This window comes from Janthinobacterium sp. 13, assembly GCF_002749695.1.
Taxonomy (GTDB): domain Bacteria; phylum Pseudomonadota; class Gammaproteobacteria; order Burkholderiales; family Burkholderiaceae_D; genus Janthinobacterium; species Janthinobacterium kumbetense.
Map to the genome: position 1 here is coordinate 3,836,969 of NZ_PEEQ01000001.1, position 230,031 is coordinate 4,066,999.

At 64.1% G+C, this 230,031-nt stretch carries 204 protein-coding genes, 2 tRNA genes and 1 pseudogene (2 of these 207 only partly in view); 117 read left to right on the top strand and 90 right to left on the bottom strand.

What is annotated here, in order from left to right:
* The 12 genes from paaK to CLU94_RS16885 form a co-directional block, all read left to right on the top strand.
* A protein-coding gene (paaK, locus tag CLU94_RS16830) for a phenylacetate--CoA ligase PaaK (RefSeq protein WP_099666445.1) crosses the window boundary here: on the top strand, positions 1–568 show its end. 761 nt of this gene lie to the left of the window's left edge; the window shows 568 of its 1,329 coding nt (coding positions 762–1,329); the start codon falls outside the window, past its left edge; the stop codon is at positions 566–568.
* Between the two features lie 22 nt (positions 569–590).
* A complete protein-coding gene (gene pcaF / locus CLU94_RS16835) occupies positions 591–1,796 on the top strand; it encodes a 3-oxoadipyl-CoA thiolase (protein WP_099666446.1) in 1,206 nt (401 codons plus the stop codon).
* A 73-nt stretch (positions 1,797–1,869) separates the two neighbouring features.
* On the top strand, positions 1,870–3,021 hold the full coding sequence (locus tag CLU94_RS16840) for an ABC transporter substrate-binding protein (protein ID WP_099666447.1): 1,152 nt from the start codon (positions 1,870–1,872) through the stop codon (positions 3,019–3,021).
* Between the two features lie 81 nt (positions 3,022–3,102).
* Positions 3,103–3,981, top strand: a complete 879-nt coding sequence (locus CLU94_RS16845; RefSeq protein ID WP_034780386.1) for a branched-chain amino acid ABC transporter permease — start codon at positions 3,103–3,105, stop codon at positions 3,979–3,981.
* Positions 3,978–4,961 carry a branched-chain amino acid ABC transporter permease gene (locus CLU94_RS16850; protein WP_099666448.1) on the top strand — a complete coding sequence of 328 codons (984 nt, stop codon included), beginning with the start codon at positions 3,978–3,980 and terminating at the stop codon, positions 4,959–4,961. Before CLU94_RS16845 ends, CLU94_RS16850 begins: the two co-directional genes overlap by 4 nt.
* A 1-nt stretch (position 4,962) precedes the next feature.
* Positions 4,963–5,718 carry an ABC transporter ATP-binding protein gene (locus CLU94_RS16855; RefSeq protein WP_099666449.1) on the top strand — a complete coding sequence of 252 codons (756 nt, stop codon included), beginning with the start codon at positions 4,963–4,965 and terminating at the stop codon, positions 5,716–5,718.
* Entirely contained in the window at positions 5,718–6,446 is a 729-nt protein-coding gene (locus tag CLU94_RS16860; RefSeq protein ID WP_099668356.1) for an ABC transporter ATP-binding protein, read from the top strand. Before CLU94_RS16855 ends, CLU94_RS16860 begins: the two co-directional genes overlap by 1 nt.
* 9 nt (positions 6,447–6,455) lie before the next feature.
* Entirely contained in the window at positions 6,456–7,070 is a 615-nt protein-coding gene (gene paaY / locus CLU94_RS16865; RefSeq protein WP_099666450.1) for a phenylacetic acid degradation protein PaaY, read from the top strand.
* A gap of 23 nt (positions 7,071–7,093) precedes the next feature.
* Positions 7,094–9,145 (top strand): phenylacetic acid degradation bifunctional protein PaaZ, encoded by a 2,052-nt coding sequence (paaZ, locus tag CLU94_RS16870; RefSeq protein ID WP_099666451.1) that lies wholly within the window; start codon positions 7,094–7,096, stop codon positions 9,143–9,145.
* 394 nt (positions 9,146–9,539) lie between these two features.
* Complete coding sequence (locus CLU94_RS16875) at positions 9,540–10,802, top strand: hypothetical protein (protein WP_099666452.1); 1,263 nt, start codon at positions 9,540–9,542, stop codon at positions 10,800–10,802.
* A 10-nt stretch (positions 10,803–10,812) separates the two neighbouring features.
* Positions 10,813–11,220 (top strand): hypothetical protein, encoded by a 408-nt coding sequence (locus tag CLU94_RS16880; RefSeq protein ID WP_099666453.1) that lies wholly within the window; start codon positions 10,813–10,815, stop codon positions 11,218–11,220.
* Positions 11,221–11,281: 61 nt separating this feature from the next.
* Positions 11,282–12,862 (top strand): methyl-accepting chemotaxis protein, encoded by a 1,581-nt coding sequence (locus CLU94_RS16885; protein WP_099666454.1) that lies wholly within the window; start codon positions 11,282–11,284, stop codon positions 12,860–12,862.
* On the opposite strand, the gene CLU94_RS16890 is transcribed toward CLU94_RS16885, so the two are convergent.
* The 12 genes from CLU94_RS16890 to CLU94_RS16945 form a co-directional block, all read right to left on the bottom strand.
* Positions 12,859–14,082 carry a M24 family metallopeptidase gene (locus CLU94_RS16890; RefSeq protein WP_099666455.1) on the bottom strand — a complete coding sequence of 408 codons (1,224 nt, stop codon included), beginning with the start codon at positions 14,080–14,082 and terminating at the stop codon, positions 12,859–12,861. The two genes, CLU94_RS16885 and CLU94_RS16890, sit on opposite strands and share 4 nt — an antisense overlap.
* A 45-nt stretch (positions 14,083–14,127) precedes the next feature.
* Positions 14,128–14,664, bottom strand: a complete 537-nt coding sequence (locus CLU94_RS16895; protein WP_257218853.1) for a type II secretion system protein — start codon at positions 14,662–14,664, stop codon at positions 14,128–14,130.
* Positions 14,651–15,034, bottom strand: a complete 384-nt coding sequence (locus CLU94_RS16900; protein WP_257218854.1) for a type II secretion system protein — start codon at positions 15,032–15,034, stop codon at positions 14,651–14,653. Before CLU94_RS16900 ends, CLU94_RS16895 begins: the two co-directional genes overlap by 14 nt.
* A 5-nt stretch (positions 15,035–15,039) precedes the next feature.
* Complete coding sequence (locus tag CLU94_RS16905) at positions 15,040–15,522, bottom strand: type II secretion system protein (protein ID WP_257218855.1); 483 nt, start codon at positions 15,520–15,522, stop codon at positions 15,040–15,042.
* Entirely contained in the window at positions 15,519–17,402 is a 1,884-nt protein-coding gene (locus CLU94_RS16910) for a secretin and TonB N-terminal domain-containing protein (protein ID WP_099666458.1), read from the bottom strand. The genes CLU94_RS16905 and CLU94_RS16910 overlap by 4 nt, the downstream gene beginning before the upstream one ends.
* A gap of 17 nt (positions 17,403–17,419) precedes the next feature.
* Complete coding sequence (locus CLU94_RS16915; RefSeq protein WP_099666459.1) at positions 17,420–17,956, bottom strand: hypothetical protein; 537 nt, start codon at positions 17,954–17,956, stop codon at positions 17,420–17,422.
* Positions 17,953–18,573, bottom strand: coding sequence for a type 4a pilus biogenesis protein PilO (pilO, locus tag CLU94_RS16920; protein ID WP_099666460.1), 621 nt, complete (start codon positions 18,571–18,573; stop codon positions 17,953–17,955). The genes CLU94_RS16915 and pilO overlap by 4 nt, the downstream gene beginning before the upstream one ends.
* Positions 18,561–19,103, bottom strand: a complete 543-nt coding sequence (locus CLU94_RS16925; RefSeq protein WP_099666461.1) for a hypothetical protein — start codon at positions 19,101–19,103, stop codon at positions 18,561–18,563. Before CLU94_RS16925 ends, pilO begins: the two co-directional genes overlap by 13 nt.
* Positions 19,094–19,882: a hypothetical protein gene (locus tag CLU94_RS16930; RefSeq protein ID WP_143451450.1), complete on the bottom strand. Its 789-nt coding sequence runs from the start codon at positions 19,880–19,882 to the stop codon at positions 19,094–19,096. The genes CLU94_RS16925 and CLU94_RS16930 overlap by 10 nt, the downstream gene beginning before the upstream one ends.
* A complete protein-coding gene (locus CLU94_RS16935; protein ID WP_099666463.1) occupies positions 19,869–21,566 on the bottom strand; it encodes a GspE/PulE family protein in 1,698 nt (565 codons plus the stop codon). Before CLU94_RS16935 ends, CLU94_RS16930 begins: the two co-directional genes overlap by 14 nt.
* Before the next feature lie 22 nt (positions 21,567–21,588).
* Positions 21,589–22,782, bottom strand: a complete 1,194-nt coding sequence (locus CLU94_RS16940) for a type II secretion system F family protein (protein WP_099666464.1) — start codon at positions 22,780–22,782, stop codon at positions 21,589–21,591.
* 243 nt (positions 22,783–23,025) lie between these two features.
* Entirely contained in the window at positions 23,026–25,557 is a 2,532-nt protein-coding gene (locus CLU94_RS16945; protein WP_099666465.1) for a M4 family metallopeptidase, read from the bottom strand.
* A gap of 672 nt (positions 25,558–26,229) precedes the next feature.
* Here CLU94_RS16945 and CLU94_RS16950 point away from each other — a divergent pair.
* The gene (locus CLU94_RS16950) at positions 26,230–26,886 is read left to right on the top strand and encodes a hypothetical protein (RefSeq protein ID WP_099666466.1); all 657 of its coding nucleotides are present in this window, start codon (positions 26,230–26,232) and stop codon (positions 26,884–26,886) included.
* 51 nt (positions 26,887–26,937) lie between these two features.
* On the opposite strand, the gene argH is transcribed toward CLU94_RS16950, so the two are convergent.
* Positions 26,938–28,335, bottom strand: a complete 1,398-nt coding sequence (argH, locus tag CLU94_RS16955) for an argininosuccinate lyase (RefSeq protein WP_099666467.1) — start codon at positions 28,333–28,335, stop codon at positions 26,938–26,940.
* 265 nt (positions 28,336–28,600) lie between these two features.
* On the opposite strand from argH, the gene CLU94_RS16960 reads away from it, so the two are divergent.
* Positions 28,601–28,798: a hypothetical protein gene (locus CLU94_RS16960; protein WP_099666468.1), complete on the top strand. Its 198-nt coding sequence runs from the start codon at positions 28,601–28,603 to the stop codon at positions 28,796–28,798.
* Positions 28,799–29,039: 241 nt separating this feature from the next.
* Here the strand turns inward: CLU94_RS16960 and CLU94_RS16965 are convergent, their stop codons facing one another.
* From CLU94_RS16965 to CLU94_RS16980, 4 genes are read right to left on the bottom strand one after another with little or no spacing between them, the layout of a single operon-like run.
* On the bottom strand, positions 29,040–29,516 hold the full coding sequence (locus tag CLU94_RS16965; RefSeq protein ID WP_099666469.1) for a HEAT repeat domain-containing protein: 477 nt from the start codon (positions 29,514–29,516) through the stop codon (positions 29,040–29,042).
* Between the two features lie 51 nt (positions 29,517–29,567).
* Positions 29,568–30,587 carry a M56 family metallopeptidase gene (locus CLU94_RS16970; RefSeq protein ID WP_099666470.1) on the bottom strand — a complete coding sequence of 340 codons (1,020 nt, stop codon included), beginning with the start codon at positions 30,585–30,587 and terminating at the stop codon, positions 29,568–29,570.
* A complete protein-coding gene (locus CLU94_RS16975) occupies positions 30,587–31,003 on the bottom strand; it encodes a BlaI/MecI/CopY family transcriptional regulator (protein ID WP_099666471.1) in 417 nt (138 codons plus the stop codon). Before CLU94_RS16975 ends, CLU94_RS16970 begins: the two co-directional genes overlap by 1 nt.
* Entirely contained in the window at positions 31,000–32,259 is a 1,260-nt protein-coding gene (locus tag CLU94_RS16980) for an alpha/beta fold hydrolase (RefSeq protein WP_099666472.1), read from the bottom strand. Before CLU94_RS16980 ends, CLU94_RS16975 begins: the two co-directional genes overlap by 4 nt.
* Before the next feature lie 250 nt (positions 32,260–32,509).
* Here CLU94_RS16980 and CLU94_RS16985 point away from each other — a divergent pair, with 250 nt between their 5' ends.
* Together CLU94_RS16985 and CLU94_RS16990 are read left to right on the top strand one after the other, a co-directional pair.
* Entirely contained in the window at positions 32,510–32,707 is a 198-nt protein-coding gene (locus tag CLU94_RS16985; protein ID WP_099666473.1) for a hypothetical protein, read from the top strand.
* Positions 32,708–32,810: 103 nt separating this feature from the next.
* A complete protein-coding gene (locus CLU94_RS16990) occupies positions 32,811–34,016 on the top strand; it encodes an alpha/beta hydrolase family protein (RefSeq protein ID WP_180278685.1) in 1,206 nt (401 codons plus the stop codon).
* A 27-nt stretch (positions 34,017–34,043) separates the two neighbouring features.
* On the opposite strand, the gene CLU94_RS16995 is transcribed toward CLU94_RS16990, so the two are convergent.
* Together CLU94_RS16995 and CLU94_RS17000 are read right to left on the bottom strand one after the other, a co-directional pair.
* Positions 34,044–35,432 carry a YfcC family protein gene (locus tag CLU94_RS16995; RefSeq protein ID WP_083299835.1) on the bottom strand — a complete coding sequence of 463 codons (1,389 nt, stop codon included), beginning with the start codon at positions 35,430–35,432 and terminating at the stop codon, positions 34,044–34,046.
* Between the two features lie 4 nt (positions 35,433–35,436).
* Complete coding sequence (locus CLU94_RS17000) at positions 35,437–36,573, bottom strand: succinylglutamate desuccinylase/aspartoacylase family protein (protein ID WP_099668358.1); 1,137 nt, start codon at positions 36,571–36,573, stop codon at positions 35,437–35,439.
* A 201-nt stretch (positions 36,574–36,774) separates the two neighbouring features.
* Between CLU94_RS17000 and CLU94_RS17005 the strand changes: the two genes are divergently transcribed.
* From CLU94_RS17005 to CLU94_RS17015, 3 genes are all read left to right on the top strand, one after another.
* The gene (locus tag CLU94_RS17005; protein WP_099666475.1) at positions 36,775–37,776 is read left to right on the top strand and encodes a MurR/RpiR family transcriptional regulator; all 1,002 of its coding nucleotides are present in this window, start codon (positions 36,775–36,777) and stop codon (positions 37,774–37,776) included.
* 32 nt (positions 37,777–37,808) lie between these two features.
* Positions 37,809–40,598: a TonB-dependent receptor gene (locus tag CLU94_RS17010; RefSeq protein ID WP_099666476.1), complete on the top strand. Its 2,790-nt coding sequence runs from the start codon at positions 37,809–37,811 to the stop codon at positions 40,596–40,598.
* Between the two features lie 147 nt (positions 40,599–40,745).
* Positions 40,746–41,999 (top strand): cyanophycinase, encoded by a 1,254-nt coding sequence (locus tag CLU94_RS17015; protein WP_099668359.1) that lies wholly within the window; start codon positions 40,746–40,748, stop codon positions 41,997–41,999.
* Here CLU94_RS17015 and CLU94_RS17020 read toward each other — a convergent pair.
* Both CLU94_RS17020 and CLU94_RS17025 read right to left on the bottom strand, forming a co-directional pair.
* On the bottom strand, positions 41,990–43,198 hold the full coding sequence (locus tag CLU94_RS17020; RefSeq protein WP_099666477.1) for a DUF418 domain-containing protein: 1,209 nt from the start codon (positions 43,196–43,198) through the stop codon (positions 41,990–41,992). The two genes, CLU94_RS17015 and CLU94_RS17020, sit on opposite strands and share 10 nt — an antisense overlap.
* The gene (locus CLU94_RS17025; RefSeq protein ID WP_099666478.1) at positions 43,195–43,797 is read right to left on the bottom strand and encodes a TetR/AcrR family transcriptional regulator; all 603 of its coding nucleotides are present in this window, start codon (positions 43,795–43,797) and stop codon (positions 43,195–43,197) included. The genes CLU94_RS17020 and CLU94_RS17025 overlap by 4 nt, the downstream gene beginning before the upstream one ends.
* A 209-nt stretch (positions 43,798–44,006) precedes the next feature.
* Here CLU94_RS17025 and CLU94_RS17030 point away from each other — a divergent pair, with 209 nt between their 5' ends.
* The 13 genes from CLU94_RS17030 (at position 44,007) to CLU94_RS17085 (ending at position 61,765) form a co-directional block, all read left to right on the top strand.
* Positions 44,007–45,449, top strand: a complete 1,443-nt coding sequence (locus CLU94_RS17030) for an IgA Peptidase M64 (RefSeq protein ID WP_099666479.1) — start codon at positions 44,007–44,009, stop codon at positions 45,447–45,449.
* Positions 45,450–45,876: 427 nt separating this feature from the next.
* A complete protein-coding gene (locus CLU94_RS28095) occupies positions 45,877–46,062 on the top strand; it encodes a hypothetical protein (protein WP_143451452.1) in 186 nt (61 codons plus the stop codon).
* The gene (gene fabI, locus CLU94_RS17035) at positions 46,059–46,841 is read left to right on the top strand and encodes an enoyl-ACP reductase FabI (RefSeq protein WP_180278686.1); all 783 of its coding nucleotides are present in this window, start codon (positions 46,059–46,061) and stop codon (positions 46,839–46,841) included. Before CLU94_RS28095 ends, fabI begins: the two co-directional genes overlap by 4 nt.
* Positions 46,842–46,857: 16 nt before the next feature.
* Entirely contained in the window at positions 46,858–48,306 is a 1,449-nt protein-coding gene (locus CLU94_RS17040) for an efflux transporter outer membrane subunit (protein ID WP_373610058.1), read from the top strand.
* 17 nt (positions 48,307–48,323) lie between these two features.
* Complete coding sequence (locus CLU94_RS17045; protein ID WP_099666481.1) at positions 48,324–49,397, top strand: HlyD family secretion protein; 1,074 nt, start codon at positions 48,324–48,326, stop codon at positions 49,395–49,397.
* A 2-nt stretch (positions 49,398–49,399) separates the two neighbouring features.
* Complete coding sequence (gene rbbA / locus CLU94_RS17050) at positions 49,400–52,147, top strand: ribosome-associated ATPase/putative transporter RbbA (protein WP_099666482.1); 2,748 nt, start codon at positions 49,400–49,402, stop codon at positions 52,145–52,147.
* 1 nt (position 52,148) lies between these two features.
* Positions 52,149–53,273, top strand: a complete 1,125-nt coding sequence (locus CLU94_RS17055) for an ABC transporter permease (RefSeq protein WP_099666483.1) — start codon at positions 52,149–52,151, stop codon at positions 53,271–53,273.
* Positions 53,274–53,320: 47 nt separating this feature from the next.
* Positions 53,321–55,585, top strand: a complete 2,265-nt coding sequence (locus CLU94_RS17060; protein ID WP_099666484.1) for a DUF3141 domain-containing protein — start codon at positions 53,321–53,323, stop codon at positions 55,583–55,585.
* Between the two features lie 9 nt (positions 55,586–55,594).
* The gene (locus CLU94_RS17065) at positions 55,595–57,010 is read left to right on the top strand and encodes a bifunctional enoyl-CoA hydratase/phosphate acetyltransferase (RefSeq protein WP_099666485.1); all 1,416 of its coding nucleotides are present in this window, start codon (positions 55,595–55,597) and stop codon (positions 57,008–57,010) included.
* On the top strand, positions 57,007–58,224 hold the full coding sequence (locus CLU94_RS17070; RefSeq protein ID WP_099666486.1) for an acetate/propionate family kinase: 1,218 nt from the start codon (positions 57,007–57,009) through the stop codon (positions 58,222–58,224). The genes CLU94_RS17065 and CLU94_RS17070 overlap by 4 nt, the downstream gene beginning before the upstream one ends.
* Positions 58,225–58,439: 215 nt before the next feature.
* Entirely contained in the window at positions 58,440–58,916 is a 477-nt protein-coding gene (locus tag CLU94_RS17075) for a hypothetical protein (RefSeq protein WP_099666487.1), read from the top strand.
* Between the two features lie 165 nt (positions 58,917–59,081).
* A complete protein-coding gene (locus CLU94_RS17080; protein ID WP_218965304.1) occupies positions 59,082–61,391 on the top strand; it encodes a M43 family zinc metalloprotease in 2,310 nt (769 codons plus the stop codon).
* Positions 61,391–61,765 (top strand): hypothetical protein, encoded by a 375-nt coding sequence (locus tag CLU94_RS17085; protein ID WP_099666488.1) that lies wholly within the window; start codon positions 61,391–61,393, stop codon positions 61,763–61,765. The genes CLU94_RS17080 and CLU94_RS17085 overlap by 1 nt, the downstream gene beginning before the upstream one ends.
* On the opposite strand, the gene CLU94_RS17090 is transcribed toward CLU94_RS17085, so the two are convergent.
* The 5 genes from CLU94_RS17090 to CLU94_RS17110 form a co-directional block, all read right to left on the bottom strand.
* Positions 61,762–61,950 carry a helix-turn-helix domain-containing protein gene (locus tag CLU94_RS17090; RefSeq protein WP_099666489.1) on the bottom strand — a complete coding sequence of 63 codons (189 nt, stop codon included), beginning with the start codon at positions 61,948–61,950 and terminating at the stop codon, positions 61,762–61,764. The genes CLU94_RS17085 and CLU94_RS17090 overlap by 4 nt on opposite strands.
* Positions 61,951–62,149: 199 nt before the next feature.
* Complete coding sequence (parC, locus tag CLU94_RS17095; RefSeq protein ID WP_099666490.1) at positions 62,150–64,504, bottom strand: DNA topoisomerase IV subunit A; 2,355 nt, start codon at positions 64,502–64,504, stop codon at positions 62,150–62,152.
* 48 nt (positions 64,505–64,552) lie between these two features.
* A complete protein-coding gene (locus CLU94_RS17100) occupies positions 64,553–66,358 on the bottom strand; it encodes a J domain-containing protein (RefSeq protein ID WP_143451454.1) in 1,806 nt (601 codons plus the stop codon).
* A 12-nt stretch (positions 66,359–66,370) separates the two neighbouring features.
* Entirely contained in the window at positions 66,371–68,080 is a 1,710-nt protein-coding gene (locus tag CLU94_RS17105) for a molecular chaperone HscC (protein WP_099666492.1), read from the bottom strand.
* Positions 68,080–70,077, bottom strand: coding sequence for a DNA topoisomerase IV subunit B (locus tag CLU94_RS17110; RefSeq protein ID WP_077408539.1), 1,998 nt, complete (start codon positions 70,075–70,077; stop codon positions 68,080–68,082). The genes CLU94_RS17105 and CLU94_RS17110 overlap by 1 nt, the downstream gene beginning before the upstream one ends.
* Before the next feature lie 463 nt (positions 70,078–70,540).
* On the opposite strand from CLU94_RS17110, the gene kdpF reads away from it, so the two are divergent.
* From kdpF to CLU94_RS17145, 7 genes are all read left to right on the top strand, one after another.
* A complete protein-coding gene (gene kdpF / locus CLU94_RS17115; RefSeq protein ID WP_034746483.1) occupies positions 70,541–70,630 on the top strand; it encodes a K(+)-transporting ATPase subunit F in 90 nt (29 codons plus the stop codon).
* Positions 70,630–72,435, top strand: coding sequence for a potassium-transporting ATPase subunit KdpA (gene kdpA, locus CLU94_RS17120; RefSeq protein ID WP_099666493.1), 1,806 nt, complete (start codon positions 70,630–70,632; stop codon positions 72,433–72,435). The genes kdpF and kdpA overlap by 1 nt, the downstream gene beginning before the upstream one ends.
* A 9-nt stretch (positions 72,436–72,444) precedes the next feature.
* On the top strand, positions 72,445–74,523 hold the full coding sequence (kdpB, locus tag CLU94_RS17125) for a potassium-transporting ATPase subunit KdpB (protein WP_099666494.1): 2,079 nt from the start codon (positions 72,445–72,447) through the stop codon (positions 74,521–74,523).
* 10 nt (positions 74,524–74,533) lie between these two features.
* The gene (gene kdpC / locus CLU94_RS17130) at positions 74,534–75,109 is read left to right on the top strand and encodes a potassium-transporting ATPase subunit KdpC (protein WP_099666495.1); all 576 of its coding nucleotides are present in this window, start codon (positions 74,534–74,536) and stop codon (positions 75,107–75,109) included.
* Between the two features lie 58 nt (positions 75,110–75,167).
* Positions 75,168–77,909 carry a DUF4118 domain-containing protein gene (locus tag CLU94_RS17135; protein ID WP_099668362.1) on the top strand — a complete coding sequence of 914 codons (2,742 nt, stop codon included), beginning with the start codon at positions 75,168–75,170 and terminating at the stop codon, positions 77,907–77,909.
* The gene (kdpE, locus tag CLU94_RS17140; RefSeq protein WP_034746496.1) at positions 77,906–78,604 is read left to right on the top strand and encodes a two-component system response regulator KdpE; all 699 of its coding nucleotides are present in this window, start codon (positions 77,906–77,908) and stop codon (positions 78,602–78,604) included. The genes CLU94_RS17135 and kdpE overlap by 4 nt, the downstream gene beginning before the upstream one ends.
* 131 nt (positions 78,605–78,735) lie before the next feature.
* Positions 78,736–79,491: a TorF family putative porin gene (locus tag CLU94_RS17145; RefSeq protein WP_099668363.1), complete on the top strand. Its 756-nt coding sequence runs from the start codon at positions 78,736–78,738 to the stop codon at positions 79,489–79,491.
* Between the two features lie 54 nt (positions 79,492–79,545).
* On the opposite strand, the gene CLU94_RS17150 is transcribed toward CLU94_RS17145, so the two are convergent.
* Genes CLU94_RS17150 through CLU94_RS17160 form a run of 3 tightly spaced genes read right to left on the bottom strand, consistent with a single transcriptional unit; the run spans position 79,546 to position 81,399 of the window.
* Positions 79,546–80,055 carry a cobyrinic acid ac-diamide synthase gene (locus CLU94_RS17150; RefSeq protein WP_257218857.1) on the bottom strand — a complete coding sequence of 170 codons (510 nt, stop codon included), beginning with the start codon at positions 80,053–80,055 and terminating at the stop codon, positions 79,546–79,548.
* 10 nt (positions 80,056–80,065) lie between these two features.
* Complete coding sequence (gene dapA / locus CLU94_RS17155) at positions 80,066–81,103, bottom strand: 4-hydroxy-tetrahydrodipicolinate synthase (RefSeq protein ID WP_099666497.1); 1,038 nt, start codon at positions 81,101–81,103, stop codon at positions 80,066–80,068.
* Positions 81,100–81,399 carry a hypothetical protein gene (locus tag CLU94_RS17160; protein ID WP_251350252.1) on the bottom strand — a complete coding sequence of 100 codons (300 nt, stop codon included), beginning with the start codon at positions 81,397–81,399 and terminating at the stop codon, positions 81,100–81,102. Before CLU94_RS17160 ends, dapA begins: the two co-directional genes overlap by 4 nt.
* Positions 81,400–81,617: 218 nt before the next feature.
* On the opposite strand from CLU94_RS17160, the gene CLU94_RS17165 reads away from it, so the two are divergent.
* Together CLU94_RS17165 and CLU94_RS17170 are read left to right on the top strand one after the other, a co-directional pair.
* Complete coding sequence (locus CLU94_RS17165) at positions 81,618–82,616, top strand: gamma-glutamyl-gamma-aminobutyrate hydrolase family protein (protein ID WP_099666498.1); 999 nt, start codon at positions 81,618–81,620, stop codon at positions 82,614–82,616.
* Positions 82,613–83,692, top strand: coding sequence for an alginate lyase family protein (locus tag CLU94_RS17170; RefSeq protein ID WP_143451456.1), 1,080 nt, complete (start codon positions 82,613–82,615; stop codon positions 83,690–83,692). Before CLU94_RS17165 ends, CLU94_RS17170 begins: the two co-directional genes overlap by 4 nt.
* Here the strand turns inward: CLU94_RS17170 and CLU94_RS17175 are convergent, their stop codons facing one another.
* The 8 genes and pseudogenes from CLU94_RS17175 to CLU94_RS17205 form a co-directional block, all read right to left on the bottom strand.
* Complete coding sequence (locus tag CLU94_RS17175; protein WP_099668364.1) at positions 83,693–86,164, bottom strand: TonB-dependent siderophore receptor; 2,472 nt, start codon at positions 86,162–86,164, stop codon at positions 83,693–83,695.
* 95 nt (positions 86,165–86,259) lie between these two features.
* Positions 86,260–87,039, bottom strand: a complete 780-nt coding sequence (locus CLU94_RS28720; protein WP_306558523.1) for a FecR family protein — start codon at positions 87,037–87,039, stop codon at positions 86,260–86,262.
* Between the two features lie 54 nt (positions 87,040–87,093).
* Positions 87,094–87,576: pseudogene (locus CLU94_RS28725) on the bottom strand (sigma-70 family RNA polymerase sigma factor); the annotation flags it as partial.
* Positions 87,577–87,784: 208 nt separating this feature from the next.
* Positions 87,785–88,915, bottom strand: a complete 1,131-nt coding sequence (locus CLU94_RS17185) for a YbdK family carboxylate-amine ligase (RefSeq protein ID WP_034780287.1) — start codon at positions 88,913–88,915, stop codon at positions 87,785–87,787.
* The gene (locus tag CLU94_RS17190) at positions 88,916–90,103 is read right to left on the bottom strand and encodes a cation:proton antiporter (RefSeq protein ID WP_034780723.1); all 1,188 of its coding nucleotides are present in this window, start codon (positions 90,101–90,103) and stop codon (positions 88,916–88,918) included. It lies immediately after the preceding gene.
* 312 nt (positions 90,104–90,415) lie between these two features.
* Complete coding sequence (locus CLU94_RS17195) at positions 90,416–91,585, bottom strand: vWA domain-containing protein (protein ID WP_070256030.1); 1,170 nt, start codon at positions 91,583–91,585, stop codon at positions 90,416–90,418.
* The gene (locus CLU94_RS17200; RefSeq protein ID WP_099666501.1) at positions 91,579–92,229 is read right to left on the bottom strand and encodes a GNAT family N-acetyltransferase; all 651 of its coding nucleotides are present in this window, start codon (positions 92,227–92,229) and stop codon (positions 91,579–91,581) included. Before CLU94_RS17200 ends, CLU94_RS17195 begins: the two co-directional genes overlap by 7 nt.
* Before the next feature lie 9 nt (positions 92,230–92,238).
* Positions 92,239–93,108, bottom strand: coding sequence for an AAA family ATPase (locus CLU94_RS17205; RefSeq protein ID WP_034780284.1), 870 nt, complete (start codon positions 93,106–93,108; stop codon positions 92,239–92,241).
* Positions 93,109–93,341: 233 nt separating this feature from the next.
* Between CLU94_RS17205 and CLU94_RS17210 the strand changes: the two genes are divergently transcribed.
* Entirely contained in the window at positions 93,342–93,671 is a 330-nt protein-coding gene (locus CLU94_RS17210; protein WP_092796428.1) for a c-type cytochrome, read from the top strand.
* A gap of 14 nt (positions 93,672–93,685) precedes the next feature.
* Positions 93,686–94,027 carry a c-type cytochrome gene (locus tag CLU94_RS17215; RefSeq protein WP_071075485.1) on the top strand — a complete coding sequence of 114 codons (342 nt, stop codon included), beginning with the start codon at positions 93,686–93,688 and terminating at the stop codon, positions 94,025–94,027.
* Positions 94,028–94,040: 13 nt separating this feature from the next.
* Here CLU94_RS17215 and norR read toward each other — a convergent pair whose 3' ends face one another.
* Positions 94,041–95,597: a nitric oxide reductase transcriptional regulator NorR gene (gene norR, locus CLU94_RS17220; protein ID WP_099666502.1), complete on the bottom strand. Its 1,557-nt coding sequence runs from the start codon at positions 95,595–95,597 to the stop codon at positions 94,041–94,043.
* A 150-nt stretch (positions 95,598–95,747) separates the two neighbouring features.
* Here norR and nirK point away from each other — a divergent pair, with 150 nt between their 5' ends.
* From nirK to CLU94_RS17235, 3 genes are read left to right on the top strand one after another with little or no spacing between them, the layout of a single operon-like run.
* On the top strand, positions 95,748–97,232 hold the full coding sequence (gene nirK, locus CLU94_RS17225; protein WP_099668365.1) for a copper-containing nitrite reductase: 1,485 nt from the start codon (positions 95,748–95,750) through the stop codon (positions 97,230–97,232).
* A gap of 29 nt (positions 97,233–97,261) precedes the next feature.
* Positions 97,262–97,939 (top strand): iron-sulfur cluster repair protein YtfE, encoded by a 678-nt coding sequence (ytfE, locus tag CLU94_RS17230; protein ID WP_099666503.1) that lies wholly within the window; start codon positions 97,262–97,264, stop codon positions 97,937–97,939.
* 14 nt (positions 97,940–97,953) lie between these two features.
* Entirely contained in the window at positions 97,954–100,239 is a 2,286-nt protein-coding gene (locus tag CLU94_RS17235; RefSeq protein WP_099666504.1) for a nitric-oxide reductase large subunit, read from the top strand.
* A gap of 135 nt (positions 100,240–100,374) precedes the next feature.
* On the opposite strand, the gene CLU94_RS17240 is transcribed toward CLU94_RS17235, so the two are convergent.
* Complete coding sequence (locus CLU94_RS17240) at positions 100,375–100,797, bottom strand: DUF1841 family protein (protein ID WP_034780276.1); 423 nt, start codon at positions 100,795–100,797, stop codon at positions 100,375–100,377.
* Between the two features lie 214 nt (positions 100,798–101,011).
* On the opposite strand from CLU94_RS17240, the gene CLU94_RS28100 reads away from it, so the two are divergent.
* Complete coding sequence (locus CLU94_RS28100; RefSeq protein WP_143451458.1) at positions 101,012–101,269, top strand: hypothetical protein; 258 nt, start codon at positions 101,012–101,014, stop codon at positions 101,267–101,269.
* Positions 101,262–102,860, top strand: a complete 1,599-nt coding sequence (gene mqo, locus CLU94_RS17245) for a malate dehydrogenase (quinone) (protein WP_218965305.1) — start codon at positions 101,262–101,264, stop codon at positions 102,858–102,860. Before CLU94_RS28100 ends, mqo begins: the two co-directional genes overlap by 8 nt.
* 100 nt (positions 102,861–102,960) lie before the next feature.
* Here mqo and CLU94_RS17250 read toward each other — a convergent pair whose 3' ends face one another.
* Complete coding sequence (locus CLU94_RS17250; protein ID WP_076566319.1) at positions 102,961–103,593, bottom strand: RNA pyrophosphohydrolase; 633 nt, start codon at positions 103,591–103,593, stop codon at positions 102,961–102,963.
* A 204-nt stretch (positions 103,594–103,797) separates the two neighbouring features.
* Here CLU94_RS17250 and CLU94_RS17255 point away from each other — a divergent pair, with 204 nt between their 5' ends.
* The gene (locus CLU94_RS17255; protein WP_099666506.1) at positions 103,798–105,537 is read left to right on the top strand and encodes a proline--tRNA ligase; all 1,740 of its coding nucleotides are present in this window, start codon (positions 103,798–103,800) and stop codon (positions 105,535–105,537) included.
* Entirely contained in the window at positions 105,534–106,160 is a 627-nt protein-coding gene (locus CLU94_RS17260) for a lytic transglycosylase domain-containing protein (protein ID WP_099666507.1), read from the top strand. Before CLU94_RS17255 ends, CLU94_RS17260 begins: the two co-directional genes overlap by 4 nt.
* Positions 106,161–106,239: 79 nt before the next feature.
* Here CLU94_RS17260 and CLU94_RS17265 read toward each other — a convergent pair whose 3' ends face one another.
* Both CLU94_RS17265 and ffh read right to left on the bottom strand, forming a co-directional pair.
* Positions 106,240–106,635, bottom strand: a complete 396-nt coding sequence (locus CLU94_RS17265; RefSeq protein WP_071650146.1) for an SWIB/MDM2 domain-containing protein — start codon at positions 106,633–106,635, stop codon at positions 106,240–106,242.
* 436 nt (positions 106,636–107,071) lie between these two features.
* On the bottom strand, positions 107,072–108,439 hold the full coding sequence (gene ffh, locus CLU94_RS17270; RefSeq protein ID WP_034746567.1) for a signal recognition particle protein: 1,368 nt from the start codon (positions 108,437–108,439) through the stop codon (positions 107,072–107,074).
* A gap of 238 nt (positions 108,440–108,677) precedes the next feature.
* Here ffh and CLU94_RS17275 point away from each other — a divergent pair, with 238 nt between their 5' ends.
* The 8 genes from CLU94_RS17275 to CLU94_RS17310 all read left to right on the top strand — a co-directional run bounded on the left by CLU94_RS17275 (position 108,678) and on the right by CLU94_RS17310 (position 117,131).
* Entirely contained in the window at positions 108,678–109,187 is a 510-nt protein-coding gene (locus tag CLU94_RS17275; protein ID WP_099666508.1) for a sigma-70 family RNA polymerase sigma factor, read from the top strand.
* Positions 109,184–110,176 (top strand): FecR domain-containing protein, encoded by a 993-nt coding sequence (locus CLU94_RS17280; protein WP_180278687.1) that lies wholly within the window; start codon positions 109,184–109,186, stop codon positions 110,174–110,176. The genes CLU94_RS17275 and CLU94_RS17280 overlap by 4 nt, the downstream gene beginning before the upstream one ends.
* Before the next feature lie 226 nt (positions 110,177–110,402).
* Positions 110,403–110,684: a hypothetical protein gene (locus tag CLU94_RS17285; protein ID WP_099666509.1), complete on the top strand. Its 282-nt coding sequence runs from the start codon at positions 110,403–110,405 to the stop codon at positions 110,682–110,684.
* Positions 110,681–112,384, top strand: a complete 1,704-nt coding sequence (locus CLU94_RS17290) for a PepSY-associated TM helix domain-containing protein (RefSeq protein WP_099666510.1) — start codon at positions 110,681–110,683, stop codon at positions 112,382–112,384. The genes CLU94_RS17285 and CLU94_RS17290 overlap by 4 nt, the downstream gene beginning before the upstream one ends.
* Positions 112,381–112,722: a DUF3325 domain-containing protein gene (locus CLU94_RS17295; protein WP_099666511.1), complete on the top strand. Its 342-nt coding sequence runs from the start codon at positions 112,381–112,383 to the stop codon at positions 112,720–112,722. The genes CLU94_RS17290 and CLU94_RS17295 overlap by 4 nt, the downstream gene beginning before the upstream one ends.
* A 103-nt stretch (positions 112,723–112,825) precedes the next feature.
* On the top strand, positions 112,826–114,013 hold the full coding sequence (locus CLU94_RS17300; protein ID WP_099666512.1) for an efflux RND transporter periplasmic adaptor subunit: 1,188 nt from the start codon (positions 112,826–112,828) through the stop codon (positions 114,011–114,013).
* Positions 114,014–114,018: 5 nt separating this feature from the next.
* Complete coding sequence (locus CLU94_RS17305; protein WP_099666513.1) at positions 114,019–116,013, top strand: MacB family efflux pump subunit; 1,995 nt, start codon at positions 114,019–114,021, stop codon at positions 116,011–116,013.
* Between the two features lie 179 nt (positions 116,014–116,192).
* Positions 116,193–117,131: an ABC transporter substrate-binding protein gene (locus CLU94_RS17310; RefSeq protein WP_257219075.1), complete on the top strand. Its 939-nt coding sequence runs from the start codon at positions 116,193–116,195 to the stop codon at positions 117,129–117,131.
* A 62-nt stretch (positions 117,132–117,193) separates the two neighbouring features.
* Here the strand turns inward: CLU94_RS17310 and CLU94_RS17315 are convergent, their stop codons facing one another.
* On the bottom strand, positions 117,194–117,733 hold the full coding sequence (locus CLU94_RS17315; RefSeq protein ID WP_099666515.1) for a hypothetical protein: 540 nt from the start codon (positions 117,731–117,733) through the stop codon (positions 117,194–117,196).
* A 326-nt stretch (positions 117,734–118,059) separates the two neighbouring features.
* On the opposite strand from CLU94_RS17315, the gene CLU94_RS17325 reads away from it, so the two are divergent.
* The 6 genes from CLU94_RS17325 (at position 118,060) to CLU94_RS17350 (ending at position 125,522) form a co-directional block, all read left to right on the top strand.
* On the top strand, positions 118,060–118,863 hold the full coding sequence (locus CLU94_RS17325; RefSeq protein ID WP_077408508.1) for a cytochrome C assembly family protein: 804 nt from the start codon (positions 118,060–118,062) through the stop codon (positions 118,861–118,863).
* On the top strand, positions 118,860–119,120 hold the full coding sequence (locus tag CLU94_RS17330) for a PP0621 family protein (protein ID WP_077408507.1): 261 nt from the start codon (positions 118,860–118,862) through the stop codon (positions 119,118–119,120). Before CLU94_RS17325 ends, CLU94_RS17330 begins: the two co-directional genes overlap by 4 nt.
* A 120-nt stretch (positions 119,121–119,240) precedes the next feature.
* Positions 119,241–120,320, top strand: a complete 1,080-nt coding sequence (locus tag CLU94_RS17335) for a sigma 54-interacting transcriptional regulator (protein WP_099668367.1) — start codon at positions 119,241–119,243, stop codon at positions 120,318–120,320.
* Positions 120,298–120,909 (top strand): 1,6-anhydro-N-acetylmuramyl-L-alanine amidase AmpD, encoded by a 612-nt coding sequence (ampD, locus tag CLU94_RS17340; protein WP_099666517.1) that lies wholly within the window; start codon positions 120,298–120,300, stop codon positions 120,907–120,909. Before CLU94_RS17335 ends, ampD begins: the two co-directional genes overlap by 23 nt.
* A 391-nt stretch (positions 120,910–121,300) precedes the next feature.
* A complete protein-coding gene (locus CLU94_RS17345) occupies positions 121,301–124,252 on the top strand; it encodes a ribonucleoside-diphosphate reductase subunit alpha (RefSeq protein WP_099666518.1) in 2,952 nt (983 codons plus the stop codon).
* A 118-nt stretch (positions 124,253–124,370) separates the two neighbouring features.
* On the top strand, positions 124,371–125,522 hold the full coding sequence (locus tag CLU94_RS17350) for a ribonucleotide-diphosphate reductase subunit beta (RefSeq protein WP_071322017.1): 1,152 nt from the start codon (positions 124,371–124,373) through the stop codon (positions 125,520–125,522).
* 719 nt (positions 125,523–126,241) lie between these two features.
* Here the strand turns inward: CLU94_RS17350 and CLU94_RS28415 are convergent.
* Both CLU94_RS28415 and CLU94_RS28420 read right to left on the bottom strand, forming a co-directional pair.
* On the bottom strand, positions 126,242–126,541 hold the full coding sequence (locus CLU94_RS28415) for a hypothetical protein (RefSeq protein WP_180278688.1): 300 nt from the start codon (positions 126,539–126,541) through the stop codon (positions 126,242–126,244).
* Positions 126,514–127,377 carry a hypothetical protein gene (locus tag CLU94_RS28420; RefSeq protein WP_180278689.1) on the bottom strand — a complete coding sequence of 288 codons (864 nt, stop codon included), beginning with the start codon at positions 127,375–127,377 and terminating at the stop codon, positions 126,514–126,516. Before CLU94_RS28420 ends, CLU94_RS28415 begins: the two co-directional genes overlap by 28 nt.
* A 253-nt stretch (positions 127,378–127,630) precedes the next feature.
* Here CLU94_RS28420 and CLU94_RS17360 point away from each other — a divergent pair, with 253 nt between their 5' ends.
* Positions 127,631–128,164 (top strand): YggT family protein, encoded by a 534-nt coding sequence (locus CLU94_RS17360; RefSeq protein ID WP_251350272.1) that lies wholly within the window; start codon positions 127,631–127,633, stop codon positions 128,162–128,164.
* A 49-nt stretch (positions 128,165–128,213) separates the two neighbouring features.
* On the opposite strand, the gene CLU94_RS17365 is transcribed toward CLU94_RS17360, so the two are convergent.
* The 8 genes from CLU94_RS17365 to CLU94_RS17400 form a co-directional block, all read right to left on the bottom strand.
* The gene (locus CLU94_RS17365) at positions 128,214–129,152 is read right to left on the bottom strand and encodes a carbohydrate kinase family protein (RefSeq protein WP_099666521.1); all 939 of its coding nucleotides are present in this window, start codon (positions 129,150–129,152) and stop codon (positions 128,214–128,216) included.
* 11 nt (positions 129,153–129,163) lie between these two features.
* The gene (locus CLU94_RS17370) at positions 129,164–130,435 is read right to left on the bottom strand and encodes a DUF3426 domain-containing protein (protein WP_099666522.1); all 1,272 of its coding nucleotides are present in this window, start codon (positions 130,433–130,435) and stop codon (positions 129,164–129,166) included.
* Between the two features lie 8 nt (positions 130,436–130,443).
* Positions 130,444–131,388 carry a 50S ribosomal protein L11 methyltransferase gene (gene prmA / locus CLU94_RS17375; RefSeq protein ID WP_099666523.1) on the bottom strand — a complete coding sequence of 315 codons (945 nt, stop codon included), beginning with the start codon at positions 131,386–131,388 and terminating at the stop codon, positions 130,444–130,446.
* A complete protein-coding gene (accC, locus tag CLU94_RS17380) occupies positions 131,385–132,800 on the bottom strand; it encodes an acetyl-CoA carboxylase biotin carboxylase subunit (protein ID WP_099666524.1) in 1,416 nt (471 codons plus the stop codon). The genes prmA and accC overlap by 4 nt, the downstream gene beginning before the upstream one ends.
* Positions 132,801–132,901: 101 nt before the next feature.
* A complete protein-coding gene (accB, locus tag CLU94_RS17385) occupies positions 132,902–133,366 on the bottom strand; it encodes an acetyl-CoA carboxylase biotin carboxyl carrier protein (protein ID WP_077408497.1) in 465 nt (154 codons plus the stop codon).
* A gap of 91 nt (positions 133,367–133,457) precedes the next feature.
* Positions 133,458–133,895 carry a type II 3-dehydroquinate dehydratase gene (gene aroQ, locus CLU94_RS17390; protein WP_034746628.1) on the bottom strand — a complete coding sequence of 146 codons (438 nt, stop codon included), beginning with the start codon at positions 133,893–133,895 and terminating at the stop codon, positions 133,458–133,460.
* Between the two features lie 82 nt (positions 133,896–133,977).
* Positions 133,978–134,544, bottom strand: a complete 567-nt coding sequence (locus tag CLU94_RS17395) for a TlpA family protein disulfide reductase (RefSeq protein ID WP_099666525.1) — start codon at positions 134,542–134,544, stop codon at positions 133,978–133,980.
* A gap of 19 nt (positions 134,545–134,563) precedes the next feature.
* Positions 134,564–135,202, bottom strand: a complete 639-nt coding sequence (locus CLU94_RS17400; RefSeq protein WP_099666526.1) for a hypothetical protein — start codon at positions 135,200–135,202, stop codon at positions 134,564–134,566.
* A 115-nt stretch (positions 135,203–135,317) separates the two neighbouring features.
* Here CLU94_RS17400 and mpl point away from each other — a divergent pair, with 115 nt between their 5' ends.
* From mpl to mtgA, 7 genes are all read left to right on the top strand, one after another.
* The gene (mpl, locus tag CLU94_RS17405; protein WP_099666527.1) at positions 135,318–136,694 is read left to right on the top strand and encodes a UDP-N-acetylmuramate:L-alanyl-gamma-D-glutamyl-meso-diaminopimelate ligase; all 1,377 of its coding nucleotides are present in this window, start codon (positions 135,318–135,320) and stop codon (positions 136,692–136,694) included.
* Positions 136,691–137,275, top strand: coding sequence for a YqiA/YcfP family alpha/beta fold hydrolase (locus CLU94_RS17410; protein ID WP_099666528.1), 585 nt, complete (start codon positions 136,691–136,693; stop codon positions 137,273–137,275). The genes mpl and CLU94_RS17410 overlap by 4 nt, the downstream gene beginning before the upstream one ends.
* Positions 137,272–137,886 carry a chorismate--pyruvate lyase family protein gene (locus CLU94_RS17415; protein WP_099666529.1) on the top strand — a complete coding sequence of 205 codons (615 nt, stop codon included), beginning with the start codon at positions 137,272–137,274 and terminating at the stop codon, positions 137,884–137,886. Before CLU94_RS17410 ends, CLU94_RS17415 begins: the two co-directional genes overlap by 4 nt.
* A gap of 2 nt (positions 137,887–137,888) precedes the next feature.
* Positions 137,889–139,979 (top strand): ribonuclease catalytic domain-containing protein, encoded by a 2,091-nt coding sequence (locus tag CLU94_RS17420; protein ID WP_099666530.1) that lies wholly within the window; start codon positions 137,889–137,891, stop codon positions 139,977–139,979.
* Between the two features lie 137 nt (positions 139,980–140,116).
* Positions 140,117–140,974 (top strand): energy transducer TonB family protein, encoded by an 858-nt coding sequence (locus CLU94_RS17425; RefSeq protein WP_077408490.1) that lies wholly within the window; start codon positions 140,117–140,119, stop codon positions 140,972–140,974.
* Entirely contained in the window at positions 140,971–141,813 is an 843-nt protein-coding gene (aroE, locus tag CLU94_RS17430; protein ID WP_099666531.1) for a shikimate dehydrogenase, read from the top strand. Before CLU94_RS17425 ends, aroE begins: the two co-directional genes overlap by 4 nt.
* The gene (mtgA, locus tag CLU94_RS17435; protein ID WP_369811509.1) at positions 141,795–142,541 is read left to right on the top strand and encodes a monofunctional biosynthetic peptidoglycan transglycosylase; all 747 of its coding nucleotides are present in this window, start codon (positions 141,795–141,797) and stop codon (positions 142,539–142,541) included. The genes aroE and mtgA overlap by 19 nt, the downstream gene beginning before the upstream one ends.
* A gap of 64 nt (positions 142,542–142,605) precedes the next feature.
* On the opposite strand, the gene CLU94_RS28425 is transcribed toward mtgA, so the two are convergent.
* Positions 142,606–142,764 carry a hypothetical protein gene (locus CLU94_RS28425; protein WP_161789554.1) on the bottom strand — a complete coding sequence of 53 codons (159 nt, stop codon included), beginning with the start codon at positions 142,762–142,764 and terminating at the stop codon, positions 142,606–142,608.
* On the opposite strand from CLU94_RS28425, the gene corA reads away from it, so the two are divergent.
* Together corA and CLU94_RS17445 are read left to right on the top strand one after the other, a co-directional pair.
* Complete coding sequence (gene corA / locus CLU94_RS17440; protein ID WP_077408488.1) at positions 142,763–143,728, top strand: magnesium/cobalt transporter CorA; 966 nt, start codon at positions 142,763–142,765, stop codon at positions 143,726–143,728. The genes CLU94_RS28425 and corA overlap by 2 nt on opposite strands.
* Before the next feature lie 310 nt (positions 143,729–144,038).
* Positions 144,039–144,755 (top strand): HAD family hydrolase, encoded by a 717-nt coding sequence (locus CLU94_RS17445; protein WP_099666533.1) that lies wholly within the window; start codon positions 144,039–144,041, stop codon positions 144,753–144,755.
* A 2-nt stretch (positions 144,756–144,757) separates the two neighbouring features.
* On the opposite strand, the gene hemL is transcribed toward CLU94_RS17445, so the two are convergent.
* Entirely contained in the window at positions 144,758–146,047 is a 1,290-nt protein-coding gene (gene hemL, locus CLU94_RS17450; RefSeq protein ID WP_099666534.1) for a glutamate-1-semialdehyde 2,1-aminomutase, read from the bottom strand.
* A 50-nt stretch (positions 146,048–146,097) separates the two neighbouring features.
* Positions 146,098–146,955 carry a bifunctional hydroxymethylpyrimidine kinase/phosphomethylpyrimidine kinase gene (gene thiD / locus CLU94_RS17455; RefSeq protein ID WP_099666535.1) on the bottom strand — a complete coding sequence of 286 codons (858 nt, stop codon included), beginning with the start codon at positions 146,953–146,955 and terminating at the stop codon, positions 146,098–146,100.
* A 96-nt stretch (positions 146,956–147,051) separates the two neighbouring features.
* Between thiD and CLU94_RS17460 the strand changes: the two genes are divergently transcribed.
* From CLU94_RS17460 to CLU94_RS17485, 6 genes are all read left to right on the top strand, one after another.
* Positions 147,052–147,204 carry a rubredoxin gene (locus CLU94_RS17460; protein WP_010401308.1) on the top strand — a complete coding sequence of 51 codons (153 nt, stop codon included), beginning with the start codon at positions 147,052–147,054 and terminating at the stop codon, positions 147,202–147,204.
* 85 nt (positions 147,205–147,289) lie between these two features.
* Complete coding sequence (locus CLU94_RS17465) at positions 147,290–147,712, top strand: response regulator (protein ID WP_099666536.1); 423 nt, start codon at positions 147,290–147,292, stop codon at positions 147,710–147,712.
* A 36-nt stretch (positions 147,713–147,748) separates the two neighbouring features.
* The gene (locus CLU94_RS17470) at positions 147,749–148,114 is read left to right on the top strand and encodes a response regulator (protein WP_077408483.1); all 366 of its coding nucleotides are present in this window, start codon (positions 147,749–147,751) and stop codon (positions 148,112–148,114) included.
* A gap of 11 nt (positions 148,115–148,125) precedes the next feature.
* The gene (locus CLU94_RS17475; RefSeq protein ID WP_306558397.1) at positions 148,126–148,746 is read left to right on the top strand and encodes a chemotaxis protein CheW; all 621 of its coding nucleotides are present in this window, start codon (positions 148,126–148,128) and stop codon (positions 148,744–148,746) included.
* The gene (locus CLU94_RS17480; RefSeq protein ID WP_099666538.1) at positions 148,746–150,983 is read left to right on the top strand and encodes a methyl-accepting chemotaxis protein; all 2,238 of its coding nucleotides are present in this window, start codon (positions 148,746–148,748) and stop codon (positions 150,981–150,983) included. The genes CLU94_RS17475 and CLU94_RS17480 overlap by 1 nt, the downstream gene beginning before the upstream one ends.
* Positions 150,984–151,023: 40 nt before the next feature.
* Positions 151,024–156,315 (top strand): hybrid sensor histidine kinase/response regulator, encoded by a 5,292-nt coding sequence (locus tag CLU94_RS17485; protein ID WP_099666539.1) that lies wholly within the window; start codon positions 151,024–151,026, stop codon positions 156,313–156,315.
* Between the two features lies 1 nt (position 156,316).
* Here the strand turns inward: CLU94_RS17485 and CLU94_RS17490 are convergent, their stop codons facing one another.
* Positions 156,317–157,780 (bottom strand): cryptochrome/photolyase family protein, encoded by a 1,464-nt coding sequence (locus CLU94_RS17490; RefSeq protein WP_099666540.1) that lies wholly within the window; start codon positions 157,778–157,780, stop codon positions 156,317–156,319.
* Between the two features lie 386 nt (positions 157,781–158,166).
* Here CLU94_RS17490 and CLU94_RS17495 point away from each other — a divergent pair, with 386 nt between their 5' ends.
* The 6 genes from CLU94_RS17495 to CLU94_RS17520 all read left to right on the top strand — a co-directional run bounded on the left by CLU94_RS17495 (position 158,167) and on the right by CLU94_RS17520 (position 162,845).
* Entirely contained in the window at positions 158,167–158,769 is a 603-nt protein-coding gene (locus tag CLU94_RS17495) for a YqgE/AlgH family protein (protein WP_034746689.1), read from the top strand.
* Positions 158,766–159,164, top strand: a complete 399-nt coding sequence (ruvX, locus tag CLU94_RS17500; RefSeq protein WP_257218859.1) for a Holliday junction resolvase RuvX — start codon at positions 158,766–158,768, stop codon at positions 159,162–159,164. The genes CLU94_RS17495 and ruvX overlap by 4 nt, the downstream gene beginning before the upstream one ends.
* A 38-nt stretch (positions 159,165–159,202) precedes the next feature.
* Positions 159,203–159,727 (top strand): bifunctional pyr operon transcriptional regulator/uracil phosphoribosyltransferase PyrR, encoded by a 525-nt coding sequence (gene pyrR, locus CLU94_RS17505; RefSeq protein ID WP_099666541.1) that lies wholly within the window; start codon positions 159,203–159,205, stop codon positions 159,725–159,727.
* Complete coding sequence (locus CLU94_RS17510; RefSeq protein ID WP_034746695.1) at positions 159,720–160,685, top strand: aspartate carbamoyltransferase catalytic subunit; 966 nt, start codon at positions 159,720–159,722, stop codon at positions 160,683–160,685. The genes pyrR and CLU94_RS17510 overlap by 8 nt, the downstream gene beginning before the upstream one ends.
* A gap of 24 nt (positions 160,686–160,709) precedes the next feature.
* Positions 160,710–162,011 (top strand): dihydroorotase, encoded by a 1,302-nt coding sequence (locus CLU94_RS17515; protein ID WP_099666542.1) that lies wholly within the window; start codon positions 160,710–160,712, stop codon positions 162,009–162,011.
* A gap of 87 nt (positions 162,012–162,098) precedes the next feature.
* The gene (locus CLU94_RS17520) at positions 162,099–162,845 is read left to right on the top strand and encodes a lysophospholipid acyltransferase family protein (RefSeq protein WP_099666543.1); all 747 of its coding nucleotides are present in this window, start codon (positions 162,099–162,101) and stop codon (positions 162,843–162,845) included.
* On the opposite strand, the gene CLU94_RS17525 is transcribed toward CLU94_RS17520, so the two are convergent.
* From CLU94_RS17525 to CLU94_RS17555, 7 genes are all read right to left on the bottom strand, one after another.
* Positions 162,842–163,606, bottom strand: coding sequence for an ABC transporter permease (locus tag CLU94_RS17525; RefSeq protein ID WP_099666544.1), 765 nt, complete (start codon positions 163,604–163,606; stop codon positions 162,842–162,844). The two genes, CLU94_RS17520 and CLU94_RS17525, sit on opposite strands and share 4 nt — an antisense overlap.
* A gap of 2 nt (positions 163,607–163,608) precedes the next feature.
* The gene (locus tag CLU94_RS17530; RefSeq protein ID WP_099666545.1) at positions 163,609–164,853 is read right to left on the bottom strand and encodes an ABC transporter substrate-binding protein; all 1,245 of its coding nucleotides are present in this window, start codon (positions 164,851–164,853) and stop codon (positions 163,609–163,611) included.
* A 17-nt stretch (positions 164,854–164,870) separates the two neighbouring features.
* Positions 164,871–165,665: an ABC transporter ATP-binding protein gene (locus CLU94_RS17535; RefSeq protein ID WP_099666546.1), complete on the bottom strand. Its 795-nt coding sequence runs from the start codon at positions 165,663–165,665 to the stop codon at positions 164,871–164,873.
* Positions 165,662–166,747 (bottom strand): acyl-CoA dehydrogenase family protein, encoded by a 1,086-nt coding sequence (locus CLU94_RS17540; RefSeq protein WP_099666547.1) that lies wholly within the window; start codon positions 166,745–166,747, stop codon positions 165,662–165,664. Before CLU94_RS17540 ends, CLU94_RS17535 begins: the two co-directional genes overlap by 4 nt.
* Before the next feature lies 1 nt (position 166,748).
* Entirely contained in the window at positions 166,749–167,303 is a 555-nt protein-coding gene (locus CLU94_RS17545; RefSeq protein WP_099666548.1) for a carboxymuconolactone decarboxylase family protein, read from the bottom strand.
* Positions 167,304–167,421: 118 nt separating this feature from the next.
* Entirely contained in the window at positions 167,422–168,342 is a 921-nt protein-coding gene (locus CLU94_RS17550) for an AraC family transcriptional regulator (RefSeq protein WP_099666549.1), read from the bottom strand.
* Positions 168,343–168,435: 93 nt separating this feature from the next.
* A complete protein-coding gene (locus tag CLU94_RS17555; RefSeq protein ID WP_099666550.1) occupies positions 168,436–169,275 on the bottom strand; it encodes a symmetrical bis(5'-nucleosyl)-tetraphosphatase in 840 nt (279 codons plus the stop codon).
* Between the two features lie 451 nt (positions 169,276–169,726).
* On the opposite strand from CLU94_RS17555, the gene CLU94_RS17560 reads away from it, so the two are divergent.
* From CLU94_RS17560 to waaA, 4 genes are all read left to right on the top strand, one after another.
* The gene (locus tag CLU94_RS17560) at positions 169,727–170,035 is read left to right on the top strand and encodes an H-NS histone family protein (RefSeq protein WP_099666551.1); all 309 of its coding nucleotides are present in this window, start codon (positions 169,727–169,729) and stop codon (positions 170,033–170,035) included.
* A gap of 91 nt (positions 170,036–170,126) precedes the next feature.
* Positions 170,127–171,509 carry a phosphomannomutase/phosphoglucomutase gene (locus CLU94_RS17565; RefSeq protein ID WP_099666552.1) on the top strand — a complete coding sequence of 461 codons (1,383 nt, stop codon included), beginning with the start codon at positions 170,127–170,129 and terminating at the stop codon, positions 171,507–171,509.
* A 4-nt stretch (positions 171,510–171,513) separates the two neighbouring features.
* Positions 171,514–172,536, top strand: coding sequence for a lipopolysaccharide heptosyltransferase I (gene waaC, locus CLU94_RS17570; RefSeq protein ID WP_099666553.1), 1,023 nt, complete (start codon positions 171,514–171,516; stop codon positions 172,534–172,536).
* A gap of 18 nt (positions 172,537–172,554) precedes the next feature.
* Entirely contained in the window at positions 172,555–173,832 is a 1,278-nt protein-coding gene (gene waaA / locus CLU94_RS17575) for a lipid IV(A) 3-deoxy-D-manno-octulosonic acid transferase (RefSeq protein ID WP_099666554.1), read from the top strand.
* Here the strand turns inward: waaA and CLU94_RS17580 are convergent.
* The 11 genes from CLU94_RS17580 to miaB all read right to left on the bottom strand — a co-directional run bounded on the left by CLU94_RS17580 (position 173,829) and on the right by miaB (position 185,244).
* Positions 173,829–174,752, bottom strand: a complete 924-nt coding sequence (locus CLU94_RS17580) for a M48 family metallopeptidase (RefSeq protein WP_099666555.1) — start codon at positions 174,750–174,752, stop codon at positions 173,829–173,831. The genes waaA and CLU94_RS17580 overlap by 4 nt on opposite strands.
* A gap of 44 nt (positions 174,753–174,796) precedes the next feature.
* Entirely contained in the window at positions 174,797–175,537 is a 741-nt protein-coding gene (locus tag CLU94_RS17585) for a lysophospholipid acyltransferase family protein (RefSeq protein ID WP_099666556.1), read from the bottom strand.
* 16 nt (positions 175,538–175,553) lie between these two features.
* Positions 175,554–176,141, bottom strand: coding sequence for a D-glycero-beta-D-manno-heptose 1,7-bisphosphate 7-phosphatase (gene gmhB, locus CLU94_RS17590; protein ID WP_072455078.1), 588 nt, complete (start codon positions 176,139–176,141; stop codon positions 175,554–175,556).
* On the bottom strand, positions 176,141–178,243 hold the full coding sequence (glyS, locus tag CLU94_RS17595; protein WP_099666557.1) for a glycine--tRNA ligase subunit beta: 2,103 nt from the start codon (positions 178,241–178,243) through the stop codon (positions 176,141–176,143). The genes gmhB and glyS overlap by 1 nt, the downstream gene beginning before the upstream one ends.
* Before the next feature lie 39 nt (positions 178,244–178,282).
* Positions 178,283–179,200, bottom strand: a complete 918-nt coding sequence (gene glyQ, locus CLU94_RS17600; protein WP_034780177.1) for a glycine--tRNA ligase subunit alpha — start codon at positions 179,198–179,200, stop codon at positions 178,283–178,285.
* 147 nt (positions 179,201–179,347) lie between these two features.
* Positions 179,348–180,928 carry an apolipoprotein N-acyltransferase gene (lnt, locus tag CLU94_RS17605; RefSeq protein ID WP_257218860.1) on the bottom strand — a complete coding sequence of 527 codons (1,581 nt, stop codon included), beginning with the start codon at positions 180,926–180,928 and terminating at the stop codon, positions 179,348–179,350.
* Between the two features lie 16 nt (positions 180,929–180,944).
* The gene (locus CLU94_RS17610) at positions 180,945–181,823 is read right to left on the bottom strand and encodes an HlyC/CorC family transporter (RefSeq protein ID WP_071075558.1); all 879 of its coding nucleotides are present in this window, start codon (positions 181,821–181,823) and stop codon (positions 180,945–180,947) included.
* A gap of 117 nt (positions 181,824–181,940) precedes the next feature.
* Positions 181,941–182,363, bottom strand: a complete 423-nt coding sequence (locus CLU94_RS17615) for a DUF4259 domain-containing protein (RefSeq protein ID WP_099666558.1) — start codon at positions 182,361–182,363, stop codon at positions 181,941–181,943.
* A gap of 4 nt (positions 182,364–182,367) precedes the next feature.
* Positions 182,368–182,832 (bottom strand): rRNA maturation RNase YbeY, encoded by a 465-nt coding sequence (gene ybeY / locus CLU94_RS17620; RefSeq protein ID WP_099666559.1) that lies wholly within the window; start codon positions 182,830–182,832, stop codon positions 182,368–182,370.
* Positions 182,816–183,880 (bottom strand): PhoH family protein, encoded by a 1,065-nt coding sequence (locus CLU94_RS17625; RefSeq protein WP_099666560.1) that lies wholly within the window; start codon positions 183,878–183,880, stop codon positions 182,816–182,818. The genes ybeY and CLU94_RS17625 overlap by 17 nt, the downstream gene beginning before the upstream one ends.
* Complete coding sequence (miaB, locus tag CLU94_RS17630; protein ID WP_099666561.1) at positions 183,877–185,244, bottom strand: tRNA (N6-isopentenyl adenosine(37)-C2)-methylthiotransferase MiaB; 1,368 nt, start codon at positions 185,242–185,244, stop codon at positions 183,877–183,879. The genes CLU94_RS17625 and miaB overlap by 4 nt, the downstream gene beginning before the upstream one ends.
* Positions 185,245–185,930: 686 nt before the next feature.
* On the opposite strand from miaB, the gene CLU94_RS17635 reads away from it, so the two are divergent.
* Complete coding sequence (locus tag CLU94_RS17635; protein WP_034746769.1) at positions 185,931–186,257, top strand: hypothetical protein; 327 nt, start codon at positions 185,931–185,933, stop codon at positions 186,255–186,257.
* A 141-nt stretch (positions 186,258–186,398) separates the two neighbouring features.
* On the opposite strand, the gene CLU94_RS17640 is transcribed toward CLU94_RS17635, so the two are convergent.
* Positions 186,399–187,244: an HDOD domain-containing protein gene (locus CLU94_RS17640; RefSeq protein WP_099666562.1), complete on the bottom strand. Its 846-nt coding sequence runs from the start codon at positions 187,242–187,244 to the stop codon at positions 186,399–186,401.
* Positions 187,241–187,579 (bottom strand): hypothetical protein, encoded by a 339-nt coding sequence (locus tag CLU94_RS17645; RefSeq protein ID WP_070257435.1) that lies wholly within the window; start codon positions 187,577–187,579, stop codon positions 187,241–187,243. The genes CLU94_RS17640 and CLU94_RS17645 overlap by 4 nt, the downstream gene beginning before the upstream one ends.
* A 201-nt stretch (positions 187,580–187,780) precedes the next feature.
* Here CLU94_RS17645 and CLU94_RS17650 point away from each other — a divergent pair, with 201 nt between their 5' ends.
* From CLU94_RS17650 to CLU94_RS17665, 4 genes are read left to right on the top strand one after another with little or no spacing between them, the layout of a single operon-like run.
* Positions 187,781–189,358, top strand: coding sequence for a sensor histidine kinase (locus CLU94_RS17650; protein WP_099666563.1), 1,578 nt, complete (start codon positions 187,781–187,783; stop codon positions 189,356–189,358).
* Positions 189,359–189,373: 15 nt separating this feature from the next.
* A complete protein-coding gene (locus tag CLU94_RS17655) occupies positions 189,374–189,961 on the top strand; it encodes a DUF1697 domain-containing protein (protein ID WP_099666564.1) in 588 nt (195 codons plus the stop codon).
* Positions 189,961–190,362, top strand: coding sequence for a DUF3224 domain-containing protein (locus CLU94_RS17660; RefSeq protein ID WP_099666565.1), 402 nt, complete (start codon positions 189,961–189,963; stop codon positions 190,360–190,362). The genes CLU94_RS17655 and CLU94_RS17660 overlap by 1 nt, the downstream gene beginning before the upstream one ends.
* Complete coding sequence (locus CLU94_RS17665) at positions 190,359–190,538, top strand: hypothetical protein (RefSeq protein ID WP_099666566.1); 180 nt, start codon at positions 190,359–190,361, stop codon at positions 190,536–190,538. The genes CLU94_RS17660 and CLU94_RS17665 overlap by 4 nt, the downstream gene beginning before the upstream one ends.
* A gap of 96 nt (positions 190,539–190,634) precedes the next feature.
* Here the strand turns inward: CLU94_RS17665 and CLU94_RS17670 are convergent, their stop codons facing one another.
* Complete coding sequence (locus CLU94_RS17670; RefSeq protein ID WP_143451460.1) at positions 190,635–191,036, bottom strand: hypothetical protein; 402 nt, start codon at positions 191,034–191,036, stop codon at positions 190,635–190,637.
* A gap of 332 nt (positions 191,037–191,368) precedes the next feature.
* On the opposite strand from CLU94_RS17670, the gene CLU94_RS17675 reads away from it, so the two are divergent.
* From CLU94_RS17675 to CLU94_RS17690, 4 genes are read left to right on the top strand one after another with little or no spacing between them, the layout of a single operon-like run.
* On the top strand, positions 191,369–191,722 hold the full coding sequence (locus CLU94_RS17675; protein WP_035822023.1) for an ArsR/SmtB family transcription factor: 354 nt from the start codon (positions 191,369–191,371) through the stop codon (positions 191,720–191,722).
* An 8-nt stretch (positions 191,723–191,730) separates the two neighbouring features.
* The gene (locus CLU94_RS17680) at positions 191,731–192,156 is read left to right on the top strand and encodes a YeeE/YedE family protein (protein WP_099666568.1); all 426 of its coding nucleotides are present in this window, start codon (positions 191,731–191,733) and stop codon (positions 192,154–192,156) included.
* Between the two features lie 8 nt (positions 192,157–192,164).
* On the top strand, positions 192,165–192,596 hold the full coding sequence (locus CLU94_RS17685; protein WP_099666569.1) for a YeeE/YedE family protein: 432 nt from the start codon (positions 192,165–192,167) through the stop codon (positions 192,594–192,596).
* A gap of 45 nt (positions 192,597–192,641) precedes the next feature.
* Positions 192,642–193,499 carry a ChaN family lipoprotein gene (locus tag CLU94_RS17690; protein WP_099666570.1) on the top strand — a complete coding sequence of 286 codons (858 nt, stop codon included), beginning with the start codon at positions 192,642–192,644 and terminating at the stop codon, positions 193,497–193,499.
* A 17-nt stretch (positions 193,500–193,516) separates the two neighbouring features.
* Here CLU94_RS17690 and CLU94_RS17695 read toward each other — a convergent pair whose 3' ends face one another.
* A complete protein-coding gene (locus CLU94_RS17695) occupies positions 193,517–194,344 on the bottom strand; it encodes an IclR family transcriptional regulator domain-containing protein (RefSeq protein ID WP_099666571.1) in 828 nt (275 codons plus the stop codon).
* 166 nt (positions 194,345–194,510) lie between these two features.
* Here CLU94_RS17695 and CLU94_RS17700 point away from each other — a divergent pair, with 166 nt between their 5' ends.
* From CLU94_RS17700 to CLU94_RS17785, 18 genes are all read left to right on the top strand, one after another.
* Entirely contained in the window at positions 194,511–195,209 is a 699-nt protein-coding gene (locus tag CLU94_RS17700) for a 3-oxoacid CoA-transferase subunit A (RefSeq protein WP_077408447.1), read from the top strand.
* 10 nt (positions 195,210–195,219) lie between these two features.
* Positions 195,220–195,861 carry a 3-oxoacid CoA-transferase subunit B gene (locus tag CLU94_RS17705; RefSeq protein WP_099666572.1) on the top strand — a complete coding sequence of 214 codons (642 nt, stop codon included), beginning with the start codon at positions 195,220–195,222 and terminating at the stop codon, positions 195,859–195,861.
* A gap of 39 nt (positions 195,862–195,900) precedes the next feature.
* The gene (gene pcaF, locus CLU94_RS17710; RefSeq protein ID WP_099666573.1) at positions 195,901–197,103 is read left to right on the top strand and encodes a 3-oxoadipyl-CoA thiolase; all 1,203 of its coding nucleotides are present in this window, start codon (positions 195,901–195,903) and stop codon (positions 197,101–197,103) included.
* 258 nt (positions 197,104–197,361) lie between these two features.
* Positions 197,362–198,657, top strand: a complete 1,296-nt coding sequence (locus tag CLU94_RS17715; protein WP_099666574.1) for an MFS family transporter — start codon at positions 197,362–197,364, stop codon at positions 198,655–198,657.
* A 78-nt stretch (positions 198,658–198,735) separates the two neighbouring features.
* A complete protein-coding gene (locus tag CLU94_RS17720; protein ID WP_099666575.1) occupies positions 198,736–199,431 on the top strand; it encodes a fumarylacetoacetate hydrolase family protein in 696 nt (231 codons plus the stop codon).
* A gap of 18 nt (positions 199,432–199,449) precedes the next feature.
* Entirely contained in the window at positions 199,450–199,773 is a 324-nt protein-coding gene (locus CLU94_RS17725; protein ID WP_099666576.1) for a thioredoxin family protein, read from the top strand.
* A gap of 507 nt (positions 199,774–200,280) precedes the next feature.
* Positions 200,281–201,567, top strand: a complete 1,287-nt coding sequence (locus tag CLU94_RS17730; RefSeq protein WP_070290424.1) for an MFS transporter — start codon at positions 200,281–200,283, stop codon at positions 201,565–201,567.
* A 245-nt stretch (positions 201,568–201,812) separates the two neighbouring features.
* Complete coding sequence (locus CLU94_RS17735; RefSeq protein ID WP_099666577.1) at positions 201,813–202,832, top strand: ABC transporter substrate-binding protein; 1,020 nt, start codon at positions 201,813–201,815, stop codon at positions 202,830–202,832.
* Between the two features lie 83 nt (positions 202,833–202,915).
* Positions 202,916–205,090: an ABC transporter permease gene (locus CLU94_RS17740; RefSeq protein ID WP_099666578.1), complete on the top strand. Its 2,175-nt coding sequence runs from the start codon at positions 202,916–202,918 to the stop codon at positions 205,088–205,090.
* Complete coding sequence (locus tag CLU94_RS17745; RefSeq protein WP_099666579.1) at positions 205,087–206,172, top strand: ABC transporter ATP-binding protein; 1,086 nt, start codon at positions 205,087–205,089, stop codon at positions 206,170–206,172. Before CLU94_RS17740 ends, CLU94_RS17745 begins: the two co-directional genes overlap by 4 nt.
* A complete protein-coding gene (locus tag CLU94_RS17750; protein ID WP_099666580.1) occupies positions 206,169–207,002 on the top strand; it encodes an inositol monophosphatase family protein in 834 nt (277 codons plus the stop codon). Before CLU94_RS17745 ends, CLU94_RS17750 begins: the two co-directional genes overlap by 4 nt.
* Before the next feature lie 111 nt (positions 207,003–207,113).
* Positions 207,114–208,220: a porin gene (locus CLU94_RS17755; protein WP_099666581.1), complete on the top strand. Its 1,107-nt coding sequence runs from the start codon at positions 207,114–207,116 to the stop codon at positions 208,218–208,220.
* A gap of 70 nt (positions 208,221–208,290) precedes the next feature.
* Positions 208,291–209,280 (top strand): inositol 2-dehydrogenase, encoded by a 990-nt coding sequence (gene iolG, locus CLU94_RS17760; RefSeq protein WP_099666582.1) that lies wholly within the window; start codon positions 208,291–208,293, stop codon positions 209,278–209,280.
* 12 nt (positions 209,281–209,292) lie between these two features.
* A complete protein-coding gene (locus tag CLU94_RS17765) occupies positions 209,293–211,239 on the top strand; it encodes a bifunctional 5-dehydro-2-deoxygluconokinase/5-dehydro-2-deoxyphosphogluconate aldolase (RefSeq protein ID WP_099666583.1) in 1,947 nt (648 codons plus the stop codon).
* Complete coding sequence (gene iolD, locus CLU94_RS17770) at positions 211,236–213,089, top strand: 3D-(3,5/4)-trihydroxycyclohexane-1,2-dione acylhydrolase (decyclizing) (RefSeq protein ID WP_099666584.1); 1,854 nt, start codon at positions 211,236–211,238, stop codon at positions 213,087–213,089. Before CLU94_RS17765 ends, iolD begins: the two co-directional genes overlap by 4 nt.
* On the top strand, positions 213,086–214,003 hold the full coding sequence (gene iolE, locus CLU94_RS17775; protein ID WP_099664425.1) for a myo-inosose-2 dehydratase: 918 nt from the start codon (positions 213,086–213,088) through the stop codon (positions 214,001–214,003). Before iolD ends, iolE begins: the two co-directional genes overlap by 4 nt.
* Positions 214,000–214,794 carry a 5-deoxy-glucuronate isomerase gene (iolB, locus tag CLU94_RS17780; RefSeq protein WP_099666585.1) on the top strand — a complete coding sequence of 265 codons (795 nt, stop codon included), beginning with the start codon at positions 214,000–214,002 and terminating at the stop codon, positions 214,792–214,794. The genes iolE and iolB overlap by 4 nt, the downstream gene beginning before the upstream one ends.
* Before the next feature lie 14 nt (positions 214,795–214,808).
* On the top strand, positions 214,809–216,308 hold the full coding sequence (locus tag CLU94_RS17785) for a CoA-acylating methylmalonate-semialdehyde dehydrogenase (RefSeq protein ID WP_099666586.1): 1,500 nt from the start codon (positions 214,809–214,811) through the stop codon (positions 216,306–216,308).
* A gap of 30 nt (positions 216,309–216,338) precedes the next feature.
* Here CLU94_RS17785 and CLU94_RS17790 read toward each other — a convergent pair whose 3' ends face one another.
* The 11 genes from CLU94_RS17790 to mutL form a co-directional block, all read right to left on the bottom strand.
* Positions 216,339–217,907: a histidine-type phosphatase gene (locus tag CLU94_RS17790; RefSeq protein ID WP_143451462.1), complete on the bottom strand. Its 1,569-nt coding sequence runs from the start codon at positions 217,905–217,907 to the stop codon at positions 216,339–216,341.
* 91 nt (positions 217,908–217,998) lie between these two features.
* Positions 217,999–219,618, bottom strand: coding sequence for a histidine-type phosphatase (locus tag CLU94_RS17795; protein ID WP_099666588.1), 1,620 nt, complete (start codon positions 219,616–219,618; stop codon positions 217,999–218,001).
* 79 nt (positions 219,619–219,697) lie between these two features.
* Positions 219,698–221,098: an alkaline phosphatase family protein gene (locus CLU94_RS17800; RefSeq protein ID WP_180278691.1), complete on the bottom strand. Its 1,401-nt coding sequence runs from the start codon at positions 221,096–221,098 to the stop codon at positions 219,698–219,700.
* A gap of 218 nt (positions 221,099–221,316) precedes the next feature.
* Positions 221,317–222,303 carry a LacI family DNA-binding transcriptional regulator gene (locus CLU94_RS17805; protein WP_257218861.1) on the bottom strand — a complete coding sequence of 329 codons (987 nt, stop codon included), beginning with the start codon at positions 222,301–222,303 and terminating at the stop codon, positions 221,317–221,319.
* Positions 222,304–222,485: 182 nt separating this feature from the next.
* Positions 222,486–224,966, bottom strand: a complete 2,481-nt coding sequence (locus CLU94_RS17810; protein ID WP_099666591.1) for a TonB-dependent siderophore receptor — start codon at positions 224,964–224,966, stop codon at positions 222,486–222,488.
* A gap of 78 nt (positions 224,967–225,044) precedes the next feature.
* Positions 225,045–226,049 carry a FecR family protein gene (locus tag CLU94_RS17815; RefSeq protein ID WP_099666592.1) on the bottom strand — a complete coding sequence of 335 codons (1,005 nt, stop codon included), beginning with the start codon at positions 226,047–226,049 and terminating at the stop codon, positions 225,045–225,047.
* Complete coding sequence (locus CLU94_RS17820) at positions 226,046–226,573, bottom strand: sigma-70 family RNA polymerase sigma factor (protein WP_099666593.1); 528 nt, start codon at positions 226,571–226,573, stop codon at positions 226,046–226,048. The genes CLU94_RS17815 and CLU94_RS17820 overlap by 4 nt, the downstream gene beginning before the upstream one ends.
* A 183-nt stretch (positions 226,574–226,756) precedes the next feature.
* Positions 226,757–226,833, bottom strand: a tRNA-Met gene (locus CLU94_RS17825).
* A gap of 59 nt (positions 226,834–226,892) precedes the next feature.
* A tRNA-Met gene (locus CLU94_RS17830) sits at positions 226,893–226,969 on the bottom strand.
* A 91-nt stretch (positions 226,970–227,060) separates the two neighbouring features.
* Positions 227,061–228,020 carry a tRNA (adenosine(37)-N6)-dimethylallyltransferase MiaA gene (gene miaA, locus CLU94_RS17835; protein ID WP_099666594.1) on the bottom strand — a complete coding sequence of 320 codons (960 nt, stop codon included), beginning with the start codon at positions 228,018–228,020 and terminating at the stop codon, positions 227,061–227,063.
* A 126-nt stretch (positions 228,021–228,146) separates the two neighbouring features.
* Positions 228,147–230,031: the 3' portion of a DNA mismatch repair endonuclease MutL gene (mutL, locus tag CLU94_RS17840; protein ID WP_099666595.1), read on the bottom strand. It continues 23 nt past the right edge of the window; 1,885 of the gene's 1,908 nt are visible here — the last part of the coding sequence; its start codon lies beyond the right edge, outside the window; it ends in the stop codon at positions 228,147–228,149.

Below are 230,031 nucleotides of genomic sequence, written 5' to 3' on the forward strand. Positions count from 1 at the left end.
ATGCATCGAAAGCAAGGACGGTCCCGTCATCTGGGAAGATCATTTTTACCCGGAAATCATCGATCCGGAAACGGGCGAAGTGCTGCCGGACGGCGAAGAGGGCGAACTGGTGTTTACCTCGCTGTCGAAAGAGGCGCTGCCCATCATCCGCTACCGCACGCGCGACCTGACCCGCTTGCTGCCGCCGACCTCGCGCTCGATGCGCCGCATCGGCAAGATCACGGGCCGCTCGGACGACATGCTGATCATCCGCGGCGTGAACGTTTTCCCCACGCAGATCGAAGAGCTGATCCTCAAAATGCCGAAGCTGGCGCCACAATACCAGCTGGTGGTCACGCGCGACGGCCACCTGGACAAGCTGGAAGTGGTGGCCGAGCTGCGTATCGACCTCAATGCCACCATCTCGGCCAGCGAAACGGACGCGCTGGCGCGCGAGCTGGAACACCGCATCAAGACACACGTGGGCGTGAGCACGCGCGTGCGCCTCGTGGCCGCCGCCGGCATCGAACGCACCCTGACGGGCAAGGCCCGCCGCGTGGTCGACCAGCGCCCGAAGATCTTCTCCTGATAGCCCGAACAAGGAACCAGACATGAATGACGCTTTTATTTGTGACGCCGTGCGCACTCCCTTTGGCCGCTATGGCGGGGCACTCTCCGGCGTGCGCGCGGACGACCTGGGTGCGCTGCCGATTGCCGCGCTGATCGCCCGTAACCCATCCGTTGACTGGGCCGCCATCGACGACGTGTTCTACGGCTGCGCCAATCAGGCGGGCGAGGACAACCGCAACGTGGGCCGCATGGCCGCGTTGCTGGCCGGCTTGCCGGCGGCAGTGCCCGCCAATACCATCAACCGCCTGTGCGGCTCCAGCCTGGATGCCGTCGGCATGGCTGCCCGCTCCATCAAGGCGGGCGAGGCGGAACTGATCATCGCCGGTGGCGTGGAAAGCATGACGCGCGCGCCTTTCGTGATGGGCAAGGCCAACAGCGCGTTTTCACGCGCGGCGAAAATCGAAGACACGACCCTGGGTTGGCGCTTCGTGAACGGCAAGATGAAGGCGCAGTACGGCATCGACACCATGCCGGAAACGGCGGAAAACGTGGCCGTGGAATTTGGCATCAGCCGCGCCGATCAGGATGCGCTGGCCTTGCGCAGCCAGCAGCGCTGGGCGGCCGCCCACGCGGCAGGCGTGTTCGAGCGCGAAATCGTGCCTGTCGCCGTGCCGCAAAAAAAGGGTGATCCGAAGATGGTCACCAGCGACGAACATCCGCGTCCCGACACCTCGCTGGACATGCTGGCAAAGCTCAAGGGCGTGGTCAAGCCGGATGGCACGGTCACGGCTGGCAATGCCTCGGGCTTGAACGATGGCGCCTGCGCCATCTTGCTGGCGTCCGCCGCCGCCGTCGACAAGTACAAATTGAAGGCCCGCGCAAAAGTGCTGGGCATGGCCACGGCCGGCCTGGCGCCGCGCATCATGGGCTTCGGTCCCTCGCCGGCTTCGCGCAAGGTTCTGGCGCAAACGGGATTGAGCATCGAGCAGATGGACGTGATCGAACTCAATGAAGCGTTTGCCGCGCAGGCGCTGGCCGTCACGCGCGACTTGGGCCTGGCGGACGACGCAGCCCACGTGAACCCGAATGGCGGCGCGATCGCCATCGGCCACCCGCTGGGCGCATCGGGCGCGCGCCTGGTGATGGCCGCGCTGAACCAGCTGGAACGCACGGGCGGGCGCTATGCGCTGTGCACCATGTGCATCGGCGTGGGGCAGGGGATTGCCATCGTTATTGAACGCGTATAAAAGCAGTATATAAAACAAGGTGCAAGATAGCACCACCCAATTTGACCGTAGTGCCAACCTGGTGGAGACCACAATGATTGCCAATATCTTCAAGAAAACCCTGATCGCCGGCGTGCTGGCCATGTCCGCCGTGGGCGCGTATGCGGCCGATAACATCAAGATCGGTTCCGTGCTGTCCGTCACGGGGCCTGCCGCCTTCCTGGGCGACCCGGAACTGAAAACCCTGCAGCTGTATATCGAGAAGATCAACGCGGCCGGCGGCGTCCTGGGGCGCAAGCTGGAACTGGTGCACTACGATGACGGCAGCGACGCGGCCAAGGCCAACGGTTTTACCAAGCGCCTGATCGAATCGGACAAGGTCGACGTGTTGATCGGCGGCACCACCACGGGCGCGACGATGGCGATGGCGCCTCTGGTAGATCGCGCCAGCATGCCTTTCATTTCGCTGGCCGGTGCCGTTGTCATCATCGATCCGGTCAAGAAATGGGTGTTCAAGACGCCGCACACGGACCGCATGGCGGCCGAGAAGGTGTTCGAGGACATGAAGAAGCGCGGCATCAGCAAAGTGGGCCTGCTGTCGGAAACGAGCGGCTTTGGCGCCTCGGGCCGCAAGGAATCGCAGATCGTCGCCTCCAAATACGGCATCACCCTGGTGGCCGATGAAACCTACGGCCCGAAAGACACGGACATCACGGCGCAGCTGACCCGCATCAAGAATACTGGCGGCGTGCAAGCCGTGTTCGTCTTTGGCCTGGGCCAGGGCCCGGCCGTGGTGACGAAGAACTACGGCCAGCTGGGCATGGCCGCGCTGCCGCTGTACCAGTCGCACGGCGTGGCGTCGGACGAATACCTGAAGCTGTCGGGCAAGGCCGCCGAAGGCGTGCGCCTGCCGACGCCAGCGCTCTTGATCGGCGCCATGCTGCCCGACAGCGACGCGCAAAAGGCCGTCGTCGTCGGTTACGACAAGACGTATAAAGACCGCTACAAGATCGACCCGTCGACCTTTGGCGGCTATGCGCTCGACGCCCTGAACCTGTCGGTCGACGCCATCAAGCGCGCCGGCGGCACGGACCGCGAAAAAGTGCGCACGGCGCTGGAATCGACCAAGGGTTTTGTCGGCACCACCGGTGTCTTCAACATGTCGGCCAAAGACCACATGGGCCTGGACCTGTCGGCGTTCCGCATGGTCGAAGTGAAGAACGGCGAATGGCAATTGTCTAAATAAGTTCGAGAAGGTAAGCCAGAAGTACCTGCGCGGGCCGCCCTCGAAGGCGGTCCGCGCATAGCCGAACATAATGGAGACACCATGGAAGTCGCACAATTTCTACAATTTCTGTATTCCGGGATGACGGTCGGTTCCGCCTACGCGCTGGCGGCGCTGGGCTTCACCATCATCTACAACACCAGCGGCGTGATCAATTTCGCCCAGGGCGAATTCATCATGCTGGGCGGGATGCTGGCTGCCGTGATGTCGGCCGCCGGCGTGCCGCTGCCGCTGGCCATCATCCTGGCCGTCATCGCCACGGGTATCGTTGGCCTGCTGATGGAAAAAACCGTGATCGAACCGGCGCAAAATGCACAGGTCATCACGCTCCTGATCATCACCATTGGCGCCTCGCTCGTGCTGCGCGGCCTGGTGCAAATCTGGCTGGGCAAGGACACGCATTCGCTGCCAGCGTTTTCCGGCGACGCGCCGATCGAATTCCTGGGCGCCAGCCTGCTGCCGCAAAGCCTGTGGGTGCTGGGCGTCACCGTCGTCATCGTGCTGGTGCTGGGCTGGTTCTTCGGCCGCACGCTGATGGGCAAGGCCATGCTGGCCACCTCCCACAACAAGCTGGCGGCACAACTGGTGGGCATCAACACGCGCAAGGTGCTGCTGTTCTCGTTCGGCCTGTCGGCCTTGCTGGGTGCTGCCGGCGGCATCCTCGTTGCACCGATCACCTACACCTCGTATGACGCTGGCATCATGCTGGGCCTGAAAGGCTTCGTTGCCGCCGTCCTCGGTGGCCTGGGCGGCGGCGCCGGTGCGATTGCCGGTGGCCTGATCCTCGGCATCGCCGAAGCCATGACGGCCGGCTACATCTCGTCGGCCTACAAGGATGCGGTGCCCTTTGTGCTGATTTTATTGATCCTGTTCTTCCTGCCGCAAGGCTTGTTTGGCGCTAAAAATTCGGAGCGTGTATGACCAACTTTTTCACACGCTCGCGCCACGGCGGCTTGTTGTTGCTGGCCCTGGTGCTGGCCATCCTGCCCCTGTTCCTGACTAACGCGTTCTACTATGACGTGGCGATCCGCATCGCCCTGAACGCCATCGTCGTCATCGGCCTCAATCTCCTGATGGGCTACACGGGCCAGATCAGCCTCGGTCATGCCGGTTTCTATGGCCTGGGCGCGTATGCGTCGGCCGTGCTGACCACCCACTACGGCTGGCCGCCGCTGGCCGCGCTGGCGGCGGGCGCCGTCGCCACCGGCCTGCTGGCGCTGTTGCTGGCGCGCCCCGTGTTGAAACTCAAGGGCCATACCCTGGCCATGGCGACGCTGGGCCTGGGCATCATCATTTCCATCGTCATCAACAACGAGACGCAGTGGACGGGTGGCCCGGACGGTATCGGCGTGTCCGCCTTCAGTGTTGCCGGCCTGGAAATCGCCGGCGAGAAATCGTGGTACCTGGTGTGCGCCGTGCTGTTGTTGCTGGTGACGTGGCTGGCCCTGAACCTGATCGATTCGCCCGTCGGCCGCGCGCTGCAGGCCATCCACGGCTCGGAAGTGGCGGCCCGCGTGGTGGGTGTCGACACGACCCGCTTCAAGGTGCGCGTGTTCGTGCTGTCGGCCGTCATCGCCAGCATCGCGGGCAGCATCAGCGCCCACTACATCGGCTTCATCACGCCCAACCTGGCCGGCTTCTTCCACTCGATCGAGCTGGTGACGATGGTGGTGGTGGGCGGCATGGCGTCGATCTTCGGCTCCATCATCGGTGCGGCCCTGCTGACGATCCTGCCGCAACTGCTGTCCAGTTTTGAAGGCTGGGAAACGGTGGTGTTTGGCGTGATCCTGATGGCCACCATGATCTTCATGCCCAAGGGCCTGGTGCCCAGCCTGGCCAGCCGTTCGCGCAAGCGGGCAGCCGTGCCCAAGGCGCCCGTCAAATCCGCGCAGGAGGTGTGACATGCTGACGATTAACAATCTGAGCAAGAGCTTTGGCGGCGTGCACGCGGTGCAGGACGTGAGCTTCACTGTCAAGGAAGGTAATATCCATTCCGTGATCGGCCCGAACGGCGCCGGCAAGACGACCCTGTTCAACCTGATCACGGGCGTGTACACGCCCACCAAAGGCGAGATCTTGCTCAATGGCGAAAACGTGGCCGCCATGTCGCCCGATGCACTGGCGCGGCGCGGCATGAGCCGCACCTTCCAGAACCTGCAGGTGTGCATGAACATGACGGCCATCGACAATGTGATGGTGGGCGCGCATTTGCGCCTGAACCAGAACCTGTTCGCTTCCATGCTGCGCTTGCCGTCCGTGCGCCGCGCCGATGCGGCTTGCCGCGACGAGGCGGCCAGTTTGATGGAGTTTGTCGGCGTGGGACGGCATATCGATGACGAAGCGGGGCAGATGTCGTACGGCGCCTTGAAGCGCCTGGAAATCGCCCGCGCGCTGGCCGCCAAGCCGAAGGTGCTGCTGCTCGATGAACCGGCCGCAGGCCTGAACCACACGGAAACGGGCGAAATCGAAGCCTTGATCCGCAAGGTGGCGCAGTCGGGCGTGACGGTGGTGCTGGTCGAGCATGACATGAAACTGGTGATGAACCTGTCGGACCATATCCTGGTGCTCGACTATGGCAAGAAGCTGGCCGAAGGGACTGCCGCCGAAGTGCGCGCCAATCCTGACGTGGTGGCAGCGTATCTGGGAGTGGCGGCATGATGCAAAATGAAATTCAGGCTCCGCTGGTACTCGATATCAAAGGGCTGACCAGTCATTACGGCCGCATCCAGGCCCTGCACGGCATCGACCTGCAGGTGCGCCAGGGCCAGCTGGTGGCGCTGGTGGGCGCGAATGGCGCTGGCAAGACGACCCTGTTGCGTGCCATCTCCGGCGTGCAGCCGATCAGTGCCGGCAGCATCGCCTTCGCCGGCCAGGACGTCAGCCGCATGAGCGCCGACAAGCGCGTGCGCAGCGGTATCTGCCAGGTGCCGGAAGGACGGCAAGTGTTCGGCCCCATGACGGTGGAAGACAATCTGCGCCTGGGCGCCTTCACGCGCCCCCCGCAGGACGTGGCGGGCGACATGGAGCGCATGTACGGCCTGTTCCCGATTCTGAAGGAAAAGCGCTTGCTGCTGGCCGGGACGCTTTCCGGCGGACAGCAGCAGATGCTGGCCATGGCGCGCGCGCTGATGGGCCGCCCGCAACTGCTGTTGCTCGACGAACCGAGCATGGGCCTGGCGCCTTTGCTGATCGCGGAAATCTTCCGCATCGTGGCCGAGTTGCGGGACCAGGGCATCACCATTTTCCTCGTCGAGCAGAATGCGCATGCCGCCCTGTCGATCGCTGACGTGGGCTATGTGATCGAGACGGGCGCCATCACGCTGTCCGGCCCCGGTCCCGAATTGCTGCATAACGAGCAGGTACAAAGCGCCTATCTGGGCATGTAAGGAGTCTGTATGGTCAAAGTCTACGAAATCAACGGCGTCACCCCCGTCGTCCACCCCAGCGCCTATGTGCACCCGTCGGCCGTGCTGATCGGCGACGTGATCGTCGGCCCGCGCTGCTACATCGGCCCGTTGGCCTCGATCCGCGGCGACTTCGGCCGCTTGATCCTGGAAGAGGGCGCGAACCTGCAGGACACCTGCGTCATGCACGGTTTTCCCGGCTGTGACACGGTGGTCGAAGTCGACGGCCATATCGGCCACGGCGCCGTGCTGCATGGCTGCCGCATCGGCCGCAATGCGCTCGTCGGCATGAATGCCGTGGTGATGGACAACGCCATCATCGGCGAGGAATCAATTGTCGCGGCCATGAGTTTCGTCAAGGCGGGCATGATCGTCGCGCCGCGCAGCATGGTGGTGGGCACGCCGGCCAAGGTGATGCGCGCGCTCACCGACGATGAAATCAAATGGAAAAGCTCGGGCACGGGCCAGTACCACGAACTGGCCGTACGCTCCATGCACACGATGCGCGAAGTGGAAGCCCTGACGGAAGTCGAGGCAAACCGCCAGCGCCTGAATTTCGAATCGGCCTTGCCGCTGCATTTGCACAAGAACGCCGCAGCGCAGTAAAAACCAACATAGGAGTAAACCACATGGCTCACATATCCACCCTGCAAAGCCTGATCGCCGGCCGCTGGCTGGGCGAAAGCGCCGCCGTGCCCCTGCACAGCGCCTTGAACAACCGCGTCATCTATCACACGCATGCGGAAAAGATCGACTTCGACGAAGCCGTCACGTATGCGCGCAAGACGGGTGTGCCTGGCCTGATGGCGCTGGACTTCCAGCAGCGCGCCGCCCGCCTGAAGGCACTGGCGCTGTACCTGGTCGAGCGCAAGGAAGAACTGTACGCGATCTCGCACCTGTCGGGCGCCACGCGCGCCGACAGCTGGGTAGATATCGAAGGCGGCACGGGCACCCTGTTCGCCTACGCCAGCATGGGCAGCAACGAGCTGCCGTCGTCGAACGTGCTGCATGAAGGCCCGGCCATCGCGCTGGGCAAGAAGGGCGGTTTCGCCGGTACGCACATCCTGGTGCCGCGCGGCGGCTTGGCCGTGCATATCAACGCCTTCAACTTCCCTATCTGGGGCTTGCTGGAAAAATTCGCCCCGAGCTTCCTGGCGGCCATGCCCTGCATCGCCAAGCCGGCCACGGCGACGAGCTACCTGACGCAGGCCGTCGTGCGCATGATGCACGAATCGGGCTTGCTGCCTGCTGGCAGCCTGCAATTGGTGATCGGTTCCACGGGCGACTTGCTGGACCGCTTGAATGGCCAGGATTTCGTCACCTTCACGGGATCGGCCGCCACGGCCGCCAAGCTGCGCACCAATCCGAACCTGATCATCAATTCCGTGCCGTTCAACGGCGAAGCCGATTCGCTCAACTGCGCTATCCTGGCGCCAGACGTCACGCCGGACGATGTGGAATTCGACCTCTTCGTCAAGGAAGTCGTGCGCGAGATGACGGGCAAGTCGGGCCAGAAGTGCACGGCCATCCGCCGTATCATCGTGCCCGAGCACCTGATGGACGCCGTCGGCACGCGCTTGCGCGAGCGCCTGGCCAAGGTGGTGGTGGGCGACCCGTCCATCGACGGTGTGCGCATGGGCGCGCTGGCATCGAAAGAGCAGCAGAATGATGTGGCCGAGCGTGTCGCCACCCTGTCGCAGGGCAACGAGGTGGTGTTCGGCGCGGCCGACGGTTTCAATCCCGTGGGCGATGGTGCCCAAGATGGCAGCTTCTTCTCGCCGACCCTGCTGCTGTGCCGCGACGCCTTCGGTAACGACGCCGTGCATGACGTGGAAGCGTTCGGCCCCGTCAGCACCATGATGGGCTACAAGGACATCGACGAGGCGCTGGCCCTGGCCGCACGCGGCAAGGGTAGCCTGGTGAGCACCCTGGTGACGCGCGATCCGAAGATCGCCGCGCGCGTGGTGCCGCAAGTGGCGGCCACGCATGGCCGCGTGCACGTGCTCGAGCGCGTGGCGTCCGTCGATTCGACGGGCCATGGCTCGCCCCTGCCGCAGCTGAAGCACGGCGGCCCTGGCCGCGCGGGCGGCGGCGAGGAGCTGGGCGGCGTGCGCGCCGTGCGCCACTACCTGCAACGGGCGGCCGTGCAAGGCTCGCCGACCATGCTGGCGGCCATCACGGGCGAGTACGTGCGTGGCGCGGACGTCAACGAAAGCCCGATCCACCCGTTCCGCAAGCACTTCGAGGACTTGAAGACGGGCGACTCGCTGCTCACGCATCGCCGCACCGTCAGTGAAGCGGACATCGTCGCCTTCGGCGGCATCTCGGGCGACTTCTTCTACATGCACTTCGACGAAATCGCCGCCAAGGAGTCGCAGTTCGGCAAGCGCATCGCCCACGGCTACTTCGTGCTGTCGGCCGCTGCGGGCCTGTTCGTCTCGCCCGGCGTCGGCCCCGTGCTGGCCAATTATGGCCTGGACAACCTGCGTTTCGTCGCGCCGGTGGCGATTGGCGACACCATCCGCGCGCGCCTGACGTGTAAGCGCAAGGTCGACCGCAACCGCAAGGACGTGTTTGGCGTGGGACAGGGTGTGGTGGCGTGGGACGTGCAGGTGACGAACCAGAACGAAGAACTGGTGGCCAGCTACGATATTCTGACCCTGGTATCGAAGCGCGAGTAAGCGTTTCTGCAGTACGGCATTGACCGGCGCCACCCGCGATTTTCGTGTGGGTGGCGTTTTTTTTAGTCGGATTATTTTCCTCTTGAATTATCCATAAGTGTATGAAAAATATAGCCTAAGTGTGGTTTTGCACAGCGTGCTATTTAGATAAACACCTCTAGAACGCATGCTTTTTCCTTGAAAACGGGCGAATTCGCTCATTGCTTCAAGAAAACTTTCCAACGTAAAACCTTTTCTCTGTAGCATGGTTTTACTCACTGGTCACGCCGCCAAACACGCTCAACGATGCGATGGCGGCGCGAAAAAAACGGACCCGGCCTTTTACGGCCGGTGAGCCATCGACCGCGAGTCCCATTCCACGATTAACGTTCACCGCTACGGGTATTTAATTACTATGAATAAACACGTCCTGATTTTCCTGCTGGCCATGCCCTTGGCCATCAGCCATGCCTATGCCGAAGAGGTCACCGGTCCCGCAGTCAAGATCAGCGGTTACGGCACTGCTGCCCTGACCATGGCCGATACCGACAACGCGCAGTTTGCGCGCCCGAACCAGGCTGCCGGCGCTGGCCGCACGGCCCGCACGGGTGTCGATTCCAACCTGGGACTGCAAGCCAATGTCACCGTCAATCCCTGGTTGTCGGCCACCGTGCAGGGCCTGGCGCGCAAGGATGGCGAGGACGATTTCGGCGCCGAACTGGCCTGGGCCTTTGCCAAGGCGAAGGTGTCGGACAGCTTCAGCGTGCGCGTCGGTCGCATGGGTCTGCCCGTCTTCATGATTTCCGATTATCGCAACGTGGGCTATGCCAACACCATGCTGCGCCCGCCCGGCGAAATGTATTCGCAGGTTCCCCTGAACAGCATCGATGGCGTCGACGGTACCTATCAGTTCAGCGCGGGCGATACCAGCATCACCACGCAGCTGGCGCTGGGCCGCACCAAGGCCACCCTGGCCACGGGTCCCGATTCGACCGTGCAGGTGGAAGGCAAGTCCATCGTCGCCCTCAACGTGGTGGCCGAGCATGGCCCCGTCACCGTGCGCTTCGGCCGTGCCGAAACCAAGTTGACGATCAACGATTCGCCCAGCCTGAACACCTTGATGGGCAGCTTGCGCGCGGCCGGCAGCGGCTACCGGATCGCCCAGCTGGGTGCCCTGGCCGATGCGCTGGAAGTCAAGGACAAGAAGGCGTCATTCACGTCCGTGGGCCTGGGCCTGGACTGGAACAATGTCCTGGTGCAGTCCGAATATGCGAAGCGCAAGACGGACAGCTATGTCAGCGACAGCACTTCGTGGTACGTGATGGGCGGCTATCGCATCGGCGCCTTCCTGCCGTACTACAGCCACGCCAGCCTGAAGGCCGATGGCCGCGTGAACAACACCGTGCCCGCATCCTGCCCTGCCGGGTATCCGGCAGCCTGCACGCTGACGTTGCGCGCCCTGTCGGCCGGCGTCGACACCCTCGCGTATATGCGTAATCAGCTGGAGCAGTCGACGGACAGCATCGGCGTGCGCTGGGACTTCCACCGTTCGGCCGCGCTGAAGGTACAGATCGACCGCATCAAGCCGAAGAATGGCCCCGGCCTGTTCGTGCAAGCCAAGCCCGGTTTCCACGGTCCCGTCACGGTGGCTGCCGCCGCCATCGATTTCGTTTTCTAAGGAGCGCCGCATGAAACCATTGATCTTTTATGTGGCTGCCTTGCTGGCGCTGTCGAACGCTGTTCCCGCCAGGGCCGAAGTGGTCGTGGTGGTCAATCCGAAGAGCGCCGCCGGCGCCATGACGAATGAACAGGTGGCGCAGTTTTTCCTCGGCAAATCGACGGCCATGACGCCGATCGACCAGCCGGAAAGTGCCCCCGTGCGCGCCGAGTTCTACAAAAAGGTGACGGACAAGGAGCCGTCGCAGGCGAAGGCCCTGTGGTCCAAGCTGGTCTTCACGGGCAAGGCGACCTTGCCGAAGGAAGTGGCCAATAGCGCCGACGTGAAGAAGGCTGTCGCCGCCGATCCGAAAGCCATCGGCTATATCGAAAAGAGTGCCGTCGACGGCACCGTCAAAGTGGTGCTGACGGCGCCATAAAGCCGGTTCGGGCCGCGCGTCATGCGGCGGCCCGATCATTCATCAAAATCAGGAGACAGCAATGAGCATCAAACGCAAGATATGGGCGCTGCCTGTCGTCTCGGCCGTGATTTTCGGGCTGGGGCTGGCCGTCAGCGCCTATCTGTCCACAGCCACGCTCAATTCCATCCACGCCACTGAAAGCGCCGACTATCCCGTGCTTGACATGGCCAAGTCGCTGACCCTGGACGTGGCCGCCGTCGGCGACGCCCTGCGCGATGCCGTCAGCGAAGGCGACAAGGAGCGTATCGGGCAAGTCGGCGGCCAGGCCGTCAAGCTGCGCGCCAAGCTGGCGGCCTTTGCGGCGATCCCCGGCCAGCGCGAACAGGGCCAGCGCCTGGCCAAGGAATTCGATGTCTACTATGCGCCGGCGCTGAGCGCGGCGCGCATCATGCTGGAAATGGAGGAGGGCGACCCGCAAGCGACCGTGGCGCGCATGCAGGGCGCGCTGGCGGTGCTCAACACGGATCTGGCGAAGACCAACGAACAGGCGCAAATACAGTTCAAGCAGGGCATCGAACGCAGCGCGGCCAATGTGCGCAATGCGCTCAACACCAGCATCGCCGTGGCGCTGGCCGTCATCGTCTGCCTGGTGGCCGTGTCGCATTTCGTCGTGCGCGCCATCTGGCAGCAGCTGGGCGGTGAACCCGAATACGCGCGCCAGATCGCGCGCGCCGTGGCCGATGGCGACCTCTCGATGAACATCGTGACCGAGGCGGGCGACCAGGGTAGCTTGCTGGCGGCGCTGAAGGACATGCGCGCCAAGCTCGGCGGCATGGTCTCGGACATCAAGGCGTCGGCTGAAACCATCCAGGTGGCCAGTGCCGAGATTGCCCAGGGCAATGCGGACCTGGCCGCGCGCACGGAATCGCAGGCGGGCAGCCTGGATCAGACAGCGCGCAGCATGGACAGCCTGACCGCCACCGTGCGCGACAACGCCGCCAACGCGGGCCAGGCGCATGAACTGGTGGTGTCGGCATCGTCGGTTGCCGTGAAGGGTGGGCAAGTGGTCAGCCAGGTGGTCACCACCATGGGCGAGATCAACGATTCATCCAGACGCATTGTCGACATCATCGGCGTCATCGACGGCATCGCCTTCCAGACGAATATCCTGGCCCTGAATGCGGCCGTGGAAGCGGCGCGCGCGGGCGAACAGGGGCGTGGCTTTGCCGTGGTGGCGTCCGAAGTGCGTAACCTGGCGCAGCGCAGCGCGGCAGCGGCGCGCGAAATCAAGCAATTGATCGGCGATTCGGTGGCCAAGGTGAATGTCGGCTCGAAGCTGGTCGACGAGGCGGGGCTGACCATGGGCCAGATCGTCGATTCCGTGAAAAAAGTGGCCGACATCATGGCCGAGATCAGCGCCGCCAGCCAGGCGCAAAGCGCTGGCATCGGCGATATCGGCGTGGCCATCGGCAGCATGGATCAAATGACGCAGCAAAATTCCGCGCTGGTGGAAGAGGCATCGGCGGCGGCCGAATCGCTGCAGGAACAGGCCGTGCAACTGGGCACGGCGCTGGCCGTGTTCAAGCTGGCGCAGGGAAGCGCGCCGGCGATGACCACCGTGCCAGCGGCACGGCGGCTGGCGTTGACGAAGGCGGCTTAAACCTTCAGCCCGAACGGATCGTCGATGCTGTGCGCTGGTTCGGTGAACCAGCGCGGGCCGTTTTCCGTCATGTAAAAATGGTCTTCGTGGCGGATGCCGAATTCGCCGGGGATGCAGATCATCGGCTCGTTCGAGAAGCACATGCCGACGTCCAGCGGCGTCGTGTCATTGCCCACCAGGTAAGGCCATTCGTGGATATCGAGGCCGATGCCGTGGCCCGTGCGGTGCGGCAGGCCGGGCAGCTTGTAGCCGGGGCCAAAGCCGTCCGACGCCAAAGAGACGCGCGCCGCGCGGTCCACGTCGCCGCAGGGCACGCCCAGCTGCGCGGCGGAAAACGCCGCGGTCTGAGCCGCCTTTTCGCTGTTCCACACGCTGCGCTGGCGTTCGCTGACGGTGCCAAACACATAGGTGCGCGTGATGTCGGAGATGTAGTTCATCACCTGGCAGCCCGTGTCGATCAGCACCGTGTCGCCCGCTTTCAGGGTCTGCACGTAGTTCACGCCATGCGGATAGGCCGTCGCTTCGCCGAACAGCACGATGCAGAAATACGAGCGGGGCGCGCCCACCTTGCGGTGCGCGCGCTGGATGAATTCTTCCACTTCCACCGTCGTGATGCCTTCATACAGCATGCTGGCCGTGGCCACGTGCACGGCCAGGGTCATGTCCATCACGCGCTGCATCAAGGCGATTTCGGCCGGCGACTTGCGGCTGCGGCAGTATGCCGTCACGGCGCGCGCATTTTCCAGCGCGTAGCCGGGAGCCAGCGGCCGGATGCCGTCATAGATGAAGAAGGCGGCGCTTTCGCAGATGCCTATGCGCGGCGGCTGATTCGCATCCTGGGCGATACCCATGCGTGCCAGCATGTCGACGAACAGCTGGTACGGGCTTTCATGCTCTTCCCAGCAATGGACCTTGCCCTCGATGACCATGAAACCCGTCAGGGTGCTTTCTTCGAAGGCGGGGGCGATGTATTCGAGCTCTCCGCTGGCCGGCAGGATGGCGCCCACCATGCGTTCGCTGGCATACCACTTGGTGCCCGTGAAATAGGTGAGGTTGGCGCCCGCGTTCAGGTAGATCGCGGCGATGCCCTGTTTGCGCATGAAGGCTTGCGCCTTGGCGATGCGCTGCGCATGTTCGTCCTTGCCGATGGCGACCATGCCGGACGTCATGTCCGACAGCGATGCCAATGCCTGTTCGATGGAAGTGCCACCTATGCTCATGCCTGCTCCTTTGCTCGATGCTGAATATGGAATGCGGGCATGATATCAGTTCGCGCCTTTCGGCTTGAGCCCGGGCGCGCCGCCGGCCGCATCGGGCGGTGCCAGCACCAGGTCGTGCGGATACGTGAAGTGCCAGTCCGCGTAGCGCTGCTTGCGGCGCAGGCTGGCGTCTTCGTCGAGGAAGTTGTCCTGCTTGATGGGCAGCTGCGGCGACAGCGAATGGATGCCGACGATGCGGCCCTCCTGCCGCAGCAGGCCCCATTCTGCCTTGCCCGTGACGGGGTCTGCATACAGGCGCCGCAAGTGCCGCCGGGCGTTGGCGTAGCGCGGGTCGCGCAACAGTTCCTGCAAGGTCAATGGATAACGGGGGCGGCCATCGCCCGGCGTACTGTCGTAGTAGCGGCCCAACGCGTTGCGGAATTCATGGCCGATGAACAGCAGCTCGCGCTCTTTTTCGCGCCGCGCGGCCGTGGCAAGCAGCTCGCTGGCCAGCACCAGGCCCACGCCCATGAAGGCCACCAGCATCAGGGTCCAGATATACGCGAAGCCCCTTGCGCGGCGCTGGAAACTAGAGCTGCTCAAAGGGGATGCCCTCGCGCGTCTTGCCCTTGGCGCCGCTGCGCACGTCGGCCACGCCGCCGATCTCGCCATTGGGCGACGGGATCAATTGCCAGGTGGCGGCGGACTCCGTGACGGGGTCCAGCGGCACGCTGCGGAAGTAGTGGTGGGTCACCAGGTCGGCCAGCGCGGCCGGGTACTCGCCCTTGTCGGCATAGTATTTATCCAGGCCGCTCCTGAGCACCTGCAGGTTCTCCTTCAGGGCGACCTCCTTCGATTTTTCCACCGAGCCGAAATAGCGGGGAATGGCGATCGTCAGCAGCAGCGAGATGATCGCCAGCACCACCAGCAGTTCGACCAGCGTAAAACCGCGGCGCGGATGTGAGCAGGGCATCGAAATCACCATTCCTTGAGCGGCACGCCGTTCAGGCCCACCTTGGTCGAGCGCGAGGCGACGTCGAACACGTCTTCGCCTTCGCTGGGATTGTCGGGCGGCGAGGCGTAGGCGCGCTTGCTCCAGCTGTCGGCCGCGCTGCCTTCTTCCCTGGGTTGGAACGGGTCGCGCGGCAGGCGGCGCAAAAAATAGATGTTCTGCTTCGAGGGACTGCGTTGGTCGGGCACGCCCTCGACCAGTTCCTCGAGTTTTTTCGGATAGCCGGAAGCGCCCAGCGAAAGCTTGATGCGGCCATTGTCGGAAGTGCGCTTGTAGGTATCGATCGCTTCGCGTATCTCGATCAGGGCGCTGCGCAACTCCTGTTCCTTCGCCCTTTGCTGCGCCACCTGCGCCATCGGCACGGCGACCGTGGCCAGAGTCGCCATGATCGCCAGGGTGATCATCAGCTCGATGAAGGTAAAGCCCCGCTGCTTCACTGGCCACCTCACTGGCCACCCTTTACAGTGGCCTTGTCGCCGGCCGCTGGCGCCTCGTCGCCGCCCGTCATGGGCGAGCCGCTGCGTGGGGCGGCCTGCTCGGGCGCGGCGACGGCTTCGGGGCTACCACCCACGCTGGCGCGGCCGCCCACGGATGCCTCGGTGCCGGAATTGAATTCGGCCGTCATCAGATCCGGGCGGCGGATGCTGCGCAGCAGGCGCGGCGTGATCGACAGCACGATCTCGCTGCGCATGGCGTCGTCCTTCTGGCTGCCGAACAGGCGGTTCAGCACGGGCAGTTCGCCCACGCCCGGCACCTTGTTGGCCGTACCCCGGTCCTCGTCGCTGATCAGGCCCGCCAGCACCTGCGTTTCGCCGTCTTTCAGGCGCAGGACCGTCGAGGCGCTGCGCGTGCCGATCTGGTATGCCTGCGTGCCCGTCTTGCTGATCACTTCCTTGACGACGTTCGACACTTCCAGGTTGATCTTGATGGCCACTTCGTCGTCCAGGTAGACGTTCGGTTCCACGTCGAGCTTCAGGCCCACGTCGATGTAGTTGACGCTGTCGGAACTGACGCCGTTATTCGTCGTGACGGTAATGACGGGCACGCGGTCTCCAATGAGGATCTTCGCCTTTTCCTTGTTGCGCACGCGGATGCGCGGATTGGCCAGGATATTGCTGTCGCTGTCGGTCTTGTTGGCGTTCAGGGTGACGCCGCCGATGCCCAGGTTGATATTGTCGCCATTGATGCGGTGCAGGTCCGCCACCTTCAAGCCACCCAGGCCCCCCGTGCTACCTGCGACGCCGGCCAGTGTCAGGCTGGCCTGGTCCGGCCAGCGCACGCCCAGTTCCATCAGGCGCGTGCGCTTGACTTCCAGCACCTCCACTTCCAGCATCACTTCCGGGTCGGCCAGGTCCTGCACGTTGATGATGCGCTCGGCCATGCGCACCATTTCCGGCGTATCGCGCAGCATGATGATGCCCAGGCGTTCATCCGTGACGACGTCCTTGGCCTTGAGCAGGGTCTTGATGGAAAACGCCACTGTCTTGACATCGGCATTGGCGAGGAAGAAGGTACGCACCACGAGCTGCTGGTAATCCTTCACCTTTTGCGGCGTGTTCGGGTAGATCGTGATCGACTTGTCGCTGGTGACGCTTTGTTCCAGCTGATTGGCGCCCAGCAGCATGGCGATCGCCTCTTCGATGCTGGTGTCGCGCACGGAGATGGTGGCGCGCAGGGCCGGGTCGACTTCCTTGTCGAAGACGAAGTTCAGGCCCGACACCTTGCTAAGAAGATCGAACACGGAGCGCAGCGGCGCGTCGCGAAATTCCAGGGTCACGGGTTTGCGGTAGGCGGCCGCCAGCTTGCCGCCGGATGGCAGGTTTTTTGACTGCGCCTCGCCGATGCGGCTTTTCAGGGCCAGCGCCTCGCGCTGTGCGGGGCGTTCCTGCAGCACCTGGCGCAAGGCTTCCTGCGCCTGCGCGATATTCGCTTCGCCACCGCGCTGGTAGTTGGCCTGCGCTTCCTGCACCAACTTGCGGTGCCGCTCATCCTGCGCCACGCCGGCCAGGCCCCGCTGCGCCACATCGTTGCTGGCATCCAGCGCCAGCGCCTGCTGGTACAGCGCTTGCGCCTCGGGTAGCTTGCCTTGCTGGCGCAGCGCTTCGGCGCGGCCGTTCAGGTTATTCAGCGCGCGCATCCTGCCATTCGTGACGGCGATGCGGTACTTGGCGTTGGTCGGCTCGGCTTGCGCCGCTTGTTCCAGCAGGGCTAGGCCCTGTTCCGTGCGACCGGCGCCCAGCATGGCCTGGCCGTCGTTGTAGGCCTGGTTGCCGGCGCAGGCGGCCAGCAGGGACAGCATCGGCAGCAGGGCGATGACAGTGCGTGACATATGTGCGGCGCGTCGTTTCAATTGAGGTCCCCTACGGCGAGTGTCTGTTTCAGGTTGAGCGGCAGATAGGTAAATTGCAGTGCGCCCTGCACCACGCCGTCGAAGCGGTAGCGTTCTTCGAGCGTGTCGCCGGGGCGCGCCACGACGTTGCGTTCACCCGCTTGCAGGAAGTAGGCAGCCTTGCCTTCGTCGACGAAACGGCCAAGGAATTGAAAGGGCAGTGGCGGCGGTGCGTTCGCGTCGACGGCGGCGACAGCGCGCGTGGCCTGCGCCGCCTGCTGGTCGAGCATGATTTTTTTCGGCGTATCGGGCTGCCAGCTTTGCTTGGCGAACAGGGTGGCCGCTTCGTCGTCCTCAAGCGCACGGCGCGGATGGATGGCCAGCGCGCGCCCGGTTTGCGGCGCGGCGACTGCAGCGAGAGGCGCGACCGCCACCCGTTCCACCTGGCGCGTGGTGGCCGTGGCCGGTCCCACGATGCTGCCTTCATCCTCGGGCGCGAAGAGGGCGGCCAGCAAGGTGGCCACGGCGGCGCCTCCCAGTACGACTTTCTTCATCGGCGCACCTCCGCCTTTTTCACCAGCAGGATGAACTGGATGCGCGCGTCGATCTCGCCCGCCTCGATCTGCTCTCGCTTGAACAGCACGGAGTCGAGCGTCAGGGTGGGCAGCTCCTGCAAGGCGTCGACGATGAACGTTTGCAGCTGCGCGTATTCGGCTTTCACGGGCAGGGTGATCTGGTAGCGCAAAAAGGCCGTATTGCCATCTTCCTGCGGCTTGTAGTCGGCCTTGGCCAGGGTGACGCCGCTCTTTTGCGCCACGTCCAGCAAGGTTTTCAGCTGCTCGGGAATGCTGTCGTGCGCGGGCAGGTAGGCGTGGAAAGCGGCCAGGCTGTCCGCATCGGCATCGAGCGCCATTGGTGCCGGCGGCAGCGCCGACTGTCTGGCCGCAGCGGCCAGTTGCGCCGCCAGTTGCTGCTGGCGCGCGGCCAGCGCATCGCCCTGCTGCATGGCGAAAGCGGCCAACGCGAGGCAGGCCGCGCCGATGGCGCTGGGCCAGCCCAGGGTACGCCACAGCCGTTGCGCTTCCCACCGCAGGCGCGGCGGCAGGCGCAGTTGCAGGCGTGGACGGGCCACGGGCGTGCTGGCTTTCAGCACGGATTTTATTGCCGCCATTGCGCCTCCAGCTGAAAACGGTACGGGTGTTCGGGAGCGTTCGCATTCATCTCGTGTTTGAGCAGATACACGGAACTGAACATGGGCTGCTGGTTCAGGAAGGCCAGGTAGTTGAGCATGTCCTGTGGCGTTTCCGCTTCGGCGGTAATTTTCAGGACGCTGGCGCCATCCTGTCCCTGTTGCGCGTTCAGGTCCAGTCCCAGCAGGGCCACGCGCACGTCGCGCGGCGCCTGCACCGTTTTGACCAGGCGCGTGACGGGCAGGTTGAGCTGGCGCACGGCGGCGGCCACCTGTTTCAGTTCGAGGTCGCGTTCGCGCTGCTGGCTGGCGGACAAGGGCGCACGCATGGGACGCGCGGGCTGCAGCTGGGCCAACTGCGCTTCCAGGCGCCGTGTCTCCTGCGCCTGCACCAGCCAGTACACGGCGGCCGGCAGCAGCATCAAGCCGCCCGCCAGGCACAGGGCCAGGCGCCAGCCGCTGAATGTCTGCACTGTACCGGGCGCCAGCAATTCCAGGCGGCTCAGGCCCATGCGGCCTCCCGCATCAGGTGCGCGGCGCCGGCCACGGGGAGGGGCTGAAAGCGCGCCGGCAGCGCATCCTGCGGCACGCCGCTCAAGTCGAGCAGCGCTACGTGTTCGATGGCCTCGAGCTGCGGCGCGCGCAAGTTCCAGCGCCGCCACGCCCGATCCAGTTCGTCGCCCCAGGCGGCGCCGCAAGACTGGCTATGCAGGGCCGTGATGCGCCCGCCGCTCGTCGTTGCCAGCAGCAGCCGGCCCGCTTCCACCAGGGCGAAGGCGGCAGGCTTGTTGCCGGCCATGCTGCGCCAGGCCGGCCCCACGATGGGTTCGATGGACAGGCAGCGCCGGCCATGCGCGGCGGCTGCATCCTGCACCGCTTGCAGCAGGGCCGCATCGACGCCGCAGGCCAGGCGTGGCTTGCCGTACGGTGCATCGTCGGCAGCGAGGTGCCAGGCCCGTGCGCCATCGCCATAGACGGCGGCGAACTGGCTGTGCAGGAAGCGCTGTGCGCTGGCCGCGTCGAGCAGGGCGCCGCTCCACGGCACCATCAGCATGGCGCACCAGCGGCTGGCCAGGCTGACGGCCAGCGGCATTTTTTTGTCGCCATCCTGTTCGAGCCAGCCGCGCAAGCTTGCCAGCGCCACTTCCCAGCTGGCGTCGGGATTGGCAATGGGGAGGTGGAAGGCGCTGCCAGGCACGGGACGGCCGGCGCGGCGCAGCACGCCGTCCAATCCGTGCGGCGCCAGGTGCAGGCACAGGGTGGCCCGGGTAAGGCGTTCAATAAGTGACACGATTGAGCTCCGCTAAAGTGGTTTCGCCGCGCCGCACCAGGTCCAGGCCCGCTTCGCGCGCCAGGCGAAAACCGTTGCGCGCCGCCTCTTCCTTCATCTGGCTCAGGGGCGCGCGCGTGCAGATCATTTCGCGCATCGCGTCGCTGAGCATCAGTACTTCGGCGACGGCCTTGCGGCCCTTGTAGCCGGTGCCGCGGCAATGGCCGCAGCCCTTGCCGGCCATGAATTGCCAGTCCTGCACCTGGTGCAGGGCCAGGCCGCTGTCGCGCAGCTGCTGCGCATCGGCCAGCACTTCGGCGCTGGCGTCGACGGCGCAATGGGCGCAATTGAGGCGCAGCAGGCGCTGCGCCACGATGCCGTTCAGGGCGGCCGCGAAGCTGTAGGCATCGACGCCCATGTGCAGGAAGCGCCCGACCACATCAAAGACGTTATTCGCGTGCACGGTGGTAAACACCAGGTGGCCCGTGAGCGCCGCCTGCACGGCGATCTGCGCCGTTTCATCGTCGCGGATTTCGCCGATCATGATCTTGTCGGGATCATGGCGCAGGATGGAGCGCAGGCCGCGCGCGAACGTCAGCCCCTTTTTTTCGTTGACGGGAATCTGCAGCACGCGCGGCAAGCGGTATTCGACGGGGTCCTCGATGGTGACGATCTTGTCGCGCCCCGTATTGATTTCCGTGATGGCCGCGTACAAGGTGGTGGTCTTGCCGGAACCCGTGGGACCCGTCACCAGCAGCATGCCGTGCGGCTTGGCGGCCAGGCGCCGTATCTGTTCGATGGCGTCCTCGTTCAGGCCCAGGCTTTCCAGGCGCAGCGCCTGCGCCGCCTCCGTCAGTGCGCGCCGGTCCAGCAGGCGCAGCACGGCGTCCTCGCCAAAGATATTGGGCATGATGGAAACGCGGAAATCGATCTCCGCCCCTTTCACGCGCACCTTGAAGCGGCCATCCTGGGGGATGCGACGCTCGGCGATGTCGAGGTCGGCCATGACCTTGATGCGCGAGATGATCTGTTCCGCCATCGCCAGTCCCTGCACCTGGCCCGCCTGCACCAGCACGCCGTCGACGCGGTATTTGATGACCAGGCTGGCCACGTCGCATTCGAGGTGGATGTCGCTGGCCTGGAATTTCAGGGCGTCGTAGATGGTGGAGTTCACCAGCTTGACTACCGGACTGCTGTCCTCGCTGATGCGGATCAGCGAGATGTCTTCGATGCTTTGGTCGAGTCCTGGAACGTCATCCCCGTGCTGTATTTCCTGCATCGCCTGCTGCACGCTTTCCTGCTGCAGCAAATAGGCGGCCAGGTCGTCCGGATGGGCCAGCGCCACGGTGAAGGGCGTGGACAGGGCGAAGTCGGCCCACTGCAGCAGGTCTTCGCTGAAGGGATTGCCGATGACAAGCACGGGCGGTGCGCCGGGGGCGCCCGGCTGCAGCAGCACGCAGTCGCGCTGGGCGCAATCCGTGTAGGGCAGCAGGGCAAAGGCGGGCATGGCGGCCTGCAGTTCGGCCATCGTCCACGCAGGATAGCGGAACAGGGCGGCCAGCTGGCGCAAAAAGACTTCGGGCGGCAGGGCCGCCGTTTCCTGCAGCACGGCCATTTGCGGGCGGCCCTGTTCCAGCGCGCTGGCGTGGGCGCGGCGCAGCATGGCGGCATCGAGCACGGCCCGTTCTTCGTCGCGTGCGTTCATGGCATGACCTTCACGATAACGTTCACGATAAGCTCCCGGCCAGTTCAAAGATCGGCATGTACATCAGCACTACCACGCCGCCGATGACGACGCCGATGACGGTCATCAAGAGCGGCTCGAGCAGGCGCGAGGCCCAGTCCACCCAGCGGGCGAATTCCTCGTCGTGGAACTTGGCCGAGCGTTCCAGCATGTCGCCCAGGCGGCCCGTGTTTTCTCCCACTTTCAGCAGCGATTGCGCCACGGGCGTGGCCATGGCGGCGTGTTCCAGCGCGGTGGAAAACGGCATGCCCTCCTGCACCGCGCGGCGCGCCTGCGCCAACTGCTCCTGCTGCGCCGGCAGCAGCATGGGGGCGACCATGGCCAGCGCCTTGTGCAGCGGGATGCCGGCGTGCAGCAGCAGGCTCAGGGCGCGGTAAAAGCGCGCCAGGCGGAATTCCGCCGCCTTCCCGGCCAGCACGGGCAGGCGCAGCAGGCGCAAGACGAGGGCCTGGCGCGCACCAGTATTGGCGATGCCGAAGACCACGGCGCCAACGGCGGCGGCGAGCGCCGTGGCACACAGCAGCGGATGCGCGGCCAGGGTCTGGCCAAAACCCAGCAGCATTTGCGACATCCACGGGATTTCGCGGCCCGAGCTTTCGTAGACGACGCTGAACTTCGGCACCACGTAGCCGAGCAGGAACAGGGTCACCAGACCGCCGACGACGAGCAGCATGCACGGGTAGATGGCGGCGGAAATGAGTTTTTTACGGATGGCGTCGAACTGCAGCTGGTAGCCGACGAAGCGCGCCAGCGCCTCGGGCAGGTTGCCCGAGCGTTCGGCCGCATGCACGGTGGCGATGTAAATGTCGGGGAAGATGTCGGGGAAACCGGCCAGGGTGTCGGAAAAGCTTTGCCCTTGCTGCAGGGTGAGCACGATGGCGGCCAGGGTGGCCTTTGCGCTTGGCCGCGTTTCCTTGTTGTGCAGGGTGGCCATGGCCTCGCCCAGGTTCAGGCCCGCTTCGAGCAGGGCCAGCAGCTCCTGGCTGAATTGCAGCAGGGGCAAGCCCTGCTTGCCCAGGCGCGGCGCGACGCCAGCCTCCTGCGCCGCGCCGTCATCGACGGCCAGCACGCGCCAGCCGCCGCGCACGGCCGCGCGGATCGCCTCGGCCTCGCTGGCGGCGTCGATGGCCAGCGCCTGGCTGCCCGCCGGGCCCTGCACCTGGAGGTGGAACTGCATGGCCGCGTCAGGCGAGCATGGTGGCAGGCGTAAAAATGGACAGGCTGGAATGGGGGAAAGCGCGTGCGGACAAGGTCGAAGTAGGCATCGGTCAGGAACAATCTAAAAAAAGTTCAATTCGTCGCGGGTACCGGCAGCAGGCAAGATGCAATTACTGCCTCAGGGTAGACTGTAATTGCCAGAAAATCAATCGTGCTGTGCGGGCAAGCCTTGTATCGATGGCTTGCCCGCATGTTCAGCCGCTTACTGGGTAACCAGGCTGACCTTGTCGATCACGAACGAGGTTTGCAGCGATGCGTCCTCGGTCGCGGCGAACGAGATCTGCACGGTCTGGCCCTTGTAGGCGATCAGGTCAAACGTACGGATCTGGTAGCCGGCTGCCTTGTTCACGTTCGAATACGTGGCCAGGGTGCCCAGCACCGTGCCGGCGCTGTTCTTCACGGTGACGACCAGCTTGTCGTACACGGTATTGCCTGTTTCAGCCGTGTCGATGTGCAGCGCGAAGCTCAAGCTGGCGGACGTGGCGGCGGCCGGAATGGCCACGCTTTGCGTCAGCGATTCGCTGGCTGTGGCGCCATTGCCGCCCAGCCAGGCATACTGCGTGCCTTCGTATGCGGTTTGGCCCGTGAAGGTGCCGATAGCGCCCGTGGTGCCGCTCCAGCCCGTGGCGCCGGACTCGAAGCCGCCGTTCGTCACGCGTTCGGTGGCGCTGCTCGTGCCCACCGTCAGCGTGGCGTTGTTCGACGTGGCCGTCACGGCGGGCGAGGACGAATCCGTCACCGTGGCCTTGAACACGGCGCCGCTATCGGCCGCCACGGTCGTGAAGCTGTAGGCAGGCGACGTGGCGCCGCTGATCACGGCGCCGTTGCGGTACCACTTGTAGGTGTACGGCGCCGTGCCGCCGCCCGCGCCCACGGCGAACGAGGCGATGGCGCCCGGTGCGACGGTGATGCTGGCCGGCTGGCTGGTGATGGTCACCGCGCCGCCCGTGGTCGATTCATCGACGTCGGCGCCCACGTTGATGGCCGCATACGCGCGCTTGACGGCGATAGCCTCGGCGCTGCCCACGCCATACAGTTCCTCGGCTGCCTGCAGCACCTTGTTGCGCGCATCGGCGTAGTTGGTCGACGAGGTGAACTTGGTGGTGGCGGCCTTGAACCAGATGCGGTATGCCTTGTCGCTGCCGATACCGGTCATGGCCAGCGGGCTCTTGTTCAGGTAGGAGCTGTAGTAGTCGCTGCTGGACGTGGAGTTCGAACCTTGCGACAGGAAGTAGAACATGCGGTTGTTCGGACCGCTGCTGTAGTGGACGTCGAGGTTCTTGATGGTGCTGCTCCACGCATTCGGGCTGCTGCCATCCTTGCTTGGCTTGTACAGCCAACGCAGCGGCTGGCCATTCTTGGCGATTTCCTTGCCCGTCATCCAATCGTTGCCCGTGTTGGGGATGCTGGTGCCCGTGCCGCCGGCGCGCGCATAGGCTTCCACCATCTCGCCGGCGATGTCGGAGCTCGATTCGTTCAAGCCGCCCGACTCTTGCGAGTAGATCAGGCCTGAGGTAGCGTCCGTGATGCCGTGGCCCATTTCGTGGCCGATCACGTCGATGGAACCGAGGTTGTTGAACGAGCTGCCGCCGTCGCCGATGTACATGCACTTGCAGCTGCTGTCGTAGTAGGCGTTGTCGTAGGCCGTGTTGACGTGGGCGGCGATGTGGGTGGCCGTGTTGTTGCCGTCCAGACTGGACCAGCCCAGCACATTCTTGTGCGTGTCGTAGGTGTTCATCAGGCCCCACATCGCGTTCACGGCCGCCGTCTGGCCGTTGGCGTTGGTGGTGCTGCCGCCGTTGATGTATTGCTGGCCGTCGCCCCAGGTATTGCTGGTGCTGCTGTACACGCTGCCCGAGGTGGTGCCGTGGTTGGCATTCGTGATGGCCATGCCGCCGAAGCTGCCGCCGGTACCGCGGCTGGGGTCTTTCATGGTGTAGGTGCTGCCCGTGAGCGTGGTGTTGAGCGGTACCTGGCCGTTGTACTGGCTGTTGCCGATGCCGGCCACGGTTTTCAGGGCTTTCCACTGGCGCAGGATGCGGCCATCCTTGGCGCTGACGACGGTGTCGTAGTAGACGGGCTTGTTACCGCTGATCATGCGCGTCTGCACCAGGTAGGCCAGCTCGTAGTGGTCGACCACGTCCTGCACGTCAAGGGCGTTCAGCGCGGCTTCCGACTTGTTCTCGGCGCCGGCCACGCGCACCGTTTTCATCACGGGGTAGATCAGCAGTTGCGCATGCGGCGGCACGTGGTCGACGGCCGGCACGCCGATGCTTTTCACGGCGGCGGCGATGGCGGCGGCGGCGCTGACGGCCGGCGTGGTGTCGATATCGGTGGTGGCGCTGCGGGTGACGGAATTGACGCCGCCGCTACCGAGGCCGGAAGCGCGGTCCGACACGGATTCGCTGACGATGTCGCCGGCGTTGTTGCTGACCACGACCGTCTCGGAACCGAAGACGGGCAAGCCCTTGTAGGTGTGCTGTACGCGGCTCACACGCGTGCCGCTGACGCCCGGATGCTGGGCGCCGACGGCAAAGCCATGCTCGGTATTCAGGCCGCGGCTGCGTGCCTGCGCGGCCAGCTTGTTGACCAGGCTGGCGTTCTCTTGTGGAGAGGCCAGGCTGACCGGGGCGGCCATCAGGGTCTGTGGCAGCGGCGAGGCGGCATCTGCCGTGGTGGCCATCAGCGGCAGGGCGGCGATGGATGCGGCAACTATCGTCAAACGTAAATTCATTTCTGCTCCATGGTATCGGTTAAGGAAATGGTGAATGAGCTGGCCGCGATGCCTGATGGCCACCCCGGCGTGCCTGGCGGCGGGCGGATAGCCTGCCGTTTTGTGGTGGCATGACGCCGGGTAGGGGGACACTAAACTTGTCGAGATCGCCATGTCAAAAAATTCAAGAAATGGGTCACTACGCGAATTTTTGTTAAGAATTGAACATTTATCAGCCCTGTATCGTTGGAAAGTTTGATCTACCACAAGCTGCAACTTTTGTTTTGGACTACTTCCCCTAATGGAGCGCTCTGTTGGAAAAACACTGTTGCATTTTTTAAATGTTGCGATCTACACTAGCTCTTCATGTGGTCCCCAGCGGATCACGCGAAGACAAAAAAAGCGCACGCGGCAATGACCGCGTCCAGATACAGCGCATCGGGAAAAAAATCGGGAGTTTCACATGACGTCAGTTCTGTTTTCTGCTGTTGGTTTCAGCCATTTCCCCTCTGGAGCGGCATTCATGCTGCATCCGCCTTCCTAGCCGCCGCCAACCGGCCCTTCCCCCGCGAGGGGGGCTTTTCAGCGAGTCCGACCGCGCCGCCCGGTGCGGCCGCTGGCGCAGTGCATCCTTTTTTCAGGAAGGGTTGCCGGCTCCTGGTGCGTGCACCGGAATCACCGGCCCGACGAACTATGCTTTCGATAGCGACCAAAGTGGAACAGATCGTGATGGAATCGGCCTTTCTCAGCGAGGGACTGGGCCGGGGCTTGCTCAACCTGTCGGAACTGGCGCGCCAGCTGCAGCCGCAATTGCAGAGCGATTTATGGAAACCGGTGGGCCAGGCCGCCGTGGTGATGGCGCTGCGCCGCCTGGCCGAACGCATGCCGCAGCAGAAAAGCGGCGAGATCGTGCTGGCGCACCGTGCGGGAGAACTGTCCACGCGCAGCGAACTGATGATTTTTACCTACCGTTACTCCGACCAGACGTATGCCTGCCAGCGCCAGTTGCTGGCGCTGGCCGCGCCCCAGCGGGGCACGTTCATTACCGTCACGCGCGGCGTCAACGAGGTGATGGTGATCTGCAGCCGCAGCCTGCATGCGCTGGTGGAAGAGGTTTTCGGCGAAGAGCAGGAGCTGGCGCGCCTCGAGCGCGTGACGGCCGTGACCTTGCACCTGGCGCCTGAAACCTGCTATACGCCGGGCGTGTATCACGCCATCCTCAAGCGCCTGGCGTGGGAGCGCATCAACCTGATCAACATCATCTGCACCTACACGGAGCTGACCTTGCTGCTGGAAGCATCGCAGACGGGGGCCGCCTTTGCCGTGCTGTCGAAAATCGTCGCCCAATGAAAAACGCCCCGCTGCGGCGATGCAGCGGGGCGTTGGCGGGACGCAGCCCGTTTATTTTTCCAGTTGCGTACGCACGCGGGCGATCGCGGCGCGTACCTGGCGTGGCGCGGTGCCGCCCACGTGGTCGCGCGCGGCGACAGAGCCTTCCAGGGTCAGCACGGCAAACACGTCTTCGTCCGTCAGCGGGGAAAACGCGCGCAGCTGCTCCAAAGACAGGTCGGCTAGGTCGCAGCCGGCGTCGACGCAGGCGCGCACGGCCAGGGCCACCGCTTCATGCGCGTCGCGGAATGGCAAGCCTTTCTTGACCAGGTAGTCGGCCAGGTCGGTCGCCGTGGCATAACCCTGCAGGGCTGCCGCGCGCATCGCTTCCGGTTTCACCGTGATGCCGCCGGCCATGTCGGCGAAGATGCGCAGGGTGTCGATGACGGTGTCGACGGTGTCGAACAGCGGTTCCTTGTCTTCCTGGTTGTCCTTGTTGTAGGCCAGCGGCTGGCCTTTCATCAGGGTCAGCAGGCCAGTCAGGTGACCATACACGCGACCCGTCTTGCCACGCGCCAGTTCCGGCACGTCCGGGTTTTTCTTTTGCGGCATGATCGACGAGCCGGTGCAGAAGCGGTCGGCGATGTCGATGAAGCCGATGCGTGGGCTCATCCAGATCACCAGTTCTTCGGCCATGCGCGACACGTGCATCATCAGCACGGCGGAGGCGGCGCAAAATTCGATGGCGAAATCGCGGTCCGACACGGCGTCGAGCGAGTTGTGGCACACGTCGTCAAAGCCCAGCGTCCTGGCCACGCGCAGGCGGTCGATGGGGAAGGTGGTGCCGGCCAGGGCGGCGGCGCCCAGCGGCAGGCGGTTGACGCGCTTGCGGCAGTCGGCCATGCGTTCGGCGTCGCGGCCGAACATCTCGACATACGCCAGCATGTGGTGGCCGAAGGTGATCGGCTGGGCCACCTGCATGTGGGTAAAGCCCGGCATGATGGTGTCGGCATGCTGTTCGGCCAGGTCCGTCAGCGCGCTGCGGAACGTCGCCAGCAGGGTGGTGATGTCGTCGATGGCGGAGCGCACGTACAGGCGAATGTCGGTCGCCACTTGGTCGTTGCGCGAACGGCCCGTGTGCAAGCGCTTGCCCGCATCGCCTACCAGTTCGGTCAGGCGTTTTTCAATATTCAGGTGGACATCTTCCAGGTCCAGCAGCCATTCGAACTGGCCGGCGGCGATTTCCTGCGAGATTTGCGCCATGCCGCGCTGGATTTCCGCGTAGTCGGCCGGGCTGATGATGGCTTGCGCATGCAGCATTTCCGCATGGGCCAGCGAACCTTCGATGTCGAACAGCGCCAGGCGCTTGTCAAAAAATACAGAAGCTGTGTAGCGCTTGACGAGGTCCGAGACCGGTTCGGAAAACCGGGCCGACCAGGCTTCGCCCTTTTTGGAGAATTGATCAGTCATGAAAGAAGTCCTTTAGTGTAGGGCGATTATAAACAAGGTTGGCCGGCGGTAGGGCTTTTAGGGGCTTGCAGGGCGCTGAAATGGCCAGGAATGGGGCTGGCAAGCCTCAAATGCCACGGCGCGGGCACGTTGTGCGTTCCATCCGGGCTTTTTGTATTCTGTCCCGCGAATCGTGCGTTTGGTCGCAATCCGATGGCGGTTCAGGGGGGATCGGCCTACAGTTCAATCATCGCAGCACACAACCAGCCACCCAAAGGACATCATCATGAACATCGCTAAAAACATGGAAGCCATCTTCGTCGCCATCATCGCCATCGCCGCCGCCACCAGCCTGGCTACCGCCGCCGTGCCGAAGTTCCGCGCCGCGCCGGCACCCGTTGCGGCCAGTGCCGAGCAAGTCACCATGCACACCGTGTACGTCAGCGCCAAGCGCTTGAGCGCCGAAGAAAAAGCCGCCCTGTAAGCGCGGCCATGCCATGCCATGCCATGCCATGCCATGCAGGCAGTAGCAGTACCTTGCAGTTTCCCATCACGGGCCATTCGAACGGACGGTACCCCCGGTTCGCTCCAGCCCAGGTGACAGCAGCAATACGCAACACAGCATAACGACAGGCGGAACGTACGCCTCCAGCCAAGCAGCCTACTTTCACGCGTTAGCCCTCACGGGCCGTCGGCATCGCGCCGGCGGCAGCGGACAGCCACGCCTAGCGCATTTCGTCCAGCGCCCAGCGCGCCTCGCTGGCCACGTCGGGGACGGGGTCATGCAAGCGGCTTTGCAGCATGGGAATGGCGGCGCCGGCTTGCAAGTCGCCCAGCGCATGCGCCACGCGACGGCGCACCACGGCGTCCTGATCGCCCAGCATGGCGATCATCGGCGCCAGCCAGCGCCGCTCGCCCATGTCGCCCAACGCGGCGGCAGCTTCGGCGCGCACCGCGGCGTCGCGATCGGCCAGCAGCGCCGCCACGGCGGGTGCCGTTTCCGTAAAACGCATTTCACCGAAGGCCCAGACGGCAAGCTGGCGTACGACAGGCTGCGGGTCGCGCAAGGCCAGCAGCAGCGCCGGTATGGCGGCGCGCTGGTGGAACGATTCCGTCTCGGCCGCATGGCGCAGCGTGTAGTCCCTGGCGCGCATCGCGCTGGCAAGTTGGGTGAAATTCGGATTGTCGAGCGCTTGCAGCAAGGCGACCGGGTCTTGCTGCCGGCTGTCGGAGCCCGGCAGCAGGCTGTCCGGCTACAGCACCCGCTCCCCTTGCAGCGTGATACTGCCGATCACGCACACCAGCGCCACGCTTGCCAGCATGCCGCTCCACCATTGACGCAGCGTGACGCGCCCGCGCGGGCGATGGGCTTCCAGCAGCGCCGCGATGCGTGCGCCCAGCATGGCGCCGCGGCTGGCAATGCGATTGGCCATGCCAGTTGCCGGCTTGCCTGCCGGTCCTGCGCCGAAAGCCTGGCGCGACACGGTGAGCAGGGTGTGGGCATAACGCGATGGCGTGGCGCCGGCAGCCAGCACCGCATCATCGGCAGCGCATTCCGTATCGTGTTCGAACATGCGCAACAGCGGATACATCAGCGGGTGCCACCAGTACAGGGCAAGCAGCACGCGCGCCAGCAGCAGCATGGGCCAGTCATGGGCGCGGATATGCGCCAGTTCGTGGGCCAGCACGGCATCGGCCTGTGCGTAGCCGGCGCTGTGCCGGTCCAGCACGATGACGGGATGATGCCAGCCCCAGCTGTATGGCGATGCGGCCGTATCGGAGACCAGCAGGCGCACGGCGCGGCGCAGCCCCAGCGACCGATGCAGCCTTTGCAGGGCCGTTGTCCATGCCGGCGCTTCGAGCACCTGTGCGGCGACGCTCGCCTGGCGCAAGCGCGCCAGGTTCAGCGCCAGGCGCAGCAGGTGGCATGCCACGCCGACGGCATACGCGGCCAGCAGCCAGCGGCCCAGCCATGCGGCACGTGCCGGGGCAGCCACGGCTGCCTCGATGTCGGGCAGCGCGACCGTCGTCACGCTGATGGGGATGCGCAGCGGAGGATCGAGCAGGGCCGACAGGGCCAGCGGCATGCGCATGGGCAGCTGCGGCAGCCATAGCCAGAACAAGGGCAGCAACAGCAGCGCCACCAGGCCGCAGCGCGTGGCAAACACGCGGCGCGAGGCCGATGCGCGGTGCAGCAGGCGCAGCATGCAGAGCAGCAGCACGACCGTCACGCTATGCTTCAACAGCAGCTGCGCGAGGTCGGTTCCCGCCATCAGCGGCCTTCCTGGCGTGCCTTCGCGATCATCGCTTCGAGGTCATCGAGCTCCTGCGCACTCAGTTCGCCGGACATGCCGAGCAAGGCCGTCGCGGCGCTGGCCTTGGAATTATTGAAAAAGGTACCGACCAGTTTTTTCAGCGCCGACTCGCGCACCTGCGCCTGCGGCGCCACGGCGCTGTACAAATAGCGCTGGCCATCGACGCGATGCTGCAGCACGCCCTTCGTTTCCAGGCGCGCCAGCATGGCGCGCACCGCCGAATTGCTCAAGTCCGGGCCCAGTGCTTCCTGGATTTGCGACGCGGTGGCTTCCTGCAGCCGGTACACGCATTCGACGACCTGGCGTTCGCGCGGCGCCAGGTCTTCCAGTCCGCGCATGTCGGCGCCTGTTGTGGATACGGGATTTTTTTTCATGGTTGTTTCAATGCTTGCTCTGCTTGTGAAAGATGCTGGCGGTAGCCGGCCATTGCCTGTTCGCGTGCACCGTTGGCCTGTCCCAGCGCAAGCGCCCGCGTGAACTGGCGCTGCGCTTCCGCAGGGCGAGCGTCCGCCAGCAAGGCTTCGCCGTAGCTGTCCGCGGCATTGTCGGACTGCGCGTGGGCCTGGTTATTGTACGCCAGCACCAGCGTGGCCAGCGCCGTGCGCTTCGCCCTGGTCAGCAGGTCGAAACCCAGCGTATTGATCTCCACTTCGCTCAGGGCGCTGTCCCGCAGCGCCAGCGCGATGCGGCTTGCGGCCGCGTCGTTCTGCTGCTTGCCCAGCAGGGCGGCGCTGTGCTCCAGTTCCCCCATCAGTTTTTGTCTGGCCTGCGCCCTGGCCACGCGCGCGGCGCTCTGCGTGGCCAGGGTCATGACCTGGCCGATGGCGGCAACGACCAGTTCCGGTTCCTGCATCTGGATGCCATGGCCGCTATTCGGCGTGAAGACGTGCGCGCCGCTGGAAAACTGGCTGAGGAAGGCGGCGTGCCGCTCGCGCTTGATCTTGACGATGGCTGGCGTCTCCTGGAAAAAGTCCGAATCGGCACGCGCCTGCACGGACGTGAGCAGCACCGCCGGCACGTCGGGCAGCACCGGCATCGTCGGCAGCTTGCCCGCATCGAGGATGGCCTGGATGGTCTGCAGCTCGCCCTGCCACTTGGCCGGGATGCTGGCAGCGAGCATGCGCTGGTCCTGTTGCAAGCGCACCGGATCGAGGCGTTTGAGGACGGTTTCCAGGCCTTCATCCGCGGGGTCGACAAAGACCAGACCCGCGACCTGCTGCGGATGCGTCGCCGCGAAATAGCGGATCAGGAAGCCGCCATAGGAATGGCCCACCAGGATCAACGATCCTTCCACCTTGCGCTGGCGCAGCACATCGGCCAGCTCGGCGACGCTTTGTTCCATGCTGAGTGGCTGGGGACGCGCCGGCGACTTGCCGTAGCCGGCACGCGAGTAGACCAGCACCGCCGCTTTCTTCGCCACCTCCGGCGCCACCTTGCGCCATACCGACAGGTCGCTGGCGAAGCCCGCCTCGAAGACGACGGTATACGGCCCGGCGCCAGTCTGCGCCACGTGCAGCGGATGCCCGCCGACGCTGACCATGCCGTCAAAATCGGCGGCGACGGCCGGTGTTGTCAGGGCGGCGGCAGACAGCAGGCCGGCCCATGTCCACTTCCATGCGAATGAGAGCATCGTTTTCCTTGATGGTTGAGTTGGCTACAAATGTAGCATGCGACATTTGTAGCACCCCTGCAAGCAATGCATGCGGCGACTTGTCCGCCGCAGGGAACGGCGGCCAGCCAGCCTTCCTGCCTTTCATCGGGCCGGTTGGTATTCTGTCCCTTCTTTTTGGCGGTTTGTCGCAAGCCGCTGGAGATGGCCGGCCCATGCGCCTACAGTTCCATCATCGCAGCAGACAACCAGCCACCCAAAGGACACCATCATGAACATCGCTAAAAACATGGAAGCCATCTTCGTTGCCGTCATCGCCATCGCCGCTGCCACCAGCCTGGCCACCGCCGCCGTGCCGAAATTCCGCGCCGCGCCGGCATCCATGGTCGCCAGCGCCGATCAAGCCACCATGCACACCGTGTATGTCAGCGCCAAGCGCCTGAGCGCCGAAGAAAAAGCCGCCCTGTAAGGATGACGGCAACACGACAGACTGCCTATCGGACCCTGATCCCATGACCTCACATTTTTTCTGGCTTCTGCTTGCTGTATCGTTCTCGGCGACTGCTGCGCCCATGCCGGAGGCATTCAGCCCGGCGCCTTGCGAGACGGGTATTTTTCGCCAGGACCAGACGGGCTTCGTCGCCCTCACCAAGGGGGCGAAAGGCTACGGCTACACCTTCAGCAACGGGACAGTCGGCAACACGCAGGACGCCGGCGTGCTGCTCGCGTGTGGAAAGGACGCCGTGCTTGTCAACGGCAAGGAGCGCTGGCCGAAAGTGGCTTTGGCCGAAGCAGATACGCGCTTTGAATCGCATGGCATCATGCTGGCGGGCCGCCTGATGGAAGCGCCGGGCGCCGGCAAGGACACGCCACTGGTCGTGTATGCCCATGGTTCCGAAAGCAGCGGCTGGATCGACCGCGCGCGCGACCCTTATCAGATGGTGGGACGGGGCGTGTCCGTTTTCGTGTATGACAAGCGCGGTACCGGGTTGTCCGAAGGCGAATATACGCAGAATTTTCCGCGCCTGGCCGATGACCTGGTGGCCGCGTCGCGCGAAGCAAAACGGCTGGCGCAAGGGCGTTACGGCCGCTTCGGCCTGATGGGTGTAAGCCAGGGCGGCTGGATTGCCCCGCTGGCGCAGGCGCGCGCCAAGGCGCAATTTCTCTGCATCGGCTATGGCCTGGTGGCCGATATCACGGAGCAGGATGCGGCGCAGGTTGCCAGGGAACTTCAGGACAAGGGTTATGGCGGCGACGTCATCGCGAAGGCCAGGACGGTGACGGATATCACGGCCAGAATCGTCAAATCCGGCTACAAGGATGGCTTGGACGACCTGTCGGCATTCCAGCAGCAGTTTGGCAAGGAGCCGTGGTTTGCCCTCATCAAGGGCGGCTACACGGGCGTGTTGCTGGGCATGCCGGCCGATGAGCTGCGCAAGAATGGCATACCGCGGTTCGACAAGCTCGATATCGACTGGTCGCTCGATCCCGTGCAGGTCGCGCGGCAAGTCACGGTGCCGCAGCTGTGGGCCCTGGCAGAGGATGACCGCCAAGCGCCGCCGGCTGTCACTATCGAGCGCCTGACGGCGTTGCGCGGCCAGGGCCAGGCCATCTCGGTCTACCTCTTCCCGCAGGCCGATCACGGCATGCGCAGCTACGCTCAGGCGCCCGATGGAACGCGCAAGCCGACCATTATCACGCCCGGGTTTTACGACCTGATGGCCGACTGGGCAAAGGGTGGCATCCATGATGCCTACGGACAGGCGTACCGCAAATAACGCTACGGCGACGGCGCGTGGCCGTGGTTATTGCCAGTGCATCAGGCAGGGCGGAATCAAGAGCAGCAGCGCCAGCACCAGGTAAATCAGCTGCAGCGGGATCATCCACTTGGCCCACGTAATCCAGGGCACGCGCGCCAGCGCCAGCACGCCGACGGTGATGCCGGAGGTGGGGATCATCGGCGTGGTGAATTCGCCGAACTGGAAGGCCAGGATGGCAGTCTGGCGCGTCACGCCCACCAGGTCGGCCAGAGGCGCCATGATGGGCATCGTCAGCGCGGCCTGGCCGCTGCCGGAATGGATGAAGAAGTTGATCACCGACTGCATGAAGAACATTTTTTGTGCGGCGAAGACGGGACTCGACGAGGCCACCAGGGGCGTCAATGCGTGCAGCATGGTGTCGATGATTTGCGCGTCGCGCGCCAGGATCATGGTGCCGCGCGCCAGCGCGATGACCAGCGCCACGCTGACCATGTCGCGCGCGCCCTGCACGAACGACGCCACCAGGCTGTCCATGTCGAGCCGGCCGACCAGGCCGACGACGATGGCCATCACCAGGAACAGGGCGGCGATTTCATCGATGAACCAGTCGTATTTGACGACGCCGACGACCATCGTCAGCAAGGTCGCCATGAAAATCCACAGCACGGCGCGGTGCGTGCGCGTCATGCCGGCAAAGCTGTTCAGGTCCAATGTGTGCTCGCTGCGCTTTTCGATGTCGAGCAGGTAGGTCGGGCTTTTTTCCGGATGGCGCTTGATGCGCGCCGCATACCACATCAAAAACACGATGCTGACCGCCGTGGCGATGGCCCACACGATCAGGCGGTAGCCGATGCCGGAAAAGATCGGCACCCCGGCGATGCCCTGCGCGATGCCGACATTGAACGGGTTCAGGAAGGCGGCGGAAAAGCCCACCTGCGAGCCGATGAAGGGAATCGACACGCCCGTGATGGTGTCATAGCCCAGAGCCAGCGCCAGCGGCACGAAGATCAGGATGAAGGGAATCGCTTCCTCGTTCATGCCGAAGGTGGCGCCGCCCAAGGAAAACATGGTGAAGAAGACGGGGATGATGGCGGCGCGCACGAAGCGCGAACTGGTGTGCGCCTTGGCGATGGCCTTGATCAGGGAATCGAAGGCTTCGGTTTTTTGCAGCACGGCGAAGGCGCCGCCGACGATCAGCACGAAGCCGATGATCAGGCTGGCGTCGACGAAGCCCTTGATGGGCGCCATCATCAGGGCGGCGAGCCCCTGCGGCTTGTTGTCGACATAGTGAAACGTACCGGGGATGATCAGCTGCTTGCCGTTCACCAGTTGCGTGTCGAATTTCCCGCCTGGCACCAGCCACGTCGCCAGGGCGATCATGGCCAGGATGCCGCACAGCAGGACGAAGGTATTGGGGAGCTTGAATTTTCTCATGGCGTCATTGGCTCAGCAGGCTGCCGCCGCGGAAGGCGACGGCGCCGGCGACCTTGCCGACGTTCATGCCCCGCAGGACGTGGCGGTGGGCGCTGCGCGCAAAAAAGACGCCGGCCACGGTGCAGCGCAAGGTTGTCGTCTCGCCGCTGACGGGGTCGATCAGGTCGGCCACGGCGTCGCCGGCGGCCAGCACGTCGCCCATTTCGCGCAGGTAGACCAGCACGCCATGATGCGGCGCAAGGATCGGTTCCACGCCGGCCAGCGGCGTCGGTTCGCATTGCGGCGCGGGCAGGTCGTCGCCGGCGCCGGCTATCTCCAGCACGCCCTCGATGGCGAGAAAGCGCAGCAGGGCGGTGGCGTCGCGTTCGGCCAGGGCGTAGCTCACTTCCACTTCGCCGCGCAACTCGACCGTGGTCGACAGGCAGGCGGCAGGAATCGGATAGCGGCCCTGGAAATGCGCGTCGAGATCCCACCATAATCGGCTGCAGGCTTCGTCGAACGGTTCTTCACCGGCCGCCAGTTCTAGCAGCACGGCGCGCGCGCCCAGCAACGCGGACAGGGGGGCGATCTGCGCGGCCAGCGGCGTGCCCGTATAAATGTGCAGGGCCGCCTCGTTGTCGCAATGCAGGTCGAGCACGATGTCGGCGTCGATGGCCATGCCCAGCAGGGTTTTCTTCAGCGTTTCCGCATCCGTGCCCGGCCGCCAGGCGGCGACGGCGGCGCGCGCATGTTCGCGTATCAGCGCCACGTTGGCTTGCGCATCCTGTCCCAGCAGGCCATCGAGCGTGGTTTTCAGTTCATCGGCCACGTGGCGGTAGGCGCGGTTGAAGTTGATGCCGGTGGTCAGGTCGAAGCGGCCGAACGGCGCGCCGTGGATGGCTTGCGCCAGGCCGATCGGGTTGGCGGCCGGCACCAGGATGATTTCTCCATGCACCTTGCCCGCCGCTTCCAGCGCCAGCAGCTCGCGGCGTAAAAATTGCGACACCAGCATGCCCGGCACTTCATCCGCATGCAGCGCCGCCTGGATGTACACCTTCTTGCCGCTGCGGCTAGCGGCGGCCGCACTGCCAAAGTGGAAGCTGCTCAATTGGCACGCTACGCTGGCGTGCGCGGTGGAGATGGGATGCTGTCGTACTTGCATGGTGAATTCGCCCCAAAACGGGGCGCGGTTGATGGATTCCGGTCGATTATGTAGCAATATTTTCACGAAGTAAATCAATGAAAATCCTTTTACAAATATTTGTTGAGTTTTCTTTTTGATATGAGTACAGTAAGTTCCAGCGACCCGATTTCGCCTTCCGCCAGTGATCCGCAGTGTCCAAGAATACAGGCCGCCAGTGATATGAAAGCATCCGCCAGTCCTGCACGCAGCAGTCCCCATACGCCACGGGTTGGCACGTTGTCGGCGCCCGATGCCGCCTTCGCGCAGTCTCCGCTGGGGCAGGCGCTGATGCACGTGCTGGCCAGCGGTTCGGCTTCGCAGCGGCAGATCGCCGATTACCTGCTGCGCAACCAGATGCGGGTGACGGCGCTGGGCATCGAGGAACTGGCCGACAGCTGCCAGGTATCGACGGCCACCATCAGCCGCTTCGCGCGCGATATCGGCCAGAAGAATTATTCGGCCATGCGCGGCGCCATGGCCGAAACCTTGCAATCGCTGCTGCAGCCCGTCGACAAACTGCGCCGCACGATAGAGCGGCGCGCGCGCGCCACGTCGCCCGTCACGGAAAGCCTGGAATATGCGGCCGCGAACATCGCCGCCACATCCGATGCCCTGTCGCCGCCCGCCGTGCAGGCCGTGGTGCGGCGCCTGACGCGCGCCAAGGTGGTGTATGTGATGGGTTTTGGCCTGTCGGCCAACCTGGCCGGCATGCTGGTGCAGCATCTGCAGCCGTTTTGCCCGCATGTGGTGGAAGTGGTGGGCATCGGCGGCTCGGAAGTGGCGGCCGGGCACCTGGTCAACCTGACGGCGCACGACGTGCTGGTGGTGATTTCGTTTCCCCGCTATACGCTCGACTGCATCGGCCTGGCCAGCTTCGCGCGCGACCGCGGCGCCTGCATCGTGGCGCTCACCGATTCGCCCGCCTCGCCCCTGGCCGAACTGGCCGATCACGTGTTGTATGCGCAAAGTACCCATCCCGTTCTGCCCAGCAGTGCCAGCACGGCGCTGGCCATGATCGAGGCGCTGGCCGTGGCGCTGATGGTATCGAACAGGAAAAACGTTGAAAAAGCGGCCCGCTTGAGCGAAGTCATCGCCGCCTACCTGTACGGCGGCGAACATGGCGCGCAGGGTACCCGGAAAACAGCAGCAAAGCAGCGCAAGGCAGTGCCGCAGTCATTATAAAAACAGGGTTAATACCATCTGGGAGAGTTTGCATGCAAGCAGAAAAACAAGACGGCAGTTGCGTACCGCCACGCGAGTCGGCACTGGCGCAAGGCGTGCGCCTGGCGCTGGGGGCCTTGAGCGTGTCGGCGGCGCTGGGCATGCTGGGCAACGGCGCGCTGGCGCAGGAACCGGACGGCGAAGCCGTGCCGAAAAAAATGCAGCGCGTGGAAATCACGGGGTCGGCCATCAAGCGGCTGGAATCGGAGACGGCGTTGCCGGTGCAGATCATCACGCGCGCCGAGATCGACAAGGCGGGCGTGACGACGGCGGCCGAGCTGATGGCGCGCGTGTCGGCCAACGTGGGCGGCCTGACCGATGGCGCCAGCATCAATATCGGCGGCGACCAGCGCGGCTTCAACAGCGCCAATCTGCGGGGCGTGGGCACGTCATCGACCCTGGTGCTGCTCAATGGCCGGCGTATGGCCAACTTCGCCTCGCCCGGCGACGATGCGGGCGTGGACCTGAATAATATTCCCGCCGCCGCGCTGCAGCGCGTGGAAGTGCTGCTCGACGGCGCCTCGGCCCTGTATGGCACGGACGCCATCGGCGGCGTCATCAATTTCATTACGCGCAAGGATTACCAGGGTGTGGAGCTGAATGCCTACGGCAGCGGCACTCAGGAAGGCGGCGCCGGCAAGCGCACGGTCAGCATCACGGCCGGTACGGGCGACCTGGCCACGGATGGCTACAATATCTTCGCCGTGTTCGACGCGCAGCAGACGGACCGCCTCAGCACCTCGCAGCGCAAGTTCATTCCGAACCTGAACGTGCCCGAGCGCCTTGGCCATTTGCTGTCGAGTTTTACCAGCCCGGCGAATATCCGCCTGTCGGGTGCCCAGCGCGATCACCTGCAGGAGGTCGGCTTCCTGTTGAACGGCAAGCCGATCACCAACCGGCAAATCAACCTGTCCATCCCGGACTGCAATCCACCCGCCAATTTGTACCTGCCCAACGGCACTGGCGGCGTCGATGGCTGTACCTACGATTACATGCGCGATACGGAGTTGTATCCGAAGTCGGAGAAGCAGAATTTTCTTTCGCGGGGCGTGTTGAAGCTGAACCCGGACCATCAGCTATATGCGGAGGTGGCGTTGAGCCGTTCGCGTACCAATTATGTCGCGTCGTCGACACGGGTGATCGGTTACCTGGATTACAGCAAGGTGCCGCAATTGGCCAATACCGGTTTTGATACCATATTGGATGACGATGGCAAGCAGGTGGAGCGCGAACTGGAAGTGCGCATGCGATTGAAGGAGGCAGGCAACCGCACCAGTGAGCTGACCAGTGAAAGCCAGCGCTTCGTGGTGGGGGCGACCGGTACAGTGGCGGGATGGGATTATGACGTGGGTTTGAATCATAGCGTCAATACCGTCAGGGACCGTGATACCAAAGGCTATCTGCTGAAGGACAAGCTGCGCGCAGGTATCGCCGATGGCAGCATCAATCCATTCGGGCCTTCCAGTGCCGAGGGCCTGGCACTGATTGAGAGCATCCAGGTCAACGATGAAGTGCGCCACGCGCGCGGCGTCATGGATGCGCTTGATTTCAAGGCGTCACGCGCTCTGATGGCCATGGGCGGCGGCGACATGGCTCTTGCCGTTGGCGGAGAGGTGCGCCGCGAACGTACGCAGTTCCGTCTTTCCAAATTACTGATGAGTAATAATATCAATGACGATTCGGCGCCGGAAGGCGGCAAGGACACCAGCGACAGCCGCACTGTGCAAGCCATTTACAGCGAACTGCTGCTGCCGTTCACCAAGCAGTGGCAGGCGCAGTTATCTGGCCGTTACGACCATTACCAGCAGGTGGGTGGCGCCCTGAGTCCCAAGGTGGGCCTGACTTACATGCCCAGCAAGCAGGTGCTGATGCGGGCGTCCACCGGCAAGGGCTTCCGCGCTCCATCGATGTCGGACTTGCACCGGCCCACCGTCTACAGCAGTACGGCGACCCTGCCCGATCCCGTGTTATGCGCCACTGTGGATAATAACTACGCCGATTGCGCGCAAAACTGGGATACGCGCCGCTACAGCAACGACAAGCTGAAACCGGAGCGCAGCCGCCAGTTCACGGCCGGTGTGGTGCTCGAGCCGAGCCAGCACTGGACCTTCAGCTTCGATTACTGGAACATCAAGCGCACGGATCTGATCAGCGAAATCGGCGACGACATCATCCTCGGCAACCTGGCCAAGTACGGCGACCTCGTACATCGCAACAAGGACAATGAAATCGACTACATCGAGCTGCGCAAGGAAAACCGTGGCGCGCAAAAGGCTACGGGCATCGATATTACGGCCGACCTGCATGGCGTGAAGACGGCCTGGGGACGTTTCGGTGCCCACCTGAGCGGCACCTACGTGCTCGATTCGAAAATCCAGACGGGCCCCGGCGATGCCTTTATCAGCAACCTGAATAAATTCGTCACGGACGGCGTGGTGCAGCGCTGGCGCCATACGATTACCCTGGACTGGGACCATGGCCCGTATTCGGCCAGCTTGTCGAACACCTATTCGAGCAGCTACGATGACCAGAACTCGGCCATCAACACGGATGACGGCAGCGTCGTCAAGCCGAATCGGGTCAAGGCCTACACGCTGTGGGACATGTCGGGTGCGTATGCCGTCAGCAAGCAGTTCAAGCTGCGCGCAGGCATACAGAATCTGTTCAATACCAGCCCGCCATACTCGAACCAGGCCTACTTTTTCCTGTCCGGCTATGACCCGACCTATACGGATCCGCGCGGCCGGCGCTTCTATGCCAGCGCCAATTACAGTTTCAAGTAAAAATTGGAGATACCGCAACAACGCTGTCATATGCAGCAAGTAGTATCGTAGTGCGATGGCGTTGGATTGCAAGCAGCAGTTTTGGCAGCAATGGCGCGTGCCTGTATCAACAAATATGCGCCACTTTCCTTGTATTCGAAAGGCACCATGAAATCATCTTCAAGCCTGTATCAACAATTGTGCGCCGCGCTGCTGTTCGCGCTGGCATTGTGCAGCGTCCATGCCGTGGCGGCGCCCGGCGGCAGCGCCATCGGCAGCGCGCCCCAGGGGACGCTCGTCATCATCGGCGGCGGCCTGCGCGCCGATAATGCCGAAGTCTGGCAGCGCATCGTCAAGCTGTCGGGCGGGCCAGGCGCGCGCATCGCCGTGCTGGCCTCGGCCGCGATGAACCCGGAAAAATCGGGCGAAAGCATCATCAAAAAGCTGAACCAATATGGCGCCGATGCCTTTTTCGTGCCGCTGGCCGTCAAGCTGCCGAACAGGGATTACCGCAAGGCTGCCGAAGACCCCGCCATCGTCACGCAGATCAAGTCGGCCAGCGGCATCTATTTTGCCGGCGGAGACCAGGGGCGCATCACGCAAGCCTTGCTGCGGCCGGACGGCAGCCGTACGGCAGCGCTGGAAGCCATCTGGTCGGTCTATCGCAATGGCGGCGTGATCGCCGGTTCCAGCGCCGGTGCCGCCATCATGAGCACCACCATGTTCTACGACGCCAAGCCCGTGCTCGACATGCTCAAGATGGGCGTGACGGATGGCCGCGAGATCGCACCCGGCCTGGGCTTCATCGGCAGCGATGTCTTCGTGGACCAGCATCTTCTGGTGCGCGGGCGCTTTGCGCGCATGATTCCCGTGATGCTGAAAAAAGGCTATCACCTGGGGCTGGGCATCGATGAAAACAGCGCCATGGTGGTCGACGCCATGCGCGACGTGGAAGTCATCGGCTACAGCGGCGCCCTGCTGATCGATCTGTCTGGCGCCATCAGCGACCGTGGCGTGAAAAATTTCAATATCAGCAATGCGGCCATCAGCTACTTGGACCGGGGCGACAAATTCAACCTCGTCACGCGCGTGTTTACGCCCTCGCCGGACAAGGCCGACAACAAGCTCGATCCGAACCAGCCCGACATGCGCGAGCCCGTGTTCACCAACGATATCCTCGGCAATAACGCCGTGCTGGACCTGATGGGTAATTTGATCGACAACGCGCAGCAGGAAGCCATCGGCATCGCCTTCGGCAACCCGCGCGACCCATATCCGGACCTGGGCTTCGAGTTCCGCTTCAGTAAAACGGTCAACAGCGTCGGCTACAGCTCGACCGAGGCGGAAGCGTATTCGGTGCTGAAACTGCGCCTCGACATCCGCCCCATCCAGCTGCGCCAGCCCCTGTACCGCTACAAGTAAGCGGCGCGCCGCCAGCGCGGCCACGCGGCGATCGTCAAGGCCCTGAGCAGCCACTCGACGGGGCCATACGCGTGGCCGCGCAGCCACCAGCGGCTCAACGGCAGCTGCAGGCCGAAGATGATGGCTGCCAGCGCCAGTGCGCCCAGCGGCGACACGCTGCCCATCAGCCGCGCGCCATACGCGAGGAACAGCACGGCGCAGATGGCCGACTGCAGCAGGTAGTTCGACAGGGCCATGCGGCCCGTGTCGGCCAGCAGCGCAAACAGCGTGCCGTCGCGCAGGCGCTCGAACAGGACCAGCGCCAGCGCCAGGTAGGCGCCCGCCAGCAGTGGCGCGCTCGCCAGGCCCACGGCCAGTCCCGCCACCTGCCATGCCTGGCTATCCCCATACACGGAGGTCCACGCGTAGAAGGCGGCGCCGGGCAAGCCCACCAGCGCGCCGGCCCGCAGCAGCAGGCGGCGCAGCGGCAGATAATCGCTTGCGTGCAGCAGCATCTCGCGCTTGCCGGCGGCCAGGCCGCACAGGAACATGGCCAGCGCGCACGGTGCCTGCACCAGCAGCAGGACGATCCAGATTTCACCCAGTTCGCGCAGGTGCTGATGGACGACGGCGGCCGGCGTGGCGTGGTAGGCGGCCAGCGCGCTTTCCGCCTTTTGCGCCATCGCCACGGCGTTGTCCGCAGCGTCGCCCGCTGGCTGCAGGCCTTGCAGCCAGGCCATGCCTGCCCAGAATGCCACGCAGACGGTGACGAGTATCAACGCCAGGGACAGTGCCTGGCGCTCGCCGCAGCGGTACAGCGCCAGCAGCACGATGCCCAGCAGAGCATAGGTCGTGAGTATGTCGCCATGAAACAGGAGCACGGCATGCAGGGCGCCGATCAGCCACAGGCCCACTTGCCGGCGCAGCATGCGCGGCACGAACGGCGCATCGGCGCGCGCGGCCGCCTGCATCTGCAAGGTGAAGCTGTAGCCGAACAGGAAGGAAAACAGCAGGTAGAACTTGGTTTCGAACAGCAGGGCGACGATAAAGTGCGTGGCGCGGTCCACGCCGCCGTGAAAGGCGGGATCGGTCAATCCCAGGCCGAACCAGGGCGTGACGAATGCGCCGATATTGACGACCAAAATGCCGAACAGGGCGCAGCCGCGCAGGGCGTCGACGTCGGCGATGCGTGTGGGCTGGGCTTGCATGGCGGCGCTCATGCCAGGGCAGGGCGCAGGAAGCGCGCCAGCAGCAGGTGCAGGCTGGCGCGTTGCGCCAGCGGTGCATAATCGGGATCGACGGCGACCCGGTTGAAGATGCCGTCGATCAGCGCGGCGATCCAGCTGGCCGTTTGCGCGGCGTCCAGCGCGGCGTCGACCTGGCCCCCTGATGCCGCCTTTTCCAGCAGGGCTTGCAAGCCGGCGCGCAGGCTGGCGTCGTTGCGCGCCACCCTGGCCGCGATATCCGCGTCGCGCATCGCTTCGGCCGATATTTCCAGCGCCAGCCCCGCAAAGTCGTCATCGGCCGCCAGCGCCAGCACCAGGTCCATGAAATCGAGCAGGGCGCCGTAGGCATCGGCGCTGCCTTGCACACCGGCGAAATAGGCGGTCGTCTCGCTGCCTTCCTCGTCGACGATGGCGGCGATGATGGCTTGCTTGGTGGGGAAGTAGTGAAACAGGTTGCCGGGACTCATGCCCGCCTGCGCGCAGATGGCGGCGGTGCTGGTCTGGTGAAAGCCCTTGCGCGCAAAGCAGTGGCGCGCGGCGGCGAGAATGGCGTCGCGGCGGGCCGCGTGTTTGCCGGGATCGATGGTGCGCATGGCTCTTTCCTTTAGTTAATCGACTAGTCAGTCTAATATAGATTGATTGTATCGTATGGTCAAGCGAATCGCGTGAAATGGGCGCTTTGCACGCCCGCATCCTGTCGCTACAATGTGCCGCAGCGGTTTTTCCCGCACCTGCCGGCAGGCCCGCCGATTGTTTGGAAAACCGTTCCCTTCACCTGTTTTTCTACCGTTTTAGGAATGACATGCAGCAGACTCCGATTCGATCCTTCCTCTGCGCGCTGGCGCTGGCCGCCGGCATCGTCCCTGCCGCTCAGGCGGATAATGCGCCGCCGCCGGCCACCATGCGCCTCGATTACCAGCACAGCGGCAATGCGCTGGGCGAGCACTATGCGGTCGAGCGCGTGCTGGTCGAGCCGCTGCCATGGCCGGGCAACCCGGCGCGTCCCATCGACGACAGCAACCGCGGCAACAACCTGCTGGAAGTGGTCGACATCAAGTCGGGCAAGGTGCTGTACTCGCGCGGTTTTTCCACCATCTTCGGCGAATGGGCCAGCACCGATGAAGCGAAGACCACCACGCGTGCCTTCCAGGAATCCGTGCGCTTTCCGCAGCCCGAACACCCCGTGCGCGTGCGCATCCTCAAGCGCGACGAGCGCGGCCTGTTTTCCGTTGTATGGAGCACCGATGTCGACCCTGCCGCGCAGGACGTGATCCGCAAGCAGCCGCCGGCGCCCGTCAAGCCGATCCCGATCCGCATCAGCGGGCCATCGCCCGACAAGGTCGACCTGCTGATCATGGGCGACGGCTATACGGCCGCCGAAATGGGCAAGTTCGAAGCGACGGCGCGCAAGCTGGCTGAGCATCTTTTCACCGTCTCGCCATTCCGCGAGCGGGCCAGGGATTTCAACGTGTGGGCCATGGCCGCGCCGACCCAGGAGTCGGGCGTGTCGCGCCCCTCGACGGGCGTGCATCACGCGTCGCCGCTGGGCACGCGCTACGATATCTTCGGCAGCGAGCGCTATGTGCTGACGACGGATAACCGCGCGCTGCGCGACCTTGCGCAGTACGCGCCGTATGAATTCATCGAAATCCTCGTCAACAACGATACCTACGGCGGCGGCGGCATCTTCGGCCAGTTCAGCACGGCGGCGGCCAATAGCGACTGGGCCAACTACCTGTTCGTGCATGAATTCGGCCACCATTTCGCCGGCCTGGCCGACGAGTACTACACTTCGCCCGTGGCCTATCAGTCGAATGGCGAGCGCCAGGAACCGTGGGAGCCGAACGCCACGGCGCTGCGCGATCCGGCCAGGCTGAAATGGAAGCACCACGTCAAGGCCGGCACGCCGCTGCCGACGCCATGGCCGAAGGAAGCATACGACAGCCAAGCGCGCGAATACCAGAAGCAGCGCGCGGCCCTGCGTGCGGCCAACCGCCCGGAAAGCGAGATGAGCGACTTGTTCAAGGCCGACCTGGCCTACACGCAGCAGCTATTCTCGAAGGCGCCGCAGCGCCATGCGGTGGGCGCCTTCGAAGGCGCGAACTACGAGTCGTCCGGCTACTACCGTCCCGAGATGCAGTGCATCATGTTCGACCGCAGCGAGACGTTCTGCTCCGTGTGCCAGGATGGCATCAGCACCATCATCGACCTGTATTCGCGTCCCGCCGCGGCGCCGGGCAAATAATGCCGCTCTTGCCGCTTCCGTAATGCATGGGGGTCATGTTGCATCGCAATAGCATGGCCCCCTTTCTGCTTCTCCCCACCGCCTGCCTTCCGCCCCTGCCCAGCGCTGCTTGTTTTCCAGGCAATACCAATTGTCGCTCACCTGGGCGCTTTTCTTCTCGCTAGCCCAGTGATATTATCAAATCAATACGTTCGCACGCTTGCCTGAAAAATATTTCATTTAGATAATATTGAGGTAAAATTTGATTTACATCAATGTTGCATTGCCGCAATCGCACTTATAGTTGACCTAGCTCAAAGCGTCATGGAATGCGGATCGGACTCATCACGAATCACGCGTCTAAATGCTGTAGAGTAATTTCGCCCCGTACCAGTTCCCCGAAAATGCACTGGTGCGTGCCTCGAATTTCAGTGACGGAAGCCGATTCATGAAGATGCAGACCCCCGCGCCTGACGCGTGCAGTACCTTACACCCCCACACTCCCATTGCCTTGCCGTATGCGCGTGCCGGCGGCGTGACGCTGGCCACTTGCGCCGCCGCCATGCACGCCGGCGCGGTGCGATGCGTGCATGCGGCCACGCCGTGGCCCGCCCTGCGTCCGGTCCAGGCATGACGGCCGACTTGCGGCCCTTGCCTTTGCAGGGCAAGCGGGGCCTGGTGGTGGGTATCGCCAACACGCAAAGCATCGCCTGGGGCTGCGCCAGCGCACTGCGCGCGGCCGGCGCCGAATTGGCCGTGACCTGGCTCAATGACAAGGCCCGTCCATACGTGGAACCGCTGGCGCAGCAAGTGCAGGCGGCCATCATGGCGCCGCTCGACGTGGCCGTGCCGGGCCAGCTCGAAGCGCTGTTCGCGCAGATCGAACGGCAATGGGGACGGCTCGATTTCGTCGTCCATTCCATTGCCTATGCGCCGAAGCAGGACTTGCATGGCCGCGTGACGGACAGTTCTGCCGACGGCTTTGCGCAGGCGATGGATATCTCCTGCCACTCCTTCATGCGCATGGCGAAACTGGCCGAACCGCTGATGCCGGACGGCGGCAGCCTGATGACCATGAGTTATCTGGGCGCGGGGGAAGTCATCGCCGACTATGGACTGATGGGCCCCGTGAAGGCGGCGCTGGAAGCGTCGGTGCGCTACCTGGCGTCCGAACTGGGCCCGCAAGGCATCCGCGTTAACGCCATTTCGCCGGGACCGCTGGAGACGCGGGCCGCTTCCGGCATCGCCCATTTCGACCGCCTGATGGCCGACGCCATCGAACGCTCGCCCATGCGGCGCCTGGCCACCATCGAGGACGTGGGCGCGCTGTGCGCCTTCCTCGCCGGCGACGGCGCGCGCGCCATCACGGGCGGCACCCTGTATGTCGATGGCGGCTACAACATTCTGAATTGACTGGAAGAAGATGACCATGGCTGTTCCTACTTTGCCCAACTGCGCCAGGATGGCCGCGCTGGCCACCGCGCTGGCTCTGGCCGGCTGCGCCTCGATGGCGCCACCGTATGCGCCACCGCCGCTGCCCGTGGCGGCGCAGTATCCGGAAACCGATTCCGCCGGCGCGCACGCGCCCGACGTCGCCTGGCAAGCCTATTTTGCCGATCCGCGCCTGCAGGCGCTCATTGCGCAGGCGCTGGCGAGCAACCGCGACATCCGCATCGCCGCGCTGCGCGTGGAAGAGGCGCGCGCCGCGTATGGCATCCAGCGCGCCGAGCAATTTCCCACCATCGCGCTGGGCGCTTCGGGCAGCCGCGCGCGCGTGCCCGGTGACCTGAGCGTGACGGGCCGTCCCATGACGAGCGCGCAGTACCAGACAGGCTTGAACGTGAGCGCCTGGGAACTCGACTTCTGGGGCCGCGTGCGCAGCCTGAAGGACAGCGCGCTGCAAACCCTGCTGGCCAGCGACGAGGCGCGCCGCGCCGTCGGCGTGGCCCTGGTGGCGCAGGTGGCCAATGGTTACCTGGGCTTGCGCGAACTCGACGAGCGCGTGGAACTGGCGCGCGCCACCGTCGACAGCCGCGCCGAATCGCTGCGCATCTTCACGCGCCGCTTTGAAGTCGGGTCGATTTCCAAGCTGGACCTGACGCAGGTGGAAACCTTGCTCAGCCAGGCCTTGTCGCTGTCGGCGCAGCTGGAACAGGCGCGCGCCGTGCAGGCGCATGCGCTGGCCCAACTGGTGGGCGGCCCCATCGACCTGACGCCGGTGGCTGGTGAGGTGCGCCGCTTCGACGACGCCAGCGTGCTGCAGCCGCTGCATGCGGGCCTGCCCTCGGCTTTGCTCACGCAGCGTCCCGACCTGGTGGCGGCCGAACATCAGCTGCGCGCCGCGCAAGCCAATATCGGTGCCGCGCGCGCCGCCTTCTTCCCGACGATTTCCTTGACGGCGGCCTACGGCACGGCCAGCGCGGAATTGAGCGGCTTGTTCGATTCGGGCAGCGGCGCGTGGAATTTCGCGCCGCGCCTGGTGCTGCCGATCTTTGACGCGGGCCGCCTGCGCGCGAATATGGAACTGGCCGAAGTGCGCCGCGACATGGCCGTGGCCAACTACGAAAAAAGCGTGCAGGGCGCCTTCCGCGAAGTGGCCGACGCGCTGTCGAACCGGCGCTGGCTGGCGCTGCAGGTCGATATCGGCAAGACGACCCTTGCCGCGCAGAGCGAACGGGCGCGCCTGGCCAAGCTGCGCTACGACAATGGCGCCGCGCCCTACCTGGAAGTGCTCGACGCGCAGCGCGACTTGCTGACGGTCGAGCAGCAGCTGGTGCAGACGCGCCGCGCGCTGCTCTCGAGCCAGGTCAGCCTGTACGCCGCCCTGGGCGGCGGCGTACCTGCCAACACCTCCGCCGCCGCCACGTTCACCAATTAAAAGCGATTGCCGATACCATGACTCCACAACTGAAGAAAAAACTTATCCCCGCGGCGCTGGTCGTGGCCGTCCTCGTGCTGGGCTATGTGGCCTGGCAAAAAATGCGTCCCACGGGCCCAGGCGAAGGTTTCGTCAGCGGCAATGGCCGCATCGAAGCGACGGAAATCGACGTCGCCACCAAGCTGGCGGGCCGGGTCAAGGAGATCCTCGTGCGCGAGGGCGACTTCGTCAAGTCGGGCCAGCCGCTGGCCACCATGCAGGTCGATTCCCTGACGGCCCAGCGCGACGAGGCGCGCGCGCGCCAGCAGCAGGCGTCCGACGCCGTGGTGGGCGCGCAGGCGCAAGTGGCCGTGCGCGAGAGCGACAAGGCGGCCGCGCTGGCCATGGTGGCGCAGCGCGAAAGCGAACTCGATGCGGCCAAGCGCCGCCTGGCCCGTTCCGAAACCCTGTCGAAAGAGGGGGCTTCCTCGGTGCAGGAACTCGACGACGACCGCGCCCGCGTGCGCAGCGTGGCAGCAGCATTGAACGCGGCCAAGGCGCAAGTGACGGCGGCGCAGGCGGCCATCGACGCGGCAAAGGCGCAGGTGGTGGGTTCGCGCTCCGCCGTCGTCGCCGCCGAGGCGACGACGGCGCGCATCGATTCCGACCTGGCCGATGGCCAGCTGACGGCGCCGCGCGACGGCCGCGTGCAATACCTGGTGGCGCAGCAGGGCGAAGTGCTGGCGGGCGGCGGCAAGGTGCTCAACCTGGTCGACTTGTCGGACGTCTACATGACCTTCTTCCTGCCCGAGACGGCGGCCGGCAAGGTGGCGCTGGGCGGCGAGGTGCGCATCATCCTCGACGCGGCGCCCAATTACGTGATTCCGGCGACGATCTCGTTTGTCGCGGCCAGCGCGCAATTCACGCCGAAGACGGTGGAAACGGCCAGCGAGCGCCAGAAGCTGATGTTCCGCGTGAAGGCGCAGATCAGCCGCGAGCTGCTGCAAAAGCATCTGGCGCTGGTGAAAGTGGGCTTGCCTGGCGTGGCCTGGGTGCGTCTCGATGCGAAGCAGGCATGGCCCGCAGAACTGACTGCCAAGGTTCCGCAGTGAGCATGGACGTGAACTCCTTTGTCGTCAGCATCAAGGGCGTCAGCCAGCATTACGGCAAGACGGTGGCGCTCGACGCCATCGACCTGGACGTGCCGGCCGGCCGCATGGTGGGCTTGATCGGGCCCGATGGCGTGGGCAAATCGAGCCTGCTGTCGCTGGTGGCCGGCGCGCGTGCCGTGCAGCAGGGCAGCGTGATGGCGCTGGGCGGCGACATGCGCGATGCGCGCCACCGCGACGACGTCTGCCCCCGCATCGCCTACATGCCGCAAGGCTTGGGCAAGAATCTGTATCCGACTTTGTCTGTCGAGGAAAACCTGCAGTTTTTCGCGCGCCTGTTCGGCCACGACGCGGCCGAACGCCGCCGCCGCATCGACCAGCTGACCCGCAGCACGGGCTTGCAGCCCTTCCTGGCGCGCCCGGCGGGCAAGCTGTCGGGCGGCATGAAGCAGAAGCTGGGCCTGTGCTGCGCCTTGATCCACGATCCCGACCTGCTCATTCTCGATGAGCCCACCACCGGCGTCGATCCGCTGGCGCGGGCCCAGTTCTGGGACCTGATCGCCGGCATCCGCGTGCAGCGCCCGCAAATGAGCGTGATGGTGGCCACCGCCTACATGGACGAGGCGCAGCGCTTCGATTGGCTGGTGGCCATGGACGACGGCAAGGTGCTCGATACGGGCACGCCGGCCGAACTGCTGGCGCGCACGGACAGCGGCAACCTGGAAGCGGCCTTCATCAAGCTGCTGCCCGACGCCAAGCGCGCCGGTCACCAGCCCGTCGTCATCACGCCGCTCGATGCGGCCAGTGCGCAGGACGTGGCCATCGAGGCCAAAGACTTGACCATGCGCTTCGGCGATTTCACGGCCGTCGACCATGTGAATTTCCGTATCGGTCGCGGCGAGATTTTCGGCTTCCTGGGATCGAACGGCTGCGGCAAGTCGACCACCATGAAGATGCTCACGGGCCTCTTGCCGGCGACGGAAGGCAAGGCCTGGCTGTTCGGCAAGGAGGTCGATTCCAACGATATCGACACGCGCCGCAGGGTCGGCTACATGTCGCAGGCCTTCTCTCTGTACAGCGAACTGACGGTGCGCCAGAACCTGGTGCTGCACGCGCGCCTGTTCCACGTCCCGGAAGCTGAAATCGCTGCACGCATCGACGAGATGGCGCAGCGCTTCGACTTGCGCGCAGTGATGGACGACTTGCCCGACAGCCTGCCGCTGGGCATACGCCAGCGGCTGTCGCTGGCCGTGGCCATGGTGCACAAGCCGGAAATGCTGATCCTCGACGAGCCGACGTCCGGCGTCGACCCCATCGCGCGCGACAATTTCTGGCGCCTGATGATCGAGCTGGCGCGGCGCGACCGCGTCACCATTTTCATCTCCACCCACTTCATGAACGAGGCCGAGCGCTGCGACCGCATTTCGCTGATGCATGCGGGTAAAGTGCTGGTCAGCGATGCGCCGGCAGAACTGGTGCGCAAGAAGGGCGCACCGTCGCTGGAAGCGGCTTTCATCGCCTACCTGGAAGAGGCGGGCGGCGGCACGGCGCCCGCGGCAGTGCAGGAAACGCCGGCGCCCGCGCAGGAAGCGGCAGTGCAGGCACCAGCGCCGCAGCACCGGCGCAGCCGTTTCAGCCTGGGACGCATGCTCAGCTACATGTGGCGCGAAACCCTGGAACTGCGCCGCGATCCCGTGCGCCTGACGCTGGCGCTGGGCGGCTCCGTGCTGCTGCTGTTCGTCATCGGCTTCGGCATCAGCCTGGACGTCGAAGACCTCAGTTATGCGGTACTTGACCACGACCAGACGACTTTGAGCCAGAATTACACGAACAACCTGGCCGGCTCGCGCTACTTCATCGAGCGACCGCCCTTGCGCGACTATGCCGATATCGACAAGCGCATGCGCAGCGGCGAACTGTCGCTGGCCATCGAGATCCCGCCCGGCTTCGCGCGCGACGTGCAGCGCGGCGCACTGGCCCAGGTGGGCGCGTGGATCGATGGCGCCATGCCGATGCGCGCCGAAACCGTGCAGGGCTATGTACAGGGCATGCATCAGCTGTGGCTGGCCGACCAGGCCTTGCACCGCTATGGCATCACGATGAACAACCCCGTCGCCATCCAGACGCGCTACCGCTACAACCCGGACGTGAAAAGCCTGCCGGCCATGGTGCCGGCCGTGATTCCCCTGCTGCTGCTGATGCTGCCGGCCATGCTGGCGGCGCTGTCCGTGGTGCGCGAAAAGGAGCTGGGTTCCATCATCAATCTGTACGTGACGCCCGTCACGCGCCTGGAATTTTTGCTCGGCAAGCAGGTGCCGTACGTGCTGCTGGCCATGCTCAATTTCATCCTCATGGCGCTGCTGGCGGTGACGGCCTTCGGCGTGCCGATCAAGGGCAGCTTGCCGACCCTGATCGGCGCCACCTTCATCTTCAATATCTGCGCCACCGGCATCGGCTTGTTCGCGTCGACGTTTACGCGCAGCCAGATCGCGGCCCTGTTCGTGACCATGATCGGCACCATGATCCCGGCCATCCAGTTTTCAGGCCTGCTCAATCCCGTCTCGTCGATGGAAGGCGTGGGCAAGGCCATCGGCCTGATGTACCCGGCCACGCACATGCTCAATATCAGCCGGGGGGTGTTCAACAAGGCGCTGGGCTTTGGTGACCTGCATGCCTCGTTCTGGCCCCTGATCGTGGCCATTCCCGTGATCCTCGGTGTGACGGTGGCGCTGCTGAAGAAACAGGAGAGCTGATATGCGGCATCTTGAAAATATCTACCGCCTGGGCGTGAAGGAAATCTGGAGCCTGATCCGCGATCCCATGATGCTGATCCTGATCCTCTACACGTTCACCTTGGCCATCTACGTGGCCGCCACGGCCAAGCCGGAAACCCTGCACATGGCCTCGATCGCCATCGTCGACGAGGATGGCTCGCCCCTGTCCGGGCGCATCGCCTCGGCCTTCTTTCCGCCCCAGTTCACGCCGCCGGCCATGATCAACCAGAGCCAGGTCGATGCGGGCCTGGACGCGGGCCAGTACACCTTCGTGCTGACGATACCGCCCAAGCTGCAGGCCGACGTGCTGGGCGGGCGCCAGGCGGAGCTGCAGCTGAACGTGGATGCGACGCGCATGAGCCAGGCCTTCAGCGGCAGCGGCTATATCCAGCAGATTGTCGCCGGCGAAGTGGCCGAATTCGCCAAACGCTATCGGGGCGCGACGGTCTCGCCGGTGGAACTGGTGATGCGCGCGCGCTTCAATCCTTCGTTGAGCCAGGCGTGGTTTGGCTCGCTGATGGAAATCATCAACCAGGTGACGATGCTGTCGATCATCCTCACGGGCGCGGCCCTGATCCGCGAACGCGAACACGGCACCATCGAGCATCTGCTGGTGATGCCCGTGACGCCGGCCGAAATCATGCTGGGCAAGGTCTGGTCGATGGGCCTGGTGGTGCTGCTGGCCGCCGCCCTGTCGCTGAACCTGGTGGTGCGCGGCATGCTGCATGTGCCCATCGAAGGCTCGATCGCGCTGTTCCTGTGCGGCGCGGCGCTGCACCTGTTTGCCACCACGTCGATGGGCATCTTCCTCGCCACCGTGGCGCGCAGCATGCCGCAGTTTGGCATGCTGCTGATCCTCGTGCTGCTGCCGCTGCAGATGCTGTCGGGCGGCAGCACGCCGCGCGAAAGCATGCCCCAGCTGGTGCAAAACATCATGCTGATCGCCCCAACCACGCATTTCGTCGAATTGAGCCAGGCAATTTTGTACCGGGGCGCCGGCATCGACGTGGTGTGGAAGCCGTTCCTGGCCCTGCTGGCCATCGGCACGGCCCTGTTTACCTTCGCGCTGGCGCGCTTTCGCAAGACCATCAGCCAGATGGCGTAGCCCCCGCGCCGGAATGGTCCGGCGTTTTTTGCATGAAAAGGATAGCCATGAAGATCGAAGCTGCACCATTTTTCTCCACCGGCGGCTTGCCGTCGCTGGGCGTGCTGGGCGACTATGCACGCGACTCGTGGCAGCGCATCGTGTTGTACGCGGACGTGATGCGCCGGCGCGGCAACCAGTACCAGGAGCACATGGCCGAGGAAGTGCCGAACGTGCTGGACTTCCCCGCCGAACTGGTGATGTCTGGCCTGGAACTGGCGCGTCCCGTCAACTACGGCCTGGCGCGCATATTGACGCCCGATGCGCCCGAACCTGATCCGTCGAAGCGGCCCTTCGTCGTCGTCGACCCGCGCGCGGGACACGGTCCCGGCATCGGCGGCTTCAAGGCGGAAAGCGAAATCGGCGTGGCCCTGCGCGCCGGCCACCCGTGCTACTTCATCGGCTTCCTGCCCGATCCCGTGCCGGGACAGACGGTGGAAGACGTGATGCACGCCGAGGCGGCTTTCCTGGAAAAAGTCATCGCCCTGCATCCGCTCAGCGAGGGCAAGCCCGTCGTCATCGGCAATTGCCAGGCGGGCTGGCAAATCCTCATGACGGCGGCCATGCGCCCGGAATTGTTCGGTCCCATCATCGTGGCCGGCGCGCCCGTGTCGTACTGGGCCGGCTGGCATGGCCGCAATCCGATGCGCTACGCCGGTGGGCTGATGGGCGGCAGCTGGGCCACGGCCCTGGCGGGCGACCTGGGCAACGGCCGTTTCGACGGCGCCAGCCTGGTGCAGAATTTCGAGAAGCTGAACCCGGCCAACACCCTGTGGAGCAAGCAGTACAACCTGTATGCAAACATCGACACGGAAGCGCCCCGTTACCTGGAATTTGAAAAATACTGGGGCGGCCACGTCTTCCTGAACGACGTCGAGATGCAGTACATCGTCGACAATCTGTTCATCGGCAACCGCCTGGCTACGGCGGAGTTGATCACGTCCGATGGCGTGCGCCTGGACTTGCGCAATATCCGTTCGCCCATCGTCGTCTTTTGCTCGAACGGCGACAACATCACGCCACCGCCGCAGGCGCTGGGCTGGATCACGGACCTGTACCGCGATGACAAGGATGTGCTGCTGCACGACCAGACCATCGTGTATGCCGTGCATGACAGCATCGGCCACCTGGGCATCTTCGTCTCGGCCAAGGTGGGGCACAAGGAACACCAGAAATTCGCCAGCAATATCGACCTGATCAACCTGCTGCCGGCCGGTATCTACGAAGCGAGGATCGTCGACAAGACGCCCGACACGCCGAACGCGGACCTGGCCAGCGGCGACTATGTGCTGCAGGTCGAGCACCGCGGCATCGAGGACGTGCGCGCCATCGTGCAGCCAAGCGTGGAAAACGACCGCAAGTTCGCCGCCGCCGCGCGCGTGTCCGAAGTGAACCTGGCCTTGTACCGCACGTTTGCGCAGCCGTGGGTCCGCGCCATGGTCACGCCGCAGTCGGCGCGCTTCCTGCAGCTCGCGCATCCGCTGCGCGTGTCTTACGAACGCTGGACGGACCATAATCCGCTGGCCAGGCTGGTGGCCAGGGAGGCGGAAAAAGTGCGTACCCACCGCCAGCCGGTATCGCCCGACAATCCGCTGCTGGCCATGCAGGAGGCCATCTCCGGCGCCATCACGGCTGGCTTGAACGGCTGGCGCGACTGGCGCGATACGGTGCAGGAAACCACCTTTGACCTGGTGTACGGCTCGCCGCTGGTGCAGGCGCTGACGGGACAAGCCATCGGCGACACGACGCCGCCGCGCCCCCATCCCGGTATCTCGCCCGAGCATTGCGAATACGTGCGTTGCGAAACGCGCAAGATGGACGAGGACATGCAGCGGGGCGGCCTGGTGGAAGCGGCCGTGCGCGCGCTGTTCTACATCTACCGCTTCCGCATGATCGCCGACGAGCGCAGGGTCAACCTGGCCCTGAAATTGATCAAGCCGCAGTACCGGCAGGATGTCAACATGGAGGAATTCCGCGGCATCGTGCGCCAGCAGGCGCGCTTGATGCTGCATGATTTCGATGCCGCCATCGCCGCCTTGCCGGTCCTGCTGTCGCGCGCCAGCCCGGACGACATCGGCGCGCTGTCCGAATGGCTGCAGCAAGTGCTGCAAGTGCCCGAAGCGCCGACGCCGGACGAGGAAGCGAGCCTGCAGCAGATGCAAGACGTCTTCGATCGCGCGATCAAGGCGCAAACGAAGGCGTTGCCGTCGGACGCGCGCTCATCCCCTGCCGGGCCAAAAGCCAAGCCGGCCAAACACATTACCCCTGTATAGAAGACCACGATGACTACTACCCAAGACGATGACTTGAATATCGTACGCAACCGCACCTTCGACCAGATCGCCATCGGCGACAGCGCCAGCATCACGCGCACCCTGAGCATGGACGATATCGCCCTGTTCGCGGTGATGTCGGGCGATGACAACCCGCAGCACCTCGATGCCGAATTTGCCGCCGCCAGCCGCTACCAGGGCGTGATCGCCCACGGCATGTGGGGCGCGGCCCTCATTTCCGCCGTGCTGGGCACGCGCCTGCCCGGCGCCGGCACCGTCTACACGGGCCAGACCCTGCGCTTCCTGCAGCCCGTGCGCGTGGGCGATACGCTGGCCATCAGCGTCACCGTCACGGCCCTCGAGCCGCGCAGCCGCCACGTGACCCTGGCGTGCCGCTGCGTCAACCAGCATGGTGCCGTGGTGCTCGACGGCGAGGCGCAGGTGATCGCGCCCGCCGAGCAGATCGAACGCCAGCGCGCCACCCTGCCCGAGGTACGCCTGCATAACGGCGACGGCACGCGGCGCCTGCTGGAACACGCGCGCACCCTGGGCCCGATCAAGGTGGCCGTGATCCACCCTTGCGATGAACTGAGCCTGTCGGGCGCGCTCGACGCGCATGCGGCCGGCCTGATCACGCCCGTTCTGGTGGCGCCGCGCGCGCGCCTGGAGGCGGTGGCGCTGGAAGCTGGCCTGAGCCTGGCCGGCATCGCCATCGAGGACGTCGAGCATAGCCATGCCGCCGCCGCGCGCGGCGCCGAACTGGCGGGCAAGGGCGAAGTGGAGGCGCTGATGAAGGGCAGCCTGCACACGGATGAACTGATGTCGGCCGTGCTGGCCGCCAGCGCCGGCCTGCGCACCAAGCGCCGCATCAGCCACTGCTTCCTGATGCAGACGCCCGCGTATCCGCGTCCTTTCATCATCACCGACGCCGCCATCAATATCGCCCCCAACCTGGCCATGAAGGCCGACATCGTGCGCAACGCCATCGACCTGGCGCACGTGATCGGCGTGGCCCAGCCGCGCGTGGCCATCCTGGCCGCCGTGGAAACGGTGAACGCGGACATGCCGGCCACGCTCGATGCCGCCGCCCTGTGCAAGATGGCCGACCGCGGGCAGATCACGGGCGCGATCCTCGACGGCCCGCTGGCTTTCGATAACGCCGTCTCGATCGCCGCCGCCACCGTCAAGGGCATCGTCTCCGAGGTGGCGGGCCGCGCCGATATCTTGCTGGTGCCCGACCTGGAAAGCGGCAACATGCTGGCCAAGCAGCTCGAATACATGGGCGACGCGGACAGCGCCGGCATCGTGCTGGGCGCGAAAATCCCCGTCATCCTGACCAGCCGCGCCGACTCGCGCGCCAGCCGCATCGCCTCGTGCGCCATCGCCGTGATGCTGGCCAACCATTACCGGAGCACGCCGCCATGAACGCGCCAATCACCCATGCCGATGGCACCCTGATCCTGGTGCTCAATTGCGGCTCGTCGAGCATCAAGTTCGCCTTGTTCGAGCAAGCGGGCGGCGTGCTGCCGCAGCAGGCGCAATGGAGCGGCAAGGTCGAAGGCATCGGCCGCGAAAATGCCACTTACCGTGCCGGCGGACTGCCGGCAGTCGCCTTGCAGCTGGACCCGGAGCAGCCGCATCACGCGGCCCTCGAATACATCCGCGCGCAAGTGGTGGCGCAGCTGGCCGGGCGTCCGCTGCGCGCCGTGGCGCATCGGGTGGTGCATGGCGGCAGCAAGTATTTCGCCCCCGTGCGCATCGATTTCACCGTATTGGCCGACCTGAAAAGTTTCGTCCCGCTCGCGCCCCTGCACCAGCCGTTCGCGCTGGAGGCAATCGAGGTGCTGCTGGAATCGCGGCCCGACATCGCCCAGGTGGCGTGCTTCGACACGGCCTTCCACCACACGGTGCCGCAGGTCGAGCAGATGCTGGCACTGCCGTACGATGCGTGGGAGCGGGGCTTGCGCCGCTACGGCTTCCACGGACTGTCGTACGAATACCAGTCGCTGGTGCTGGAGCAGCGCTTCGGTGCTGTCGCGCGTGGCAAGGTCATCGTGGCCCACCTGGGCAGCGGCGCCAGCCTGTGCGCCATGGAGAATTTGCACAGCGTGGCCACCACCATGGGCTTTTCCGCCTTGGACGGCCTGATGATGGGCACGCGCTGCGGCTCGCTCGATCCGGGCGCCGTCATCTACCTGATGGAAATCGAAAAACTGTCGCTGGAAAAGGTAGCGCACGTGCTGTACCACGAATCGGGCTTGCTGGGCGTGTCGGGCGTGTCGGCCGATCCGCCGGTCTTGCTGGCGCAGCAGGACCGCCAGGATGCCACTGGCGAGCGCATCCGCGCCGCGCTGGCTTTATACATCCGCCGCATCGTGCGCGAGATCGGCGCCCTGACGGCCGTGCTGGGCGGGCTGGACATGCTGGTGTTTACGGCCGGTATCGGCGAGCACAGCGCCGAGCTGCGCCAGCGCATCTGCGCCGAGCTGGGCTTTATTGGCCCCGTGCTCGATGCGCAGGCGAATGCGCGCAATGCCAGCCGCATTTCCAGCGATGCCAGCCGCATCGTGGTGGGCGTGGAACCGGCCAACGAGGAGTGGGTGGCGGCGCGCCACGCGGCCCTGGCCGTCAGCGTGTGAGATCCTGCAGCGTACGGCCGCGCTCGATGGGAAGTTTGCCGAAATGCACATATTTCCCGTTGAGTGCGCTAACGCACTGTGTGGTTTGCCAGTTATCTTTACTATGAAGTCATGCCATTGCGCTACATCAAGAAACAGCGCGATGCCTGGCAAATTTTGAACATTTTGCCCGCCTTTAGTAAGAATAAAATTAAACCATATTGAAAGGTCTCATCATGAACAAATTACTCGCCGCACTGATCGCTACCCTGTTTGCCACCGCCGCCTTCGCGCAAACCGCACCGGCCACGGAAGCCGTTGTGAAAGCCCAGGCTTCCGCGCAAAAAGACGTCAACAAGGCTGTTGCTTCGGAAGCCAAAGTCGATGCCAAGGCTGACGCGAATGTCGCCAAGGCGGAAATGAAGGCCGACGACAAGAAAGCCGACGCCCACCACAAGGCCAACAAAACCAAGGCCAAGGCACACGACAAAGTCGTCAATGCTGATGCGGAAGACAAGCTGAAAGCGGAAGCCAAGGCGGATAAAACCGATGCCAAGGCCGATGCGAAAGCCACCAAGACGGCCGTGAAAGCGAACGCCAAGGTCGCCAAGGAAAAAGTGGAAGCGAACGCCGACAAGGCCCTGGCCGCCACCAAGACGGAAGAAGCCAAGGCCAAGGCCGACGCTGAAGTCAAGGCAGCAGCCGCCAAGTAATTCCCCGTTTGCGGGCCACGGCCCGTAAACCCCAAAGACAGCTTCGGCTGTCTTTTTTTTCGTCCGCCACTTTTCCCTGGCGTCGCTTGCCAGTCTTGATCTGCCGCAAATGCTCCTCTTTTCGCCGTGCCATAGTGATCTGGCAAACAGACGAAGGGAGACATCATGAGCACCGCTAAAACGAAAAAAACACCGGCCACCGGTTCGGCTGAAGGCATGTCCGCCATGTCTTCCATGCAGGCGATGCCGGTCGAGGGCGACATGCAGGCCGATGCTGATGCGACGGGCGGTGACGCTATGCCGGGGCCGCGCCTGGGCGTGTCGTATGCCGACCAGACGGCGCTCGCCCAGGGGGCGACCGCCGTGGATGCCGGCGCCATGCCGGGCGGCGGCATGCAGCAGGCGCCGCAAGGCATGGCGGGCACCAGCTGCATGCAGATCGGTGGCGGCGGCATGGGCGGCGATGGTGGCGGTGGCAACGGCGGCGATGGGGGGCAGGGTGGCGGTACGCCGCAGACGCGCACCTGCGCCACGATGGACGTGCATCGTCGCCTGCTGACCGAAGATCCATCCTATGCGAACGTGCGCGCCGATATAGAAAACCTGGCCGGACTCTACGAGGGCGACAGCAGCATTGCCGGACGTTCCGGTGTGACGCAGATACCGGTGGTGGTGCACGTGGTGTGGAATACGGCTGCGCAGAATATTTCGGATGCGCAGATCGCCAGCCAGATCGATGTCCTCAATCGCGACTTCCGACGCGTCAACCCGGATGTGAACAGCACGCCGGCGCCATTTTTGCCCCTGACGGCCGATGCGCGCGTCGAGTTTGCGCTGGCCACGACCGATCCGCATGGCGCGGCCACCAGCGGCATCGAGCGGCGCCAGACGACGGTCGCCTCGTTTGGCGCGGACGATGCCGTCAAGTCGCAGGCGACGGGCGGCATGGATGCCTGGCCGGCCGACAGCTACCTGAATATCTGGGTGTGCCAGCTCGGTGGCGGCTTGCTGGGCTACGCGCAGTTCCCCGGCGGCCCGGCGGCCACCGACGGCGTGGTGATCCTGCAATCGGCCTTCGGCACGAGCGGCACGGCCGCGCCGCCGTTCCACCTGGGCCGTACGGCCACGCATGAAATCGGCCATTGGCTGAACTTGAACCATATATGGGGTGACGACGGCACAGGCTGCTCGGGCACGGACAACGTGGCCGACACGCCGAACCAGGGCGGGCCGAACACGGGCCAGCCTTCGTTTCCCCACGTTTCCTGCAGCAACGGGCCGAATGGAGACATGTTCATGAATTACATGGATTATGTCGACGATCCCGCCATGTTCATGTTCACGGCGGGCCAGGTGGCGCGCATGCAGGCTTGCCTCGATGGTCCGCGCGCCAGCATCGGCACGGGGACGGGCGGCACGGGCGCCACGCCGCGCCAGAGCTCTTCTCCCGTCGTGGCCTGGGGCGCGAACCGCCTCGACGTCTTCGTGCTGGGCACGGACCGCGCGCTGTACCACAAGGCCTGGAATGGCTCGGCCTGGGCGCCGTCCGTCACCGGCTATGAAGGGCAGGGCGGCATCTGTACCAGTGCGCCGCAGGTGGTGTCGTGGGCGCCGAACCGGCTCGACGTGTTCGTCACGGGCACCGACAGCGGCTTGTTCCACAAATGGTGGAACGGCACGGCGTGGGGACCGTCCCTGACCGGTTATGAAGCCATGGGCGGCTTGTGCGTGGGCGACCCGCGCGCCGTGGCCTGGGGGCCGAACCGCCTCGACGTGTTTGTCGTCGGCACGGACCGGGGCCTGTATCACAAGTGGTGGAATGGCGCCGCCTGGGGGCCGTCGCTGACCGGTTACGAAGCCATGGGCGGCATCTGTCTGGGCCAGCCGGAAGCCGTGGCGTGGGGGCCGAACCGCCTTGATGTCTTCGTCATCGGCACGGACCGGGCCCTGTACCACAAGTGGTGGAACGGCACGGCCTGGGGACCGTCGCTGACGGGCTATGAACGCCTGGGCGGCATCTGCACCTCCTCGCCGAAGGCGGTGGCGTGGGGACCGAACCGCCTCGACGTGTTCGTCACGGGTACCGATGGCGCGCTGTACCACAAGTGGTGGGATGGCGCGAAATGGGGGCCTTCCAACGATGGCTTCGAGCGCCTGGGTGGCATTTGCGTGGGCGAAGTGGAAGCCGTGTCGTGGGGTGCCAACCGGCTCGACTTGTTCGTCATCGGCACGGATAGCGCGCTGTACCACAAGGCATGGAACGGCAGCGCCTGGAGTCCGTCGCTGACGGGCTTTGAAAACCTGGGGGGCATCTGCACCTCGCGTCCGCGCGCCACGGCCTGGGCGCCGAACCGCCTCGACGTGTTTGTCACGGGCACCAATGGTGCCCTGTTCCACAAGGCGTGGAACGGCACGGTCTGGTCGCCTTCCGTGAGCGGCTATGAAAGCCTGGGCGGCGTGGTATCGTGTTTCTGATGACAATCTGTTCAACGGGAGGCGGCATGCACGGCATGACGATGGCTTTGCCCAGCGGCAGCTGGACGCATTCCTTCGAGGAGGATGCAGACGGTGTCGAGGTGTACCGGCCCACGGCCACGTTCGCCTTTCCTCCCAGCCGCAAGGGGCGCAAGGTGCTCGAGTTCGGCGCGCCCGCCGGCGCCATGGCACCAGGGGAGGCGGCCTTGACGTCCATGACGCCCGGCCCCGATGACCGGCCCCGCGCCGGCCCAGTGACCCGGCTGCATCCCTTGGGCATGGGCCGCTATGCCGTGGGTGATGCTAGCGGGGCGCAGGAGGTGATCGACATCGTTGAAGCGACGCCCGAGGTGCTGCGCCTGTCGCGGCGTTAAGGCGTGCCGCGCAGCTTGTACGCGAGCGCCGTGCGGTTGCCCACGCCCAGCTTCTGGTAAATCGCATGCAACTGGTTGCGTACGGTGGCCGGCGACTTGCCCAGTTCCCTGGCGATGCTTTTATACGGCAAGCCTTCGGCCGCCATGGCCGCCACCAGCCGTTCGGCCGGGGTCAGGCGCTGCATGGCGCCATGCCTGAAAACTGATTTTTCATCCCTGTTCTCCTGTCTGTGGATAGCATGCCGGTGGCATGCCTGCAGGGATAACGGGAGCGCGGGGCGGATCTGTCAAATTATCTGTGCAACGCTTTTCCCTGCTGCCGCGACGCGGTGACGGGCAAAAAAAAGACAGGCGAACCTGTCTTTTCGTATGACGGGGTGGCGATCAGCCGATGGCCGCCATGGATACCGGTTTCAGCTTGGCCGCCAGCGCCTTGCCCTTCTTCGCGCGCTTGCCGAAGTGTTCGGCCAGGGCCGTGGCGCCCAGCGACGCATCCTGCGGTTTCGATGCCCGGCCGATGCCCGAGACCACCACGCCGCGCTGGGTGATCGGCTGCACGGCCAGCAGCTTGTCCTTGGCATCGAGGTCGATCAGCTTGACGCCCGTGCCGCCTTTGGACAGGGTTTTCATTTCATCGAGGCCGAACACCAGCAGGCGCGCGCCTTCCGTCAGACAGGCCAGGGCGCTGGCTGCCTCGGGGATGACTTTGGGCGCCAGAGGCACGTCGCCGTCGTCCAGGGTGATGAAGGCCTTGCCGCCTTTCAGACGGCTCGTCATGTCGCCCGCCTTGGCGATGAAGCCGTAGCCGGCGCTCGACGCCAGCAGCAAGCTGGTGGCGCCATTGCCCGCAAAGTAATGGAGGATGCGCACGGCGTTGCCGGGCGTGCCGCCGCTCAGGTCGCACAAGGTCGTGATCGGTACGCCGTCGCCGCGCGCGTTGGGCAGCGCCGAGACGGGGACCGAGTAAATCTTGCCGTTGTTGCCAAAGCCCAGCAGGGTATCGACCGTGCGGCACTCGAAGGCGCCATGCAGGCTGTCTCCGGCCTTGAAGGTGAACTGCGCCGCATCGTGGCCGATGCCGGTGCGCGCGCGCACCCAGCCTTTCTCCGAAATGATGACGGTGACGGGTTCATCGACCACCTTCTGTTCGGCCACGGCTTTCTGCGCTTCCTCGATCAGGGTGCGGCGCGCGTCGCCGAACTGCTTGGCGTCCGCTTCGATTTCGCGGATGATGGCGCGCTTCATCGATCCCGGGTTGTCGAGCAGGTCTTGCAGCGATTTTTCTTCCTTGCGCAGCTCGGCCAGTTCCTGCTGGATCTTGATCGTTTCCAGGCGCGCCAGCTGGCGCAGGCGGATTTCCAGGATATCGTCAGCTTGGCGTTCGGACAGTTTGAACGCGTCGATCAGGGCCGCCTTCGGCTCATCCGAATTGCGGATGATCTGGATCACCTTGTCGATATTGAGCAGGATCGCTTCGCGCCCTTCCAGGATATGGATGCGGTCCTTGACCTTGCCCAGTTTGTAGCCGGTGCGGCGCGTGACGGTCTCGAAGCGGAAATCGATCCACTCGCGCAGGATGTCGCCCAGGCCTTTCTGGCGCGGACGGCCATCGCCGCCGATCATCACCAGGTTGATCGAGGTCGACGATTCCAGCGACGTATGCGCCAGCAGCATCAGCATGAACTCCGTCTGGTCCTGGTTCTTCGATTTCGGTTCGAACACGAGGCGCACGGGCGCGGCGCGGCCCGATTCGTCGCGGATGGTGTCGAGCGAATTGAGGATCAGCGCCTTCAGGGCCACCTGGTCCGGCGATAGCGCCTTCTTGCCCAGCTTGATCTTTGGATTCGTCAGTTCCTCGATTTCTTCCAGCACCTTTTGCGACGAGGTACCGGGCGGCAGTTCCGTCACGACGGCTTGCCACTGGCCGCGCGCCAGCTCTTCGATCTTCCAGCGCGCGCGCACCTTCATGCTGCCACGGCCGCTCGCGTACATGTCCTGGATTTGCGATGGCGGCGTGATGATCTGGCCGCCGCCGGGGAAGTCCGGACCGGGAATGATGGCCATCAGTTCGGCGTGCGTTATCTTCGGATCGCGGATCATGGCGACAGCCGCCTTGGCCACTTCCGCCAGGTTGTGCGACGGGATTTCCGTCGCCAGGCCCACGGCGATGCCGGAGGCGCCATTGAGCAGCACCATCGGCAGGCGTGCCGGCAGCAGCTTCGGTTCTTCCGTCGAACCGTCGTAGTTGGGCTGGAAATCCACAGTGCCCATGCCGATTTCATCCATCAGCAGCTTGGCGATCGGCGTCAGGCGCGCTTCCGTGTAACGCATGGCCGCGGCGCCGTCGCCGTCGCGCGAGCCGAAGTTGCCCTGGCCATCGATCAGCGGGTAGCGCAGCGAGAAATCCTGCGCCATGCGCACCAGCGCGTCGTACACGGACTGGTCGCCGTGCGGATGCAATTTACCCAGCACGTCGCCGACCACGGCCGCCGATTTGCGGGGCTTCGCGGTGGAGTTCAAGCCCAGCTCATTCATCGCATACAGGATGCGGCGCTGTACGGGCTTCTGTCCGTCGCACACGTCGGGCAGGGCGCGGCCCTTGACGACGGAGATGGCGTAGTCGAGATAGGCGCGCTCGGCGAAGGTGGACAGGGTCAGCGCTTCGCCGTCGAATACCGGTTCATCCGGCTCGATCGGCTCAGGCTGGGCATCGTCAAATAAATTGGTTTGTGTGGACATGGCGCTTGTTTCGGTGTTAAGTGGTTGCGGTTGAATTCGTGGAGCTGATTATGACAGCCCGGATTTGGAAAAGGACTTGCCGTACGTCAGATACATGTAGCGCAAGGTCAAATAGAGCACGGCCAGGGCCAGTTCGACGCCGTTATGCATCATCGGCATGGCGCGGATTGCCGGGGCTTGGCTGGCCAGCACGAAAGTGGCGATGGACGGCACCAGCACCACCGGCCAGATCGTCTTCCATTTGAAATCGCTGGGGGAAAACAGCAAGCCGGCACACGACCAGACATACAGCGCGGCGCCGACGAAGGCGGCCGGCAGCAGTTGCAAATACAGTTGCAGCAGCAAGCCCGCGCAGCCGATCAGCCATGCCGCGCGCAGGCGGGGCAAGAGCGCCTCTGGCCAGCCGCAATCGCCATACAGACCGGTGGCGCTGCGCAGGGCCAGCGCCGCCAGGCAAAAGATCAATGGCATGGCATCGCCGATGGCCAGCGCCGACTGGCCCCTGCCGCTCATGAACATGGCCGCGAATAGCGACAGGCCCAGACACAGGAACAGCAGCATGCCATGCAATAGCTGGCGGTTCATCGCATACGCGAGCAGGGCCGACGCGCACAGGCCGGCCGCCGTGACGAGGCGCATGGTCTCGCCGCGTTCGGGCAAGAACAGCAGCAAGGCCAGCACGAGGTAGGGCGCGATCCAGCCCAGCTGCCGCAAGCCGGGCCGTTGCCACAGCACGGGCAGGCGTTCCTGCAACGTTTCCTGCAGCGCTTCCAGGCGCGCGAACAGGGGCGCCGGCCAGCGCAAGGCATGCATGGCCAGCAGGGAAAAGGCGAGCGCCTGGAAGCCCAGCAGGCTGGCATAGGCAGCCGTGTCGCCGAGCTTGAAGCCGGCCGCATCGAGCACACCCGCGAGCATGAAGTGCAGCACGAAACCCAGGCCGCCCGAGGCCAGCGCCGTCTGCTTGAAGTAGCGTTTGGCATGGACGGCGTGTTCCCACTGCTCGAACAGGTCTGTATCGAGCTTGCAGGCAAGCATCTCGCTGTGCTGCCAGCGTATCGCGTGCAGCAGTTCGCGCAGCTGCAGCGTGAATTTGCGGTCGAACAGCTGGCGCGCGTAGGCGCTTGGCGGCTGCTGCGACATGATGCAGTCCAGGCCGGGGTAGCTGTCGCGGTTGTCGCTGAAATGGGCGAACGAGCGGTCCGCCCGGTAGCGCTGCACGGCGCTGCGCACCAGATCCGCATGGCTGCGCGCCAGGTAGGAAAAGTCGCGGTCCCAGCCCAGCTGCTCGAACAGGGCCTGGCGCAGCGCCAGGTCATAGCCGGCGCTGGCGCAATAGCGCAGCGCGCACAGGTCGAATTCCTCGCGCACGTCAAGGTTCAGCATGGCGTCGTCCTGCAGCATGCGGGCCAGCATGTCGCCGGCATGCGCATGCTGCGTCAGCACCAGGCAGCCTTGCCACAGGTTGGCCGCTTCCTGCGCCGGGTCGATGGCGACCACGCCCCATTGTTCCGGGGGAGGGGGCTGTTCCTGGGCGATGATGCCCCACAGTTCCGCAGGCGCTTCCTGCACCGCCTCGTCGATGACGCCCCACAGGTCGGCCGGTCCCATGGGCGGCGCTTCTGGCGTTTCCGCCGCTGCCGCTTCGGCCGCTTGCGGTTCCGGAAATTCCTCGGCAAACAGGTGCGCATGGCGCAGCGCGTATTCATACGCTTCGCGCAGCTCCTGGAAGGCGGCCGGATCGTCTTCGGGACGCGTCACCTTCAGGCGCTTCGCATACGCGCGCTTGAGGGCGCGCTCGTCGCCCGTCGGCTCCGTGTCCAGGATCTCCCACAGGCTGCGCTGCCCGTTGTGCATGCCGCCGTCCATTTACAGGAAGCTCTCGCTCTCGACCTGGCGCAACACCTCGTCGAGCGCCTGGCGCGCCTTGCGGATGGTGCTCGGGTCCTGCGTTTCCAGCGCCGCCTGGAAATTGGCCGTGTGCGCCGCCAGGTACTGGCGCACGTCGCCCAGCGATTGTTCGTACAATCGGTCGGCGCGCGTGACCAGGGTGCGGTTTTCCATCTGTTCGCGGGGGTGGATCTTCAGGTCGGCCAGTTCCGCAAAGCGCTGCTCGATCTGTTCCGGCGTCATCACGCCCGCATTGTCGCTGATGACCATCTTGTGCTTTTCCTGCGTGGCCAGCACCGTCACTTCCGCTTCCAGCACGCCGCTGACGTCATAGGTGAAGCGCACGTCGATGCCGATCTCGCCCGCCTTTTTTGCGGGAATCGGGAAGTTGATCTTGCCGAGGAAGACGTTGTCGGCCACCAGGCGCGACTCGCCCTGGAAGATCGCCACGTTGATTTCCTTCTGGTTGTCGTAGATGGTGGTGATGTTTTCCGTGCGCGAGACAGGCACCACGGAATTGCGCTCGATGATGGGCAGGTAATGCCCGCCTTCATACTGGTTCGCGCCGACCTGGCGCGAAATCGAAATGCCCAGCGAATACGGCGCCACGTCCGTCATGACCACTTCGTCGAGGGCGGAGTCGCGCATCTTGAGGCCCGCCTGCACGGCGGCTCCCAGTGCCACGGCTTCGTCCGGGTCCAGGTGGATGGCGGGGAAGCGGCCGAACATGCGCGAGACGAGTTTACGCACCAGCGGCATGCGCGTGGCGCCGCCGGCCAGCACCACTTCATTCAATTCCGCGGCGCGGATGGTGGCGTCGCGCAGCGCCCGTTCCACGGGCAGACGCAGGCGGGCCAGCAGCGGTTCGCACAATTGCGCCAGCTTGTCTTCGTTGATCTCCCAGCTGTATTCCTTGTCCTGGTAGCGCGTGGCCATGCGCACGGACGGCTGTTCCGACAGCAGGCGCTTGACGCGCTCGGCTTCATCGCGCAGCAGCTGCTGCTGGCGCGGGTCGAACAGGCGGCTGCCGGCGGCGTCGCGCAAGCCGCTGCCTTCCAAAAAGGCGTCGACCAGCACGGTGACGAAGTCTTCGCCGCCCAGAAAATTGTCGCCGGCCGAGGCGCGCACTTCCATCACGCCTTCGAACAGCTCCAGGATCGACACGTCAAACGTGCCGCCGCCCAGGTCGAAGACGAGGAATTTGCTTTCCTGTTCCTTGTCGCGGATGCCGTAGGCCAGCGCGGCGGCCGTCGGCTCGTTGAGCAGGCGTTCCACGCGCAGGCCCGCCAGCTGGCCGGCGATGCGCGTGGCCTTGCGCTGCGCATCGCTGAAATACGCGGGAACCGTAATGATGGCTTCCTCGACCTTGTGCCCCAAAAAGGCTTCGGCATCTTCCTTCAGCGCGCGCAGCACCATCGACGACAGTTCTTCCGGACGGAATTGCTGCGTGCCGAGGGTGATCTTCTTTTCGCTGCCCATGTAGCGCTTGAAGACGGCCGCCGTCAGCTGCGGGTGCGTCTGCAGGCGCTCGCGCGCGGCGCGGCCCACCAGCACGGTGCCGTCGTCATCGATGCTCACGCACGACGGCGTCAGGTGTTCACCGAGCGCATTCGGGATGATGGAAGCCTTGCCGTCGCGCCAGATGGCGACCAGGCTGTTGGTGGTGCCCAGGTCGATGCCGATGATCATCAGATATCCGCCTCCGCTTCATTGCCGTGTTCTTCGATCCAGGCGCGGCGTCCTGCCGCTTCGCCTTTGCCCATCAACATATTGAAGCGGGAGGCCGAGGCCATGTGGTCGACTTCACCGAGCGTGACGGGCAGCAGACGGCGCGTGTCCGGGTTCATCGTCGTTTCCCACAGCTGCTCGGCGTTCATCTCGCCCAGGCCCTTGAAGCGCGAGATCGACCAGGCGCCCTGTTTCACGCCTTCCTTGCGCAGCTTGTCCTCGATGGCGAGCAGTTCGCCGTCGTCGAGCGCATAGATCTTCTGCATCGGCTTCTTGCCGCGCGCGGGCGCATCCACGCGATACAGGGGCGGGCGGGCGATGCAGATGTGGCCCTTGTTGATCAGGGCCGGGAAGTGCTTGAAGAAAAGCGTCAGCAGCAGTACCTGGATGTGCGAGCCATCCACGTCCGCATCGGACAGGATGCAGATCTTGCCGTAGCGAAGGCCGGACAGGTCGGGCGAGTCGCCCACGCTGTGCGGATCGACGCCGATGGCGACCGCGATGTCGTGGATCTCGTTATTCGCGAACAGGCGGTCGCGGTCCGTTTCCCACGAATTCAAGACCTTGCCGCGCAGGGGAAGAATTGCCTGGAATTCCTTGTCGCGGCCCATCTTGGCTGAACCGCCCGCCGAGTCGCCCTCGACGAGGAACAGTTCATTGCGCGTGATGTCCGACGATTCGCAGTCGGTGAGCTTGCCCGGCAGGACGGCGACGCCCGAGGATTTTTTCTTTTCCACTTTTTGCAGCGAGCGCTGGCGCGATTGCGCCTGCTTGATCACCAGCTCGGCCAGCTTCTTGCCGTAGTCGACGTGCTGGTTCAGCCACAGTTCCAGCGGCGGCTTGGTGAAGGTCGAGACGAGGCGCACGGCGTCGCGCGAGTTCAGGCGTTCCTTGATCTGGCCCTGGAATTGCGGGTCCAGCACCTTCGCCGACAGCACGAACGAGGCGCGCGCGAACACGTCTTCCGGCAGCAATTTGACGCCTTTCGGCAGCAGCGAGTGCATTTCGACGAAGTTTTTCACGGCGCCGAACAGGCCGTCGCGCAAGCCCGATTCGTGCGTGCCGCCGTTCGAGGTGGGAATCAGGTTGACGTACGATTCGCGCACGATGGCGCCTTCTTCCGTCCACGCCACGACCCAGGCCGCGCCTTCGCCTTCGGCAAAGCCTTCCGAGTCCGGGCCCGCATACTGCGCGCCTTCGAACAGGGGAATCAGGGTTTCGCCATTCGATACCTGCGCCAGCGTTTCGGTCAGGTAGCCGCGCAAGCCTTCCGCGTACTGCCAGGTTTGCGTATCGCCCGTTTTCGCGTTGGTGAGGGTGACGGTGACGCCCGGCAGCAGCACGGCTTTCGAGCGCAGCAGGCGTTGCAGCTCGGTTTGCGAGATGTTCGGCGAATCAAAGTATTTGGCATCGGGCCAGGCGGTGACGCGCGTGCCTGACTTCTTGCCGTCGCGCGGGGCGGGGCGGGAGCTCAGGGGCTCGATCACGTCGCCGTTGGCAAACACCATATGGTGCAAGCCGTTGCCGTCGCTTTCCTTGCGCCAGACGGTGATTTCCAGGCGCGTCGACAGCGCATTGGTGACGGACACGCCGACGCCATGCAAGCCGCCCGAGAACGCATAGGCGCCGCCCGAACCCTTGTCGAACTTGCCGCCCGCGTGCAGCCGCGTAAACACGATTTCCACCGTCGGCACGCCTTCTTCCGGGTGCAGGCCGACGGGAATGCCGCGGCCATTGTCTTCGACGGTGATGCTGCCATCCGTGTTTTGCGTCACGGCGATATGCGTGCAGTGACCGCCCAGCGCCTCGTCGGAGGCATTGTCGATCACTTCCTGAATGATGTGCAGCGGATTTTCAGTGCGGGTGTACATCCCCGGGCGCTGCTTGACGGGTTCCAGTCCTTTCAGGACACGGATGGATGATTCGCTGTAGTCGGATGCTGGTTTTTTAGTGGCCATACGTGTTCAAGCTAAGTAAAGACAGTGGTTGGAACGCCAGGCCAGGGCACTGCGGGGCGCAGTGACAGCGGCGGCGATAACTGTATAAATATACAGTATATCCCGTCCAGCGTCACTGGGGGAGGGCAGTGCGGCAGGCTTGGCGTCCTTGTGCGGACGCTCGCGCATTCTATCTTGTCCCGCGAGCAATAGCGCTACTCTAGGGCAACAACAGTGCGCCGCGCGCGTGGTTTGGCGCCCATTGTGAAGGATTTTATGCGGTAAAGCGCCCGTTTTTACATCTTGTTTACAGCTGCCTCCCCAGTCTTTACGAATTTTTTAGACCCTTTTGGCTAATCTGCTCACTATCAAAACAAACCTGAATGAGGGTGGGAATGGATCTCGTGTATCTCGGCTTGATTGCCGTGTTTTTCGTCGTGGCGGCCGGCTTTGCCGTCGCCTGCGACAAATTAGGGAGCGTCAAATGAACGCGTTTTATGTGCTGGGCGCCGTCGTGTCGGCTGGCCTGCTCGTGTACCTGCTGGTGGCGCTGCTGAAGGCGGAGGAACTGTGATGACGACGCAATCGATACTGTTATTGGTGGCTTTCCTGGCCGTGCTGCTGGCCGCCGGCTATCCGCTGGGCCTGTACATGGCCAGGGTGGCCGGCGATGGCCCCGTGCGCGGCCTGGGCTGGCTGCAAAAGGTGGAAAACCTGCTGTACCGCTGGTCCGGCCTGCCCGCCGACAAGGCCATGGGCTGGAAAAGCTATGCCATCGCCCTGATCGTCTTCAATACCGTGGGCGCCGTCTTCGTGTACGGCCTGCAGCGCCTGCAGGGCTTCTTGCCCTTGAATCCCCAGGGTCTCGGCGCCGTCAGCCCCGATTCCTCGTTCAATACCACCGTCAGCTTCGTCGCCAATACCAACTGGCAGGGCTACGGCGGCGAACAGACCATGAGCTACCTGACGCAGATGCTGGGCATGGCATGCCAGAACTTCTTTTCGGCGGCCACCGGCATCGCCGTGATCTTTGCGCTGGTGCGCGGCTTCGCCTCGCGCTCGGGTAAATCGATCGGCAATTTCTGGGTCGACCTGGTGCGCTCGACCCTGTACATCCTGCTGCCGCTGTCCCTGGCCCTGTCCGTCGTCTTCATGGGCGAAGGCATGATCCAGAATTTCTCCGCCTACAAGGAAGTGACCCTGCTCGACCACGTGGCGTATGAAACGCCGAAAATGACGGCCGACGGCCAGCCCGTGCTGGATGCCGCCGGCAAGCCCGTGATGGAAGCGCAGGTGGCGACCACGCAGACGATCGCCATGGGGCCCGTCGCGTCGCAGGAATCGATCAAGCTGCTGGGCACGAATGGCGGCGGCTTCTTCAATGCCAATTCCTCGCACCCGTATGAAAACCCCACCGTGCTGTCGAACTTCCTGCAGATGCTGGCCATCTTCATCATCCCCGCCGGTCTGTGCTTCACCTTTGGCCGCATGGTGGGCGACCTGCGCCAGGGCTGGGCCGTGCTGGCCGCCATGACCTTGATCTTTGTCGTCATGACGGCCGGTGTGATGAGCGCCGAGCAGCAAGCCAATCCCGCCTTGCAAGGCCTGGGCCTGGACCAGCAGGCCAGCAGCCTGCAATCGGGCGGCAATATGGAAGGCAAGGAAACGCGCTTCGGCATCAGCTCATCGACCCTGTTCGCGGCGGTGACGACGGCCGCATCGTGCGGCGCCGTCAACTCCATGCACGATTCCTACATGCCCCTGGGCGGTATGGTGCCGCTGCTGCTGATGCAGTTCGGCGAAGTGATCTTCGGCGGCGTGGGCACGGGCCTGTACGGCATGCTGATGTTCGCCATCCTGGCCGTCTTCATCGCCGGCCTGATGATAGGCCGCACGCCCGAATATCTGGGCAAGAAAATCCAGGCCTATGAAATGAAGATGGTGTCGCTGGCCATCCTGATTACGCCAGCCCTCGTATTGACGGGCACGGCGATCGCCGTGATGGTCGAACCGGGTACGGTGGGCGTGGCCAATCCGGGCGCGCACGGCTTCTCGGAAATCCTCTACGCCTTCACGTCGGCGGCCAACAACAACGGCAGCGCGTTTGCCGGCCTGTCCGCGAACACGCCGTTCTACAACGTGATGCTGGCGATCGCCATGTGGTTCGGCCGCTTCGGCGTGATCGTGCCCGTGCTGGCGGTGGCCGGTTCGCTGGCGGCCAAGCAGCGCCTGTCGGCCAATGCCGGCACCATGCCCACGCACGGCCCCATGTTCATCGGCTTGCTGATCGGCGTTGTCGTGCTCGTCGGCGTTTTGAATTACGTTCCCGCGCTGGCCCTGGGCCCGATCGTCGAACACCTGCAACTTTTCATCAAATAAGAGGCTACCATGTCACGCACAAGCCTGACCTTGTTCGATTCCGCACTGATCGGCCCCGCCGTCGTCGATGCGTTCAAAAAACTCGACCCCCGCACGCAGTGGCGCAGCCCCGTGATGTTCGTCGTCTACGTGGGCAGCATCATCACGACCCTGCTGGCCATCCAGGCCCTGAATGGCCAGGGTGAAGCGCCATTCGGCTTCATCGTCGCCGTCGCCGTGTGGCTGTGGTTTACCGTGCTGTTCGCGAACTTCGCCGAGGCGCTGGCCGAAGGCCGCAGCAAGGCGCAGGCGGCGTCCCTGCGCGCCCTCAAGCAAACGGTGATGGCAAAGAAAATGCAAACGCCGAAGTACGGCACTTCCTGGCTGCCCACTCCGGCCACCGACCTGCGCAAGGGCATGACGGTGCTGGTCGAGGCGGGCGACGTGATTCCCGCCGACGGCGAAGTGACGGCTGGCGTGGCCTCCGTCGACGAAAGCGCCATCACGGGCGAATCGGCGCCCGTCATCCGCGAGTCGGGCGGCGACTTTTCCGCCGTGACGGGGGGCACCCGCGTGCTGTCGGACTGGCTGCTGGTGCGCGTTTCCGTCAATCCGGGCGAAGCCTTCATCGACCGCATGATCGCCATGGTCGAAGGCGCCAAGCGCCAGAAGACGCCGAATGAAATCGCCCTGACGATCCTGCTCGTCGCCCTGTCCATCGTGTTCCTGATCGTCACCGTGACCTTGCTGCCGTATTCGCTGTTTTCCGTGGCGGCGGCCGGCAGTGGCACGCCGGTGACCATCACCGTGCTGATCGCGTTGCTGGTGTGCCTGATCCCGACCACCATCGGCGGCCTGTTGTCCGCCATCGGCGTGGCCGGCATGAGCCGCATGATGCAAGCCAATGTGATCGCCACGTCGGGCCGCGCCGTGGAAGCGGCCGGCGACGTGGACGTGCTGCTGCTGGATAAAACGGGCACCATCACCTTGGGCAATCGCCAGGCATCGAGTTTTGTACCGGCACCCGGCGTAACGGAGCAGCAGCTGGCCGATGCGGCGCAACTGGCCTCCCTGGCCGATGAAACGCCGGAAGGGCGCAGCATCGTCGTGCTGGCCAAGCAGAAGTTCAATATCCGCGAACGCGAGATGGCCAGCCTGCACGCCACCTTCGTGCCCTTCACGGCGCAGACGCGCATGAGCGGCGTGGATATTCCGGGCGGACAGCAGGTACGCCAGCTGCGCAAGGGCGCGGCCGACTCCATGAAAAAGTATGTGGAAGCGCTGGGCCAGCCGTATCCGGCGGAGGTGGGGCGCGCCGTCGACGACATCGCGCGCCGCGGCAGCACGCCGCTGGTGGTGGTCGATGATGGCCGCGTCATGGGCGCCGTGGAGTTGAAGGATATCGTCAAGGGCGGCATCAAGGAGCGCTTCGCGGAACTGCGCCGCATGGGCATCAAGACCGTCATGATCACGGGTGACAACAAGCTGACGGCAGCTGCCATCGCCGCCGAGGCGGGCGTGGACGATTTCCTCGCCGAAGCGACGCCGGAAGACAAGCTGAAACTCATCCGCAGCTACCAGTCCGAAGGCCGCCTGGTGGCGATGACGGGCGACGGCACCAACGATGCTCCGGCGCTGGCGCAGGCCGACGTGGCCGTGGCCATGAACTCGGGCACGCAGGCGGCAAAGGAGGCGGGCAATATGGTCGACCTGGACTCGAACCCGACCAAGCTGCTGGAAATCGTTGAAATCGGCAAGCAGATGCTGATGACGCGCGGTTCATTGACGACGTTCTCGATCTCGAACGACATCGCCAAGTACTTCGCCATCATCCCGGCCGCCTTCGTGGGCACCTATCCGCAATTGAAGGCGCTGGACATCATGCACCTGGCCAGCCCTGCGTCGGCCATCATGTCGGCCGTGATCTTCAATGCCTTGATCATCGTCGTGCTGATTCCATTGGCGCTGAAAGGCGTGCAGTACCGGGCCATCGGTGCGGCCAGCCTGTTGCGCCGCAACCTGCTGATCTACGGCTTGGGCGGCATCGTCCTGCCCTTCATCGGCATCAAGCTTATCGACATGCTGCTGTCCGCACTCAATTTAGTCTAAAGGAACCATCATGAGCACTATCGTACGTCCCGCCCTGGTCCTGTTTGCCGCGCTGACCGTGATCTGCGGCGTCGTCTATCCGTTTGCCACGGCCGGTATCGGGCAGCTGGCCTTCAACGATGAAGTCAACGGCAGCATCGTCGAGCGTGGTGGAAAACCTGTCGGATCGAGCCTGATCGGCCAGTCCTTCACCTCGCCCAAGTATTTCTGGGGCCGGCCATCGGCCACCGCGCCGATGGCGAACAACGGCGCCGGTTCGGGCGGCTCCAACCAGGGTCCGAGCAACCCGGCCCTGGTGGACGCCGTCAAGGCGCGCATCGCTGCCCTGCAGGCAGCCGATCCGGGCAATCGCAACCCGATCCCTGTCGACCTGGTGACGGCGTCGAGCAGTGGCCTGGATCCGGAAATCAGCCTGGCGGGCGCCTTGTACCAGGCGCCGCGCGTGGCCCGCGTGCGCGCCGTGCCGCTGGCGCAGGTGGAAAACGCCATCGCCAAGGTGCAGAAAACCGCGTATATCGGCTTTTTCGGCGAACCGCGGGTCAATGTGCTGGAACTGAATCTGGCGCTGGATGCGGCCGCGAAGTAAGATGATGCAGGGGCAGAGCCGCCGGTTTTGCCCCTGGTTTTGACATTAAAAGATGCCCATGCTCCCCAACGACAGCCAACGCCCCGACCCTGATGCCCTGCTGGCGCAAGTGCAGGCGCAGGAAAAGAAAGCCGCGCGCGGCCGGCTGCGCATTTACTTTGGCGCCTCGGCCGGCGTCGGCAAGACCTATGCGATGCTGGCCGCCGCCCGCAAATTGCTGGCCGATGGCCAGGACTTGCTGGTGGGCGTGGTGGAGACGCATGGGCGCCAGGATACGGCGGCCCAGCTTGACGGCTTGCCCGTGCTGCCCCTGAAGGCCATCGAATACCGGGGCAAGACCCTGTTCGAGTTCGACCTGGACGAGGCTCTGCGCCGCGCGCCGGCATTGATACTGATGGATGAACTGGCCCACTCGAACGTGGCCGGTTCGCGCCATCCGAAGCGCTGGCAGGATGTCGAGGAATTGCTGGCGGCCGGCATCGACGTGCTCTCCACCGTGAATGTGCAGCACCTGGAAAGCCTGAACGACGTGGTGGGCGGGATCACGGGCGTGCGCGTGGCGGAGACCCTGCCCGACACGGTGTTCGACCGCGCCGATGAAGTGGTGCTGGTCGATATCCCGGCCGATGAACTGCTGCGCCGCCTGAAGCAGGGCAAGGTGTATCAGCCGCTGCAAGCCGAGCGGGCATCGCAGCATTTTTTCCGCAAGGGTAACCTGATCGCCCTGCGCGAACTGGCCTTGCGCCGCACGGCGGACCGGGTGCAGGACGACGTGCAGGCTTACCGCGTCGAGAAATCGATCAATCCCGTGTGGAAGACGGGCGCCGCGCTGCTCGCCTGCGTGGGACCGCACGCGGGCGGCGAGCACGTGATCCGCAGCACGGCGCGCCTGGCCAGCCAGCTGAATGCGGAATGGCATGCGCTGTACGTGGAAACACCGCGTTTGCAGCGCCTGCCGGCGGTCCAGCGCGAGCGCATCCTGAAAACCCTGAAACTGGCGCAGGACCTGGGCGCGCGCACGGCCATTGTGCCGTCCGCCGATATCGCCGGCGCCGTGGTCGAGTATGCGCGCAACGCGAATATCTCGAAAGTCATCGTGGGCCGTGGCCGCGCCGGTGCGCTGGCGCGCCTGTGGCACACGCCGCCAGCCGCGCGCATGGCCAGCCTGGCGCCCGATATCGATCTGATCGAGGTGGGCTTGCCGCCTGCCGATGCGGCGCCCCGGCGCGCGGCCGGCGACGATGCCGAGGCGCCGCGCCGGCCCTCGCGCCATTGGCGCTACATCCTGGCGGCCGGCGCCAGCCTGGCCACGGCGCTCGCCTCCGTCCCCCTGCAGCCCTATCTTGACCTGGCCAATATCGCCATGCTGTCCTTGCTGACGGTGGTGCTGGTGGCCGTGCGCCTGGGGCGCGGGCCGGCGGCGCTGGCCAGCCTGGTGGGCGTGGCCTGCTTCGATTTCGTCTTCGTGCCACCGCGCTTCTCGTTTGCCGTGGGCGATTTCCAGTATGTGATCACCTTTGGCGTGATGCTGGCCGTGGGCCTGATCACGGGCCACCTGACGGCGGGCCTGCGCTTCCAGGCGCGCGTGGCCTCGCACCGCGAAGCGCGCGCCCGCGCCCTGTATGAATTCTCGCGCGAGCTGTCCGGCGTGCTGCAGACGGAGCAGATTTTCGACATCACGAAAAGCGCCATCGAACGGGCTTTCCGCGCGCGCGCCACCTTGCTTTTACCTGATGACGAGGGCAGCTTGCAAGCCCCGAACGGCGGCGAGCCGCTCGATATCGGCATCGCGCAGTGGGCTTTCGACCATGCGCAGGCGGCGGGGACAGGCACGGATACCTTGCCCGCTTCGCCCATTTTCTACCTGCCGCTGATCGCACCGATGCGCACGCGGGGCGTGCTGGCACTGCTGCCGCTCGATGGCGCGCACCGCGGGCGCTGGCTGCTGGTGCCGGAACAGCGCCAGCACCTTGACACCTTTGCCGCGCTGGCGGCCATCGCCCTCGAACGCGTGCATTACATCGACGTGGCCCAGGGCGCGCTGCTGCAGATGGAGTCCGAGCGGCTGCGCAATTCGCTGCTGGCGGCCCTGTCGCACGACTTGCGCACGCCGTTGACGTCGCTGGTGGGCCTGGCCGAATCGCTGGCCTTGTCCCGGCCAGCCTTGTCGCCTGTGCAGCTGGACATGGCGCGCTCGCTGCAATCCGAAACCGTGCGCATGAGCGCCCTGGTGGCGAACTTGCTGGACATGGCGCGCATCGAAAGCGGGCAAGTGCGCCTGAACCTGCAATGGCAGGCGCTGGAAGAAGTGGTGGGCAGCGCGCTGCGCGCCAGTGGTCCGCAATTGCAGCAACATGCCGTGCAGACGCAGCTGGCGCCGGACTTGCCGCTGGTGCGCTACGACGCTGTGCTGATCGAGCGCGTGCTGTGCAACCTGCTGGAAAACGCGGCCAAGTACACGCCGCCCGGCAGCACCATCACGGTCGCGGCCGGGGTGCACGGCCAGTTCCTGCAGGTGACAGTGGCCGATGATGGCCCGGGCTTGCCGCCCGGCCGCGAAGAAGCGATCTTTGAAAAATTTACGCGCGGCGAACGCGAATCGAACAAGCCGGGCGTCGGGCTGGGGCTGGCCATTTGCCGCGCCATCGTCGAAGCCCACGGCGGCACCATCCACGCGCAGCCGCACGCTCCGGGACGGGGCGCCGCCATTGTGTTCAGCCTGCCGCTGGGCACGCCTCCGGCGCCGCCGGAGATCGAGCTCGATGACGCCAACGACCATGAAACAGGAAAACCAACATGAACGAACCTTCCGCCACCGCCCTGCTGGTCGAGGATGAACCGCAAATCCGCCGCTTCGTGCGTGCCGCGCTGGAAGACGAGGGCTGGCAGATTTTCGAATCGGCCACCATGCAGCGGGGCTTGATCGATGCCGGCACGCGCCGGCCCGACCTGATCGTGCTGGACCTCGGTTTGCCCGATGGCGACGGCATCGATTTCATCGCCGACATCCGCAAATGGTCGGCCGTGCCCATCATCGTGCTGTCGGCGCGGGTCGACGAGCAGGACAAGATTCGCGCGCTCGATGCGGGCGCCGACGACTATCTCACCAAGCCGTTTGGCGTGGGCGAGCTGCTGGCCCGCGTGCGCGCCACCCTGCGCCGCCAGCGCCAGCCTGCCGCCAGCGACGATGGCGTGGTGCAGTTTGGCGACGTGCGCGTCGATTTGAAGGACCGTCTGGTGACACGCAACAAGCAGCTGGTGCACATGACGCCGACGGAATTCCGCCTGCTGTCGGTACTCGTTAAGAATGCCGGCAGGGTGGTCACCAATCCGCAGCTGTTGCGCGAAGTATGGGGGCCGTCGAACAGCGAAAACGGCCACTATCTGCGCATCTACATGGGCCATCTGCGCCAGAAGCTGGAAGCCGATCCGGCCCAGCCGCAGTACCTGCTGACGGAAACGGCCGTCGGCTACCGGTTGCTGCTGCCGCTCTAACACCTGTTATTTCCCTGTTTGAAAACAGGCGCCGCGCGCGCCAGGGGGACGCTTTACCCATTTTTTTGCAGCGGCGGGCCAGCTGCGCCATGTTGGCAAAGGCCCATACCACCCATGAAGAAGAAAAAACCATGAATAAAATGCTACTGGCACTTGCCCTAGCCACCCCCTTCACCGCCTTGACGGGCAGCCTGGCCCACGCGGATGAGGTCAAGCCCGACAACGAAGTCAGTTTCAACGTGGCCGGCGTGTCCGACTACCGCTACCGCGGCATTTCGCAGACGCGTTTGAAACCGGCGCTGCAGGGCGGCGTCGATTACGTCAACAACCCGACGGGCCTGTATGCGGGCGCCTGGGCCTCGACCATCAAGTGGACCAAGGACGCGGGCGGCAGCGGCGACGTGGAAGTGGACCTGTATGCGGGCAAGCGCGGCCAGTTGACCGGTGATATCGGCTATGACGTGGGCGTGCTCGCCTACGTGTATGCGGACAACGGCTTGAAGAATATCGGCCTGGCTAACGCGGACACGCAGGAAGTCTACGGCCAGCTGTCGTATGGTCCCGCCTACGTCAAATATTCGCACGCCGTCTCCAACTTGTTCGGCATCGTCAACAGCAAGAACAGCGGCTACCTGGACATCGGCGCGACCATTGACCTGACGAACGGCTGGACCGGCAACCTGCATGCGGGCCACCAGAAGGTCAGGAACAACGACGCGTCGAGCTATACGGACTGGAAAGTGGGCGTCACGCGCGACTTCGGCTTTGTTTCGGGCGCGCTGGCCGTGATCGGCACGAACGCGGGCAAGTCGGCCTATGCCTCGCCCGTGAATGGCAAATTCATGGGCAAGACGGCGCTGCAGCTGACGGTCAGCAAGACGTTTTAATGGACTGAGTTGACTGAAAGGAGAGGCGGCGCATGCGCCGCCTTTTTTGCGTACTTACGCTGGCAGGTTGAAAACGGCGCAGTATAGCTGCCCCAGTCCCACCACGCGGGCGGAGGGGATCTGCGCGGCCAGCGCATGGGCGGGTGCCGCTTGCGCGTCCGTTGCCAGCAGGACGCGCAGGTCAGGATTGACGCTGCGCGCGTGTGCGATGCGGCACGCCAGGCCCGCCTGCGCGGCGTCATCGACGACACCGTCGAGCGGTACCACCAGCACGCGCGCGGCGATCAGGGCCGAACGGCTGCCCATGGAGTCGCGGCCTTCGCTGTCGATGACGATGTCGTGGTAGCAGTGCACCAGGTGCTCGAGCTCCGGCTGCAAGCCCTTGGCGCTGATGGCGCGCGCCATCAGGCGCGGCCGCGTCAGGCTGCCGTGCATGGCGCCGTCGTGCAGGTTCCTGGCCTGCGCCATGGCGCCCTGGCGCGGATCGGCATCGAGCAGCAATACCTTGCGTCCGGCCAGCGCGCGCGAGGCGGCCAGTCGTCCGGCCAGGATGGATTTCTCCATGCCCCCGCGTTCATCCGTGATGGCGATGATCATCTTGGCGCACGGCTGGCATGATGTTGGCAGGGGAGACCAGCTGCAGCAGACAGCCTTCGCGCGGCGCGTCCCTGTCGCTGGCGGTCCAGACGGGCAGAGCCATCAAGGGCTCGAGTGCCGCACTCAGGGCGGCCTGGCCGGCGGCGGACATGGGCGTCATCGGCAGGCGCAATGCGTCGCGCACCTTGCCCTGCATGGCCAGCGCCGCCTTGACGGGAGCGGGATTGGGTTCGGCAAACAGCAGGCGGATGACGGGCAGCATTATCTTGAACAGGGCGCCGGCGGCGCCGTGGCGGCCCTGCTTGACCAAGTGATATAACTGCGCATACAGATCGGGCCGGACCTGGGCGGCGGCCGACATGGCGCCGTGGCCGCCTATGGACAGGCTGGCCAGCAGCAGCGCATCGTCGCCACACAGGACGTCCAGGCGTGTGTCGAGCAGCAGTTCGCCCAGTTGCTGCAGCTTGCCGCCCGCTTCCTTGATGGCGACGAAGTGCGAGTCGCGCGCCAGCAGCGCGGCCGTCTGCGGTTCGACATTGACGCCCGTGCGCGCCGGCACGTTGTACAGCACGATGGACTGGTCGGTGGCGGCGGCGATGGCCTGGAAGTGGCGCACGATGCCGTCCTGCGACGGGCGCACGTACGCGGGCGCGGAGACCAGCAGGCCGGCCAGCGGATGGTCGTTGTAGCGCTGCACCGTGGCGACGACGCTGCGCGTATCGCTGCCGCCGATCCCCATCACGACGGGGAAACGGGGGCCGACGGCTTCGAGCACGCTGTCGAGCAGCATGGTCTGTTCCGCGGCGCTCAGCATGGCCGCTTCGCCCGTGGTGCCGCACACCACCAGGCCATCGATGCCGCTGGCGGCCAGTTCGCACGCCAGTTGCTGGGCGGCGTCGAAGTCGATTTCGCCATCGACATCAAGGAATGGCGTGACCATCGGCACCCAGATGCCCTGGAAGTGCGCAGTGATGCGCGAGGAAGACATCGCGTGTTCGCAGGCATACTGGTTCATAGCGATTTCCCCTGGCTGATGCGGCCAAATTCTGCCGCCGGCAGCAGGCGCATGACGGCATCCATGGTCAGGCGCAGGGCCGGTTCCGTCACGCACAGCCAGACTTTCATGCGTTCGGCGTGGTCGACTGCCTCGACGCGCATGAACGACAGCATGCCGCCGCAGGTTCGCACGACCAGCTGGCGCAGCTCGGCCAGGCAGGCTTTGTCGACCGTGATATGCATGAGAAAGGTGGGCAGGCGGGGATGGCGGTGGGGCAGGGCTTGATGCGTTTGCTGGCGTGAATGGGGTTCCATGGTGGCTTTGCAGCGGTGGTTGAGGTACGTTCAAGATTAGCAGCGGGGGCGTAAAGATTCTCTAAAAAGCGGGGCCGCCAGCGTAAACGGGCTGTATGCATCGGGTGTGGACGTGTTGCGTGGATGCCCCGCGCGTGGGCTTTTGTTACAAAATTGAATCGTGCTTTCCGGGGCAGGGGTTTATATTGAAAACGTCTCCGCTTTCAGTCAGCTCCGCCATGTCAGACGAAAAAGATCCCCAGCTTCCCCCTTCCACCGATCCCGCGGCGCCAGCTTCGGCGCGGCCCGACCGGGTAGGCAGGGCGCCCGATGATGAGCACCGCGCGCGCGATGCCGCACCCCGCTATCTGAAGGACAACGACACGCCGCTGGCGCTGGCCTGGCGGGTGATCTCGTCGCGCTACCGCTCCATGCGCGACAAGGCCAGCCGCGATTTCATGCGGCGCACCCTGCGCATCGGCATCTCGGCGCGCATTTTCCACCCCGAACCGGGTGCCACTGGCCTGCGCAGCAAGAACCTGCAATACCTGGAAGAGTCGATCGCCCAGTGGGTGATGTCGCGCGACGTGCTGGTGTTCATGATCCCGACCGTCAATACCAGCGGCCAGCTACACCCGAGTAACATCACCTTGCGCCACTATGCGCGCCACCTGGACGGCCTGGTGCTGCAGGGCGGCGCCGACGTCTCGCCGCAGACGTATTCGGAGGCGGCCACGCGGCCCGAATGGAGCGGCGACCGCGCGCGCGACCTGTACGAACTGGAACTGCTGCACGAATTCGTCGATGCGGGCAAGCCCGTGCTGGGCATCTGCCGCGGCTGCCAACTCATCAACGTGGGCTTTGGCGGCACGCTGTACCAGGACATCGCCTCGGATGTGGAAGGCGCCACCTCGCACGTCAATGACCTGTATGACCGCCACCGCCACAGCATCGTCTTCCCGAAAGGCTCGTCGCTGGCGGGGCTGTTCCCGAAGACGGGCGAGGCGCTCGTCAATTCCATCCACCATCAGTCGGTCAAGGACCTGGGACGCGACATCACGGTGGAAGCGTATTCGCAAGGGGACAATATCGTCGAAGCCATCCGCTACCAGCGGGCGCGCTTCGTCATGGGCTTGCAGTGGCACCCGGAATTCCATTCGGCGGGCGGCGTCGAGCTGCTCGATTGCACGCCCATCCTCGATAACTTTTTGCGCGCGGCGCGGGAGACGCGGTTTTGAGTACGCACCTGATGCGCCGGCGCGCTGTGCTGGCCGGCCTGCTGGCGCTGCCCCTGGCTGGCTTGCGCGCGGCGCCGCGCCCGCATGAAGGCGCGCTGCCGTTTGCGCTGACGTCCGCCGCGCGCGCCCGCACGCTCAAGGCGCGAGTGGCGCCGGCCATTGCGGAACAGGTGGTCAAGGCGGCGCGCAAGGATGCGGCGCGCCCCGTGCACCTGATGGCAGAAGTGCGCACGGGCGGCTTGCTGAAGGGCGAAGGCGGACGCGAGACCAGCCAGCAGGCGCAGGAAGACTGGCGCCAGGCGCGCCTGCAGGCGCTGGCCTGGAGATTATCGGGCGAGATGGCGCATTTCGAGGCGGCGCGCCAGCTGCTGCTGGCCTGGAGCGGCGCCTACCAGCCGTCGTTCAGTCCCGTCGACGAGACGGAGCTGGCCAGCCTCCTGATAGGCTTTGACCTGGTGCAGGAACGCTTGAACGGCGTCGAGCGCGAACAGGTGCAGGCGTTTTGCCGCACCCTGGCGCACGGATATCTGAGTGACCCCATCAAGGTGGGCGGCCCGTCCACGGCGCGCAACAACTGGCATAGCCACCGCATCAAGATCGGCACGGCCGCCGCGTATGTCACGGGCGACGCCTTGCTGATCGCGCGGGCGAAGGAACGCTTCCTGGCGCACGTGCCGCGCAATATCGGCGTCGGCGGCGTACCCTTCGACTTCGAGCAGCGCGATGCCCTGCATTACACCACCTACAGCCTGGAGCCGTTGCTGACGACCGCCCTGATGGCGCAGGCGCATGGCGACGACTGGTATGGCGCGCCGGAAGCGCGGCGCCTGGCCGAGGCGCTGGCCTGGCTGGCGCCGTACGCGCAGGGGAGAAAGACGCACGAGGAGTTCGCCAAGAGCGCCGTGCCCTTCGACCGCAAGCGCGTGGCGGCCGGCGAAAAAGGCTTTACGGGGAATTGGGAGCCGAAGGGCGCCGCCAATGTGTATCTGCTGGCGGCGCGCTTCGATCCCGCTTACCTGCCGCTGGCGCTGGAATTGCACCCGCCAGCCTGGGCGCTGGCGCTGTATGGGAGCTGATTAAAACTTCGTGCGCACGGTGAACATCACATTGCGCGGTTCGCCGTAGAAGCCCGTCTGGAACAGGCCGAGGCCCGTGAAGTATTTCTTGTCCAGCAGGTTGTTCACGTTGACGCTGGCCGTGACGTTCCTGCTGATCTCGTAGCGCGCCATCAGGTTGAGCAGCGCGTAGCCGCCCTGCTTGATGCGTGAATTGTCCTCGATGGCGGGGTTCCAGATATTGCCGTCGTAGCTGCTTTGCCAGTTGATGCCGCCACCGACGGTCAGCTTGTCCAGGCTGGCCGGCAGGCGCCACGTGCCTTGCACGCGCACCAGGTGGGCAGGCTGCGTCGTTTTCAACATGGTAGAAAAGACATCCTTGCCATCCGCATCGCGCACGTGGGTGTAGGTGTAGCCGGCGCTCAGCCTCACATCCTTGGCCACTTCGCCCGTCACTTCCATTTCCACGCCACGACTGGTGACGCCGTCGATGGCTTTATACATTATCTCACCGTTGACTTCGCCCACAGGGCTGGCCACGTTGCTTTGACGGATCTGGAACAGGGACGCGCTGCCATTGACCTTGCCGTCGAGGTATTCGGCCTTCACACCCGCTTCCACACCCTTGCCGCGCACGGGCGACAGGAAGTTGCGGTTGATGTCGCGGCTGCTTTGCGGCGCGAAGATGCTCGTGTAGCTGCCGAACACGGAATACGTCTTGTCGAGGTCATACACGACGCCCGCATACGGCGTGATGACCTTGTTTTCCTCGATGCGCGAGGTGATGCGCGCGGTGCCGGCGTCGAAGAAAGTGCGGTCCTGCTCCTGCTTGTAATCGCTCACGCGTGCGCCGAGAATTACCGACAGCGCATCGACGGGATGCAGGCGCACGGCGCCATACAGGCCGCTCTGGCGCGTGCTGTCGTTGTCGTTGCCCGTGCGTTTGAATGCCGGTTCCGCGTACTGGCCGCGCCAGTCGAAATAACTGCCTTCGACGGGCGGGTAGAGCGAATCATAGACGGGACCATCCTGCTTCGCCGTCGAACTGGAATAACCGATCATCGCTTCATGCTGGCGGCCAAACGCGGTAAACGGGCCGCTGGCGTCGACGTTGACGGTGGTCTGGCGGCGGTCGCCCTTGTATTTACCCATGAAGAAAAACGCGCCTGCGCCCGTGGCGGGGTCGGGATTGCCGCCGCTGGCCGAACCGAGCACGCTGTCATGCTTGCTGCGCAACTGATTGGCGCTCAATTTCACTTTCCACGCGTTGGCGAAGCTGTGTTCCAGCGACGTAAATAGGGTGGTGTTCTGCATGTCGCGGCGGCTCCAGTCCGTGGCCGGGTTCCACGAGGTGGGGAAATCCGTGCGCGTGCCGTCGGACAGCAGGACGGGGAAACCGGTCCAGGTCGACCCGCGCGGCTTGTAATCCTGGTGCGTAAAGCCGGCCGTCAGCAGGGTGACGGGCGTCAGGTCCGCCTCGATGATGCCGTAGGCGACGGATTTCTGCTGCGTGTAGCGGTCGAGGTAGGAGTGCTTGTCCTGGTAGGCGCCCACCAGGCGGCCGCGCACCGTGCGGCTGGCATTGAGCGGGCCGGAGACATCGGCTTCGCCGCGGTAGTTGTCCCACGATCCCGCGCCCAGGGTCGCCGAACCCTCAAAGTGGGCGGTGGGGCGCTTGCGCACCATGTTGACGGTGGCCGACGGGTCGCCCGAACCGCTCATCAGGCCCGTCGCGCCTTTCAGCACTTCGATGCGGTCATAGATAGCCATGTCGCTATTGGTCGTGCCCCAGTCGTAGACGCCGTCATAGATGGCCGACACGCCGTCGTACTGGAAATTGGTGACGGCAAAGCCACGCGCCTGGAAGCTCCAGCGGTCGCTGTCGTAGTTTTGCACGCTCACGCCATTGACGTTTTTCATGACGTCGGAAACGGCATTGCTGTTCTGGTCATCCATCTGCTGGCGCGTGACGATGGTCAGCGACTGCGGCGTTTCGCGTTGCGTCAACGCCAGTCCCGTGGCGCCGCTGGCGGGGCCGCCCGTATAGCTGTCCGTGCCGCTGGTGGCGGCGCTGCGCTCGGCGGCCGCCACCACGGTGACGCCGCCCATGACGGCCACGCCGCGGCTATCCACCGAGGCAGTATCCGCGCCGGCGGGGATCTTTTGCAGCAGGTAGCCGCCATTCGCCTGCGGCACGGCTTGCAGGCCGCTGCCGGCCAGCAGCACGCGGAAACCATCGTGCACGCCATAGCTGCCTTGCAGGCCGGCGCTGCGCAAGCCTTGCGTGGCGTCGCTGGAGAACGACAATAAAATGGCGCTGTCGCTGCCGAAGCGCGTCAGCACATCGCCCAGCGCGCCGGCGGGAATGCTGTAGACGCGCACTTGCTGGCTTTGTGCTTGGGCCAGCGCTGGCAGGGCCAGGGCCATGCCGATTTGAGACAGGGCGCAGGCCAGGACGGTGCGGGTAAGGAGGGAACGCGAAGCGTGGTGCATGGAATAAAACCTTTCGTGGATGCGCAAGATGGAGACTGCCTATCTTCCAAGTCACGCGAGCACGCTAGAACAGCTCACTTTGCAGAAAATATTTTTCAGCGGGCCGCCAGTTCGATCCTGACGACTTGATGGCCCCAGAAGCGCGTGACGGTATTGCGCCGCAGTTGCAGGCTGGTGCTGACGGCGTCGAGGATGGCGCTGACATCGGCCAGCGGGTAGGAACCGGACACGCGCAGGCTGGCGACGGCGGGCGCGCAGGCCAGCGGATGGTCGCTGTAGCGCGACAGCTCGGCGAGGAAATCGGCCAGGCGCATGTCGCGCGCCACCAGCATGCCATCGAGCCAGGCGCCGCCATAGGGCGCCAGCGCCTGGCGATGATGGCCGTCGGTGTCGAAATGGGCGCTTTCGCCTGGATGCAGCAGCAGGCGCTGTGCGCCGTCGCCGGTCAGCATGGCGACGGTCCCTTCGAGTACGCCGGCGCTGGCGTATTGCTCGTGCAGGCGCACTGTGAAACGCGTGCCCAGCGCCTGCAGGCTGCCGTGCGGCGTGCCGACGAAGAAGGGCCGGTGCGCCGCATCCTTGCCGGTGGCGATGAAGATTTCGCCGGCCAGCAGTTCGATGCTGCGCCGCTCGCCGTCGTAAGCGATGTTCACGGCGCTGCTGGTGTTGAGCGTGAGCTGGGTGCCATCGTCCAGTGTCACCACGCGGCGCTGGTTGACTGCCGTGCGGTAATCGGCCATCCAGCCGCGCCATGGGCTGCGGCGCTCAAACGCATACAGCGAGGCACCGCAGGCCAGCAGCAGGGCCAGGGTCTTGACGGCATGGCGGCGCGGCGCATTCGCTTGCACGCAGGCGCGCAGCAGGGTGGCGTGCATGGCGGGCGGCAGGTGTTCATGCTGCGTTTGCAATTGCTGCCACGCCTGCGTGGCGCTGCCGGCCCGCTGCAGGTGGCGTTTCACCGTGGCCAGCGAGATGCCGAGCTGGCGCGCGATGTCTTCCTGCGGCAGCTCGTCGAGCTGGCGTAGTAAGAAAGCCCGTTTCACGGGAGGCGGCAAGCCGTCGAGCATGCGGTCCAGTTCAAACACGGTTGCCAGCAGCAGTGCCCGTTCCTCGGGCGATGGCGCATGCCGGGGCGGTAGTTGCGCCAGTACGTCGAGGTAAGCCTGTTCGAGTTTCTGACGGCGGTAATGGTTGAACAGCACGCGCTGCGCGACGGTGGCGAGAAAGGCACGCGGCTCGCGCGCGGCGACGGCGTCTTCGCGGTCGAGCAGGCGCATGAAGGTATCGTGCGCCACGTCGGCCGCGCACGCCGTGCTGCCCAGCTTCTTGCGCAGCCAGCCTTGCAGCCAGCCGTGGTGCTCGGCATACAGTGTCGCGATGTCCTGGCGTTGTAGCGGCTCTGCCAGCGGCATCGCATTCCCCTTGCATGGCCGGCCCGGGTGGGCTGGTGTTTTTAAACAATAATAAGAATCATTCTCACTTATTGTAACAAGCGGTGGCGGCGGCTGTAAACGATGGGGGAGATGGGGTGTGGTTTTTTGGGTTTGACGTTGTTGAATGCTGGGGTCTGACCCGGCGGGTCAGACCCCATGGACGCGACGTTGGCTGGACCGGACAGCGTCAATAGTTCATCGGTTCACCGCGAAAACATCGGATCGCCGAATCGACCATGCCCTCGGCACTGCCCTGCAAGCTGTGCTGCTTGCGCAGGTATTGCGCGTCGCTCCATTGCTTGGCCACGTCCGACAGGTGTTTCAGGGCTGGCGTGCTGCCCAGCGCCTCGGCGTGCGGTTCCATCTTGCGCAGGGTGGTCATGATGTCTTCGCGCAGCGACATCGTTTCGTAGGTTTTCGGATGCGTGATGGCGCCATCGAGGCCGAAGCGGCAAGCCTGGAAGCGGTTGTAGTTATATACGAGGTAATCGTCTTCCACCGGCGGCGTTTCGCGGCGTTCGAGCAGGTAACGGCACAGCGCTTGCAGGTAGGCGGCCAGCGCGGCGGCCCGTTCCACCGTCAGCGGCGTGTCGCATACGCGCAGTTCGATGGTGCCGAATTCCGGCTTGGGACGGATATCCCAGTAAAAATCCTTCATGCTCTTGATGATGCCCGTGTTCTCCATCTTGGCGAAATACTCGTTGGAGAACTGGTCCCAGCTCAGGGTAAACGGCGCGCGCCCGCTCATGGGAAACGCGAACACGGAATTGAGGCGGGCCGAATCGAACAGGGTGTCGCGTCCCTGCACGTAGGGCGAGGACGCCGACAGGGCGATGAAGTGGGGGATGTAGCGGTTCAGCGAATGCAGCAGGAACATGGCGTCGTCGCCCGAGGCGCAGCCGATGTGCACGTGCTGGCCGAAGATGGTGAATTGCTTGGCCAGGTAGCCGTACAGTTCCGAAATCTCCTGGAAGCGGGGCTTGGAAAAGATCTTTTGCGACGACCATTGCTGGAACGGGTGCGTGCCGCCGCCCGCGATGCCGATATTGAGCTTGTCGCCGGCCGTGATCAAGGTGTCGCGGATTTCCTGCAGCTGCTCCAGCAGGGGGCCGTGATGCGTGTGCACGCTCGAGTTGATCTCGATCATGCTCTCGGTGATTTCCGGCGTGACGTTGCCGGGGAACGGCTTCTTGTTCAGCAGATGCAGCAGGTCGGGGCTGGCGGCCGTCAAGTCATAGTCCGACAGGTTCACCAGTTGCAGTTCGAGTTCGACGCCGAAGGTCAGCGCGGCCGATTGGCCAAAGGGTTCCAGCGGCATTTAGCGCTCCTTGATTTCGTGGGTTTCTTTGGCCAGCATCAGCACGCGCTGCACCAGCACGGGGCCGACCAGTTCCAGGCCCAGGGTGATGGCGGCCAGGGCGTTCAATTCGTCGCCGAAATTCACGCCGTGCTGGCGCGCGTGTTCCAGCAGCAGGATGATGAAGACGGAGACGGGCGTCAGCGCCACGCCCGTCAGCACGCCCTTGCGCCAGGAAATGCCGCTGACATGCGAGAACGCGGCCACGCCGACGACTTTCGTCAGCAATCGCCCGCCGACGACGGCCAGGGCCAGGCCCGCGCCGGCAGCCACGCTGGCCCATTCCAGGGTCGAGGCGGCATACACGAACAGCAGCACCGTCAGCAGCTCGCCCAGCGCGCCGAAATTGCGCTGCGCCTGGCTGAAGGCGACACGGCGGTGGCGCGCCACCAGGCCGAAGGTGAGGGTGGCCAGCAGCGGCGACAGGCTGGTGGTGTAGGTGAGGGCGACGAGCAGCATCACCGACAGCGCGAAGGCCACGGTGGCATCCTGCGCCATATTGCCCAGGCGGCGCAGCATGGCCGGCACGACGATGCCGAAGACGGTACCGGCGGCCACCGAGGCGGCCAGCACGGCGGCGCTGCTGCTGCTCGCTTCGATCAGGTCGGTGGAACTCTGGAACATCCAGAAGCCGACGATGATGTTGAACGTGAAGACGGCCAGCACGCAATTGAGAGCGGTGAGGTGGACGATGCGTTCCGTGACCTGGCCCGAACTGCGCTCCTCGTTGATGACGCGCATGATGGTGGCCGGCGAGGTGGACATGGCCAGGGACGCCAGCAGCAGCGCCGTCATCGAGGTGGAACCGAATTCGATGCCGATGAAGTAGACGACGGCAAAGGTCAGCAAGGATTCGACCAGGCCCGTGACGGCGATCCACGGATTGTTCTTCAGCCAGCGCAGGTTGATGCGGTAGCCCACCTCGAACAGGATCAGGCCGAAGGCCACGTCGGCCAGCACCAGCATGGGGCCGGCGTCCGTCTGCGGCAGGATGCCTACCTGCGTTTGGGCGAGGACGAAACCGATCACGCCGTAAAAACTGATGCGCGGCAGGCCAGTCCAGCGGTGGCCGAATTCGCCCACCACCCAGGCCAGGGTGATGGCGAACGGCCAGGACAGGTCGGCGGCGATCGAGATCAGACTTTGCATGCTCATTCCTTTGAAAATGGCGCTTGCACCGGCCGGCAGCACGGGGGCTGGCGCGGCAATGTCGTGGTGCAGCGATGGTGCATGGTTTGCGCAGAGCGATGCGCCGATTCTACCGGAGCAGAAGGCGCGCACGATGTGCGCAATCGAACAGTGTCGCGGCCATGGCGGCCGCGCACAGGATGCAGCAGGTTGGGCAGGGCTGGTATCAGCGTATGGTACCCGCCCGCAGCGGAGAGGCTCCGCACGGTAGTGCCGTGTCGCAGTGTACGGCATGGCGGCCCCCTGCCGCCATGGACTTTTTGTTGCGTGCTTTTATTTACTGAGCAGACGCATGCCCCGTTCCAGGCCGTCGATCGACAGGGGGAACATGCGGTTGTTCATCAATTGCCGCATCACGCCGATCGACTGGCGGTACTGCCACAACCCCTCCGATTCGGGATTGAGCCAGATGAATTTCGGGAACGCCTGGGTAAAGCGGGCCAGCCACGTCGATCCCGCTTCCTCGTTGTTGTATTCGACGCTGCCGCCCGGCTGCAGGATTTCATAGGGGCTCATGGTGGCGTCGCCGACGAAAATCAGCTTGGTGTCGGGCGGGTACTTGCGCAGCACGTCCCAGGTGGGAAAACGCTCGGCGTTGCGGCGCCGGTTGTTCTTCCACAGGTAGTCGTAGACGCAGTTGTGGAAGTAAAAGAACTCCATGTTCTTGAATTCCGTCTTCGCCGCCGAGAACAGTTCCTCGGTGCGCTCGATATGGTCGTCCATGCTGCCACCCACGTCGAGCAACATCAGCACCTTGATGCGGTTCTTGCGCTCGGGCCGCATCCTGATGTCGAGATAGCCGGCGTTATTGGCTGTGGCGGCGATGGTGGCGTCGAGCGCCAGTTCATCTTCCGCGCCTTCGCGCGCGAACTTGCGCAGGCGGCGCAAGGCCACCTTGATGTTGCGCGTGCCCAGTTCGCGCTCGCCGTCGTAATCCTTGTAGCTGCGCGCTTCCCACACTTTCACTGCCGTGCGGTTGCCGCCCTTGCCGCCGATGCGGATGCCTTCCGGGTTCGTACCGCCGTTGCCGAACGGCGACGTGCCGCCCGTGCCGATCCATTTGCTGCCGCCCTCGTGGCGTTCTTTCTGCTCCTTCAGCAGCTCGTTCAGGCGGTCCATCAGCTTGTCGTAGCCGAATTTCTCCAGCTGCGCCTTCTGCTCCTCGGACAGCTCGCGCTGCATGCGCTTGAGCAGCCAGTCGAGGGGAATGGCCGCATTCGTGTCGAAGGCCGCGTTGACGCCCTTGAAGTACTGGGCAAACGCGCGGTCGAACTTGTCGAAATGGGCTTCGTCCTTGACCAGGGTCAGGCGCGCCAGATAGTAAAAATCGTCCATCGAGGCGTCGATGACGTTCTTTTGCAGCGCCTCGAGCAAGGTCAAAAATTCCTTGATCGAGACGGGAATCTTCGCATCCTTGAGCGTGAAGAAGAAATCGATCAGCATGGCGCTTCCTCTGTCCCGGCGTCGCCTGCGCGAGGCAGTGCGGTGATCGGGCGCTGCGCCAGCTTGTAGCGCAGATGGGCGGCGATTTCCGGCCATTCGCCGCGCGTGATGCTGTACATGACCGTGTCGCGCACGGTGCCGTCGCGGCGCAGCGCATGGTGGCGCAGCACGCCATCCTTTTTCGCGCCCAGGCGTTCTATGGCCGCCTGCGAGGCATGGTTGAAATTGTCGGTGCGCAGGCCCACCAGCGCGCAGCCCAGCGTGTCGAAGGCGTGCGCCAGCAGCAGCAATTTGCAGGTGGTGTTGACGTGGCTGCGCTGGCAGCGCTTCGCATACCAGGTGTAGCCGATTTCCAGGCGCCCGATGGCTGGCACCACGTCGTGGTAGCTGGTGGTGCCGAGCACCTCGCCGCTGGCCGCGTCGATGACGGCAAAGGCGAAGCGCGAAGGGCGCATCTCGATGCCCTTGAAAATGTACTGGTCCACCTGGTCCGGCTCGGGCACGGAGGTGACGCGCAGGTTCCACAGTTCGCCATCCATGGCCGCCGCGCGCAAGCCGGGCGCGTGGTGCGGCACCAGCGCTTCGAGGCGGATGCCGTGCAGTTCCAGGGGGACGAAGACCTTGTCCGGGCTGATGTCGTTCACCGGCGCTCCTTAGCGGTTGGTGCGCGACATGAACATCAGGCGCTCGAACAGGTGCACGTCCTGCTCGTTTTTCAGCAGCGCGCCGTGCAGCGGCGGCACGACGGCCTTGTTGTCCTTGCTGCGCAGCGCGTCAAAGGGGATGTCCTCGGCCAGCAGGAGCTTGAGCCAGTCGAGGAATTCCGACGTCGACGGCTTTTTCTTCAGGCCCGGCACGTCGCGCACTTCATAGAAGGTTTGCAGCGCTTGCGCCAGCAATTCCTGTTTCAGGTGCGGGTAGTGGACGGCGACGATCTGCTCCATCGTGTCCTTGTCCGGGAATTTGATGTAATGGAAGAAGCAGCGGCGCAAGAAGGCGTCCGGCAATTCCTTTTCGTTGTTTGAGGTGATGATGACGAGCGGGCGATGGCGCGCCGTGACCATTTCGCGCGTTTCGTAGACATAGAATTCCATGCGGTCCAGTTCGCGCAGCAAGTCGTTCGGGAATTCGATGTCGGCCTTGTCGATTTCATCGATCAAGAGCACCACCGGTTCGGGCGCCGTGAACGCCTGCCACAGCACGCCCTTGACGATGTAGTTCTGGATGTCGCGCACGCGCTCGTCGCCCAGCTGCGAGTCGCGCAGGCGCGAGACGGCGTCGTATTCGTACAGGCCCTGCTGCGCCTTGGTGGTCGATTTGATATGCCATTGCATCAGCGGCATGTTCAGCGCGGCGGCCACTTCCTCTGCCAGCATGGTCTTGCCCGTGCCCGGTTCGCCCTTGATCAGTAGCGGGCGTTGCAGGGTCAGCGCCGCATTCACGGCCAGTTTCAGGTCGGCGGTGGCGACATAGCTGTCGGAACCTTCGAAGCGTTGGCCTTGCTGGGTGTGCTGTGCTTGCATGAGCGGTCTGCCAAAGTAGGGAAATGGTGAGTATAAACAGAACTGTGGCGCACTGCCACGCGGACGGCCTGTGCCTGCCTGCCTACAATGCGGGTTTTATAGGTGGACTTGCAAGAATATCTTGGCTAGAATCGGCAAGCAGCAGATTAATTGTCAACCTTAATTGTCAACACATAAAATCAATAAAAACCAGCTCTGGCGTTTCTCCGATTACCTTTGTTCACATTGCCACTATGAAAAAAATATTTGCACTTCTCGTGCTTGCCGGCATAGCAAATGCCGTCACAGCGGCTGACATTGTAGGAAACGCCAAGGCAGCGACTGCCAAGGTGGAAATGTGTATCGGCTGCCATGGCATCCCCGGTTACAAGGCAACCTTTCCCGAAGTGTTCCAGGTGCCGATGATCGGCGGCCAGCCGGCAAAATATATCGAGAATGCGCTGCAAGCCTACAAGAAGGGCGATCGCAAGCACCCGAGCATGAAGGGCATCGCCAGCAGTCTGTCGGACCAGGATATCGCCGATGTCGCCGCGTATTATGCGCAACAAGCCAAGCCGAACTGAGGACCAGCCAGATGATGAAAACACTACTCGCCGCCCTCGTTTGCGCCACCGTCTCGTTCGGCGCCAGCGCCGCCGGCAATATCAATACGGGCAAGGCCCTGGCCGAAAAATACAGCTGCGCCACCTGCCACGGCAAGGATTACGGTTCGCCCATCGACCCGTCCTATCCGAAATTGGCGGGTCAGCACAAGGATTACCTGGAACACGCCTTGACGGCGTATAAGCGGGGCGACAAGGCCAATGGCCGCAACAACGCCATCATGACGGGCCAGGTGAAACCGCTGAGCAACCAGGACATCAAGGACCTGGCCGCCTACCTGCACAGTCTGCCGACCACCCTGGTCATTCACCGCTGAGTTTTAGCCGGGCTCAGGCTTTCAAGCCGACCCGGCGCGCCAGCTTGTGCAGATTGCTGGCGTCCAGCCCCAGCTGGCGCGCGGCAGCGGCCCAGTTATCCTGATGTAGCACCAGCGCTTGCCGGATGGCCTGGCGCTGGCTCGCTTCGACGATCTGATGCATGGACAGCAGCGGTGCCGCCGGCGCTCCGCACGCGGCCGGCGCAGGCAGTTGCGCGTCCGTGCCGGCCGGCGCCTCCAGCGCATCGAGGTCGAGCATATCCGTTTCCAGGGTCACGATGTCCTTGCGGTCCGCGCCGCGGATCACGGCTTTCAGCGCGGCCCGGCTGACTACATGTTCCAGTTCGCGCACATTGCCCGGCCAGCGGTAGTGGCACAGGGCATTTTCCGCCGCGGCGGACAGGCGCAGGCTGCGCAAGCCCAGGCGCGCGCGGTTGAGCTCAAGAAAACCACCGGCCAGCAGCAGCACGTCATTGCCCCGTTCGCGCAGCGGCGGAATCGGCACGGGATACACGGACAAGCGGTGATACAGGTCGGCGCGGAACGAGCCATCGCGCACATGCTCGCGCAGGCTGCGGTTGGTGGCGGCGATCACGCGCACGTTGACGCGGCGCGGCCGGTCCGCACCCAGGCGCTGGATTTCGCCATTTTGCAAGGTGCGCAGCAGCTTGGCCTGTATCGACAGCGGCAATTCCCCCACTTCATCGAGAAACAGGGTACCCCCTTCGGCCGCCTCGAAACGCCCGGGCCGGTCGCTGACGGCGCCGGAAAACGCGCCGCGTACATGGCCGAACAATTCGCTTTCGGCCAGGGACTCGGGCAAGGCCGCGCAATTGACGTGGATCAAGGGCTTGCCTGCGCGGCGCGACAGGCGGTGCAGGCGGTGCGCGCACAATTCCTTGCCGACGCCCGTCTCTCCCAGCAGCAGCACGGGCAGTTCGGAATCGGCGACCACTTGCAATTCGTGCAGCAAGTGCGTGATGGCGCTGCTCTGGCCGACGAAATCGTGTTCCTCGCGCTGCGCTTGCGCATCGGCCAGCATGGCGCCGCCCGACAGGCGCAGGGCGCGGATTTCCGTTTCCAGGCGGGTCACGCGCACGGCCGCCTCGATGGCGCAAGCCAGTTCACCCAGGTCGCGCTGCGCCTGTCCATTGAAGGTGCCTACCTGCAGGGCGTCGAGCGTGATCACGCCCCAGCGTTCGCCTTCCAGGTCCAGTGCCATGCCCATGCAGTCGTGCACGGGCAGCGGCTCGCCGGCCCGCTCGGCGATCAAGCCATCGTAGGGATCGGGCAGGGAGCTGTCGTGATGGAAGCACAGCACGCCGCGCCGTTGCAGGATGGCGGCCAGGCGCGGATGGTCGGCGACGGCGAAGCGACGCCCCAGCGCGTCGCTGGCCAGGCCGGCCATCGCCACGGGGCGCAAGTGCTCGCCATCGAGCTTGAGCAAGGCCACGGCTTCGCAGCCGAAGTGTGCGCGCAGGCTGCCGACCAGGCGCTGCAGGCGCACTGCCACGGGCAGGTCGGCGACCAGGTCGGTGAGCAGCAGCAGGTGGATGGCAGTGGTGGTCATAAGTACCATGCAGGGTACAACGAACCACGGTAAACAAGGGTCATTACGACCCTGTGTTTTTCAAATCATTGATTTAAAACAAGTTTTTCCTGGCACACGGTTTGCCTAGGTATGAGTGCCAAACCGGCATACAAGACCAAGGAAAGCTTGATGAAAACGACTCCCTCCCTCCGCGCCATTGCCGCCGCCGTCTGTGTCCTGGCCATGCCCCTGTCCGTGCAGGCCCAGGCGAGCCTGCCTGCCAGCGCTGCCGCCACTGCCGCCAAACCTGCCACCGCCGCGGTCAAGCGCTATGAACTGCAAACCAATATCGTCGACGGCAAGATGGTATTCATCGACGCCAAGGGCCAGGTCAACCCCGTGCTGGCGGCCAAGGTGGGGGAAACGGTCGAACTCGTGCTGAAAAGCGGCGAAGGCGCCGAGCACGACCTGCTGATCCCCGAGCTGAACGTGGCTTCAAGCAAATTCAGCGCCAATAGCGGCAGCACCACCGTACGCTTCAAGGTCACGCGCGCCGGCACGTTCACCTATTACTGCTCGATTCCCGGCCACCGCCAGATCGGCATGGAAGGCAAGCTGGAAGTGACTGGCACTTCGCTGGCCGAAGCGGGCGCGCCGAAGGCTGCCGGCGCCGGCAGCGCTGCCAGCGAATCGAGCCAGGCCGCCGCGCTGGCCCTGTACACGCCCGCGCCATCGCCGATGCGCGGTCCCGATCCATCGGCCGTCAGCGTGGCGGCCAATCCGGCCTCCGTGCCGGCCGCCATCGGCGCGCGTGCGCCGCAAACCCTGAAATACCGCATGGAGACGGTGGAGCTGCCGGGCAAGCTCGATGACGGCACCAGTTTTACGTATTGGACTTTCAACCGGCAGGTACCCGGTCCGATGCTGCGCGCGAAGGTGGGCGACACGGTCGAACTGACCCTGTTCAATGCGAAGGACAGCAAGATGATCCACTCGATCGACCTGCACGCCGTGACAGGCGGCCATGGCGGCGGACAGCACACGCAGGTGGCGCCGGGACAGGAAAAGACGGTCACCTTCAAGGCGCTCAATCCGGGCCTGTTCGTCTACCACTGCGCCACCCCCCTGGTGCCGCAGCATATCGCGGCCGGCATGTACGGCATGATCCTCGTCGAACCGGAAGGCGGCCTGTCGAAGGTGGACCGCGAGTATTACGTGATGCAGGGCGAGATGTACACGGGCCGTCCGCACGGCGCGCCCGTGCACCAGGAACCGAACCTGGAAAAAATGGCCAATGAACTGCCCGACTACTACGTCTTCAACGGCGAAGTGGGCGCCCTGAGCAAGACGCACAAACTGCAGGCGAAAGTCGGCGAGACGGTGCGCATCTATTTCGGCGTCGGCGGCCCGAACAAGATTTCGTCGTTCCACGTCATCGGCGAGATCTTCGACACGGTGTACAGCGAAGGCTCGATCAGCAGCCCGAAACACGACGTGCAAACCACGCTCGTGGCGCCGGGCGGCGCGACCATCGTAGAACTCAAGGTACAGCATCCGGGCAGCTACCTGCTGGTCGACCATGCGCTGTCGCGCGCAGGCAAGGGCGCCGTGGGCGTGCTGGAAGTAACTGGCGAACCCGTACCCGGCGTCTACCACGCGGGCGCGGTGCAATAAATCCACCTATTCATCCTCAAGGAACTGTTATGGAAATGATCGACCTATCCCTGGGCCAGCTGGCCCGCCGCATCCCCGGCGCCACGCGCCTGTTCGATGCGCACCGCCTGGATTTCTGCTGCGGCGGCAACAAGACCCTGCGCGCGGCAGCCGAAGCGGCCGGCGTGGATGCGGCGCCCATCGTCGAGGAATTGCGGCTGCTGGCAGGACGGATTGACGCCAGCGGCGAGCGTGACTGGCAGGAAGCCTCGGCCACCGAGCTGGTGGAACACCTGCTGGCGCGCTACCACGCCGTGCACCGCGAGCAGCTGCCCGAACTGATACGCCTGGCACGCAAGGTCGAGCAGGTGCATGGCGACCGCGCCGACTGTCCGCACGGGCTGGCGGAACACCTGTCGGCCATGGCGCAGGAGCTGGAAAGCCATATGCGCAAGGAAGAAGACGTGTTGTTCCCGATGATCGTGCGCGGCCAGGGCCCGCGGGCCGGTGCGCCCATCAACGTCATGCGCATGGAACACGACGACCATGGCGTGGCCTTGCGCGCGATGGAGGCAATGACGAACGATATCACCGCACCTGGCGGCGCCTGCACCACCTGGCGCGCGCTGTACACGGGCTTGCGCACCTTCCGTGCAGACCTGATGGCGCACATCCATACTGAAAACAATATCCTGTTCGAGCGCTTTGCGCCGGCCGTGGTGCACTGACAAAGGAATGACCCATGGGTCCGTACAAAAAACTCTGGTTCACCCTGATCGGTGTACTGATCGTGACGTTTTCGCTACTCGGCTACTACGGCACGGAAGTCTACCGGCAGGCGCCGCCCATCCCCGCGCAAGTGCTGGCGCAGGATGGCCGGCAACTGTTCGACCGCGAGGGCATCCTCGACGGCCAGACGGCCTGGCAATCCGTCGGCGGCATGCAACTGGGCTCCATCTGGGGCCACGGCGCCTACCAGGCGCCCGACTGGACGGCCGACTGGCTGCACCGCGAACTGACGGCCTGGCTGGAGCTGGCCGCGCAAGAGCAGCATGGCAAGGCCTACGCGGCGCTCGACGGCCCCGCGCAGGCGGCGCTGCGCGAAGCGCTCAAGCTGGAATACCGCGCCAACCGGGTCGTTGAGGCGCAGGTGCTGCGCCTGTCGCCGCGCCGCGTGCAAGCCATCGCCAGCACGGCGCACTACTACGACCAGTTGTTCTCCGACGCGCCTGCGCTGCACGCCAGCCGCGAGCATTTCGCCATGAAGGAAAACACCTTGCCCAGCGCCGAGCGGCGCGCGCAGATGACGCAGTTCTTCTTCTGGACGGCGTGGGCCGCCGCCACCGAGCGTCCGGGCCAGAAAGTGACCTATACGAACAACTGGCCGCATGAACCTCTGATCGGCAACCAGCCCAGCGGCGAAAACCTCGTCTGGTCGGTCGCCAGCGTGGTGGTGCTGCTGGCCGGCGTGGGCTTCCTCGTCTGGGGCTGGGCCTTCCTGCGCGACCACGACGAAGCGCTGCCGGCGGCCGGTCCGCGCGATCCGCTCACCACTTTCGCGCTGACGCCTTCGCAGCGGGGACTGGGAAAATACCTGTTCCTGGTGGTGGCCCTGTTCATCTTCCAGGTCTTCATCGGAGGCTTTACGGCGCATTACACGGTGGAAGGGCAGCAGTTCTACGGCATCGACGTGTCGCGCTGGTTCCCGTATGCGCTCACGCGCACCTGGCATATCCAGGCCGCGCTGTTCTGGATCGCCACGGGCTTCCTGGCCGCCGGCCTGTTCCTGGCTCCCTTGATCAATGGCGGCAAGGACCCCAGGTGGCAGCGCCTGGGCGTCGACGTGCTGTTCTGGGCCCTGGTGCTGGTCGTCGTCGGTTCGTTTATCGGCAATTACCTGGCCATCGCGCAAGTGATGCCGCCCGAGTGGAATTTCTGGCTCGGCCACCAGGGGTATGAATATGTGGACCTGGGGCGCTTGTGGCAGATCGGCAAATTCGTCGGAATCCTGCTGTGGCTGGTGCTGATGTTGCGCGGCGTCATACCGGCCCTGTGCCAGAAGGGCGGCGACAAGAACCTGCTGGCGCTCCTGACCGCATCCGTGGGCGCCATCGGCCTGTTCTATGGCGCCGGCCTGTTCTACGGCGAACGCACGCACCTGTCGGTGATGGAATACTGGCGCTGGTGGGTGGTGCACCTGTGGGTGGAAGGCTTCTTTGAAGTGTTCGCCACCACGGCGCTGGCCTTCGTCTTCTCGACCCTGGGCCTGGTGTCGGTGCGCATGGCCACGACGGCCAGCCTGGCGTCGGCCTCGCTGTTCATGCTGGGAGGCATACCCGGCACCTTCCACCACCTGTACTTCGCCGGCACCACCACGCCCGTGATGGCCATCGGCGCGAGCTTCAGCGCGCTGGAAGTGGTGCCGCTGATCGTGCTGGGGCATGAAGCGTGGGAAAACTGGCGCCTGAAGGAGCGCGCGCCATGGATGGAAAACCTGCGTTGGCCCATGATGTGCTTTGTCGCCGTCGCCTTCTGGAACATGCTGGGTGCGGGCGTGCTGGGCTTCATGATCAATCCGCCCGTCGCGCTGTACTACATCCAGGGCTTGAACACGACCCCCGTGCATGCGCATGCGGCGCTGTTCGGCGTGTACGGCTTCCTGGCGCTGGGCTTTACCTTGCTGGTGCTGCGCTATCTGCGGCCCGACTACCGTTTCAGCCCTGCGTTGATGAAGACGGCGTTCTGGGGCTTGAACGCGGGCCTGGTGCTGATGATCTTTACCAGCTTGCTACCGATTGGCATCATCCAGTTCCACGCCAGCGTGACGGAAGGCCTGTGGTATGCGCGCAGCGAAGCGTTCATGCAGCAGCCGCTGTTGCAGAATCTGCGCTGGATACGCACCTTTGGCGACGTGGTCTTCATCGTCGGCGCCATCGCCATGGCGTTGCAGGTGGTGCTGGGATTGCTGGGAAGAGGGCCGACACAGGCCTTGCCTCAGCGTATGAAGGAGGCAGTAAAACCGATGTGAGGTAGTACTGGCACAACACCTGGCAAAACCGTAGCGAGCGGCAGCGATTTGTGGCTACGAAGCGCAACCGTACACTAGTACGGTGAGCATCGCAGGCCGCAAAGCGCGACGCGCAGCAGGTTTTGACAGGTGTTCCTACCGGCGGCGGACGCAGTCGATATAGGCGTCCGTGTCCGGCGGCAAGCCCGAGCGCTGCGATGCCCAGATCATCTGCCCCAGGCATTCCATCACTTCGTGCTGGGCGGCATGGGCCGAATCGAGGCGCTGGGTGAGCTGCTGGACGGCCGGGCGGATGCCGCGCGGCTGGTCCACCTGCACCTGCTCCGTGATCGACAGATGCATGGACAGGTGCAGGAAAGGATTGGCTTGTCCCCCTTCGACGGAATAGTCGCGCGCCAGCGCCGCTTCGACGTCGGAGAGCTCGTTTTCATACTCGGGGTGTTCGAGGATCCAGTCGAGCGCAATGGCTTCCATCGGCGTGAGGATTTCATGGGCGCGGTGCTTGCGCAATGTTTCGCAAAAGAAACGGCGCACGTCGTCGGAAGAGGGGTTGAACATGGCTGAAGGACTATGGCTAAAGGGCAGCCGGCATTGTACCGCGTACATAAATAAAGGGCATCGAGGATGCCCTTTTTGCCGTCTGGCGGCCGCATGCATGAGCCGACAGTCACCGTCATTTAATACCCTGCAGTAAGTATTATCCACTACCGCCACGGCCCGGCGGCGCCAAATAACGGTGATAAAATCGCCGCTCTTGATATTTGCACTGGACATGACGGCGATTTCATTGCCGGTTTTTCAGCCGACAACGAGGTCCGCGCTGTCCATTGCCCGCACCTTTGCCACCAGATCATGCTCTTGGGATATCCCTGAGCGCGGCAGCATGCCTATCACCATCGACGTTGACCTGTCCGGCCGCCCTGGCGTTCCGGCTGGCTGGCTGTTTTTCATTCAATACGGCGATGGTGCCGCCACGGTGGCGCGCAAGAATCATCCTTCAGTATTCATAAACGGAGTTACGTATGCGTAAATCGCTATTACTTTTGATGTCGTGCCTGATCCTGGCGGCATGTGACAAGACCCCTCCGGCCTCGTCCGAAAAACCGGTCGACGTGCTGCTGATCGGCGCCGGCACCATGAGCGCCACCCTGGGCAGCATGCTCAAGGAACTCGATCCGTCGCTGACGATGGAAATGGTCGAGCGCCTCGATTCCGTGGCCGCCGAAAGCTCGGATGCGATGAACAACGCAGGCACGGGCCACTCGGCGTTTGCCGAACTGAACTACACGCCGGAAGCGGCCGATGGCAGCATCGAGACCAAGAAAGCCGTTGCCATCAACGAGCAATTCGAAATTTCCAAGCAATTCTGGGCTTATCAGGTTGCCAACAAGCACCTGGGTGCGCCGCAAACCTTCATCAATAACGTTCCGCACATGGCCTTTGTGTGGGGTGACGACAATATTGCCTTTTTGAAGAAGCGCTACGCCGCGCTGCAAAAGGAAAACCTGTTCAAGGGCATGCTGTTCTCGGAAGACCAGGCGCAGATCGAGCAATGGGCGCCGCTGGTCATGCAAGGCCGCGACAAGGGCCAGAAAGTGGCCGCGACGCGCATGGAAATCGGTACCGACGTCAATTTCGGCAACCTCACGCGCGGCCTGGTCAAGTACCTGACGGACAGCCACGGCATGGTCCTGCACCTGCGCCACCAGGTGGAAAACATCCAGCGCGGCGCCGATGGCGTATGGAACGTGACGGTGAAAGACTTGAACGCCGGCAAGGAAAAGACCATGCGCGCCAAGTTCGTCTTCATCGGCGCCGGCGGCGGTTCGCTGCCGCTGCTGGAAAAATCGGGCATTCCGGAAGCCAAGGGCTACGGCGGCGTGCCGGTGGGCGGCCAATGGCTGGTCACCACCAATCCGGAACTGGTGGCGGCGCATGCGGCCAAGGTCTACGGCAAGGCGTCCGTCGGTTCGCCGCCGATGTCCGTGCCGCACCTGGACACGCGCATCATCGACGGCAAGAAAGCCTTGTTGTTTGGCCCGTTTGCCACCTTCTCGACCAAGTTCCTGAAAAACGGTTCGTGGATCGACTTGCCTGCCTCGATCGGCACTGGCAATGTGAAACCCATGCTGCAAGCCGGTTACGACAATATTCCGCTGACGAAATACCTGGTCGAACAGGTCATGAACACGCCGGAAGACCGCCTGAAGACTTTGCGCGAGTACCTGCCGAATGCCAAGATGGAAGACTGGACCTTGCAAAACGCGGGCCAGCGCGTGCAAATCGTCAAGGATGACCCCGTAAAAGGTGGCTTGCTGCAGTTCGGCACGGAAGTCGTCGGCGCCGCCGATGGCAGCATCGTCGCCCTGCTGGGTGCCTCGCCAGGCGCCTCGACCGCGCCGCCGATCATGATCAAGGTGCTGCAAACGGCGTTCAAGAGCCGCCTGGCAACGCCGGAATGGCAAGCGAAGATGGTGGAAATGGTGCCGTCGTACGGTCAAAAGCTGAACAATGACCCAGCCCTGGCCAACAAGATCCGCCACTACAGCAGCAACATCCTGGGCTTGAAGGCGATCACGCTCGACGTGCCAGCCGCTGCGCCAGCGCCGGCAGCAAACTAAGTCAGCCTTGCCGGCAGGGGAGTTTCCTGCCGGAATGAAAAAAGGGGCAGCCTGTTCAGGCTGCCCCTTTTGCGTGGGAGAGTGCGTTCATTGCGGTGGACTATCCCTTGCCCGGCAAGATCAGCTCCGGCGTACACCCTTCGGCGGCAATGCCGTCGCAAGGCTTGGCCAGTGCCGCCCCATCCTGTGCCCGTGGCGCATGGGGCTGGCGCAGGTAGCGCGACGTGTGGCGGTGCGCTTGCTGTGCGTTGCCATGCACGGGCCAGGTCAGGAAGCGGGACAGCTCCTGCAAGGCGCGCTGGTAGACATCGCGTTTAAATTCAATGACGACATCGAGCGGGACCCAGTATTCATGCCAGCGCCAGGCGTCGAACTCCGGATGGTCGGTCAGGCGCAGATTGACGTCGTTATCGCGCGCGCACATTCTCAGCAGAAACCAAATCTGCTTCTGGCCACGGTAATGGCCGCGAATCTCGCGCTTGATGAAGTGGTCTGGCACTTCATAGCGCAGCCAGTCGCGGGTGCGGCCGACAATTTTGACGTGTTCCTGTCTGAGTCCGATTTCCTCTTCAAGTTCGCGAAACATGGCTTGTTCCGGTGTTTCGCCATATTTGATACCGCCTTGCGGAAACTGCCATGAGTGCTCGCGCACCCGCTTGCCCCACCACACCTCGTTCTGGGCGTTTAGCAGGATGATGCCGACGTTGGGCCGAAACCCTTCACGGTCGAGCATAATGCACCTCAAACTTTCTGCGACAGTGCATCCTTTTTTACATAATTACCCACAACTTCGCAAGCCGGTGACCTTTTCGGGGTGCGAAAAGCGCCGGAATCGCACCAATTGAGCGCATTTGTGTAAAGTATGGACGCATCAGCCAGCTAATCCTTTAAAATTAGGTTGATTATAACCCTCTCTTTTTAAAAAGAATTCACCGTTATGCGCGCCTCCCGTTTTTTTATTTCCACACTTAAAGATGCACCTTCTGACGCGGAAATCGTCAGCCACCAATTGATGATGCGTGCAGGCATGATCAAACGCCTCGGTTCCGGCATCTATACCTACATGCCGATGGGCTTGCGCGTGATCCGCAAGGTGGAAGCCATCATCCGTGACGAGATGAACAAAGCCGCCGGTATCGAACTGCTGATGCCGCTCGTGCAGCCGGCCGAACTGTGGCAAGAGACGGGCCGCTGGACCAAGATGGGCGACGAACTGATGCGCGTGAAAGACCGCCACGGCCGCGAATACGCGATCCAGCCGACATCGGAAGAAGTCATCACGGACGTCGTGCGCACGGAAATCAAGTCCTACCGCCAGTTGCCATTGAACTTTTATCACATCCAGACGAAGTTCCGCGACGAGCGCCGCCCACGCTTCGGCCTGATGCGCGGCCGCGAATTCACCATGAAGGACGCCTACTCGTTCGACCGCGACCTGGCCGGCATGCAAGCGTCGTACAAGGTCATGTTTGACGCCTACACGCGCATCTTCACGCGTTTCGGCCTGCAATTCCGCGCCGTGGCAGCCGACAACGGCGCCATCGGCGGTTCCGGTTCGCATGAGTTCCACGTCATCGCCCACACGGGGGAAGACGCGCTCGTGTACTGCCCGACCTCCGATTACGCGGCCAACATGGAAGCGGCCGAAGCGCTGCCGCCAGCGGGCGAGCGTCCGGCAGCAAGCCAGGCGCTGACGAAAACGGCCACGCCGGACACCGTCAAGTGCGAAACCGTGGCTGCCCTGCTGGGCATAGCCCTGTCGCAGACCGTGAAAACCATCGCCCTGACGGTGGAAACCGTTGGCAAGGATGAAAAAGTCACGAAACAGCATTTCATGCTGCTGCTGCGCGGCGACCATGAATTGAATGACATCAAGGTGGGCAAGGTTGCCGGCCTGGCCGGTCACCGTTTCTCGACGGAAGCGGAAATCCTGGAAGTCTACGGCACCATTCCTGGCTACCTGGGCCCGATCGGCACGCAAGCGCCCGTCACCGTGGTGGCGGACCGCACGGTTGCCCACATGAGCGACTTCGTTTGCGGCGCGAATGACGCCGGCTTCCACTACACGGGCGCGAACTGGGGCCGCGACGTGGCCGAGCCTGCCATCGTGGCCGATTTGCGCAATGTCGTCGCCGGCGACGCTTCGCCGGACGGCCAGGGCACGCTCGCCATCGAGCGCGGCATCGAAGTGGGCCACGTGTTCCAGCTGGGTACGGCGTACTCGGAAAGCATGAAAGCCACCTTCCTCGACGAAAACGGCAAGCCTGCGCCGCTGCAGATGGGGTGCTACGGCATCGGCGTGACGCGCATCCTGGGCGCCGCCATCGAACAGAACTTCGACGACAAGGGCATCATCTGGCCTGCCTCCATCGCGCCATTCGAGGTCGTGCTGTGCCCGATGGGCATGGACCGCAGCGAACTGGTCAAGGAAGAGACGGAGAAGCTGTACGCGGCCCTGCAAGGCGCTGGCGTCGATGTCATCGTCGACGACCGCGGCTTGCGCCCTGGCGCCATGTTTGCTGACTGGGAACTGATTGGCGTGCCGCACCGCATCGTCATCGGCGAGCGCGGCCTGAAAGAAGGCAAGCTGGAGTACCAGGGCCGCTGCGATGCGGAAGCGACCGGCGTGGCGCCGGACGAGATCGTCGCCTTCATCCAGGGCAAAATGGCGCAGTGAAGCGCATATCCGTAAGCAAGACGGCTGGCGCGCTCGCGCTGGCCGCCTGCCTGGCCTGCGTCTCTCCGGCGCAGGCCGGCAACCAGAAGGAGGAGGCGCTGGCCGACTCCGTCCGCCTGGCGCTGTCGCACGCGATCCGCGACGAACGCCCGCCGCAGCCCAAATTTGCCACTCCCGCCGACTTGCAGCGCTACCAGCAATGGCTGGCGCAGATGTCGTCGCGCCTGCAGCGCAAGCTGCCGGATGCGCAGCTGCGCACGGAATTCCTGGAAACGGTCTGGTATGAAGCGCGCCGCGCGGGCCTGGAACCGGCCCTGGTGCTGGGCTTGATCCAGGTGGAGTCGGCCTACCGCAAATATGCCGTCTCGCTGGCCGGCGCGCGCGGCTACATGCAGGTGATGCCGTTCTGGACGGGCGTCATCGGCGACAGCGACCGCAGCAAGCTGTTCCACATGCAGACGAATCTACGCTATGGCTGCGCGATCCTGCGCATGTACCTGGATATGGAAAAGGGCGATTTGTACCTGGCGCTGGGGCGCTACAACGGCAGCCGGGGACGGGCCGAGTACCCGAATGCCGTGCGGGCGGCATGGCGGCAGTGGGAATTCAAGCCGGCCAGTTGAACCGCCGGCAAAAAAATGCCCCGCTCGCAGTGATGCGGCGGGGCACTCGCTCGGCTGTTGAAGCCGGCGCGTATCAGATTTATTTCAAATGATCGGAGATCAGTTTCGTCATTTCAAACATGGAGACTTGGGCTTTGCCGCCGAAAACTGCTTTCAGCTTGTCGTCCGCATTGATCATGCGGCGGTTGGCCGGATCTTGCAGATCGAGTTTTTTGATGTAATCCCATACCTTTTTGGTCACTTCCGTGCGCGGCAGTGGTGCTGCGCCAACAACGGCGGCCAGATCTTTCGATGGCGTCATTGCTTTCATGAATGCTGCGTTTGGCTTGCGTGGTGTTGCCGGTGCTGCCGCTTTCTTCGCCGCTGCTGGTTTAGCTGCTGCCTTGGCTGCGGGTGCTGCTTTCTTGGCGGCTGCAGGCTTGGCTGCTGCTGCTTTGGCTGGCGCTGCTACTGGGGTTTTTTTGGCTGTTGCCATCTTCGAGCCTCCTTAACAAACACATGGGAAATTGCGCAATTAATCGCACGGCTAATATTGGTGTGGATTTACCTTGTATGCAAGTGTTTTTCACGTTTTCACGAGGAAAAAGCAGGGAAATGGCAATGCTGTCGCCCGGGCGCACCGCTTGGGAGCGCAGAACGGCGTTTTTGCCCGTAAATGGCATGGTTGCTGGCTGTGCGGGGAGGGGGACTGCGGGGGAGGGAAGTAATGATGCCGGACACATGAAAATGCAATCCGGCATGATTTTATAACGGTGTTTCTTGACTTGAACTACGTCTCACGCGGCGTAAAAAAGGCCTTCAAAATCACAGCGAGCGGGGATGATTTGTGGCCGAGAAGCGCAACCGTACTGAGGTACGGTGAGCATCGCCGGCCGCAAAGCGCCCCGCGCAGCGGATTTTGAAGCCTTCCACTACCTCATGCCGGGCATCATGCCCTTCATGGAGCGCATCATCTTCATCATGCCACCACCCGACAATTTCTTCATCATCGTCTGCATTTGCTCGAATTGCGTCAGCATGCGGTTCACTTCCTGCACCTGCACGCCGGCGCCGGCGGCGATGCGGCGCTTGCGCGTGGCCTTGATCAGTTCAGGCTTGGCGCGTTCCTGCGGCGTCATCGAGTCGATGATGCCGCACATGCGGCGTACCTGTTTGTCGGCTTGATCCATGTTCTTGCCGCCTGCCGCCTGCTGGAACTGGGCCGGCAGCTTGTCCATCAGGTTGGCCATGCCGCCCATTTTCTTCATCTGACCCAGTTGCGCCTTGAAGTCGTTCATGTCGAACTTGCCGCCGACCTTGATTTTTTGCGCCAGGTCGGCCGCCGCCTTGCTGTCGACGCCCTTGCGCGCCTCTTCCACCAGGGCGAGGATGTCGCCCATGCCGAGGATGCGGTTGGCCATGCGGGTCGGGTCGAACGCTTCCAGGCCGTCGAGTTTTTCCGAGACGCCGGCAAACTTGATCGGTTTGCCCGTGATGTGGCGCACCGACAGGGCCGCACCGCCGCGCGCGTCACCGTCGAGCTTGGTCAGCACGATACCGGTCAGCGGCAGCGCATCGTTGAAGGCTTTTGCCGTGTTGATGGCGTCCTGGCCCAGCATGGCGTCGACGACAAACAGGGTTTCGATCGGTTTTACGGCGCCGTGGACGGCGGCGATTTCGCGCATCATCTCTTCGTCGATACCGAGGCGACCCGCCGTATCGATGATCAGCACGTCGTGGTAATGCTTTTTCGCCCAGTCCAGCGCGGCCAGGGCGATATCGACCGGCTTGTCTGTGCTGGTGGACGGGAAGAAGTCGGCACCCACCTGGGCGGTGACCGATTGCAGCTGGGCGATCGCGGCGGGACGGTAGACGTCAGCCGAGACGGTCAGCACTTTCTTCTTCTTTTCTTCCTTCAGGTACTTCGCCAGCTTGCCGACGGTGGTGGTTTTACCCACACCCTGCAAACCGGCCATCAGGATGATGGCGGGCGGCTGCTGGGCAAAGCTGATCTGCGACGCTTCCGGTCCCAGGTCGGCGCCCATCAGGGCGGCCAGCTCGCGCTGCACCACGCCAACCAGGGCCTGGCCTGGCGTGAGCGAGGAAATGACATCCTCGCCCATGGCTTTTTCTTTGACTTTGGCGATGAATTCGCGCACGGCGGGCAGGGCGACGTCGGCTTCGAGCAGCGCCAGGCGCACTTCGCGCAGCATGTCGGCGGTGTTCGCTTCGGTCAGGCGCGCCTCGCCGCGCATGGTCTTGACGACTTTGGCAAGCCGTTGGGTGAGATTATCTAGCATGATGAACCTGCAATGAAAAGCTTGGGAGTGGGCGGCGCAAGCCGGACGATGGGCGTCATTTTACCTTATCGCGGGTGGCTGGCGGTCCTGCGCTGCATCGCCTGGCGGTTGGCCTGCTTTTGAATTAGTTGGTATTTCTGGCAATGCCGCGATTGCATGAAAGGCATTGCGCGGTTAAAATGAGAATAATTCTTATTTACATTCTCAGGCGCCGCACGCCTGAGCGGAAAGGGATGCCATGTCGGCTGCCGATTTTGCACAGCAACAAGACCTGCACGCGCTCTACAGCAGCCATCACGGCTGGCTGCAGGGCTGGCTGCGGCATAAGCTGGGCAATGCGGGCGACGCGGCGGACCTGGCGCAAGACACCTTCATCAGCGTGTTGACGGCCGATTCCGCGCCGCAGATCCGCGAAGCGCGGCCTTTTCTGGCCACCATCGCGCGCCGCCTGGTGGCGCACCGCTACCGCCGGCAAGTGCTGGAAGACGCCTATCTGGAGGCGCTCGCCTGCCTGCCGCCCGATGTGGCGCCCGCGCCCGAGGAGCGGCTGCTGGCGCTGGAAGCCTTGCAGGAAATCGACCAGGCCCTCGACGGCTTGCCTGCGCCCGTGCGCACGGCGTTCTTGCTGGCGCAACTGGAAGGCCTCAGCTATGCCGAGATCGCCGCGCGCCTGAACGTGTCGGCCAGCTCGGTCAAGCAATATCTGACGCGGGCCAACCGCCAGGTGTTTTTCTCCCTGCCAGCATGAGCACGGTGGCAGAACCCGCAGCCGCGGCAGCCATCCGCGCAGAGGTGCAGCAGCAGGCGGCCGAGTGGCTGACGGTGCTGATGTCGGAGCAGGCCAGCAAGGCGGAACACGCCGCCTGGCAGCGCTGGCGCGGGGCCGACCCGGAACACGAACGGGCCTGGCAGCATATCGAAGCGGTGTCGCAGCGTTTCAACGGCTTGCACCGCGGCGCGGCCGCGCAGGCGCTGGCCGGTACGCAGCGACAAGCCGTCAACGGCAAGCGGCGCCAGGTGCTGGCGTGGCTGGGCGTGGCGGCCGGCGGCGGCATGCTGGCCGCGCAGACGGGCGTCTGGGATGGCGTGCGCGCCCTGCGTGCCGACTACCGCACGGCCACGGGCGAGCGGCGCGTGGTGGCGCTGGCCGACGGCAGCGTGCTCAGCCTGAATACGGGATCGGCCGTGAACGTGCGTTTCGACGCCAGCCGCCGCCTGATCGAGTTGCTGGCCGGCGAGGTCCTCGTCACCAGCGGTCATGGCGCCGGCAGCGACGCCCCGCTGGAAGTGGCCACGCGCGAAGGCCGGGTGCGCGCGCTGGGCACGCGCTTTGCCGTGCGCCAGCAGGATGGCTACAGCACCGTGGACGTGTTTGAACGCGCCGTTGAAATCCGTCCCCGCGACGATGTCGGCGCGCCCTTGTTGCTGGCGGCCGGGCGCGGCACGGCCTTTTCCCGCCATGCGCCGGATGCGCCGCACGCCATCGATGTACATGCGCACGCCTGGTCGCACGGGCAGCTGATCGTCGACGACGTGACCCTGGGCGATTTCCTGGCCGACCTGGCCCGCTACCGCCCCGGCGTGATTCATTGCGCGCCGGAAGTCGCCCAGCTGCGCCTGTCGGGTGTGTTCCCGCTGGCCGACACCCAGCGCATCCTGAACATGCTGCCCAACTCGCTGCCCGTGCAGGTGCGCAGCCGCACGCGGTATTGGGTCAGCGTCGAACCGGCGCCATAGCCCTTGCAATAAAAAATAATGTTCAATCGGGCTGCCCGTTTTCGATTCTCGCGGCTCCTGTAGTTAAGAGACTCAATATCCAGTACCCATGCAAGGTGCCACGCTGCCAGGTTTCATGCCGCTGCGTGCCGCCGCCACGATCAACCCAAATGGAAGGACGCAGTGTGATGCATCTGATGTACAAGGTCTGCCGCCCGGCACAACAGCCATACCCAGGAGTGCCGCGATGATGAAATCGGCCAACATGATGTTGTTCTCGCGCGTGCTCGCCGCCATCTTTGGCGGCTATGCGCTCACGTCCGGCGTGGCCGTGTTGCTGTCGGCCGTGCTGCCGCTGTCGCGCGCCGAAGCCGTGCTGACGGCGACCCTGAGCGCCTTCGTCGTCTACACTTGCGCCGTGATCTGGGTCTTTGCCGTGCAAGACCTGCGCCGCGCCTGGCTCGGCATGCTGCTGCCGGCCATCGTCTGCGGCGGCATCGGCATGCTGCTGTCGCGAGGTGCGGCATGAACGCCGTCAAGGCAGGCAAAGTGGTGAAGACGCCGCAGCAGGGCGGCTTGCGCCAGGCCATGGCATGGCTGCACACGTGGAGCGGCCTGTGGATTTCCTGGCTGCTGTTCGCCATCTTCCTGACCGGTTCCCTGGCCGTCTTCGACGACCCGATCGGCCACTGGATGACGCCCGAGCACGCTTTGGCCGAGGCGGCGCACGCGAACGATCCGCCGCTGCCGAAGGTCACGGACCGAGCGCACCGCCTGGAGCTGGCGCTCGACTTCATGGGGAAGGAACACCCGAAGGCGGACATGTGGGAAATCTGGCCGGTGCAGCGCCCCGGCCACGGCCTGTCCGCCTACTGGTTCCAGCCCAGCGGCGGATATGGCTCGGCGGACCTCGATCCGTTGACGGGCGCCGTCATCGAGCCTGCGCGCGAGGCAACGGAACGGGAAACCATCGGCGGCCACCATTTCGTCGATTTCCACTACGAACTGCACGCGGGCCGCATCGGCGTGTGGATCGTTGCCATCACCACCATGATCATGCTGGTGGCGCTGGTGAGCGGCGTCATCACGCACAAGCGCATTTTCAAGGATTTCTTCACCTTCCGCCCGGCCAAGGGCCAGCGCTCGTGGCTCGATGCGCACAACGCGGTGGCCGTGCTGACGTTGCCATTCCAGTTCATGATCGCCTACACGGGCCTGGCATTCTTCAGCGACGACTATGTGCCGGCCCCCGTGGCGGCGCAATACGGCATGGACAATCCCAAGAAAGCCTTCCTGGCCGACTGGAACGATGCGGGCAAGCCTGCGCGGTCGGGCCAGCCACTGGCCATTCCCGCGCTGGAATCGTTCGCGCTGCGCGCCGAACAGGCCATCGGCCAGGAAATCCGCGCCGTGGTGCTGGACAATCCGAACGATGCCTCCATGCGCGTGTGCATGTACGGCTGGAATGAGGACACGGAACTGCTCACGCGCCTCAGCGCCAATTCGGGCAGGGCCTGTTATGCGCTGGCCACGGGCGAACAGGTCGCCGTGCGCCTGCCGGGCAAGTCGGACACGGGCGGCGCCGGCCTGACGCGCTCCGTCATGTCGAACCTGCACATGGTCGGCTTCGGCGGCACGCCCATGCGCTGGCTGTACTTCTTCTGCGGCCTGGCCGGCACGGCCATGATGGGCACGGGTGCCATCCTGTTCATGGTCAAGCGCAGCCAGAAGTCCGGCGGCGAGTTCGGCGTCTACACGCAGCGCGTGTACCGCGTCATCGCATGCCTGAACGTGGCGGCCATCGCCGGCCTGGCGATCGCCTGCGTGGGCTTCCTGTGGGCCAACCGCTTGATTCCCGTCGGCCTCGAGCAGCGTGCCGGCTGGGAAGTGCGCGCCTTCTTTGGCGTCTGGTTCCTGATGCTGGTGCACGCCTGCCTGCGCGCGGAAAAGCGCGCGTGGATCGAGCAATTGGGCTTGCTGGCGGCCCTGTGCCTGCTGCTGCCCGTATTGAATGTGCTGAGCACGGGCGACAACCTGGTGGCGCAGATCGCGCGCGGCGACTGGGAAAGCGCGGGCGTGGAACTGGGCAGCATGGCCTTCGGCCTGCTGGCCGCCTGGGGCGCGTGGAAAGTCCACAAGCGCAAGGAAAAGCCAGTGAAAAAGGCTGCCGCCAGGGAAAGCGCTGCACCCTCGGCCAGCCTGCAAGTCAATACGGAGGGACAGTCATGATCAATACCATCCTGTGCGCGCTGGGCCTGTCGTATGCGGGCATGGCCAGCCTGTCCCTGGCGATGGACCGCCACCATGGCCAGGTCTGGGGCCGGGACGCGGCGCCGAACGTGCGGCGCGCGCTGCAACTGGCCGGCGCAGTGTTGCTGGCGCTGGCCATCTGGCCTTGCGTGGCCGGCTGGAGCGCTACCGTCGGCGTGGTCGCCTGGCTTGGATTCATCGGGGTGGGCGCGCTGCTGGTGGCCCTGCTGCTGCCGTATGCCCCCCGCTTGCTGTTTCGTAGTTCCCTGCTGGCAGCCGTCGCCGCGCTGGCAGGTCTTGTGACGTTCCTGCGGTGATGTTCACCGCCATTTTCAAGGATAGACCGATGTACTTTTCACGCCTGGCGACACCGTTTGACGTTCGTAATTTCGTTTTGACTGCATCCAAGGCGGCAGCCTGATGGCGGCCCGCCTGCCTTCCCGCCGTACCCGCATCTTGGGCGGCGTGGTCTTGCTGGCGCTGTTCGGCGCCGGCGCACTGTGGGCCACGCGCGGCCCGGCAACCGTGTTCGACACGGCCCCCGTCAAGCGCGGCAATATCGAAGCCAGCGTCACGGCCATCGGCACCCTGCAGCCGCAAACCTATGTCGACGTGGGCGCGCAGGTGTCGGGCCAGATCACGCGCCTGCACGTGCAGCCCGGCAGCGCCGTGGAAAAAGGCCAGTTGCTGGCCGAGATCGACCCCAGCGTACAGCAAGCCACGGTCGATGCGGGCCGCGCCGCCCTGGCGGGCTTGCGCGCGCAGCTGGCCGACCAGCAGGCGCAGCACCGCCTGGCGGGCCAGCAGCACGTGCGCCAGAAGCAGATGGCCAAGTTCGACTCGACGCCGCTGGCCGACCTGGAAACGGCAGAAGCCACGCTGGCCTCGGCCGGCGCCAAGATCGACCACCTGAAGGCGCAGATCGACCAGACCCAGGCCAGCCTGAAGGCGGACGAGGCGCGCCTCGGCTATACGCGCATCTACGCGCCCATGGCCGGCAAGGTGGTGGGCCTGGACGCGAAGGAAGGGCAAACCCTGAACGCCACGTACCAGACACCGAACATCCTGCGCATCGCCGACCTGTCGGCCATGACCGTGTGGACGGAAGTGTCGGAAGCGGACGTGCGCCGCGTGCGCCCGGACATGCCCGTGTATTTCACCACCCTGGGCGGCGACCAGCGGCGCTGGAGCGGCAAGGTGCGGCAAGTGCTGCCGGCCCCGCCCGTACCCGGTGGTTCCGCCGCCGGCACGGCCCTGGCGCCGTCGACCAGCAAGGTGATCTTGTATACAGTGCTGTTCGACGTGGATAACGCGGACGGCGAGCTGATGCCGCAGATGACGGCGCAAGTGGTGTTTGTCACGGCCGCGGCGAACAATGTGCTGGCCGTGCCCTTGCCGGCCCTGAAACCATCGAAGGAAGAGGGAGCCAAGCCGGGGCAGTTTACGGCCCGCGTGATGGATGCGGACGGCAAGGTCGATACGCGCACCGTCACCGTGGGCGTGCGCAACCGCCTCAGCGCGGAAGTGCTGCAAGGCTTGCGCGAAGGCGAATTGCTGGTCACGGGCGAGCAGCCGGCCGGCAGCGGCAGCAGCAGGTTCCAGCTGTGAGCGCCATGAGCGAGGCCAGGTCGCTGGGGCAGCCAGGGGAACCTGGCCAGCCGGTTCCCCTGATTGAACTGCAGGGTATCCGCAAGCGCTACGGCGGCCATGACGGCGCGCCGGCCGTGGAAGTGCTGCGCGGCCTGACCTTGTCGATCGGCGCCGGCGAATTCGTCGCCATCGTCGGCGCGTCCGGTTCCGGCAAGTCGACCCTGATGCATTTGCTGGGCTGTCTTGACCGGCCCAGCGACGGCACCTACCGCTTCGCCGGGCAGGACGTGGCCAGCCTGAATCCCGATGAACTGGCGTGGCTGCGGCGCGAAGCGTTCGGCTTCGTCTTCCAGGGCTATCACTTGATTGCCACCGAATCGGCGCGCGAAAACGTGGAAGTGCCGGCCCTGTACGCGGGCATGCCGGCAGCCGCCCGCCACGCCCGCTCGGAAGCGCTGCTAAAGCGCCTCGGCCTCGGCGAGCGGCTCGATCACCGGCCAAACCAGTTGTCGGGCGGGCAACAGCAGCGCGTGTCGATCGCCCGCGCCCTGATGAATGGCGGGCGCATCATCCTCGCGGATGAACCGACGGGGGCGCTCGACAGCAGCAGCGGCGCCGAAGTCATGGCCTTGCTGGGCGAACTGGCCGACGCGGGCCACACCATCATTCTGATTACGCATGACCGCAAGGTGGCGGCCCAGGCGCGCCGGGTGATCGAGATCAGCGATGGCGAAATCGTCGCAGACTCGGGCACCGTCGCCATCCCTGCCACGTCGAGGGCCCTGCCGCCGCTGGACATGTCGCGCGCCGCCCACGATACGGGCGCTTCGCTGGGCACGGAATTGCTCGACGCGGCGCGCGCCGCCTGGCGCGTGCTGTGGATCAACCGCTTCCGCACGGGCCTGACCCTGCTCGGCATCGTCATCGGCGTCGCCTCCGTGATCGTCATGCTGGCCATCGGCCTGGGCACGCGCCAGCAGGTGATGGCGCAGCTGGGCGCGTTCGGCTCGAATCTGCTGTACATGGCGTCGCGCGGCGAAAGCTCGCGCATCCCCGGGCGCAGCATCACCCTGGCCGACCTCGATGCGCTCAAGGACGTGCCGGGCATCACCCACGTGCTGCCGAATGTCACGGGCAACAAGGTGATCCGCCATGGCAACCTCGATGTGCAGACCTATGTGCGCGGCACGGGGCCGGCCCTGCCGCAGATCCAGACCTGGCCGGTCGCCAAGGGCGGCTTCTTTACCGAGGAGGACGAGCGCGAGATGGCCACCGTGGCCGTGCTGGGGGCGCATCTGGCGGAAAAGCTGATGCCCGACGTGGCCAATCCCGTGGGGCAGAGCATCCTGATCGGCAATGTGCCGTTCCAGGTGATCGGCGTGATGAGCGCGAAGGGCGCGCTGACGGGCGAGAAGGATGAAGACGACGTGCTGCTGCTGCCGTTTTCCACGGCCGGCATCCGCGTTTTCGGCCAGCGCGAGCCGACGTACACCGTCATGGCGGTGGCTGATGTCAAGCGCGTGACGGAGGTCGAGGCGGCGGTCGACGCCACCATGTTCGAGCGCCACCGCATCCGCGACTACGGCATCAGCAACGCGGCCGCGTCGATTGCCGCCGAAGCGAAGACGCAGGACAACATGACCGTGATGCTCAGCCTGATCGCCGCAGTCTCCCTGGTGGTGGGCGGCATCGGCGTCATGAACGTGATGCTGATGACGGTGCGCGAGCGCACGCGCGAAATCGGCATCCGCATGGCGACGGGCGCGCGCCGGCGCGACATCCTGCGCCAGTTCCTTACCGAAGCCGTGCTGGTGTCGGTGGTGGGCGGCGTGGCCGGCATCGTGGTTGGCGTGACGGTGGCGGCCCTGCTGTTGGTCTGGGACGTGCCGGTGATCTTTTCGCTGAGCGCCGTCGGCGGCGCCTTTGCCTGCGCCGTGGTGACGGGGCTGGTGTTTGGCTTCATGCCGGCGCGCAAGGCGTCGGGGCTCGATCCGGTGGTGGCGCTGGCGGGGCAGTAGTGACAATGCCGGCAGCGTGGCTGCCGGCAAAAAAAATGTTGCCCTGGCTCCAACACACGGTACTATCTCCTCATAATAAAAGCGCCGTGTTTTATGCCCTTGCGGGCACACACCAACCACCACAGGAGAACCCGATGCAGAAAAAATCAACTTTGAAGACCGGTATTGTCGCCGCCCTCATGCTGGCCTTCGGCATGGGCGCTGTCCAGGCGCAGGAAGTCGTGCGCCTGGGCAATTTGAAGTTCGCCCATTACGGCGCCGTGTCGTACATCAAGGAAATCGCGCCCAAGTGCGGCATCAAGGTCGAAGAGCATGTCTTCGCCAAGGGCCTCGACGTGATGCAGGCGATTATCGCGGGCGAGCTGGACGTGGGGGCGACGGCCTCCGAGGCGGCCATTTCCGGCCGTGCCGGCGGCGCACCCATCTATGTGGTGGCAGGCTTTGCGAAGGGCGGCGCGCGCCTGGTGGCGGGCGCCGGGCAAAAGATCGCCAGCGTCAAGGAACTCAAGGGCAAGCGCGTGGGCGTGACGCGCGGCGGCATCCAGGAAGTGCTGCTGCTGGCCGAGCTGTCGCAGGCGGGCCTGACGTATTCCGAAACCAAGGGCAAGGATGTGCAACTGGTGTTCCTGGCTTACGCCGACTTGAACCAGGCGCTGATGGGCAAGAATATCGAGGCCATGATGCAGTCGGAACCGCAATCGTCGCAGGCGATCAACAAGGGTTTCGGCACCGAAGTCATCAAGCCGTACGACACGCCGATCGGCGAACCCGTGCGCACCATGGTGATGACGGAAAAGTTTTACAAGGAACGCCGTCCCGTGGCGGAAAAATTCATGCGCTGCTTCGTCGAAGCCACCAAGGCCTTTATCGACAACAAGGCGACGGCGGAAAAGTATGTGCGCGAAGTGGTGTTCCGCGGCCAGATCACGAAGGATGACTTCGACGACGCGATCAGCAATTCGCCGTATTCGTATGACATCTCGCCCGAACACATCCAGATCACGACGGACGTGATGGTGAAAACGGGCGTGGGCCGCATGACGAAGCCGCCCGTGGCCAGGGACTGGGTCAAGACGGACTTGCTGGAGCAGGCGAAAAAGAGCCTGAATGTGAAGTAAATCAGGAAACCATGAAAAAACCTCCGCGCCAGTGCTGGTGCGGAGCTTGTGGCGGGTTGCCTTTAGCGGGCGTTAAAACCCATCCAGCCTTTCTCCGTCTGCCGGAAGCTCAGCGTGTAGATGCGGGTCAGCTCGTCGCCTTTCTTGAGCTGGCGACTGATGATGGCGCCGTAATTGTCTTGCACGATCTGGTCCGACCACTGCATCAGGTTCTCGAAACGTTCTGCCGTCATCGCCGCCTGGCGCGCCAGCAGCGGCGCGGGGATCGCCTTCTTTTCCTGCTGCTGCGCCCAGAATTCGCGGAAAACCTTGTTTTCACCGCCCATGCCGCGCGCCATCAGGCCCAGGCCCATGGTCATGCCCACGGAGCCATCCGTCTTCGCCTCTGTTTCGAGCCTGTCGGCCACGTCGGCCAGCAATTCCAGGTAGCCCACCTTGGCGCGCAGCACGGCCGAGCCCTTGATTTCGTACTGTTCGTTCTCTTTCCAGCCATTGAGCTTTTCCAGCTTCGCGATGTCGAAGTACTGTTTGTACAGATCATAGCTTTGGATGGACGTACGGAAGTATTCCTCGTACGTGGATTGGGAAGGTGCATCTTTCATGCAGCCGCCTAATATAGTACAGGCGGCCAGCAAGAGACAGGTCCAGGACAATTTTAGAAAAGACATGGCGGGGGGCGGTGGCGTCAGGGTGGATAAATATTGCTTTGTGGACATAATTATAGGACTGGCTAATCAGGATGGCAACGTGCCCGCGGCGCGGCGACAGTGTGCCGCAGGAAAGATTGCCGAAATCTTGAGGGTGCGCCACCCCGTCATGCCTCAGGCGCGATATCATGGCAGGCTTGCGGCATTGGATGGCGGCGTCGTGCCTGTCACCCGGGCTGTCGCCTGAATCGCGCTTGTCGGCTATGGTGTAAACTTAAACTATGCAGATCTATTTCTTTTTCATCGCCGCCCTGTTGTATGCGGTGTGCGCGGTGCTTCCCTCGTCCCGTGCCCGGCTCATTGCCGGCCTGACCGGCGTCGCCTGGCTGGCGCACGCCGCCACCCTGTGGTTCGACCTGATGGCGCCGGGCACATTGCGCTTCGGTTTTTCCGCCATGCTGTCGGCCGCGCTGTGGGTCTCGGTAGGCGCTTACTGGATAGAGAACCGCAATTTCAGTCTGGACGGCTTGCGCCGCATGGTCATGCCCAGCGCCGTCCTCGCCATTGGCCTGGCCTGGGCCTTCCCCGGCAGCCAGGTCAGCATGGAAGGCAAGTCGGCCGTCTTCGGCTGGCATATTGCCGTCGCCGTGCTCGCCTACAGCACCCTGACGATTGCCGCCTTTCACGCCGTGCTGATGGCGCTGCAGGAATCGCGTTTGCACACGCGTAGCGAAAGCCGCGGCTTCATCGGCAGCGCGCTGGACCAGTTGCCAGCCCTGCTGACGATGGAAAAGTTGCTGTTCCGCATGATCGGCCTGGGGTTTATTTTGCTCAGCCTGACCGTGCTGTCGGGCATCGTGTTTTCCGAGCAATTATTTGGCAAGGCGCTCAACTGGGATCATAAATCCGTGTTTACCATGCTGTCGTGGCTGCTGTTTGCCTCGCTGCTGGCAGGCCGCCGCTTCCGCGGCTGGCGCGGCAAGACGGCCCTGAGTTTTACCCTGGCCGGTTTCGCCACCTTGCTGCTGGCCTATGTCGGCAGCCGTTTTGTACTGGAAGTGGTTTTACACCGAGGATTCGCATGACACGTGTTTTATTCTGGCTGGCGCTGGTGTTCCTGGTGCTGTTCGCTATCCGCAGCAAGATCCGTGGCATGCAGCAGCGGGCCCGCGCGCAACAGCAGCAGCGGCCGAATCCGTTTACGCCGCCGGTGCGGCCGCAGGAATTGCCGGATGCCGAACTGATGCTGTGCTGCGCCCATTGCGGCGTGTACTACCCGGCCTCGGAAAACGTGCAGGCCAAGGGCCACGACTACTGCAGCCACGCGCACGCCACGTTGTAAGGGGCGGTCCGCAGGCGCGCGTGCGTTGCTCATCCGTATCGTAACGTCCTCCGGCATCCGTCCGGCGTAGCATCTGCAGCAGGCGGTTCGTCGCCGCCATTGCAGAAAGGCGCGCTCACCATGTCCCGTCCCAGCCCCCGTTCCATCCCGCAGACCGTCGCCGGCATGCCGCCGGCGCCGCAACTGAGCGGCAACTCGCTGCCCATGCAGGCGCTGCGCGCACAGATCGGCCGCATCGCCCGCTGCGGCGCGCCGGTGGCCATCCGCGGCGAATCGGGCACGGGCAAGGAACTGGCGGCGCGCGCCATCCACGCGCAGGGTGCGCGCGCCAGTTTCCCGTTTATCGCCGTCAACTGCGGCGCCATTCCCGAAGCGCTGATGGAAGCGGAATTCTTCGGCTGCCGCCCGGGCGCCTATACGGGCGCGCTGCACGAGCGCCAGGGCTTGTTCCAGGCGGCCCATGGCGGCAGCTTGCTGCTCGACGAAGTCGACGATCTGCCGCTGGCCATGCAGGTGAAACTGTTGCGCGTGCTGCAAGAGCACCGCGTGCGCAAGCTGGGCGGCAGTACTGACGAAGCCGTCGACGTGCGCATCCTGTGCGCCAGCCAGCATGGCCTGACGCGCGGCGTGGCCGCCGGGACGTTTCGCCAGGACCTGTTTTACCGCCTGAATGTGATCGAGCTGGCGCTGCCGCCGCTGCGCGAACGGCGTGGCGATCTGCAGGTATTATGTGAGGTGATCCTCGCGCGCCTGTCGCCGCGCCGGGTCGTGAGCCTGGCGCCGCCGGTGCTGGCGGCCCTGGCCGCATATGCGTTTCCCGGCAATGTGCGCGAACTGGAAAACGTGCTGGAACGGGCGCTGGCCTTTGCCGATGGCGGCGTGATCGCGCTCGATGGGCTGGCCTTGCCCTCCGCGGCGGGCAACGTGCCCTTGCGGGCGGCGCCGGCCATGCCGGCTGTGTCCGAGCGGCAACAGTGTCTGCCCGGCATGGCGGCGTATGGCGTGGCCAAGGTCTTGCCGCTGGACGTGTATTTGCGCCAGGCCGAGCGCGACATGATCATGCTGGCGCTGGTGCAGGCGCGCTACCACCGCGCACGGGCGGCGCGCCAGCTGGGCCTGAGCGTGCGCCAGTTGCGTTACCGTATGCAGAAATTGACGATACAGGAAGCCCTATTTGATGAGCGTATGGACGATAGATGAAGACGGCTGGTGCGACGGCGCGCTGCGCTATGACTCGCCGTACTGCGATGCGCGCCCGGACGGTGCGCAAGTCGATTTGCTGGTGATCCATAACATCAGTTTGCCGGGTGGCCGCTTTGGCGGGCCGCATGTGTCGGACTTGTTTACGGGCCGGGTAGATTATAATGCCGATCCTTCTTTCGCCGACCTGCGTGGCTTGCAGGTGTCGGCGCACTTTTTTGTGCGGCGCGATGGTGCGCTGTTGCAATATGTTTCTGCTGATCAACGTGCATGGCATGCCGGCGCGTCCATCTTCGAAGGACGCCCGCAGTGCAATGGCTATTCCATCGGTATCGAAATGGAAGGCGCGGACGATGTGCCGTTCCAGCGGCGGCAATATCATGTGCTGGCGGCGCTGACGGCGGCGCTGGTGGCGCGCTACGGACTGTCCCAGGTGCGCGGCCACGAGCATATCGCGCCGGGCAGGAAGACGGATCCGGGGCCGTTTTTTGACTGGCATTTCTATCAAGAATGCTGGCTGGAAACCCTGAGCGCACAAGCTGCGTTAGCGCTTACTTCGCGTGGATTGGGCTTCCCAGCCATGCCCTGAAAAGTCAACCGAAATCGTATATGAAAATACAAAAAATTACGCCGACGGATGCCGGAAAACTATTGCATCGCCCTTCGATGGGTACTACAATTAGTGCAGAAGTTGGATGTAAAGACTATATGTAGTGCCATCACAGACGTTTTCAGAATTATTGTCAAAGCTACCCGGATTGCTGATAAAGCACTGGAACTGGCGGTTCATCACCCTTGATCGTGTTTCGCGCCAGCCGGGCAGTGCGGTGTGGCGATATGGATACTGAGCTGTTTTATGCATTATAAATTTACTATTTAGCAACAAATACCTGAAGAAACCCTGACCATCGGGCGTTCTATTCAACAACACACGCGGCAGCAAAACTGCAGGCTGACTTTAGCTGACAACGGGAGCTTCAATGCAATCACCACAAGATATTTCCATCCATCCAACGCCAGTATCGCCAGCGCCAGGCGCGGCCAACAGCGTGGCGAGCACGGGCGCGGCATTGGGCGACTATCGCATCATCCGCCGCAACGGCGCGGTGGTGGCATTTGAGCCTTCGAAGATCGCCATCGCCATGACCAAGGCGTTTTTGGCCGTTAACGGCGGCCAGGGCGCAGCCTCGGCACGCATCCGTGAACTGGTGGAACAACTGACCGACGGCGTGGTCGCTGCGCTGGTGCGCCGCCACCCGGGCGGCGGCACCTTCCATATCGAAGACGTGCAAGATCAGGTGGAACTGTCGCTGATGCGTTCGGGCGAACACGACGTGGCGCGTGCCTACGTGCTGTACCGCGCCAAGCACATGGAAGAGCGCCGCCTGCAGAAGGAAGCGCAAGGCGCCTCCGCGCAAGTTTCCGCACCGCAATTGAACGTGACCGACAACGGCGTGCGCCGCCTGCTGGACATGCAGGAAGTGCGCGACCTGATCAACGCCGCCTGCGCCGGCCTGGAAAAGCACGTCGATGCCGACGCCATCCTGGCTGAAACGGTGAAAAACCTGTACGACGGCGTGCCCGTCGAAGAGCTGCACAAGTCGGCCATCCTGGCAGCGCGCGCGCTGATGGAAAAAGACCCGGCCTACAGCCAGGTCACGGCCCGCATCCTGCTGCACACGGTGCGCAAGGAAGTGTTCGGCAAGGAAGTGCCGCAAGCGGCCGCTGCCGCAGAATACCTGACGTATTTCCCGCAATACATCGCCAAGGGCATCGCCGCCGAGCTGCTGAACCCGGTACTTGCCAGCTTCGACCTGGAACGCCTGGCGAAAGCCATCGTGGCCGACCGCGACTTGCAATTCGGCTACATCGGCCTGCAAACCCTGTATGACCGCTACTTCCTGCACATCCAGGACGTGCGCATCGAAATGCCGCAGGCGTTCTACATGCGCGTGGCCATGGGCCTGGCGCTGAACGAGGCGGACCGCGAAGCGCGCGCCATCGAGTTCTACAGCCTGCTGTCCTCGTTCGACTTCATGAGCTCGACCCCGACCCTGTTCAACTCGGGCACCCTGCGCTCGCAGCTGTCGTCGTGCTACCTGAGCACCGTGTCGGATGACCTGGAAGGCATCTACGACGCCATCAAGGACAATGCGCTGCTGGCCAAGTTCGCCGGCGGCCTGGGTAACGACTGGACGCCAGTGCGCGCCCTGGGCGCCCACATCAAGGGCACCAACGGCAAGTCGCAAGGCGTCGTGCCGTTCCTGAAAGTGGTCAACGACACGGCCGTGGCAGTCAACCAGGGCGGCAAGCGCAAGGGCGCCGTCTGTGCCTACCTGGAAACCTGGCACATGGACATCGAGGAATTCCTCGACCTGCGCAAGAACACGGGCGACGACCGCCGCCGCACGCACGACATGAACACGGCAAACTGGATTCCCGACATGTTCATGAAGCGCGTCATGGAAAAAGGCGAATGGACCCTGTTCTCGCCGTCGGACACGCCAGATTTGCACGACAAGGTCGGCAAGGCTTTTGAACAGGCTTACGTGGGCTATGAAGCCAAGGCCGCCGCTGGCGAAATCCGCGTCTTCAAGAAGATCGCCGCGCTGGATCTGTGGCGCAAGATGCTGTCGATGCTGTTTGAAACGGGCCACCCATGGATCACGTTCAAGGACCCTTGCAACATCCGCAGCCCGCAGTCGCACGTCGGCGTCGTCCACAGCTCGAACCTGTGCACGGAAATCACCCTGAACACCAGCAGCGATGAAATCGCCGTCTGCAACCTCGGTTCCGTGAACATGCCGGCGCACATGAAGGAAGGCAAGCTCGATCACGTCAAGCTGGCCAAGACCGTCCGCACCGCCATGCGCATGCTCGACAACGTCATCGACATCAATTACTACGCCGTCGACAAGGCGCGCAATTCGAACATGCGTCACCGTCCGGTCGGCATGGGCGTGATGGGCTTCCAGGACTGCCTGCACATGATGCGCATTCCGTTCGCCTCGGACGCCGCCGTGTCGTTTGCCGACACCTCGATGGAAGCCGTCTGCTACTACGCCTACCTGGCGTCGACGGAACTGGCCGAAGAGCGCGGCCGCTATGAATCGTATGCCGGTTCGCTGTGGGACCGCGGCATCCTGCCACAGGACTCGGTCAAGCTGCTGGCTGAAGAGCGCGGCGGCTATCTGGAAGTCGATTCCTCGTCGGCCATGGACTGGACACCGGTGCGCGAACGCATCGCCAAGTTCGGCATGCGCAACTCGAACTGCGTGGCGATCGCCCCGACGGCGACGATTTCGAACATCATCGGCGTCTCGGCCTGTATCGAGCCGACGTTCCAGAACCTGTACGTGAAATCGAACCTGTCGGGCGAATTCACCGAGATCAACGGCTACCTGGTGCGCGACCTGAAGGCGCGCGACCTGTGGGATGAAGTCATGATCTCCGACCTGAAGTACTTCGACGGCTCGCTGGTGAAGATCGACCGCATCCCGCAAGACCTGCGCGATATCTACGCCACGGCCTTTGAAGTGTCGCCAAGCTGGCTGGTGGAAGCGGCTTCGCGTCGCCAGAAGTGGATCGACCAGGCCCAGTCGCTGAACATCTACATGGCTGGCGCATCGGGCAAGAAACTGGACGAGACCTACAAGCTGGCATGGCTGCGTGGCCTGAAAACCACCTACTACCTGCGTACCATCGCCGCTACCCACATGGAGAAATCGACCTCCAAGACGGGCGCCCTGAACGCCGTGGCAGTCGATGGCGGCATGTCGGCCAGCGCGCAGAGCGCCCAGGCGGCGGTCGTGGCGGCAGCAGCAATGGCCGTGGCGCCGGTAGTGGCAGCGGCAGCGGACGACGCCGATGGCGAAGCTTGCTACCTGCGTCCGGGTGACGATGGCTTTGAGGAATGCGAAGCCTGCCAGTAAAATTTTAGTTGTCAGCCCGGCACGGTCGGGCTGATTCAATGTTGTCAATGTCCGCATTGTCCGATACAACGGGCCTGTTGCGGATCGCCGGCTCGCCGGCATGGAAAGGAAGAAGAATATGTCGTTGTCATGGGATGATGAAACCACGTCGGCAGCTGCGCCGCGTCCGGCGCAGCAAGCGCCACTGGGTAATACCGAATTGAACCTGCCGGCCGGTGCCGAGCCGTCCGAAGCGAACGCCGAGCAAGTCGCGCGCCGCGTGAATGCCGACGACAAGCGCATCATCAACGGCAAGACGGACGTCAACCAACTGGTGCCGTTCAAGTACAAGTGGGCGTGGGACAAATACCTGGCCGGCTGCGCCAACCACTGGATGCCGCAGGAAGTGAACATGCAGCGCGATATCGAGCTGTGGAAAAACCCGAACGGCCTGACGGACGACGAGCGCCGCCTGGTCAAGCGCAACCTGGGCTTCTTCGTGACGGCCGACTCGCTGGCCGCCAACAACATCGTGCTGGGTACCTACCGCCACATCACGGCGCCGGAATGCCGCCAGTACCTGCTGCGCCAGGCGTTCGAGGAAGCGATCCACACGCACGCCTACCAGTACATCGTCGAATCCCTGGGCCTGGACGAAGGCGAGATCTTCAACGCCTACAACGAAGTCAAGTCGATCCGCGACAAGGATGAATTCCTGATTCCGTTCATCAACACCCTGACCGACCCGGCGTTCGTCACCGGTACGGTGGAAAACGACCAGAAGCTGCTCAAATCCCTGATCGTCTTTGCCTGCCTGATGGAAGGCCTGTTCTTCTACGTCGGCTTCACGCAGATCCTGGCGCTGGGTCGCCAGAACAAGATGATGGGCGCGGCCGAGCAGTACCAGTACATCCTGCGCGACGAATCGATGCACTGCAATTTCGGCATCGACTTGATCAACACGATCAAGATGGAAAACCCGCAGTTGTGGACGGCCGCCTTCCGCGAAGAGATCAAGGACCTGTTCATGAAAGCCGTCGAACTGGAATACGCATATGCGGAAGACACCATGCCGCGCGGCGTGCTGGGTCTGAACGCGCCGATGTTCAAGGGCTACCTGCGCTTCATCGCCAACCGCCGCGCGCAGCAGATCGGCATCGAGCCGCTGTTCGCCCAGGAAGAAAATCCGTTCCCGTGGATGAGCGAAATGATCGACATGAAGAAGGAACGTAACTTCTTCGAAACGCGCGTGACCGAGTACCAAACCGGTGGTGCGCTGAACTGGGAGTAACCCTTTTTCAGTCAACGCCCAAAAGCGCCGTCATCGAGACGGCGCTTTTTTTTCGCCTGCATGGCGGCAGAAAAATGCGTGCCTCATCGCGTCATGCGACGAGGCTTGCGCCAGGATTTTCGGCTGCCGCGAATGGCCGCATCGCGGGCCCCAAAAATCATTTCCGGAGACGCTGGCGGCGGCATTTGCCGCGCGATTGTGCGATAGCACGCGTAACGTGCAAAAAAGCGGGCGAAAACGTGTCGTGCCGGTTGCGCATTGACAAGGTTTTCGTGTACTTTATGAGATTGCAAATGCGAGCGTTAGAATGCGGGGTTTTTTAACCAGCGCGGTAGCGAAAAAACCTCGCAAAACAGGGATACAGATTTACACGGATATGCACAAAACCACACCGTTTTCGTCTGCCGCCGTGCCCGAATTTTTTCAGGCATGGCGGTTTTTTATTTGACGGATGGGTGTTGTGGCGAGCGCGATGCGAGGAGCGAAAAAACGCACGGCATCGAAAACGAATGACCGAATTCAGACTTTGCCACCAGCTGCGAGATAAAGCAGGGTGGCACCGACGATGGCTGAAGTGCTGCAAACGTGAGGAGTTGCAGCAGTTCAGCTGGTGCCGAATTCATTAGCGCAAACGACCGTTTGTGCCGATGAATAATTCGCCTGGCCTATCCCTGTGGTGGGTCGGACGGGTTTAAATCTTGTAGCTTAAATTTCTCATCTCAGATGAAGGAGAGACAAATGGCAACAGCCGCTAAGAAATCAGAAGTAAAGAAACCAGCCGCCAAGGCTGCTCCTGCCGCGAAGAAGCCGGCAGCCGCAGCGAAGACGGTTGCCGCTAAACCAGCTGCCAAAGCCGCAGCGAAACCAGCCGCCAAACCAGTCGCCAAAGCCGCAGCCAAGCCTGCAGCAAAAGTGGCTGCCAAGCCAGTAGCGAAAGCCGCAGCGAAACCAGCGGCCAAGGCAGCAGCAAAACCGGCCGCCAAGCCAGCAGCTAAAGCCGCAGCGAAACCTGCAGCCAAGGCAGCAGCCAAACCTGTCGCGAAAAAAGCCGCAGCCAAACCAGCCGCCAAACCAGCCGCCAAACCGGCCGCCAAGCCAGCAGCAAAAGCCGCAGCAAAACCAGCGGCCAAGGCAGCAGCCAAGCCAGCGGTGAAAAAAGCTGCAGCGAAACCTGCAGCCAAGGCAGCAACCAAGCCAGCAGCGAAAAAAGTCGTCGCCAAGGCAGCAGCCAAGCCGGCCGCCAAAGCAGCAGCGAAACCTGCAGCAAAAGCAGCAGCCAAGCCAGCGGCAAAAGCAGCAGCGAAGCCAGCAGCAAAAGCAGCAGCCAAGCCAGCAGTGAAAAAAGCCGCAGCGAAACCTGCAGCCAAGGCAGCAGCGAAACCGGCCGCCAAGGCGGCAGCCAAGCCAGCAGCGAAAAAAGTCGTCGCCAAGGCAGCAGCCAAGCCGGCCGCCAAAGCCGCAGCCAAGCCAGCGGCCAAAGCAGCAGCCAAGGCAGTAGCGAAGCCAGCAGCAAAAGCTGCAGCCAAGCCAGCGGCCAAGGTGGCAGCGAAGCCAGCAGCGAAAGCGGCAGCCAAACCTGCGGCCAAGGTGGCAGCGAAGCCAGCAGCCAAGGTAGCAGCCAAGCCAGCAGCGAAAGTCGCAGCCAAGCCGGCAGCCAAAGCAGCAGCGAAACCTGCCGCCAAGGTCGCAGCAAAACCTGCAGCCAAGCCAGCAGCCAAGGTAGCAGCGAAGCCAGCAGCAAAAGCTGCCGCCAAGCCGGCAGCGAAAGCCGCAGCGAAACCTGCCGCCAAGCCAGCTGCAGCGCCAGTCGTGGCAGCCGCACCAGCCGCAGCGCCGGCAGCAGCTCCAGCGGCACCAGCCGCCGTGGCAGCCAAGCCAGCAGCCAAGAAGGCCGCGCCTAAAAAGGCCGCACCGAAGAAGGCAGCTCCTGTCGCCAAGCCATCGGCGCCTATCGCACCTGTAGCAAAAACCGTGTTGGCACCGGCTGCAGCCTGGCCATTCCCAACCAGCACCCGCCCATCGTAATTTCTGCGATACGGGTGCCTGGATGAGGCAACACGCCGCTGTGTGACTCAATCACACAGCGGTTTTTTTTTGGAGAATTAGTCGTGCTGATCGTTATCCTTACATTGATCGTTGATACCATCGCCACCTTGCTGGGCGGCGTGTTGCTGCTGCGCTTCTGGATGCAGGCGGTGCGCGTGCGGCCGCCCTCGTCGGTGGCGCAATTCACGTTTCAATTGTCCGACTGGCTGGTGCGCCCCCTGCGCCGTGTGGTGCCGGGCGTGGGCGGGTATGACTGGGCCAGCCTGATCGGCGCCTTCCTGATCGTGCTGCTGGCCAGCTCGGTGCTGTTTATTTCCGGCTATCCCGTCGAGGTGGTACTGCTCAAGTCGCTGCAACGCTTCCTGCAATGGATACTCTACGGTTTCATGGCCTTGCTGATCATCGAAGCCATCTTCAGCTGGGTCAACCCGCATGCGCCGCTGGCGCCGTTCGTACGGGCCCTGAACGAGCCGCTGCTGCGTCCGATCCGCAAGGTCGTGCCGCTGGTCGGCAGCCTGGACCTGTCTTTGCTGGTGGCGTTGATCCTGCTGCAGATTGCGCAAGTGCTGGTGGGGATGATTATTGTATTGAGGTAAAACGAGGAGGTCGGCCTGGCGCTAGCGCACAAGCCGACCGGACTACATATTAATAGCGGTAACCGAACGCCGCTTCGAACTGGTCGGCGATGCTTTCCGGCGTAAATACGTGGTTTTGCGCGCCTTGGGTGGCGATCTTGATGGCGCCCAGCAGGCTGGCCAGGCGGCCGCTGGTTTCCCAGCCCAGGTCGTTGGTGATGCCGAACAGCAAGCCAGCACGGTAGGCGTCGCCGCAACCGGTCGGATCCAGCACTTCCTTGGCGGCCACGACAGGAATGTCGATGCGCTTGCCGTCCGTGTAGATTTCCGACCCTTTTTCGCCACGCGTGACGATCAGCGCTTCCAGGCGGCTGGCGATGTCCGGCAGGGTCAGGCCCGTGCGTTCCATCAACATCTCCATTTCATAGTCGTTGGCCGACACATACGTGGCTTTGTTGATGAAGTCGATCAACTGTTCGCCGTTGAAGCGTGGCAACTGCTGGCCCGGGTCGAACATGAAGGGGATGCCCAGCTCGGCCAGGTCGGCGGCGTGCTTGAGCATGCCCTGGTCGCCATCCGGCGAAATGATGGCCACCTTGGCCGGCCCCGCATTGGCGATCGGGTTTTCATGCGCAAACGACATGGCGCCCGGGTGGAAGGCGTTGATCTGGTTATTGTCCGCGTCGGCCGTAACGAAGCATTGCGCGTTGTAGCTGTCGGCCTTGATCAGGATGTTGGCGGTGGAAATGCCCAGCTTTTGCAGGCGCTCCAGGTAGGCGGCGCTATCTTGCCCCATGACGCCGACGATGCGCGGATCGCCGCCCAGCATTTTCAGGCTGTAGGCGATGTTGCCCGAGCAGCCGCCGAACTCCGTGCGCATGGTTGGCACGAGGAAGGAGACGTTTACCTTGTGCAACTGGTCGGCCAGCAGGGATTCGCCGAAGCGACCGGGGAATTGCATGATGGTGTCGGTGGCAAGCGAGCCGCAGATCAGCGATGTTTTGGTCATGATAGTGTCTGTTAAGGGTAAAAGATGGCGATATGGTAGCCAGACGCCGTGAGCTGGTCTAATGCAAAGTACAGTTTGATGGCTTGTTCCGAACGCGGCGCAAACCCCGTGCTCACGTCGATCATGGCCGGCAGGTAGTCGCGCGGCGCGATTACGCGGCGCAAGACCGGTTTGTCGTTGGCGTCGTTGAGGATCAGTTCGATGCTGGGCCAGGCTTGCACGCTGCGGCCCTGGTTGCGCAGCAGCGAGACGTAGGAAAAGGTTTGGTCCTTCAAAGTTTGCAACTCGCCTTGCTCGATGGACAGCGCCTCGATCTGCGCCGGCAAGTCGACCTGGCAGCCACTGAGCTTGCACAGGGCTACCAGGGTCGGTTTCCACTGGGGAAATTGCGCCGCCAGCGGATTGCGGAAAGTGGTCATCACTTGCAGTAATAATAATAGCAGCAGTACCACCGAGCCGAGGGCCATGGCCACGCGCAAGGCCTTGCCGCTCTGTTCGCGGCGCCGGCCCAAGGTCACAAAGGCCGGCTCGTCGTCGGGCGGCGGCTGGACGGGTTCTTCCTGCTCTTCGGCGGTATCCGGCGTAATCGGGGGGACGGGCAGCGGGTCGGCCAGCGTGGGTTCCCGGCGCGCGGGGCTGGTTGCGGCAGGCGCCGCCGGCAGGGGCTTGTCCAGGTTGACTTTTTCGGCGGCAGGCAATGTCGGGGCCACTGGGGCTGCCGCTGCTTCCAGGTTCGGTTCGCGGCGGCTATCGCGCAAATACGTGGCGAAGGCGGGCGCGTCATCGACCTGGCGGCGCTTGAAGGGCGCCATTGGCTGGGGCAACGGTGGTTCGGGTAGTTCTGCCGGTGTTTCTACTGGTGTTGCTTCAGGTATATCGAGCGGTGCGGCGGCCGGCACGTGGTCCAGCGCCTCGTCGGGCAGGGCCACGTCGAGGTCCAGTTCGATGTGCTCGCCATCGTCTGCATCGTCCTTGAGCTGCGCCGTTTCCGGCAAGATGCCGAACGGGTCGAACGAGGTATCGAAGTCGAGGGAATAAATGGGTTCGTCGTCCGTGGAGGACGGCAGGCTGTTGTCGATCGGGTAACTGGTCGACAGGGGGGCGGCAGTACCGGGGCCGGATGTTAAAAACGGCGATGCCGCCGCTGGATCGACCAGCGCGGCATTGCCGTCAAAGACTTCCCTGCACGTGCCGCAGCGCACGATGCCCCCACGTAACTTCAACTGGTCAGCAGCGACCCGAAATATCGTGTTGCAATGGGGGCATTTGGTGGCGAGGGCCATTGCTGTGCTTATGCACCTTCCGCGCGGGGCGCAGGTGCTTGCGTGCTGCCCAGGCGGCCATGCAGGGCCACCCAGCCGTCTTGCTCGGCCCATACACCCAGCTGGATGAACGGTGCGTAGGCAGCGGCCACTTCTTCCGCCTGGCGTGCCAGCACGCCGGACAGGATCAGGGCGCCGCCGTCGGCAACGCGGCCCGACAGCATCGGTGCCATCAGTTTCAATGGGCTCGACAGGATGTTGGCGACGACGATGTCAAACTTGGCCGTGGCGTGTGCCGAAGTGGCAAACGTGTCCGGCAAGAAATATTCGATCTCGCACTGGTTACGTTCGGCATTGTCGCGCGCCGATTCGATCGCCTGCGGGTCGATATCGACGCCGGCCACCGTTTGCGCGCCGAGTTTCTTGGCCACCATGGCCAGGATGCCGGAACCGCAACCGTAGTCGAGCACGGTCTTGCCAGGAGCAGGGTTAGCTTCCAGCCATTCCATGCACAGGCGCGTGGTCGGGTGGCTGCCCGTGCCGAAAGCCAGGCCCGGGTCCAGTTCCAGGATCAGGCCGTCAGGATCCGGTGCCTCGTGCCAGCTGGGCACGACCCAGATATTCTTGCCGATGTGAATCGGTGCGAATTGCGACTGGGTCAGGCGCACCCAGTCCTGCTCTTCCACGGGGCGCATGGTAAAGACAGGTACGTCCGTCATGCCGACCGCCTGGGCGGCGGCGGCCACGATGGCGGCCTGGTCGGCGTCGACGTCCGTCAGCGCCACCACACGGCTGCGTTCCCACGCCGCTTCCTTCGGTTCCATGCCTGGCTCGCCAAACAAGGGCTGCTCGGCATCCGTGCCTTCATCGGCGTCTTCCACCGAGACCGACAGGGCGCCCGCTTCCATCAACGCGTCGGACATGGCCTCGGCGTTGTCACGGGCGATTTCGATGACGATTTCCGTCCAGCTCATGCGCCCGCCTTGATTTCGGATTTCTTGGCGATGCTGGGGCTGCCGCTATTCAGGTTCTTGCCCAGGTCCGGCATGTCGGCCAGTTTCTGTTCCAGATAGTGAATGTTGGTGCCGCCTTCGATGAAGCGCGCGTCGATCATCAGTTCGCGGTGCAGGGCGATATTCGTGTTGATGCCTTCGACCACCATTTCGGACAGGGCGATCTGCATGCGGCGGATCGCTTGCTCGCGCGTGGCGCCGTAAGCGATCACTTTGCCGATCATCGAGTCGTAGTGCGGCGGCACGTAGTAGCCGGCGTAGGCGTGCGAGTCGACGCGGATGCCGGGGCCGCCCGGTGCATGCCACGAGACGATTTTGCCTGGCGATGGCGTGAACTTGAACGGATCTTCCGCGTTGATACGGCACTCGATGGCGTGGCCCGACAGCAGGACGTCGCGCTGGCGGAAACGCAGTTTTTCGCCGGCGGCGATGCGGATCTGCTCTTGCACGATGTCGATGCCGGTGATCATCTCGGTGACCGGATGTTCCACTTGCACACGGGTATTCATTTCAATGAAATAGAACTCGCCGTTTTCGTACAGGAATTCGAACGTGCCGGCGCCGCGGTAGCCGATCTTGCGGCACGCTTCGGCGCAACGGTCGCCAATTTTCTCGATCAGCTTGCGCGGGATGCCCGGCGCTGGTGCCTCTTCGATCACTTTCTGGTGGCGGCGCTGCATGGAGCAGTCGCGCTCGCCCAGCCAGACTGCGTTCTTGTGTTCGTCGGCGAGGATCTGGATTTCCACGTGGCGCGGATTTTCCAGGTACTTCTCCATATACACTTCAGGATTGCCGAAGGCCGTGCCGGCTTCCGTCTTGGTCATCGCCACGGCGTTGATCAGGGCCGCTTCCGTGTGCACCACGCGCATGCCGCGTCCGCCACCGCCACCGGCGGCCTTAATGATGACCGGGTAGCCGATCTTGCGGGCAATTTGCACGATCGCTTTCGGATCGTCCGGCAACGCGCCTTCCGAGCCGGGGACGCACGGTACGCCAGCCTTGATCATGGTTTGCTTGGCCGACACTTTGTCGCCCATCAAGCGGATCGATTCCGAGCGGGGGCCGATGAAGACGAAGCCCGATTTCTCGACGCGTTCGGCAAAGTCGGCATTTTCCGACAGGAAGCCATAGCCTGGGTGAATCGCTTGCGCATCCGTCACTTCAGCGGCGCTGATGATGGCGGGCATGTTCAGGTAGCTCAGCGACGACTGGGCCGGGCCGATACAAACGGATTCGTCGGCCAGCTTGACGTATTTCGCGTCCTTGTCGGCTTCGGAGTGGACTACAACCGTTTTAATGCCCATTTCGCGGCAGGCGCGCTGAATACGGAGGGCAATTTCACCACGGTTGGCAATCAGGATTTTTTCAAACATGGTAGGTTCGCGTATGTCTGTGAGAGCCGGCGAGCCGGCGAAACAACAAGTGTGAGGGGCTAAAACTGCAAACGGCCGTTGCCGGCCGTGTGGACTGGGTTTTAGCCGATCACAAACAAGGGTTGACCGAATTCGACCGGTTGGCCGTTTTCGACCAGAATCTGGGTCACGACACCGGCTTTATCGGAGTCGATTTCATTCAGGAGCTTCATCGCTTCGATGATGCACAGGGTATCACCTTCCTTGACGGTCGAGCCCACTTCAACATAGGCGGCGCTGCCCGGAGCGGAAGAGCGGTAGAAGGTACCGACCATCGGCGACTTGACCACATAGCCCGTTGGCTCGGCGGCGACCACGACGGCGGCTGCCGCAGCGGGAGCGGCGGCTGGCGCGGCTGGCTGGTATTGGGCTGGCATGCCTTGCGGCTGCATCATGACCATCTGGTTTTGCGGCATGGCCGACGATTTGACGATGCGAACCTTGCTTTCGCCTTCGGTAACTTCCAGCTCTGCGATATCCGATTCGGCGACCAGGTCGATCAAGGTCTTGAGTTTTCGTAGATCCATGTAAAACCCCTAGGAATGTAGTTTGTTTTATGAGTGATGCGGTGATGTCCAAGAACCTATCGCCGCGCTAAATGCGTGCAGATCGCGTAGATTAACGTTTTTTAAGCGCAAAGTCGATGGCAAACCGATATCCATCGATACCCAGGCCGCAGATCGTCCCCTGCGCGATCGCGCTGAGAAATGAGTGATGTCGAAACGTTTCGCGTTGATAAATATTCGAGATATGGACTTCCACGAACGGGATGGCGACCCCGGCCAGCGCATCGCGCAAGGCAACGCTGGTATGGGTCAGGCCGCCCGGATTGATGACGATGGCATCGATCCCTTCCGCTCGCGCGGCATGGATGCGGTCGATCAGCGCGCCTTCATGGTTGCTTTGAAAGCAAACCAAGTCGGCACCGGCCGCCATGGCTTGCGCCATTGCTGCCTGCTCGATATCGGCCAAGGTGCTGGCGCCGTAGACCTCAGGCTCGCGCGTTCCCAGCAAATTCAGGTTGGGACCGTTGAGCAGAAGGAGGTTTTTTGCCATGTATGGAAGACCGTTTTAGCGAAAGTTCCGCATTTTGCCGCCAAAGATACGCATTGGCAAGAGAAAAAAGCACGCTCCGAATTTACAATTTATCCAGATCGGCGCGCAACTGATCAAATTTCAAGCGGCCCAGATAGGTCTTTTTGACTTCGCCATCGGCGCCGATCAGCACCGTAAAGGGCAAACCGCCCGTGGCATTGCCAAAATGACGCGACAGGTCGGTGCCGCTCATGCCGGACACATACACGGGATAGGCGATCTTGACCTTGCTGGCAAAAGTGGCAATATTACTGGCCGAATCGATACCGATGCCGATCACCTGCAGGTTTTTCGCCCCGTAGTGGCCTTGCACTTCGGATAACTCTGGCATTTCTTCCACGCAAGGTGGGCACCACGGCGCCCAGAAATTCACCAGCAGGTTTTTTCCTTTCCATTGCGATAACGCCTGCGTGACGCCCGCCGCGTCCGGCAGGGACAGCGCATACAGTTCGTTGACGGGACCCTTCGCGCCTGGCGCGATGGCGGTCGTCTGCGGTCCCGCTGCTTTCCCCGCTTCTTTCGCTTTTTCCTTGCTCAAACCGACGTAAGCACCCATGCCGCCGAACATCAGCGCCACGATGGCGCAGGCGATCCAATTCTTTTTTGTCATAACTTTATCTATATCAATGTTAGTCGGCAGCCGGCACGCCGTGGGCGAGGCTGGTGGCCAGCAGGCTGCGCAACCCGGCGATGTCGGTGCGCAGCACTTTTCCATCCGCCTTGGCTTTCAGCGCGCCGCGCATGTCGTCGAGTTCATACATGGCCGCGTGCACGCCTTCGTTTTTCCACAAGAAACTGGCTGTCTCGACCGCATCATAACGCGCTCCCTTGAAATGCGGGCTTTCCGACATGTCGAGCACGACATTTTTATTCAACAGGAAGATGTGGATGTCCTTGGCGCTCTCGGCAAACAGCTGCAAATAGATCTCGTCGTGGGGGCCGGCCGTGCCATTGAGCACGGGGCCGCTGAGCAGGGGATGAAATTGTTGCAACGCTTCCATCACCTGCAACGCAATCGTGCGCAGCTGGAACAATCGCGCCGGCTGGCTGTCGGCCAGGAACAGGGCATTGTATTGCCGCACCTGTTCTTCGATCATGTCGTTGTCCGGCAAGATATTGGGACGGTTCGGCGCGTCGCCCAGGACTTGCCGCGCCGCCTTGCGCTTGGCGCTGCCATAGTCGGCGCCATCCTGCGCCACGAGGCGCGCGGCAGCGGCGGCGATTTCCAGGCGCAACTGCGCGCTATCGTCAAATGCATCGTTCGTCATGAGCGAGATGATACTCCGAAGCGGAAAAAGTCATGGCGTCAGGTAAAATCCTGCACTTGCTGTTTTTTATCTCACCGTCTTACTTACTTAAGCGTGCACCTTTCGCACTGATCACATGCATATTCATATTCTCGGCATTTGCGGTACCTTCATGGGCGGCCTGGCTGTCCTGGCCAAGGAAGCCGGCCATAAAGTCACTGGTTGCGATGCCAACGTGTATCCGCCGATGAGCACCCAGCTGGAATCGCAGGGAATCGAACTGATCCAGGGCTTTGATCCGGAACAAACCAAGCTGAACCCGGATTTGTATGTGATTGGCAATGTGGTCTCGCGCGGCAACCCGCTGGTGGAAGAAATTCTCAACCGCAGCCTGCCGTATGTGTCCGGCCCCCAGTGGATCGGCGAACACATCTTGCGCAACAAGTGGGTGCTGGCCGTGGCCGGCACACATGGCAAGACGACAACGTCGGCCATGCTGGCCTGGATACTCGAAGACGCGGGCTACGCGCCGGGCTTCCTGATCGGCGGCGTGCCGATGAACTTTGGCATTTCCGCCCGCCTCAGCGGCAAGATCGACGGCAAAAGCGCCGATTCGGACTTCTTCGTCATCGAAGCCGATGAATACGACACGGCTTTCTTCGACAAGCGCAGCAAGTTCGTGCATTACCACGCGAAGACGGCCATCATGAATAACCTGGAATATGATCACGCCGACATCTTCCCCGATCTGCACGCGATCGAGACGCAATTCCACCATCTGGTACGTACCGTGCCCGGCATCGGCCGCCTCGTGTTCAACGGCGATGAAGCGTCGCTGCAGCGCGTGCTGGCGCGCGGTTGCTGGAGCGAAAAAGAAAGTTTCGGTCAAGATGCTAACTGGCAACTGCAAGAGCAGGCCGATGGCAGCTTCGACGTGTATTTCAATGGCCAGCAGGAAGGCCATGTGGCGTGGGCGCTCACGGGCAAGCATAACCGCAGCAATGCGCTGGCGGCCATCGCCGCCGCGCGCCACGTGGGCGTGCCGATTGCCCAGGCGTGCGCCTCGCTGGCCACGTTCGAGAGCGTCAAGCGCCGCATGGAAGTGCGCGGCGAGGTCAACGGCATTACCGTGTACGACGATTTCGCGCATCACCCGACGGCCATTGCCACCACCGTGGGCGGCTTGCGGCAAAAAATCGGCGCCAGCGCCCGCATCCTGGCCGTGCTGGAACCGCGTTCGAACACCATGAAGCTGGGCGCCATGAAAGATGCGCTGCCCGGCAGCCTGAAGGATGCCGACCTGGTCTTCGGTTTCGGCAGCCATGCCGCGCTAGGCTGGAGCCTGGGCGACGCGCTGGCGCCGCTGGGCCAGATTGCCAGCGCCTATGAAGACATCGATACCTTGGTGGCGGCCGTGGCCGCCAGCGCCCGTCCCGGCGACCAGATCGTCGTCATGAGCAACGGCGGTTTTGGCGGCGTGCACCAGAAATTGCTGGAGGCGCTGGGCCGATGATTCTGTACATGCATGGATTTCGCTCGTCGCCCCTGTCGATGAAGTCGCGCCTGCTGGCCGCGCAGATGCAGGCGCTGGGCCGCGAAGCAGAATGGCTGTGCCCGCAATTGCCGGCCTCGCCCAAGCTGGCCATCGAGCTGGCCTTGTCGCTGGTCAAGGAGGTGGCGCCGGCCGACCTGACGATTATCGGCTCCTCGCTGGGCGGCTATTACGCCACCTGGCTGGCCGAACAGCTCGGTTGCCGCGCCGTGCTGCTCAATCCCGCGATTGTTCCCCTGATTGACCTGGAACAACATGTGGGCGTGACGACCGAATTCCATTCGGACAAACCATTCGAGTTCAAGCGCGAATACATCGATGAGCTGCGTACGTTTGCCGTAGAGAAAATTACGCAGCCGCAACGCTATTTCCTGATTGCCGCCACGGGCGATGAAGTGCTCGACTACCGCGACATGGTGGCGCATTATCAGGGGGCGCAGCAGTGCGTCATCGATGGCAGCGACCATGGCATCAGCGAATTTGCCGCATACCTGGCACCCGTGCTGGCCTTTTGCGGCATCGACGCGGACTCTGCCCGGTGAGGCCGGGTTCGCTGCGCCAGGCGCAATGGCATGCGCACGTGAATGCCGTCAATGCGCCGCCGGCCTTGCGCCACTGGCTGACGGGCGGCGGTTCGCTGACGGCCAAGCTGAAAGCGCATAGCAGCACGTTCCGCGTGCAATGTTTACATCAGGAAACATCGCGCTGTTTGACCGACGAGGCCGCCATCATCGGTTTGCACCGTGCGGGCCGGGTGTGGGAACGCGAAGTGCTGTTGCGTTGTGATAACAAACCGGCCGTGTTTGGCCATACCGTCGTGCCCATGCAGGCAACGGCCACGGACTGGCCCTTGTTTTCCGCGCTGGGCGAGCGTTCGCTGGGCACGACCCTGTTTGGCGACCGCATGGTACGGCGCGGTGAACTGGAATTTGCCCGCTTGCGCGCCGGGCACCCGCTGGTGCAGCGGGCGCAGGCGGCGCTGGCAGGGGAAGGGCAGCGCGTCGATGACAAGTCGCTGTTTTTTGCCCGCCGCTGCTTGTACCAGCGTCACCAGGGGTTGCTGCTGGTAACCGAAGTATTTTTGCCGGCGGTGCTGGAGTTGACGTCCGTCACTCGCACCGTTGCAACCGACACATTAATAAACAAAGCATAACAATGAATCTATTTTTTGAAGAATCCGGCGATTTCAAGGTCGGCACGGTCCTGTCGCAAGCGGGTGAAGCGTACCAGGTCGAAATGGCCAGCGGCAAGCGCACCAAGGTCAAGGTCAAGGATGTGCTGCTGCAGTATGAAAAACCGTCCCCGGCCGAGTTGCTCGAGCAAGCCAAGACTGTTGCTGCCGAGATCGACCTTGATTTCCTGTGGGAAGTGGCGGGCGAAGACGAGTTCGGCTTTGCCGAGCTGGGCGCCGAGTATTTCGGTCACGCACCATTGCCGCCGGAAGCTGCTGGCTTGATCCTGGCCCTGCATTCGGCGCCCGTGTATTTCTACAAGAAGGGCCGTGGCCGCTACAAGGCGGCGCCGGAAGCGTCCCTGAAGGCGGCCCTGGCCGGCATCGAAAAGAAAAAACAGCAGGCGCTGGTGCAAGCCGCGTATGTGGAAGAGCTGAAACAGAACCGCTTGCCTGCCTCGATGCAGCCGATGGTGCTGCAACTGCTGTTCAAGCCGGACAAGAACACCATCGAATACAAGGCACTGGAAGCGGCGTGCACGGAATTGCACACGACGCCGCCGCGCCTGATGCTGGCCGTCGGTGGTATTGCTTCGCCGAAAGACTTGCACTTGTCGAAATTCCTCTTCGAGAATTTCCCGAAAGGCGCCGGCTTCCCGAGCGTGCCCGTGCCATCCGTGACGGCCAAGCTGCCGCTGGCCGACGTGGCCGCCTTCTCGATCGACGACGTGACCACGACCGAGATCGACGATGCCTTCTCCGTGCAACCGTTGCCGGATGGCACGGTCAAGGTCGGTATCCACATCGCCGCGCCGGGCCTGGGCATCCGCCCGGAAGACGTGATCGACAAGATGGCGCGCCAGCGCATGTCGACCGTCTACATGCCGGGCGACAAGATCACCATGCTGCCGGATGAAATCGTGAATGCTTTCACGCTCGCGGAAGGCACGACGTGCCCGGCCCTGTCGCTGTACGCCACGCTGGACCCGAAAGCGGACTGGGCAGTTGTCAGCACGCACACGCGCGCGGAACTGGTGCCGATCGCCAGCAATTTGCGCCATAACCAGCTTGACGACTTGGTCAACGAAGAAACCCTGGCCAGCGGTGAAGGCGAGTATCCGCACAAGGCCGATTTTGCCGTGCTGTGGCAATGGGCGCAGCAGCTGGAACAGGGCCGCATGAAAAAGCGCGAAGCGTTCGGCTTGAAGCCGGAACAGAATAACCGCGTCGATTTCAATTTCTATGTGGAAAATGACATCGTCACCGTGGCACGCCGCAAGCGTGGCGCACCGCTGGACAAGATCGTTGCCGAATTGATGATTTTTGCCAACAGTACCTGGGGCAAGATGCTGCACGACCATGGCGTGCCCGGCATCTACCGCAGCCAGGGCGGCGGCAGCGGCAATAGCTGGGCGGCAAAGATGCAGGTGCGCATGGTCACCCATGCGGCGCCGCACCAGGGCCTGGGCGTGGATCAGTACGCGTGGAGCACCTCGCCCTTGCGCCGCTACACGGACCTGGTGAACCAGTGGCAAATCATCGCCTGCGCCGAGCATGGCGTGACGGCCCCGCTGGTCGCCCCGTTCAAGCCGCGCGACGCGAATTTGTTCGCCATCGTCTCGGCCTTCGACGCTGCGTATGCCGCGTATGGCGATTTCCAGTCGAACATGGAACGCTACTGGTGCTTGCGTTGGCTGCACCAGGAAAACGCGCGTCAGGTCGATGCCGTCGTCTTGAAGGATGAAATCCTGCGCCTGGTCGACATTCCGCTGGTCATCAAGCTGCCGGGCATGCCATCGGTGGCGCGCGGCGCCCAGGTGAAACTGGACTTGCTGCGCTGGGATGAAGTCGACCTGAGCATCGAAGCGCGCCTGCTGGAAATCGCCGCCGTGCCGGACGCGGCGGCCGACGACGCCGAGCTCGACTACGAGGAAGATGCGGGCGACGAAGGCGCCGACGAGGGCGATGTGGCGCCGGAAGCCTCGCCGGAAGCGGCCAACCAGGTCAGCGATGCCGAGGCGGAAGTGGCGGAACTGGCCAGCGAAGACGTGGTCAGTGAACCCGGGGTCAAGTAAGGCGTCCGTCAGGCCATCAGGCGGTGCTGAAAACTGTTGCCGGCACCGCCCTTTGACGTAGAATTCAGCCATCTTGTATCTTGTGCTTGTTGCGAACTGGGTTGCGCGTGAAGTCTTTCCGAGAGAATCGTTTCCTGATGATAGCCGTGGCGGTCTCGCTGCTGGCGCACGGCGCCTTGCTGGCGATGCATTTTGTCGCCCCGGCGCCGCAGCGGGCCGTGGCTACCGATCCCGGCCTGGAAGTGATCCTGGTCAATGCCAAGCATGCGAACAAGCCGCTGAAGGCCGAGGCACTGGCGCAAGCCAACCTCGACGGTGGCGGACAGGCCGACAAGGGGCGCGCCAAGTCGCCCTTGCCCGACATGCGCAAGGTGGAAGAGGGCGACAGCGTCAAGGCCAGCGCCAGGCGCATTGCCGAACTGGAACAAAAACAGCAGGAATTGCTGACGCAGGCGGCCAAGCCGACGCCTTACAGCGCCGCGCCCGTCACGGAAAAGGACAAGCCCAATCCCCTGGCCAGCGGCTCGGACTTGATGGAAAGCAGCAAGGCCATCGCGCGCATGGCGGCCGAGATCAGCCAGACCGTGGAAGACCAGAATAAACGTCCGCGCAAGACTTTTATTACGCCCAGCACGCAGGAAGTCGGCTATGCCATGTATTACAAGACCCTGCAAAAGCGCATCGAGGAAATCGGCACCCTGAATTTCCCGCAAAAGAATGGCCGCAAGATGTATGGCGAACTGGTCGTCTACATCCCCATCTTCCAGGACGGCACGATTTACCAGAAGGAAGGCGGCGCCCGCGTGGAAAAAAGCTCGGGCAACCCGGCGCTCGATGCGGCGGCCCTGGCCATCGTGCGCCGCGCGGCGCCGTATGGTCGTTTTCCACCGAATATGTTGTCGAGTGACAAGGATGACCTGTGGGTCGTCATCACCCGCTTCAAATTTACGCGCGAAGAAAAAATGGAAGCTAACCTGACTGGCGGCAGCAATTGAGCAAGCAAAACATTCATCCCGATCAATATTGTGTCTTCGGCAATCCTGTCGCCCATAGCAAGTCCCCTTTGATCCACGCCGCGTTTGCCTTGCAGACAGGGCAGGCCATGGTCTACGACCGCCGGCTGGCGCCGCTCGACGGTTTTGTGCTGGCGGCCCGTACGTTTGCCGCCGAGGGCGGCAAGGGTGCGAACGTGACGGTGCCCTTTAAACTGGACGCGTGCGCGCTGGCCACCGAGCTGACGCCGCGTGCGCAAGCGGCCGGCGCCGTCAATACCCTGCGTTTCGATAATGAAACCATTCTTGGCGACAATACCGATGGCGCGGGCCTGGTGGCGGACATCGTGCGCAACGCGGGCGTGAGCGTCGCGGGCAAGCGCATCCTGCTGCTGGGCGCCGGCGGCGCGGCGCGCGGCGTCGTGCTGCCCTTGCTGGAGCATGGGCCGCAGGAAATGTTCATTGCCAACCGCACCGTGGCTACGGCCGAGGCGCTGGTGGCGCAGTTTGCCGATGCGCTGGCGCACCCCGGGCAGCTGCGCGCCGGCAGCTTCGCGCAGCCCGATGGCCAGTTCGATATCGTCATCAATGCCACCTCGGCCAGCCTGGCGGGCGACTTGCCGCCCGTGCCGCCGGGTATTTTCGGCAGCCACACCCTGGCGCTGGACATGATGTACGGCGCCCAGCCCACCGTCTTCATGGACTTTGCCGCCCAGCATGGCGCGCAGGTGCGCGACGGCCTGGGCATGCTGGTGGAACAGGCGGCCGAAGCGTTTTACGTGTGGCGCGGCGTGCGGCCGCAGACGCAGGATTTGCTGGCGCAATTGCGCAGTGCCCTGTGAGCGCCGGCAAGAAGGGCGCGCGCAAGGGCGGCAGCGGCAGCCGCTACGGCTGGATCAAGTGGCTGTTCATCCTGCCCGTGCTGGCGTTTATCGTCGTGCAACTGTATTTCTTCCTGCAAATCTGGTGGTGGGTCGACCATAACCCGTCCAGCACGGCTTTCATGCGCGAACAGTTGTCTGTCTTGCAGGACAAGAATCCCAACGCCACCATCCAGCAGACGTGGGTGCCGTACAACCGCATTTCGAACAATTTGAAACGGGCTATCATCGCCTCGGAAGACGCGAATTTTTCCGAGCACGAAGGCGTGGACTGGGAAGCCTTGCAAAAGGCATATGAAAAAAACAGCAAGAAGCAGAAGGTCGTGGCGGGCGGCTCCACCATCACGCAGCAGCTGGCGAAGAATCTGTTCCTGTCCGGCTCGCGCAGCTATGTGCGCAAGGGCCAGGAATTGATCATCACGTACATGCTGGAAAGCCTGATGGAGAAGCAGCGCATTTTCGAGATTTATTTGAATGTGGTGGAGTTTGGCACGGGCATCTTTGGCGCCGAAGCGGCCGGACGCCACTATTACCGGGTCAGCGCGGCGGGCCTGAGCGCCGGACAGGCGGCAAAACTGGCCGTGATGCTGCCAAATCCCCGCTATTATGACCGTCACCGCGATACGGGCTACCTGAACCGGCGTACCAGTGTCATCCTGCGCCGCATGGGGGCGGCGGAATTGCCTTGAGGATAGTGGAATTTCTTTGCATAAAATCAAGGCTGCCTGATTGGCATTATTGCGGCGCAGCATCTTAATCGGCCCGGTTGGTGCAACGCCGCACTTTTTCCGTGAAAAAGCGGTGCCGGGGGTGGTCGTGAAAAGGCCTTTGCGGGTACACTTGCGCTGTTTTCATTTTTGGCGCCAGCGCCAGCACATCACGATAACCCAACATCCGGCTGAGAGCGCGCATGATCAATGTCTTTGTATTACAGAATGGCCGGCTCAACCAGGTGCCGATCGACAGCCGCGCAGACCTCGAAAATGCCGAACCGGTGTGGGTCGACCTGACCGACCCCACCGATGATGAACGGGCCTGGGTCAAGGCCATCTACAACGTCACCTTGCCGGGCGAAGACGAAGTCAAGGATATTGAAGCGTCGGCCCGCTATTACGAAGCGGAAAACGGCGACTTGCATCTGCGCACGGACTTCCTGCGCGAAGAGGACGACGGCCCCTCGCGCGTCATCACGGTAGCCTTCATTCTTGCCCGCAAGATCCTGTTTTCCATGCATACGGACGACTTGCCCGTGTTCCGCCTGGTGCGCATGCGCGCCCGTTCGCGGCCAGGCTCGATTGCCGACTACATGGACGTGCTGCTCGACCTGTACGCCACCGATGCCGAATACTCGGCCGACGTGCTCGAAGGCATCTACCAGAATCTGGAAGAAGTCAGCACGCGCGTGCTGCAAAAGGAATTTACCGATGCGCACGCGGCCGAAGCGCTGAATGCAATTGCCCACGAGGAAGATTTGAATGGCCGCATCCGCCGCAACATGATGGATACGCGTCGCGCCGTGAGTTTCCTGATGCGCGGCCGCTTGCTCAACTCCGAGCAGTTCGAGGAAGCGCGGCAGATTTTGCGCGACATCGAATCGCTGGACGGTCACACGTCTTTCTTGTTTGATAAGATCAACTTCCTGATGGATGCCACCGTCGGTTTCATCAACATCAACCAGAACAAGATCATCAAGATATTCTCGGTGGCCAGCGTGGCCTTCCTGCCGCCTACCCTGATCGCCAGCGTGTACGGCATGAACTTCAAGCTGATGCCGGAACTGGAATGGTCGTTCGGCTATCCGTGGGCCTGGGGCCTGATGGTCACCAGCGCCATCGCCCCCTTCCTGTACTTCCGCCACCGCGGCTGGCTGAAATAAGTCCTTGTCGCCGGGACGCGTCCGCGCCCCGGCGCTACCACCGGATCTTGTCCGGATTTCAATGCGAGCGCAGCAATTTCAAAAATCAGCGATAATCACTGGTATTGCGTGGTATTGAATTGGTATTTGCGCGTAGCCGCTTGCCTGACGCCCGATTCTTTCCCCGTTGGCTGCCTTTGGCAGAAAAGTATCGTCATTCAGACGTTTTCTGCGTGGTAGCGTCCGCCCGTTCCACCTATGATCGTTGCGATGCCAGCCTTGGCCGGGCTAGCCGCCGCATTTCCCGTCACTGTTGCCTTCTGGAGAGTCCATGCCTGATACCGCCACCATCCCAACGCGCTTTACCCACCTGATCAGCGACTGCGACGGCGTGCTGGTCGACAGCGAGGCCGTGGCCCTGCAAGCGCTGCTGGAATTGCTGGGGCCGCGCCTGCCCAACCTGCCCGAGGGCGTCACCCTGCAGGGCTTGATCGAGCCGCGCCTGGGCCAGCGCCTGGTGCCGCTGATGCAGGATATCTACAAGGAGCTGGGCTTGCCGCAATTGCCGGCCGACGAGATCATGGCCATCGGCAACGCCGTCGATGTGGCCTGCGATGCGCAGTTGCGCGCCGTGCCCGGCGTGGCGCAGGCGCTGGCCGCCATTCCCCTGCCCAAGGCCGTGGCCTCGAACAGCGTCAGCGCACGCGTGCTGTCGTCGCTCGAGCGGACTAGCATGGCGCCGCTGTTCGACAAGCGCGTCTTTACGCCGGACCTGGTGGGCCATGCCAAGCCGCATCCGGGCCTGTACCTGGCAGCGGCGGCTGCTTTCGGCGTGCCGCCGGGCCAGTGCCTGGTGCTGGAAGACAGCGTCACGGGCGTGACGGCCGCCGTGGCGGCGGGCATGACGGTATTGGGATTCATTGGCGGCGGGCATATCGCCGCCGGCCAGGAAGCGCGCCTGAAGGCGGCTGGCGCGCATGTCGTGTTCAGCGACATGGCCAGCCTGCCGGCGCTGGTGGCCGCGGTGATGGATACCGCGGCGGTGTAACTTTACGCGAGCTTGGCAAACACCTTGCGTGCGGCAGCGATGGTGGCGTCGATGACGGCATCGTCGTGCTGCGCCGAGACGAAGCCCGCCTCGAAGGCGGCTGGCGCGAAGTACACGCCTTCGTCCAGCATGGCGTGGAAGAAGGCGTTGAACTTGCTGCGGTCGCCCGCCATCATTTCCGCGTAGCTGGTCGGTGGGGTGGCGCTGAAATAAATGCCGAACATGCCGCCGATATAGTCGGCGCAGAAGACCACGCCCGCTTCCTTGGCGGCGGCCGTCAGGCCTTCGGCCAGGCGCTTGGCCGTGGCGCCCAGCTGCTCGTAGAAGCCAGGCTGCTGGATCAGTTTCAAGGTGGCCATGCCGGCCGCCACGGCGACCGGGTTGCCGGACAAGGTACCGGCCTGGTAGACGGCGCCCAGCGGCGCCATATGGTGCATCAGCGCCGCGCTGCCGCCGAAAGCCGCCACCGGCATGCCGCCGCCGATCACCTTGCCCAGCGCCGTGAGGTCGGGCTGGATGCCGTACAGCGCCTGCGCGCCGCCCAGGGCCACGCGTAAGCCGCACATGACTTCATCGAAAATGAGCAGGGCGCCGTGCTGCGTGCACAGTTCGCGCATCGCCTGCAGGAATGCCGGGGTGGCTTTCACCAGGTTCATGTTGCCGGCCACCGGTTCGACGATGACGCAGGCGATTTCCGCGCCGAAGCTGTCGAAGGCGTCTTTCAGCTGTTCCACGTTGTTATAGTCGAGCACCAGCGTGTGTTTCACGAAATCTTCAGGCACGCCAGCCGACGTCGGGTTGCCGAAGGTGAGCAGGCCGCTGCCCGCCTTTACCAGCAGCGAATCGGCGTGGCCGTGGTAGCAGCCTTCGAACTTGACGATCTTGTCGCGCCCCGTGGCGCCGCGCGCCAGGCGCAGGGCGCTCATGGTCGCTTCCGTGCCCGACGACACCAGGCGTACCTGCTCGATCGACGGCACCAGGCGCGTGATTTCCTCGGCCATCAGCACTTCGCCTTCCGTCGGCGCGCCGAACGACAGGCCCAGCGCGGCCGCATCCTGCACCGCTTTCACTACTTCCGGGTGGGCGTGGCCGACGATGGCAGGGCCCCAGGAGCCGATGTAGTCGATATAGCGCTTGCCATCCGCGTCCCAGAAGTACGGGCCTTCGGCGCGCGTGATGAAGCGCGGCGTGCCGCCCACGGAGCGGAAGGCGCGCACGGGCGAATTGACGCCGCCTGGCGTGGTTTTTTGTGCGCGGGTAAACAGGATGTCGTTCTGTGAAGTCGTCGTCATGATAATCGTGCCTTGAAAGTGGATCGTTGTCTGTGTCGTCTGGTCTGTGTCTATTGGTCGCCGCGCGGGCGCTGCTGCCGGAACAGCCGGTTCGGCACCAGCTTGCCCATGCCGTGGCGCTGCGCGTGGGCCAGTGCGCCGGTGGTGAATTCCTGCGCCGCCACGACCACCTGCGGCACATCGTCTTCGTTTTCCGCCAGGGCCAGCAGGGCGGTGGCTGCGGCCGACAGGGTGCTGCCGGCGCCGTTGAAGATGCCGGGCAGGTGCTGCCATTCGTCGTGGCGCACCACGCCGTCCTCGCCGAACAGGGTATTGGCGCGCAGCTTGCCTTCGGCCGTGCCGGATTTGCTGGCGTCGGCCGGCATGCCGGTGACGAGCACGTATTCGCAGCCCAGGGCCACCAGATAGTCGACGTCGTTTTGCAGGGTGTCGTCCGGATCGGCGTCGCGCCAGGTCTCGGCCAGGCGTTCCAGTTCCACCGGCGAGAGCACCAGCAGGGTCGTTTGCGGGATCAGCAACTGGCGCACGGCCGTGAGGATGTCTTCGTCGTCCATGCCCTGTTCCGGCAGCGCCGAAATGAAGGGATCGAGGATCAGCGGCACGTTCGGATAGTCGGAGACGATTTCTGCGATGGCCGTGACGTTTTCCACGCTGCCCAGCGCGCCGATCTTGATGGCGGCCACGGACATGTCTTCCAGCAGCACGCGCGCCTGGTCGGAAACCCAGTCAGGATCGACCGCCTGCACGTCTTCCACGCGCGCCGTATCGCTGATCAGCAGGCCCGTGGTGACGGACAGGCCATGGCAGCCGAAGGCTGAAAACGTGGCCAGGTCGGCCTGGATGCCGATCGCGCCGACCGGATCGGACACGCCGAAGCTTAATATGAGGGGAGAAGTTTGGTTTTGCACGGCGGGTAGATTAAGATACCTAATTCAGCATTTTACTTGATTGAAGGGTGGCAGAACGTGAGTAGCAACGAAACAACGCAGCAATTCCAAACGTGGATGTGTCTTATTTGCGGCTGGGTTTATGATGAAGCGGCTGGTCTGCCTGACGAAGACATCGCTCCGGGCACGCGTTGGGCCGATGTTCCGATGAACTGGACCTGCCCTGAATGCGGTGCGCGCAAGGATGATTTCGAGATGGTGGCGCTGTAATTGATCGCAGTCCATGGGATGCCGCTGCCGCAAGCAGGTATCGCGGCAGGCTGTGCTATGGTATGAAAGATTGTCGAATAATCACATGACGCGTCCCTTTTTGCCCGAGGCGCCGGCCGATGCCGCGTGCACCGGCACCACGATACTCGTCATCGACGACAGCGCGACGATACGCAGCGCGGCCGCGAAGATCCTGGGCGAGGCCGGTTATCGTGTGGTGGTGGCGGAAAACGGCTTCGAGGCCCTGGCCAAGATCGCCGACTGCCGGCCGGCGCTGATCGTGTGCGACATTGTGATGCCGCGCCTGGACGGCTACCGCACCTGCGCGCTGATCAAGGCCAGCGCGGCGCATCACGCCACGCCGGTGCTGATGCTGTCGTCGAAGGAGGGGCTGTTCGACCGCGCGCGCGGCGCCATGGCAGGCGCCAGCGCCTGCCTGGCCAAGCCGCTGGCGCGCGAGGCGCTGCTGGAGGCCGTGCGGCTGCACCTGGCCGGGCATTTTGAGTAAGTGGTTTTATTGATTGACAACGCAGCAAGGAAGCAGATGGCCATACACACAATTCTGATCGTCGACGACTCGCCGACAGAACGCTATTACCTGAGCGAGATCCTGGTGCGTGCCGGCTACGCCGTCCTCACGGCGCAGGACGGCGCCGACGCGCTGGCGCAACTCAAGCAGGCCAGGCCCGACCTGATCCTGATGGACGTGGTGATGCCCGGTGCGAATGGCTTCCAGATCACGCGCGCCATCGCGCGCGATCCCGAACTGCAGGACGTGCCGGTGATTATCTGCTCCAGCAAGAGCCAGGAAACGGACCGCATCTGGGGCTTGCGCCAGGGCGCGCGCGATTACCTGGTCAAGCCGGTGGTCGAGGCCGAGTTGCTGGCCAAGATCGCCGCGATTTCCTGAGCGTGCAGACGATGCCAGGTCACGGCGTATCCACCGCGGCTTACCCGTCCGCCGCCATGCCATCTTTCGAGACGGGGGCGCGGCAGGGGCGCTTGCGCCAGTATCAGCTGCAATTGATCGAGCGGATACAGGCCGCGCGCAGCGGCGCGCTGGCGGCGCGCAAGGAACTGGGTGTGATGCTCGGTGGCCGGCCGTGCCTGCTCGACCTGACGCAGCTCGGCGAAATCGTCATTGCCGCCGGTGTACAGATCCAGGGCGTGCCGCTGGCGCAGGACTGGTATCTGGGCCTGGCGGCCATGCGCGGGCGTCTGACGGGGGTCGTCGACCTGGCCCGCTACATGGGCGAAGCGGCTTGCGCGCCCGGCAATCACTGCCGCATCATCACCTTTTCTCCCCGCCTGGGCCTCAATTGCGCATTGCTGGTCGAACGCGTGCTGGGTTTGCGCCAGTTGCGCGCGATGCGGCCCGTGCAGGGTGCGGCGCAGGGCGTGCTCCCATCGTGGGCCGCGCAGGCGCTGCGCGACAGCGAAGGGCAGCAGTGGCTGCGCCTGGACCTGGCGCAGCTGGCGCAGTCGGCACGCTTCCTCGATGCCGGCTTTGACGGCCTCCCTGACCACAAGGATATTTGCTGATGGGTGCCCATTCCCCGATCCTGGCGGCCGGCTTGCCCGAAGCGCAGCACGCTCCGGAAGCGCCGGCATCGACGGCCGACCTGCCGCTGCGCCTGCGCGACGCGCTGGGACGGCGCAAGTCGCTGGCCAGCGCGCCTGCCGGGGACTGGAAGCTGCCGCTGATCGGCCATTTTCCGCTGCAAAAGCAGCTGAGCATCCTGTCGACGGTGATGGCCCTGAGCCTGGCCGCCAGCCTGCTGTTCGTCGGGCTGAACACGCGCAGCGGCAATATCGCCTCGGCGCAGACGCAGCTGGCCAGCGATGCGCTGATGCATTCGCAGCGCATCGGCAAGGCTGCGCCGAACGCTGTGCAAGGCAATCCGGAAGCCTTCCGCCAGCTCGAGGAAAGCCGCAATGAACTGAATCAGGATTTCCGCCTGATGCTGCGCGGCGGTACGTATCACGGGCGCGATATCGGCGAGTCGCGTTCCGCCCTGTTGGCTGCGGTGGCCGACGCGCGCAAGAAGTGGGCCAGCAGCGACCGCGCGGCCAGCACCATCTTGCGCCTGAAACTGGAACTGGGCGAATTCGACAAGACCTTGCAGCAATTGAATGCGCTGTCGCCGGCGCTGCTGGCGCAGACCGAGGAAATCGCCGCGCTCAAGGTGCAGCGTGGCGGCAATGCGCGCGACCTGGCCGTCATCGGTCGCCTGATGATGTTGAGCCAGCGCATGAGCCGCAGCGCCAGCGAGTTCCTGTCGTCGGGCAGCATCAGCTCGGAAACAGCGTTCTCGCTGGGACGCGACACGACGTATTTCCGCACCGCCGTCGAAGGCCTGCTCAATGGCAGCGTGTCGCTGCAATTGGCGCCTACGCGCGACGCTGAACTGCGCGACCGGCTGGTGGCGCTGAAAGCCAGTTTCGACACTTACCAGAAGCTGGTCTCGTCGATACTCGACCGGCTCGATAAATTCAGCTCGGCGAAAAGCGCCGAACAGCTGATTTTCAACGAGAACGAAGACCTGCGCCAGCGTTTGACCCTGCTGCAGCAGATGTACCACGTGAACCAGGAAACCCTGGGCGTCGCCTTCTGGATGATGGTCGGCGGCGTGTTACTAACCCTGATCGCGGCGGCCGGCATCGGCCGCGTGCTGCTGCAAGATTCCGTCAACCGCACGCGCGACGCCGAGCGGCGGCGCCAGGAAGCGGAAATCCAGCGCCTGCTGTCGCAGGAAAAGGAAGAGCAGGCCAAGGCCAAGAATGAGCAAAACCAGGCGGCCATCCTGCGCCTGATGAACGAATTGCAGAAGGTCGCCGACGGCGACCTGACGGTGCAGGCGACCGTCTCGGAAGACATCACGGGCGCCATCGCCGATTCCGTCAATTACACGGTCGAGGAATTGCGCGGCCTGGTGGGGCGGGTGACGGCAACGGCCGAACAGGTCAATCGCGCCTCGACGCAGGCGCAAAGCATCTCCAGCAAGCTGTTGATCGCGTCGCAGCAGCAGTCGCGCGAAATCCAGGGCGTCAGCGCCACCGTGGTCAAGATGGCCAATGCGATTACCGACGTGTCGAAATCGGCCAGTGTCTCGGCTGATGTGGCGCGCCAGTCGGTGGCTGCGGCGCAGCAGGGTTCGACGGCGGTGGAAAACGCCATCAAGGGCATGCATGAAATCCGCGAGCAGATCCAGGATACGTCCAAGCGCATCAAGCGCCTGGGCGAATCCTCGCAGGAAATCGGCGAAATCACCGAGCTCATTTCCGACATCACCGAACAGACCAACGTGCTGGCGCTGAATGCCGCCATCCAGGCGGCCTCGGCCGGCGAGGCGGGGCGCGGCTTTTCCGTCGTCGCCGAGGAAGTGCAGCGCCTGGCCGAACGCTCGGCCGCCGCCGCCAAGCAGATCGGCGCGCTGGTGCGCACCATCCAGGCCGATACCCAGGATGCGACGCGGGCGATGGAAACGTCCACGCAGGGCGTGGTCGAGGGCGCGCGCCTGTCCGACGCGGCCGGCGCAGCCTTGAACGATATCAGCCAGGTGTCGAAACACCTGGCTGAACTAATCCAGGGCATCTCGTTCGCCACCGGCACGCAGGCCGGTTCGGCCAGCGGCGTGGCCTTGAATATCCAGCATATCCTGAGCGTGACGGAGCAGACCCAGGATGGCACGCAGCAAACGGCGCAGTCGATCCATAAACTGTCGATGCTGGCGCAGGAACTGAAAAATTCGGTGTCGCGCTTCCGCGTCGCCGCCTGAACGCCGCGCCAGTCCAGGCGATTTCCTTACCGAGGCATGCATGAGCACACCTGATAGTCCACTGCAGTCCAAGCCGTTCGACAGCGAACCTTTGTCGTGGGTGATGGTGGAAATCCGCGAAGCGCTGGGCCGCTCGAAAACAGCTTTGTTCGAGGCGGGTGGCCGCGAGCGCGAGGAACGCGCCACGGCCCTGCAGCATGCGCGCTCGCATCTGCACCAGGCGCACGGCGCACTGGTGATGGTCGACGTGGCCGGCGCCAGCCTGCTGACGGACGGCGCGGAGCAGGCGCTTTCGCGCTTTCGCGACGGCAGCCTCGAATACACCCTGGACCATGCGCAAGTCGTCGCCGAACTGTATCAGGCCCTGACCGAATATCTGGAAGACCTGGTGGCCGGCACGCCGCCGCAGCCGACGCGCTTGTTCCCCTACTACCGAGACCTGCAAACCATGCTGGGCGCCGAGCGCAGTCACCCGGCCGACCTGTTCTTTCCGCCGGCGTCGGTGCTGGAAGGGCATGCCATCGCGCTGGCGGACGCACCCCCGGTAGCCGATTATCCGGCCTGGCGCGGGCGCTTCGAAAAGTCCCTGCTGCCGTTCCTGAAGGCGCAGGATGACGCGGCGCGGCGCCAGCATGCGAGCGACTTGCACGCCACCTTGACGCTGGTGGCCGATGCGCAGCAGGAAGCGCCAGCGCGCACCTTCTGGTTCGCCATGCAGGCGTTTGCCGGATTGGCGGCCAGCGGCGAGGGCATGGGTACGCTCAACGTCAAACAGTTGTTCGGCCTGATCAATCTGCAGTTGCGCCGCCTGGCGCAGGGCACGGCCAGCCTGCCCGAAGCGATGCTGCGCGACGCTCTGTTCTTCATTGCCGCCGCCACCGAGCCCACGCCGGAGGCGCGCCAGCTGCGTGCCGCCTTCGCTCTGGACGGGCAGGTGCCCGCCGATCTGGAAACGCGGCGCTACGGTCAGGTCGACCAGGAGGCCCTGCAAGGCGCCCGCACGGCACTGGCGCAGGCGCGTGCCAGCTGGAGCCGCCTGGCGCAAGCCGACCTCGATCCCGCCCTGGGCACGGATTTTGACGCATCCCTGCAACAGGTGGCCGCGCATGCGGAGTCCCTGAAGCAGCCGGCCCTGGCCAGCCTGTTGCGCGAATGCGCGGCCGTGGCGCGGCAAGCCGTGGCCAGCGGACGCAGTGCGGCCCTGGAAAATGAAATCGGCATGGCGCTGCTGTTTGCCGACACGGGCCTGGAGCAGGTGCGCCGCCTGCCCGACGATTTCGCCGGCAATGCGGAAACCATCGCCGCGCGCCTGCAGGCGCTGCTGGCTGGCGAAGCGCCGCCGCCCGTCACGGCGGGCGAGCTGTCGCGCCAGATCGAACAGGGGCAGACGGTGGCCGCGCTGGCCGAGGAAATGAAGACGGGCCTGCGCCAGGTGGAAAAGGTGCTCAATGCGTATTACGCGGATGCAGCGGGGGCGAAGGCGGGGGCACTCGATGGCGTCGCGCCCGTGCTGGAGCAGTTGCAGCAGCAGTTGGCCGGGCTGGAACAGGAAGAGGCGCGCGCCGCCGTGCTGCAGGTCGATGCGGCCGTGCGGCAGCTGGCCGATGGCGACGCCAAGGCGGAGGCGAAAGCCGAGGCGCTCGACGAGATCGCGCAAAATGTCAGCGCGCTGGGATTTTTTGTCGACATGCTGGGCCGTAACGCGCAGGCGGCCAGCGGGCGTTTCCATTTCGACGCCGCCGCCGGCGCCTTCCGCGCCCTGCCATTTGAAAAAGTCGCCGCCGCCGGCACCGTGCCCGTACCCTTGCTCGACCAGGCCCTGGCGCCCGCCGCGCCTGCCGGCATGGATGCCGTGCCGGCAGTGACCGATGTCGATGCGGAGATGCTCGACATCTTCATCGCCGAAGCGCGCGAAGTGCTGGCCTTTGTCGACACCACGCTGGCCCTGCCGCGCGAGCAAGCCGCCAGCGGCGACCACCTGGCCATGCTGCGCCGCTCGTTCCACACCCTGAAGGGCAGCAGCCGCATGATCGGCCTGGCGCAGTTTGCCGAAGCGGCCGGCGCCATCGAGCGCGTCATGAATACCTGGCTGGCCGAAGCGCGACCCGTCAGCGACGATCTGTTTACCCTGCTGAATTACGGCTGGTACCAGCTCAGCGAATGGGTGGCGGAACTGGAAGGCGGGGCAGGGCGAGAGCGCGAGGCCGGCATGCTGCTGGCAGCGGCAGAGCGCGTGCGCGAAGGCGGTCCGTTCGAATTGCGCAAGCCGCGCCCGGCCGCGCCCGTGGCCGGCAATGGCAATGTGATCGGCCTTCCCCTGGCCACGGCGCCCGCGCTCCACGAAGCGCCGGACGATCACCTCAAGCACGTGGGCGAACTGCGCATCAGCCTTCCCTTGTACAACGTCTACCTGGCCGAGACGGATGAATTACTGCGCGTGCTCACGCGCGACTTCGGCGAATGGCGTCATGAGCAGCGCGCCGTCAGCGCGGAAGCGCTGCAAGCCGTGCATACCCTGGCGGGGACGTCGGGCACGGTCGGCTTCCAGTCCCTGCGCGACCTGGCGCACGCGCTCGAGACGGTGATCGAAACGGTGGTGCCGCCGCTGGCCGGCCTGCGCGCCGAACAGCACGACGTGCTGGAGCAGGCCACGCAGCGCATCGGGCAAATGCTGCAGGCGTTTGCGCTGGGCGATCTGGCGCCAACGCAGCCGGACATGATCGAAGCGCTCAACACCCTGTGGCGCGCCCTGACGGCGGCGCCTGGCGAGAGCAAGGAAGAGCGGCTCGACGCCATGTTTGCGGCCGCTTACGCCAGCATCGTCGGCGCACCGGCCCAGCCTGCCGAGTCGCTACCCGACGCGCTGGCCGACGCATTGGCCGAGATTCCTGTACCCCAGCTCGAGACCCTGTTCGAGGCGACGTATGCGAGCATCGTCGCTGACGCACTGCAGCCGGCTGCTGCTGAAGTACCTCTGCCAGCGCCGTTGCAGGACAGCGGCGCCAGCGACGACCTGTTCGACGCCGGTTTCGAGCACGCGCCGCCATTGGAGCACGCGGCGCCGGAAGCGCCGGCGCCCGCCATCATGCCAGCCGATGCGGCCGCGCTGCTGGCGGCCAGCGCCGGCATCAGCGATGAACTTGACCTCGATTTATTGTCCGTCTTCCTGGAAGAGGGCGCCGACCTGCTGCCGCAGATCGGCGAGGCGCTGCGCAGCTGGCAGCAGCAGGCGCACGATAGCGGCCAGGCACAGATGCTGTTGCGCACCCTGCATACGGTCAAGGGCAGCGCGCGCATGGCCGGCGCCATGCGCCTGGGCCAGCATGCGCATGAAATCGAGACGCATATCGAAAACATGCTGCATGCGGGCACCGCCACGCCGCAGGCTTTCGAGGAATTGCTGGCCCATTACGACCATGCGTTGCACCTGTTCGAGCAGTTGCAGCAGCCCTTGCTGCCCTTGCCGGGCATGGAAGACACGCCGGCCGCCGAACCGAAGGCAGCCCTGGTGCGCGTGCGTGCCGATATTCTCGACCGGCTGGTGAACCAGGCGGGCGAAGTGTCGATCACGCGCTCGAAGATGGAGAATGAAGTGGGCGTGCTGGGCGCCTCGCTGTCCGAGTTTTCCGACAACCTGGCGCGCTTGCGGCGCCAGCTGCGCGAAGTGGAAATGCAGGCCGAATCGCAGATTGCCTCGCGCATGGCCGTCGGCAGCGAGCGCGATTTCGATCCGCTTGAATTCGACCGCTTTACGCGCTTGCAGGAACTCACGCGCATGATGGCCGAAAGCGTCAACGACGTGGCCTCCTTCCATGAAAACCTCAGCCACAGCGTCGATGCGGTGACGGACGACCTGGTGCTGCAGGCGCGGCTGACGCGCGAGCTGCAGCGCGACCTGATGCAGATCCGCATGGTGCCGTTTGCCAGCATCGCCGAACGCCTGTTCCGCGTGGCGCGGCAAAGCGCCAAGGAAGTCGACAAGCGCGTCAATCTCGACATCCGCGGCGGTGGCGTGGAAATCGACCGCAGCGTGCTCGAACGCATGGCTGCTCCGTTCGAACACCTGCTGCGTAACGCCATCGTGCACGGCATCGAGCCGCGCGACGCGCGCCTGGTTGCGGGCAAGAGCGAAACGGGCGAGCTGCTGGTGCAGGTCAGCCAGCAGGGCAACGAAGTGGCGATCGCCTTTTCCGACGATGGCGCGGGGCTGGACCTGGAGCGCATCCGCGCCAAGGCGCACGGCGCCGGCCTGCTGGCGACGGACGCGCCATTGACCGACGCGCAGGCGGCCGAGCTGATTTTCACACCGGGTTTTTCCACCGCCGACAGCCTGACGGAATTGGCCGGACGCGGTTTTGGCATGGACATCGTGCGCTCCGAAGCGCTGGCGCTGGGCGGGCGCGTGGAAACGCTGACGCAGGCGGGCCTCGGCATGCGCTTCACTATCCACCTGCCGCTGACCCTGGCCGTCACCCAGGTGGTGCTGCTGGCGGCGAACGGCAAGACGTATGCCTTGCCATCGGTGCTGGTGGAGCAGGTGCTGCACCTGAAGGGCGAGCAGCTGGAGCAGGTGCGGGCGGCCGGGAGCGTCGAGTCGCACGGGCAGTCGCTGGCGCTGCACCACCTGTCGGCCATGCTGGGCGAGACGCCGGCGGCGCAGGCCACGCAGCGCTATGCGCCCGTGCTGTTGCTGAGGAATGGCAATGACAGGCTGGCCTTGCAGGTCGATGACGTGCTGGGTAACCGCGAAGTCGTGGTCAAGCACGTGGGCCCGCAACTGGCGCGCATGCCGGGCATTGCCGGTGCCACGGTGCTGGGCACGGGCGACATCGTGCTGATCCTGAACCCCGTGGCGCTGGCGCAGCACCTCGAGCACCATCCGGAACTGCTGTCGCAATATGCGCTGGCCAGCCGCGAGCAGCATGCCGTTTCCAGCGCGCTGGCCGCGCCGGTTGTGCGCGTGATGGTGGTCGACGATTCGCTGACGGTGCGCCGCGTGATGCAGCGCCTGTTCGAGCGCGAAGGCTACCAGGTGCTGCTGGCCAAGGATGGCGTCGATGCGCTGGAGCAGTTGCATGCGCTGGAGCCGGCTGCCATGCCGGCCCTGCTGCTGGTCGACGTGGAGATGCCGCGCATGGACGGTTTTGACTTGACGCGCAATGTGCGCAGCGACGACAAGACGCGCGCCATCCCCGTCATCATGATCACTTCGCGCAGCGCCGACAAACACCGCGCGCATGCGTTCGAGCTGGGCGTGAATGCGTATTTCGGCAAGCCGTTCCAGGAAGAGGAATTGCTGGCGGAAGTGGGGCGCTTGTTGACCGAGTCTTGACCTACGCCACCACCTTTACCACGGCATAGCGCTCCAGGGTCTCCTTGCGCGCCTCGTCGTGCTGCACCAGCGGTTCCGGATAGTCGCGCCCCAGCACGATGTTTTTTTGCTCGAGTAGCATGCGCGGCACCAGCCAGGGTGCGTGGATTTCCTTGTCGCCCAGCGCCTTCAGCTGCGGCAGATAGCGGCGGATGAAGCGCCCGCTGGCATCGAATTTTTCCGATTGCGTGATCGGATTGAAGATGCGGAAGTAGGGCTGGGCGTCGCAGCCGGACGACGAAGCCCATTGCCAGCCGCCGTTGTTCGACGCCAGGTCGAAGTCATTGAGGTGCAGCGCGAAATACGCTTCGCCGCGGCGCCAGTCGATACCCAGGTCCTTGATCAAGAAGCAGGCCGTGACCATGCGCAGGCGGTTGTGCATGTAGCCCGTCTGGTTCAGCTGCGCCATCGCCGCGTCCACCAGCGGATAGCCGGTGCGCCCTTCGCACCAGGCGGCAAAGGCGGCGTCGGCTTCGGGACCCGTTTCCCAGGCGATGGCGTCGTAGGCCGGCTTGAAGGCGCCGCCTTTCACGTGCGGGTTCTGGTACAAAATCATGGCGTAGAAATCGCGCCAGATCAGTTCGGCCAGCCACACGGGCGCGCCATCGCCGCCACCGCCCCGGTCCATCAGGTCGACCACGGTGCGCACCAGGTAGCGCAGCGACACGGTGCCGAAGCGCAGATGCATGGACAGGTAGGACGGTCCCTTCAGCGCGGGAAAATCGCGCGCCACGTCATAGCGGGCCACGCGCGGCAGGAAATCCTCGAACAGCGTGCTGGCGCCCGACATACCGGTGGGAATGGCCAGCTCGGCCAGGTTGCTCGGTTCGAAACCCAGCTCGCCCAAGGTGGGCAGGGGCACCGGTGTGCCGGCGCGCGGCGGCGCCAGGCTGGCCGCATGCGGCTCGATAGCGAACGGCGCCAGGCAGCCGGGTTCCGCGCGCATTTTCTTCAGCCAGGCATTCCTGTACGGCGTGTAGACGGTATACGGCTTGGCCGAGAGCGTCAGCACTTCGTCCTTTTCAAAGATCACCTGGTCCTTGAAACTGAACCACAGGCGCGTGTCGCGCGTGAGCGCGGCGGCCACCGTGGCGTCGCGCGCGATGGCTTGCGGTTCGTAGTCGTGGTTGGCAAAGACGGCGTCGGCGTTCAATTCGGCGGCCAGGCGCGGGATGGCCTCGGCCGCGTCCGCGTGCAGCACGATCAGGTCGCCGCCCAGCTGGCGCAGTTCGCCAGCCAGCTCGGCCAGGCTGGCATGGATGAAGTCGACCCGCCGGTCGCGGCGCGGCAGGGCCGCCAGGATGGCGGTGTCGTATACGAAGACGCAATGCACGGCCTGGCTCTGGCGCAGGGCGTGATGCAGTGCAGCATGATCAAACGCGCGCAGATCGCGCCGGAACCACACCAGGGAAGTCTTGATTGTCATTATTTCGCGTGTTCAGGGTCAAAGATAGGCCATTTTTTGCCGCCAACGGGGCTTTATCGCCGCTCGGGTCGCGCCTTTGGCGTCGCTGCGGCGGCAATTCAGTGTAAACTACCGGGTATGTTCGTGGTGCTTTATGTGCGACAGCGATTTTGCAATCAATTTTACAATTGGCATTGAAATGCGCCTGCAGGCAAAGCGAATTGACCATTAATTTATAACATAACAAGAATAGCGCCTGGCAACACGGCTCTCGCCGCCCAACATTCGCGGCAGGAGGTGCCAGGCGTACGATAGCGGGGTAAGCGAGACTTGCCAGCAAGCCCACAGAGAGAGCATCGCGTATGAAAAAGAGTAAAATCGACCAGACTCTACCAGGACATCGTTTGATGCAGGGTGTGGGAGAGCCGGCTGCGACCGGTTCTTCCACCCTGAATCTGGCCAACCATTTCCTCATTGCGATGCCGGCCATGCAAGATCCGATCTTCGGCGGCACGGTCGTGTACGTGTGTGAACATAATGAAAACGGCGTGCTGGGCGTCGTCATCAACAAGCCCACCGACATGACCATGGAAGTGTTGTTCGACCGTATCGACCTGAAACTGGCGGCCGGCAGCGACACGCCCATCATCAACGAACCGATCATGTTCGGCGGTCCGGTGCAGGACGACCGCGGTTTCGTGCTGCATACGCCGGGCGCGCGCTATTCCTCGTCGCTGACGGTGACCGATGAAGTGGCGTTTACCACCTCGATCGACGTGCTCGAAGCCGTCGCCAAGGGCGATGGCCCCGAGCGCATGCTGGTCTCGATCGGCTACTCGGGCTGGAGTCCGGGCCAGCTGGAAGACGAGATCGGCCGCAACGGCTGGCTGACGGTGGGCGCCTCGGCCGACATCCTGTTCGATTTCCCCATCGAGCAGCGCTACGTGGCGGCCATCAAGTTGCTCGGTATCGATCCGCTCATGCTCGCCAGCGAGGCTGGCCACGCATGAGCGGTGACGCCATCGACACCATCCTCGCCTTCGATTTCGGCCTGAAACGCATCGGCGTGGCCATCGGCAATACCATGATTTGCCAGGCCAAGCCGCTCAGCGTGATCACGGCCACGGCGAATGAGCCGAAGTTTGCCGCCATCGATAGCCTGATCAAGGAGTGGGGCGCGAGCCGCATCGTAGTGGGCTTGCCCAGCCATCCCGATGGCACGGAACACGAAATGAGCGCGCGCTGCCGCCGTTTCGCCAACCAGGTGCATGGCCGCTTCAACCTGCCGGTGGAACTGGTCGACGAGCGTTATTCATCGGCCGTCATCGCCGCCAAGCGCGGTGAAGTCATCGATGACCGCGCCGCCGCCGTCATCCTGCAACAGTATTTCGACGCGAATTATTAATCTGACCTTTGACCCATTCCTGAATGATCAAGAACCCTATGCCGCATCCTACGAATCCTTCCCAACTCGACGCCGAGGCCCTGTACGCGGTCTTGCTGCAACAGGTGCAGAGCGGCCTGGCGGGCATCCCCAACGTGGCCATCGTCGGCATCCATTCGGGCGGCGCCTGGCTGGCTGAACGCCTGGCGCGCGACCTGAACCTGCTCGACCGCCTGGGCGTGCTCGATGTATCGTTCTACCGCGACGACTTTGCCCAGAAGGGCCTGCATGCCGACGTCAAGCCGACGCAAATCAGCTTTGACGTGGCCGGCGCCACCATCCTGCTGGTCGACGATGTGCTGTACACGGGCCGCACCACGCGCGCGGCCATCAACGAATTGTTCGACTATGGCCGCCCGGCCAAGATCATGCTGGCCGCCCTGGTCGACCGCGGCGAACGCCAGTTGCCGGTGGCCGCCGATTTCGTGGCCGCCTTCACTGCCGTGCCGCCGGGCCAGGCCCTGGTCCTGAAGCAAGCCGACGATGGAAAATTCACGCTCACCTTAGATACCCACCATGCTTAATCCGCAACTGAATAAACACGGCGAACTGCAACATCTGCTGACGATTGAAGGCTTGCCGAAGTCTATCGTCAACCACATCCTCGATACCGCTTCCTCATTCGTCGGCATTTCCGACCGCGATGTGAAAAAGGTGCCGCTGATGCGCGGCAAGAGCGTTTTCAACCTGTTCTTTGAAAACTCCACGCGCACCCGCACCACCTTCGAGATCGCGTCAAAAAGGCTGTCGGCCGACGTCATCAACCTGAACATCCAGGCGTCGTCGGCCAGCAAGGGCGAGTCCCTGCTCGACACCATCGACAACCTGTCGGCCATGCATGCCGACATGTTTGTCGTACGCCACGCGCAGTCGGGCGCGCCTTACCTGATCGCCAAGCACCTGATCGACACGAAGCAGCCGCACGTCCACGTGGTCAACGCGGGCGACGGACGCCATGCGCACCCGACCCAGGGCTTGCTCGACATGTATACGATCCGCCACTACAAGAAGGATTTCACCAACCTGACGGTGGCCATCGTGGGCGATATCCTGCATAGCCGCGTGGCCCGTTCCGACATCCACGCGCTGACCACCCTGGGCGTGCCGGAAGTGCGCGCCATTGGCCCGCACACCCTGCTGCCGGGCGGCCTGGAACAGATGGGCGTACGCACCTTCACCAACATGGATGAAGGCCTCAAAGGCGTGGACGTGATCATCATGCTGCGCCTGCAGAATGAACGCATGAGCGGCGCGCTGCTGCCGTCGGCGCAGGAATATTTCAAGAGCTATGGCTTGACGCCCGAGCGCCTGGCGCTGGCGAAACCGGACGCCATCGTCATGCATCCGGGCCCGATGAACCGCGGCGTGGAGATCGATTCGGCCGTGGCCGACGGTCCGCAGGCGGTGATCCTGCCGCAGGTGACGTTCGGTATCGCCGTGCGCATGGCGGTGATGAGTATTTTGGCTGGTAATCAGGGCTGATAGCCCAAGGACGAGTAAGCGAGCATGACGACACTACATATCAAGAATGGCCACCTGATCGACCCTGCCAACGGCATCGATGGCTTGCAAGACCTGTTTATCGCCGACGGCAAGGTGCTGGCCGTGGGCAGTGCCCCGGCCGGTTTCACCGCCGACACCACCTTTGACGCGGCCGGCCTGGTGGTCTCCCCCGGCCTGGTCGACCTGTCCGCGCGCCTGCGCGAGCCGGGCTACGAATACAAGGCAACGCTGGAATCGGAATTGCAGGCAGCCCTTCAGGGCGGCGTCACGAGCCTGGTCTGCCCGCCCGACACCGATCCCGTGCTCGACGAGCCGGGTCTGGTGGAAATGCTGAAATACCGCGCCAAGACGCAGAACAAGGCGCACGTGCATCCGCTGGGCGCACTGACCATGGGCTTGAAGGGCAAGTCGCTGACGGAAATGGCCGAATTGACGGAAGCGGGCTGCATCGGCTTTGCGCAGGCGGAAGAGCCGATCGAAGACACCACCGTGCTGCTGCGCGCGATGCAGTACGCGAACACCTTCGGCTACACGGTCTGGCTGCGTCCGCAAGACCCGCACATCGGCCGCGGCGGCATCGCCCACAGCGGTCCGCTGGCATCGCGCCTGGGCCTGTCCGGCGTGCCCGTGATGTCCGAAACCATCGCGCTGCACACGATTTTCGAGCTGATGCGCGCCAGCCGCGCGCGCGTGCACCTGTGCCGCATTTCGTCGGCGGCGGGCCTGGAACTGATCCGCGCCGCCAAGGCCGAAGGCTTGCCCGTCACCTGCGACGTGGGCGTGCACCATGTGCACCTGACGGACGCCGATATCGGTTTCTTCGACCCGAACGCGAGGGTCACGCCGCCGTTCCGCAGCCAGCGCGACCGCGATGCGATCCGCGCCGGCCTGCTCGACGGTACGGTCGACGCCATGTGCTCGGACCATACGCCCGTCGACGACGATGAAAAACTGTTGCCGTTCGGCGAAGCGTCGCCCGGCGCCACGGGCCTGGAACTGCTGCTGTCACTGGCCCTGAAATGGGCCGACGACTATGCGCTGGCGCAGCCGCAGGCGGGCGCCCGTCCGCTGGCGCGCGCCGTGGCCAAGGTCACGGCCGACGCGGCCCGTGTCGCCGGCATCCCGGCCGGCAGTCTGGCCGTGGGCGAAGCGGCCGACATCTGCGTCTTCGATCCCGCCGCGCGCTGGACCGTGTCGTCGGCGTCGCTGGCCAGCCAGGGCAAGCACACGCCTTTCCTCGGCTATGAGCTGAGCGGCATCGTCAAGGCGACCATCGTCGCCGGACAGGTGGCGTTTCAGCGTTAAAAAATCAGATCCGTGGACCGGGGCACGCTGCCCCGGCATCCCTTGTCTGCTCCCGGATTTCGGTTCTGGTTTATTTGTTGGTGTGATTTGAAACTTCTGCTTACCTACCGCCTCGCGCGCATCGCCATTCACCTGAGCTGCGGCATGGCCAAGAGCGCCGTGCTCTTTCCCTGGCTGGACCTGGAGGGGCGGAACCGGCGCATCCGCCGCTGGTCGACGCAGCTGCTAGACATCTGCGGCGTGCACGTGGCGCAGCCGGCGGACAGCGTGCCGGCGCTCGACCATGCGATGGTGGTGGCGAACCACGTGTCGTGGCTCGATATCTTCGTCATCAATGCCGTGCACCCTTGCCGTTTCGTTGCCAAGGCGGAAATCCGCGCCTGGCCCATTCTGGGCTGGCTGGCGGGACGCGCCGGCACCATCTTCATTTCGCGCGGCAGCAAGCGCGATTTGCGCCTGATCTTCCAGGGCCTGGTGGATAAATTGACGGCGGGCGAGCGCATCGCGTTCTTCCCCGAAGGCACCACCGCCGCGCAGGGACAGATTTTGCCGTTTCACGCCAACCTGTTCGAGGCGGCCATTGACGCGCAAGTGCCGGTGCAGCCGTTCGCGCTCGTGTATGTGGATGACAAGGGGGCCTTGCACCACGCCGTCGACTTCATCGGCGAGATGAGCTTTGCGCAAAGCATGGTGGCGATCCTGAGCGGCCCGCGCATCACGGCGCGCCTGACCTGTCTGGCGCCGGTGGCGACGCTCGATGCGCACCGGCGCGAACTGGCGACGGCAACGCAGGCGGCGGTGGCCGCTGCGCTGCCGCTGGAGCAGGCGGCTTAACCCTTCACGTGCAGCCAGCGTGCATGCGCGGCGCGGGCCAGGTAGTCGAGGATGAAGCCGAGTATGCCGATCAGCACGATGGCGGCCATCAGCTCCGAATACGCGAGGCGGTCACGCGTGTCGAGGATGAAGTAACCGAGACCCGCCGAGACGCCCAGCATTTCCGCCGGCACCAGCACGATCCAGATGATGCCGATGGCCAGGCGCACGCCCGTCAGGATATCGGCCGTGATGCCAGGCAAAATCACCTTGAAGACGATTTCGCTGCGCGTGGCCGACAGGCTGCGCGCCAGCAGCAGCCAGTTCGGATCGAGCCGCGCCACGCCGGCCGCCGTATTGAGCAAAATCGGCCAGACGGCCGCAAACGCCAGCAGGAAGTACACGGGCGCGTCGCCGACGCCGAGCACCATCACGGCGATCGGCATCCACGACAACGGCGAAATCATGCGCAGCAACTGGAACAGCGGCATGGCCGCGCCGGAAAAGCTCTTCGACATGGCCACCAGCACGCCCAGCGGCACGCCGATGACGATCGCCAGTCCCAGGCCCACGGCCACCCGTTGCAGGCTCAATACCACGTGCAGCCAGATATCCGAACCGCCCACCATCTCCTGGAAGGCCAGCGCCGTGGGCAAGGGCGCGAAGGCGGTGGCGATGGGCGTGGATTTCTCTAGCGCCGTCACGCCCATGGACCACAGCAGCAAGGCACAGGCCAGCCCCACCAGGGGCAGGCCGAACTTCGTGAACAACTTGCTCGCCATCGTCAGACCGCCACGGTTTCGCTGCGCAGCAGGTTGGCCGGCAAGCCGAAGGCGGCTGGGCCGCCGACTGCCGTGATGGCTTTGCGCACGAAGCGGTCATCGACCAGGTCGCGCGCGGCGAACTTCGGATCGAGGTTGGCCAGGAAGCGCGTATCGCCTTCGACCTTGGTACGGCCGATGGCGCGCACCAGTTCTTCCGTGTACGAGGCAAACGGATATGGCTGGAAGTCGATGCGGCGCTGCTGCCAGTTCTTGTGCACGATCAGGCCCTGCTTTTCATAGCCGGCGTAATCGGTGGTGGCCAGCACCTTGGTCAGCACCTGCAGCGGATGCGGCGTGTAGCGGTGCTCGCCCACGTTCGACAGCAGCTTGGCCGTGTCGACCTGGTTCGAGCGCGTCCACAACTGCGCCTTGACGATGGCGTTGGTGACCTTCTGCGCCCATTCGGGGCGCGTGTTGATGTCGCGCTCGGACAGGAAGGTGACGCAGCATGCATGGTTTTTCCACACGTCGCCCGAGAAGCGCAGGATCTTGCCGATGCCGGCGTTTTCCGCCGCCGCGTTGAACGGTTCGGCCACGATGTAGCCGGCGATGGACTTGCTGGCCAGGGCCGAGACCATTTCGGCCGGCGCCAGCACGATCAGGTTGACTTCATTCGGCTTGATGGCGGCATTGCGCGCCCGCGTGACCGGGGTCAGGCCGTTGGAGGACAGGATTTGCTGCAGCAGGATGTTGTGGATCGAGTACCAGAACGGGATGGCGACCGTGCGCCCGCCCAGGTCGGAGACCTTGTTGATCTCGTTGGCCACCGTCAGCGCGGAACCGTTGACGTGGTTCCAGGCGACGACTTTCGCGGGGAACTTGGCGCCGTAGCGCACCCACAGGGTGGCCGGCGACAGCAGGTGGATGACGTTGACCTGGCCGGCGACGAAGGCTTCGATGATCTGCGCCCAGCTGCGGAACAAGCGAGGTGTTTCCACCTGCAGGCCTTCCGCTTCAAACAGCTTGCGGGCGTGGGCGACGAGCAGCGGGGTGGCGTCGGTAATCGGCAGGTAGCCGATTTTCACGGGCTGGTCGTCGCCTTTCGGGCCTTGCTGGGCCATGGCGTCACCGGCGAACAGCAGGGGAGAAGCCACGCTGGCCGTGGCCAGGGCCGACATGCGCAGGAAGTCGCGCCGCGTCAGGCCGCAGTCGCAATCGGACGAGGCGCAGATATGCAGGGGTTTGTTTTGATCTTCGAATGTCATGGGAAAGTTCCGGTCGATTAATTGGGAGCGAGGGCGGGCGTTTGATCCTGCTTTTGCAGCGCTTGCAGGGCGTCGAGGATGTCCATCTTGAGGGCGATCACGTCTGCGCTGTGGCCGATGCGGGGCTGAGCGATGGCGACGGGCCATTCGCGCACGATGTTGCCCGGCTTGCCGCCCATCAGCAGAATGCGGTCCGCCACGAGGATCGCTTCATCGATATCGTGCGTGACGAGCAGCACGGCAGTGTGCCAGCGGTGCACCACGTCGACCAGCAGCGACTGCATCTCGGCGCGCGTGATGGCGTCGAGCGCGGAAAACGGTTCATCGGCGAACAGCAGTTCCGGTTCGCGCGCCAGCGCACGGGCCAGCGCCACGCGTTGCGCCATGCCGCCCGAGAGGGCGGATGGATACAGCTTTTCGCGTCCCTTCAATCCCACCGCCTCGATGGCTTGCGCCACGCGCGCCTGGTGCGCTTCGCACGTCAGTTGCGGCTGGTGCTTGAAGTCCAGGCCGAAGCCGGCGTTGCCCGTGACGTTCAGCCAGGGCAGCAGGCTGGCTTGCTGGAAGACGAGGGCGCTGCGCGGGTCCGGTTCGCGCATGGGGGCATCGAGGAATTGAATCTCGCCCGTGGACGGCGGCTGCAAGCCGGCCAGCACGCGCAGCAAGCTCGATTTGCCGCAGCCGCTGCCGCCCAGCAGGCAGACGATTTCGCGCTTGCGCACACCCAGCGAGACGTGCTGGAACACGGGGGCAGAGCCCGGATAGGCATAGCTCAGGTCCTGCGCCTGCAAGGCCCAATCAGTAACGCTCATGCCGGGGCTCCCGCCGCCTTGGCCGCCTGCTGGCTGTCGAACAACTGCAAGGCTGCTTGCAGCTGCGTCAGGCTGGGAGTGACGATGGGGATGAACGACGATTCGCGCCAGCGGCGGGCAAAGCCCTGCTGCTCGGCGTTCAGGTAGGCGCGCCCGCCCATGGCTTGCAGTTCCAGCATCAGCGCCTGCTGCAGCACGTCGGCCAGCTGTATGCGCAGGCGGAACATGGCCGGCGCCTGCGTCTTGAAGCGGCCATCGTGCACGCCTGCCAGCAAGGTGGCGACGGTGGCTTCCAGGGTCGCTCGCAGTGCTTCGATGCGCGGCGTAAGCTGGTTGCGCGAGCCGGCGGAAATTTGCGCCGCCTTGGCCAGGCTGGCGCGCGCCAGGCCGATCGACAGGCCGCACTGCATGCCGAGGAACGATGGGCGCACCTGCGGCAGCCAGGCCGGCGCGTTGTCGCTGATGATGTCCGCGGCGGGAATGTGCACCTGTGCCAGCTTGACGGAAGCCGTATTGCTGCCGCGCAGGGCGATCAGGTCCAGGTCGTCGCTGCGCTGTACGCCTGCCGTGCCGCTGTCGAAGGCGACGATGACAGGGGGCGCGCCATCGTTCGGCGCCACGGCGGCCGCCGCGACAAAGCCCGCCTTGCGCAAGTTCGTCACCCAGGCCAGGCCGCCGTCGACCAGCAAGCCGTCTTCCTGGCGCGCGCCCGTGATTTGCAGTTGTTCGATGCCGGACAAGAATTTCATGGCGTTCGACAGGCCGCTGGCGCCGGCCTGCGTGCCTGCCAGCAGGCCAGGCAAGCGGCGTTCGGCCAGGGCGCGGTTCTCGCTTTGCAGCAGGAATTCGATGAAGCAGCGCTGGCCCCAGAAGACAAAGGCCGCCGTCACCGATTGCTCGGCAACTTTGGCGATGGCGTCGATGGCGTCGCGTACGTCGCCGCCCGCGCCGCCGTGTTCCTGCGGCACGCCGATGGCCAGCAACTGGTCGCCAGCGAGGGCTGGCAAAATGGTTTCAGCCAGGTCCGACGATTGGTCCAATTGGTCGGCATGCGTGTGCAGCCAGTGATTGAGGTGGCCCATGTCAGACGGCGCCAGGCAGGTAGGGCGTCAATTGCGGATTGACGGGCGTGCCGGCCAGGCTGTTGGAGAAATTACACAGCGTCGCCAGGCTGATGCCCAGCACCACTTCCAGCGCCTGCTGTTCGTTGTAGCCGGCCGCCAGGAAGGTTTGATATTCGGCGTCGCTGACGGCGCCGCGCGTGGCGATGACGGCCGTGGCGAAGGCGGCGACGGCGTCGAGCTTTGTATCGCCCGTCGGCTGGCCATGCTGCAGCGCGCGCACGGTATCGGGCGTCTGGCCCGCTTTTTTCAGCGAGATGGCGCTATGGCCGGCGATGCAGAAATCGCAGCCGTGGATGCGCGCGGCCGTGATTTGCACCACTTCGCGTTCCATTAACGTCAGGCTGGCGCGCGCATTGATGCCGGAGACGGTCAGATAGGTTTCCAGGGCCAGCGGGGCATTGGCCAGCACGCCGATCAGGTTGGGCAGGAAGCCATTGTTGGCGATGGCCTTTTCCACGAAGGGGCGGCTATCGGCCGGGGCGGTATCGAGAGTGTGCAGCGTCAGACGGGACATGGGGTACCTTGCTAAGTTGGTAAGTCACTCATGCATTATATCGGCCATGCCGTGCAGGTAACAGACGTCAGCGTCGTCCTTTTGTGCTCGTTCGTCTGCGATTGTGCGATCCTTGATTTCAGCTGGCCAGTTGGCGCTGGCGCTGGTCGCGCCGGTAGGCGCCTGGCTGTTCGCCCGTGACCCGCTTGAAGGCGCGCGTAAAGGCGGCGTGCGAGCGGTAGCCCACCAGTTCGGCCGCGCGTTCGACGGAGACGCCATCGTGCAGGCGCCGCGCGGCGATCTTCATGCGCAGCAAGAGCAGGAACTGTGCCGGCGAGTGGCCGCTGGCGCTGGCGAAATGCTTGCAGAAGCTGGCGCGCGACATGCACGCGGCCTTGGCCATGTTCTCGATCGACCAGTCGTCGGCGGGGGCGTCGAGCATGCGTTCGAGCAGCGGCGAAAATGCGGGCCGGTGCAGCAGCGACAGCAGGCCGGCCGCCACCTGTTCGCCCTGCGCCACATGGCGTATCAGGTAAAAGAACAGCAGTTCGACCAGGCGCGCGATGAGCGGCGACGGTTGTTCCGGGTCGCCGCCGGCTTCCGCCAGTATCAGGTCGAACAGCGCGGCAGCGGCGCTGAAGGCGGGCGCGTCGCCGCGTATCAGCAGGTACGGCGGGAAGGAGTCGACGATCAGCGCGGAGAGTGCGCCGCGAAATTGAAAGAAGCCGCAGGCCAGCGCCGTCGCCGGCTGGTCCGTGGACGACTGCAGCGGCAGCATGGCTTGCGCGCTGACCGCCTGCAGCGGGTCGCTGTGCGGGCTGAGGAAGTGCGGCAAGTCGCGCAGCAGGAAGACGCCGTCGCGCGGGCCGAGCGCAATCGGAGCCGCCCCGTCGAGGTGCAGATAGCAGTGGCCATCGAGCACCAGGTGAAAGCTGCCCAGTTCCCGGCCCGCCGTGGAGGCGCGCCAGCGGCCGCAGTACTGGCCCACATGCAGGACGGCAGTGTCGAGTTCCAGGCTGCCGAGCAGCCAGCGCGCCAGTCTGTCGGTATCAGGATGCATGGGATCGCAAAGGCAAAAGCTGCATCATACGGGCTGCGCGCGGCAAGGCCAACGACCGATTTCGACTAAGCATATGCGCGCCATGCATGCCATCTAGCGCTTGCCGCTGTGCTGCTGGAAGGCGGGGCAGGCGACTTGCAGCAGCGAGCGGTCTTCCAGGCACACGGCCGACAGTTTTCCACCCCAGACGCAGCCGCTATCGAGGCCGATCAGGTGCTCCCGCAGCTGCAGTCCCAGCGCCGACCAGTGGCCGAAGACGATGGTGTCGCCGGCGCTGCGCCGTCCCGGCACGTCGAACCAGGGCAGCAGGCCGGAACCCGGCGGCGGGCTGCCGCTCTCCTTCATCTTGAAGTCCATCACGCCTTCCGGCGTGCAAAAGCGCAGCCGCGTCATGGCGTTGACGATGCAGCGCAGCCGGTCGGCGCCCTGCAGGTCGTCGCGCCAGGCGGCCGGCTCGTTGCCGTACATGGTGCGCAGGAAGGCCACCCAGCCGTCGCTGCGCAGCATCGCGGACACTTCCCCGCTCAGGGACAGGGCCTGGGCCGCGCTCCATTGTGGCAGCAAGCCCGCATGCACGAGCACGTGGCCGTCGTGCTCCAGTGCCAACGGCCGCTGGCGCAGCCAGTTGATCAACTCGTCGCGGTCGGGCGCGTCGAGGATCTCGGCCAGCGTATCGGACGCATGCTCGGGGCGGATGCCGTTGGCCACGGCCAGCAGGTGCAAGTCATGGTTGCCCAGGACGCTGTCGGCCAGACCCTGCTGCGCCAGCGCGTGCACGTGGCGCAACGTGGCCAGCGAGGCCGGGCCGCGGTTGATCAGGTCGCCAGCGAACAGCAGGCGGTACGGGCCACTCGCTGCCGCCTGGATCAGTTCGATCAGTTCGATGGTTTGTGCATGGCAGCCTTGCAGATCGCCGATAAAGTAAGTTTTCATATGTGCCGGGGTGAAGTGAACTACGCGCCTGCATTATAAGCATGCCTGCCCTTTGGCGTTGGGTGCATTCCTGGTCGGTACCCGATTGCGTGCACGGCCGGCGGGAAGAAAAGCGGATGCCGATTATGCTGCCGGAGATTTAATGGGGCGGCATTTCCCGCTGGCGTATATCGATAATCATCCGCCAGCGCGTTTATCGGAATGGATAGCCGCGCCACGCAGGACTTGCAAGCAGCCTGTGCAGGCTGCCGGAATGCCACTCATCCATGTTTATTTATTTTCTACGCGTACTTTCGGGATATTTTTCATTGAATCTTAATATGGAGCAGATAAATAAGCCGATGGCGGTGATTCAATAGGCGATGGATTATGCAACGCTGCGCAGATGTTTATGCAATGTAGTATATTCCACGTGATTTTATTATCTAAATTAATGTAAAGGATATACCGGATGGATCTGTCTACGATGACGATGCTGGAATTGCGCAAGCTGGAAGATAATGTCAAGCAGGAATTGAACGGCCGCGAGCGCGAAGACTTGAACAAGGCGCGCGAACAGATCATGGCCATCGCGCAGCAGGCGGGCATTCCGCTGAAACAGCTGATACTCGACGGCTTGCACCCGCGCACGGGCAAAGTCGCGGTGCGTTACCGCCATCCTGACAATGCGACCGAGCAATGGACAGGCCGTGGCCGCCAGCCGCTGTGGGTCAGGCAATGGGTGGAATCGGGCAAGTCGATCGATCTGCTGCGCGTATAATTCGGTATACTCTTGGCGCAGTAGCAAGCTGTCAGCCCCGCGCTGCACCTTGCCAGGCACCCTATTTGACCCTCTTTATACCGCCCACACCATGCTTCCATTGTCCAGAACGATCTTCAAGGCCTACGATATTCGCGGCATCATCGCTAAAACCCTCGATGCCAGCGTGGCCCACAAGATCGGTCAGGCATTTGGCCAGGCCGCCCTGGCCAAGGGCGAGCAGCGGGTCGTGATCGGCCGCGATGGCCGCCTGTCGGGGCCGGAATTGACGGCGGCGCTGGCGCAGGGCTTGCAAGCGGCAGGCGTCGACGTGATCGACCTGGGCGTGGTGGCCACGCCGATGGTCTACTTCGGCACGAATGTGCTCGACACGCGTTCCGGCATCATGGTCACGGGCAGCCACAATCCGCCCGACTACAACGGTTTCAAGATGGTATTGGCCGGCGAAGCGATCCACGGCGAAGCGATCCAGGCGCTGTACCACAGCATCGTCGCGCACGACGGCCGCGCCAGCAGCACGCCAGGCAGCTATGCCACGCATGATATCCGCGCCGCCTACCTGGAGCGCATCCTGGGTGACGTCAAGCTGGCGCGCCCGATCAAGATCGCCGTCGATTGCGGCAATGGCGTGGCCGGCGCATTTGCGGGCGACCTGTTCCGCGGCATGGGCTGCGAGGTCATCGAATTGTTCTGCGAAGTCGATGGCAATTTCCCGAATCACCATCCGGATCCGGCGCATCCGGAAAACCTGCAAGACCTGATCCGCTGCCTGGCCGAGACGGATGCGGAAATCGGCATCGCCTTCGATGGCGATGGCGACCGCCTGGGCGTGGTCACCAAGGATGGCCAGATCATCTACCCCGACCGCCAGATGATGCTGTTCGCGGCCGACGTGCTGATCCGCCATCCGGGCGCGCAAATCCTGTATGACGTGAAGTGCACGCGCCACCTGGCGCCTTACATCACCAAGCATGGCGGCGTGCCGCTGATGTACAAGACGGGCCACTCGCTGGTGAAAGCCAAGCTGCGCGAAACGGGTGCGCCGCTGGGTGGCGAAATGAGCGGCCATATCTTCTTCAAGGACCGCTGGTACGGTTTCGACGACGGCCTGTATTCGGCTGCGCGCCTGCTGGAAATCCTCACGCGCGAAGCGGATCCGTCAAGCCTGCTGAACTCCTTGCCGCAGTCCGACAGCACGCCCGAACTGCACCTGGAACTGAAGGAAGGCGAGAATGTCGCGCTGATGGACATGCTGCGCCGCGACGCCGTCTTCCCCGGCAATGAGCAGATCATCACCATCGACGGCTTGCGCGTGGAGTATGCGGATGGCTTCGGCCTGGCCCGCTCGTCGAACACCACGCCGGTGATCGTCATGCGCTTCGAAGCGGAAACGCCGGCAGCGCTGGCGCGCATCCAGGGACAGTTCAAAAGCGTGATCCTGGCCGCCAAGCCAGACGCTGTGCTGCCGTTCTGACAGCATGGCCGGCCAAGCTGGCGCACAGGCGCCCTTGAAAATTCTGCTGGTGAGGGTGTCCTCGCTGGGCGACGTGCTGCATAACCTGCCGATGGTAGCGGACATCGCCCGCCATTATCCGGATGCGACCATCGACTGGGTGGTCGAAGAGGGTTACGTCAGCCTGGTGCGCCTGAACCAGCGCGTGGGTACCATCTTCCCGTTCGCGCTGCGGCGCTGGCGCAAGAGCCTGGGCAAGAAAGAAACGCGTGCGGAAATCGCTGCCTTTTTCCGCAGCCTGCGGCAGACGCGCTACGATTATGTGTTCGATACCCAGGGCTTGCTCAAGACGGGCATCATCATGGGTGCCGCGCGCCTGGCGCCGGGCGGACAGAAAGTCGGCCTGGCCAATGGCAGCGAAGGCTCCGGCTACGAAGGCATCTCGCGCATTTTTCATACGAAAAGCATTCCGCTCGACCCGCGTACGCATGCGGTAGCGCGCGGCCGCCTGGTGGCCGGCGCGGCACTCGGCTATACGGTCGACACGCCGGCCGATTTCGGCTTGCCGGACGTATCGGCCAGCGAAGCGCGTCCGGACTGGATGGGCGAGGCGCCCTACTGCGTGTATTTCCACGGCACGGCGCGCGACGCCAAGAAGTGGGCGCCGGAAAACTGGATCGCCCTGGGCCAGGCGCTCGCGCCCATGCCGATTTTGCTGCCCTGGGGTTCGCCCAAGGAAAAGGCGGAAGCCGAACAACTGGCGGCCAGCCTGCCCAACGCGCGCCTGCTGCCAAAGCTGTCGATGGGCGACGCCACCCTGCTGGCGCGCCATGCGGCGCTGGTGATCGGCGTCGACACGGGCCTGACGCATATCGCCGCCGCCTTTGTGCGTCCGACGGTGGAAATCTATGCCGATTCGCCGCTGTGGAAAACGGAAGGCAACTGGTCGCCGAGAATCATCAACCTGGGCGACAAAGGCGCGCCGCCCGGCGTGCCGGAAGTGCTGGCCGCGGTGCGGCGCCTGCTGGCCGACCACCCTCCCGCCTGACTTTAACATCAAACAAATATGCGACTTCTTTATACCCTTGCCTGGTGGCTGGCCTTGCCCCTGGTGCTGGCGCGGCTGTGGCTGCGCGGACGCCAGGAACCCGGCTACCGCCAGCATTGGGGCGAGCGTCTGGGCTTTTACGGGCGCCAGGCCACACTTGGCCCCGACACCATCTGGCTGCACGCCGTCTCCGTCGGCGAGACGCGCGCGGCCGAGCCGTTGATCGATGCGCTGCTGGCGGCATGGCCCGCGTGCCGCATCGTTCTCACGCACATGACGCCGACGGGGCGCGCCACGGGCAAGTCCCTGTTCGCGAAACACGGCGCGCGCCTCGTGCAACGCTACCTGCCGTATGACACGGGCGCCATGCCGGCCCGTTTCATCCGCCATTTCGCGCCGCGCATCTGCATCCTGATGGAGACGGAAGTGTGGCCAAACCTGATCCACCAATGCAATCGCTACAAAGTACCCGTGGTGCTGGCCAATGCGCGCCTGTCGCAGCGATCCCTGGGCAAGGCGCAGCGCCTGGGGAAACTCATCGCCGATGCGGCGCGCGGCATCACCCTGGTCGCGGCGCAGACGCAGGACGACGCCGATCGCGTACGTCAGCTGGGTGTGCGGGACGTGGTGGTCACGGGCAGCATCAAGTTCGACGTCGTCGTGCCCGAGGCGGCGCTGGCGACAGGCGCCTGGCTGCGCGGCGCCATCGGCCAGCGCCCCGTGCTGCTGTGCGCCAGCACGCGCGAAGGGGAAGAGCAGCTGATCCTCGACGCCTTGACCCGCGTCAGCCTGCCCGCGAATGCGTTGCTGCTGATCGTACCGCGTCATCCGCAGCGCTTCGACGAGATGGAAAAACTCATCGCGGCGCACGGCCTGGCCGTGCAGCGCAGGTCCGGCCTGGCGCAGGGCGATGCCGTGGCTGCGGGCACGCAGGTGCTGCTGGGCGACTCGATGGGCGAGATGTTTGCGTATTACGCGGCCTGCGATTGCGCTTTCGTGGGCGGCAGCCTGCTGCCGCTGGGCGGGCAAAACCTGATCGAGCCGGCGGCCCTGGGCAAGCCCGTGCTGATCGGCCCCCACACCTTCAATTTTGCGCTGGTGACCGAACAGGCGATTGCCGCCGGCGGTGCCGCGCTGGTGGCGGACGCCGACGCGCTGATGGCGCAGGCGGCGGCCCTGCTGCAGGATCCCGCGCGCCTGGCGGCCATGGGAGAAAAAGCGCTGGCGTTTGCCAGCCAGCACCGGGGCGCCACGCCGCGCACGATCGCTGCGATCCAGCCTTTGCTGCCAGCTTAATTGAACAGGACTGGTAATTCCTGCGAGCGTTTTCTGAGCGCCTGCTTGGCGCCATCGTAATCGGGATAAATCGATTCCACGGTGGCCCAGAAGCGGGGGCTGTGGTTCATTTCCAGCAGATGCGACAGTTCGTGCGCCACCACGTAGTCGATCAGCGGCAGGGCGAAATGGATCAGGCGCCAGTTCAGGCGGATCTTGCGCTCGATGGTGCAGCTGCCCCAGCGCGTGCCGGCCGATGATAGCGACAGTGAATCGTACTGCACGCCCAGCTTGTCCGCATACACGTCCAGGCGCGCCTCGAACAGCTGGCGCGCTTCGTGCTGGAACCATCCCTTCACTTTTTCCTTCAACTGCTGTTCGCTGCCCGTGGGCGTGACCCAAACGTGCAGCTCATTCGTCTCGCGCTGGAAGTTGGCGCGGTGGCGCGGTGCCTGGTGCAACCGCAAGGTGATGTCGCCACCGAGGTAGGGCAGCACGGCGCCGTCGATCCATGCCACGGGCGGGCGCTGCTGGCGCTGCACCTTGCGCTCGCCCCGTTCCAGCAGTTTCGAGACGATCCAGCCTTGCTTGGCGCGGATGGCGTTGTCGATTTCGGCCAGGGTGACGCGCTTGGGCGCCGTGACGCGCAAGCCGTTATCGTCGATCATGAAGCCGATGGAACGGCGCGTGGAACGGCGCAGGGCAAATTCGACGAGGTGGCTGCCCAGTTGCAGCTGGCGCAGTGGCGGGCCATCGGCGGTGCGTGGCGGGGAAGGCAGGGGAGGCGGGGCAGGACGAGCGATGGGGGGCGCGGGTGCCACTAGCGGTGGCGCCACGGGCGGCGCTGGCGGTGCCGTGGGGCGCACCGCCGGGGGCGTGCTGGTCGAGACGTCATGCGCGAACAAATCCAGTTGCTGGTCGCCGACCCTGATGGTCTTCATCTGCTGGCGCAGTGTCGGCTCCTGGATGACCGCGCTGATGCCGTCTAGCCAGCGTTGTAGGCGTGAGGCGAAATGACGCGCATTTCTGATTCTATCCAATTTTCCACCTGTTGCATCATGCTGTCCGGGGTTTGCCCTTCCGGCGAAATCGGTTTGCCTATCGAGACGGTAATCAGTCCCGGGCGTTTGAGGAATGACTGCTTGGGCCAGCATTCGCCTGAATTATGCGCAATCGGCACCACCACGGCGCCCGTGGCGATAGCCAAACGCGTGCCGCCGCTCTTGTACTTGCCCGCCTGGCCCACGGGAATGCGGGTGCCTTCAGGGAACATGATAATCCATTGGCCATCTGCCAGGCGGCGCTTGCCATGGGCTACCACGCTCTTGAACGCATGCTTGCCCTGCTTGCGGTCGATGGGGATCATGCGCAGCAGCGCCATGGCCCAGCCGAAGAAGGGGATGTACAAAATCTCCTTCTTGAACACATATACGAGCGGACGTGGCAGGCTGGGAAGCAAAAAGATGGTTTCCCAGGCCGACTGGTGCTTCGAGAGCACGATGGCCGGCGCATCGGGGAAGTTCTCGGCGCCCTTGACTTCATAGCGGATGCCGCAAATGACCTTGGCACACCACAGGATAAACACGTTCCAGCGCGAGGTGACCCAATAGCGCTTGTTGTAGCTCAATGGCGCGGCAAAAAAGCACACGCAGGCCCAGACGATGGTGGCCACGATCATGATGATCATGAACAGCAGGGATCGCAGGAACAGGGAAGTATTACGCAATGCGGTTCTCCGAAGATTAGATACTGAATGCCACTGTGGGCGCCGGTGTCGCTGGCGCCTTGAGCAGGTGGCTGACGACGGCGGCCAGGTCGGGGAAGACCTGGGTGCCAGGCGGCAGGCCGCCCGTTTCATTGGTCTTTTCGCCCTTGCCCGTCAGGACCAGGTAGGGCACGCAGCCGCTGATGAAGCCTGCCTGCAGGTCGCGCAGCGAATCGCCGACCGTGGGCACGCCTTTCAGGCTGGTGTTGTAGCGCTGCGAAATTTCATGGAACATGCCGGGCTTCGGCTTGCGGCAGTCGCAATTGTCCGCGCCCGCATGCGGGCAAAAGAAGATGGCGTCGATATCGGCGCCCACCTGCTGCGCCAATGTGTGCATCTTCTGGTGGATCGCGTTCAAGACCGTCATGTCGAAATATTCGCGCGCGATGCCCGACTGGTTCGAGGCGATGACGACGCGATAGCCTGCCTGGTTCAGGCGGGCGATCGCTTCGAGCGAACCGGGTATCGGCAGCCATTCGGCAGGCGACTTGATGAAGTCCGGCGAGTCATGATTAATGACGCCGTCGCGGTCGAGAATAATCAGTTTCAGCGCCGGCGTGCCCATTATGCCGCCAGCTTCGAAATGTCGGCGACGCGGTTCATCATGCCGTGCAGCGACGACAGCAAGGCCAGGCGGTTGTTGCGCAGGGCGACATCCTCGGCCATCACCATCACGTCGTTGAAGAAGCCATCGACATCGTCGCGCAGCTGCGCCAGCGTTTGCAGGGTGCTGGTGAAGTCGCCCTTGGCGAAGGCCGCGTCGACTTCCGGCTGCACGCGCGAGACGGCGGCGGCCAGTTTTTTCTCCGCCTCGTCCTGCAGCAGCGCCACGTTGACGCCGCCGGCGGCGACCTGGCTCACGGCTTCTTCGTTCTTTTTCAGGATGTTCGTGATGCGCTTGTTGGCGGCGGCCAGCGAGGCGCTTTCCGGCAGGGCGGCAAACGCCTGCACGGCTTCCAGGCGCTGCACGATGTCGTCCAGGCGGTCCGGATTCTGCGCCACGACGGCTTCGATTTCATTCGGCGAGAAACCGCGCTCGCGCAGGATGCCGCGCAGGCGATCCAGCATGAAGGTGGTGACATCCGCGACCGGGTCCTTGAAGCCGGGAACGGCTGCGAACTGCGCAGCCGCATCGGCCAGCAAGCCCTGGATCGACAGGGGCAAGCGTTTTTCCAGCAGCATGCGCAGCACGCCCAGGGCATGGCGGCGCAGCGCGAACGGATCCTTGTCGCCCGTCGGCGCCAGGCCGATGGCCCAGATGCCGACCAGGGTTTCGAGCTTGTCGGCCAGCGCCACGGCGGTGCCGGTGGCGGTCGATGGCAGGCTGTCGCCGGCAAAGCGCGGCTGGTAGTGTTCGGAGGCGGCCAGCGCCACTTCTTCCGGTTCGCCATCATGGCGCGCGTAGTACGTGCCCATGATGCCTTGCAGCTCGGGGAATTCGCCCACCATGTCGGTCAGCAAATCGGCCTTGGCCAGCAGGGCGCCGCGTTCGGCCAGGGCGACGTCATATTGCAGCTTGGCGGCGATGGCGCCGGCCAGCGACTTGACGCGCTCTGTGCGCGCGGCTTGCGTGCCCAGCTTGTTGTGGTAGACGACATTGGCCAGCAGCGGCAGACGCGATGCCAGGGTCTTCTTCTTGTCTTGCTCGAAGAAGAACTTGGCGTCGGACAGGCGCGGGCGCACGACGCGCTCGTTGCCGCCGATGATGTGCTCTGGCGTGTCCGTCTCGATGTTCGAGACGATCAGGAAGCGCGAGCGCAGCTTGCCTTCGCTGTCCGTCAGGGCGAAGTATTTCTGGTTCGTCTGCATGGTGAGGATCAGGCATTCCTGCGGCACGGCCAGGAATTCTTCCTCGAAGTGGCACTCATACACGACCGGCCATTCGACCAGCGCCGTGACTTCATCGAGCAGCGCTTCGGGCATCAGCACCAGGTCGGCACCGGCCTTGTCCAGCAACTGGGCGCGGATGCGCTCCTTGCGTTCCTCGTTGCTGGCGATGACGCTGGCGTTGAGAATCAGCGACGGCGCATAGTTTTCCGCGTGCGCGATGGTGATCGGTTCGCCGTCGGTGAGGAAGCGGTGGCCCAGGGTGGTGCGGCCGGCCGTCAAACCCAGCAAGGTCAATGGCAGGATATTGATGCCGTGCAGGGCGATCAGGCTGTGGGCCGGGCGCACGAATTGCACGGTGCTGCCGTCCGGGCGCTGATAGCTCATCAGCTTTGGAATCGGCAGCTTGGCGGCCGACTCGGCCAGGGCAGCTTGCGCGCCCGTGGCGAGCTGGCTGCCGGGCGCCGTGTAGGTGTAGAAGAAGCTTTCAGCCTTGCCGTCGGCGGCGCGTTCCAGCTCGGCCACCGTCAGGTCGGGGAAGCCCAGCGCGGCCAGTTTCTTGGCCAGCGGCGGGGTGCCGTTGCCGTTCGCGTCCAGCGCCACGGAGACGGGCAAGACTTTTTCGCGGATCGATTTATCGGGCGAGACTTCACGCACGTTGGTGATGGAGACGGCCAGGCGGCGCGGCGAGGCGTAGCTGGTGGCGACGCTGTCGGCTTCCAGGAAGTCGCGCGCCTTCAGGCCGTTGACGATGCCGGCCGTGAAGGCGGCGCCCAGTTTGGCCAGCGCTTTCGGCGGCAGTTCTTCGGTCAGCAGTTCGATGAGCAGTGTTTGGTTCATGGTGTTCTTGTCTGGTACGGCGGTGTATGAGCTAGGCGATCAAGCGGCGGCGGGTTGGTCTGCGGCGGGCAGCATCGGGAAACCGAGGCGCTCGCGCGAGTCGTAATACGCTTGCGCCACCAGGCGCGACAGGGTGCGCACGCGGCCGATGTAGGCGGCGCGTTCCGTCACCGAGATGGCGCCACGCGCATCTAACATATTGAAGCTGTGCGAGGCCTTCATGATCTTCTCGTAGGCGGGCAGGGTCAGTTGCAGCTCGATCAGGCGCTTCGCTTCCGCTTCGTAGTTGCCGAACTGTTCGAACAGCAGGTCCGTATTCGCGTGCTCGAAGTTGTAGGTCGACTGCTCCACCTCGTTCTGGTGGAAGACGTCGCCGTAGGTCAGCTTTTTCGTGACCCCGTTCTCTTCCCACTCGGTCCACACCAGGTCATACACGTTTTCCACGCCTTGCAGGTACATGGCCAGGCGTTCGATGCCGTAGGTGATTTCGCCCAGCACGGGCTTGCAATCGAGGCCGCCCACTTGCTGGAAGTAGGTAAATTGGGTCACTTCCATGCCGTTCAGCCAGACTTCCCAGCCCAGGCCCCAGGCGCCCAGGGTCGGGCTTTCCCAGTCGTCTTCGACGAAGCGCACGTCATTCTGCTTCAAATCCAGGCCTAGGGCGGCCAGCGAACCCAGATACAGGTCGAGGATGTTTTCCGGCGCGGGCTTGAGCACCACCTGATACTGGTAATAGTGCTGCATGCGGTTCGGATTTTCGCCATAGCGGCCATCTTTCGGGCGGCGCGACGGCTGCACATACGCGGCGCGCCAAGGCTCCGGGCCGATCGCGCGCAGGAAGGTACCGGTGTGGAAGGTGCCGGCGCCGACTTCCATGTCGTAAGGCTGGAGCAGGGCGCAACCTTGCTTGTCCCAATAGGTTTGCAAGGTCAGGATAATTTGTTGAAATGTGAGCATCGTATGAGTTCGCCGCGCGGGAGGCTGCGCTTTGTTAAGGTTTGCTTGAAGCCCGGGCGCATGCTTGGAAGCGCGTCCGGGCCGGGGTTTTGCTAATTTTAGCGGTTTTTACGGGCCCACTGTGACTCTTCGGGCAATATCGGCCGCTTATTGCTGCGCGGTGCGGCCACGGCGGGCGGCGCGCGACAGCAGGAAGGCCGTCAGCAGGGCCAGCGCGGCCAGGGCCAGCACCAGTTTGTTGCCGTAAAGAATGTATGGCGTCATGCCGCCCATGCCTTGCACCTTGGCCGCCAGGGTGGCTTGCTGTTCCGGCGGCAGCAGGCTTTGCACCACGCCCTTGCCGTCGATGACGGCGGTGGCGCCCGTATTCGTCGAGCGCAGCATCGGGCGGCCCGTTTCCAGGCTGCGCATCTGCGAGATCTGCAGATGCTGCGGGATGGCGATCGAATCGCCAAACCAGGCCAGGTTCGAGATATTCAGCAGCACGGACGCCGACTGCTTGCCGCTGCGGTGGGCGCTGGCCAGCTGGCCGGCGATTTCCTCGCCAAACAGGTCTTCGTAGCAGATATTCGGCAGCACCAGCTGGTCGCGCACGGCCAAAGGCGCTTGCACCTCGGCGCCGCGGCCCATGTCGCCCAGCGGGATGGCCATCATGGCGACAAACCAGTGCAGGCCGGGCGGCACGAATTCGCCGAACGGCACCAGGTGGTGCTTGCGGTACTGGTAGTACGGTCCCGGCGTGCCGTTGGGCGTGATCCCCACGGCTGCATTGTAGAAGCGCTGCTGCTCGTCGAGCACGGGCATGCCGACCAAAATCGAGCTGCCCGTTTGCCGCGCATACGTCGCCAGGCTATCCAGATAGCCGGGCGGCAGCTGGTGCGGCAGCACGGTGACGGCCGTTTCCGGCGTGGCGATCAGGTCGGCCGGCGCGCTGGTGATGGCGCTTTGGTACATCTGCAGGGCGCCCAGCACGAAGCCGGGGTCGAATTTCTGCTGCTGCGGCACATTGCCCTGCAGCAGGCGCACCGTGATCGGGCGTCCGACCGGGTGCGTCCACGCCACGTACTGCAAGCCGATGCCGGCCGCGTACAGCGTGATCACGCCGCCCAGCGCGAACCAGCGCGTGCGATGCGTGAGCAAGAGCAGGGCGCCGGCCGACAGCGCCGCCAGCCAGCCCAGGCCATACGACCCAACGATGGGGGCAAAGCCGGCCAGCGGGCTGGCGTTGTGGGCGTAACCGGTAGCCAGCCACGGGAAACCCGTAAACAGCCAGCCGCGCGTCCATTCGAACAGGGTCCAGGTCGCGGGCAGCACCAGCAGGGTCATGGCGGGCAGGGACAGCACCCAGCGCTGGCGCAGCCAGGCGGCCGCGCCCATGGCCAGGGCCACGTAGATGGCCATCAGGAGGGCCAGCAGGGCCACGGCGACGGCGGCGATCGGCGCGGCCATGTCGCCATAGCGGTGCATGGAGATGTACAGCCAGTGCGTGCCGGCCGCGCACCAGCCGAAGCCGTAGGCCCAGCCGATCAGCGCGCCGCCCTTGACGCTGGACGAACGCAGCACCTGGTAGAACAGCACGCCCAGGCTGAGGATTTGCAGCGGCCAGTAGCCGAAAGGGGCGAACGCCAGCACGGCGACGGCGCCGGCGATGGCGGCAGTCAGCATGCGCGCCCAGGTGCTGCGGGGCGGTTTGGCGGGGGCGTTGGGGTCGGCGCGTCTGAAACGCATTTACAGGACGCGCATGTCAGAGTTCCAGTTCCGGTACGTTGGGCAGGCGCTCGACGAGCAGCACGTGCACCTGGCGCGCATCGGCGCGCAGCACCTCGAAGCGCAAATTGCCCAGGTCGAAGATATCGCCCTTGTGCGCCATGCGGCCCAGGTACTTCGACACGAGGCCGCCGATGGTGTCGACGTCGTCGTCCACCAGGTGGCTGCCCACTTCTTCGTTGAATTGTTCGATCTCGGTCAGCGCCTTGACGCGCCAGCGGGGGCCGAACTGGCCTTCCTTCAGCGACAGGATGTTGTCCTCGGCTTCGTCGAAGTCGTATTCGTCCTCGATATCGCCGACGATCTGTTCCAGCACGTCTTCGATGGTGATCAGGCCGGCGACGCCGCTGTATTCATCGACGACGATGGCCATGTGATTGTGGTTGGCGCGGAAATCGCGCAGCAGCACATTCAGGCGTTTCGATTCGGGGATGAAGATGGCGGGGCGCAGCATGTCGCGGACGTCGAAAGTTTCTTCTGCGTAATAACGCAGCAAGTCTTTCGCCAGCAGGATGCCGATGACCTTGTCGCGCTCGCCTTCGATCGCGGGGAAGCGCGAGTGGGCGGTGGACAGGACTTCCGGCATCCATTCCTCGATCGGCTTGCTGATGTCGATGACATCCATTTGCGAGCGGGGAATCATGATGTCGCGCGCACAGAGATCCGATACCTGAAACACGCCTTCGATCATCGACAGGGCGTCGGCGTCGATCAGCTTGCGTTCATGCGCATCGTGTAGAACATCGAGCAATTCTGCACGGTTCTCTGGCTCGGGGGAAATGAGTGCGGTCAGGCGTTCAAACAGTGACCGGTGGGGCTTGACGTCAGTTCTGACGCCACTAGGGTGCTCGGGCATAGGAGGCGTGAGCCGTTGTTGCGAAGGGATATAGGATACACCAAAAGTGGGGGAATACCGGATTTCCCCGCTTTTGATGCAAATTTAATACGTCGAAGTGCGCCGTTGCCCGATGTTTTACGCGGCGTCCGGGCCCAGCACGCGCGCGCGCAGGGCCGCCACGTCGGCTTGCCAGTCGGCGAAATGCTCGCTGTCCTGCCACAGCTGGCGCAGTTCCGACGACTCGGCCGTGATGCGCTCGAAGGCCAGGCGCGCCTTGTCCAGCAGCGGCGGCGTCACCTTTTTCTTGCAGGCGGCCACCCACTCGTCCACTTCCGCCGTGGCCGGATCGTCCTCGCCCGGCTTGCCCAGGAGGCGCGCGATCACTTCCAGCGCGGCCAGCGCTTCGGCGGCGAACGGCGCTTCCAGTTCCGCTTCCTGGCTGTCGATGACGTTGTCGAGCGTCGTCTCGACCAGTTCCAGGGTTTTATATTCGTGCAAGTCCTGCGCCCAATCCATGGCGTAGTCGTTGCCGAAGGCGTCAGTGGCCCAGGTTCCCATCTGCTTACTCCTTGTACGGATCGGTAATGCCGAGTTTTGCGAGGATGTCCGTTTCCAGGCCCTCCATTTCGGCCGCTTCTTCGTCATCCATGTGGTCGTAGCCCTGCGCATGCAGCACGCCGTGCACGATCAGATGGGCCGTGTGTTCTTCCACGCTTTTCTTCTGTTCCGCCGCTTCCTTTTCCAGCACGTCGGTGCACAGGATGATGTCGGCGCGCGTCGGCTCGTCGTCGCTTAACTCTTCGCCTTCGTTGTAGGCGAACGTCAGCACGTTGGTGGCGTAGTCCTTTTCGCGGTAATCGCGGTTCAAGGTACGGCCTTCTTCCGCGTCGACGAAGCGGATGGTGAATTCGGCGGGGGCGAACAGGGCCGCCTTGACCCAGCGGCGCACTTTCGGGCGCGTGATCAGGGTTTCCAGGCGGGCGTCCGGATATTGCACGGACAGGGACAGTTTATTTTTTTCGGACATTTTTGGCGGCAGCTGGTTTCAACAAGGGGAGTAACTGGGCGGCGTCGGCGTTGGCCGCCTGCGCCGTTTCATAGGCGTCGACGATGCGCGCGACGAGTGGATGGCGCACCACGTCGGTGCTGTTAAATTGCGTGAAGCCGATGCCGCGCACATCTTTCAATACGTGCACGGCGTCGATCAGGCCGCTCGTCTGGCTCTTGTGCAGGTCGACTTGCGTGACGTCGCCCGTCACCACGGCCTTGCTGCCGAAGCCGATGCGCGTCAAAAACATCTTCATCTGTTCGACGGTGGTGTTTTGCGCCTCGTCAAGGATGACGAAGGCGTGGTTCAGGGTGCGTCCGCGCATGTAGGCCAGCGGGGCGATCTCGATCACCTGTTTTTCAAACAGTTTTTGCGTGCGGTCAAAGCCCAGCAAATCATACAGCGCATCGTAGAGGGGACGCAGATACGGGTCGACCTTTTGCGCCAGGTCGCCCGGCAGGAAGCCCAGGCGTTCGCCTGCTTCGACGGCGGGGCGCGTCAGAATGATGCGCTTGACGGCGTCGCGTTCGAGCGCGTCGACGGCGCAGGCGACGGCCAGGTAGGTTTTGCCCGTGCCCGCCGGGCCGACGCCGAAGCTGATGTCGTGTTCGAGGATGTCGCGCAGGTAGGCGATCTGGTGCGGCGTGCGCCCGCGCAGGTCGGCGCGCCGCGTTTTCAGCACGGGGCTGGCGATATCCGGCTCGACGAAGGTGCTGACGGGTGCGTTGGCGTGGTGTTCCGAGGCGGCGGACAGGCCCGCGCGCTGTTCCACCAGGGCCAGCTGCACTTCTTCCAGCGGCACGACCTTGTTGGCGATGGCGTAGAACTGTTCGAGGATTTCCACGGCGCGTTCGGCATTGCTGCCGCCGACGATGAATTTCTCGCCGCGGCGGAAGATCGTCACGTCGAGGGCGGCGGAAATCTGGCGCAGGTTTTCATCGAGGGGGCCGCACAGGTGCGCCAGGCGCGTGTTGTCGAGCGGCTCGGGGATGAAGTAATGCGGCTGTATCGGGGCTTTGGTTTTCAACTGGCTCTTTTCAATGCGGGTGCGCTGGCGACGAGTTCGCCGCGCAGGGTGTAGGAATGGCTTTCGGTGATGCGCACGTCGACCAGCTGGCCGACCAATTGCAAACCGTCGGGGCCGGCGTCGAAATTGACCACGCGGTTGTTTTCCGTGCGGCCTTGCAGTTCGCGATCTATCGTATCCTTTTTCGAACGGCCTTCGACGAGGATGGTTTGCACGGTGCCGACCATGGACAGGCTGTATTTGCGCGTGTTGGCGTCGATGGCCGCCTGCAACTGTTGCAAGCGAGCCAGTTTGACGTCATGCGGCGTGTCGTCTTCCAGGCTGGCGGCCGGCGTGCCGGGGCGCTTGCTGAAGATGAAGCTGTAGCTGTTGTCGAAGCCCACGTCGGCGATCAGCTTCATCATGGCGTCGAAGTCGGCCTGGGTCTCGCCGGGGAAACCGACGATGAAGTCGGACGAAATGGCCATGTTCGGGCGCACGGCGCGGATGCGGCGGATGATGGACTTGTATTCGAGGCCCGTGTAGCCGCGCTTCATGGCGCCGAGCACCTTGTCGGAACCGTGCTGCGCGGGCAAATACAGGTGGTCGACCAGCTGCGGGATCTTCGCATAGGCGTCGATCAGGCGCTGCGTGAATTCCTTCGGGTGGCTGGTGACGAAGCGCATGCGTGCGATGCCGGGGATGTCGGCCACGTATTCGAGCAGCAGGGCGAAATCGGCAATGTCTCCGCCTTCCATCGCGCCACGGTAGGCGTTGACGTTTTGCCCCAGCAGGGTGATTTCCTTGACGCCCTGGGCGGCCAGGCCCGCCACTTCCGTCAGCACGTCCTCGAAGCGGCGCGACACTTCCTCCCCGCGCGTGTAGGGCACGACGCAGTAGCTGCAATATTTGCTGCAGCCTTCCATGATGGACACGAACGCCGAGGCGCCTTCCACCTTGGCCGGCGGCATGTGGTCGAACTTTTCGATTTCCGGGAAGCTGATGTCCACTTGCGCGTCGCCGCTGGCGCGGCGCAGCTCGATCATCTGCGGCAGGCGGTGCAGGGTTTGCGGGCCGAAGACCATGTCGACATACGGCGCGCGCTTGACGATGGCGTCGCCTTCCTGCGACGCCACGCAGCCGCCCACGCCGATCAGCAGGTGCGGCTTGGCCAGTTTCAGCTCGCGCAGGCGGCCCAGGTCGGAAAACACTTTTTCCTGCGCCTTTTCGCGCACGGAGCAGGTATTGAGCAGGATCACATCGGCATCTTCCGGCGTGTCGGTGCGCACCAGGCCATCGGAGGCGCCCAGCACGTCGGCCATCTTGTCCGAGTCGTACTCGTTCATCTGGCAGCCGAAGGTTTTAATGAATACTTTTTTCTGCATGGCGTCGGGTGCTTATCGGTAAATGTGGCGGCAAATAAGTGGGACAAATAATGGAGCAAATCAGTGTGGCTGCAAATAAGCTGGGCAGGGGGCTTGCGCTGTGCGCCGCTCGGGGCGGGAGGCGGTGGATGACCGGCCGGGCACCTCTGGCTGCCCGGCGGCAGGCTCGCTGCAAGTTCAGGCCATAGTTTAGCGTAAATCGCCGGGGCGGGCCATGTTGTGCTTACCTTGCCGACAAGGTTGTCGCCTGTATATGTGGCCCTGAGTAGTGATGCTCAAAAGCATTTATTGCCGTGTGACACCATTGATTTGTAACAAGTTGCTGCAAAGCCTTGTGTGCGCCCGCTGGCATCCTAATGTGTTGAAATAGCATCGTTGCCAAGCCAACCAGCAGCTTGATTGATATTTAACAATCAGGAAGTTTGCGCGAGGCGCAGATGCCGCGTGTTTGGGCTAGTATATTGCCTTATATGCAATTCATTTCAGTGAATTGCACGTGCTTTTACTCACGCGGCAAATTGCGTACGTTGGCTGGGCGTGGCTGTGCGAGTCCTGTGCAGGCAGTGCGATACGGAGGAAGGGCGGGGGAGGGCTGAATCCGATGACAGACGTTTATTTGAACACTCTAAGCCAGCCTTAAGTTCGTATCGGCATTATTTTCTACATTCACCAGACGAGGAAAAATCATGGCACATCATGCATTAGCATCGCAAGAGAGTTACAACCCGAACCACCTGCTGGATATTCTGCTGAGCAAGATGCAGCTGAAAAACGATGCAGCCCTGTCGCGTCTGCTCGAAGTGGCGCCACCCGTCATCAGCAAGATCCGCCATCACCGCTTGCCGGTCGGCGCCTCGCTGCTGATCCGCATGCACGAAGTGACGGGCATGAGCATCCGTGACCTGCGCGACTTGATGGGCGACCGCCGCACCAAGTATCGTCTGTCCGACGCCCAGGGCCGTCCAAAGGCGGAAGACCGCGGCGATGCGCAAGAATCGAATTACGCGCACTGATGCGGCGGTGGCGCGCTGACTGTGCCGCTTGCGTAGCTGCTGGCGGCAACAGGCCGGCGTGGACCGGGCAGCATGGACACACCGCAGTACCCTTGACGGCTTTCGCTTCGCAGCGAGAGCCGTTTGCGTTTGCGGCCATGTTTAGCTCAGCAGTGCCGAGGTGATTTCGTCGTAGCGCAGTTCCGTCTCGCGGAACAGCTGCAGATACGTGTCTTCGCCCAGGCCCAGCGCATCCCACGCTACCGGCGAGACGCGCGGCACCATGTCGTCGCCCGCCTGCGCCAGGTCGAGCGCGCAGACGACGGCATTGGCCACGTGGATCAGCGATGCGAGAAAGCCTGCTCCCGGCGTGTCCGGCTGCAGATAGTTGCCCAGCGCCAGGCGCATCGTGTCGGAAAAATTCCAGCGTTCGGCCAGCGCCACGCCGGCCTGCACGTGATCCACGCCCAGTACGGTTTGCTCCGCTTCGAGCAGGCTGCAATCGTGCGCCGCCTGGTGCGCGATGACTTGCGCATAGTGCGCGGGAAAACTGCTGACCAGCACCAGGCGCCCGATGTTGTGCAGCAAGCCGGCCGTGAACGCGTAATCCTGGTTGAAGCGGATTTGCCGCGCCAGCACCTTGGCGCAGGCGGCCGTCGCCACCGAATGGCGCCAGAAGGCCTTGTCGTCGAAACCGGGGCAGCGTCCTTCCGGGAAGCAACCCGTGATGGCCGCCGACGTGATCAGGCTGCGCGTGGTCTGGAAGCCCAGGTAAGTAATCGCCTGCTGGATGGTGGTGGCTTTCACCTGCAAGCCATATTGCGAGGAGTTGGCCAGGCGCAGGGTTTTCGCCGTCAGCGCCTGGTCGTACGACACTTTTTTGGCCAGCACGGAAATATCGACTTCTTCCTGGTCGATGCTGTTCAGTAGTTCCATGACGACGGCGGGCAGCGAAGGCAAGTCATCGAGGTGGGCGACGATGTCGTCGAGCGTCAGCTGGGTGCTCATGCGGCCTCTCCCGTGCCCAGGCGGTAAGCCGTGACATAGCTGCGCAGCAAGGTGGTGGCCGCGTCCAGGGGATCCTCCGGGTCATGCTTGCGGAACAGGTAGGCCAGCCGTTCGCTGTCGGCCGCCTGTTGCGCGGCGATTTCTTCGGGCGAGGGGGGCGGCGCCTGGATCGGCAGCATGTCGATGTTGTGGCGCGGCATCAGGGCCAGCATGTTTTCCGTCAATACCGCGCCTTGCGGCAACAGTACTTGTCCATGTGCATCGAGCAAGACATCCGACAAGACCATGCCAGGACGAACTTGTTCCAGGGGTAGATGTTGATGCATGACCGCCATGACGACTCCTTAGATGATTGCGGGATATTACCATTGCCATGACGCAATGTCTCAACCTGTATCAAGGCCTGGTGGAAAACGGCATTGCTGTAAATCTTGCCAATAAGCATGTCATACCGTACATTTGATTCAGGCTGTTGTCCGCTGACGTCACTGCGCCCGCGCCGCGGGCTGGCGGCTTGGCCCGGGGAGTGTTGATTGATGGTGAGTATCCAAGTCCGGCTGACCCTGCTTTTTGTCGTGATCGTCACCCTGGTGCTGGGCATTTCGGGTAGCTATACCCAATATACCTTGAGCAAGGAACTCGAATCGGGCAGCGCGCGCCTGCGCAGCGGCGTGCTGACGCGCTTGCAGACCAGCTTGCCGTCCGCCCTGTGGGACCTCGACAAATCCAAGGTCGACAGCATCGTCGCGGCCGAAATGCTGCCGCCGGAACTGGTCGGCATCCGCGTCTACGACGCCTCCGTCGGCCTGTTCGCGGGCGAAGTGCGCGATGCGGCCGGCACCCTGGTGCCTTTGACCTCCGACGTGGCCATGGGCGGCACGCCCGTCGAGGCGCCGCTGGTGTTCCGCGACGCCGTGGCCGCGGCCACGGGCGGCAAGCCGGTGATCGTCGGCAAGGTCATCGTCAATTTCAGCCGTGCCCAGATCGATGCGGCCCTGCGCGGCGAAGTGCGGCGCAAGGTGCTGGAAGTGTTGCTACTTGACATCATTTTGGTGGGCGCCCTGGCGCTGAGCCTGCGCATCGTCTTCGGCCCCTTGAAACAGTTGCGCGACGGCTTGTTCGACCTGGCCACGCGCGGCAGCGATGACGTCGAAGAGCTGCCGGAAAACCGGCGCGACGAGCTGGGCGACGTGATCCGCGGCTTCAATGCCGTGCAGCGCAAGCTCAAGTCCATCATCGAGGGCAGCCGCGAGGCGGAAGACATGGCGCGCCGCTCGCAGCAGGAGACGGCGCAGGCCATGGACGAGTTGCGCCGGGCGCAGGAATCGTTGCTGCAGTCGGAACGCCTGGCCTCGCTGGGCAGCCTGGTGGCGGGCGTGGCGCATGAAATCAATACCCCGGTCGGCATCGCGCTGACCAGCGCCTCGGTGCTGAAGGAAGCCACCGATGGCATCAGCGCGGCGGTGGCGGGCGGCAGCGTGAAGAAGACCGATATCGTGCGCTACCTGGAAACGGCCGGCGAAAGCGCACGCCTGATCATGAACAATGCCTACCGCGCCGCGCACCTGATCCACAGCTTCAAGCAGATCGCCGTCGACCAGGTCAGCGAAGCGCGCCGTTTGTTCGAATTGCGCGACTATATCGGCGAAGTCATCTCGAGCCTGCAGCCGACCTTGAAAAAGACGCGCATCCGCATCGATATCGATTGCCCGCCCGGCATCATGCTCGACAGCTATCCGGGCGCGCTGGCGCAGGTGCTGACCAATCTGGTCCTGAACTGCGTCGAGCACGCCTTCGATGCGGATACGGACGGCCACATCCATATCGGCGTGCACGGCGACAACGACTGGATCGCCATGCAGGTGCGCGACAATGGCCGCGGCATCGCGCCCGACATGCTCGACCGCGTGTTCGACCCGTTTGTCACCACGCGGCGCGGACAGGGCGGCACGGGGCTGGGCTTGAATATCGTATTCAACTTGATTGCCAAGCAGTTTGGCGGCACCATCACGGTCAGCAGCACCTTGGGGCAGGGCGCGACGTTCCTGCTGCGCCTGCCCAAGGTGACGCCATTGCCGGAAGGCGCCGCCAGCGTTCCGGCCGGCCAGGCATAGGCAAGGAGACAACACATGGCGCAGATGGAAAATAGTCAGCAAGTGGCGCTTTTGCGCGGGATCAATGTCGGCCGCGCCAAGCGCGTGGCCATGGCCGACCTGCGCAAGCTGCTGGGCGACCTGGGTTTTGCGCAGGTGCGTACCGTGCTCAACAGTGGCAACGTCGTGTATGACGGGGGCAAGGTCGCGCCGGCCGACGCCGCTGCCCGCATCGAGGAAGCGCTGGTGCTGAAACTGGGCGTGGCGGCCCGGGTGACGGTGCTGTCGGCCAGCCAGTTTGCCGAACTGATCGAACAAAACACCCTGGCGCCGGCGGCCGATGCGGCCCGTCTGCTGACCTTGGTGCTGAACAATCCGGCCGACATGCAGCGCCTGGCGCCCCTGGCGCAGCGGCCGTGGCAGCCGGAAGCGCTGGTCCTGGGGCGCTGGGCCGCGTATGCCTGGTGTCCCGATGGCGTGTTGGCCAGCAAGGTGGTGGCGGCGCTGGGCGTGCTGCTCGGCGATGGCGTCACCTCGCGCAACTGGGCCACCATGCAAAAATTGCATGTGCTGCTGAACGGGCCGGAGGCGGCCGCCACCTCTTCATTTTCCAAGGAGTACTGATGCCTTCCATTCACGGTACATTCGACGTCACCATCACCCCGGAAACCTTGTCGGACACGGCCGCGCAATCGGGGCTGGGACGCCTGTCGCTCGACAAACGCTACCACGGCGCCCTCGACGCCAGTGCGCGGGGCGAGATGCTCAGCGCGCGCGCCAGCGTGGCCGGCTCGGCAGGCTATGTGGCGCTGGAGCGGGTGGAAGGCACGCTGGACGGGCGTCACGGCAGTTTTTATTTGCAGCACAGCGGCACGATGACGCGCGGCGCGCCCGCCTTGTCGGTGACGGTGGTGCCCGATACGGGGACGGGGCAATTGCAAGGGTTGTCGGGCAGCCTGGCCATCCGCATCGAAGAGGGCAAGCATTATTATGCTTTCACGTATGAGATTGCTGACGTGCCATGAACTGGGAGATCGTCAAGGGCGTGCTGATATTGCTGGTCGCCGTCAGCGTCCTGGGCACGGCCTTCGTACTCATTTCCGCCTCGGGCACGGACAAGGCGGCCTGCATCGCGCGCGCCCTGAAGTCGGGCATTCCTGTGGGTAATATCGAACGGGTTTGCCGCTTGCTGGACAAGTGAGCATCAAGTGAGCATCAACCCAGGCACGGCAGGCAAAAAAATTCCGCGCAAGGCGGAATTTTTTTTAAGGCAGCGGCATCGGCTGCCGGAATAGGGTCAGCTATCGAATTTTTCCTGTTTTTCACCGTGCATGCTAAAGGCCAGCAAGCCCAGTCCCACCAGCAACATCGAGACCATGCTCGCTTCGGGCACGGGCGGCGGCACGTTCGTTTGCTGCGCGGCCGGGGCCGTGGCGGCTGCGGACGGAGGCAGTGCGCCCTGGCGCGCACCGGTGCTGCTCCAGCGCGGGGCCGCGTTGAGCATGGTGCCCTGCGCCAGCAGGCGCGCATACGGCAAGTCCGGTGTGTCCCAGCCGGGATTGTCGGCAGTGCTGGTGAAACCGAGACTGTCGTCGCTCACGACCTGGGCGTGTGTCGTGGGCGGAGGGCTGGCCGCCGCACTGCCGGCGCACGCCGACAGCGCCAGCATGGCCATGCCTAGCGGCTGAAGTAACTTCATCTTTGACTCCCTGGTTCACCGTGCGGTGCGGTCGAAAACCGGCCTGCGCCTGGACGGACAATGCGCCTGTACGGGGGCGTATCACGATTTTTCTGAAGAGCTCTTATTACAGCACAAATCGTGGCAATTTTGCTACGCTTATTTACTTTAAATTACGAATATTTATCATTTTGATAGCGTGATGGCTATCGCTGCCGCACACTTCGCATGAGCACGCTATCGCCGAAAAACACTGTTGTTTTTTTGTGCGAATCGCCAGCAGGAAAACAGTATATTGATTAGTATATTGTTTATCGCATGATGATCAATATGACCGCCTGTGGGAGGGCACGATGGAGACAGTCGCAACACAACACGCCGAATACAACCTCGACGCCATGCGTGGCTCGGCCTACAAGGCCAGCTCGCTGCTCAAGGCCATGGGCAATGCCGACCGATTGATGCTGCTGTGCCAGCTATCGCAGGGCGAGCATTGCGTCAGCGACCTCGAGCAAAAAGTGGGCATCGGCCAGCCGACCCTGTCGCAGCAACTGGGCGTGCTGCGCGAAGAGATGCTGGTGGCCACGCGGCGCGACGGCAAGCAGATCTATTACCGCGTCGCCAGCGCGCCCGTGCTGGCCGTGCTGCAAGTGCTGTACGCGCAATTTTGCGCGCCGCGCCCCACGTTCAACGACGAAGCGGACTGAGTATTTCCATGCACATCGACTGGCAGCATTTCACGCCGTGGGCCTCGCTGGCAGGCGGCATGCTGATCGGCCTGGCCGCGGCCCTGCTGATCCTGTTCAATGGCCGCATCGCCGGCATCAGCGGCATCGTGGGCGGCTTGCTGCGGCCGCGCCGTGGCGACCTGGGCTGGCGCATCGCCTTTCTTGCCGGCCTGGTCGGCACGCCCTTGCTGTATTCGCTGTGGCAAGCCTTGCCGCCCGTGCGGATCGATGCGGGCACGCCCGCCCTGATCGTGGCGGGCTTGCTGGTGGGCGTGGGCGTGCGCTATGGCGCCGGCTGCACCAGCGGCCACGGCGTGTGCGGCCTGTCACGTCTGTCACCGCGTTCGCTGGCGGCCACCATCGCCTTCATGGCGGCCGGTTTCCTCACCGTCTATCTGTTGCGCCATCTGTGAGCAAGCTTATGAGCAAGCTGATCCTTTCCCTGTTGAGCGGCCTCGTCTTTGGCCTGGGCCTGATCGTTTCCGGCATGGGCAACCCGGCCAAGGTGCTCGGTTTCCTCGACCTGGCCGGCGCCTGGGACCCGTCGCTGGCGCTGGTGATGGGCGGCGCCATCGGCGTGGCCCTGCCCGCCTTCTGGCTGGCGCGGCGGCGCAGCACGGCGCTGCTGGGCGAACCCATGCAATTGCCAGTATCGCGGCGCATCGACCGGCGCTTGCTGCTGGGCAGCCTGGCCTTTGGCGCGGGCTGGGGCATCGCCGGTTTCTGTCCCGGCCCCGCCCTCGTCTCCCTGCTGGCGGGCCAGCCGAAGGCGTGGCTGTTTGCCGGCGCCATGCTGGCCGGCATGCTTGTCTTTGAAGTGCTGGAGCGCCGCAAGCTGCCGGCGCCGGCCTGAGACGGTACAATCTGGCGCATCGCCACTTGAAGATACCCGCCTGACATGAAAACCGTGATTTTCCGCGCCGGCGCGCGCGCCGCCCTGTTGTGCAGCGTGCTGGCGCTGGCCGCCTGCGGCAGCTTGCTGAAGAAAGAGGCTCCGCCCGCTCCCTTGCCCGTGGCCGACACCTTGCCCAATCCGCAAGTGTTGCTGCTGGGCGAAGTCCATGACAATGCGCAAGGCCAGCGCCTGCGCGTCGAGGAATTGCGTCGCCGCCTGGCGACCGGCTGGCGTCCCGTGATTGTCATGGAACAGTTCGACCGCGAAAACCAGGCCTTGCTGACGCGCGCCGCGCGCGATTGCGCCGACCCCGACTGCATCATCCGCGTGATGGAACAGCCGCGCTGGGACTGGAGTTTGTACCGGCCCGTGCTGGACCTCGTCGTCAGCTATCAGCTGAGTCTGGTTGCCGGCAACCTGTCGCCCGCCGATGCCTCGCGCATCGTGCGCGACGGCATCCAGTGGGCCATGCCGCCCGCCATGGTGGCCACGTACCTGGCCGCGCCCGTGCCGGCCGATATCCTGGACGGGCAAGAGAAGGAAGTCCAGGCGGCCCGCTGCAATATGCTGCCCGACATGATGATCAAAGGTGTCGTCAACGCCCAGGTAGCGCGCGATATCTGGATGGCCAAGCTGATCCGCGACCAGGCGCCGCGCGACGTGGTGTTGATCGCCGGCAACGACCACGTGCGCAAGGATATCGGCGTGCCCCGCTGGCTGAAGCTGGCCGACCCGCAGCTGAACGTGCGCAGCATCGGCTACCTGGAGCAGGGCGGCAGCGGCTACAAGGGCACGTTTGACTTGACGCAAACGATGCCCGCGCAACCGCGCCCGGACCCGTGCGCCAAATTCAAGAAATAAGGTTCAAGCAATAAGCGCTACTGCTGCACCCGCACCAGGGCGCTGACCCGGCTTGCCGTGTCGAGCAGTTTCGGCAAGCTGTGTTCCAGCAGGTGCGCCACGGACGGTCCCGCCGTCTGGCCGCTGACGTTGATCGCCGCCACCACCTTGCCGGTCCGGTCGAACACGGGCGCGGCGAGGGCGATCAAGCCCTGTTCCAGCTCTTCCTGCACCAGGCACCAGCCCTGGCGCCGCACTTGCGCAATCTCTTCCATCAAGAGGTCGATATCGACCTTGGTCGCCGGCGTGATTTTCAGCAACGCCATCCTCGACAGCCGTTCGCGCAGCACTTCGGGTGCCAGGCCCGACAGTAAAACCCGTCCCATCGAGGTGCAGTAGGCAGGCAGGCGGCTGCCGATGCCCAGGTTGATCGACATGGTGCGGTGCGCGGACAGGCGCACCACATACACGATGTCGTCGCCGTCGAGCACGGTGGCCGAGCACGACTGGCGCAAGGTCTGCATCAATTCTTCCAGCAGCGGCTGCGCCTGCGTCCACACGGGCAGCGACGACAAATAGGCATAGCCGAGGTCGAGCACCTTCGGCGTCAGGCGGAACAGCCGTCCATCCGCTTCCACGTAGCCAAGATGCAACAAGGTGTGCAGGATGCGCCGCGCGCCCGCACGCGTCAGCTGCGCCCGCTCCGCCACTTCGCTCAGGGTCTGTTGCGGCGCGTCCGCGCCAAAGCTGCGCAGCACGGCCAGGCCCCGCGCGAACGATTGCACATAGCTGTCGCCAGGACGGGGCGCGCCGTCGGCATCGAGGGTTTCTTCGGCGGAAAGGGGCGTGCTGCTGCGTGCGGTCATGGCGATTCCAATTGGTCAAGGTGGCAATTATAGCCATGGCGCCGGCGAAAACGGCAAATTGACAAGCGCCCCGATCAGGCATATTCTCACGAATAAGTTCTAAATACGAATATTTGTTCGTTATGCGAACAAATGTCTGATGAGTTTGATTGGGAGGAGACAGGCAATGATCGACAAACTGCGTTCCAGCGTGCTTGATGCGCTGGCCGATATCCACGATGGCGCCACCGTCATGATTGGCGGCTTCGGCGGCGCGGGCCAGCCGGCCGAGCTGATCGACGGCTTGATCGCCCAGGGCGCGCGCGACCTCGTCATCGTCAACAACAATGCGGGCAATGGCGACACGGGCCTGGCCGCCCTGCTGAAAAACGGGCAAGTGCGCAAGATCATCTGCTCGTTCCCCCGGCAGGCCGATTCCCACGTGTTCGACGCGCTGTACCGCGCGGGCAAGCTGGAGCTGGAATTGGTGCCGCAGGGCAACCTGGCCGAGCGCATCCGCGCCGCCGGCGCCGGCATCGGCGGCTTTTTCACGCCCACGGGTTACGGTACGGACTTGGCCAAGGGCAAGGAAACGCGCGAGATCGACGGCCGCATGTATGTGTTCGAGTCGCCGATCCACGCCGACTTCGCGCTGATCAAGGCGGAGCAGGGCGACCGCTGGGGCAACCTGACTTACCGCAAGACAGCGCGCAACTTCGGCCCCATCATGGCCATGGCCGCGAAAGTCAGCATTGCTTCCGTGCATGAAGTTGCCGAGCTGGGCAGCATCGATCCCGAGCACGTCATCACGCCGGGCCTGTTCGTGCAGCGCCTGGTGCAAGTGCCGCGCACGGCCACCGGCCCCGCCGGCTTCAAAGCTGCCTGAGGAATATCAAGTGAATAAATGGAATCGAGATCAAATGGCGGCCCGCGTGGCGGCCGACATCCATGAAGGCAATGTCGTCAACCTGGGCATCGGCTTGCCGACCCTGGTGGCGAACCACTTGCCGGCCGGCGCGGACATCATCCTGCACAGCGAAAACGGCGTGATCGGCATGGGCCCCGCGCCCGCGCCGGGCGAGGAAGACTACGACCTGATCAATGCGGGCAAGCAACCCGTCACCCTCCTGGCCGGCGGCAGTTACTTCCACCATGCCGACAGCTTCGCCATGATGCGCGGCGGCCACCTGGACATCTGCGTGCTGGGCGCGTTTCAAGTCTCCGCCACGGGCGACCTGGCCAACTGGCACACGGGTGCCCCCGACGCCATTCCCGCCGTGGGCGGGGCCATGGACCTGGCCATCGGCGCGAAAAAAACCTGGGTCATGATGGAATTGCTGACCAAGACGGGTGAAAGCAAGCTGGTGCAGGCATGCACGTATCCGCTGACGGGCATCGCCTGCGTCAGCCGCATCTACAGCGACCTGGCCGTGCTCGACCTGTCGCCCGCCGGCGCCACGGTCGTCGAACTGGTGGACGGCTTGAGTTTCGAGCAGTTGCAAGCGTTGACGGCCGTGCCGCTGACGGACGGACGTTAATTCACCGCCCATTCAATACACTTTCTTGGAGGAAAGAACATGACCCATGCTTACATTTGCGACGCCCAGCGCACGCCGTTTGGCCGCTATGGCGGAGGACTCGCCGGCGTGCGCGCCGACGACCTGGGCGCCGTGCCCATCCGTGCCTTGCTGGCGCGCAATCCCAACGTGGACTGGAACGCCGTCACGGACGTGCTGTACGGCTGCGCCAACCAGGCGGGCGAGGACAACCGCAACGTGGCGCGCATGGCGGCCCTGTTGGCGGGACTGCCCGACAGCGTGCCGGGCGCCACCCTGAACCGGTTGTGCGGCTCGGGCCTGGACGCCATCGGCAGCGCCGCCCGCTTCATCAAGAGCGGCGAAGCGGGCTTGCTGATCGCCGGCGGCGTGGAAAGCATGAGCCGCGCGCCGTTTGTCATGGGCAAGGCGGACAGCGCGTTTTCGCGCGGCATGAAAATGGAAGACACGACCATCGGCTGGCGCTTCATCAATCCCTTGATGAAGGCGCAGTACGGCGTCGATTCGATGCCGGAAACGGCGGAAAACGTGGCGTCGGACTTCGGCATCAGCCGTCTTGATCAGGATGCGTTTGCCCTGGCCAGCCAGGTGAAAGCGCTGGCGGCGCAGCAGGCGGGCGTGTTCGACAGTGAAATCTGCCCCGTCAGCATCGCCCAGAAGAAGGGCGCCCCTGTCATCGTTGCCCGCGACGAGCATCCGCGCGCCACCACCCTGGAAACCTTGATGAAACTCAAGCCCGTCGTGCGCGCGGATGGCACGATCACGGCCGGCAACGCGTCCGGCGTCAACGATGGCGCCGCGGCCCTGCTGCTGGCTGATGAAGCCAACGCGGCCCGCTTTGGCCTGACGCCGCGCGCCCGCGTCGTGGCCATGGCGACGGCCGGCGTGGCGCCCCGCATCATGGGCATCGGCCCCGCGCCCGCCACCCTGAAAGTGCTGGCCATGACGGGCTTGACCCTGGCCGACTTCGACGTCATAGAACTCAACGAAGCGTTTGCCGCCCAGGGCCTGGCCGTGCTGCGCCAGCTGGGTTTACCCGACGACGACCCGCGCGTGAACCCGAATGGCGGCGCCATCGCCCTGGGCCACCCGCTGGGCGCGTCGGGCGCGCGCCTGGCCATGACGGCCGTCAACCAGCTGCACCGCACGGGCGGGCGCTATGCCTTGTGCACCATGTGCATCGGCGTGGGCCAGGGCATCGCGCTGGTGCTGGAACGGGTCTGACCTCCAGCGCGTCCGGGCAGGCACCATGCACTGTGCACTGTGCACTGACACAAGATGCGGCATCGGCATCGGCCAGGGCATCGCGCTGGTGTTGGAACGGGTCTGATTCCGCCCGCCTGCAGGTGAAAAAAGTTGCCGGCGATACGTATTAACGCGTATGCCGGCCGGCTTTTTGACCCTGATCAAGGGCGTATGATGCAAAACCAGCCAGGGCAACCCGGCTGGCGTTGGCTTTTTCACACGAACAAGAAGACTGATATGACATCCCACGATACTCCGCATGACGTTGCGCAGCTGACATCCCAGCAGCGCATCAAGGCCATCATTGGCGCTTCCTCCGGTAACCTGGTCGAATGGTTCGACTTCTACATTTACTCGTTCTGCGCGCTGTACTTCTCGCACGCCTTCTTCCCTTCTGGTAACCCGACGACGCAGCTGCTGCAGACGGCCGGCATCTTTGCCGCCGGCTTCCTCATGCGTCCCGTGGGCGGCTGGCTGTTCGGCCGCATCGCCGACAAATACGGCCGCCGCCAGTCGATGATGATTTCCGTGCTGATGATGTGCGGCGGCTCGCTGATGATCGCCGTGCTGCCCACGTATGAAACCATCGGCGCCTTTGCGCCGTTCCTGCTGCTGGTGGCGCGCCTGTTCCAGGGCTTGTCCGTGGGCGGCGAATACGGTACCAGCGCCACCTATATGAGCGAAGTGTCGGAATCGGGCAAGCGCGGTTTCTTCGCCTCGTTCCAGTACGTGACCCTGATCGGCGGCCAGTTGCTGGCCTTGCTGGTGCTGGTGGTCTTGCAGCAATTGCTGACCCTGGAAGAATTGCGTGCCTGGGGCTGGCGCATCCCGTTCGTCTTCGGTGCCCTGGCGGCCCTCGTGTCGCTGAACCTGCGTAAATCCCTGACGGAAACGACCACCGCCAGCGAGCGCAAGGACAAGGACGCTGGCAGCCTGCGCGGCTTGCTCAAGCACAAGCGCGCCTTCATCACCGTGCTCGGCTTTACGGCCGGCGGCTCGCTCGTGTTCTACACGTTCACCACCTACATGCAGAAATACCTGGTCAACACGGCCGGCATGGATACCAAGACGGCCAGCGCCGTCATGACGTGCGCCTTGCTGGTCTACATGATTTTGCAGCCCGTGTTCGGTGCCTTGTCGGACCGCATCGGCCGCCGCACCTCGATGCTGTTCTTCGGCGGCCTGGCCACCCTGTGCGTGTTGCCGATCATGCATGCCTTGAAAGACATCACCAGCCCGTACGCGGCGTTTGGCCTGATCATCATCGCGCTGGCCATCATCAGCTTCTATACGTCGATCAGCGGCTTGATCAAGGCGGAAATGTTCCCCGTCGAAGTGCGCGCGCTGGGCGTGGGCCTGTCGTATGCGGTCGCCAACGCCATGTTCGGCGGTTCGGCCGAATACGTGGCGTTGCAGTTCAAGGCTTGGCACGTGGAAGAGTATTTCTATTGGTACGTGACCATCATGTGCCTGATTTCCTTCATCGTCGCCATCCGCATGCCGGATCCGAGCCGCTCGGGACTGCTGAAGTAAGCTTGCCGTAAAATAAGGGGACACTGCGGTGTCCCCTTTTTCATCACCGCCTTTTTATCGTGCCGATCAGGAGTTTCCATGTCGTATGTCATTGCCGCAGCCATCCAGCCCAGCGTTCCCGTCAGCGGCAGCGTTGATACTTTCCCCGTCCACCGCATCTATTGCGTGGGCCGCAACTATGTCGACCATGCCAAGGAAATGGGCCATACGGGCCGCGAGGCGCCGTTTTTCTTCATGAAGCCTGCCGACGCCGTGCTGCCCGTGCCTGCCGGCACGACGGGCGAGTTGCCGTACCCGGCGCAGACGCAGGATTTCCAGCACGAGATGGAACTGGTGGTGGCTATCGGCAAGGGCGGCAGCGATATCGGCGTGGCCGATGCGCTGAGCCACGTGTGGGGTTATGCGATCGGCCTGGACATGACGCGCCGCGACGTGCAGGGTGCGGCGAAAAAGCAGGGCCGTCCGTGGGAAACGGGCAAGGCGTTCGAGCACTCGGCGCCCATCGGTTCCATCACGCCGGCCGCGCAGGCGGGCGACGTCAGCCATGCCGCCATCACCCTGCACGTGAATGGCGAGCTGCGGCAAAGCAGCAGCATCGACATGCTGATCTGGAATGTGGCGGAAACCATCGCCGACCTGTCGACCTACTTTACCTTGCAGCCAGGCGACCTGATCTACACGGGAACGCCGGCCGGCGTGGCGGCCGTGCAGCGCGGCGACGAGCTGGTGGGGGCCATCGATGGCCTGGAGACCTTGCGCGTGAAAGTGGTCTAAGTTGTCAAGGAGACTGGCATGATGAATGACACGTATGCTGTGGCGCAACCCACGCGCGCCGGGATCGACGCCCTGGCAGGGCCGGCCCTGCTGGAATTCGGCACGGGCTGGTGCGGCCACTGCCGCGCCACTCAGGCGCCGCTGGCCGCCGCCTTTGCGCAGCACCCCGAGGTGCCGCACCTGCGCGTGGAAGACGGCCCCGGCCGCGCCCTGGGACGCTCGTTCCGGGTGAAACTGTGGCCGACCTTGATTTTCCTCAAGGATGGCCAGGAAGTGGCGCGCCTCGTGCGCCCGCTCGACAGCGCGGAGATCGCCAAGGCGTTCGCCCTGATCGACGCGTAGGCGGTTTCCATCATTTCTTGCCGCACCGCACCACTGCGCGTATCATAAGCCGCTTACAGCAAGATCAACCGCATCCTTCGTGATGCAGGCGCGATCATCGCCGGCCCGCTCCACCCGGAGGGGCCGCAGGCAAGGATTCACCACAAATGACCGATGCCGCGATGCCGACGCGCGGGTCTGGTACGGAATGCCTGGCGATACGCCGGGCCTGATGCACGTCGCCCATCCCCTGACGCCTTTCCTGCCGTGCCCCGGGTAACCGGATGGCGCACGACCGTTGTTTCTCTAAATCAGCACTGATCACGGCGCGTTAGCGCGCGTTGCCGGCAGTTCGCTACGGCAACTAAAACCGTTGTTTTTTGTTTGCAAATTTAATAGCAAATGCGCAGCAAATGCATGCACGCAAGGCTATGATATGCGAACGACACGGAGACAACGTGCTGTGCTGCTGCCTGAAAAAACATCCAGAGAATGGCCTTTAGACACCCTCCCCAAGGAGCGCAGTAAATGAGCACCCCCCCCAAGAAAAATTCCCCCGGCACGGTGCTGTTCGCCAGCCTGATCGGCACCACCATCGAGTTCTTTGACTTTTATATCTACGCCACCGCCGCCGTGCTGGTGTTCCCGAAACTGTTCTTCCCCGCCGGCGACCCGTCGGCCGCCGTGCTGCAGTCGCTGGCCACGTTCGCCATCGCCTTCTTCGCCCGTCCCATCGGTTCGGCCGTGTTCGGCCACTTCGGCGACCGCATCGGCCGCAAGGCCACCCTCGTGGCCGCCTTGCTGACCATGGGTATTTCCACCGTCATCATCGGCTTGCTGCCGACGTATGCCGCCATCGGCACCCTGGCGCCGCTGCTGCTGGCGCTGTGCCGTTTCGGCCAGGGCCTGGGCCTGGGCGGCGAGTGGGGCGGCGCGGTGCTGCTGGCCACGGAAAACGCGCCACCGGGCAAGCGCGCCTGGTACGGCATGTTCCCGCAGCTGGGCGCGCCGATCGGCTTCTTCCTGTCGGGCGGCATCTTCCTGCTGCTGAGCGAAACCATGACCGATGAGCAATTCTTCAGCTACGGCTGGCGCATCCCGTTCCTCGCCAGCGCGCTGCTGGTCATCGTCGGCCTGTACGTGCGTCTGAAGATCACGGAAACGCCGGACTTCCAGAAAGTCATCGACAAGAACGAGGTCGTCAAACTGCCGGTAGCCACCGTGTTCCGCCAGCATGGCCGCATGTTGTTCCTGGGCACCATCATCGCCCTGGCCACCTTCGTGCTGTTCTACCTGATGACTGTGTTCGCGCTGAGCTGGGGTACGACCAAGCTGGGCTTCACGCGCAAGGAATTCCTCGTCGTGCAGCTGTTTGCCGTGCTGTTCTTCGCCCTCACGATTCCATTCTCGGCCGTGCTGGCCGACCGCCGCGGCCGCCGCGCCACCCTGATCTGGGTCTCCGTCGCCATCGCCATCTTCGGCCTGGTGCTCGCGCCCATGTTCGGTTCGGGCGTGACGTGGGAAGTGACGGTCTTCATGGCCGTCGGCCTGGGCCTGATGGGCATGACCTACGGACCGCTGGGCACGATGTTGTCCGAGCTGTTCCCGCCCGAAGTGCGCTACACGGGCGCGTCGCTGACGTTCAACCTGGCCGGCATCCTGGGCGCCTCGCTGGCGCCGTACATCGCCACCTGGCTGGCCACGAACTATGGCTTGCAATACGTGGGCTATTACCTGTCGCTGGCAGCCGTGCTGACCCTGGGCGCGCTGCTGATGGTGGGCAAGCCACGCGCGGGCAAGGAAGCCTGGCAGTAACACCCCTCTGACCCCACCGGTCCCGAAAGCCGCCAGCTGCAACGCTGGCGGCTTTTTTTGTCGGTAAAACACCACGCCGCCCGCCTGCCGAGATTCTTGTTGACAGTCAAAATCGGCTGGTGGTAAGGTGTGCACACGTGTGCAATGCAGTGCAAGTCTTGAAAAAGCACATCCCGGGACAGTGACACCGCAAGATAGCGGTGCGGTCTGAAGTACCACAACGACAACAAACTTGGAGTGAGACGATGAAGATGCGCAATGTTGCGATTGCTATAAGCCTGGCCCTGCCGATGACGGCCATGGCCGCCGAGGAACGCCTGTCCGTGCTGTGTTCAGCCGACATGGAGTGGTGCCAGCTGATGAAGAACCGCTTCGAGGCGGAAAGCAAGATCAAGGTATCGATGATCAGGAAGAGCGCCGGCGAGGCCTATGCGAAGATCCGCGCCGAAGCGTCCAACCCGAAATCGGACATCTGGTGGGGCGGCACGGGCGACCCGCACCTGCAAGCGGCCGCCGAAGGCTATACGGAAGAATACAAGTCGCCCACCCTGCCCAAGCTGCAGCCGTGGGCGCTCAAGCAGGCCGAGACGGCCAAGTACCGCACCGTCGGCATCTACATCGGCATCCTGGGCCTGGCCTACAACGAAAACGTGCTGAAGAAGAAAAACCTGCCGCCGCCCCAATGCTGGAAAGACCTCGTCAAGCCCGCCTACAAGGGCGAGATCGAGATGGCCAACCCGAACTCCTCGGGCGCCGCCTACAATGCGCTGGCCACCGTGGTGCAGCTGTTCGGCGAAGAGGAAGCCTTCGATTTCCTGGCGAAAATGGGCCAGAACGTCAGCAAGTATCCGAACGCGGGCGTGGCGCCCGGCGAGGACGTGGGCCGTGGCGAAGCGGGCGTGGCCATCGGTTTCATGCATGACCTGATGAAGCTCACCGTGGCCGGCTTTCCCGTGAAAGTCTTGCCGCCCTGCGAAGGCACGGGTTACGAGATCGGCTCCATGAGCATCGTCAAGGGCGCGAAAAACATGGAGCAGGCAAAGAAATTCTATGAATTCGCCCTGCGTCCGGACGTGCAGAGCGAAGCCGTGAAAGCGCTGGCGTTCCAGATCCCGTCCAACGTGGCCGCCACCATTCCCGCCGCCTCGCCCCGCCTGGAAAACATCAAGACCATCAACTACGACTTCGCCAAGTATGGCGCCTCGGACACGCGCAAGCGTTTGCTGCAACGCTGGACGACACAGATTTATTCGGCCGGCAATTAAGGCGTAAAGACTGTCATCGTACCGAACCTGCCGCATGCCGCAATGGCCATGCCGGCGGGTCTACTTAGCTGGATAGAGACCTCATGAAAAAGATATTTTACGGCTGGCTGCTGGCCGCCCTGGCAGCGTTGTGCCTGTTGCCCTGGCAGCAACAGGAAGCGGGATTGTTTGCCGGCGAATGGTTGCGCGACGGCCAGTTCTTCAGTGACCGTGGCGCACCGGCCGTGCTGCACCTGCTGTCGTTCGGCGCCTGGCCACTGGGCGTGTTCTTCGCCCTGATCGCCGCCAGCGCCGCCCTGGTAGCCGGCAATCCTCACCGCAAGACCCTGGGCCTGGGCCAGATCGCCATCGGCGGCGCCGGCATGCTGTGGCTGGCATGGCTGGGCTGGGGGCCACTGGCCGCCAGCACGGGCCTGGGCTTCGGCGCGCTGCTGCTGGCGCTGTGCCTGCTGTTCCTCCTCACCTCGGGCGCGGCCGCCTGCGGCGTGTGCCGCGGCGACGCCTTCGTGGCCGGCGCCATCGGCCTCATCATTTGCCTGATCTCCCTGTTCGTGCTGTTCCCCGTCGCGCTGATCCTCGTCAGCGCCGGCCAGCCCATGGACGATGGCGGCACGGGCGCCGCCGCTCTGGCGCGCCGCCTGGCGGACCCCGGCATCTGGAGCCTCAATTGCGTGTCCGGTCCCGGCCGCTGCGGCGTGGCCTGGAATACCCTGGCGCTGGCGCTGCTGACGGGCGTGTCGGCCACCTTCCTCGGTCTCGTGTTCGCCCTCTTGGTGACGCGCACCAATGGCCGCTGGGTGCGCCCGATGCGCGCCATTACGATACTCCCCATCGTCACGCCGCCTTTCGTGCTGGGCCTGGCCCTGATCCTGCTGTTCGGCCGCAACGGCGCCATCACTGGCCTCGTCGGCGACCTGTTCGGTATCGAGCAGAGCCGTTGGCTGTACGGCATGACGGGCGTGTGGCTGTCGCAGATGCTGGCCTTTGCGCCGATTGCCTTCATGACATTAATTGGTGTGGTGGAGGGCGTCAGCCCTTCGCTGGAAGAAGCGTCGGGCACCCTGGGCGCCAGCAGCTGGCAAACCTTCGTCAAGGTGTCGCTGCCCTTGATGCGTCCCGGCATCGCCAATGCCTTTTTGCTGTGCTTTATCGAAAGCATGGCCGACTTCGGCAACCCGATGGTGCTGGGTGGCAACTTCCACGTGCTGTCGACGGAAATCTTCTTTTCCGTGGTGGGCGCCTCGAACGACCAGGGTCGCGCCGCCACCCTGGCCATCGTGCTGCTGACCTTTGCCGTGGGCGCCTTCTTCATCCAGAACTTGTGGCTGGGCAAGAAATCGTATGTGACGGTGACGGGCAAGGCCGACCATGGCGGCCACGCCTCGCTCAACCCGCGCCTGAAAACCATGCTGTGGACCATCGCCCTGCCATGGTTCGCCTTCACGGCCCTGATCTACGGCACGGTGGTGGCGGGCGGCTTCGTGAATAACTGGGGCCAGGACAATGCCTTCACCTTGCGCCACTACATCGACGCTTTCGGCATCACGGCGGGCGCTTCCGGCTGGCACTGGACGGGCCAGGCCTGGCCGTCGCTGTTCACCACCTTGACGATTTCGGCCATCGCCGCGCCCTTGACGGCCTTTGTCGGCATCCTCTCGGCCTGGCTGTTGGTGCGCCAGCAATTCGCCCTGAAAAGCGCGTTCGAGTTCGGCACCATGCTCAGCTTTGCCATTCCCGGCACCGTCATCGGCATCAGCTACATCCTGGCGTTCAACTCGGCGCCCATCGAGTTGACGGGCACGGCGACGATTTTGATCCTGTGCTTTGTCTTCCGCAACATGCCGATGGGCTTGCGTACGGGCATCGCCGCCATGCGCCAGCTCGACGGCAGCCTGGACGAGGCCTCGATCACCCTGGGCGCCAGCAGCTGGACCACCATGCGCAAGGTCATCCTGCCGCTGTTGCGCCCGGCCATCGCCTCGGCCCTCGTGTATGGCTTCGTGCGTTCGATCACGTCGATCTCGGCCGTCGTCTTCCTCGTCAGCGCCGATTACGACATGGCCACGTCCTACATCATCGGCCTGGTGTCGAACGGCAACTACGGCACGGCGATTGCCTACGCCACGGTCTTGATCGTCGTCATCCTGCTGTGCATCCAATTGATCCATTTGCTGGTCGGCAAGCGCCGCCTTCGCCGCGTCAGCGCCGAAAAAACGCTGTCGGCCGCCGTTCCCAACCTGGAAAAGAGCTACGCATGAACCACTTTACTACCCAAGCAACAGAGCTTGCCGCGCTGGAATTCGATGGCGTCACCAAGCGCTACGGCAAGGCGCTGGCCGTGAACGATGTGTCGTTCACCATCGCGCCGCGCACCATGGTCACCCTGCTGGGCCCCAGCGGCTGCGGCAAGACCTCGACCCTGCGCCTGATCGCCGGCCTGGAACGCGTCAGCGCCGGGCGCATCTTGCTGGCTGGCGAGGATGTCACCTTGACCTCGGCCGCCGAGCGCGACGTCAGCATGGTGTTCCAGTCCTACGCCCTGTTTCCGCACATGACGGTGCTCGACAACGTGTGCTACGGCCTCATCGTGTCTGGTGAAACCAAGCCGCGCGCCGTGGAACGGGCGCAGGAAAGCCTGCGCCTGGTGGGGCTGGCCGACTTCGCCGCGCGCTTCCCCAACGAACTGTCGGGCGGCCAGCAGCAGCGCGTGGCCGTGGCCCGCTCACTGGTGCTGCAGCCCAAGGTGCTGCTGCTGGACGAACCGCTGTCGAACCTCGACACGAAACTGCGCCGCCGCGTGCGCGACGAGATCCGCGACATCCAGGTCAAGCTGGGCTTGACTGCCGTGTATGTCACGCATGACCAGGAAGAGGCGCTGGCCATTTCCGACCAGATCATCGTGATGAACCGGCAAGTGATCGCGCAAAAGGGCACGCCGCACGAGCTGTTCGAATCGCCGGCCGACAAATTCGTCGCCGACTTCATCTGTAACGCGAACATCGTCGATGGCGTGATCGAAGCGGTGGCCGACGGCAAGGCCACCTGCGTCATGGGCAAGTTGCGGCTGCGTCTGCCATGCCGCAGCCAGCGCAGCGGCGAAGCGAGTTTCGCCGTGCGTCCGGAAGCGATCCTGCTGTCGCCCGCGCAGCCCGACAGCGCCATGGTGGTGCGCGTGGCACGCGCCACCTACCTGGGACGCGAAATGCAATACACGCTCGACACGCCGGTCGGCGAACTGTTTGCCGTCTCGCACGACTTGAGCCAGGTTTTCACGCAAGGCACATCGGTCGCCATGACCGTACACGAACATGGCGCAGCCATCATTGGAGGACAAGCATGACAGATATGACACAGGCAGCGGTACTGGCCGACGCGGCCACCCTGGAGCGCTATGCCTACGCCCGGCACATCATCCGCCAGGCGGGCGAGATTGCGCTGGGCATGTTTCACCGCCGCACGGAACTGGTGATCGAGGAAAAGGGCTTGCAGGACATGGTCAGTATCGCCGATCGCATGGTGGAAGACTATGTGCGTGCGCAAATCGCCGCGCGTTTTCCTGACGACGCCGTGGTGGGCGAGGAGCGGGGCGGCGGGGCGTCGGACGCGCGCTGCGTGTGGGTCATCGATCCCATCGACGGCACGGCCTGCTTCGTCAACGGCATGCTGGCCTGGTGCGTGTCGATTGGCGTGCTGGTCGACGGCAAGCCGGCCATCGGCGCCGTGTACGACCCGAATGCGGACGAGCTGTTCCACGCCTGCCAGGGGCAGGGCGCCTACGTGGCGGCGAAGGCCGGCGAAACGCGGCTGCGCGTCAACGACGTGGCCAGCCTGCAGGGCGGCGTGCTGGGCGTGGGCTTTTCGCACCGCGTGGGCACCGATACTTTTTTACCGTTCCTGCTCGACGTGCTGGAAGAGGGCGGCATGTTCATCCGCAACGGTTCCGGCGCGCTGATGATCGCCTATGTGGCGGCCGGGCGCCTGATCGGCTATTTCGAGCCGCACATCAATTCATGGGATTGCCTGGCCGGCATCGTGCTCGTCAACGAGGCGGGCGGGCGCTGCAATGATTTCCTGGCCGATAACGGCCTGGAAAAGGGCAATCCCATCCTGGTGGGCGGCCCCCGCCTGTATCCGCAACTGGCAGCGCTGGCCTTGCCGCGCTGTGCCTGAGCACATCTTATTGAAAGGGAGGACAGGCGTCCGGCGAGGGACGCGCGGAGTGGCAACACACTGTTGAGCATCATGAGTAATCCACCACCATAAAAACAAGCAGGAGACAAAATGAAAAACGGGATGAAAAACGAGATGAACACCATGCAGTTGAACAAGATCGCCGCCGTATTCTTGCTGGCCGTGCCAGGCTGCGTGCTGGCCGAATCGAGCGTCGTCGTGTACGGCCGCATCCATGCGGGCTTCGACCGTATCGAAACGTCAAGCTCGGCCACGGCGCCGAATGGCGAATCCATTTCTCGCGTATCGGACAATTCCTCGAAGATCGGCTTCAGGGGAAGGGAAGACTTGGGTAATGGGAACACGGCCTTCTTCCAGATCGAGGGCAATGCCAAGCTGGACGATGGAACGGGCGCCATCAATAGCAAGGATACCTTTGTCGGGCTGGAAAACCCTGCCTATGGCCGTATCGCGCTGGGCCGCTTCGCCACGCCGATTCGCCAGATCAACGGCTACACCAACCGTTTCGTGGGCGAAGGCATCCAGGATGACGCCAACATCTCCCAGCTGGGCGGAGAAGGCTTCAACCGCCGCAGTTCGAACGCCGTCAGCTACCGCACGCCCGTGCTGCAAGGCTTCAGCGCCACGATTTACCGCGCCAGCGAAAACGAGGCATCGAACGGCGACCGCATCTATTCGGGCATCGTGCAATACGTGAACGGCCCCATCAAGGGCGCCGTCGGCTATGAAAAGCACAAGGACTTGCGTCCCGGCTTCAGCGAAAAGATGTTCCGCGCCGTGGGCAATTACAACTTCGGCGGCGGCGACGTGGGCGTGGCCTGGAACCGCATGGTGTATGACGTGGCCGGCGGCGACTTGCAGCGCGACTACTTCACCATCACGGGCGCCTACAAGGCGGGCGGCGGTTCCTTCATCGGCAGGTTCGGCGTGGCAGGCGACGTGTCCGGCAGCGCGCCCAACGGCAGCAGCGTGACCATCAAGGCGACCACCCTGGTGCGCGGCGACGACAGCGGCGCCAAGCAGGCCACCCTGGGCTACGAGTATTACCTGTCCAAGCGCAGCACCGTCTACGCCTACTATACGCAAACGAATAACGACAGGAACGCCAACTACACGTTTGGCGGCAATGCCTTCGCCGCCACCAAGAAGGGTGCCAAGCTCAGCGGTGTGATGCTGGGCGTCATCCACCTGTTTTAACCTTTTTTGCTCGGAAATGCACACGTGTGCATTTCCGGGCAGCATTATCCCGACTATCAAGGAGATGGAAATGATTCAAGTGGCATTGTTCGGCGCCGGGCGCATCGGCCGCATTCACGCCGGCAATCTGGTGCGCCAGCCTGGCGTGCGCCTGAAATACGTGGTCGACGTGCATGCGGGCGCGGCGGCGGAAGTGGCGGCCCTGCATGGCGCCAGCGTCGCCAGCGTGGAAGCGGTGCTGGCCGACCCCGAAGTCAAGGCCGTGCTGATCGCGTCGAGCACGGATACGCATGCGGACCTGATCGTGCGCGCAGCGGCCGCCGGCAAGGCCATCTTTTGCGAAAAACCCGTCGACCTGACCCTGGAGCGTGCGCGCGCCGCCGCCGTTGCCGTCAAGGAAGCGGGCGTGCTGTGCATGATCGGCTTCCAGCGCCGCTACGACCCCACGTTTGCCGCCGTCAGGCAGCGTATCGCAGCGGGCGAGATCGGCACGCCTGAGTTGCTCATCGTCACCAGCCGCGATCCCGGCCCGCCACCCGTCAGCTACATCCAGGTATCGGGCGGCATCTTCAAGGATATGCTGATCCACGATTTCGACATTTTCCGCTGGATACTCGACGATGAAGCCGTCAGCGTGCACGCGACGGGCAGCTGCCTGGTCGACCCCGCCATCGGCGCGGTGGGCGACCTCGATTGCACGGCCGTGACCATCCGCACGGCACAAGGCCGCTTGTGCCAGATCAATACCACGCGCCGCGCCGCCTATGGCTACGACCAGCGCTTCGAAGTGCTGGGCAGCGCCGGCATGCTGCAGGCGGGCAACCACAAGCCGACGGAAGTGACGGCCTACGGTTCGGTGAACGTCAGCGTCGACAAGCCGGAAGACTTTTTCCTGGAACGCTACCGCGCCGCCTACGCCAGCGAAATGGCGCACTTTTTCGAGGCCTTTGCCCATGGCGCGCCCTTGCGCACCACCGTCCACGATGGCTTGAAGGCACTGGAACTGGCCGAGGCGGCCACCGTGTCGTGGCGCGAACAGCGCATCGTGCAATTGTCATAAGGAATGCATGTGATGAAGAATACGACTGAATTTTCCCAGAGCCGCGCGCTGGACGTGATCTGCCTGGGCCGCCTGGCGGTGGACCTGTACGCGCAGCAGATCGGCAGCACCCTGGAAGACGCGACCAGTTTCGCCAAGTACCTGGGCGGTTCGTCGGCGAATATCGCCTTCGGCACGGCCCGCCTGGGCTTGAAGTCCGCCATGCTGTCGAAAGTGGGCGACGACCACATGGGCCGTTTCTTGACGGACACCTTGGCGAAAGAGGGTTGCGACGTCAGCCATGTCGGCATCGACCGCGACCGTTTGACGGCGCTGGTGATGCTGGGCATCAAGGATAAAAACACGTTTCCCCTGATTTTCTACCGTGAAAACTGCGCCGACATGGCCATCGAGCCATCCGCCGTCGACGCCGCCTTTATCGCTTCCAGCAAGGCGCTGTTGATCACCGGCACGCATTTTTCGACGGCTACGATGCACGCCGTCAGCACGCAGGCCCTGAAATTGGCGCGCGCCAACAACGTGCGCACCATGCTCGACATCGATTACCGGCCCGTGCTGTGGGGTTTATCGGGCAAGGCGGACGGCGAAACGCGTTTCGTTTCGAACGACGGCGTGACGCGCCACCTGCAGGCGATCTTGCCGCAGTTCGACTTGATCGTCGGCACGGAAGAGGAATTCATGATCGCCGGCGGCGGCGCCGACATCATGGCCTCCCTGCGCGCCGTGCGGGCCGTGAGCGGTGCCACGCTGGTCGTCAAGCGGGGGCCGCTGGGCTGCGCCGTCATCGACGCGGCCATTCCAGCCGGTCTCGATGCGGCTTTCAACTATCAGGGCGTGCGCGTCGAAGTGCTCAACGTGCTGGGTGCCGGGGACGCGTTTCTCTCGGGCTTTTTGAAAGGCTGGCTGCGCGGCGAGGATTACGAGGCGTGCTGCCGCTATGCAAATGGCTGCGGCGCCTTGGTCGTGTCGCGCCACGGTTGCGCGCCGGCCATGCCGTCGCCCATCGAGCTCGACTATTTCCTCGCCAATGCGGCGAAACTGACGCAACCGGACCAGGACGCCACCTTGTCGCGCCTGCACCGCACGACGGTGGCGCGCCCGCAGTGGGACGAGCTGTGCGTGTTCGCGTTTGATCATCGCACGCAATTCTTTGATCTGGCGCAACAGGGCGTTAGTGATGAAGCGCGGATTTCAACGCTGAAGCAACTGTTTGTGCAAGCCGTGGGCCAGACGGAAGCAGCGCGTGGCTTGCAGGGCGGCACGGGCGTGCTGATCGATGACCGCTATGGCGTCGATGCGCTCAACGATGCGACCGGGCGCGGCTGGTGGATCGGCCGTCCTGTCGAGATGCCGGGATCGAACCCGCTGCAGTTCGACTGGGGCCGCTCGCTGGCGTCGCGCCTGACGCAGTGGCCCAAGGAACACGTGATCAAGTGCCTGGTGCAGTTGCACCCGGACGATACGCCGGAAAACCGCCTGGAGCAGGAAGCGCAGATCAAGGGCTTGTACGACGCGGCGCAAATCACGGGCCATGAGTTGCTGCTGGAAATTATTCCTGCGAAGTCCTTGCCGCAGCACGACGACACGGTCTTGCGCGCCGTCAAGCGCCTGTACAACCTGGGCATTTACCCGGAATGGTGGAAGCTGGAAAGCATGTCAGCCCAGCAATGGCAAGCGATCGATGCCCTCGTGCACGAGCGCGATCCGTATTGCCGTGGCGTCGTCCTGCTGGGCTTGAACGCGCCGATTGCCGCCCTGGCCGCCAGTTTTGAGCAAGCCAGTGCCAGCACGACGTGCCGCGGCTTCATGGTGGGCCGCACCATCTTCCAGGAACCGAGCCGCCGCTGGCTGGCCGGAGAGCTGGACGACGCGGGCTTGATCGCCGCAGTGCGCGCCAACTTCGAGCAGCTCATCGCCCTGTGGCAGCGTACGCGCAACCGCCTGGAGCGTGCAGCATGAGCGCTACCCTACACAAAACCATCCGCTTGACCATGGCCCAGGCTTTAGTCCGCTACCTGGCCGCCCTGCGCACGGAAGAGGGCGATGGTTCCTTGACCCCCCTGTTCGGCGGTGCCTTCGCCATCTTTGGCCACGGCAACGTGGCCGGCATCGGCGAGGCGCTGTACCAATACAAGGAGGTGTTTCCCACGTACCGCGCCCACAACGAGCAGGCGATGGCGCACTCGGCCATTGCCTATGCGAAAGCCCACATGCGCCGGCGCATGCTGGCCGTCACCAGTTCCATCGGCCCCGGCGCCACCAATTTGCTGACGGCCGCCGCGCTGGCCCACGTGAATCGCTTGCCGGTATTGCTGTTGCCCGGCGACGTGTTCGTCTCGCGCGCGCCGGACCCCGTGTTGCAGCAGCTGGAAGACGCCGGCGACGGCAGCGTTTCCGTCAACGATGCCTTCAAGCCGCTGTCGCGTTACTTCGACCGCATCGTGTATCCGGAGCAATTGCTGACGGCCTTGCCGCGCGCCATCGCCGCCTTGACGGACCCGGCTGCCTGCGGTCCCGTCACGTTATCCTTGCCGCAAGATGTGCAAACGATGGCGTATGACTATCCGGCCGATTTCTTTACGCCGCGCACCGTGCGTTTCCGCGCCGTGCCGCCCGTCGAGCAGGAACTGGAAGAAGCGGCCGCCTTGCTGAAACACGCGAAACAGCCGCTGATCGTGGCCGGCGGCGGCGTGCTGTACGGCCAGGCCAGCGCCGCCTTGCAGGCGTTTGCCGAGCGCCACGGCATCCCCGTGGCGGAAACCCAGGCCGGTAAAAGTTCCCTGCCGTGGGACCATCCGCTGCAGCTGGGCGCCATCGGCGTCACCGGCTCGCCCGCCGCAAATGCCCTGGCGGCGCAGGCGGACGTGGTGCTGGCCGTGGGCACGCGCTTGCAGGATTTCACGACGGGCTCGAATTCGTTGTTTGCGCAAGCGCAACTGGTCAGCCTGAACGTCAACGCTTTCGATGCGCTGAAACGCCGTGGCCTGGGCGTGCAGGCGGACGCGACACTTGGCTTGCAGGGCTTGTCGCGGTACTTGCCTAATTGGAATAGCGCGGGCCAATGGCTGGACCGCGCGCAGCAGGCGGGCCAGGCCTGGCGCGCGACGGTGGCCACGATTACAGGCCAGCGCGAGGTGGCAGGCTTGCCGTATGACGGCGAAGTCATCGGCGCCGTGCAGCGCTCTTCACCGGACTCGACCAGCAACGACATCGTCGTTTGCGCGGCGGGGACGCTGCCGGCCGAGCTGCACAAACTGTGGCGCACCAGCACGCCCGGCGGCTACCACATGGAATACGGCTATTCGTGCATGGGCTATGAAATCGCCGGCGGCCTGGGCGTCAAGATGGCGAAACCGGATGCCGAGGTTGTCGTCATGGTGGGCGACGGCAGTTATCTGATGATGAATTCGGAAATCGCCACCTCCGTCATGCTGGACAAAAAACTCATCATCGTCGTGCTCGACAACCGGGGTTACGGCTGCATCAACCGCCTGCAGCAGGCGTGCGGCAACGCGTCATTCAACAATATGTTGCCCGACAGCGCACCCGCCATCGACTTCGCCCTGCACGCACGCTCGCTGGGCGCGCTGTCCGAGCACGTGGCCAACATCGCCGAACTGGAACAGGCGATGCTGCGCGCCCGCGCCGCCAGCCGCACCTACTTGATCTGCATCAATACGGACGCCACGCGCACGACCGAGGAGGGCGGTTGCTGGTGGGAAGTGGCCGTACCCGAAGTCTCGACGCAAGCCGGCGTGCAAGCGGCGCGCGCCCGTTATGAACTTGACCGCCAAGGACAACAAAAATGACTACTACATGGAATGTGAAGATCGGCATCAACCCGATCTCGTGGATGAACGACGATTTGCCATCGCTCGGGGGAGAAACCCCGCTGGAAACAGCCTTGAAGGAAGGCGCCGAGATCGGCTACGTGGGTTTTGAACTGGGCAACAAGTTTCCCAAGGATGCCCCGGCCCTGAACGCCGTGCTGGGCAAATATAATCTCGCCTGCGTGTCCGGCTGGTATTCGGGACGGCTGGCGCACCGGTCCGTGGAAGAGGAAATTGCCGCCGTCGGGCCGCATCTGCGCTTGCTGGCCGACAGCGGCGCCACCGTCATGGTCTACGGCGAAGTGGCGGACGCGATCCAGGGCGAAGCCCGCCCGTTGTATAAGCGCCCGCGCTTCCAGTCGCCGCAGCAATGGCAGGACTACGCCGACAAACTGACGGCGTTTGCGAAACACTTGCTCGGCCACGGCGTGCGCCTGGCCTACCACCACCACATGGGCGCCTACGTGGAAACGCCGACGGACGTGGACCAATTGATGGCCTTGACGGGGGCCGAGGTCGGCTTGCTGTTCGACACGGGCCACATCACCTTTGCCGGCGGCGATGCGCTGGCGGTCTTGAACAAGCACATCGATCGCATCTGCCACGTGCATTGCAAGGATGTGCGCCCCAACGTGGTGAAACTGGCGAGAAATGGCCACTGGAGTTTCCTGCAGGCCGTCATCAATGGCGCCTTCAGCGTGCCCGGCGACGGCAGCATCGACTTTCCGGCCATCCTGACGCGCCTGTATTTGCACGGCTACGAGGGCTGGCTGGTGGTGGAAGCGGAGCAAGATCCGGCCGTGGCCCCCAGTTATCAGTATGCCAAGATGGGCCACGATTACCTGGCACGCCTGGTCGACGCGATTCCCCGCCTGGGGCGGGAGGCGGCATGAGCCCGCTGCTGGTCAAGGCGAGGGCCGGTTCGGCCATCGTCGAAGTGACGCCAGAGTCGGCCGGCTGGACGCACGTGGGCTTCGCCGCGCACCGTCTGGCGGCAGGCGAACAGCTGACTTTGGAGACGGGCAGCCGCGAACTGTGCCTCGTCGTGCTGACGGGCACGGTCACCGTGCAGGCGGGCGGGCAGACCTGGGAAGCCATCGGCAATCGCCAGAGCGTGTTTGAAGACGTCTCGCCCTACGCCGTGTATGCGCCGCTGGAAACCACGGTCGGCATCACGGCCGTGAGCAACGCGGAAGTGGCGCTGTGCAGCGCGCCGGCCACCACCCATCGCCCGGCGCGCCTGATCGACCCGCAGTCGATGACGCGTTCCGTGCGCGGCAAGGGGGCGAACACCCGCTATGTGTGCGACATCCTGCCGCAGACGGCCGAGGCCGATGGCTTGCTGGTGGTGGAAGTGGTCACGCCGTCCGGCCATTCGTCCAGCTATCCGCCGCACAAGCACGACAGCGACAATATCCCGCTGGAAAGTTCGCTGGAAGAAACGTATTACCACCGCATCAATCCCGAGCAGGGCTTTGCGTACCAACGCGTCTACACGGACGACCGCAGCATCGACGAAGCCATGGCCGTGGAAAACCACGACGTGGTGATGGTGCCCAGGGGTTACCACCCCGTCACCGTGCCGTATGGTTACGATGGCTATTACCTGAACGTGATGGCCGGCCCGCAACGCGTGTGGCATTTTAAAAACGACCCGGCCCATGACTGGCTGATGACGAAATAACCAAGGACAAGACAATGACTACCCCGATGATCGGCCACTTTATTGGTGGCAACCCCATGGCGTCGCGCTCCGAGCGCACCAGCGACGTGTTCAACCCCGCTACGGGCGCCGTCACGGCGAAAGTATCGCTGGCGACGCCTTCCGAGCTGAACGCGGCCGTGGCCGCCGCCCACGCGGCCTTTCCCGCCTGGTCGCAGACCTCGCCCCTGCGCCGCGCCCGCGTCATGTTCAAGTTCAAGGAGTTGCTGGAAGAACATGCGGATCAATTGGCGGCCCTGATCACGGCCGAGCACGGCAAGGTGTTCACGGATGCCAAAGGGGAAGTGACGCGCGGCATCGAAGTGGTGGAATTTGCCTGCGGCATCCCGCAAATGATGAAGGGAGAATATTCGGAGCAAGTGGCCGGCGGCATCGACGCCTGGTCGATCCGCCAGGCGCTGGGCGTGTGCGTCGGCATCACGCCGTTCAATTTCCCCGTGATGGTGCCGATGTGGATGTTCCCGATGGCGATTGCCTGCGGCAATACCTTCGTCTTGAAACCGTCCGAGCGCGACCCGTCGGCGAGCCTGCTGCTGGCGCAGCTGTTGACGGACGCCGGTTTGCCGGACGGCGTCTTCAACGTGGTGCAGGGAGACAAGGAAGCCGTGGATGGCTTGCTGCACCACCCTGACGTGCGCGCCGTCAGTTTCGTCGGTTCCACGCCGATTGCCGAGTATATTTATGCCACTGGCTGCGCCCAGGGCAAGCGCGTGCAAGCGCTGGGCGGCGCGAAAAATCACATGGTCGTCATGCCGGACGCGGACATTCCCCAGACGGTCGACGCCCTGATGGGCGCCGCCTTCGGTTCGGCTGGCGAGCGCTGCATGGCCATTTCCGTCGTCGTGGCGGTGGGCAATGTGGCCGATCAATTGGTCGAGGCGCTGGTGCCCCGCATCGCGGCCCTGAAAATCACCCAAGGCATGGATTTACAGGCGGAAATGGGGCCTGTCGTCACGCAAGTGCACAAGGACAAAATTGCCGGCTACATCGCCACGGGCGTCAAGGAAGGCGCCAAGCTGGTCAGCGATGGGCGCGGTTTCGTCTTGCCCGGCCACGAAAAGGGCTTTTTCCTCGGCGGCAGCCTGTTCGACCACGTCACGCCGGACATGACGATCTATAAAGAGGAAATCTTCGGCCCCGTGCTGTGCATCGTGCGCGTGCCCGATTTCGCCACGGCGCTGGACCTGGTCAACGCGCACGAGTACGGCAACGGCACGGCGATTTATACGCGCGACGGCAATACGGCACGTGAATACACGCACCGCGTGCAAGTCGGGATGGTGGGCGTCAACGTGCCGATCCCCGTGCCGATGGCCTTCCACAGCTTCGGCGGCTGGAAGCGCAGCCTGTTCGGCGACCACCACGCGCACGGCCCGGAATCCGTGCGTTTCTACACGAAACAGAAGGCCGTCACGCAGCGTTGGCCGGCCTCGACGGCTGCCGGAGCGGAGTTTGCCATGCCGACCTTGAAGTAAGGTGCGATGGCGGCGCGCAGCATCAGCGCGTCAGGGCGCCGCCACGTGGCCGTAGCAGCTTTTCAGCTTTGCGTAGTCATAGAAGATGCTGTCCGGCGCGATGCGGGCGCCGTCGCATGCAGGCTGGAAGCTGGTTTCCTTTTCGTTGTACAGCAGGCGCACGATCAGTTGTCCTGCGCTGTTGCGGTACACATCCCACTGCATGTTGGCCGCCAGCGGCGAGACGTTCTGGCCGCGCCATTGATCGCTTTGATAACTGTCGCTGGCCGATACCGGCAAGGGGGCCAGCGCCTGTTGCAAGCCCATGGCCGAGGCGAGCGGAATGATCATCTCGGCGTGCGTGAAACGCAGCTTGGCCGCGTGGCGCAAATCTCCCTTGGCCAGCGCATCGACTTCCTTGAAAAAATCGTCGCGCAAGGCCAGTGCGAAGCGCCAGGTCACGCCGCTGCTTTCCGTGGTGGCCGGCCCTTTCTGGTAAAAATCCTCGTGGTCGGCGATATAAGCGTAGTAGCGCGCATCCTCGGTGGGCATGTAGCGGCCGAAATCGGCCGGCATTTCATGGCGCATGCCGGCAGCGATCGCGTACAGCTCATACAGTTTCGTCGCGGCCGCATGCAGGCTGCGGATGACCGTCTTGCCGCTGCCCGTCATGGTGCGCGTGAGCTGGCCGTCCGCGCTGGTGAAAGTGTAGCTGCCCGTATCCGTATAGCTGGCGCCGCTGCGCTCAAGCTGGTCGAGGAAGGCGGGTGCAAACAGCCGTTCGAGCACGTGGCGCGCATGCGCGGCCGCTTCCGGTTTTCTGGCCGGGGCATCCATCAGGGCGTGCAGCTGCTTGGTTCTTTCATAGTACTGGTAGGCCTGGCTGGCGGCATAGGTGGCGTAATGCGGGTTGGCGGGATCGGCGACAAAATCCGTTTGCGGCGCCAGCTTGTGCGCATACAGCAGGAAGCGGTTCACGCCATCGGGCTGCGCCACTGCCTTGCGTCCCTGCGGATACGGCGCCGGCGCGGGCGGCAGGTATAACAAGGGCGCCAGCGCGGGCGCGTGTTCGAGCAGCGACTGCGTGAAAAAGCGCGCACTGTCGCGCGCGCGGTCCACGCCGGAATGGATGGTGACGAGCTGGCGCGGCGCCGTCGCGGCGTCTTGCCCCACTTGCGCGAACAGGGTGGGCAGGCGCGCCAGCATGCGCACGGCCAGTTGCCGGTGTTCCTCGATGCCAGTCCGCGACAGATTGCCGTAGCCGGGCCGCTCGATGCCGGCCACGCCGTAACCGAGCAAGGCGTTCGCCTGCATCAGGGCCAGGATGTCGGGACCCAGTTCGCGCCCCAAAGGCGTGAGCGCATCCTGCGCGGCGGCTTGCTGCCACATCGCATACAGGGCTGCATCGTTTTTCATGCTGGTGAGGCCCCGCGAGCCGTGGCGTGCCACCAGCTGCGTGAAGATGGGCTGGAAACCGGCGGGAGGCGCGGCATAGGTGGCCGGGTCCTGCTGCGGCGCATACGGCGTCTTGGTCTGGTAATGGCCTTCCGCGGCCTGGGCGGGAGCGGCGCAGATGGTGAGGGCCAGCAGCATGCTGGGCAAGGGGAGCGGTGGGGGCATGGCGATTCGTAGGTGACGTGATTGGTTCTTACGTGCAAGCCTAGCAGCAAACGTCCAACAGGCGGGCACGGCTGCCCGCCTGCATTCGTACTTACTGCGCCACGTGGCCGTAGCAGGTCTTCAGCTTCGCATACACATAGAAATGGCTGCCGGCGGCAAAGCGGGCGCCATCGCAGGTGGACTGGAAGTCCGTTTCCTTTTCGTTGTACAGCATTTTCACGAGCACATTGCCGCCGGCGTCGCGGTACACATCCCACTGCATGTTGGCCGCCATCGGCGCCACGTACAGGCCGCGCCAGCTGCTGTTGTCATAGCTGTAGGTCTGCGCCGCCGGCAGCGCGCCGACGACGCTCTTCAGGCCCATGGCCGTGGCCAGCGGAATGATGGCTTCCGCATGCGTGAAGCGCAGCTTGGCGCCGTGCGACAGGTCGCCGCGCGCGATGGCGTCCACTTCCGTGAAGAAGTCGTCGCGCAGCGCGCGCACGTAGTTCCAGGTGATGCCGGCGCTTTCCGTGGTACCGGGGCCCTTGTTGTAAAAATCCTGGTAATCCTGCACGAAGGCCTGGTACTTGGCCGCGTCCGACGGCATGTATTGCACGAAGTCGGCTTTCACTTCGTTCGTCATGCCGGCCATGATGGCGTACAGGTTGTACAGCACCGAGGCGGCATCGGCCAGGCCCTTGATGGTGGTGCCGCCGTCGCCCGTGACGGTGTTGGTGAACTTGCCGTCGTCGCTGGTAAAACTGTAGGTACCCGTGTTGGCGAAGCGGTAAGTGCCGTTGTCGATCTTGTCGACGAATGTCTTGGTGAACAAGCGTTCCAGTACTTCGCGGCCCAGGGTACGCGCCGTGGCATCCGTGTCGATGGCCGTGTATTTGGCCAGGAAACCGGGACTTTCCAGGTAGGCCTGGTAGGCCTGGCTATCCTGGTAAGTCTGGTAATGGCTGTCGAGGGTATCGGTGACGAGGTCCGTCTTCGGCACCAGCTTGTGCGCATACAGCAGGAAGCGGTTGGTGCCGTCGGGCTGCACCACGGGCTTGCCGGCCGGGTAGCCGGTCGGGGCGGGCGGCAGGGTAATCAGCGGCGCGACGTTTGGTGCCGTGGCGGCCAGCGACTGCGCAAAGTACGCGGCGCTGTCCTTGGCGCGGTCCACGCCGGAACTGACGGTGACGATCTGGCGCGGTGCGCTGGCGGCATTGCTACCCAGTTGCGTGAACAGGGCAGGCAGGCGCGCCAGCATGCGCACGGCCAGCTGCTTGTGTTCATTGATGCCCGTCTGCGACAGGTTGCCGTAGCCTGGCGCCGTGATGCCGTCCACGCCGTAGCCGAGCAGCGCGTTGGCCTTCATCAGTTTCAGGATGTCGGCGCCCAGCTTTTGCCCCAGCGGCGTGAGCGCATCGTCGGCTGCAGCCCGTTGCCAGACGTTGTAGAAGGCGGCGTCATACTTCATGCTCGACAGGCCGCGCGAACCGTGGCGGGCCACCAGTTCGGTGAACACGGGCGCGTAGCCGGCAGGTGCCGCTTCATACGTGGCCGCATCCTGCTGCGGCGTGTAGGGCGTCTTGGTCTGGTAGTAGGTGGCGGGGGCGGCCGGCGTCACGGGCGGCGTTACCGGGGGCGTGACGGGGACGGGCGGTGTATCGTCGCCGCCGCCACAGGCGGCCAGGGAAAGCATTAGGAGGGACAGGGGGAGATGGCGTGCGCGCAGCATGGTGTTTCCTTCAGGTGTGGTTAGCCCAGGCGCGCCGTGCAGATGGCGCACCCGGGGCAGACAGGCAGGGGAATGGGTATTACAGCTTGAGGGCTTTGGCCAGGCTGTTGGCGCGCGCATCGCGCTCGCTCAAGGGCGCCAGGCCATGGCGTTCCTCGATGAACTTCAGGATCGACACGGTTTCATACTCGGTATGGTCGATATGCCCGCCTTCGCTGAAGGGCGAGATGACCAGTGCGGGGATGCGCGTGGCCGGGCCGAATCGGTCGCCTTTCGGTGGCGCCACGTGGTCCCAGAAACCGCCGTTTTCATCGGTGGTGACGATGATGACGGTGTCCTTCCATTGCGGGCCTTCCATGATGGCGTTGATGATGGCCACGCCTTCGTCGTCGCCGGCCGCCACGCTCGATTTATCCATCCCCGGATGCATGTTCTTCTTGCCCATGGGCTTGTAGAACGAGACGGGCGGCAGCTTGCCTGCCTGGACGTCGGCGAGCATGTCGGAGCGGTCCTTCAGGTGCGTGGCGCGCTGCTGCGGGCTGTCGATGAAGCGCTTGAAGTAGGTGAACGGCTGGTGGTGATATGAGAAATCGTCGGCCTTCTTGCCCGATTTGGTCGAGGCGACGGCGATGTCGTAGCCGTCCGCATAATAGACCCAGGAGATGCCCTTGTCCGTCAGGCGGTCGCCGATGGTGGGCATGGTTTGCGGCGGCAGGAACGTCTGTTTTTTTGTCGGATCGAACAGCAGCGGGCCCTGCATGGTGTTGACGGCGTAGCCGTCCTGCGTCACTTCCGCTTCCTCGCCCTTCTTGTGGCCCGTGCCGCGCTCATCCTGGGCGACGATGGACTTGGGCGCATTCGGGAACACGGGCGTGCAGGCGCAGGTCAGCCACATGTGGTTGAGGAAGGAGCCGCCGTAGGCGGACTGGAAGAAGCGGTCGGCCAAGGTGTAGCGTTGCGCCAGCGCCCACAGTTTGAGCTTGCTGCCGTCGAAATAGCCCATGGGCAGGGCACCCGTATTGCCCTCGACGACGAAGCGGTCATTCTTGCCGTCGTTGATTTGGCGCTTGTGCGTCCAGAACGCGTGCACGGGACTGGCCGTCTTGTCGCCCAGCGAGACGCTCGGCTCCATGCGGAAGGGCGCGTTGGCGATGTCGGTCTTGAAGCGCTGGTCCAGGCCGCCCTTGTCGAGTGCCACGGCGGGCAGCATGGCATAGGGCTTGCCATCGGGGGCGGTCTGCGTGGTGGTGTCGGGCGCGTGGCCATTGGCGATGCCGTCGGCACCGGGGAAGGTGCCGAACAGGTGGTCGAAGCTGCGGTTTTCCATGTACACGACGACGATCTGGCCGATCTTCGCCAGCTTCGGATCGGCGGCGACTACGGCGGCCATATTGTGCTGCGTGCCGGCGGGAGTGGTGCAGGCCGCCAGACCGATGGCCCCTGCGCCGAACAGGGCGATTCTTAGAACGTGGTTCAACATAACAGTCTCCTTGATGGCGCCTCCGTGGATGGGGCGCTTTTTTAGTGGTGTGGCCAGAACTGGCCTGTCTGAAGAAATTGCACACGTGTGCAGCACGCGTGTGCAAACAGTAACCCGGATTTTTTTTGATGTCAACAAGTACAGGCGGGGGACGAAAAAGTGTGGAAAACGGGGAACGGCGGGCAGATGGCGTTGCGCCATCTGCCGCATTGAATGGCTTAGCGCGTCGTGCCGCGCCGCACCAGGGTGACGGGCACTTCCTTCAGGCGGCCCGGCATGGCAAATTTTTCCATGCGCTCGACCAGGCTCTTGACGGCGCGGCGCGCCAGTTCGCCCGCGTCCTGGCGGATGGTGGTCAGCTGGTAGGCATCCAGCGCGGCCATGGGAATGTCGTCGAAGCCGATCACCTGCAGTTGCGCGGGCACGTTGATGCCATACTTGCTGCGCGCCGCGTCGATGAAGCCGCAGGCGATCAGGTCGGTGGCGCAAAAGACGCCGTCAGGCAGTTTGCCCGAGGCGAGCAGGGCGTCGGCCGCTTCCTGGCCCGCCTGGTAGCCGATGGCGTCGGCCAGGTATTCGCCGGCCGTGCAGCGTTTCTTCGCCACGGCCGGCGCCAGGTGGTCGAGGAAGGCCTGGCCGCGCGCGATGCCGCTGAAACTGCTGGCGCGCGTGTTGATGAAGGTCAGCCGTTTGGCGCCGCTGTCGAGCAGGGTGCTGGCCGCCAGTTCGCCGCCGTGGCGGTTGTCGCTATTGACCACGTCCACGCCTTTCAGGTCGCGCGCGCGGTTGATCATGGCCACCGGCACTTGCCGCTGCAGGTATTCCGTGGCGACGGCGGACGGCGGCGAGCCGGACGTCATGATGACGCCGGAAATCTTGTAGCTGAGGAGGATGCGCAGCAATTCGCTGAGGCGCTCGGGGTCTTCTGCATTCATCAGCAGCGGCACCAGCGCATGTTCGCTCAGGCTGCGCGTGACTTCGCCCAGCAGGGCCACGCGGAACGGGTCCGTGAAGCCCGTGATGACGACGCCCACCAGGTTGCTTTGTCCCTGGTTCATGCTGCGCGCCAGGATGTTGACCTGGTAGCCCAGCGATTGTGCGGCTTCCATCACGCGGGCCCGCGTTTCGGGCGCCACGCTGGCGCCGGGCGTGAACGTGCGCGAGACGGCGGAGCGGGAGACGCCGGCCCGTTTGGCGACGTCCACCGAAGTGACCCAAGACTTGTCTTTTTGTTCCATTGACGGTGTAGATGAATGAGAGGCCGATGCACGATGCGGTGCGGCGCAATGCCGCGCCATCATCTTAGCCGAAAATCCCGGCCGCGGCGCAAACTGAATGCCAGTCCCGCGCCATGGCCAGTGTGCCGGTGCTCAGCCTCTCGATCGTCTTACCACTTCGGCGTGTACTTCAGGGTGAACTGCACGTTGCGCGGGTCGCCATAGTAGTTATTCGACCCGGTGGTGTTGTAGGCCGGGATGATGTAGCGCTTGTCGAAGACGTTGTTGATATTGAGCGACAGGGCCACTTGCGGCGTGGCTTGCCAGGCCATGCGTGCATTCCAGATCGAGACGCCGGCAACCTTGAAGGTGCTATTGGTATCGAGCGTATGGCTTTGCGTGTTGACGCCGGCGCCCACGCTGAATTTGTCCCAGGCGCCGGGCAGCGTGTAGCTGGACCACACGCGCAGCATGTGCTTGGGCGTCCAGGTGGAAAAGACCTTGCCCTGCTCGTCCGGGTCGTTCAGATAGGTCGTCGTCGTATAGGCGTAGCCGGCCGACAGCTGCAAGCCGCGCGCCACTTCGCCCGACACTTCCGCTTCCAGGCCCTGGCTGCGCACCTTGCCCGAGGCGCGCGAGCAGTACCCGTTGGGGCACACCATGCCCGCAGCATAGTCGGTGACGGCACGGTTCTTGTGGTCGTAGCGGAACACGGCCAGCGAGGTGTTGACCTTGCCATCCATCAGCTCCCCCTTGATGCCCGCCTCGTAGTTGGTGCCCGTGATGGGCTTGAGGACCTTGTCTTGCGCATCGCGGATACTTTGCGGCGTGAAGATGTCGGCATAGCTGGCGTAGGCCGACCATTGCGGATCGAGCGCGTAGATCAGGCCTACCGATGGCGTGAACTTGGCGGTGGCGTTGAGCTGTTCTTCAGGACCTTTGGGCGTCGCATACACGAAGTCGTACCAGCTGAAGCGTCCACCCAGCACGGCTTTCAGCTTGCTGGTCAGCTGGCCGTTCCAGCTGCCATACAGGCCTTTCTGGCGTATTTCATAGGTGCTGACGGGACGCACGCCCTTCGGGCGCGCGGCGATGCTGTCGAGGTCTTGCCATGGGCGGTTGTGCCTGATGTTGAAGACGTCCGCACCGGATTCCCAGACGCGGGCGTAGACGTCGTCCGACGCCATCGTGACATAGCTGGCGCCGACGAGGACTTCTTGCGCGATGCCCAGGCCGTCGAATTTACCGCGCACGTAGGTATCGATGCCGCGCTTGCGGTTGTCGAAATCCATGCCAAAGTCGGCATAGCTCGCGCCGCTGCCGTCGGGATTGATGGGCAAGGCCACGCGCTGGTGCACGGAGCCGGTGTTTTCCTTCATGTTCACGGCGGATGCCTTCAGGCTCCACTGGCTGTTGAAATGGTGTTCCAGATCGAGATACACGTTGGTTTGTTTGGCTTCGCTGCGGTTCCAGTCGGCGCCCGTGAAGGTGGAGCGGGGCAGGTTCAGCGCGCTGCCGTCCGCGTAGCGGGGCAGGCCGATAAAGGCGGGACGGCCGTGGTCGTTGACGTTGCTGATGGCCAGGCCCAGGGTGGTGGCCGGTCCCAGGTCGTAGTCGAGCGCCGCGTACAGGGTGCGGTTCTGGCTCCACACCTGGTCGACGAAGGAATGGGTATCGTCTTCATCGACGATGGCGCGTCCGCGCAGGCTGCCGTCCGCATTCAGGGGCATGCTGACGTCGAGCTGGGCGCCGTAATGGTCCCACGAGCCGGCGCGCGCCGTCATGCTGACACTGCGCTCGGCGGTCGGGCGCTTGCGCACCAGGCTGACGGAGCCGCCGGGACTGCCCGTGCCGACCAGCATGCCCGCGGCGCCGCGCAGCACTTCCAGGCGGTCGTAGATGACCATGTTTTCCTGGCCCCAGTTGCCCAGCGCATAGGTATTGCGGTCGATGGGCACGCCATCGTACTGCCATTGGTCGATCTGGAAGCCGCGCGCCGTGATCACCACGCCCGGTCCCACGCCATGCACGCCTACCACGCCGGTGACGTTGTTGACGGCTTCGCGCAAGTCCGTGATGCCCTGGTCGTCCAGGCGCTGGCGCGTCAGCACACTCACGGATTGGGGGATGTCCTTCATCGATTGCTCGCCCTTGCCGATGGTGAGCTTGCGCGCCGTGTAGGAGCCGCTGCCTTCCGTGGTGGCGCCTTGCTCGGCCTTGCCAACGATGGTAATCGAGGGCATGGTGCGTTCGGCCGCTGAAGCAGCGCCGATCGCCGCCGTGGGCGGGGACGCCGGCGTGGCCACCAGCACATAGCCGGTCGGCGTCTTGCCGATGGCGTAGCCGCTGCCGCGCAGCAGGACGGCGAAACCGTCATCGATGGCGTAGCTGCCTTGCAGGCCTGCACTGGTCAAGCCCTGCACCCGGGATGCATCGATGACGATGGACACGCCCGCCTGCTGCGCATAGCGGTTCAGGGCGCCGGCCAGCGGGCCGGCGGGGATGGCGTAGCTGGCGACAGCCGGGGCAGCCTGGGCGACTGCCTGGGCGTGCAGGCCGGCGCTTGCCAGCAGCATGGCCGCCAGGGCGAGCGGACGCAGGCGCGTGCGCAGGGTGTTCGGGGAGGAAACGGCAACGACTTGAGCGTACATGGTGACAGCCTTTTTTGAATGATCTCAGCTGCCTTGACGCACGAGATGCGCAAAGTGGAACCGCGAACGCACAATTTCTTATTTATTTTTTGCGGAGCCGCTGGCGGGGACATCGACCATCACCAGGTAGCGCGTCAGCATGCGGATGCGCAGTTGCGGGAAATTGTCGATCAACAGCTGCAGCGCCTTGTCCGTGTCGTCCAGCGGCAGCACGGCGGCCACGCGGATGCCGGCGATCTGCGCGCGGTCGTAATGCAGCTGGCCCGGGCGGTGGCGCGCCAGCTCGTCGAGCACCTCGGCCAGCGGCAGGTCGTCGACCACCAGTTGGTGCGCGCGCCACGCTTCCTGCACGCTGGCTGCATCGATGGTCGTGATCGGCCCCACGCCATCGTCCGTGATGCGCGTGCGCTGGCCCGCCTGCACCACGACGGCCGGATGTTGCGGCACTTGCGCCAGCACCTTGGACTCCAGCATGCTCAAGATGGTGGCGCCGTCTTCCCTGCGCACGCTGAAACGCGTGCCCAGGGCGCGGATTGCCGCCTGTCGGCTGTCGACGATGAAGGGGCGCTGCGCATCCTTGGCCACGTCGACGAGAATGTCGCCCTGCACCAGTTCCACATGCCGTTCGCCCGCATTGAAATGCACATTGACGGCGCTGTTGCCGGCCAGGGTGATCCGGCTGCCATCGGCCAGGGTGTGCGTGGACCATTGTCCCGTGGGACTGCGCAGGTCGGCTAGCAGGTAGGCGGGGCGTTCGCTGAAGACCAGCGCCCCGGTCAGCGTCAGCACGGCCACGGCGCTGGCCGCGGCCAGCTGGCGCAGACGTTGGCGGGGCTTGGGTGCGATGGCGGCCAGGGCGGCGCGCGCGGGGCGATGGTCGCCGCCGGCCGGCTCGCGCACGGCGTTCAACTGACGCAGCAGGTTTTCCATGCCAGCGGCGGCCGTCGCGTGCAGCGGGTCGGCGGCCTTCCATGCGGCGAAGCCGGCCTGCGCGGAGTCGCGCTCGGCCGGGTCGTCGGCGCTCAGGCGCACGATCCACCGTGCGGCCTGTTCGGCGGCGATATCCGTGCGGGGGCTATTCATGCCGCCAGGGCCGGGCAGGCGTGGCGGCAGGCCAGCAAGGCTTGCACCAGGTATTTTTGCACCATGCGCGTGGAGACGTTCAGTTGTGCGGCGACGGCGGCCTGCGGCTGCTCTTCCAGGTAGTGCAGCAAAAAGGCGTCGCGCGCCTTGGCGGACAAGGCGGCCAGCGCCGTGGCGATCTGCTCGAGCGCCTGCACGGCCATCAGGACTTCATCCGGCGAGGGCGCGCCGGGCAGGCTGTCGGCCAGCAGGGCCAGTTCCGCCAGGTAGCTGCGCTCGAGTATCTGGCGGCGCGCGCGGTCGAGCAACAAGCGCTTTGCCGTCGTCGACAGGTAGGCGCGCGGCTCGCGCATGCCGAACAGCGCGTCGCGCGAGGCGATGATGCGCACAAATGTATCTTGCGCCACGTCGGCCGCACCATGCGGGCAACTGAGTTTTTTGCGCAGCCAGCCGACCAGCCAGCCGTGATGCTCGCTGTAGAGCGACTGCACTTGCTGTTGCAGGCTGGGCTGGATGGCGGACATGGGCGACGAATAATATAAATGAGAATTATTCTCATTGTAAGCGCCAGCGGCGGATTGCCACAATCCCCGATTGCATGTGGATGGGGCTGGTGTTGCGTACAGGCCGCACGCGAGGCGGCGCCGGAAATGAAAAAACCCGCCGTTGCACGGGGCAGAGGCGGGTTGTTCAATACTGCAAATTCTTGGTGGTGATAGGTGGACTTGAACCACCGACCCCAGCATTATGAATGCTGTGCTCTAACCAACTGAGCTATATCACCAAACAGACCGGTCAGACCGGATGCTCGTTTTGACCAGGGGAAACCTGATCGATGTTCTTTGGTGGTGATAGGTGGACTTGAACCACCGACCCCAGCATTATGAATGCTGTGCTCTAACCAACTGAGCTATATCACCCAACAGCCGAGCATTATCCAGTCTTCCCTTTTTCTTGTCAATGCCGGCGCAAAAAAATGTGCGTTTTTTTCACGCGCCGGCGCTGGCGTGATTATTTTTGTAACTCCGTCAGCAAGGGCTGGATTTGCGCCAGCATGGCCGCGGCCGGATCGGGCCCCAGGCAATCGATGACGAGGCGTTCCGGCATGGAGCGTAACCAGGTCAGCTGACGCTTGGCCAGCTGGCGCGTGGCGATGATGCCCGTCTCGCGCAAGGCGGCGCGGTCGATACGGCCGTCCAGGTAATCCCAGGCCTGGCGGTAGCCCACGCAGCGCATCGAGGGCAAGCCCGGATGCAGGTCGCCGCGGCGGCGCAGCTGCTCCACTTCATCGAGCAGGGCGTCGTTTTTCAGCATGAGGTCGAAGCGCGTGGCGATACGCGCGTGCAGTACGGCGCGGTCCGACGGTTCCAGCGCGAACGATTGCAATTGAAATGGCAGCACGGTTTTTTCGCGCCGGTCCAGCAGAGCCGACATGGGCTGGCCGGACAGGGCGATGATTTCCAGCGCGCGTCCGATGCGCTGCGCGTCCTGCGGCGCCAGGCGCGCGGCCGTGACGGGGTCTTGCTGCGCCAGGCGCGCATGCATGGCGGGCCAGCCGATGGCGGCCGCGTCCTCTTCCAGCTGGGCGCGCAAGGCAGGATCGGCGCCGGGCAAGTCGTCGAGGCCATCGGCCAGGCCCTTGAAGTACAACATGGTGCCGCCGACGAGCAGCGGCAGCTTGCCGCGCGCCGTGATCTCGGCCACCAGGCGCAGGGTATCGTTGCGGAACTGCGCCACGGAGTACGCGTCGAGCGGGTCGATGATGTCGATCAAATGATGCGGTACCTGGGCCAGTTCTTCCTTCGATGGCTTGGCCGTGCCGATATCCATGCCCCGGTAGACGAGGGCGGAATCGACGGAGATGATCTCGGACGGGATGGCTTGCGCGATGGTCAGCGCACTGGCCGTCTTGCCGCTGGCCGTGGGGCCCATGATGGCGACGGCCAGGGGGAGGCGTGGGGTGTTTTGCATGTTGGTTTTGTATGATGTGGTGCAAAAGAGACTGGCAAAACGTTCAGGGCAAGGCGCATTGCCGAAGACAGTACGACCAGTACGGCGAGGCAGTGCAACGCCGCCATGGACGTTTTTCAGGCTCTTTTATTGGCCGCGCAGGAACAGTTTATCGAGCGCGTTGATCTCGACCTGCACCCACGTCGGCCGGCCATGGTTGCACTGGTCCGCGCGTTCCGTGCTTTCCATCTGGCGCAGCAGGGCGTTCATTTCCTGTACCGATAAAATCCGGTTGGCGCGCACGGCCGTGTGGCAGGCCAGGGTGCCCAGCAATTCGTTCTGGCGCTCGATCAGCACGCGCGAGCCGCCGTATTCGCGCACGTCGCGCAGTACGTCGCGCGCCAGCGTTTGCGCGTCGGCGTTTTTCAGCAGGGTCGGCACGGAACGCACGGCCAGGGTGGTGGGCGACAGGGCGGCGATGTCGAAGCCCAGCGCCTTCAAGGTGTCCTGGTTTTCATTCGCCGTCGATACTTCGATGGCGTCCGCATAAAACGTCACGGGGATCAGCAAGGATTGCACCTGCATGTCCTGGCCGGACACCTGCGCCTGCAGCGCGTTTTTCAGCTGTTCATAGAGGATGCGCTCGTGCGCCGCGTGCATGTCGACCAGCACCAGGCCCTTGGTATTTTGCGCCAATATATAAATGCCGTGCAGCTGGGCCAGGGCAAAACCCAGCGGATATTCTTCGCGCGCCATCGCTTCGGGCGAGGCGATGTAGGGCTCCGCCTGCGTGATGGGAGAACTGGCAGCGCCGCCGCCGAACAGGGCGCCATACGACGCTGTGTCTTGCGCCACGCCTGGCGCGTCGGCAAAGAAGGGGCGGGCCGCGCCGGGCGAGGCGGGCGCGAAGGTATTCGTAAATTGCGCGCCGAACGACGTTTGCGTCTGTTCGCGGCGCCAGATGCCAGGTCCACCCAAACCTGCGCCCGTGGTATCACCGCCGAGGCTGGAGGCGGCCGGCAGGGGCGCCGGCACGCTGCCGAAGGCCGTGGCCGACGTTTGCGCCAGCGCGCGCTGCACCGCGTGGAAAACGAATTGGTGCACGGAGCGGCTGTCGCGGAAACGCACTTCGATCTTCGACGGGTGCACGTTGACGTCGACCAGCGCCGGGTCGAGGTCGAGCGCCAGCACGTAGGAGGGAAAACGGTCGCCATGCAGCACGTCCTGGTAGGCCATGCGCACGGCGTGCACCAGCAGCTTGTCGCGCACGAAGCGCCCGTTGACATAAAAGAACTGGCCGTCGGCGCGCGCCTTGGACGCCGTCGGCAAGCCGGCAAAGCCGTGAATGCGCAAGGTGCCGGCCGATTCGTCCAGCGCCAGGCGCGCTTCGGCGAAGTCATTGCCAAGGATGTGGGCGCTGCGCTTGGCCAGTTCGCTGATATTCCACTGGTCGATGGTGCGGCCGTTGTGCGACAGCGAGAACGATACGTCCGGCCGCGCCAGGGCGATGCGGCGCACGACTTCGGCGCAGTGGCCATACTCCGTCTGTTCCGATTTGAGGAATTTGCGCCGCGCGGGCGTGTTGAAATACAGGTCTTGCACGTCAACCGTGGTGCCGTGCGCGCCTGACGACGGCGAAACGCTGCCATTGTGCGAGCCGACGATTTCCCAGGCGTGGGCCGCGTCGGCCGTGCGCGACGTCACGGTGACGGCGGCGACCGACGCGATCGAGGCCAGCGCTTCGCCGCGAAAGCCCAGGGTGCCCACGTTTTCCAGGTCGCTCAGCGACGCGATCTTCGAGGTGGCATGGCGCGCCAGGGCCAGCGGCAGCTGATCTTTATCGATGCCGCGCCCGTTATCGGTGATCGCGATGCGTTTCACGCCCCCTTCTTCCAGCCGCACGGTGATCTGCGTGGCGCCCGAGTCGAGCGCGTTTTCCAGCAGCTCCTTGACGACGGCGGAGGGCCGTTCGACCACCTCGCCGGCGGCGATTTGCGAAATCAACTGGTCAGGCAGGGCCTGGATCGGGCGG

Coding starts and splice junctions, on each gene's coding strand:
- CLU94_RS16950 (WP_099666466.1), top strand. CDS start 26,230: ATGCTTTCGATAGCGACCAAAGTGGAACAGATCGTGATGGAATCGGCC.
- CLU94_RS17145 (WP_099668363.1), top strand. CDS start 78,736: ATGAATAAAATGCTACTGGCACTTGCCCTAGCCACCCCCTTCACCGCC.
- CLU94_RS17185 (WP_034780287.1), bottom strand. CDS start 88,915: ATGCCGCTGGAACCCTTTGGCCAATCGGCCGCGCTGACCTTCGGCGTC.
- CLU94_RS17645 (WP_070257435.1), bottom strand. CDS start 187,579: ATGGCGGTCATGCATCAACATCTACCCCTGGAACAAGTTCGTCCTGGC.
- CLU94_RS17070 (WP_099666486.1), top strand. CDS start 57,007: ATGAACGCGCCAATCACCCATGCCGATGGCACCCTGATCCTGGTGCTC.
- CLU94_RS16980 (WP_099666472.1), bottom strand. CDS start 32,259: ATGCTCTCATTCGCATGGAAGTGGACATGGGCCGGCCTGCTGTCTGCC.
- parC (WP_099666490.1), bottom strand. CDS start 64,504: ATGTCCACACAAACCAATTTATTTGACGATGCCCAGCCTGAGCCGATC.
- mqo (WP_218965305.1), top strand. CDS start 101,262: ATGCGTAAATCGCTATTACTTTTGATGTCGTGCCTGATCCTGGCGGCA.
- CLU94_RS17395 (WP_099666525.1), bottom strand. CDS start 134,544: ATGACAAAAAAGAATTGGATCGCCTGCGCCATCGTGGCGCTGATGTTC.
- iolE (WP_099664425.1), top strand. CDS start 213,086: ATGACTACTACATGGAATGTGAAGATCGGCATCAACCCGATCTCGTGG.
- CLU94_RS17635 (WP_034746769.1), top strand. CDS start 185,931: ATGGCACATCATGCATTAGCATCGCAAGAGAGTTACAACCCGAACCAC.
- CLU94_RS17460 (WP_010401308.1), top strand. CDS start 147,052: ATGTGTCTTATTTGCGGCTGGGTTTATGATGAAGCGGCTGGTCTGCCT.
- CLU94_RS17325 (WP_077408508.1), top strand. CDS start 118,060: ATGCAGATCTATTTCTTTTTCATCGCCGCCCTGTTGTATGCGGTGTGC.
- CLU94_RS16885 (WP_099666454.1), top strand. CDS start 11,282: ATGAGCATCAAACGCAAGATATGGGCGCTGCCTGTCGTCTCGGCCGTG.
- CLU94_RS17300 (WP_099666512.1), top strand. CDS start 112,826: ATGGCGGCCCGCCTGCCTTCCCGCCGTACCCGCATCTTGGGCGGCGTG.
- CLU94_RS17565 (WP_099666552.1), top strand. CDS start 170,127: ATGCTTCCATTGTCCAGAACGATCTTCAAGGCCTACGATATTCGCGGC.
- CLU94_RS28425 (WP_161789554.1), bottom strand. CDS start 142,764: ATGCGCGCTCTCAGCCGGATGTTGGGTTATCGTGATGTGCTGGCGCTG.
- CLU94_RS17730 (WP_070290424.1), top strand. CDS start 200,281: ATGAGCACCCCCCCCAAGAAAAATTCCCCCGGCACGGTGCTGTTCGCC.
- CLU94_RS17190 (WP_034780723.1), bottom strand. CDS start 90,103: ATGCAAAGTCTGATCTCGATCGCCGCCGACCTGTCCTGGCCGTTCGCC.
- CLU94_RS16890 (WP_099666455.1), bottom strand. CDS start 14,082: ATGAGCATAGGTGGCACTTCCATCGAACAGGCATTGGCATCGCTGTCG.
- CLU94_RS17195 (WP_070256030.1), bottom strand. CDS start 91,585: ATGCTGATCGATTTCTTCTTCACGCTCAAGGATGCGAAGATTCCCGTC.
- CLU94_RS17205 (WP_034780284.1), bottom strand. CDS start 93,108: ATGCAAGCACAGCACACCCAGCAAGGCCAACGCTTCGAAGGTTCCGAC.
- CLU94_RS17025 (WP_099666478.1), bottom strand. CDS start 43,797: ATGCGCACCATCGATCCCGGCAAACACGCGGCCCGCCGCGACGCCATT.
- CLU94_RS17210 (WP_092796428.1), top strand. CDS start 93,342: ATGAAAAAAATATTTGCACTTCTCGTGCTTGCCGGCATAGCAAATGCC.
- pcaF (WP_099666446.1), top strand. CDS start 591: ATGAATGACGCTTTTATTTGTGACGCCGTGCGCACTCCCTTTGGCCGC.
- CLU94_RS17795 (WP_099666588.1), bottom strand. CDS start 219,618: ATGCTGCGCGCACGCCATCTCCCCCTGTCCCTCCTAATGCTTTCCCTG.
- CLU94_RS17045 (WP_099666481.1), top strand. CDS start 48,324: ATGACTCCACAACTGAAGAAAAAACTTATCCCCGCGGCGCTGGTCGTG.
- CLU94_RS17550 (WP_099666549.1), bottom strand. CDS start 168,342: ATGCATCCTGATACCGACAGACTGGCGCGCTGGCTGCTCGGCAGCCTG.
- CLU94_RS16990 (WP_180278685.1), top strand. CDS start 32,811: ATGCCGGAGGCATTCAGCCCGGCGCCTTGCGAGACGGGTATTTTTCGC.
- CLU94_RS17615 (WP_099666558.1), bottom strand. CDS start 182,363: ATGGGAACCTGGGCCACTGACGCCTTCGGCAACGACTACGCCATGGAT.
- CLU94_RS17765 (WP_099666583.1), top strand. CDS start 209,293: ATGAAGAATACGACTGAATTTTCCCAGAGCCGCGCGCTGGACGTGATC.
- CLU94_RS16935 (WP_099666463.1), bottom strand. CDS start 21,566: ATGAACGCACGCGACGAAGAACGGGCCGTGCTCGATGCCGCCATGCTG.
- glyQ (WP_034780177.1), bottom strand. CDS start 179,200: ATGCTCACATTTCAACAAATTATCCTGACCTTGCAAACCTATTGGGAC.
- CLU94_RS28095 (WP_143451452.1), top strand. CDS start 45,877: ATGAAGATGCAGACCCCCGCGCCTGACGCGTGCAGTACCTTACACCCC.
- rbbA (WP_099666482.1), top strand. CDS start 49,400: ATGGACGTGAACTCCTTTGTCGTCAGCATCAAGGGCGTCAGCCAGCAT.
- CLU94_RS17695 (WP_099666571.1), bottom strand. CDS start 194,344: ATGACCGCACGCAGCAGCACGCCCCTTTCCGCCGAAGAAACCCTCGAT.
- CLU94_RS17675 (WP_035822023.1), top strand. CDS start 191,369: ATGGAGACAGTCGCAACACAACACGCCGAATACAACCTCGACGCCATG.
- CLU94_RS16915 (WP_099666459.1), bottom strand. CDS start 17,956: ATGAAGAAAGTCGTACTGGGAGGCGCCGCCGTGGCCACCTTGCTGGCC.
- CLU94_RS17240 (WP_034780276.1), bottom strand. CDS start 100,797: ATGTTCAACCCCTCTTCCGACGACGTGCGCCGTTTCTTTTGCGAAACA.
- CLU94_RS17425 (WP_077408490.1), top strand. CDS start 140,117: ATGATAGCCGTGGCGGTCTCGCTGCTGGCGCACGGCGCCTTGCTGGCG.
- CLU94_RS17785 (WP_099666586.1), top strand. CDS start 214,809: ATGACTACCCCGATGATCGGCCACTTTATTGGTGGCAACCCCATGGCG.
- CLU94_RS17410 (WP_099666528.1), top strand. CDS start 136,691: ATGATTCTGTACATGCATGGATTTCGCTCGTCGCCCCTGTCGATGAAG.
- CLU94_RS17680 (WP_099666568.1), top strand. CDS start 191,731: ATGCACATCGACTGGCAGCATTTCACGCCGTGGGCCTCGCTGGCAGGC.
- CLU94_RS17470 (WP_077408483.1), top strand. CDS start 147,749: ATGGCCATACACACAATTCTGATCGTCGACGACTCGCCGACAGAACGC.
- CLU94_RS17065 (WP_099666485.1), top strand. CDS start 55,595: ATGACTACTACCCAAGACGATGACTTGAATATCGTACGCAACCGCACC.
- CLU94_RS17005 (WP_099666475.1), top strand. CDS start 36,775: ATGAAAGCATCCGCCAGTCCTGCACGCAGCAGTCCCCATACGCCACGG.
- CLU94_RS17310 (WP_257219075.1), top strand. CDS start 116,193: ATGCTGGCCTTCGGCATGGGCGCTGTCCAGGCGCAGGAAGTCGTGCGC.
- kdpE (WP_034746496.1), top strand. CDS start 77,906: ATGAACGAACCTTCCGCCACCGCCCTGCTGGTCGAGGATGAACCGCAA.
- CLU94_RS17515 (WP_099666542.1), top strand. CDS start 160,710: ATGACGACACTACATATCAAGAATGGCCACCTGATCGACCCTGCCAAC.
- miaB (WP_099666561.1), bottom strand. CDS start 185,244: ATGCAGAAAAAAGTATTCATTAAAACCTTCGGCTGCCAGATGAACGAG.
- CLU94_RS17090 (WP_099666489.1), bottom strand. CDS start 61,950: ATGCAGCGCCTGACCCCGGCCGAACGGCTGGTGGCGGCCATGGCGGCC.
- CLU94_RS17545 (WP_099666548.1), bottom strand. CDS start 167,303: ATGTCCCGTCTGACGCTGCACACTCTCGATACCGCCCCGGCCGATAGC.
- CLU94_RS17555 (WP_099666550.1), bottom strand. CDS start 169,275: ATGAAAACTTACTTTATCGGCGATCTGCAAGGCTGCCATGCACAAACC.
- CLU94_RS17215 (WP_071075485.1), top strand. CDS start 93,686: ATGAAAACACTACTCGCCGCCCTCGTTTGCGCCACCGTCTCGTTCGGC.
- CLU94_RS17815 (WP_099666592.1), bottom strand. CDS start 226,049: ATGAATAGCCCCCGCACGGATATCGCCGCCGAACAGGCCGCACGGTGG.
- CLU94_RS17650 (WP_099666563.1), top strand. CDS start 187,781: ATGGTGAGTATCCAAGTCCGGCTGACCCTGCTTTTTGTCGTGATCGTC.
- pilO (WP_099666460.1), bottom strand. CDS start 18,573: ATGGCGGCAATAAAATCCGTGCTGAAAGCCAGCACGCCCGTGGCCCGT.
- CLU94_RS16925 (WP_099666461.1), bottom strand. CDS start 19,103: ATGGGCCTGAGCCGCCTGGAATTGCTGGCGCCCGGTACAGTGCAGACA.
- kdpA (WP_099666493.1), top strand. CDS start 70,630: ATGACGACGCAATCGATACTGTTATTGGTGGCTTTCCTGGCCGTGCTG.
- glyS (WP_099666557.1), bottom strand. CDS start 178,243: ATGAACCAAACACTGCTCATCGAACTGCTGACCGAAGAACTGCCGCCG.
- CLU94_RS17400 (WP_099666526.1), bottom strand. CDS start 135,202: ATGACGAACGATGCATTTGACGATAGCGCGCAGTTGCGCCTGGAAATC.
- CLU94_RS17000 (WP_099668358.1), bottom strand. CDS start 36,573: ATGCAAGTACGACAGCATCCCATCTCCACCGCGCACGCCAGCGTAGCG.
- CLU94_RS17475 (WP_306558397.1), top strand. CDS start 148,126: ATGCCAGGTCACGGCGTATCCACCGCGGCTTACCCGTCCGCCGCCATG.
- CLU94_RS28100 (WP_143451458.1), top strand. CDS start 101,012: ATGACGGCGATTTCATTGCCGGTTTTTCAGCCGACAACGAGGTCCGCG.
- CLU94_RS17275 (WP_099666508.1), top strand. CDS start 108,678: ATGTCGGCTGCCGATTTTGCACAGCAACAAGACCTGCACGCGCTCTAC.
- CLU94_RS17040 (WP_373610058.1), top strand. CDS start 46,858: ATGGCTGTTCCTACTTTGCCCAACTGCGCCAGGATGGCCGCGCTGGCC.
- CLU94_RS17700 (WP_077408447.1), top strand. CDS start 194,511: ATGATCGACAAACTGCGTTCCAGCGTGCTTGATGCGCTGGCCGATATC.
- CLU94_RS17580 (WP_099666555.1), bottom strand. CDS start 174,752: ATGAAGACCATCAGGGTCGGCGACCAGCAACTGGATTTGTTCGCGCAT.
- CLU94_RS17075 (WP_099666487.1), top strand. CDS start 58,440: ATGAACAAATTACTCGCCGCACTGATCGCTACCCTGTTTGCCACCGCC.
- CLU94_RS17150 (WP_257218857.1), bottom strand. CDS start 80,055: ATGGAGAAATCCATCCTGGCCGGACGACTGGCCGCCTCGCGCGCGCTG.
- CLU94_RS17085 (WP_099666488.1), top strand. CDS start 61,391: ATGACAATCTGTTCAACGGGAGGCGGCATGCACGGCATGACGATGGCT.
- CLU94_RS17495 (WP_034746689.1), top strand. CDS start 158,167: ATGCAGGGTGTGGGAGAGCCGGCTGCGACCGGTTCTTCCACCCTGAAT.
- CLU94_RS16840 (WP_099666447.1), top strand. CDS start 1,870: ATGATTGCCAATATCTTCAAGAAAACCCTGATCGCCGGCGTGCTGGCC.
- hemL (WP_099666534.1), bottom strand. CDS start 146,047: ATGACGACGACTTCACAGAACGACATCCTGTTTACCCGCGCACAAAAA.
- iolG (WP_099666582.1), top strand. CDS start 208,291: ATGATTCAAGTGGCATTGTTCGGCGCCGGGCGCATCGGCCGCATTCAC.
- CLU94_RS17305 (WP_099666513.1), top strand. CDS start 114,019: ATGAGCGAGGCCAGGTCGCTGGGGCAGCCAGGGGAACCTGGCCAGCCG.
- CLU94_RS17370 (WP_099666522.1), bottom strand. CDS start 130,435: ATGGCCCTCGCCACCAAATGCCCCCATTGCAACACGATATTTCGGGTC.
- CLU94_RS17480 (WP_099666538.1), top strand. CDS start 148,746: ATGGGTGCCCATTCCCCGATCCTGGCGGCCGGCTTGCCCGAAGCGCAG.
- miaA (WP_099666594.1), bottom strand. CDS start 228,020: ATGCAAAACACCCCACGCCTCCCCCTGGCCGTCGCCATCATGGGCCCC.
- CLU94_RS17330 (WP_077408507.1), top strand. CDS start 118,860: ATGACACGTGTTTTATTCTGGCTGGCGCTGGTGTTCCTGGTGCTGTTC.
- CLU94_RS17020 (WP_099666477.1), bottom strand. CDS start 43,198: ATGAGCGCCGCCATGCAAGCCCAGCCCACACGCATCGCCGACGTCGAC.
- CLU94_RS17295 (WP_099666511.1), top strand. CDS start 112,381: ATGATCAATACCATCCTGTGCGCGCTGGGCCTGTCGTATGCGGGCATG.
- CLU94_RS17010 (WP_099666476.1), top strand. CDS start 37,809: ATGCAAGCAGAAAAACAAGACGGCAGTTGCGTACCGCCACGCGAGTCG.
- CLU94_RS17740 (WP_099666578.1), top strand. CDS start 202,916: ATGAAAAAGATATTTTACGGCTGGCTGCTGGCCGCCCTGGCAGCGTTG.
- iolD (WP_099666584.1), top strand. CDS start 211,236: ATGAGCGCTACCCTACACAAAACCATCCGCTTGACCATGGCCCAGGCT.
- CLU94_RS17560 (WP_099666551.1), top strand. CDS start 169,727: ATGGATCTGTCTACGATGACGATGCTGGAATTGCGCAAGCTGGAAGAT.
- CLU94_RS17655 (WP_099666564.1), top strand. CDS start 189,374: ATGGCGCAGATGGAAAATAGTCAGCAAGTGGCGCTTTTGCGCGGGATC.
- CLU94_RS16860 (WP_099668356.1), top strand. CDS start 5,718: ATGCAAAATGAAATTCAGGCTCCGCTGGTACTCGATATCAAAGGGCTG.
- CLU94_RS17055 (WP_099666483.1), top strand. CDS start 52,149: ATGCGGCATCTTGAAAATATCTACCGCCTGGGCGTGAAGGAAATCTGG.
- kdpF (WP_034746483.1), top strand. CDS start 70,541: ATGAACGCGTTTTATGTGCTGGGCGCCGTCGTGTCGGCTGGCCTGCTC.
- CLU94_RS17685 (WP_099666569.1), top strand. CDS start 192,165: ATGAGCAAGCTGATCCTTTCCCTGTTGAGCGGCCTCGTCTTTGGCCTG.
- ffh (WP_034746567.1), bottom strand. CDS start 108,439: ATGCTAGATAATCTCACCCAACGGCTTGCCAAAGTCGTCAAGACCATG.
- CLU94_RS16855 (WP_099666449.1), top strand. CDS start 4,963: ATGCTGACGATTAACAATCTGAGCAAGAGCTTTGGCGGCGTGCACGCG.
- gmhB (WP_072455078.1), bottom strand. CDS start 176,141: ATGGGCACGCCGGCGCTGAAACTGATTATTCTCGACCGCGACGGCGTC.
- iolB (WP_099666585.1), top strand. CDS start 214,000: ATGAGCCCGCTGCTGGTCAAGGCGAGGGCCGGTTCGGCCATCGTCGAA.
- CLU94_RS16960 (WP_099666468.1), top strand. CDS start 28,601: ATGAACATCGCTAAAAACATGGAAGCCATCTTCGTCGCCATCATCGCC.
- CLU94_RS17250 (WP_076566319.1), bottom strand. CDS start 103,593: ATGCTCGACCGTGAAGGGTTTCGGCCCAACGTCGGCATCATCCTGCTA.
- CLU94_RS16975 (WP_099666471.1), bottom strand. CDS start 31,003: ATGAAAAAAAATCCCGTATCCACAACAGGCGCCGACATGCGCGGACTG.
- CLU94_RS17290 (WP_099666510.1), top strand. CDS start 110,681: ATGAACGCCGTCAAGGCAGGCAAAGTGGTGAAGACGCCGCAGCAGGGC.
- CLU94_RS17255 (WP_099666506.1), top strand. CDS start 103,798: ATGCGCGCCTCCCGTTTTTTTATTTCCACACTTAAAGATGCACCTTCT.
- CLU94_RS28720 (WP_306558523.1), bottom strand. CDS start 87,039: ATGCACGCCACCCTGCTGCGCGCCTGCGTGCAAGCGAATGCGCCGCGC.
- CLU94_RS16985 (WP_099666473.1), top strand. CDS start 32,510: ATGAACATCGCTAAAAACATGGAAGCCATCTTCGTTGCCGTCATCGCC.
- CLU94_RS16875 (WP_099666452.1), top strand. CDS start 9,540: ATGAATAAACACGTCCTGATTTTCCTGCTGGCCATGCCCTTGGCCATC.
- CLU94_RS17715 (WP_099666574.1), top strand. CDS start 197,362: ATGACATCCCACGATACTCCGCATGACGTTGCGCAGCTGACATCCCAG.
- CLU94_RS17335 (WP_099668367.1), top strand. CDS start 119,241: ATGTCCCGTCCCAGCCCCCGTTCCATCCCGCAGACCGTCGCCGGCATG.
- CLU94_RS17060 (WP_099666484.1), top strand. CDS start 53,321: ATGAAGATCGAAGCTGCACCATTTTTCTCCACCGGCGGCTTGCCGTCG.
- CLU94_RS17790 (WP_143451462.1), bottom strand. CDS start 217,907: ATGCCCCCACCGCTCCCCTTGCCCAGCATGCTGCTGGCCCTCACCATC.
- CLU94_RS16940 (WP_099666464.1), bottom strand. CDS start 22,782: ATGCAGTTCCACCTCCAGGTGCAGGGCCCGGCGGGCAGCCAGGCGCTG.
- argH (WP_099666467.1), bottom strand. CDS start 28,335: ATGACTGATCAATTCTCCAAAAAGGGCGAAGCCTGGTCGGCCCGGTTT.
- CLU94_RS16845 (WP_034780386.1), top strand. CDS start 3,103: ATGGAAGTCGCACAATTTCTACAATTTCTGTATTCCGGGATGACGGTC.
- waaA (WP_099666554.1), top strand. CDS start 172,555: ATGCGACTTCTTTATACCCTTGCCTGGTGGCTGGCCTTGCCCCTGGTG.
- CLU94_RS16910 (WP_099666458.1), bottom strand. CDS start 17,402: ATGTCACGCACTGTCATCGCCCTGCTGCCGATGCTGTCCCTGCTGGCC.
- CLU94_RS17365 (WP_099666521.1), bottom strand. CDS start 129,152: ATGACCAAAACATCGCTGATCTGCGGCTCGCTTGCCACCGACACCATC.
- ybeY (WP_099666559.1), bottom strand. CDS start 182,832: ATGTCCGAAAAAAATAAACTGTCCCTGTCCGTGCAATATCCGGACGCC.
- mpl (WP_099666527.1), top strand. CDS start 135,318: ATGCATATTCATATTCTCGGCATTTGCGGTACCTTCATGGGCGGCCTG.
- paaZ (WP_099666451.1), top strand. CDS start 7,094: ATGGCTCACATATCCACCCTGCAAAGCCTGATCGCCGGCCGCTGGCTG.
- aroQ (WP_034746628.1), bottom strand. CDS start 133,895: ATGGCAAAAAACCTCCTTCTGCTCAACGGTCCCAACCTGAATTTGCTG.
- CLU94_RS16945 (WP_099666465.1), bottom strand. CDS start 25,557: ATGAATTTACGTTTGACGATAGTTGCCGCATCCATCGCCGCCCTGCCG.
- CLU94_RS17165 (WP_099666498.1), top strand. CDS start 81,618: ATGTCAGACGAAAAAGATCCCCAGCTTCCCCCTTCCACCGATCCCGCG.
- ampD (WP_099666517.1), top strand. CDS start 120,298: ATGAGCGTATGGACGATAGATGAAGACGGCTGGTGCGACGGCGCGCTG.
- CLU94_RS17610 (WP_071075558.1), bottom strand. CDS start 181,823: ATGCCCGAGCACCCTAGTGGCGTCAGAACTGACGTCAAGCCCCACCGG.
- CLU94_RS16970 (WP_099666470.1), bottom strand. CDS start 30,587: ATGGCGGGAACCGACCTCGCGCAGCTGCTGTTGAAGCATAGCGTGACG.
- CLU94_RS17735 (WP_099666577.1), top strand. CDS start 201,813: ATGAAGATGCGCAATGTTGCGATTGCTATAAGCCTGGCCCTGCCGATG.
- prmA (WP_099666523.1), bottom strand. CDS start 131,388: ATGAGCTGGACGGAAATCGTCATCGAAATCGCCCGTGACAACGCCGAG.
- CLU94_RS17665 (WP_099666566.1), top strand. CDS start 190,359: ATGAACTGGGAGATCGTCAAGGGCGTGCTGATATTGCTGGTCGCCGTC.
- CLU94_RS17445 (WP_099666533.1), top strand. CDS start 144,039: ATGCCTGATACCGCCACCATCCCAACGCGCTTTACCCACCTGATCAGC.
- CLU94_RS17015 (WP_099668359.1), top strand. CDS start 40,746: ATGAAATCATCTTCAAGCCTGTATCAACAATTGTGCGCCGCGCTGCTG.
- accC (WP_099666524.1), bottom strand. CDS start 132,800: ATGTTTGAAAAAATCCTGATTGCCAACCGTGGTGAAATTGCCCTCCGT.
- kdpB (WP_099666494.1), top strand. CDS start 72,445: ATGTCACGCACAAGCCTGACCTTGTTCGATTCCGCACTGATCGGCCCC.
- CLU94_RS16880 (WP_099666453.1), top strand. CDS start 10,813: ATGAAACCATTGATCTTTTATGTGGCTGCCTTGCTGGCGCTGTCGAAC.
- CLU94_RS17725 (WP_099666576.1), top strand. CDS start 199,450: ATGATGAATGACACGTATGCTGTGGCGCAACCCACGCGCGCCGGGATC.
- CLU94_RS17530 (WP_099666545.1), bottom strand. CDS start 164,853: ATGACATTCGAAGATCAAAACAAACCCCTGCATATCTGCGCCTCGTCC.
- CLU94_RS17485 (WP_099666539.1), top strand. CDS start 151,024: ATGAGCACACCTGATAGTCCACTGCAGTCCAAGCCGTTCGACAGCGAA.
- CLU94_RS17350 (WP_071322017.1), top strand. CDS start 124,371: ATGTCGTTGTCATGGGATGATGAAACCACGTCGGCAGCTGCGCCGCGT.
- pyrR (WP_099666541.1), top strand. CDS start 159,203: ATGCCGCATCCTACGAATCCTTCCCAACTCGACGCCGAGGCCCTGTAC.
- nirK (WP_099668365.1), top strand. CDS start 95,748: ATGAAAACGACTCCCTCCCTCCGCGCCATTGCCGCCGCCGTCTGTGTC.
- CLU94_RS17175 (WP_099668364.1), bottom strand. CDS start 86,164: ATGCACCACGCTTCGCGTTCCCTCCTTACCCGCACCGTCCTGGCCTGC.
- CLU94_RS17160 (WP_251350252.1), bottom strand. CDS start 81,399: ATGGAACCCCATTCACGCCAGCAAACGCATCAAGCCCTGCCCCACCGC.
- CLU94_RS17265 (WP_071650146.1), bottom strand. CDS start 106,635: ATGGCAACAGCCAAAAAAACCCCAGTAGCAGCGCCAGCCAAAGCAGCA.
- CLU94_RS17525 (WP_099666544.1), bottom strand. CDS start 163,606: ATGGCGAGCAAGTTGTTCACGAAGTTCGGCCTGCCCCTGGTGGGGCTG.
- CLU94_RS17235 (WP_099666504.1), top strand. CDS start 97,954: ATGGGTCCGTACAAAAAACTCTGGTTCACCCTGATCGGTGTACTGATC.
- CLU94_RS17640 (WP_099666562.1), bottom strand. CDS start 187,244: ATGAGCACCCAGCTGACGCTCGACGACATCGTCGCCCACCTCGATGAC.
- corA (WP_077408488.1), top strand. CDS start 142,763: ATGATCAATGTCTTTGTATTACAGAATGGCCGGCTCAACCAGGTGCCG.
- CLU94_RS17490 (WP_099666540.1), bottom strand. CDS start 157,780: ATGACAATCAAGACTTCCCTGGTGTGGTTCCGGCGCGATCTGCGCGCG.
- dapA (WP_099666497.1), bottom strand. CDS start 81,103: ATGAACCAGTATGCCTGCGAACACGCGATGTCTTCCTCGCGCATCACT.
- kdpC (WP_099666495.1), top strand. CDS start 74,534: ATGAGCACTATCGTACGTCCCGCCCTGGTCCTGTTTGCCGCGCTGACC.
- norR (WP_099666502.1), bottom strand. CDS start 95,597: ATGACCACCACTGCCATCCACCTGCTGCTGCTCACCGACCTGGTCGCC.
- CLU94_RS17110 (WP_077408539.1), bottom strand. CDS start 70,077: ATGGCCACTAAAAAACCAGCATCCGACTACAGCGAATCATCCATCCGT.
- waaC (WP_099666553.1), top strand. CDS start 171,514: ATGGCCGGCCAAGCTGGCGCACAGGCGCCCTTGAAAATTCTGCTGGTG.
- CLU94_RS17750 (WP_099666580.1), top strand. CDS start 206,169: ATGACAGATATGACACAGGCAGCGGTACTGGCCGACGCGGCCACCCTG.
- CLU94_RS17670 (WP_143451460.1), bottom strand. CDS start 191,036: ATGAAGTTACTTCAGCCGCTAGGCATGGCCATGCTGGCGCTGTCGGCG.
- CLU94_RS17315 (WP_099666515.1), bottom strand. CDS start 117,733: ATGAAAGATGCACCTTCCCAATCCACGTACGAGGAATACTTCCGTACG.
- CLU94_RS17535 (WP_099666546.1), bottom strand. CDS start 165,665: ATGAGCGTTACTGATTGGGCCTTGCAGGCGCAGGACCTGAGCTATGCC.
- CLU94_RS17745 (WP_099666579.1), top strand. CDS start 205,087: ATGAACCACTTTACTACCCAAGCAACAGAGCTTGCCGCGCTGGAATTC.
- CLU94_RS16850 (WP_099666448.1), top strand. CDS start 3,978: ATGACCAACTTTTTCACACGCTCGCGCCACGGCGGCTTGTTGTTGCTG.
- CLU94_RS17135 (WP_099668362.1), top strand. CDS start 75,168: ATGCTCCCCAACGACAGCCAACGCCCCGACCCTGATGCCCTGCTGGCG.
- CLU94_RS17810 (WP_099666591.1), bottom strand. CDS start 224,966: ATGTACGCTCAAGTCGTTGCCGTTTCCTCCCCGAACACCCTGCGCACG.
- CLU94_RS17510 (WP_034746695.1), top strand. CDS start 159,720: ATGCTTAATCCGCAACTGAATAAACACGGCGAACTGCAACATCTGCTG.
- CLU94_RS17465 (WP_099666536.1), top strand. CDS start 147,290: ATGACGCGTCCCTTTTTGCCCGAGGCGCCGGCCGATGCCGCGTGCACC.
- CLU94_RS17720 (WP_099666575.1), top strand. CDS start 198,736: ATGTCGTATGTCATTGCCGCAGCCATCCAGCCCAGCGTTCCCGTCAGC.
- ruvX (WP_257218859.1), top strand. CDS start 158,766: ATGAGCGGTGACGCCATCGACACCATCCTCGCCTTCGATTTCGGCCTG.
- lnt (WP_257218860.1), bottom strand. CDS start 180,928: ATGCGTTTCAGACGCGCCGACCCCAACGCCCCCGCCAAACCGCCCCGC.
- CLU94_RS17105 (WP_099666492.1), bottom strand. CDS start 68,080: ATGATCATCGGCATCGACCTGGGCACCACCAACAGCCTGGTCGCCATC.
- CLU94_RS16995 (WP_083299835.1), bottom strand. CDS start 35,432: ATGAGAAAATTCAAGCTCCCCAATACCTTCGTCCTGCTGTGCGGCATC.
- accB (WP_077408497.1), bottom strand. CDS start 133,366: ATGGATCTACGAAAACTCAAGACCTTGATCGACCTGGTCGCCGAATCG.
- CLU94_RS17820 (WP_099666593.1), bottom strand. CDS start 226,573: ATGTCCGCCATCCAGCCCAGCCTGCAACAGCAAGTGCAGTCGCTCTAC.
- CLU94_RS17690 (WP_099666570.1), top strand. CDS start 192,642: ATGAAAACCGTGATTTTCCGCGCCGGCGCGCGCGCCGCCCTGTTGTGC.
- CLU94_RS17080 (WP_218965304.1), top strand. CDS start 59,082: ATGAGCACCGCTAAAACGAAAAAAACACCGGCCACCGGTTCGGCTGAA.
- pcaF (WP_099666573.1), top strand. CDS start 195,901: ATGACCCATGCTTACATTTGCGACGCCCAGCGCACGCCGTTTGGCCGC.
- CLU94_RS17755 (WP_099666581.1), top strand. CDS start 207,114: ATGAAAAACGGGATGAAAAACGAGATGAACACCATGCAGTTGAACAAG.
- CLU94_RS17800 (WP_180278691.1), bottom strand. CDS start 221,098: ATGTTGAACCACGTTCTAAGAATCGCCCTGTTCGGCGCAGGGGCCATC.
- CLU94_RS17100 (WP_143451454.1), bottom strand. CDS start 66,358: ATGCACAACGGGCAGCGCAGCCTGTGGGAGATCCTGGACACGGAGCCG.
- CLU94_RS17660 (WP_099666565.1), top strand. CDS start 189,961: ATGCCTTCCATTCACGGTACATTCGACGTCACCATCACCCCGGAAACC.
- fabI (WP_180278686.1), top strand. CDS start 46,059: ATGACGGCCGACTTGCGGCCCTTGCCTTTGCAGGGCAAGCGGGGCCTG.
- CLU94_RS17030 (WP_099666479.1), top strand. CDS start 44,007: ATGCAGCAGACTCCGATTCGATCCTTCCTCTGCGCGCTGGCGCTGGCC.
- paaY (WP_099666450.1), top strand. CDS start 6,456: ATGGTCAAAGTCTACGAAATCAACGGCGTCACCCCCGTCGTCCACCCC.
- CLU94_RS16900 (WP_257218854.1), bottom strand. CDS start 15,034: ATGCCCTGCTCACATCCGCGCCGCGGTTTTACGCTGGTCGAACTGCTG.
- CLU94_RS17280 (WP_180278687.1), top strand. CDS start 109,184: ATGAGCACGGTGGCAGAACCCGCAGCCGCGGCAGCCATCCGCGCAGAG.
- CLU94_RS17540 (WP_099666547.1), bottom strand. CDS start 166,747: ATGGGCCACCTCAATCACTGGCTGCACACGCATGCCGACCAATTGGAC.
- CLU94_RS17345 (WP_099666518.1), top strand. CDS start 121,301: ATGCAATCACCACAAGATATTTCCATCCATCCAACGCCAGTATCGCCA.
- CLU94_RS17285 (WP_099666509.1), top strand. CDS start 110,403: ATGATGAAATCGGCCAACATGATGTTGTTCTCGCGCGTGCTCGCCGCC.
- CLU94_RS17420 (WP_099666530.1), top strand. CDS start 137,889: ATGAATCTATTTTTTGAAGAATCCGGCGATTTCAAGGTCGGCACGGTC.
- ytfE (WP_099666503.1), top strand. CDS start 97,262: ATGGAAATGATCGACCTATCCCTGGGCCAGCTGGCCCGCCGCATCCCC.